Annotated in this window: 207 protein-coding genes, 2 tRNA genes, 1 other RNA gene and 6 pseudogenes (1 of these 216 cut by a window edge); 119 read left to right on the top strand and 97 right to left on the bottom strand. The window is 62.6% G+C overall.

The features are described 5' to 3' along the window. Both motA and motB read left to right on the top strand, forming a co-directional pair. A protein-coding gene (motA, locus tag PFU01S_RS09075) for a flagellar motor stator protein MotA (protein WP_023532967.1) crosses the window boundary here: on the top strand, positions 1 to 296 show its 3' end. 556 nt of this gene lie to the left of the window's left edge; the window shows 296 of its 852 coding nt (coding positions 557–852); the start codon falls outside the window, past its left edge; its stop codon occupies positions 294 to 296. Positions 297 to 299: 3 nt separating this feature from the next. Then, complete coding sequence (motB, locus tag PFU01S_RS09070) at positions 300 to 1,322, top strand: flagellar motor protein MotB (protein WP_028687878.1); 1,023 nt, start codon at positions 300 to 302, stop codon at positions 1,320 to 1,322. A gap of 81 nt (positions 1,323 to 1,403) precedes the next feature. Here motB and rsgA read toward each other — a convergent pair whose 3' ends face one another. Continuing rightward, a complete protein-coding gene (rsgA, locus tag PFU01S_RS09065) occupies positions 1,404 to 2,435 on the bottom strand; it encodes a small ribosomal subunit biogenesis GTPase RsgA (protein ID WP_023532943.1) in 1,032 nt (343 codons plus the stop codon). Between the two features lie 139 nt (positions 2,436 to 2,574). Between rsgA and orn the strand changes: the two genes are divergently transcribed. Both orn and PFU01S_RS09055 read left to right on the top strand, forming a co-directional pair. Continuing rightward, positions 2,575 to 3,117, top strand: coding sequence for an oligoribonuclease (gene orn, locus PFU01S_RS09060; RefSeq protein ID WP_027913960.1), 543 nt, complete (start codon positions 2,575 to 2,577; stop codon positions 3,115 to 3,117). 111 nt (positions 3,118 to 3,228) lie between these two features. Further along, on the top strand, positions 3,229 to 3,840 hold the full coding sequence (locus PFU01S_RS09055; RefSeq protein WP_027913959.1) for a trimeric intracellular cation channel family protein: 612 nt from the start codon (positions 3,229 to 3,231) through the stop codon (positions 3,838 to 3,840). Between the two features lie 84 nt (positions 3,841 to 3,924). On the opposite strand, the gene queG is transcribed toward PFU01S_RS09055, so the two are convergent. Beyond that, complete coding sequence (gene queG / locus PFU01S_RS09050) at positions 3,925 to 4,989, bottom strand: tRNA epoxyqueuosine(34) reductase QueG (protein WP_028687879.1); 1,065 nt, start codon at positions 4,987 to 4,989, stop codon at positions 3,925 to 3,927. A 64-nt stretch (positions 4,990 to 5,053) separates the two neighbouring features. Between queG and PFU01S_RS09045 the strand changes: the two genes are divergently transcribed. From PFU01S_RS09045 to PFU01S_RS08990, 12 genes are all read left to right on the top strand, one after another. Then, the gene (locus PFU01S_RS09045) at positions 5,054 to 5,914 is read left to right on the top strand and encodes an NAD(P)H-hydrate dehydratase (RefSeq protein WP_028687880.1); all 861 of its coding nucleotides are present in this window, start codon (positions 5,054 to 5,056) and stop codon (positions 5,912 to 5,914) included. Beyond that, a complete protein-coding gene (gene tsaE, locus PFU01S_RS09040) occupies positions 5,902 to 6,384 on the top strand; it encodes a tRNA (adenosine(37)-N6)-threonylcarbamoyltransferase complex ATPase subunit type 1 TsaE (RefSeq protein ID WP_027913956.1) in 483 nt (160 codons plus the stop codon). The genes PFU01S_RS09045 and tsaE overlap by 13 nt, the downstream gene beginning before the upstream one ends. A gap of 2 nt (positions 6,385 to 6,386) precedes the next feature. Next, positions 6,387 to 7,817, top strand: coding sequence for an N-acetylmuramoyl-L-alanine amidase (locus tag PFU01S_RS09035; protein WP_027913955.1), 1,431 nt, complete (start codon positions 6,387 to 6,389; stop codon positions 7,815 to 7,817). Then, positions 7,814 to 9,703 (top strand): DNA mismatch repair endonuclease MutL, encoded by a 1,890-nt coding sequence (gene mutL, locus PFU01S_RS09030; RefSeq protein WP_027913954.1) that lies wholly within the window; start codon positions 7,814 to 7,816, stop codon positions 9,701 to 9,703. The genes PFU01S_RS09035 and mutL overlap by 4 nt, the downstream gene beginning before the upstream one ends. Before the next feature lies 1 nt (position 9,704). Further along, positions 9,705 to 10,676, top strand: coding sequence for a tRNA (adenosine(37)-N6)-dimethylallyltransferase MiaA (miaA, locus tag PFU01S_RS09025; RefSeq protein WP_028687881.1), 972 nt, complete (start codon positions 9,705 to 9,707; stop codon positions 10,674 to 10,676). Between the two features lie 94 nt (positions 10,677 to 10,770). Beyond that, positions 10,771 to 11,031, top strand: coding sequence for an RNA chaperone Hfq (hfq, locus tag PFU01S_RS09020; RefSeq protein ID WP_015272006.1), 261 nt, complete (start codon positions 10,771 to 10,773; stop codon positions 11,029 to 11,031). 12 nt (positions 11,032 to 11,043) lie between these two features. After that, entirely contained in the window at positions 11,044 to 12,345 is a 1,302-nt protein-coding gene (hflX, locus tag PFU01S_RS09015) for a ribosome rescue GTPase HflX (protein ID WP_027913952.1), read from the top strand. Between the two features lie 96 nt (positions 12,346 to 12,441). After that, positions 12,442 to 13,620 carry an FtsH protease activity modulator HflK gene (gene hflK, locus PFU01S_RS09010; protein WP_027913951.1) on the top strand — a complete coding sequence of 393 codons (1,179 nt, stop codon included), beginning with the start codon at positions 12,442 to 12,444 and terminating at the stop codon, positions 13,618 to 13,620. Then, positions 13,620 to 14,489 carry a protease modulator HflC gene (gene hflC, locus PFU01S_RS09005; protein ID WP_027913950.1) on the top strand — a complete coding sequence of 290 codons (870 nt, stop codon included), beginning with the start codon at positions 13,620 to 13,622 and terminating at the stop codon, positions 14,487 to 14,489. Before hflK ends, hflC begins: the two co-directional genes overlap by 1 nt. A 287-nt stretch (positions 14,490 to 14,776) precedes the next feature. Continuing rightward, positions 14,777 to 15,964, top strand: coding sequence for an ATP phosphoribosyltransferase regulatory subunit (locus PFU01S_RS09000; RefSeq protein WP_027913949.1), 1,188 nt, complete (start codon positions 14,777 to 14,779; stop codon positions 15,962 to 15,964). A gap of 56 nt (positions 15,965 to 16,020) precedes the next feature. Beyond that, positions 16,021 to 17,313, top strand: coding sequence for an adenylosuccinate synthase (locus PFU01S_RS08995; RefSeq protein ID WP_023533002.1), 1,293 nt, complete (start codon positions 16,021 to 16,023; stop codon positions 17,311 to 17,313). Between the two features lie 187 nt (positions 17,314 to 17,500). Beyond that, positions 17,501 to 19,435, top strand: a complete 1,935-nt coding sequence (locus PFU01S_RS08990; RefSeq protein WP_027913948.1) for a methyl-accepting chemotaxis protein — start codon at positions 17,501 to 17,503, stop codon at positions 19,433 to 19,435. A gap of 14 nt (positions 19,436 to 19,449) precedes the next feature. Here PFU01S_RS08990 and PFU01S_RS08985 read toward each other — a convergent pair whose 3' ends face one another. The 4 genes from PFU01S_RS08985 to PFU01S_RS08970 form a co-directional block, all read right to left on the bottom strand. Then, on the bottom strand, positions 19,450 to 21,015 hold the full coding sequence (locus tag PFU01S_RS08985) for an ABC transporter permease (RefSeq protein ID WP_027913947.1): 1,566 nt from the start codon (positions 21,013 to 21,015) through the stop codon (positions 19,450 to 19,452). Then, positions 21,015 to 22,028 (bottom strand): extracellular solute-binding protein, encoded by a 1,014-nt coding sequence (locus tag PFU01S_RS08980; protein WP_027913946.1) that lies wholly within the window; start codon positions 22,026 to 22,028, stop codon positions 21,015 to 21,017. Before PFU01S_RS08980 ends, PFU01S_RS08985 begins: the two co-directional genes overlap by 1 nt. A 242-nt stretch (positions 22,029 to 22,270) precedes the next feature. Further along, positions 22,271 to 22,357: transfer RNA gene (locus PFU01S_RS08975), tRNA-Leu, on the bottom strand. A gap of 86 nt (positions 22,358 to 22,443) precedes the next feature. Then, a tRNA-Leu gene (locus PFU01S_RS08970) sits at positions 22,444 to 22,530 on the bottom strand. A 271-nt stretch (positions 22,531 to 22,801) separates the two neighbouring features. On the opposite strand from PFU01S_RS08970, the pseudogene rnr reads away from it, so the two are divergent. The 9 genes and pseudogenes from rnr (at position 22,802) to azu (ending at position 33,264) form a co-directional block, all read left to right on the top strand. Further along, positions 22,802 to 25,383: pseudogene (gene rnr / locus PFU01S_RS08965) on the top strand (ribonuclease R). Continuing rightward, positions 25,380 to 26,126 (top strand): 23S rRNA (guanosine(2251)-2'-O)-methyltransferase RlmB, encoded by a 747-nt coding sequence (gene rlmB, locus PFU01S_RS08960; protein ID WP_027913944.1) that lies wholly within the window; start codon positions 25,380 to 25,382, stop codon positions 26,124 to 26,126. The pseudogene rnr and the gene rlmB overlap by 4 nt, the downstream one beginning before the upstream one ends. A gap of 281 nt (positions 26,127 to 26,407) precedes the next feature. Next, complete coding sequence (rpsF, locus tag PFU01S_RS08955; protein WP_021783885.1) at positions 26,408 to 26,833, top strand: 30S ribosomal protein S6; 426 nt, start codon at positions 26,408 to 26,410, stop codon at positions 26,831 to 26,833. 28 nt (positions 26,834 to 26,861) lie between these two features. Next, positions 26,862 to 27,092: a 30S ribosomal protein S18 gene (gene rpsR / locus PFU01S_RS08950; RefSeq protein WP_003249563.1), complete on the top strand. Its 231-nt coding sequence runs from the start codon at positions 26,862 to 26,864 to the stop codon at positions 27,090 to 27,092. Between the two features lie 33 nt (positions 27,093 to 27,125). Beyond that, a complete protein-coding gene (locus PFU01S_RS08945; RefSeq protein ID WP_023533001.1) occupies positions 27,126 to 27,989 on the top strand; it encodes a hypothetical protein in 864 nt (287 codons plus the stop codon). A 20-nt stretch (positions 27,990 to 28,009) separates the two neighbouring features. After that, the gene (gene rplI, locus PFU01S_RS08940) at positions 28,010 to 28,456 is read left to right on the top strand and encodes a 50S ribosomal protein L9 (RefSeq protein ID WP_012316464.1); all 447 of its coding nucleotides are present in this window, start codon (positions 28,010 to 28,012) and stop codon (positions 28,454 to 28,456) included. A gap of 113 nt (positions 28,457 to 28,569) precedes the next feature. Beyond that, a complete protein-coding gene (dnaB, locus tag PFU01S_RS08935) occupies positions 28,570 to 29,967 on the top strand; it encodes a replicative DNA helicase (RefSeq protein ID WP_023532900.1) in 1,398 nt (465 codons plus the stop codon). A 183-nt stretch (positions 29,968 to 30,150) separates the two neighbouring features. After that, positions 30,151 to 32,451, top strand: a complete 2,301-nt coding sequence (locus PFU01S_RS08930) for a YgiQ family radical SAM protein (RefSeq protein WP_027913943.1) — start codon at positions 30,151 to 30,153, stop codon at positions 32,449 to 32,451. Positions 32,452 to 32,814: 363 nt separating this feature from the next. Continuing rightward, on the top strand, positions 32,815 to 33,264 hold the full coding sequence (gene azu / locus PFU01S_RS08925) for an azurin (RefSeq protein ID WP_028687882.1): 450 nt from the start codon (positions 32,815 to 32,817) through the stop codon (positions 33,262 to 33,264). A 55-nt stretch (positions 33,265 to 33,319) separates the two neighbouring features. On the opposite strand, the gene nadE is transcribed toward azu, so the two are convergent. Together nadE and pncB are read right to left on the bottom strand one after the other, a co-directional pair. After that, positions 33,320 to 34,147, bottom strand: a complete 828-nt coding sequence (gene nadE, locus PFU01S_RS08920) for an NAD(+) synthase (RefSeq protein WP_028687883.1) — start codon at positions 34,145 to 34,147, stop codon at positions 33,320 to 33,322. A 4-nt stretch (positions 34,148 to 34,151) separates the two neighbouring features. Beyond that, complete coding sequence (gene pncB / locus PFU01S_RS08915) at positions 34,152 to 35,357, bottom strand: nicotinate phosphoribosyltransferase (protein ID WP_027913940.1); 1,206 nt, start codon at positions 35,355 to 35,357, stop codon at positions 34,152 to 34,154. A 485-nt stretch (positions 35,358 to 35,842) separates the two neighbouring features. Between pncB and PFU01S_RS08910 the strand changes: the two genes are divergently transcribed. The 6 genes from PFU01S_RS08910 to PFU01S_RS08885 all read left to right on the top strand — a co-directional run bounded on the left by PFU01S_RS08910 (position 35,843) and on the right by PFU01S_RS08885 (position 42,351). After that, on the top strand, positions 35,843 to 36,979 hold the full coding sequence (locus PFU01S_RS08910; protein ID WP_023532927.1) for a branched-chain amino acid ABC transporter substrate-binding protein: 1,137 nt from the start codon (positions 35,843 to 35,845) through the stop codon (positions 36,977 to 36,979). A 155-nt stretch (positions 36,980 to 37,134) separates the two neighbouring features. After that, positions 37,135 to 38,049 carry an ABC transporter permease subunit gene (locus tag PFU01S_RS08905; protein ID WP_023533025.1) on the top strand — a complete coding sequence of 305 codons (915 nt, stop codon included), beginning with the start codon at positions 37,135 to 37,137 and terminating at the stop codon, positions 38,047 to 38,049. Positions 38,050 to 38,051: 2 nt separating this feature from the next. After that, complete coding sequence (livM, locus tag PFU01S_RS08900) at positions 38,052 to 39,353, top strand: high-affinity branched-chain amino acid ABC transporter permease LivM (RefSeq protein ID WP_023532919.1); 1,302 nt, start codon at positions 38,052 to 38,054, stop codon at positions 39,351 to 39,353. Continuing rightward, positions 39,350 to 40,225: an ABC transporter ATP-binding protein gene (locus PFU01S_RS08895; protein ID WP_023532980.1), complete on the top strand. Its 876-nt coding sequence runs from the start codon at positions 39,350 to 39,352 to the stop codon at positions 40,223 to 40,225. Before livM ends, PFU01S_RS08895 begins: the two co-directional genes overlap by 4 nt. Next, positions 40,222 to 40,938: an ABC transporter ATP-binding protein gene (locus PFU01S_RS08890; RefSeq protein WP_023532899.1), complete on the top strand. Its 717-nt coding sequence runs from the start codon at positions 40,222 to 40,224 to the stop codon at positions 40,936 to 40,938. Before PFU01S_RS08895 ends, PFU01S_RS08890 begins: the two co-directional genes overlap by 4 nt. A gap of 645 nt (positions 40,939 to 41,583) precedes the next feature. Next, the gene (locus PFU01S_RS08885; protein ID WP_027913938.1) at positions 41,584 to 42,351 is read left to right on the top strand and encodes an SDR family oxidoreductase; all 768 of its coding nucleotides are present in this window, start codon (positions 41,584 to 41,586) and stop codon (positions 42,349 to 42,351) included. Positions 42,352 to 43,633: 1,282 nt separating this feature from the next. Here the strand turns inward: PFU01S_RS08885 and PFU01S_RS08880 are convergent. The 3 genes from PFU01S_RS08880 to PFU01S_RS08870 all read right to left on the bottom strand — a co-directional run bounded on the left by PFU01S_RS08880 (position 43,634) and on the right by PFU01S_RS08870 (position 45,866). Next, positions 43,634 to 44,734, bottom strand: a complete 1,101-nt coding sequence (locus PFU01S_RS08880) for an AGE family epimerase/isomerase (protein WP_028687185.1) — start codon at positions 44,732 to 44,734, stop codon at positions 43,634 to 43,636. Between the two features lie 62 nt (positions 44,735 to 44,796). Then, positions 44,797 to 45,429: a TetR family transcriptional regulator gene (locus tag PFU01S_RS08875; protein ID WP_027915307.1), complete on the bottom strand. Its 633-nt coding sequence runs from the start codon at positions 45,427 to 45,429 to the stop codon at positions 44,797 to 44,799. A gap of 119 nt (positions 45,430 to 45,548) precedes the next feature. Next, entirely contained in the window at positions 45,549 to 45,866 is a 318-nt protein-coding gene (locus tag PFU01S_RS08870) for a hypothetical protein (protein ID WP_028687184.1), read from the bottom strand. Between the two features lie 339 nt (positions 45,867 to 46,205). Between PFU01S_RS08870 and PFU01S_RS08865 the strand changes: the two genes are divergently transcribed. After that, the gene (locus PFU01S_RS08865; RefSeq protein WP_027915305.1) at positions 46,206 to 48,272 is read left to right on the top strand and encodes an AsmA family protein; all 2,067 of its coding nucleotides are present in this window, start codon (positions 46,206 to 46,208) and stop codon (positions 48,270 to 48,272) included. A 339-nt stretch (positions 48,273 to 48,611) separates the two neighbouring features. Here PFU01S_RS08865 and PFU01S_RS08855 read toward each other — a convergent pair whose 3' ends face one another. Continuing rightward, positions 48,612 to 49,142, bottom strand: coding sequence for a ferritin-like domain-containing protein (locus PFU01S_RS08855; protein WP_023534650.1), 531 nt, complete (start codon positions 49,140 to 49,142; stop codon positions 48,612 to 48,614). A gap of 49 nt (positions 49,143 to 49,191) precedes the next feature. After that, on the bottom strand, positions 49,192 to 49,533 hold the full coding sequence (osmE, locus tag PFU01S_RS08850; RefSeq protein ID WP_027915304.1) for an osmotically-inducible lipoprotein OsmE: 342 nt from the start codon (positions 49,531 to 49,533) through the stop codon (positions 49,192 to 49,194). A 190-nt stretch (positions 49,534 to 49,723) separates the two neighbouring features. On the opposite strand from osmE, the gene PFU01S_RS08845 reads away from it, so the two are divergent. Then, complete coding sequence (locus tag PFU01S_RS08845) at positions 49,724 to 50,011, top strand: PsiF family protein (protein WP_028687182.1); 288 nt, start codon at positions 49,724 to 49,726, stop codon at positions 50,009 to 50,011. Positions 50,012 to 50,082: 71 nt separating this feature from the next. Further along, the gene (locus PFU01S_RS08840) at positions 50,083 to 51,090 is read left to right on the top strand and encodes an AI-2E family transporter (RefSeq protein ID WP_028687181.1); all 1,008 of its coding nucleotides are present in this window, start codon (positions 50,083 to 50,085) and stop codon (positions 51,088 to 51,090) included. A gap of 122 nt (positions 51,091 to 51,212) precedes the next feature. Here PFU01S_RS08840 and PFU01S_RS08835 read toward each other — a convergent pair whose 3' ends face one another. Beyond that, positions 51,213 to 52,481 (bottom strand): Hsp70 family protein, encoded by a 1,269-nt coding sequence (locus tag PFU01S_RS08835; protein ID WP_028687180.1) that lies wholly within the window; start codon positions 52,479 to 52,481, stop codon positions 51,213 to 51,215. A 164-nt stretch (positions 52,482 to 52,645) separates the two neighbouring features. On the opposite strand from PFU01S_RS08835, the gene cbpA reads away from it, so the two are divergent. Next, positions 52,646 to 53,602, top strand: coding sequence for a curved DNA-binding protein (gene cbpA, locus PFU01S_RS08830; RefSeq protein ID WP_023534572.1), 957 nt, complete (start codon positions 52,646 to 52,648; stop codon positions 53,600 to 53,602). A gap of 2 nt (positions 53,603 to 53,604) precedes the next feature. Next, complete coding sequence (locus PFU01S_RS08825) at positions 53,605 to 53,910, top strand: chaperone modulator CbpM (protein WP_023534557.1); 306 nt, start codon at positions 53,605 to 53,607, stop codon at positions 53,908 to 53,910. Positions 53,911 to 53,999: 89 nt separating this feature from the next. On the opposite strand, the gene PFU01S_RS08820 is transcribed toward PFU01S_RS08825, so the two are convergent. The 6 genes from PFU01S_RS08820 to urtA form a co-directional block, all read right to left on the bottom strand. Continuing rightward, positions 54,000 to 54,521, bottom strand: coding sequence for a GNAT family N-acetyltransferase (locus tag PFU01S_RS08820; RefSeq protein WP_028687179.1), 522 nt, complete (start codon positions 54,519 to 54,521; stop codon positions 54,000 to 54,002). 31 nt (positions 54,522 to 54,552) lie between these two features. Next, the gene (gene urtE / locus PFU01S_RS08815; RefSeq protein ID WP_028687178.1) at positions 54,553 to 55,251 is read right to left on the bottom strand and encodes an urea ABC transporter ATP-binding subunit UrtE; all 699 of its coding nucleotides are present in this window, start codon (positions 55,249 to 55,251) and stop codon (positions 54,553 to 54,555) included. Positions 55,252 to 55,325: 74 nt separating this feature from the next. After that, positions 55,326 to 56,183, bottom strand: a complete 858-nt coding sequence (urtD, locus tag PFU01S_RS08810; protein WP_028687177.1) for an urea ABC transporter ATP-binding protein UrtD — start codon at positions 56,181 to 56,183, stop codon at positions 55,326 to 55,328. After that, positions 56,180 to 57,259 (bottom strand): urea ABC transporter permease subunit UrtC, encoded by a 1,080-nt coding sequence (urtC, locus tag PFU01S_RS08805; RefSeq protein ID WP_027915296.1) that lies wholly within the window; start codon positions 57,257 to 57,259, stop codon positions 56,180 to 56,182. Before urtC ends, urtD begins: the two co-directional genes overlap by 4 nt. Further along, positions 57,259 to 58,746, bottom strand: a complete 1,488-nt coding sequence (gene urtB / locus PFU01S_RS08800) for an urea ABC transporter permease subunit UrtB (protein ID WP_028687176.1) — start codon at positions 58,744 to 58,746, stop codon at positions 57,259 to 57,261. Before urtB ends, urtC begins: the two co-directional genes overlap by 1 nt. A gap of 86 nt (positions 58,747 to 58,832) precedes the next feature. Beyond that, a complete protein-coding gene (gene urtA / locus PFU01S_RS08795; protein ID WP_028687175.1) occupies positions 58,833 to 60,098 on the bottom strand; it encodes an urea ABC transporter substrate-binding protein in 1,266 nt (421 codons plus the stop codon). A 445-nt stretch (positions 60,099 to 60,543) separates the two neighbouring features. Between urtA and PFU01S_RS08790 the strand changes: the two genes are divergently transcribed. Continuing rightward, positions 60,544 to 60,840 (top strand): hypothetical protein, encoded by a 297-nt coding sequence (locus PFU01S_RS08790; RefSeq protein ID WP_028687174.1) that lies wholly within the window; start codon positions 60,544 to 60,546, stop codon positions 60,838 to 60,840. Between the two features lie 65 nt (positions 60,841 to 60,905). Here PFU01S_RS08790 and cycA read toward each other — a convergent pair whose 3' ends face one another. The 11 genes and pseudogenes from cycA to PFU01S_RS08735 form a co-directional block, all read right to left on the bottom strand. Further along, complete coding sequence (gene cycA / locus PFU01S_RS08785; protein WP_027915292.1) at positions 60,906 to 62,321, bottom strand: D-serine/D-alanine/glycine transporter; 1,416 nt, start codon at positions 62,319 to 62,321, stop codon at positions 60,906 to 60,908. 241 nt (positions 62,322 to 62,562) lie between these two features. Further along, a complete protein-coding gene (locus PFU01S_RS08780) occupies positions 62,563 to 63,930 on the bottom strand; it encodes a PepSY-associated TM helix domain-containing protein (protein WP_028687173.1) in 1,368 nt (455 codons plus the stop codon). A 55-nt stretch (positions 63,931 to 63,985) separates the two neighbouring features. Next, entirely contained in the window at positions 63,986 to 66,046 is a 2,061-nt protein-coding gene (locus PFU01S_RS08775) for a TonB-dependent copper receptor (RefSeq protein ID WP_028687172.1), read from the bottom strand. A 62-nt stretch (positions 66,047 to 66,108) separates the two neighbouring features. Beyond that, entirely contained in the window at positions 66,109 to 66,540 is a 432-nt protein-coding gene (locus tag PFU01S_RS08770; RefSeq protein ID WP_033736851.1) for a DUF2946 domain-containing protein, read from the bottom strand. Positions 66,541 to 66,559: 19 nt separating this feature from the next. Beyond that, a complete protein-coding gene (locus PFU01S_RS08765; RefSeq protein ID WP_027915288.1) occupies positions 66,560 to 67,039 on the bottom strand; it encodes a copper chaperone PCu(A)C in 480 nt (159 codons plus the stop codon). A 47-nt stretch (positions 67,040 to 67,086) separates the two neighbouring features. Next, the gene (locus PFU01S_RS08760; RefSeq protein WP_028687170.1) at positions 67,087 to 67,476 is read right to left on the bottom strand and encodes a DUF2946 domain-containing protein; all 390 of its coding nucleotides are present in this window, start codon (positions 67,474 to 67,476) and stop codon (positions 67,087 to 67,089) included. 138 nt (positions 67,477 to 67,614) lie between these two features. Continuing rightward, positions 67,615 to 68,468 (bottom strand): annotated as a pseudogene (locus PFU01S_RS08755) (SPFH domain-containing protein). A 25-nt stretch (positions 68,469 to 68,493) separates the two neighbouring features. Then, on the bottom strand, positions 68,494 to 68,931 hold the full coding sequence (locus PFU01S_RS08750) for an NfeD family protein (RefSeq protein ID WP_027915285.1): 438 nt from the start codon (positions 68,929 to 68,931) through the stop codon (positions 68,494 to 68,496). A 137-nt stretch (positions 68,932 to 69,068) separates the two neighbouring features. After that, entirely contained in the window at positions 69,069 to 69,788 is a 720-nt protein-coding gene (locus PFU01S_RS08745; protein WP_028687169.1) for a cobalt-precorrin-6A reductase, read from the bottom strand. After that, positions 69,785 to 70,879, bottom strand: a complete 1,095-nt coding sequence (locus PFU01S_RS08740) for a cobalt-precorrin-5B (C(1))-methyltransferase (RefSeq protein ID WP_028687168.1) — start codon at positions 70,877 to 70,879, stop codon at positions 69,785 to 69,787. The genes PFU01S_RS08745 and PFU01S_RS08740 overlap by 4 nt, the downstream gene beginning before the upstream one ends. Further along, the gene (locus PFU01S_RS08735; protein ID WP_027915282.1) at positions 70,872 to 72,083 is read right to left on the bottom strand and encodes a bifunctional cobalt-precorrin-7 (C(5))-methyltransferase/cobalt-precorrin-6B (C(15))-methyltransferase; all 1,212 of its coding nucleotides are present in this window, start codon (positions 72,081 to 72,083) and stop codon (positions 70,872 to 70,874) included. The genes PFU01S_RS08740 and PFU01S_RS08735 overlap by 8 nt, the downstream gene beginning before the upstream one ends. A 157-nt stretch (positions 72,084 to 72,240) precedes the next feature. Here PFU01S_RS08735 and cobG point away from each other — a divergent pair, with 157 nt between their 5' ends. The 7 genes from cobG to PFU01S_RS08700 all read left to right on the top strand — a co-directional run bounded on the left by cobG (position 72,241) and on the right by PFU01S_RS08700 (position 78,780). Then, complete coding sequence (cobG, locus tag PFU01S_RS08730; protein WP_028687167.1) at positions 72,241 to 73,554, top strand: precorrin-3B synthase; 1,314 nt, start codon at positions 72,241 to 72,243, stop codon at positions 73,552 to 73,554. Further along, positions 73,547 to 74,173, top strand: a complete 627-nt coding sequence (locus PFU01S_RS08725) for a precorrin-8X methylmutase (RefSeq protein ID WP_027915280.1) — start codon at positions 73,547 to 73,549, stop codon at positions 74,171 to 74,173. Before cobG ends, PFU01S_RS08725 begins: the two co-directional genes overlap by 8 nt. Continuing rightward, positions 74,173 to 74,904, top strand: coding sequence for a precorrin-2 C(20)-methyltransferase (locus PFU01S_RS08720; protein WP_027915279.1), 732 nt, complete (start codon positions 74,173 to 74,175; stop codon positions 74,902 to 74,904). Before PFU01S_RS08725 ends, PFU01S_RS08720 begins: the two co-directional genes overlap by 1 nt. Further along, complete coding sequence (cobJ, locus tag PFU01S_RS08715) at positions 74,892 to 76,589, top strand: precorrin-3B C(17)-methyltransferase (RefSeq protein WP_028687166.1); 1,698 nt, start codon at positions 74,892 to 74,894, stop codon at positions 76,587 to 76,589. The genes PFU01S_RS08720 and cobJ overlap by 13 nt, the downstream gene beginning before the upstream one ends. 116 nt (positions 76,590 to 76,705) lie before the next feature. Next, positions 76,706 to 77,389, top strand: coding sequence for a hypothetical protein (locus PFU01S_RS08710; RefSeq protein WP_027915277.1), 684 nt, complete (start codon positions 76,706 to 76,708; stop codon positions 77,387 to 77,389). Positions 77,390 to 77,423: 34 nt separating this feature from the next. Further along, positions 77,424 to 78,131 (top strand): hypothetical protein, encoded by a 708-nt coding sequence (locus tag PFU01S_RS08705; protein ID WP_146224453.1) that lies wholly within the window; start codon positions 77,424 to 77,426, stop codon positions 78,129 to 78,131. Next, the gene (locus PFU01S_RS08700) at positions 78,124 to 78,780 is read left to right on the top strand and encodes a hypothetical protein (protein WP_042139370.1); all 657 of its coding nucleotides are present in this window, start codon (positions 78,124 to 78,126) and stop codon (positions 78,778 to 78,780) included. Before PFU01S_RS08705 ends, PFU01S_RS08700 begins: the two co-directional genes overlap by 8 nt. Here PFU01S_RS08700 and PFU01S_RS08695 read toward each other — a convergent pair. From PFU01S_RS08695 to PFU01S_RS08660, 8 genes are all read right to left on the bottom strand, one after another. Further along, positions 78,777 to 81,569 carry a hybrid sensor histidine kinase/response regulator family protein gene (locus tag PFU01S_RS08695; RefSeq protein WP_042139369.1) on the bottom strand — a complete coding sequence of 931 codons (2,793 nt, stop codon included), beginning with the start codon at positions 81,567 to 81,569 and terminating at the stop codon, positions 78,777 to 78,779. The genes PFU01S_RS08700 and PFU01S_RS08695 overlap by 4 nt on opposite strands. 149 nt (positions 81,570 to 81,718) lie before the next feature. Further along, a complete protein-coding gene (gene purD / locus PFU01S_RS08690) occupies positions 81,719 to 83,008 on the bottom strand; it encodes a phosphoribosylamine--glycine ligase (RefSeq protein ID WP_028687165.1) in 1,290 nt (429 codons plus the stop codon). Positions 83,009 to 83,107: 99 nt separating this feature from the next. Next, positions 83,108 to 84,715, bottom strand: coding sequence for a bifunctional phosphoribosylaminoimidazolecarboxamide formyltransferase/IMP cyclohydrolase (gene purH / locus PFU01S_RS08685; RefSeq protein WP_027915274.1), 1,608 nt, complete (start codon positions 84,713 to 84,715; stop codon positions 83,108 to 83,110). An 81-nt stretch (positions 84,716 to 84,796) separates the two neighbouring features. Further along, positions 84,797 to 85,117, bottom strand: a complete 321-nt coding sequence (gene fis, locus PFU01S_RS08680; protein WP_023534526.1) for a DNA-binding transcriptional regulator Fis — start codon at positions 85,115 to 85,117, stop codon at positions 84,797 to 84,799. Then, positions 85,114 to 86,127: a tRNA dihydrouridine synthase DusB gene (gene dusB, locus PFU01S_RS08675; RefSeq protein ID WP_027915273.1), complete on the bottom strand. Its 1,014-nt coding sequence runs from the start codon at positions 86,125 to 86,127 to the stop codon at positions 85,114 to 85,116. Before dusB ends, fis begins: the two co-directional genes overlap by 4 nt. Positions 86,128 to 86,335: 208 nt before the next feature. Next, positions 86,336 to 87,664: a DUF3426 domain-containing protein gene (locus PFU01S_RS08670; RefSeq protein ID WP_028687164.1), complete on the bottom strand. Its 1,329-nt coding sequence runs from the start codon at positions 87,662 to 87,664 to the stop codon at positions 86,336 to 86,338. Positions 87,665 to 87,706: 42 nt separating this feature from the next. After that, positions 87,707 to 88,585 carry a 50S ribosomal protein L11 methyltransferase gene (gene prmA / locus PFU01S_RS08665; protein ID WP_028687163.1) on the bottom strand — a complete coding sequence of 293 codons (879 nt, stop codon included), beginning with the start codon at positions 88,583 to 88,585 and terminating at the stop codon, positions 87,707 to 87,709. 112 nt (positions 88,586 to 88,697) lie between these two features. Then, positions 88,698 to 89,153: a MaoC family dehydratase gene (locus tag PFU01S_RS08660; protein ID WP_028687162.1), complete on the bottom strand. Its 456-nt coding sequence runs from the start codon at positions 89,151 to 89,153 to the stop codon at positions 88,698 to 88,700. A 130-nt stretch (positions 89,154 to 89,283) separates the two neighbouring features. Between PFU01S_RS08660 and PFU01S_RS08655 the strand changes: the two genes are divergently transcribed. The 3 genes from PFU01S_RS08655 to PFU01S_RS08645 are packed head-to-tail and all read left to right on the top strand — an operon-like array spanning position 89,284 to position 90,959. Continuing rightward, positions 89,284 to 89,646, top strand: a complete 363-nt coding sequence (locus PFU01S_RS08655) for a CidA/LrgA family protein (protein WP_023534554.1) — start codon at positions 89,284 to 89,286, stop codon at positions 89,644 to 89,646. Further along, positions 89,643 to 90,359, top strand: coding sequence for an LrgB family protein (locus PFU01S_RS08650; RefSeq protein WP_027915269.1), 717 nt, complete (start codon positions 89,643 to 89,645; stop codon positions 90,357 to 90,359). Before PFU01S_RS08655 ends, PFU01S_RS08650 begins: the two co-directional genes overlap by 4 nt. Before the next feature lie 9 nt (positions 90,360 to 90,368). Next, the gene (locus tag PFU01S_RS08645; RefSeq protein ID WP_028687161.1) at positions 90,369 to 90,959 is read left to right on the top strand and encodes an LON peptidase substrate-binding domain-containing protein; all 591 of its coding nucleotides are present in this window, start codon (positions 90,369 to 90,371) and stop codon (positions 90,957 to 90,959) included. A gap of 13 nt (positions 90,960 to 90,972) precedes the next feature. Here the strand turns inward: PFU01S_RS08645 and PFU01S_RS08640 are convergent, their stop codons facing one another. Then, positions 90,973 to 92,289 carry a bifunctional DedA family/phosphatase PAP2 family protein gene (locus PFU01S_RS08640; protein ID WP_027915267.1) on the bottom strand — a complete coding sequence of 439 codons (1,317 nt, stop codon included), beginning with the start codon at positions 92,287 to 92,289 and terminating at the stop codon, positions 90,973 to 90,975. 3 nt (positions 92,290 to 92,292) lie between these two features. Beyond that, complete coding sequence (locus PFU01S_RS08635) at positions 92,293 to 92,961, bottom strand: DNA-3-methyladenine glycosylase (RefSeq protein ID WP_028687160.1); 669 nt, start codon at positions 92,959 to 92,961, stop codon at positions 92,293 to 92,295. 246 nt (positions 92,962 to 93,207) lie between these two features. Here PFU01S_RS08635 and PFU01S_RS08630 point away from each other — a divergent pair, with 246 nt between their 5' ends. From PFU01S_RS08630 to PFU01S_RS08570, 13 genes are all read left to right on the top strand, one after another. Continuing rightward, positions 93,208 to 94,479, top strand: coding sequence for a glutamate-5-semialdehyde dehydrogenase (locus PFU01S_RS08630; protein ID WP_027915265.1), 1,272 nt, complete (start codon positions 93,208 to 93,210; stop codon positions 94,477 to 94,479). 1 nt (position 94,480) lies between these two features. Further along, positions 94,481 to 95,140, top strand: a complete 660-nt coding sequence (nadD, locus tag PFU01S_RS08625) for a nicotinate-nucleotide adenylyltransferase (RefSeq protein ID WP_027915264.1) — start codon at positions 94,481 to 94,483, stop codon at positions 95,138 to 95,140. 43 nt (positions 95,141 to 95,183) lie between these two features. Continuing rightward, positions 95,184 to 95,603 carry a ribosome silencing factor gene (rsfS, locus tag PFU01S_RS08620; protein WP_027915263.1) on the top strand — a complete coding sequence of 140 codons (420 nt, stop codon included), beginning with the start codon at positions 95,184 to 95,186 and terminating at the stop codon, positions 95,601 to 95,603. Positions 95,604 to 95,613: 10 nt separating this feature from the next. After that, positions 95,614 to 96,081 carry a 23S rRNA (pseudouridine(1915)-N(3))-methyltransferase RlmH gene (rlmH, locus tag PFU01S_RS08615; RefSeq protein WP_027915262.1) on the top strand — a complete coding sequence of 156 codons (468 nt, stop codon included), beginning with the start codon at positions 95,614 to 95,616 and terminating at the stop codon, positions 96,079 to 96,081. Between the two features lie 16 nt (positions 96,082 to 96,097). After that, positions 96,098 to 97,987 (top strand): penicillin-binding protein 2, encoded by a 1,890-nt coding sequence (mrdA, locus tag PFU01S_RS08610; RefSeq protein ID WP_027915261.1) that lies wholly within the window; start codon positions 96,098 to 96,100, stop codon positions 97,985 to 97,987. 38 nt (positions 97,988 to 98,025) lie between these two features. Continuing rightward, positions 98,026 to 99,129 carry a rod shape-determining protein RodA gene (gene rodA, locus PFU01S_RS08605; RefSeq protein ID WP_042139378.1) on the top strand — a complete coding sequence of 368 codons (1,104 nt, stop codon included), beginning with the start codon at positions 98,026 to 98,028 and terminating at the stop codon, positions 99,127 to 99,129. 17 nt (positions 99,130 to 99,146) lie between these two features. Continuing rightward, on the top strand, positions 99,147 to 100,157 hold the full coding sequence (gene mltB, locus PFU01S_RS08600; protein ID WP_028687159.1) for a lytic murein transglycosylase B: 1,011 nt from the start codon (positions 99,147 to 99,149) through the stop codon (positions 100,155 to 100,157). Next, positions 100,157 to 101,164: a septal ring lytic transglycosylase RlpA family protein gene (locus PFU01S_RS08595; RefSeq protein WP_027915258.1), complete on the top strand. Its 1,008-nt coding sequence runs from the start codon at positions 100,157 to 100,159 to the stop codon at positions 101,162 to 101,164. The genes mltB and PFU01S_RS08595 overlap by 1 nt, the downstream gene beginning before the upstream one ends. Before the next feature lie 266 nt (positions 101,165 to 101,430). Further along, entirely contained in the window at positions 101,431 to 102,591 is a 1,161-nt protein-coding gene (locus PFU01S_RS08590; RefSeq protein ID WP_023534573.1) for a D-alanyl-D-alanine carboxypeptidase family protein, read from the top strand. A gap of 72 nt (positions 102,592 to 102,663) precedes the next feature. After that, the gene (locus tag PFU01S_RS08585) at positions 102,664 to 102,939 is read left to right on the top strand and encodes a DUF493 domain-containing protein (RefSeq protein ID WP_028687158.1); all 276 of its coding nucleotides are present in this window, start codon (positions 102,664 to 102,666) and stop codon (positions 102,937 to 102,939) included. Beyond that, a complete protein-coding gene (lipB, locus tag PFU01S_RS08580) occupies positions 102,939 to 103,586 on the top strand; it encodes a lipoyl(octanoyl) transferase LipB (RefSeq protein ID WP_027915256.1) in 648 nt (215 codons plus the stop codon). Before PFU01S_RS08585 ends, lipB begins: the two co-directional genes overlap by 1 nt. A gap of 2 nt (positions 103,587 to 103,588) precedes the next feature. After that, positions 103,589 to 104,605: a lipoyl synthase gene (gene lipA / locus PFU01S_RS08575; RefSeq protein ID WP_027915255.1), complete on the top strand. Its 1,017-nt coding sequence runs from the start codon at positions 103,589 to 103,591 to the stop codon at positions 104,603 to 104,605. A 108-nt stretch (positions 104,606 to 104,713) separates the two neighbouring features. Then, on the top strand, positions 104,714 to 105,652 hold the full coding sequence (locus PFU01S_RS08570) for a S66 peptidase family protein (RefSeq protein ID WP_028687157.1): 939 nt from the start codon (positions 104,714 to 104,716) through the stop codon (positions 105,650 to 105,652). An 86-nt stretch (positions 105,653 to 105,738) separates the two neighbouring features. On the opposite strand, the gene PFU01S_RS08565 is transcribed toward PFU01S_RS08570, so the two are convergent. The 5 genes from PFU01S_RS08565 to leuS all read right to left on the bottom strand — a co-directional run bounded on the left by PFU01S_RS08565 (position 105,739) and on the right by leuS (position 111,786). Then, entirely contained in the window at positions 105,739 to 107,049 is a 1,311-nt protein-coding gene (locus PFU01S_RS08565) for a lytic murein transglycosylase (protein ID WP_042139363.1), read from the bottom strand. 60 nt (positions 107,050 to 107,109) lie between these two features. Continuing rightward, a complete protein-coding gene (gene arfA, locus PFU01S_RS08560) occupies positions 107,110 to 107,274 on the bottom strand; it encodes an alternative ribosome rescue factor ArfA (protein WP_028687155.1) in 165 nt (54 codons plus the stop codon). Between the two features lie 159 nt (positions 107,275 to 107,433). Beyond that, on the bottom strand, positions 107,434 to 108,471 hold the full coding sequence (gene holA, locus PFU01S_RS08555) for a DNA polymerase III subunit delta (protein WP_023534580.1): 1,038 nt from the start codon (positions 108,469 to 108,471) through the stop codon (positions 107,434 to 107,436). 41 nt (positions 108,472 to 108,512) lie between these two features. Beyond that, positions 108,513 to 109,118 carry an LPS-assembly lipoprotein LptE gene (locus PFU01S_RS08550; RefSeq protein ID WP_027915251.1) on the bottom strand — a complete coding sequence of 202 codons (606 nt, stop codon included), beginning with the start codon at positions 109,116 to 109,118 and terminating at the stop codon, positions 108,513 to 108,515. Positions 109,119 to 109,179: 61 nt separating this feature from the next. Next, complete coding sequence (gene leuS, locus PFU01S_RS08545) at positions 109,180 to 111,786, bottom strand: leucine--tRNA ligase (RefSeq protein WP_028687154.1); 2,607 nt, start codon at positions 111,784 to 111,786, stop codon at positions 109,180 to 109,182. A gap of 224 nt (positions 111,787 to 112,010) precedes the next feature. Between leuS and PFU01S_RS08540 the strand changes: the two genes are divergently transcribed. Beyond that, positions 112,011 to 112,325, top strand: a complete 315-nt coding sequence (locus PFU01S_RS08540; RefSeq protein ID WP_028687153.1) for a hypothetical protein — start codon at positions 112,011 to 112,013, stop codon at positions 112,323 to 112,325. A gap of 114 nt (positions 112,326 to 112,439) precedes the next feature. Continuing rightward, entirely contained in the window at positions 112,440 to 113,201 is a 762-nt protein-coding gene (locus PFU01S_RS08535; RefSeq protein WP_028687152.1) for a YdcF family protein, read from the top strand. Positions 113,202 to 113,248: 47 nt separating this feature from the next. On the opposite strand, the gene lnt is transcribed toward PFU01S_RS08535, so the two are convergent. The 8 genes from lnt to PFU01S_RS08495 form a co-directional block, all read right to left on the bottom strand. After that, positions 113,249 to 114,766, bottom strand: a complete 1,518-nt coding sequence (gene lnt, locus PFU01S_RS08530) for an apolipoprotein N-acyltransferase (RefSeq protein ID WP_027915247.1) — start codon at positions 114,764 to 114,766, stop codon at positions 113,249 to 113,251. An 8-nt stretch (positions 114,767 to 114,774) separates the two neighbouring features. Next, positions 114,775 to 115,614: a CorC family transporter gene (locus PFU01S_RS08525; protein ID WP_023534628.1), complete on the bottom strand. Its 840-nt coding sequence runs from the start codon at positions 115,612 to 115,614 to the stop codon at positions 114,775 to 114,777. A gap of 25 nt (positions 115,615 to 115,639) precedes the next feature. Beyond that, positions 115,640 to 116,113 carry an rRNA maturation RNase YbeY gene (ybeY, locus tag PFU01S_RS08520; protein ID WP_027915246.1) on the bottom strand — a complete coding sequence of 158 codons (474 nt, stop codon included), beginning with the start codon at positions 116,111 to 116,113 and terminating at the stop codon, positions 115,640 to 115,642. Continuing rightward, a complete protein-coding gene (locus tag PFU01S_RS08515; RefSeq protein ID WP_028687151.1) occupies positions 116,106 to 117,104 on the bottom strand; it encodes a PhoH family protein in 999 nt (332 codons plus the stop codon). Before PFU01S_RS08515 ends, ybeY begins: the two co-directional genes overlap by 8 nt. A gap of 258 nt (positions 117,105 to 117,362) precedes the next feature. Beyond that, entirely contained in the window at positions 117,363 to 117,908 is a 546-nt protein-coding gene (locus tag PFU01S_RS08510; RefSeq protein WP_027915244.1) for a tetratricopeptide repeat protein, read from the bottom strand. A gap of 254 nt (positions 117,909 to 118,162) precedes the next feature. Next, a complete protein-coding gene (hemL, locus tag PFU01S_RS08505) occupies positions 118,163 to 119,446 on the bottom strand; it encodes a glutamate-1-semialdehyde 2,1-aminomutase (RefSeq protein ID WP_027915243.1) in 1,284 nt (427 codons plus the stop codon). Between the two features lie 15 nt (positions 119,447 to 119,461). Next, positions 119,462 to 120,085, bottom strand: coding sequence for a thiamine phosphate synthase (gene thiE / locus PFU01S_RS08500; protein WP_028687150.1), 624 nt, complete (start codon positions 120,083 to 120,085; stop codon positions 119,462 to 119,464). Positions 120,086 to 120,097: 12 nt separating this feature from the next. Beyond that, positions 120,098 to 120,895 carry a hydroxymethylpyrimidine/phosphomethylpyrimidine kinase gene (locus PFU01S_RS08495; RefSeq protein WP_027915241.1) on the bottom strand — a complete coding sequence of 266 codons (798 nt, stop codon included), beginning with the start codon at positions 120,893 to 120,895 and terminating at the stop codon, positions 120,098 to 120,100. A 262-nt stretch (positions 120,896 to 121,157) separates the two neighbouring features. On the opposite strand from PFU01S_RS08495, the gene PFU01S_RS08490 reads away from it, so the two are divergent. Further along, a complete protein-coding gene (locus PFU01S_RS08490) occupies positions 121,158 to 123,143 on the top strand; it encodes a sensor histidine kinase (protein ID WP_028687149.1) in 1,986 nt (661 codons plus the stop codon). Between the two features lie 73 nt (positions 123,144 to 123,216). On the opposite strand, the gene PFU01S_RS08485 is transcribed toward PFU01S_RS08490, so the two are convergent. From PFU01S_RS08485 to PFU01S_RS08475, 3 genes are all read right to left on the bottom strand, one after another. Next, positions 123,217 to 123,594, bottom strand: coding sequence for a hypothetical protein (locus tag PFU01S_RS08485; protein WP_027915239.1), 378 nt, complete (start codon positions 123,592 to 123,594; stop codon positions 123,217 to 123,219). Between the two features lie 327 nt (positions 123,595 to 123,921). Continuing rightward, complete coding sequence (locus PFU01S_RS08480) at positions 123,922 to 124,308, bottom strand: hypothetical protein (RefSeq protein ID WP_028687148.1); 387 nt, start codon at positions 124,306 to 124,308, stop codon at positions 123,922 to 123,924. Further along, on the bottom strand, positions 124,301 to 125,707 hold the full coding sequence (locus PFU01S_RS08475) for a PAAR domain-containing protein (RefSeq protein ID WP_050437988.1): 1,407 nt from the start codon (positions 125,705 to 125,707) through the stop codon (positions 124,301 to 124,303). The genes PFU01S_RS08480 and PFU01S_RS08475 overlap by 8 nt, the downstream gene beginning before the upstream one ends. Before the next feature lie 297 nt (positions 125,708 to 126,004). Between PFU01S_RS08475 and PFU01S_RS08470 the strand changes: the two genes are divergently transcribed. The 3 genes from PFU01S_RS08470 to PFU01S_RS08460 all read left to right on the top strand — a co-directional run bounded on the left by PFU01S_RS08470 (position 126,005) and on the right by PFU01S_RS08460 (position 129,859). Next, the gene (locus PFU01S_RS08470; RefSeq protein ID WP_027915236.1) at positions 126,005 to 127,648 is read left to right on the top strand and encodes an acyl-CoA dehydrogenase family protein; all 1,644 of its coding nucleotides are present in this window, start codon (positions 126,005 to 126,007) and stop codon (positions 127,646 to 127,648) included. Between the two features lie 102 nt (positions 127,649 to 127,750). Beyond that, complete coding sequence (gene amn / locus PFU01S_RS08465; protein WP_028687146.1) at positions 127,751 to 129,214, top strand: AMP nucleosidase; 1,464 nt, start codon at positions 127,751 to 127,753, stop codon at positions 129,212 to 129,214. 6 nt (positions 129,215 to 129,220) lie between these two features. Next, positions 129,221 to 129,859, top strand: a complete 639-nt coding sequence (locus PFU01S_RS08460) for a pseudouridine synthase (protein WP_028687145.1) — start codon at positions 129,221 to 129,223, stop codon at positions 129,857 to 129,859. 36 nt (positions 129,860 to 129,895) lie between these two features. Here PFU01S_RS08460 and PFU01S_RS08455 read toward each other — a convergent pair whose 3' ends face one another. Then, positions 129,896 to 130,099, bottom strand: coding sequence for a DUF2788 domain-containing protein (locus tag PFU01S_RS08455; RefSeq protein WP_023534618.1), 204 nt, complete (start codon positions 130,097 to 130,099; stop codon positions 129,896 to 129,898). A 54-nt stretch (positions 130,100 to 130,153) separates the two neighbouring features. Next, positions 130,154 to 130,630, bottom strand: a complete 477-nt coding sequence (locus tag PFU01S_RS08450) for an Lrp/AsnC family transcriptional regulator (protein ID WP_023534579.1) — start codon at positions 130,628 to 130,630, stop codon at positions 130,154 to 130,156. A gap of 396 nt (positions 130,631 to 131,026) precedes the next feature. On the opposite strand from PFU01S_RS08450, the gene PFU01S_RS08445 reads away from it, so the two are divergent. Then, on the top strand, positions 131,027 to 131,860 hold the full coding sequence (locus tag PFU01S_RS08445) for a DUF6515 family protein (protein ID WP_028687144.1): 834 nt from the start codon (positions 131,027 to 131,029) through the stop codon (positions 131,858 to 131,860). Positions 131,861 to 131,864: 4 nt separating this feature from the next. Here the strand turns inward: PFU01S_RS08445 and PFU01S_RS08440 are convergent, their stop codons facing one another. Together PFU01S_RS08440 and pmcY are read right to left on the bottom strand one after the other, a co-directional pair. After that, positions 131,865 to 132,734: a cation diffusion facilitator family transporter gene (locus PFU01S_RS08440; protein ID WP_028687143.1), complete on the bottom strand. Its 870-nt coding sequence runs from the start codon at positions 132,732 to 132,734 to the stop codon at positions 131,865 to 131,867. 21 nt (positions 132,735 to 132,755) lie between these two features. Next, positions 132,756 to 133,175, bottom strand: coding sequence for a periplasmic Zn2+ metallochaperone PmcY (pmcY, locus tag PFU01S_RS08435; protein ID WP_028687142.1), 420 nt, complete (start codon positions 133,173 to 133,175; stop codon positions 132,756 to 132,758). Positions 133,176 to 133,294: 119 nt separating this feature from the next. On the opposite strand from pmcY, the gene hrpB reads away from it, so the two are divergent. Beyond that, positions 133,295 to 135,814 (top strand): ATP-dependent helicase HrpB, encoded by a 2,520-nt coding sequence (hrpB, locus tag PFU01S_RS08430; RefSeq protein WP_028687141.1) that lies wholly within the window; start codon positions 133,295 to 133,297, stop codon positions 135,812 to 135,814. A 49-nt stretch (positions 135,815 to 135,863) separates the two neighbouring features. Next, positions 135,864 to 136,076 (top strand): hypothetical protein, encoded by a 213-nt coding sequence (locus PFU01S_RS22125; RefSeq protein WP_128610956.1) that lies wholly within the window; start codon positions 135,864 to 135,866, stop codon positions 136,074 to 136,076. Positions 136,077 to 136,261: 185 nt separating this feature from the next. Here PFU01S_RS22125 and PFU01S_RS21710 read toward each other — a convergent pair whose 3' ends face one another. From PFU01S_RS21710 to PFU01S_RS22120, 4 genes are all read right to left on the bottom strand, one after another. Continuing rightward, a complete protein-coding gene (locus tag PFU01S_RS21710; RefSeq protein WP_081728210.1) occupies positions 136,262 to 136,990 on the bottom strand; it encodes an RHS repeat-associated core domain-containing protein in 729 nt (242 codons plus the stop codon). Between the two features lie 364 nt (positions 136,991 to 137,354). Further along, entirely contained in the window at positions 137,355 to 138,677 is a 1,323-nt protein-coding gene (locus PFU01S_RS08415; RefSeq protein WP_027915227.1) for an APC family permease, read from the bottom strand. Between the two features lie 83 nt (positions 138,678 to 138,760). Next, positions 138,761 to 139,585, bottom strand: coding sequence for a carbon-nitrogen hydrolase family protein (locus PFU01S_RS08410; RefSeq protein ID WP_027915226.1), 825 nt, complete (start codon positions 139,583 to 139,585; stop codon positions 138,761 to 138,763). Next, positions 139,582 to 139,737, bottom strand: a complete 156-nt coding sequence (locus PFU01S_RS22120) for a hypothetical protein (protein WP_154665194.1) — start codon at positions 139,735 to 139,737, stop codon at positions 139,582 to 139,584. The genes PFU01S_RS08410 and PFU01S_RS22120 overlap by 4 nt, the downstream gene beginning before the upstream one ends. 130 nt (positions 139,738 to 139,867) lie before the next feature. Here PFU01S_RS22120 and PFU01S_RS08405 point away from each other — a divergent pair, with 130 nt between their 5' ends. Further along, entirely contained in the window at positions 139,868 to 140,647 is a 780-nt protein-coding gene (locus PFU01S_RS08405; protein WP_028687140.1) for a helix-turn-helix transcriptional regulator, read from the top strand. Between the two features lie 16 nt (positions 140,648 to 140,663). On the opposite strand, the gene PFU01S_RS08400 is transcribed toward PFU01S_RS08405, so the two are convergent. Further along, on the bottom strand, positions 140,664 to 141,320 hold the full coding sequence (locus tag PFU01S_RS08400) for a membrane protein (RefSeq protein WP_027915224.1): 657 nt from the start codon (positions 141,318 to 141,320) through the stop codon (positions 140,664 to 140,666). A gap of 167 nt (positions 141,321 to 141,487) precedes the next feature. On the opposite strand from PFU01S_RS08400, the gene PFU01S_RS08395 reads away from it, so the two are divergent. The 11 genes and pseudogenes from PFU01S_RS08395 (at position 141,488) to PFU01S_RS08350 (ending at position 151,341) form a co-directional block, all read left to right on the top strand. Next, complete coding sequence (locus PFU01S_RS08395; protein ID WP_027915223.1) at positions 141,488 to 142,249, top strand: DUF2076 domain-containing protein; 762 nt, start codon at positions 141,488 to 141,490, stop codon at positions 142,247 to 142,249. Between the two features lie 70 nt (positions 142,250 to 142,319). Next, on the top strand, positions 142,320 to 142,799 hold the full coding sequence (locus PFU01S_RS08390; RefSeq protein ID WP_023534583.1) for a LabA-like NYN domain-containing protein: 480 nt from the start codon (positions 142,320 to 142,322) through the stop codon (positions 142,797 to 142,799). A gap of 7 nt (positions 142,800 to 142,806) precedes the next feature. Beyond that, the gene (locus PFU01S_RS08385) at positions 142,807 to 143,412 is read left to right on the top strand and encodes a 3'-5' exonuclease (protein ID WP_027915222.1); all 606 of its coding nucleotides are present in this window, start codon (positions 142,807 to 142,809) and stop codon (positions 143,410 to 143,412) included. Positions 143,413 to 143,542: 130 nt separating this feature from the next. Next, positions 143,543 to 144,436, top strand: a complete 894-nt coding sequence (yedA, locus tag PFU01S_RS08380; protein ID WP_027915221.1) for a drug/metabolite exporter YedA — start codon at positions 143,543 to 143,545, stop codon at positions 144,434 to 144,436. Between the two features lie 81 nt (positions 144,437 to 144,517). After that, on the top strand, positions 144,518 to 145,849 hold the full coding sequence (gene rhlE1, locus PFU01S_RS08375) for an RNA helicase RhlE1 (protein ID WP_028687139.1): 1,332 nt from the start codon (positions 144,518 to 144,520) through the stop codon (positions 145,847 to 145,849). A 299-nt stretch (positions 145,850 to 146,148) separates the two neighbouring features. Beyond that, entirely contained in the window at positions 146,149 to 146,475 is a 327-nt protein-coding gene (gene tnpA / locus PFU01S_RS08370) for an IS66-like element accessory protein TnpA (protein WP_028687138.1), read from the top strand. Continuing rightward, entirely contained in the window at positions 146,472 to 146,807 is a 336-nt protein-coding gene (gene tnpB, locus PFU01S_RS22615; RefSeq protein ID WP_028687137.1) for an IS66 family insertion sequence element accessory protein TnpB, read from the top strand. Before tnpA ends, tnpB begins: the two co-directional genes overlap by 4 nt. Positions 146,808 to 146,885: 78 nt before the next feature. Next, entirely contained in the window at positions 146,886 to 148,379 is a 1,494-nt protein-coding gene (gene tnpC, locus PFU01S_RS08360) for an IS66 family transposase (RefSeq protein WP_248694596.1), read from the top strand. A 314-nt stretch (positions 148,380 to 148,693) separates the two neighbouring features. Continuing rightward, positions 148,694 to 150,181, top strand: a complete 1,488-nt coding sequence (locus tag PFU01S_RS08355) for a SulP family inorganic anion transporter (RefSeq protein ID WP_028687136.1) — start codon at positions 148,694 to 148,696, stop codon at positions 150,179 to 150,181. Positions 150,182 to 150,276: 95 nt separating this feature from the next. Beyond that, a pseudogene (locus PFU01S_RS21705) lies at positions 150,277 to 150,438 on the top strand (transposase domain-containing protein); the annotation flags it as partial. A gap of 153 nt (positions 150,439 to 150,591) precedes the next feature. Beyond that, a complete protein-coding gene (locus PFU01S_RS08350; protein ID WP_081783942.1) occupies positions 150,592 to 151,341 on the top strand; it encodes an RHS repeat-associated core domain-containing protein in 750 nt (249 codons plus the stop codon). A 91-nt stretch (positions 151,342 to 151,432) separates the two neighbouring features. Here PFU01S_RS08350 and PFU01S_RS08345 read toward each other — a convergent pair whose 3' ends face one another. The 3 genes from PFU01S_RS08345 to pmrG form a co-directional block, all read right to left on the bottom strand. Next, entirely contained in the window at positions 151,433 to 152,686 is a 1,254-nt protein-coding gene (locus PFU01S_RS08345) for a TIGR03862 family flavoprotein (RefSeq protein ID WP_028687134.1), read from the bottom strand. 148 nt (positions 152,687 to 152,834) lie between these two features. Continuing rightward, complete coding sequence (locus PFU01S_RS08340) at positions 152,835 to 153,749, bottom strand: histone deacetylase family protein (protein ID WP_027915218.1); 915 nt, start codon at positions 153,747 to 153,749, stop codon at positions 152,835 to 152,837. Between the two features lie 110 nt (positions 153,750 to 153,859). Continuing rightward, positions 153,860 to 154,546 carry a lipopolysaccharide core heptose(II)-phosphate phosphatase PmrG gene (gene pmrG / locus PFU01S_RS08335; RefSeq protein ID WP_028687133.1) on the bottom strand — a complete coding sequence of 229 codons (687 nt, stop codon included), beginning with the start codon at positions 154,544 to 154,546 and terminating at the stop codon, positions 153,860 to 153,862. A 181-nt stretch (positions 154,547 to 154,727) separates the two neighbouring features. Here pmrG and PFU01S_RS08330 point away from each other — a divergent pair, with 181 nt between their 5' ends. The 9 genes from PFU01S_RS08330 (at position 154,728) to PFU01S_RS08290 (ending at position 163,832) form a co-directional block, all read left to right on the top strand. Next, positions 154,728 to 155,300 (top strand): GNAT family N-acetyltransferase, encoded by a 573-nt coding sequence (locus PFU01S_RS08330; RefSeq protein ID WP_027915216.1) that lies wholly within the window; start codon positions 154,728 to 154,730, stop codon positions 155,298 to 155,300. Between the two features lie 141 nt (positions 155,301 to 155,441). After that, positions 155,442 to 156,311 carry an acyl-CoA thioesterase II gene (gene tesB / locus PFU01S_RS08325; RefSeq protein ID WP_028687132.1) on the top strand — a complete coding sequence of 290 codons (870 nt, stop codon included), beginning with the start codon at positions 155,442 to 155,444 and terminating at the stop codon, positions 156,309 to 156,311. Next, positions 156,308 to 156,898: an HAD family hydrolase gene (locus PFU01S_RS08320; RefSeq protein ID WP_028687131.1), complete on the top strand. Its 591-nt coding sequence runs from the start codon at positions 156,308 to 156,310 to the stop codon at positions 156,896 to 156,898. The genes tesB and PFU01S_RS08320 overlap by 4 nt, the downstream gene beginning before the upstream one ends. Before the next feature lie 48 nt (positions 156,899 to 156,946). Beyond that, positions 156,947 to 157,957, top strand: a complete 1,011-nt coding sequence (locus tag PFU01S_RS08315) for a zinc-dependent alcohol dehydrogenase family protein (RefSeq protein WP_028687130.1) — start codon at positions 156,947 to 156,949, stop codon at positions 157,955 to 157,957. Positions 157,958 to 158,085: 128 nt separating this feature from the next. After that, a complete protein-coding gene (locus PFU01S_RS08310; RefSeq protein WP_027915213.1) occupies positions 158,086 to 159,201 on the top strand; it encodes an ABC transporter substrate-binding protein in 1,116 nt (371 codons plus the stop codon). A 20-nt stretch (positions 159,202 to 159,221) separates the two neighbouring features. Continuing rightward, on the top strand, positions 159,222 to 160,259 hold the full coding sequence (locus tag PFU01S_RS08305) for a FecCD family ABC transporter permease (protein WP_255212320.1): 1,038 nt from the start codon (positions 159,222 to 159,224) through the stop codon (positions 160,257 to 160,259). Then, positions 160,256 to 161,017, top strand: a complete 762-nt coding sequence (locus PFU01S_RS08300; protein ID WP_028687128.1) for an ABC transporter ATP-binding protein — start codon at positions 160,256 to 160,258, stop codon at positions 161,015 to 161,017. Before PFU01S_RS08305 ends, PFU01S_RS08300 begins: the two co-directional genes overlap by 4 nt. Positions 161,018 to 161,365: 348 nt before the next feature. Beyond that, positions 161,366 to 162,757: a GABA permease gene (gene gabP / locus PFU01S_RS08295; protein WP_028687127.1), complete on the top strand. Its 1,392-nt coding sequence runs from the start codon at positions 161,366 to 161,368 to the stop codon at positions 162,755 to 162,757. Between the two features lie 256 nt (positions 162,758 to 163,013). Further along, on the top strand, positions 163,014 to 163,832 hold the full coding sequence (locus PFU01S_RS08290) for a hypothetical protein (RefSeq protein ID WP_028687126.1): 819 nt from the start codon (positions 163,014 to 163,016) through the stop codon (positions 163,830 to 163,832). A 66-nt stretch (positions 163,833 to 163,898) separates the two neighbouring features. Here the strand turns inward: PFU01S_RS08290 and PFU01S_RS08285 are convergent, their stop codons facing one another. Then, complete coding sequence (locus PFU01S_RS08285) at positions 163,899 to 164,378, bottom strand: hypothetical protein (RefSeq protein WP_042139356.1); 480 nt, start codon at positions 164,376 to 164,378, stop codon at positions 163,899 to 163,901. 305 nt (positions 164,379 to 164,683) lie between these two features. Here PFU01S_RS08285 and PFU01S_RS08280 point away from each other — a divergent pair, with 305 nt between their 5' ends. From PFU01S_RS08280 to PFU01S_RS08250, 7 genes are all read left to right on the top strand, one after another. Continuing rightward, a complete protein-coding gene (locus tag PFU01S_RS08280) occupies positions 164,684 to 165,535 on the top strand; it encodes an STAS domain-containing protein (protein WP_027915209.1) in 852 nt (283 codons plus the stop codon). Between the two features lie 3 nt (positions 165,536 to 165,538). Further along, positions 165,539 to 165,901 (top strand): STAS domain-containing protein, encoded by a 363-nt coding sequence (locus tag PFU01S_RS08275; protein WP_027915208.1) that lies wholly within the window; start codon positions 165,539 to 165,541, stop codon positions 165,899 to 165,901. After that, entirely contained in the window at positions 165,898 to 166,302 is a 405-nt protein-coding gene (locus tag PFU01S_RS08270; protein ID WP_023534560.1) for an anti-sigma regulatory factor, read from the top strand. Before PFU01S_RS08275 ends, PFU01S_RS08270 begins: the two co-directional genes overlap by 4 nt. Then, entirely contained in the window at positions 166,299 to 167,312 is a 1,014-nt protein-coding gene (locus PFU01S_RS08265; RefSeq protein WP_028687125.1) for an ATP-binding protein, read from the top strand. Before PFU01S_RS08270 ends, PFU01S_RS08265 begins: the two co-directional genes overlap by 4 nt. Beyond that, entirely contained in the window at positions 167,305 to 168,147 is an 843-nt protein-coding gene (locus PFU01S_RS08260; protein ID WP_028687124.1) for a sensor histidine kinase, read from the top strand. Before PFU01S_RS08265 ends, PFU01S_RS08260 begins: the two co-directional genes overlap by 8 nt. Then, the gene (locus PFU01S_RS08255; RefSeq protein WP_028687123.1) at positions 168,144 to 170,087 is read left to right on the top strand and encodes a response regulator; all 1,944 of its coding nucleotides are present in this window, start codon (positions 168,144 to 168,146) and stop codon (positions 170,085 to 170,087) included. Before PFU01S_RS08260 ends, PFU01S_RS08255 begins: the two co-directional genes overlap by 4 nt. A gap of 121 nt (positions 170,088 to 170,208) precedes the next feature. After that, positions 170,209 to 172,602, top strand: coding sequence for a TonB-dependent siderophore receptor (locus PFU01S_RS08250; RefSeq protein WP_028687122.1), 2,394 nt, complete (start codon positions 170,209 to 170,211; stop codon positions 172,600 to 172,602). Between the two features lie 210 nt (positions 172,603 to 172,812). Here the strand turns inward: PFU01S_RS08250 and PFU01S_RS08245 are convergent, their stop codons facing one another. Further along, on the bottom strand, positions 172,813 to 174,666 hold the full coding sequence (locus PFU01S_RS08245; RefSeq protein ID WP_028687121.1) for a DEAD/DEAH box helicase: 1,854 nt from the start codon (positions 174,664 to 174,666) through the stop codon (positions 172,813 to 172,815). A gap of 121 nt (positions 174,667 to 174,787) precedes the next feature. Continuing rightward, positions 174,788 to 175,675: a LysR substrate-binding domain-containing protein gene (locus tag PFU01S_RS08240; protein ID WP_027915202.1), complete on the bottom strand. Its 888-nt coding sequence runs from the start codon at positions 175,673 to 175,675 to the stop codon at positions 174,788 to 174,790. A 168-nt stretch (positions 175,676 to 175,843) separates the two neighbouring features. Here PFU01S_RS08240 and PFU01S_RS08235 point away from each other — a divergent pair, with 168 nt between their 5' ends. The 11 genes from PFU01S_RS08235 to PFU01S_RS08185 all read left to right on the top strand — a co-directional run bounded on the left by PFU01S_RS08235 (position 175,844) and on the right by PFU01S_RS08185 (position 188,047). Then, positions 175,844 to 176,677, top strand: a complete 834-nt coding sequence (locus PFU01S_RS08235; RefSeq protein WP_028687120.1) for an HTD2 family dehydratase — start codon at positions 175,844 to 175,846, stop codon at positions 176,675 to 176,677. A gap of 30 nt (positions 176,678 to 176,707) precedes the next feature. Continuing rightward, complete coding sequence (locus PFU01S_RS08230; RefSeq protein WP_023534647.1) at positions 176,708 to 177,871, top strand: acyl-CoA dehydrogenase family protein; 1,164 nt, start codon at positions 176,708 to 176,710, stop codon at positions 177,869 to 177,871. 14 nt (positions 177,872 to 177,885) lie between these two features. Continuing rightward, positions 177,886 to 179,235: an MmgE/PrpD family protein gene (locus PFU01S_RS08225; RefSeq protein ID WP_028687119.1), complete on the top strand. Its 1,350-nt coding sequence runs from the start codon at positions 177,886 to 177,888 to the stop codon at positions 179,233 to 179,235. 20 nt (positions 179,236 to 179,255) lie between these two features. Beyond that, a complete protein-coding gene (locus PFU01S_RS08220; protein WP_028687118.1) occupies positions 179,256 to 180,455 on the top strand; it encodes a CaiB/BaiF CoA transferase family protein in 1,200 nt (399 codons plus the stop codon). Between the two features lie 15 nt (positions 180,456 to 180,470). Beyond that, on the top strand, positions 180,471 to 181,298 hold the full coding sequence (locus PFU01S_RS08215; protein ID WP_028687117.1) for an HpcH/HpaI aldolase/citrate lyase family protein: 828 nt from the start codon (positions 180,471 to 180,473) through the stop codon (positions 181,296 to 181,298). A 157-nt stretch (positions 181,299 to 181,455) separates the two neighbouring features. Beyond that, positions 181,456 to 182,454, top strand: coding sequence for a TRAP transporter substrate-binding protein (locus PFU01S_RS08210; protein WP_023534545.1), 999 nt, complete (start codon positions 181,456 to 181,458; stop codon positions 182,452 to 182,454). A 63-nt stretch (positions 182,455 to 182,517) separates the two neighbouring features. Continuing rightward, positions 182,518 to 183,153, top strand: a complete 636-nt coding sequence (locus PFU01S_RS08205) for a TRAP transporter small permease (RefSeq protein WP_028687116.1) — start codon at positions 182,518 to 182,520, stop codon at positions 183,151 to 183,153. Then, positions 183,150 to 184,433 carry a C4-dicarboxylate TRAP transporter large permease protein DctM gene (gene dctM, locus PFU01S_RS08200; protein ID WP_027915195.1) on the top strand — a complete coding sequence of 428 codons (1,284 nt, stop codon included), beginning with the start codon at positions 183,150 to 183,152 and terminating at the stop codon, positions 184,431 to 184,433. Before PFU01S_RS08205 ends, dctM begins: the two co-directional genes overlap by 4 nt. 149 nt (positions 184,434 to 184,582) lie before the next feature. Then, complete coding sequence (locus PFU01S_RS08195; RefSeq protein WP_028687115.1) at positions 184,583 to 186,175, top strand: argininosuccinate lyase; 1,593 nt, start codon at positions 184,583 to 184,585, stop codon at positions 186,173 to 186,175. A gap of 340 nt (positions 186,176 to 186,515) precedes the next feature. Continuing rightward, a complete protein-coding gene (locus PFU01S_RS08190; protein WP_028687114.1) occupies positions 186,516 to 187,208 on the top strand; it encodes a bacteriorhodopsin in 693 nt (230 codons plus the stop codon). 2 nt (positions 187,209 to 187,210) lie between these two features. After that, positions 187,211 to 188,047: a beta-carotene 15,15'-dioxygenase, Brp/Blh family gene (locus PFU01S_RS08185; protein WP_033736847.1), complete on the top strand. Its 837-nt coding sequence runs from the start codon at positions 187,211 to 187,213 to the stop codon at positions 188,045 to 188,047. 192 nt (positions 188,048 to 188,239) lie between these two features. On the opposite strand, the gene PFU01S_RS08180 is transcribed toward PFU01S_RS08185, so the two are convergent. The 4 genes from PFU01S_RS08180 to PFU01S_RS08165 all read right to left on the bottom strand — a co-directional run bounded on the left by PFU01S_RS08180 (position 188,240) and on the right by PFU01S_RS08165 (position 191,718). Continuing rightward, a complete protein-coding gene (locus tag PFU01S_RS08180; protein ID WP_154665193.1) occupies positions 188,240 to 189,430 on the bottom strand; it encodes a hypothetical protein in 1,191 nt (396 codons plus the stop codon). Positions 189,431 to 189,885: 455 nt separating this feature from the next. Beyond that, on the bottom strand, positions 189,886 to 190,149 hold the full coding sequence (locus tag PFU01S_RS08175; RefSeq protein ID WP_028687112.1) for a DUF3077 domain-containing protein: 264 nt from the start codon (positions 190,147 to 190,149) through the stop codon (positions 189,886 to 189,888). Positions 190,150 to 190,237: 88 nt separating this feature from the next. Beyond that, positions 190,238 to 190,480, bottom strand: a complete 243-nt coding sequence (locus PFU01S_RS22610) for a hypothetical protein (RefSeq protein WP_028687111.1) — start codon at positions 190,478 to 190,480, stop codon at positions 190,238 to 190,240. Between the two features lie 467 nt (positions 190,481 to 190,947). Further along, the gene (locus tag PFU01S_RS08165; protein ID WP_028687110.1) at positions 190,948 to 191,718 is read right to left on the bottom strand and encodes a nuclease-related domain-containing protein; all 771 of its coding nucleotides are present in this window, start codon (positions 191,716 to 191,718) and stop codon (positions 190,948 to 190,950) included. Positions 191,719 to 191,951: 233 nt separating this feature from the next. Between PFU01S_RS08165 and PFU01S_RS08160 the strand changes: the two genes are divergently transcribed. Beyond that, positions 191,952 to 192,953, top strand: a complete 1,002-nt coding sequence (locus PFU01S_RS08160; protein ID WP_028687109.1) for a restriction endonuclease — start codon at positions 191,952 to 191,954, stop codon at positions 192,951 to 192,953. 147 nt (positions 192,954 to 193,100) lie between these two features. On the opposite strand, the gene PFU01S_RS08155 is transcribed toward PFU01S_RS08160, so the two are convergent. From PFU01S_RS08155 to hsdR, 7 genes are all read right to left on the bottom strand, one after another. Continuing rightward, positions 193,101 to 193,364: a DUF3077 domain-containing protein gene (locus tag PFU01S_RS08155; RefSeq protein ID WP_028687108.1), complete on the bottom strand. Its 264-nt coding sequence runs from the start codon at positions 193,362 to 193,364 to the stop codon at positions 193,101 to 193,103. Between the two features lie 88 nt (positions 193,365 to 193,452). Further along, a complete protein-coding gene (locus PFU01S_RS22605; RefSeq protein ID WP_028687107.1) occupies positions 193,453 to 193,695 on the bottom strand; it encodes a hypothetical protein in 243 nt (80 codons plus the stop codon). Between the two features lie 1,022 nt (positions 193,696 to 194,717). Continuing rightward, positions 194,718 to 195,653, bottom strand: a complete 936-nt coding sequence (locus PFU01S_RS08145) for a restriction endonuclease (protein ID WP_028687106.1) — start codon at positions 195,651 to 195,653, stop codon at positions 194,718 to 194,720. A gap of 20 nt (positions 195,654 to 195,673) precedes the next feature. Then, positions 195,674 to 196,990, bottom strand: a complete 1,317-nt coding sequence (locus tag PFU01S_RS08140) for a restriction endonuclease subunit S (RefSeq protein WP_028687105.1) — start codon at positions 196,988 to 196,990, stop codon at positions 195,674 to 195,676. Then, complete coding sequence (locus PFU01S_RS08135) at positions 196,987 to 198,528, bottom strand: class I SAM-dependent DNA methyltransferase (protein WP_028687104.1); 1,542 nt, start codon at positions 198,526 to 198,528, stop codon at positions 196,987 to 196,989. The genes PFU01S_RS08140 and PFU01S_RS08135 overlap by 4 nt, the downstream gene beginning before the upstream one ends. Before the next feature lie 66 nt (positions 198,529 to 198,594). Beyond that, positions 198,595 to 200,079: an RNA-binding domain-containing protein gene (locus PFU01S_RS08130; RefSeq protein ID WP_028687103.1), complete on the bottom strand. Its 1,485-nt coding sequence runs from the start codon at positions 200,077 to 200,079 to the stop codon at positions 198,595 to 198,597. Positions 200,080 to 200,164: 85 nt separating this feature from the next. Next, positions 200,165 to 203,629, bottom strand: a complete 3,465-nt coding sequence (gene hsdR / locus PFU01S_RS08125) for a type I restriction-modification system endonuclease (protein WP_028687102.1) — start codon at positions 203,627 to 203,629, stop codon at positions 200,165 to 200,167. Between the two features lie 303 nt (positions 203,630 to 203,932). Between hsdR and PFU01S_RS08120 the strand changes: the two genes are divergently transcribed. Both PFU01S_RS08120 and PFU01S_RS08115 read left to right on the top strand, forming a co-directional pair. After that, a complete protein-coding gene (locus tag PFU01S_RS08120; RefSeq protein ID WP_248694595.1) occupies positions 203,933 to 204,571 on the top strand; it encodes a DNA adenine methylase in 639 nt (212 codons plus the stop codon). Next, a complete protein-coding gene (locus PFU01S_RS08115; RefSeq protein WP_028687100.1) occupies positions 204,571 to 205,341 on the top strand; it encodes an 8-oxoguanine DNA glycosylase in 771 nt (256 codons plus the stop codon). Before PFU01S_RS08120 ends, PFU01S_RS08115 begins: the two co-directional genes overlap by 1 nt. Here the strand turns inward: PFU01S_RS08115 and PFU01S_RS22115 are convergent. Genes PFU01S_RS22115 through PFU01S_RS08100 form a run of 4 tightly spaced genes read right to left on the bottom strand, consistent with a single transcriptional unit; the run spans position 205,338 to position 208,156 of the window. Beyond that, positions 205,338 to 206,021, bottom strand: a complete 684-nt coding sequence (locus PFU01S_RS22115) for a nitroreductase family protein (protein ID WP_154665192.1) — start codon at positions 206,019 to 206,021, stop codon at positions 205,338 to 205,340. The two genes, PFU01S_RS08115 and PFU01S_RS22115, sit on opposite strands and share 4 nt — an antisense overlap. Then, the gene (locus PFU01S_RS08110; RefSeq protein WP_028687099.1) at positions 206,002 to 206,604 is read right to left on the bottom strand and encodes a 7-cyano-7-deazaguanine synthase; all 603 of its coding nucleotides are present in this window, start codon (positions 206,602 to 206,604) and stop codon (positions 206,002 to 206,004) included. Before PFU01S_RS08110 ends, PFU01S_RS22115 begins: the two co-directional genes overlap by 20 nt. Further along, entirely contained in the window at positions 206,601 to 207,818 is a 1,218-nt protein-coding gene (locus PFU01S_RS08105; RefSeq protein ID WP_248694594.1) for a PfkB family carbohydrate kinase, read from the bottom strand. The genes PFU01S_RS08110 and PFU01S_RS08105 overlap by 4 nt, the downstream gene beginning before the upstream one ends. Then, positions 207,815 to 208,156, bottom strand: coding sequence for a hypothetical protein (locus PFU01S_RS08100; protein ID WP_033736843.1), 342 nt, complete (start codon positions 208,154 to 208,156; stop codon positions 207,815 to 207,817). The genes PFU01S_RS08105 and PFU01S_RS08100 overlap by 4 nt, the downstream gene beginning before the upstream one ends. Before the next feature lie 229 nt (positions 208,157 to 208,385). Between PFU01S_RS08100 and PFU01S_RS08095 the strand changes: the two genes are divergently transcribed. Beyond that, positions 208,386 to 210,302, top strand: a complete 1,917-nt coding sequence (locus PFU01S_RS08095; RefSeq protein ID WP_050437987.1) for an AAA family ATPase — start codon at positions 208,386 to 208,388, stop codon at positions 210,300 to 210,302. 48 nt (positions 210,303 to 210,350) lie between these two features. On the opposite strand, the pseudogene PFU01S_RS08090 reads toward PFU01S_RS08095, so the two are convergent. Together PFU01S_RS08090 and PFU01S_RS08085 are read right to left on the bottom strand one after the other, a co-directional pair. Continuing rightward, a pseudogene (locus tag PFU01S_RS08090) lies at positions 210,351 to 210,548 on the bottom strand (integrase domain-containing protein); the annotation flags it as partial. A 4-nt stretch (positions 210,549 to 210,552) separates the two neighbouring features. Beyond that, a pseudogene (locus PFU01S_RS08085) lies at positions 210,553 to 210,723 on the bottom strand (Arm DNA-binding domain-containing protein); the annotation flags it as partial. A 286-nt stretch (positions 210,724 to 211,009) separates the two neighbouring features. Here PFU01S_RS08085 and PFU01S_RS22600 point away from each other — a divergent pair. Continuing rightward, positions 211,010 to 211,087, top strand: a pseudogene (locus PFU01S_RS22600) (DUF2514 domain-containing protein); the annotation flags it as partial. A gap of 184 nt (positions 211,088 to 211,271) precedes the next feature. On the opposite strand, the gene ssrA reads toward PFU01S_RS22600, so the two are convergent. The 7 genes from ssrA to PFU01S_RS08055 all read right to left on the bottom strand — a co-directional run bounded on the left by ssrA (position 211,272) and on the right by PFU01S_RS08055 (position 216,797). Then, positions 211,272 to 211,663: a transfer-messenger RNA gene (gene ssrA / locus PFU01S_RS21700) on the bottom strand. Between the two features lie 98 nt (positions 211,664 to 211,761). After that, positions 211,762 to 212,055, bottom strand: a complete 294-nt coding sequence (locus tag PFU01S_RS08080) for a PA2433 domain-containing protein (protein WP_027915439.1) — start codon at positions 212,053 to 212,055, stop codon at positions 211,762 to 211,764. 225 nt (positions 212,056 to 212,280) lie between these two features. Beyond that, entirely contained in the window at positions 212,281 to 212,649 is a 369-nt protein-coding gene (locus tag PFU01S_RS08075) for an antibiotic biosynthesis monooxygenase family protein (RefSeq protein ID WP_027915438.1), read from the bottom strand. A gap of 57 nt (positions 212,650 to 212,706) precedes the next feature. Continuing rightward, positions 212,707 to 213,402 (bottom strand): glutamine amidotransferase, encoded by a 696-nt coding sequence (locus PFU01S_RS08070; protein ID WP_028687094.1) that lies wholly within the window; start codon positions 213,400 to 213,402, stop codon positions 212,707 to 212,709. Positions 213,403 to 213,438: 36 nt separating this feature from the next. Then, on the bottom strand, positions 213,439 to 214,500 hold the full coding sequence (locus tag PFU01S_RS08065; protein ID WP_028687093.1) for an iron-sulfur cluster-binding domain-containing protein: 1,062 nt from the start codon (positions 214,498 to 214,500) through the stop codon (positions 213,439 to 213,441). After that, positions 214,497 to 215,459 carry a diiron oxygenase gene (locus PFU01S_RS08060; protein WP_028687092.1) on the bottom strand — a complete coding sequence of 321 codons (963 nt, stop codon included), beginning with the start codon at positions 215,457 to 215,459 and terminating at the stop codon, positions 214,497 to 214,499. Before PFU01S_RS08060 ends, PFU01S_RS08065 begins: the two co-directional genes overlap by 4 nt. A 123-nt stretch (positions 215,460 to 215,582) precedes the next feature. Beyond that, positions 215,583 to 216,797, bottom strand: a complete 1,215-nt coding sequence (locus PFU01S_RS08055) for an MFS transporter (protein WP_028687091.1) — start codon at positions 216,795 to 216,797, stop codon at positions 215,583 to 215,585. 257 nt (positions 216,798 to 217,054) lie between these two features. Between PFU01S_RS08055 and PFU01S_RS08050 the strand changes: the two genes are divergently transcribed. Beyond that, positions 217,055 to 218,353 (top strand): serine hydroxymethyltransferase, encoded by a 1,299-nt coding sequence (locus PFU01S_RS08050; RefSeq protein ID WP_028687090.1) that lies wholly within the window; start codon positions 217,055 to 217,057, stop codon positions 218,351 to 218,353. Positions 218,354 to 218,362: 9 nt separating this feature from the next. On the opposite strand, the gene pdxR is transcribed toward PFU01S_RS08050, so the two are convergent. Beyond that, the gene (gene pdxR / locus PFU01S_RS08045) at positions 218,363 to 219,859 is read right to left on the bottom strand and encodes a MocR-like pyridoxine biosynthesis transcription factor PdxR (protein ID WP_023533154.1); all 1,497 of its coding nucleotides are present in this window, start codon (positions 219,857 to 219,859) and stop codon (positions 218,363 to 218,365) included. Between the two features lie 131 nt (positions 219,860 to 219,990). On the opposite strand from pdxR, the gene serC reads away from it, so the two are divergent. The 5 genes from serC to glyA all read left to right on the top strand — a co-directional run bounded on the left by serC (position 219,991) and on the right by glyA (position 225,776). Further along, positions 219,991 to 221,073, top strand: a complete 1,083-nt coding sequence (gene serC, locus PFU01S_RS08040; RefSeq protein WP_028687089.1) for a 3-phosphoserine/phosphohydroxythreonine transaminase — start codon at positions 219,991 to 219,993, stop codon at positions 221,071 to 221,073. 119 nt (positions 221,074 to 221,192) lie between these two features. Further along, complete coding sequence (locus PFU01S_RS08035) at positions 221,193 to 222,440, top strand: benzoate/H(+) symporter BenE family transporter (protein ID WP_028687088.1); 1,248 nt, start codon at positions 221,193 to 221,195, stop codon at positions 222,438 to 222,440. Next, complete coding sequence (locus tag PFU01S_RS08030) at positions 222,440 to 223,282, top strand: YggS family pyridoxal phosphate-dependent enzyme (protein ID WP_028687087.1); 843 nt, start codon at positions 222,440 to 222,442, stop codon at positions 223,280 to 223,282. Before PFU01S_RS08035 ends, PFU01S_RS08030 begins: the two co-directional genes overlap by 1 nt. Before the next feature lie 23 nt (positions 223,283 to 223,305). Beyond that, positions 223,306 to 224,487, top strand: coding sequence for an aspartate aminotransferase family protein (locus PFU01S_RS08025; protein ID WP_028687086.1), 1,182 nt, complete (start codon positions 223,306 to 223,308; stop codon positions 224,485 to 224,487). A 23-nt stretch (positions 224,488 to 224,510) separates the two neighbouring features. Then, positions 224,511 to 225,776: a serine hydroxymethyltransferase gene (gene glyA / locus PFU01S_RS08020; RefSeq protein ID WP_028687085.1), complete on the top strand. Its 1,266-nt coding sequence runs from the start codon at positions 224,511 to 224,513 to the stop codon at positions 225,774 to 225,776. Positions 225,777 to 225,991: the final 215 nt, after the last annotated feature.

The raw sequence follows: 225,991 nt of genomic DNA, 5'->3' as shown, positions 1-225,991 counted from the left end.
CCATGGCGTCGCTGGGCGATGGTGACCAGGCAGCCATCGGTATGCACGTGGGCGCCGCCCTGGTGGGTACCTTCTTCGGTATTCTCGCCGCCTATGGCTTCTTCGGCCCGCTGGCCAAGTGCCTTGAGCACGATGCCAAGGAAGAACTCAACCTGTACGAGTCGATCAAGGCCTCGCTGGTCGCTTCGGCCTCGGGCATGCCGCCGTCGCTGGCCGTGGAGTTCGGGCGCAAGGTGCTGTACCCCAAGCATCGCCCCAGCTTCTCCGAGCTCGAGCAAGCGGTACGCGGTCGCTGAGTCATGGAGAACAATCAGCCCATCATCGTCAAGCGCGTAAAGCGCTTTGGCGGCGGCCACCACGGTGGCGCCTGGAAGATCGCCTTTGCCGACTTCGCCACGGCCATGATGGCGTTCTTTCTGGTGCTGTGGTTGCTGTCGACGGCAACACCTGAGCAGAAGATCGCCATCGCCGGGTACTTCAAGGACCCGATCGGCTTCTCCGAAAGCGGTACACCTTACGTCATCGACCTGGGCGGCTCGCCCGAGCTGGCGCCGGAAAAGACCATCAACCCCGAGGTGAAATCGGAGCCGACCCCCGACACCAGCATCGAACTGAACAAGGACCAGGTGGAAACCATGGCCGAGCAGGTCGAGCGCGAGCGCCTCGAGCTGCTGCTGCAGGAGTTGCAGAACAAGGTGGAAGAGAACCCGCAGCTGCAGAAGTTCAAGGACCAGATCCTGTTCGAGATCACTCAGGACGGCCTGCGCATCCAGATCATGGACGCCGAGAACCGGCCCATGTTCGACATCGGCAGCGCACGCTTGCAGCCGTATTTCGAGGACATCCTGCTGGCCATGGCCGATACCATCAAGACCGTGCCCAACAAGATCAGCGTCAGTGGCCATACCGATGCCAAGCCGTACGCAGGTGCTGGCGAGTTCGGCAACTGGGAACTGTCAGCCAACCGCGCCAATGCTGCACGGCGGGCACTGGTAGCAGGGGGCTATCCAGAGGGTCAGGTGGCACGGGTGGTGGGGTATGCGTCTTCGTCGCTGTTCGATCGCAAGAACCCGCTCAACCCGGTAAACCGCCGGATCGACATCATCGTGCTGACCAAGAAGGCCCAGCGTGATATCGAAGGCGAGCAGGGCGCCGCGCCCCCGCCGGCTGAAGCGCCTGCCGGGGCGCAGGCACCGTCACCATCCGCACCGGCACCTTCGGCGGTCGATGACCAGACGCCCATGCAGCCACGTGAGTTGCGCCAGAAGCTCAACATCTTCGAGAACGGCACGTTGAAGATGGATGAGACCAAGGAGCAGTGAGGGCTTGGCAGCCCCGCGGGGCTGCCGGTCACTGCCGGATCGGACGAGGCGCCATGCCTGCATCGTGCTCGCAGGGGTTGATCAGTAGGTTTCTTCCGGCAGGCTGGCGATGATCGAGCGGTAGCTGTTCATTCGCTGAGGCTTGATTCGCCCGTCTTCCAGAGCCTTGAGCAGAGCGCACCCGGGCTCGCGATCATGCTTGCAGTCGCGGAAACGACAGGTGCCGAACAGGTCGCGGAACTCGATGAAGCCTTCTTCTACATCGGTGCGGCTGACGTGCCCCAGGCCGAACTCACGGATGCCCGGCGAGTCGATCAGGTCGCCCCCGTTGGGGAAGTGATAGAGGCGGGCGGTGGTGGTGGTATGGGTGCCCTGGCCCGACCATTCCGACAGGTCACCGACCCGGGTGCCGGCCTGTGGCAGCAGGCTGTTGACCAGTGACGACTTGCCCACCCCCGACTGACCGACGAAGACGCTGATGTGTCCATCCAGCGCCTGCTGCAGGCGCTGCATGCCATCCCCTTGGTGCGCCGACACTTCCAGCAGCGGGTAGCCCAGTTCACGGTAGACGTCCAGGAGCGCCTGCAGGCCTGGCCCGTTCTCGTCATTGACCAGGTCGGCCTTGTTCAGCAGCAACAGGGGCCGCAGGCCGGCATGTTCGGCGGCCACCAGGTAGCGGTCGATGAGGTTGGGGTGCGGTTCCGGCGCCGGTGCGAAAACGATGACGATGAGGTCGACGTTGGCGGCCACTGGCTTGAGCTGGCCATGGTTGTTGGGGCGGCACAGTTCGGTTGCGCGGGGCATCTGCGCAACGATGACGCCGATCCCCTGGTTGCCGGCACGCCAGACCACGCGGTCGCCGGTGACCAATGCCGGGAGGTTGGCGCGCAGGTGGCAGCGAAATACCTGGCCTGCGGTGTCGCCATCTTGGGCTTCGACTTCGACTTGCACGCCGAAGTGTGCGATCACCAGCCCCAGCTGTTCGGGCCCAAGGTCGCCGCCTTCCAGTTCCTGCAAGGCATGCTGCTCGCGCTTTGCTGCACGTGCAGCGCGCTCGTTCTGGATTTTTTCGATACGCCAGTTCTGGCGACGGTTGAGCTGGCGTTTGGCCATGAACGCTCCGTAGAAGGCCCCGAGCGGGGCGTAGAAAACGACTGGCAGTCTAGCATGTCGGGCCTGAACGCTGTCCGCTTCACTTTGGTTCATGGGGGTGCACTGCGCTAATATAAGCCTCCATCGGAGGAGTGCCTGCATGCAAAACCCACAGAACCTGATCTGGATCGACCTGGAGATGACCGGGCTGGATCCGGACAGCGATGTCATCATCGAGATGGCCACCATCGTCACCGACAGCGACCTCAATACGCTGGCCGAGGGACCGGTCATCGCCATCCACCACAGTGATGAAGTGCTGGCGCGCATGGACGACTGGAACACCCGCACCCACGGCGCCTCCGGCCTGACCCAGCGGGTGCGTGAGAGCCAGGTGAGCATGGCCCAGGCCGAGGCCCAGACCATCGCCTTCCTCGAGCAGTGGGTACCCAAGGGCAAGTCGCCTATCTGCGGGAACAGCATCTGCCAGGACCGTCGGTTCCTGTACCGGCACATGCGTCAGCTGGAAAATTACTTCCATTACCGCAACCTCGACGTCTCCACCCTCAAGGAGCTGGCAGCGCGCTGGGCCCCCGAGGTGCGAGACAGCTTCAGCAAGGGCAACACGCACCTGGCGCTGGACGACATCCGCGAATCCATCGCCGAGCTGCGCCACTACCGCGAACACTTCATCAAATTCTAAAAAAACGTAGCTCACACGCTGCATGCGGCCGGCCAATGACGGGCCGGGCACTGATGCCCGGTTCCATGCGCTGACGGCCGCTCGCGTGTGTGATCGGTGTGGGTCTTGCTCATGTTGCTGATGCTTTATCTGATCGCCATCACCGCCGAAGCGATGACCGGTGCGCTGTCTGCCGGCCGTCGCGGCATGGACTGGTTCGGCGTGGTGCTGATCGCGTGCGTGACCGCATTGGGCGGTGGTTCGGTGCGTGACATGCTATTGGGGCACTACCCGCTGACGTGGGTCAAGCACCCGGAATACTTGGTGCTGACCAGCTGCGCGGCGCTGTTGACCATTTTCATCGCGCCGATGATGCGCCGCCTGCGCTCCCTGTTTCTGGTGCTCGACGCCTTGGGGCTGGTGGCCTTTACCCTCATTGGCTGCATGACCGCGCTGGAGATGGGGCAGGGGATGCTGGTGGCGTCCATCAGCGGTGTGATCACGGGGGTCTTCGGCGGAATTCTGCGGGATATCTTCTGCAATGACATTCCGCTTGTGTTCCGCCGGGAGTTATACGCAAGCGTGTCGTTCGCCGCGGCCTGGTTCTACCTGGGCTGCGACTACTTCAAGGTGCCCGCGGAGCAAGCCATGCTGCTGACGTTGTTCGGTGGGTTTCTGGTGCGGTTGCTGGCTATTCGCTTTCACTGGGAGATGCCCAAGTTTCATTACAATGACCAACAGTGAAGGTGGGCGCCCGCACCCGGCTAGCAGGCTCAGGCTTTGTGCTTCACCGCAAGGCTGCAGAGGCGGCGTAGCCTCCCAGCAGGTTCATGCCACCCCGTGCCGGGCAAGCGCCCACTCCACGTGCTCCCTCACCAGCGGCGAGGCATCGTCGCGCCTCGCCTTGAGGGCTTCGATGACCGGGATCGTGGAAGGGGCGTTGCCCAGGCCGACGGCCAGGTTGCGCAGCCAGCGCTCGTAACCGGCACGTCGCAGAGGCCCGCCTTCGGTCTTGCGCAGGAAAGTAGGCTCATCCCACAGAAACATCTGCGCCAGCTCCGCGTTCTCCAGGCCGTGGCGGGGCTGGAAGTCCTGCTCGCGGCTGGGCTTGGCGAAGCGGTTCCAGGGGCAGACGATCTGACAGTCGTCGCAGCCGAATACCCGGTTGCCCATCATCGAGCGCAACTCCACGGGAATCGGCCCTTTGAGTTCGATGGTCAGGTAGGAGATGCAGCGGCGTGCATCCAGCACGTACGGGCCGACGAAGGCCTGGGTGGGGCAGATGTCCAGGCAAGCCGTGCAGCGGCCGCAGTGTTCGCTGGTGGTGGCCTGGTCCACTGGCAGAGGCAGGTCGACGAACAGTTCGGCCAGAAAGAAATAGCTGCCGGCCTTGCGGTTGAGCAACAGAGTGTTCTTGCCGATCCAGCCAAGCCCGGCTTGTTCGGCCAGGGCCTTTTCCAGAACTGGCGCGCTGTCGACGAAGGCTCGGTAGCCAAAGGGGCCAATGGCCTGCTGGATGCGGTCGGCCAGCGACTGCACACGCTTGCGCACCAGCTTGTGGTAGTCCCTGCCCAAGGCATAGCGGGACACGTAGGCCTTCTCCGGCTGGGCCAGGCGCTGCGCCATCTGCGTGTCGCCGGGCAGATAGTCCATGCGCAGCGAGACGACGCGCACGGTGCCTGGGATCAGTTGCTCGGGGTGGGCGCGCTTGCTGCCGTGCGCCCCCAGGTATTCCATCTCCCCCTGATAACCGGCGTCCAGCCAGCGCTGCAGGTGGTGCTCGTGTTCGCCCAGGTCGATACCGGCGATGCCGACGTGGGCAAAGCCCAGTTCCTGGCCCCACAGCTTGATGTTGTGGGCCAATGCGTCGAGGTCAGGTGTGGAGGCGGACATGGATGGGCAAGCAATACGGGCAGAGGTGCGTATAATTCTGCCAGACATTGGAGCTTTTGACCCCATGCAACAGACCAGTAACCCCCTACACACACCCACAGTGCTGAGCAGCCTGACCGTTGCCCACCTGCCGCCACGCCCTGCTCAGGCCCATAAAGGTGACTTCGGCCATGTGCTGGTGGTCGGCGGCGACCTTGGCACCGGCGGCTCCGTCCTGCTCAGTGCCGAGGCCGCCTTGCGCTGCGGCGCTGGGTTGGTGAGCGTGGCCACGCGGCCGGAGCACGTGGGCGCCGGGCTGACCCGCATGCCCGAAACCATGTGCCTGGGCGTGCAGTCGGCCAACCAGTTGATGACCGTGCTGGGCCGCGCTTCGGTGGCGGTCGTGGGGCCTGGCCTGGGGCAGGCGGCATGGGGTCGCAGCCTGCTGTCCGCCGTGGCCAACGCCGATGGCGCGCAGGTCTGGGATGCCGATGCCCTGAACCTGCTGGCAGCCACGCCCCTTGCGCTGCCCAGTGGCAGTATCCTGACCCCGCATCCAGGCGAAGCTGCGCGGCTGCTGGGTATTTCCACCGAAGCGGTGCAGGCGGATCGCCCGGGTGCAGCGCGCAAGCTGGCACGCCGCCACAACAGCGTGTGTGTGCTCAAGGGCGCAGGTACCCTGGTCGCCGACCCCGAAGGGCGGCTGGCGCGCTGCGACCGTGGCCATCCGGCCATGGCGGGCGCAGGCCTTGGGGATGTGCTCAGTGGCGTGTGCGGCGCGCTGCTGGCCCAGGGGCTTGGCGCCTGGGACGCCGCAGGCCTGGGCGTCTGGCTGCATGCCTGTGCTGGCGAGCGCCTGGGTAGCGGCGGCCGTGGGTTGGCCGCCAGTGACCTGATACCTGTGATTCGTGAGTTGTTGGAGGAGCATTCAGCGTGTCTGGCTTAAACCTGTTTCTGGCCGACGAAGCGGCCATGGTCGCCTTCGGCGGCCAACTCGCCCGGGTGACCGGTGGGCGCGGGATCATCTTCCTGGAAGGCGACCTTGGCGCTGGCAAGACAACCCTGTCTCGCGGCCTTATTCGTGGGTTGGGCCATACGGGTGCGGTGAAAAGCCCTACATTTACCGTGGTAGAACCCTACGAGATTGGTGATGTCCGAGCTTTTCACTTCGACCTCTATCGGCTGGTCGATCCGGAGGAGCTTGAGTTCATGGGCATTCGTGACTATTTCGAGGATGATCCACTGTGCCTGTTCGAGTGGCCACAAAAGGGTGCGGGCGTTTTGCCAAAGCCTGACCTGACCATTACCATAAGCCCCCAGGCGAGCGGACGCTCGCTTGTACTTTCGCCGCAGGGGGCTCGCGGCGACGCCTGGTGCGTGGCACTGGCCGAATACTATAAACAGCAAGCGGGGTAGGTATGCGCATACGCGCACTGGTCGCCATCGTTGGGCTTTTGCTGACAACGGTGACCGTTGAGGCTCTGGCCGTCACTCAAGTCAAGAGCGTGCGCCTGTGGCGTGCGCCGGACAACACCCGGTTGGTCTTCGACCTGTCCGGGCCTGTGCAGCACAGTGTCTTCACATTGAGCGCACCCGATCGGCTGGTCATCGACATCAACGGCGCAACCCTGGGCGCACCCTTGAAGGTGGCAACGTCCAATACGCCGATCAGCAGCGTGCGCTCGGCCCAGCGCACACCGACCGACCTGCGGGTGGTCGTGGACCTGAAGAAGTCGGTCACGCCCAAGAGCTTTACCTTGGCGCCCAACGCGCAATACGGCAATCGTCTGGTGGTCGACCTGTACGACCAGGAGGCGGACGCCATTGCCGCCAGTGCCCCAACGCCTGCGCCGCCACCGGTGCAGGCACCGGCCACCACGCCAGCGGTGCCCGTCACGCCGACCCAGCCAGCCATCAAGCTGCCACCGGTGCCCAGTGGCAAGCGCGACATCGTGGTGGCCATCGATGCTGGCCACGGTGGCGAGGATCCTGGCGCTTCGGGCTCCAGCGGGCAGCATGAAAAAGACATCGTCCTGCAGATCGCCCGCGAACTGCAGCGCCAGATCAACAGCGAGAAGGGCTTTCGCGCCGAGCTGACGCGCACGGGCGACTACTTCATCCCATTGCGCAAGCGCACCGAGATCGCTCGCAAGAAAGGCGCCGACCTCTTCATCTCCATCCACGCCGATGCTGCCCCGTCGCGCGCTGCCTTCGGCGCCTCGGTGTTCGCCTTGTCCGACCGCGGTGCGACCTCCGAGACCGCACGCTGGCTGGCCGATACGGAAAACCGCTCCGACCTGATCGGCGGTGCCGGCAATGTCAGCCTCGACGACAAGGACCGCATGCTGGCCGGGGTGCTGCTCGACCTGTCGATGACGGCCACGCTCAGTTCCAGCCTCAACGTCGGTCAGAAGGTGCTGGGCAACATGGGGCGTATCACCTCGCTGCACAAGCAGCGCGTGGAGCAGGCCGGCTTCATGGTGCTCAAGTCCCCGGACATTCCGTCGATCCTGGTCGAGACCGGTTTCATCTCGAACAATGCAGAAGCCGCCAAGCTGGCTACGCGCAGCCACCAGCAGGCATTGGCCCGCTCCATTCACACCGGGGTTCGCCAGTACTTCCAGCAGAACCCACCGCCAGGCACCTACGTGGCGTGGCTACGCGACAGCGGCAAGATCGCCCAGGGCCCGCGTGAACATACGGTGCGGCCTGGTGAGACCCTGGCCATGCTCGCGGTTCGCTATCAAGTCAGCGTCACCAGCCTGCGCAGTACCAACAGCCTCAAGACCGATGAACTGAAGGTCGGCCAGCGCCTGGACATTCCTGCCACCACGTTGGCCTCGCAATGAGCGGCGGCTCACGCATCCAGCTGCTCAGCCCGCGGCTGGCCAACCAGATTGCGGCTGGCGAGGTGGTGGAACGGCCCGCATCGGTTGCCAAGGAGCTGTTGGAAAACAGTCTCGACTCCGGTGCTCGCCGGATCGACGTGGACGTCGAGCAAGGTGGTATCAAGCTGCTGAAGGTGCGCGACGATGGCAGCGGCATCTCTGCCGACGACCTGCCGCTGGCGCTGGAGCGCCATGCCACCAGCAAGATCCGGGAGCTGGAAGACCTCGAAGGCGTCCTGAGCCTGGGGTTTCGCGGTGAAGCCCTGGCGTCGATCAGCTCGGTCGCACGGCTGACCCTGACCTCGCGCACGGCCAACGCCAGCGAAGCCTGGCAGGTGGAAACCGAAGGGCGCGAGATGACCGCGCGGGTGCAGCCTGCTGCGCACCCTGTCGGCACGTCCGTGGAAGTGCGGGACCTGTTTTTCAACACGCCGGCGCGGCGCAAGTTTCTCAAGGCCGAGAAAACCGAATTCGACCACCTGCAGGAAGTGATCAGGCGCCTGGCACTGGCCCGGTTCGACGTGGCCTTCCATCTGCGGCACAACGGCAAGAGCATTCTGAGCTTGCACGAGGCCCGCGAGGAAGCCGACCGGGCCCGGCGGGTGGGCGCCATCTGTGGTCCCGGTTTCATGGAGCAGGCCCTGCCCATCGACGTGGAGCGCAACGGTCTGCGCCTGTGGGGGTGGGTCGGGTTGCCGACGTACTCGCGCAGCCAGGCAGACTTGCAGTACTTCTTCGTGAACGGGCGCGCGGTGCGTGACAAGCTGGTGGCCCATGCCGTACGCCAGGCTTACCGGGACGTGCTGTTCAACGGTCGTCACCCGACCTTCGTACTGTTCCTTGAGCTTGAGCCCAACGGCGTGGACGTTAACGTTCACCCAACCAAGCACGAAGTGCGCTTCCGTGAAGGCCGAAGCGTCCACGATTTCCTGTACGGCACCTTGCACCGTGCCCTGGCCGATGTGCGTCCCGAAGACCAGTTGGCTGCCCCGGCTGCCCTGCCTGAGGCGACCCGGCCGACGGGGCAGCAAGCAGGCGAGTTCGGGCCTCAGGGCGAAATGCGCCTGGCTGCGGCCGTGCTCGAGCAACCACGTGCTGCGCCGTCTCCCATTGCCGGCAGTGGCAGTGGCGCGGGTTACCAGTACTCATACACGCCCAGGCCGTCGCAGCCATTGCCGGCTGCCGAGGCCCAGGCGGTCTATCGCGAGTTCTACAAGCCCTTGAGCGAAGGCGCTGCCGCGCTGCCGGAAAGCCAGGGCGACATCCCCCCGCTTGGCTTCGCATTGGCCCAGCTCAAGGGCATCTACATTTTGGCCGAGAACGCCGCGGGCCTGGTGCTCGTCGACATGCATGCCGCCCATGAACGGATCATGTACGAGCGGCTGAAGGTGGCCATGGCCAGCGAGGGTCTTAGCGGTCAGCCGCTGCTGGTGCCCGAAACGCTCGCCCTGAGCCAGCGCGAGGCCGATTGCGCCGAAGAACACGCGGCCTGGTTCCAGCGCCTGGGCTTCGAACTGCAGCGCCTGGGCCCGGAAACGCTGGCGATTCGCCAGATTCCAGCATTGCTCAAGCAGGCCGAAGCCAACCGCCTGGTGCAGGATGTGCTGGCGGACCTCATGGAGTACGGCACCAGCGACCGTATTCAGGCACACCTGAACGAACTGCTCGGCACCATGGCCTGCCACGGTGCCGTGCGTGCCAATCGGCGCCTGGCGATTCCTGAAATGAACGCCTTGCTGCGCGACATGGAAAATACCGAGCGCAGCGGCCAGTGCAACCATGGCCGTCCCACATGGACCCAGATGGGCCTGGATGATCTGGACAAACTATTCCTGCGCGGTCGATGACATGAGTGGCAAGCCCCCTGCAATATTCCTGATGGGCCCGACCGCGTCGGGCAAGACCGACCTGGCCATCGAGCTGAGCAAGGTCTTGCCCTGCGAACTGGTGAGCGTTGATTCTGCCCTGGTCTATCGGGGCATGGACATTGGTTCGGCAAAGCCCTCGAAGGTCGTCCTGGCTGCCCACCCGCACCACCTGATCGACATCCGCGACCCGGCCGAAGCCTACTCGGCAGCGCAGTTTCGTGCCGACGCCTTGCGCGTGATGGCCGAGATCACCGCACGTGGCAACATCCCCTTGCTGGTGGGCGGGACCATGCTCTATTACAAGGCGTTGACCGAGGGGCTGGCCGACATGCCGGCGGCCGATGCCCAGGTCAGGGCCGAGCTCGAGGCTCTGGCCGAGGCCGAGGGCCTGGCAGCGCTGCATCGGCAGTTGGCTGAGGTCGATCCGGAGTCGGCCGCGCGCATTCATCCCAACGATCCGCAGCGGTTGATCCGGGCGCTGGAGGTGTACCGGGTCAGCGGGCAAAGCATGACGGCCCATCGCCAGCGTCAATTGGCTGAAAGTAGCGGTGTAGACGCAAGCGCCTGCGGTCATTTGCCCTATACTGTCGCCAGTCTTGCGATTGCGCCTACAGATCGTCACATTCTGCATCAGCGAATTGCGTTACGATTTTCACAGATGTTGGAACAGGGCTTTGTCGACGAGGTCCGATTGCTGCGAGCCAGAAGTGACTTGCACGCCGGGCTGCCGTCTATACGGGCAGTGGGCTATCGGCAGGTCTGGGATTACCTGGACGGCCAGCTGACTGAGAATGAGATGCGTGAACGCGGTATCATCGCGACCAGGCAGCTGGCCAAGCGGCAATTCACCTGGCTGCGTGGCTGGCCAGGCGTGCATTGGCTCGACAGCCTGGCCTGCGACAATCTGTCCCGCACCTTGAAATACCTTGGGGCCGTCTCCATATTGAGCTGAGTCCCTGCTGATTGCCGTCTATCCTTGTGAAAGCCGGCCTTACTTATCGTTTTTTCAGATTTTCCAATTATTTATCCTTACAGGAGTGCGGCATATGTCAAAAGGGCATTCGCTACAAGACCCTTACCTGAATACCTTGAGAAAAGAAAAGGTTCCGGTTTCGATCTACCTGGTCAACGGCATCAAGCTGCAAGGCTCGATCGAGTCGTTCGACCAGTTCGTGGTACTGCTGAAGAACACCGTCAGCCAGATGGTCTACAAGCACGCCATTTCCACTGTTGTACCTGCCCGCCCGGTTCGTCTGCCAAGCCCGTCCGATTCCGATCACGGCGACAGCGAGCCAGGCAACGCCTGATAGGAGCCTGCATTGTTCTTTGAGCGCCACGGTGGTGGTGAACGCGCGCTGCTCGTTCACTTGGAAGGTCAGAACCCTGAGGCGCGCGAAGACCCGCAGGAGTTTCAGGAACTCGCGTTGTCGGCCGGTGCCGACATCGTCTCGCTGGTAACGGTCACGAGGCATCAGCCCTCGGCCAAGTACCTGATTGGCAGTGGCAAGGTCGAGGAGTTGCACGACCGTGTCCATGCCGAGCAGGTAGACCTGGTGATTTTCAATCACACCCTCACGCCCAGCCAGGAGCGCAACCTCGAACGCGTGTTCGAGTGCCGTGTGCTCGACAGGACCGGGCTGATTCTGGATATCTTCGCTCAGCGCGCACGTACCCACGAAGGCAAGCTGCAGGTCGAACTGGCCCAGCTTGAGCACATGAGTACGCGGCTGGTACGCGGCTGGACCCACCTTGAGCGACAAAAAGGGGGTATTGGCCTGCGGGGGCCGGGTGAAACTCAGCTCGAAACCGACCGTCGCCTGCTGCGCGTGCGCATCCGGCAGATCAAGTCCCGCCTCGAGAAAGTGCGCAGCCAGCGTGAACAGGCGCGTCGCGGGCGTAAGCGTGCGGACATCCCGTCGGTCTCGCTGGTGGGCTACACCAACGCCGGCAAGTCCACGTTGTTCAACGCCCTGACCCAGTCGCAGGTGTACGCGGCCGACCAGTTGTTCGCTACCCTCGACCCGACGCTGCGTCGGCTTGAGCTCAACGACCTGGGGCCTATCGTGCTGGCCGATACCGTGGGCTTCATCCGGCACCTGCCGCACAAGCTGGTCGAGGCGTTTCGAGCTACGCTCGAGGAGTCGAGCAACTCCGACCTGCTGCTGCACGTGATCGATGCCCATGAGCCCGAGCGCATGGAGCAGATCGAGCAGGTGCTGGCAGTATTGGGCGAGATTGGCGCTGAAGGCTTGCCGATCCTCGAGGTGTATAACAAACTCGACCTGCTCGAAGAGGTCGAGCCGCAGATCCAGCGCAACGCCGACGGCAAGCCGGAGCGGGTCTGGGTTTCGGCACGTGACGGGCGTGGCCTGGAGCTGGTTGGCCAGGCGATTGCCGAGTTGCTGGGTGATGATCTGTTTGTCGGCACCTTGTGCCTGGAACAACGTTTTGCTCGCCTGCGCGCGCAATTCTTTGACTTGGGCGCGGTGCAGAGTGAAGCGCATGATGAAGAAGGGCGCAGCCTGCTGAGCGTGCGTCTGCCCAGGGTCGAACTCAATCGCCTGGTCAGCCGTGAAGGCATGGAGCCGCAAGTGTTTGTCGAGCAACACACTTTGCAATAAATGCCCCACGAGGTCGTCGGGCAGCAGTGACAGGCATTCTGTAGCATTGGACGGCGCGCCGTGGGCGCGTCTTTGCTTTATCAGATGGAGAGCGCTATGGCTTGGAACGAGCCGGGTGGCAACTCGAACAATCAGGATCCCTGGGGCGGCCGCCGCGGTGGCGGTGGTGGCGGCGACAAAAAAGGTCCGCCGGATCTGGACGAGGCCTTCCGCAAACTGCAGGACAGCCTCAACGGCATGTTCGGTGGTGGCAAGAAACGGGGTGGCGGTGACCGCAATGTCGGCAAGGGCGGCGGCCTGGGGCTGCTGGCCATCGGCCTGGCAGTGCTGGCGGCCATCTGGCTGTACAGCGCCGTGTATGTCGTCGACGAGCAGGAGCAAGCCGTCGTGCTGCGCTTCGGCAAGTATTATGAGACGGTCGGTCCCGGCCTGAACATCTACTTCCCGCCGATCGATCGCAAGTACATGGAAAACGTCACGCGCGAGCGGGCCTACACCAAGCAGGGCCAGATGCTGACCGAAGACGAGAACATCGTCGAGGTGCCGCTGACCGTCCAGTACAAGATCAGCAACCTGCAGGACTTCGTGCTCAACGTCGACCAGCCCGAGGTCAGCCTGCAGCATGCGACCGACAGCGCCCTGCGTCACGTGGTGGGCTCTACGTCCATGGACCAGGTGTTGACCGAAGGTCGTGAACAGATGGCCGTGGACATCCGCGAACGTCTGCAGCGTTTCCTCGACAACTACCGCACCGGTATCACCGTTACCCAGGTCAACGTGCAGAGCGCGGCAGCCCCGCGTGAAGTGCAGGAAGCCTTCGATGACGTGATCCGGGCCCGCGAAGACGAGCAGCGTGCCCGCAACCAGGCCGAGTCCTACGCCAATGGCGTGGTGCCTGAAGCCCGTGGTCAGGCTCAGCGCATCATCGAAGACGCCAACGGCTACCGCGATGAAGTCATTGCCCGAGCCAAAGGTGAGGCCGACCGCTTCACCAAGCTGGTCACCGAGTACCGCAAGGCACCTGACGTGACCCGTCAGCGCCTGTACCTGGAAACCATGCAGGCGGTGTATAGCAATTCGAGCAAGGTCATGGTGGCGACCAAGGACGGGCAGAACAACCTGCTCTACCTGCCGCTGGACAAGATGGTCGAAGGCAGCCGCAACCCGTCCGCGCCTGCAAGCGGCGTATCGTCGGCCAACGACGCTGCGGCCGCGCGCTCGGCGCAGGACACGCAACAGCAACAGCAGCCGCTGCGCACTAGGGAGAGCCGCTGATGAGCAACCGATCGCTGATCGCCCTGATCGCCGCCGTGGTTCTGGCCATCGTGGCCTGGAACAGCTTCTACATCGTGTCCCAGACCGAACGTGCAGTTCTGCTGCGCTTCGGTAAGGTCGTCCAGGCCGATGTCCAGCCAGGGCTGCACGTGAAAGTGCCGTACGTGAACCAGGTACGCAAGTTCGACGCCCGCCTGATGACCCTCGACGCGCCTACCCAGCGGTTCCTGACCCTGGAGAAGAAAGCGGTGATGGTCGACGCCTATGCCAAATGGCGCGTCAAGGATGCCGAGCGCTTCTACACGGCCACCTCCGGCATGAAGCAGATTGCTGACGAGCGTCTGTCCCGTCGTCTGGAAAGCGGCCTGCGTGACCAGTTCGGCAAGCGCACCTTGCACGAGGTGGTGTCGGGTGAGCGTGACGCGTTGATGGCCGACATCACCGCTTCGCTGAACCGCATGGCCAACAAGGAGCTGGGTATCGAGGTCGTCGACGTCCGCGTCAAGGCCATCGACCTGCCCAAGGAAGTCAACCGCAGCGTGTTCGACCGCATGAGCACCGAGCGTGAGCGCGAGGCGCGCGAGCACCGGGCCAAGGGTAACGAGCTGGCTGAAGGTATTCGTGCAGACGCCGATCGTCAGCGCCGTGTGCTGCTGGCCGAGGCCTATCGCGAAGCTGAAGAGACCCGCGGTGACGGTGATGCCCAGGCGGCTTCCATCTACGCCAAGGCCTACACGCAGGACGCTGATTTCTATGCGTTCTACCGTAGCCTGCAAGCCTACCGCGAGAGCTTCTCCAGCAAGAGCGACGTGCTGGTCCTGGATCCGAAGAACGAGTTCTTCCGCTTCATGGACAAGAGCAGGCCCTGAGTCGAATTCGGGCAGGCGCCCCGCCTGGCAGCTAAAACGCCAGGCAGGGTGCATCCCGAATCAAAAGGGGTGTATGATGAGTCAGCCGGGAAATTTCCCGGCTTTTTTGCGTCTGCAAGGTTGATCGGCCCGGTGTCGGTCCGCTTTTGACACGTTCGCAAGGCAATTCGAGGGTATCGGGTACGGTGGCTGCGCTGGGATCAGTGCTGCCCGTTGCTGTGCGCGATACCTGCTTTACTGACGGCCGGCCTGCTGGCGGCCGCCCGGACCAGAGGGGAAAAGGCGTAATGGCAACGGTAGACCGCTGGCTGCTGCCAGATGGCATCGAGGAAGTACTGCCACCTGAGGCTGCGCGTATCGAGATCGCGCGTCGCCAGGTGTTGGACCTGTTCCAGAGTTGGGGTTACGAACTGGTCGTCACCCCGCATATCGAGTACCTGGAGTCGCTGCTCACCGGCGCCGGCCAGGACCTGGATCAGCGTACCTTCAAGGTAGTAGACCCGCAGTCCGGCCGCCTGATGGGCTTTCGTGCCGACTTCACGCCGCAGGTTGCGCGCATCGACGCCCATACCCTGCGCCGTGAAGGCCCAAGCCGGTTGTGCTACGCCGGCAGTGTGCTGCATGCCCAGCCGCGTGCCTTGTCCACCTCGCGCAGCCCTATCCAGCTGGGTGCCGAACTGTATGGCGATGCCAGCCCCACCAGCGATGTGGAAGTCATCAGCCTGATGCTCGCCACGTTGCAGTTGGCCGATGTGCCTGATGTCCACATGGACCTGGGCCATGTGGGTATCTACCGTGGGTTGGCTCGGGCCGCCGGTCTGTCGGGCGCGGTCGAGCAGCAGTTGTTCGACGCCCTGCAACGTAAGGCGGTCGACGAAGTGCAGGCGCTGACGGCCGACGTGCCAAACGATGTGGGCAACATGTTGCGAGCCCTGGTCGAGCTATGCGGCGGCAGGGAAGTCCTGGCCGAGGCCCGCGTACGCCTGGGTCGTGCACCTGCCAGCGTGCTGGCGGCCCTGGACGATTTGCTGGCCATCGCCGATCGGCTGGCCGCCCGTTACCCGCAGTTGCCGTTGTACTTCGACCTGGGTGAGCTGCGCGGTTACAACTACCACACGGGCGTGGTGTTTGCGGTGTTCGTACCAGGTGAAGGGCAGTCGATTGCCCAAGGCGGCCGTTATGACGACATCGGCGCCGACTTTGGCCGGGCGCGCCCGGCTACCGGTTTCTCCACGGATTTGAAGACCCTGGTCACACTGGGGCGAGCGGAGGTCGTACTGCCCACGGGCGGCATCTGGATGCCGGACAGTGGCGATGCGGCCCTATGGCAGCATGTCTGCCAGTTGCGCAACGAGGGCCAGCGTGTGGTCCAGGCCCTGCCTGGTCAGCCGCTGAGTGCTGCCCTTGAAGCGGATTGTGATCGTCAATTGATTCAGCAAGACGGGCGCTGGCAGGTTCTGCCGCTGGCCCAGTGAGTTTCTGCGTCGGCAACAGGCCGGCAACCAAGTTTGCGTGAATGAGGACCAATGTAATGGGTAAGAATGTCGTCGTCCTGGGCACCCAGTGGGGTGATGAGGGCAAAGGCAAGATCGTCGATCTGCTGACCGAACATGCTGCCGCCGTCGTGCGCTACCAGGGTGGCCACAATGCGGGCCACACCCTGGTGATCAACGGTGAAAAGACCGTTCTGCACCTGATTCCATCCGGCATCCTGCGTGAAGGCGTGCAATGCCTGATCGGCAACGGTGTGGTCGTTGCACCCGATGCACTGATGCGCGAGATCACCAAGTTGGAAGAGAAGGGCGTACCGGTGCGTGAGCGCCTGCGCATTTCCCCGGCTGCGCCGCTGATCCTGTCGTACCACGTCGCGCTGGACCAGGCCCGTGAAAAAGCCCGTGGCGAAGCCAAGATCGGCACCACCGGCCGTGGTATTGGCCCAGCGTACGAAGACAAGGTTGCCCGCCGTGGCCTGCGCGTGGGCGATCTGTTCCACCGCGAGCGTTTTGCCGCCAAGCTGGGCGAGCTGCTGGACTACCACAACTTCCAGCTGGTGAATTACTACAAAGAGCCTGCCATCGACTTCCAGCAGACGCTGGACGAGTGCATGGCCTACGCCGAACAGCTCAAGCCGATGATGCTCGACGTCACTGCCGAGCTGCACAACCTGCGTCGTGCCGGCAAGGACATCATGTTCGAAGGCGCACAGGGCTCGCTGCTGGACATCGACCACGGTACCTACCCGTACGTCACCAGCTCCAACACCACCGCTGGCGGTATCTCGACCGGTTCCGGCGTGGGCCCGATGTACCTGGACTACATCCTGGGCATCACCAAGGCCTACACCACCCGCGTAGGCTCGGGTCCGTTCCCAACCGAACTGTTCGATGACACGGGCGCCACCTTGGCCAAGCGTGGCCATGAGTTCGGTTCCACGACCGGGCGTGCCCGTCGTTGCGGCTGGTTCGATGCCGTCATCCTGCGCCGCGCCATCGACGTCAACAGCATCTCGGGTATCTGCCTGACCAAGCTCGACGTGCTCGACGGCCTGGAGACCATCAACATCTGCGTAGGTTACAAGGATGCCAATGGTGAAGTGATCGAAGCCCCGACCGATGCCGACAGCTACATCGGCCTGCAACCGGTGTACGAAACACTGCCGGGCTGGAGCGAGTCGACCCTGGGTGCCAAGACCCTGGAAGCGCTGCCTGCCAATGCGCGTGCCTACATCACCCGCATCGAGGAACTGATCGGCGCACCGATCGACATCATCTCCACCGGCCCGGACCGCAACGAAACCATCGTGCTGCGTCATCCGTTCGCCTGATCTGCCCTCCAGGCTGATCTGACGCCGTGGCCCTGAACAGGGGTCGCGGCGTTTTTCATTGTGGGTACGAAGCTCGTATTGCTTGAGCTTGGCGTGTATCCCCGCTGCTACCGGCATAACCCTTGCTGTAAGAATTGTCTGTCGATGCCATCAAAGTAATGGCGCCAGAAAACACGAGGGTTTTACCGTGTCTGCCATCCTTTCGCTGTTACGAAGCCGCCTATTGCGGCCTGTTTTTGTGGCCTTGGGTATCGCCCTTTTGGTGCAGGTGCTGGTGGCCGTTGCCCTGACACGAAGCACGGTTTCGGCCCTTGAGCGCGAACTGGCCCAACGCCTTGGGCATGACAGCCAACAACTCACGACTGATCTGGAACAAGCCGGCCAGGAGGTGCGCGCAGGCCTCGATGGCTTGTCTGCCAGCACTCGCCAACGCTTGAGTGCAGGGCTCTCGACACGCCTGCAGGCCGAGCAGCAGCAACTGCGCGAGACCCTCGAAGGCACCTTGAAAGAGTCCGCCAACGACATGGCAGAGTTGCTGGCCTCGGTGGCGCCGCGCGCCATCTGGGACAAGGATGTGCCGGTGTTATCGGATTTCGCCCGACGGGCGCAGCGCAATCCCAACGTTCTGTTCGTGATTTATGACGATGCAGAAGGCCAGCACCTGACCCGCTACCTGAACCGACAGAACCCAATCAACCAGGCATTGCTCGAGAAGGGGCAAGGGGAGCGGGCGCTGGACAAAGTAATCGAGGCCGCACGCCGCGACCCTGCTGTGTACATGGTCGAAGCGTCGATTAACCCGAATGGGGCAGAAATCGGCAAGGTGCTGATGGGTGTTTCAACCGCCGGCATCGATCAGCAGCTGGCCGCTCTGGACCAACGTTTCGCGGCCTTGATCACCAGCAGCGAACAGTTGGTTGGCGACAGCCTGGTGGGGGCGGCTGCCGACAGTGGCAAGACACTGCGTGAACGCCTGGAGGCTGCGCAAGGCAGCGCCGCGGCCATGCAGAACAATACAGCTCAAACCGTGCGCGATGCGGCGGCAGAATTGCGTTGGCGCATCGGCCTGGGCCTGGTGCTGGTGGGGCTGGGCGTGCTGTTGGTGGTGGCCATAGTGCTGGGCCGGCGTGTGGTGAGCAAGTTGCGTCTGTTGATCGCGGCGCTCGATGACCTGGCAGCGGGCGAAGGCGACCTGACCAAGCGGGTACCCCTGGACAGCCGCGACGAGATTGGCGACATGGCCTCAGCGGTCAATCGCTTCGTCGACAAGCTGCAACCTATCGTGCGCGAAGCCGGTGACGTGGCCGAGCGCACCGGTGTGGAGATCGGCGCCATGACCCAGCGCAACGCAGGCGCCGATGCCGCCGCCGCGTTGCAGCGTGATGAGGTGGCGGCCAGCCTGAGCGACCTGTCGAGCATGGCTGAAGAAGCCCAGGCCGAGAGCCATGCCATGCAGGCCGCCTTGCAGCAGGTGGTGGACATTCGCCAGGCCACTGACGAAAACAGTCGCACCTCGACGCAACTGGCCGGGCTCATCGAAAACCTGGCCGGGCAGGTGGATGCAGGCTCGCAGGTCATCGAGCGCCTGGCCAAGCAAAGCGAGCAGATCGAGGTGGTGCTGACGGTCATCCACGGCATTGCCGAGCAAACCAACCTGCTGGCCCTCAACGCCGCCATCGAAGCCGCCCGTGCCGGCGAGACGGGGCGAGGCTTTGCCGTAGTGGCGGATGAAGTCAGGGCGTTGGCGAGCAAGACGCAACGCTCCACCGGTGACATCCAGGCGCATATTGCCGCACTGCAGGCAGGGGCGAAGGAGGCGGTGGCCACGATCAGTCAGGCGGGTACAAAGGCCAGCGAAGGGCTGCTGGTGCTGCGTGACAACGAGCGTCGCCAGCAGTCGGTACAGGCTGCGGTGGAGCAGGTGCATGCGGCCATAGGCTTGGCCACTCGCGCAGCTGAGCAGCAGGCGAGCGGGGCGCAGGCCGTGCGGGGGCGGGTGCAGAACATTCATACCCAGGCCGAACGTTCAGCCGAAGTGGTGATGCAGACCACGGCAAGCAGCAAGGTGCTGGACGATCTGGCGGCCCAGCTTCGGGCAAGTCTGGGCCAGTTCCGGGCGTGATGCGCTTTGGGCCATCACGCGCGGTTCAGGTACATCCGCGTTGTCAGCAAATACACCGGCAACCCTGAAACCACGATCAGCAGCGCCGCATAGGGTGCCGCCGCTGCGAACTCGACATTGGCCGTGTGTGCCCAGACTTCGGTGGCAAGGGTCGTCATGCCGGTAGGACTGAGCAGCAACGTTGCCGTCAATTCCTTCATGGCGTCCAGAAACACCAGGGCGAAGGCCGCTGCCATCGCCGGGAAGATGATCGGCAGGGTCACTTTGCAGAACGCGGCAAAGCTGCTTGCACCCAGGGTGCGTGCCGCCTCTTCCAGCGTAGGGGATGCCTTGTTCAAGGCCGTGCGCACGGGCGACTGGGCCAAAGGCAGGAACAGCAGTGCATAGGCCAGAAGCAGTAACGCCGTGGTCTGGTACAGCGCCGGCACGTAGTGCAGGGCAAAGAACACCAGCGTCAGGGCAATGACAAGCCCGGGCAGGGCATGCAACAGGTAGGGCAGGCGTTCTGCCCAGATGGCCAAGCGCCCCTTGTAGCGCACCACCAGGAAGCTGATCGGCAGAGCCAGCACGACGCAGAAACCGGCGCCGCCTAGCGACACGGACAGCGATGTGAACAGTGCCCTGGAAATATCCGCAATGGGGAACGCTGCGGATGAACCCACACTGAGCCAGTAACCGAGCATGGCCAATGGAATACCGCTGCCCAATACGGCCAGGCCCAGGCAGAACACTTGAGCAGGTATCGCCCAGCCACGCAGCTTTACAGGTTGAGCGCGGCGTGCCACGCCCTGGCCAATGCGTACATGCCGTGCCTTGCCACGTACCCGCAGTTCCAGCCACAGCATGATCAAGCACATGGCCAACAGCACGGCGGACAACATGGCCGCGTTGGCGTTGCTGAATTCCAGCTCGAACTGCTGGTAGATGGCGGTGGTGAATGTCTGCAAGCCCAGAATCGACAGTGCGCCGAACTCCACGAGCATGTGCAGGGCGATCAGCAGGGCGCCACCCAGCATCGACGGCCACAGCAAGGGCAGGGTGACTTTCCGGTACACGCTCCAGCGGCTGCAACCCAATGTGCGCGCCGACTCCTCAAGGGAGGTGTCCAGGTTGCGTAAAGTGGCCGCCACCGGGAGGAAGATCAGCGGGTACTTGGACAGGGCCATTACCAGAATGGCGCCGCCCAAGCCTTCGAAGTCCGAGCTTAGCGAAACCCAGGTAAAGCTGCTGACGAACGACGGCACGGCAAAGGGCAGGCACAGCACCACCCCCCACAACCTGCGCCCGGGCAGGTCGCTGCGTTCCAGCAGCCATGCCAGCGCCAGGCCTACGACCATACAGGTCAGCGTAACCCCGACCATCAGCAGCAGGGTGTTGCGCATCAGCCCCCATACGTAGGGGCGCCACAACAGGTACAGCGCCTCTCGCCAGCCGGCTTCCCAGGCTTTGATGGCCACGTAGAGCAATGGCAGTACGCTCATCGCCACCAGGAAAAGCACGGGCAGCACCACCCAGATCGAGGGGCGCTTGCGGCGCGGTACGAAACGTACCGGCACCGGCTGGGTCAGGGCGGCAGTCATCAGAGCAGACCGACCTCACGCTCAAGCTCAAGGGCTTCTTCGGCATTGCCGAGGTCGGCCGGCGTGATCTTGGGCGGGCGCAACTCGTCGAACGGCTTCAGGCCGCGATCGGAAACCATGCCCTTGTGCAGTGGGTATTCGGCCGTGGTCTGGGTGATCACGCGCTGGCCTTCTTCGCTGGCCATCCAGTTGAGCAATGCCTGGGCTTCCTTGGGGTGCTTGCTGGCCTTCACGGCCGCGGCACCCGAAATGGTCACCAGGTTGCCGGCGTCGCCATCGGCCAGGTAGTACAGCTTGGAGTCAAGCTTGCCGCGCTCGCGCTCCAGGGCGTACCAGTAGTAGTTGTTGACCAGCACCGCGCCCACTTCACCTTTCTCCACGGCCTTGAGGGCGACCATGTTGTTGGTGTAGGTCTTGCCGAATGCCTTCAGGCCGGTCAGCCATTCTTCCGTTGCTTCGCGGCCATGCATCTTCAGGATGGCTACCGCCTGCTCCTGGAAGGCCCCGCTGGTGGGTACGAAGCCAACGCGCCCGTCCCATTCAGGGTTGGCGAAGTCCATGACCGTGGTCGGCAGGTCCTTCTCGTCGATTTTCTTGGGGTTGTACACCACCACCCGGGTCCGCGCGGTCACGCCCATCCAGGTACCGTTGGCGGCGACATATTCCTTGGGCAGCATGTTGAGCGTGGCATCATCGATCTTTGCCAGCAGGCCCAGCTCACCCAGGTTATTCAGGGGTGGCGACTCTTCGGTATAGATGATGTCGGCCGGCGAGCGCTCGCCTTCTTCGATGATCTGGCTGGCCAGCTGGTTGCTGCTGCCCTTGCGGATATTGATATGGATGCCGGTCTTGGCTTCATAAGCCTTGGCGATGGCCTCGCCGATTTCCTTGTGCTGACCGTTGTACATGGTCAAGGTGACCGGCGCATCTGCCATGGCGGCCGGAGCGCCGATGACCAGGCTCAACACGGCGGCGGCCAGGGTGCGCATCAGCGGTTGCGGGCGGATCGTCATGCGGGTACTTCCTCGCTTACGGCTACATATTTGGAAACAATGGTAAACGAAATCGTTTCTCATGTGGCGAGGTGACGATAAATTCATTGAGCGGGGTGCTTGGGGCTATGCACGCGTCGGAAAGGGCGAGGCGTTGGGTTTTGTGCGCCATCTTGCACAACGCCGAAAACACGGAAGGGCGGGGCCATGATGCTAAATTTCAGGCAAGAAAAAACCCACTAGCAAGCTAGTGGGTTTTTGTATGGTGCCCAGGAGAAGACTCGAACTTCCACGACCGTTAAGTCACTGATACCTGAAACCAGCGCGTCTACCAATTCCGCCACCTGGGCAAAGCTTTACATCATCTGATGAAGGCGACTATTGTTCGCTTCACACAGTAGTAACAGATCCTTGGTCATCTATTACTTGAAAATTTTGGTGCCCAGGAGAAGACTCGAACTTCCACGGCCGTTAAGCCACTGATACCTGAAACCAGCGCGTCTACCAATTCCGCCACCTGGGCACACATTCGAGATAAAAGATGCTTTACAGCGCCGCTCATCTCTACTACAACTTCGGGGTTGTCCGTCGTCGTGGTGCGCACTATACGGATGCCCTCGGGGGCTGTAAAGCCCTCGATCAAAAAAAATCTCAAAAAATTCAACTTGTTGATTTCATGGGCCTATTGCCGCTCGCCGGGCGCTCCTCAGGGGGCTGTCCAAGGCTGACATTTCCGGTTTCAATACGCCTATGCCAGAATTCCTATCTATATACCCCAAGGTGAACCCCTTCTGATGGCCGATTGGCAATCCCTCGATCCCGAGGCCGCTCGCGAAGCGGAAAAATACGACAACCCCATTCCCAGCCGTGAGCTGATCCTGCAGCGCCTTGCCGACCGTGGCGAACCGGCCGCGCGCGAGGAGCTGGCGGCAGAGTTCGGTCTGCACGAAGAAGACCAGATCGAAGCACTGCGCCGCCGCCTCAGGGCCATGGAGCGCGACGGCCAGCTTATCTATACCCGGCGCGGCACCTATGCCCCGGTGGACAAGCTGGACCTCATCTGCGGCCGCGTCTCCGGCCACCGCGACGGCTTCGGCTTCCTCATTCCCGACGACGGTAGCGAAGACCTGTTCCTGAGCCCGTCGCAGATGCGCCTGGTGTTCGATGGCGACCGCGCCCTGGCGCGTGTGTCCGGCGTCGACCGCCGTGGTCGCCGCGAAGGCGCCTTGGTCGAGGTCGTCTCCCGCGCCCATGAAAGCGTGGTAGGCCGCTACTTCGAGGAAGGCGGCATCGGTTACGTGACCCCTGACAACCCGAAGATCCAGCAGGAAGTGCTGGTCACGGCCGGGCGTAACGGTGGCGCGAAGATCGGCCAGTTCGTCGAGATCAAGATCACCCATTGGCCAACGGCGCGTTTCCAGCCGCAAGGCGATGTGGTGGAAGTGGTCGGCAACTACATGGCGCCGGGCATGGAAATCGACGTTGCCCTGCGCAGCTACGATATCCCGCACGTCTGGCCCAAGGATGTGATCAAGGAGGCCCGCAAGTTCCGCTCTGAAGTCGAAGACAAGGACAAGGAAAAGCGCGTCGACCTGCGCCACCTGCCCTTCGTGACCATCGACGGCGAGGACGCGCGCGACTTCGACGACGCCGTTTACTGCGAACCCCTGGGCAAGCTGCGGATGTTCTCCGGCGGCTGGCGCCTTTATGTGGCGATCGCCGACGTGTCGAGCTACGTCCGCCTGGGCTCGGCGCTGGATGTGGAAGCCCAGCAGCGCGGAAACTCGGTGTACTTCCCCGAGCGTGTGGTGCCCATGCTGCCCGAGGAATTGTCCAACGGCCTGTGCTCGTTGAACCCGCACGTCGATCGCCTGGCCATGGTCTGTGAAATGACCATGAACAAGGCCGGGCAGATGGTCGACTACCAGTTCTATGAAGGGGTCATCCACTCTCACGCCCGCCTGACCTACAACAAGGTCAGCAGCATGCTCGAGCATTCACGCACCCGTGAAGGCAAGGCGCTGCGCGAGGAATACAAGGAAGTCGTCCCGGACCTGAAGAACCTCTACAACCTGTACAAGGTCCTGCTCGATGCCCGGCACACCCGCGGTGCCATTGACTTCGAGACCCAGGAAACTCGCATCGTCTTCGGCGAAGACCGCAAGATCGCGGAAATTCGCCCGACCGTGCGCAACGATGCGCACAAGCTGATCGAGGAATGCATGCTGGCCGCCAACGTGGCCACGGCAGAGTTTCTGCAAAAGCACGGTGTGCCGGCCCTGTACCGGGTGCACGATGGCCCGCCACCGGAGCGCCTGGAAAAGCTGCGTGCTTTCCTGGGTGAGCTGGGGCTGTCACTGCACAAGGGCAAGGACCCGTCGCCCAAGGACTACCAGGCACTGCTGGCGAGCATCGCCGCCCGCCCGGACTTCCACCTGATCCAGACCGTGATGCTGCGTTCGCTCAGCCAGGCGGTGTACAGCACCGACAACAACGGCCACTTCGGCCTGAACTACGAGGCGTACACTCACTTCACCTCGCCGATCCGTCGTTACCCTGACTTGCTGGTCCACCGCGCCATCCGCAGCGTCATCCGCTCCAAGGTCGATACCCCACACGTCAAGCGTGCCGGTGCCATGAGCATTCCCAAGGCGCGTATCTACCCGTACGACGAGAACACCCTCGAGCAACTGGGCGAGCAATGCTCGATGACCGAACGCCGGGCCGACGAAGCCACACGTGACGTGGTCAACTGGCTCAAGTGCGAGTACATGAAGGACCGCGTGGGCGAGACGTTCCCGGGTGTGATCACGGCGGTGACAGGTTTCGGCCTGTTCGTCGAGCTGACCGACATCTACGTCGAGGGTCTGGTGCACGTCAGTGCGCTGCCGGGCGACTATTACCACTTCGACCCGGTGCATCATCGTCTGTCGGGCGAACGCACTGGCCGCAGCTTCCGCCTGGGTGACACGATCGAGGTCAAGGTCATGCGCGTGGACCTGGACGAGCGCAAGATCGACTTCGAAGTGGCCGACGCCACCCTGGCCGCTCCGATCGGTCGCAAGCAACGCGGTACACCTGCTGCCGCTGCCCCGACCGAGCAAGCACCGGAGCAAGAGAAGGCCAGGGCACGCCCAAGCCGCGCAGCCGCAAGAGCGAAGCCTCCGAGGCGTACTTCCCCAAGGACGCCATGCAGCGCAACGCCGAGGTGCGCAAGAGCCGCGAAATGAAAAAGGCGCTGATGACCGAGGCCCGCAGTACCAGCCACGGCAGCAGCAAGTCGGACAAGGGCAGCAAGACGTCTGGCAAGCCTACCAAGCACCGTAAAGGGCCGTCGAAATCCGGCGCATCACGCAAGAGCAAGAGCAATTCATGAGTCAGTTGGAAAAGATCTACGGCGTTCACGCGGTACAGGCGCTGTTGCAGCACCATCCGAAGCGGGTCAAGCAGATCTGGCTGTCGGAGGGCCGCAGCGAGCCGCGCCTGCAAGCGCTGCTGGCCTTGGCCGCCGAGAACCGCGTAGCTGTGGGTCAAGCCGAGCGCCGCGAGTTGGACGCCTGGGTCGAAGGCGTGCACCAGGGCGTGGTCGCCGAGGTGAGCCCCAGCCAGGTCTGGGGTGAGCTCATGCTCGAGGAGTTGCTCGAGCGCACTGAAACCCCGCCTCTGATCCTGGTGCTGGACGGGGTGACCGACCCGCACAACCTTGGTGCCTGCCTGCGTACCGCTGATGCAGCGGGCGCAACGGCCGTGATCGTGCCCAAGGACAAATCGGCGACCCTGACGCCTGTGGTGCGCAAGGTCGCGTGCGGAGCAGCCGAGGTGATCCCGCTGGTGGCCGTGACCAACCTTGCGCGTACGCTTGAGAAGCTGCAGCAGCGTGGCCTGTGGGTGGTGGGAACCGCCGGCGAAGCCGAGCAGGAAATCTACCAGCAGGACCTGACCGGCCCGCTGGTGATGATCATGGGCGCCGAAGGCAAGGGCATGCGCCGGCTGACCCGCGAGCACTGCGACTTTCTGGTGAAGCTGCCGATGAGCGGCAGCGTCAGCAGCCTGAACGTGTCCGTGGCCACTGGCGTGTGCCTGTTCGAGGCCGTGCGCCAGCGCCAGGCCAAGGGTTGATCCCATGACCGTGCCGGTCTTTTGGCCGGCACGTGCCCGCTTGAACGGATCCTGCACGGGCCGCTGTACCCGCGACGCGACAGATGCCGCGTCGAAGTGTTTCCGGTTGTTCAAATAATCGCCAATTGCCTTGCTTGTCTGTCTGGCCTTCTCTACAATTGCGCCCCTTGCCGAGCTGGCAGGTGCGCATGTGCCTCTACTCCCTGGCAAGACACACCAGTGTCATTCACTCCTTGTCTGACCAGATTCGCTGGCAGACTACTAACCCGTAAGGAGCATTCATGCGTCATTACGAAATCATCTTCCTGGTTCACCCGGACCAGAGCGAGCAAGTCGGCGGCATGGTTGAGCGTTACACCAAGCTGATCGAAGAAGATGGTGGCAAGATCCACCGCCTGGAAGATTGGGGCCGTCGTCAACTGGCCTATGCAATCAACAATGTTCACAAGGCTCACTACGTGATGCTGAACGTTGAGTGCACCGGCAAGGCCCTGGCCGAGCTGGAAGACAACTTCCGCTACAACGATGCCGTTATCCGTAACCTTGTCATCCGTCGCGACGAAGCCGTTACCGGTCAGTCCGAGATGCTGAAGGCTGAAGAAAACCGCAGCGAGCGCCGTGAGCGTCGCGAGCGTCCTGAGCATGCCGAGTCCGCCGAAGGCGACGACAGCAATGACAGCGACTCCAGCGATAACGCTGACGAGTAATCCACGGACCTTTAGAGGAGCCTATTAAATGGCACGTTTCTTCCGTCGTCGTAAATTCTGCCGCTTCACTGCTGAAGACGTGAAAGAGATCGACTTCAAAGATCTCAACACCCTGAAAGCTTACGTATCCGAAACCGGCAAGATCGTTCCAAGCCGTATCACCGGTACCAAAGCTCGTTATCAGCGTCAGCTGGCTACCGCTATCAAGCGCGCCCGCTTCCTGGCCCTGCTGCCCTACACCGACAGCCACGGCCGCTGAGACCGGGTCGTCGACAAGCAGTAAGGGATTAGCATGCGAGCGTTAGCAAGTTTCATCATGCGCGGTCGTGTGCAGGCCACCCTCGTGGTGGTCATCAGCGCGGTATTGCCGCTGCTGTTCTGGTTGAGTGCCGCTGCCGGCAGCCTTGTGCTGCTGCGACGCGGGTTCAAGGATGCTTCAACGGTCATCGCTGGCGGCTTGCTGGCAGGGTTGGCCGTTTGGGTCATGGGCGATCCGATCACCTTCATGGTGATCGCGGGTGCCCTGGCACTTGCCGGCCTGTTGCGGGCCGAGCATCCCTGGAGTCGGGTGTTGGTGGTCAGTGCCGTGTTCGCCGTGGCGTTCAGCCTCGTGCTTGATCTGGCGCTGGCCCCTACCTTCGATGCGCTGGCCAAGGCGTTTGCCGAAGCCATGCCGCAAGTCGAAGGGCAGCCGGTACTCTCCGGTGAAGTGATCCGCCCATTGCTGGTCACTTCCACAGCCGTGACAGTGCAGTTGTTCTGCGTGCTGGCCCTGGTGCTGGCGCGTTATTGGCAGGCAGCGTTGTACAACCCTGGAGGCTTCGGTCACGAGTTTCGTGCCCTGAAGCTGCCGAAACAGACCATGGTGGCCCTGGTGGCAGTGATGGTGGTGGCCCCGTTCATCGGGCCGCAGTTCATCATCCTGGCATCGGCTTCGAGCCTGGTACTGGTGCTGGCCGGCATCGCTTTGATGCATGGGCTTGTGGCGCAGGGCCGACTGGCCGGTTTCTGGCTAGTAGGGATGTACGTGACGCTGCCGCTGATCATGCAGCTGATTTACCCGTTGCTGGTGGTCCTGGCCATTGTCGACAGCCTGATTGATTTTCGCGGTCGCAAGTCCCCCAAAGGGAATGACTCCGCGAACGGTGAAGGTTAAAAGTTAAGAGGTTTTACCAAATGGAACTGATCCTGCTGGAAAAAGTCGCCAACCTGGGCAACCTGGGCGATAAAGTAAAAGTTAAGGCTGGTTACGGCCGTAACTTCCTGCTGCCATTCGGCAAGGCTACCGTTGCCAACGCCGCCAACCTGGCTGCGTTCGAAGAGCGTCGCGCCGAGCTGGAAAAAGCAGCTGCAGACCGTAAATCGTCGGCTGAAAGCCGCGCTGCCCAACTGGCCGAGCTGGAAGTGACCATCACTGCCACCGCTGGCGACGAAGGTAAGCTGTTCGGTTCGATCGGCACCCACGACATCGCTGACGCCCTGACCGCCTCCGGCGTTGAAGTGGCCAAGGCTGAAGTTCGTCTGCCGAACGGCACCATCCGTCAGGTTGGCGAATACGACGTAGCCGTGCACCTGCACAGCGACGTTGAAGCCACCGTACGTGTGGTCGTCGTAGCTGCCTAAGCTGCGCTGACTGGCTGGCCCGTCAGGTGTCAGCCGGTTAACATCGGGCACGGTCCTGTCTTCGACAGGCCGTGCCCTTTGTCTTTTTCATCCTCCAGAATTCTTTCGTGGCCATGAACGAGATCACTACCTCCGAACAGCTCGACCTGCAAACCGCAGCCCTGAAAGTGCCGCCGCATTCCATCGAGGCCGAACAGGCCGTGCTCGGTGGTCTGATGCTGGACAACAACGCCTGGGAGCGGGTGCTGGATCAGGTGTCGGACGGTGACTTCTACCGGCATGACCACCGGTTGATCTTCCGTGCCGTGCACAAGTTGGCTGACGCCAACCAGCCGTTCGATGTGGTGACGCTGCACGAGCAGCTCGACAAGGAAGGCTTGTCGACGCAGGTCGGTGGCCTGGCATACCTGGCCGAATTGGCCAAGAACACGCCTTCGGTGGCCAACATCAAGGCTTATGCCGCGATCATTCGCGAGCGGGCCACGCTGCGGCAGCTGATCAGCATCAGTACCGACATCGCAGACAATGCGTTCAACCCGCAAGGCCGTGATGCGGCGGAAATCCTCGACGACGCCGAGCGGCAGATCTTCCAGATCGCCGAGGCGCGGCCCAAGACAGGCGGCCCGGTAGGGGTCAACGACCTGTTGACCATGGCCATCGACCGCATCGACACCTTGTTCAACTCCGACAGCGACATCACCGGTATCTCCACCGGTTATACCGACCTGGACGAGAAAACCAGCGGCCTTCAGCCGGCCGACCTGATCATCGTGGCGGGCCGGCCTTCGATGGGCAAAACCACGTTCGCCATGAACCTGGTGGAAAACGCCGTGTTGCGTACCGACAAGGCCGTGCTGGTGTTTTCGCTGGAAATGCCAGGCGAATCGCTGGTCATGCGTATGCTGTCCTCACTGGGTCGTATCGACCAGACCAAGGTGCGCTCCGGTCAATTGAGCGACGACGACTGGCCACGCCTCACGTCGGCGGTGAACCTGCTAAACGACCGCAAGTTGTTCATCGATGACACCGCCGGCATCAGCCCATCGGAGATGCGCGCGCGCACCCGACGCCTGGCACGCGAGCACGGTGAGATCGCCATGATCATGGTCGATTACCTGCAGCTGATGCAGATTCCTGGTTCTTCGGGTGACAACCGCACGAACGAGATTTCCGAAATCTCCCGGTCGCTCAAAGCCCTGGCCAAGGAATTCAATTGCCCGGTCATTGCCCTCTCGCAGCTCAACCGCTCTCTGGAGCAGCGCCCGAACAAACGCCCGGTGAACTCCGACTTGCGTGAATCCGGTGCAATCGAGCAGGACGCCGACGTCATCATGTTCGTGTACCGCGACGAGGTGTATCACCCCGAAACCGAGCACAAAGGCGTGGCGGAAATCATCATCGGCAAACAGCGTAACGGGCCAATTGGCTTTGTGCGCCTGGCGTTCATCGGCAAGTACACCCGTTTCGAGAACTTGGCGCCGGGGATGTATAACTTCGACGACGATGAATAACGCCTGATCCTGCTTCACCAGACGCACCTTCTTACCTGAATCGTGGGGCGAACGTGCCCCACAAGGCGTCACGCCCCAACCGTCGCACGCTTGCCAATTCCCACGAAGACAGTCGGATTTGGTTAAAATTTGTGCTATTCTCCGCGCCCGCGATTTCCCTGCACACCAGAGCCGGTCACTGATATGCAAGCAGCCAAACCACTTTACGATTATCCCAAGTACTGGGCCGAATGCTTCGGGCCAGCACCTTTCCTGCCAATGAGCAGGGAGGAGATGGATCTGCTCGGTTGGGATTCCTGCGACATCATCATCGTGACCGGCGACGCCTACGTCGACCATCCGTCGTTTGGCATGGCCATCATTGGCCGGTTGCTGGAAGCCCAGGGTTTTCGCGTGGGCATCATCGCCCAGCCGAACTGGCAGTCCAAAGACGACTTCATGAAGCTTGGCGAGCCCAACCTGTTCTTCGGTGTGGCTGCCGGCAACATGGACTCGATGATCAACCGCTACACCGCCGACAAGAAGATCCGTTCCGACGACGCCTACACCCCGGGCGGCCTGGCGGGCAGCCGGCCTGACCGTGCCAGCCTGGTGTACAGCCAGCGTTGCAAGGAAGCCTACAAGCACGTGCCCATCGTGCTGGGCGGCATCGAGGCCTCGTTGCGCCGCATCGCGCACTACGACTATTGGCAGGACAAGGTGCGCCACTCGATCCTGATCGACGCCAGCGCCGATATCCTCCTGTTCGGCAACGCCGAGCGTGCCGTGGTCGAGGTGGCGCAACGGCTGTCCAACGGCGAGAAGATCGAATCGATCACCGACGTGCGTGGCACGGCCTTCGTGCGGCGGGACACCCCTGACGGCTGGTTCGAAATCGACTCTACCCGTATCGATCGTCCGGGGCGTGTCGACAAGATCATCAACCCGTACGTCAACACCCAGGACACCCAGGCCTGCGCCATCGAACAAGCCAAGGGCGACCAGGAAGACCCGAACGAAGCCAAGGTGGTGCAGATCCTCGACAGCCCGCGCGTGACGCGTGAGAAGTCGGTGATTCGCCTGCCGTCGTTCGAAAAGGTGCGTAACGACCCGGTCCTGTATGCGCACGCTAACCGTGTGCTGCACCTGGAGACCAACCCAGGCAACGCCCGCGCCTTGGTGCAGAAACATGGCGAGGTGGACGTGTGGTTCAACCCACCGCCCATTCCCATGAGCACCGAGGAAATGGACTACGTGTTCGGCATGCCCTATGCGCGCGTACCGCACCCGGCCTATGGCAAGGAGCGCATCCCGGCCTATGAGATGATCCGCTTCTCGGTCAACATCATGCGCGGCTGCTTCGGCGGCTGTACGTTCTGCTCGATCACCGAGCACGAAGGGCGCATCATTCAGAACCGCTCGCACGAATCGATCCTCAACGAGATCGAGGAGATGCGCGACAAAGTGCCCGGCTTCACTGGCGTGGTATCGGACCTCGGCGGCCCCACCGCCAACATGTACCGTATCGCCTGCAAGAGCCCGGAAATCGAGAAGCATTGCCGCAAGCCTTCGTGCGTGTTCCCGGGCATCTGCGAGAACCTGAACACCGACCACAGCTCGTTGATCGAGCTGTATCGCAAGGCCCGTGCGCTGCCAGGCGTGAAGAAAATCCTCATCGCCTCGGGCCTGCGCTACGACTTGGCGGTGGAATCGCCGGAGTACGTCAAGGAGCTGGTAACCCACCACGTGGGCGGCTACCTCAAGATCGCCCCCGAGCACACCGAGCGTGGCCCGCTGGACAAGATGATGAAGCCGGGCATTGGCAGCTATGACCGCTTCAAGCGCATGTTCGAGAAGTTCTCCAAGGAGGCAGGCAAGGAGCAGTACCTGATCCCGTACTTCATCGCGGCGCACCCCGGCACCACCGACGAAGACATGATGAACCTGGCCTTGTGGCTCAAGGGCAACGGTTTCCGTGCCGACCAGGTGCAGGCGTTCTACCCCTCGCCGATGGCGTCGGCCACCGCCATGTACCACTCGGGCAAGAACCCGTTGCGCAAGGTGACCTACAAGAGCGAGGGCGTGGACATCGTCAAGAGCGACGAGCAGCGTCGCTTGCACAAGGCGTTCTTGCGTTACCACGACCCCAAGGGCTGGCCAATGCTGCGCGAGGCGCTGCAGCGCATGGGGCGTGCCGACCTGATCGGGCCAGGCAAGCATCAGCTGATCCCGTTGCACCAGCCGCAATCCGATACCTACCAGAGCGCCCGGCGCAAGAACTCGACGCCAGCCGGTAGCCACAAGGTGGGCAAGGATCAGAAGATCCTGACCCAGCATTCCGGCCTGCCGCCGCGCGCCAGCGATGGCAGCAAGCCATGGGACAAGCGCGAGAAGGCCAAGGCGGAGGCGTTCGCCCGCAACCAGCAAGCGGCCAAGGAGCGCAAGGAGTCGGCCAAGGGTGGCAAAGGCGGGAAAAAGCCGCGTCAGCCAGTCATTCCACGCTGAAACCCCGGGCCGCCTGGCGGCCCCTCCTTCAGCGACTACCGGTTACTCGATCACTGCACATCGACATCATTCCGGGCATCACTCGGGGCGCGAGAACTCGCAGATCGCGCCTGTGGCAGCGTGGGCATAGGCAGCGAGCAGGCTGTTCAAGAAACTGGACATGGGCATTTGGTACTGCTCCTAAATGAGAGGTTGTCCCATCGTCTATTAAAAGGGCATGATGTGCCCTTAGATTGGTTGTATACAATCCATTGAACAATTCAACTGGCTGGCCCATTGACATCCCCTTGACGCACGTCACCCAGGGGCTGGACGGTTTCAGGCAGTCTCGCTGTTGATAAAACCCTGCCAAGGAGATTCACGATGTTTGCGAAAGCTGTAGCGGTATCCCTGCTGACCCTCGCCAGCGCCTCTGTCTTCGCAGCCGAGTGCTCGGTAACTGTCGATTCGACTGACCAGATGTCCTTCAGCACCAAGGAAATCACGGTCGACAAGAGCTGTAAGGAATTCACCGTCAAACTCACTCACTCCGGCAGCATGCCGAAGAACGTCATGGGCCATAACCTGGTTATCAGCAAGACGGCCGACATGCCGGGCATTGCCACCGAAGGCATGAGCCAGGGTCTGGAAAAGGACTACATCAAGGCTGACAACGCCGCCATCATCGCCCATACCAAGATGATCGGCGCGCCAGAGAAGGAAACCGAAGTGACGTTCGACGCCACCAAGCTTGCAGCAGACGGCGACTACAGCTTCTTCTGCACCTTCCCAGGCCATATCTCGATGATGAAGGGCAAAGTCGTGGTCAAGTGATTTGACCGCGCGCTAGAACACGAACTGGGGCCGCAACGCGGCCCCAGTTGCGTATTCAAGGGGCGAACGGCAGTTCGCGCTTGTGCTGGGTCTTGCGGTAATTGGCAACGATGACATCGAAAGCGGCTTGATCGATTTCCTGGCCATGCAGGAATGCATCGATTTGCTGGTAGGTGACCCCATGCGCTGCTTCGTCTGGCTTGCCCGGGTCGAGGTCTTCGAGGTCAGCGGTAGGCACTTTCTCCACCAGTGACTCCGGCGCTCCAAAATGCCGCGCGATGGCGCGTACCTGATGCTTGACCAGGCCACTGAGCGGCGCCAGGTCGCAGGCGCCGTCGCCGAACTTGGTATAAAAGCCCATGACCGCTTCGGCCGCATGGTCGGTGCCGATCACCAGACCTGCGCGCGCGCCTGCGATGGTGTACTGGGCAACCATGCGCATCCTGGCTTTGATGTTACCCACCACGAAATCCACAAGCGTGGGCGAGCCGTTTTTCAACGCCTGCGTTTCGCCTGCCAGTGCCTTGACGGCCGGGGCGATGTCGATGGTATGCGTCTCGTCCGGCTTGATGACCTCCAGGCACGCCTGTGCATCATGCTCATCGTGCTGGACATGATAGGGCAGGCGCACGGCGATGAAGGTGTAGCCCTTGTCACCGGTTTCTTCACGCAACTCGTTGATCGCGCGCTGGGCGAGCAGGGCTGCGGTAAGCGAATCGACGCCGCCGCTGATGCCCAGTACCAGGGTCTTGAGCCTTGCATTGGCCAGGCAGTCCTTGATGAACGCTACCCGCCGGGTCACTTCGGCCTCGAGGGCGGCAGCGTCGGCGAACGGCGGTTGTACCTTGAGTGCCTGGGCAATCTCTTGCTGAACCGCTTGCATGGGGTTACTCCTTGCTGGGAACTTTGAAAACGTGACGTAGGTAAGTGACGAAGTTTTCGTCACGACACTGGGTCTTGGCCGCTTCGTCTGAAATCTTGGCCACCGGTGCGCCGTTGCAATCGGTCATCTTCAGCACGATGCTCATTGGCGTTACGCCCGGAATGTCGCAGGTCAGGTTGGTGCCGATACCGAAGCTTACGTTGATGCGACCACGCAGGGCACGGAAGATTTCCAGCGCCCGTGGCAGGTTCAGCCCATCGGAAAACACGAGCGTCTTGGTCATCGGATCGATGCCCAGGTGCTGATAGTGAGCAATGGCTTTTTCGGCCCAGAGCACAGGGTCGCCGGAGTCGTGGCGCAGCCCATCGAAGAGCTTGGCGAAGTACAGGTCGAAATCGCCCAGGAAAGCATCCATGGTCACGCAGTCGGTCAAGGCGATGCCCAGCAACCCTCGGTATTCACGCACCCAGCAATCGAGCGCGGCGATCTGGCTGTCGATCAACCGCGGGCCCAGCTGTTGGTGGGCCATGATCCATTCATGAGCCATGGTGCCCAGCGGCTTGATGTCGAGCTTCCAGGCCAGGTCCACGTTGCTGGTCCCGACGAAGCGGGCCGGGAAGTCATCGCGCAACACGCGCACCACGTCCTCCTGCACGCGGCTGGAGAAACGCCGGCGGGTACCAAAGTCAGCGACCTGCATTTCGGCCAGTTCATCGGTGCTGGCGTTGGCGCGCAGCCAATCGAATTTACGGTAAAGCTGATCCCGGGCAGCGGCCAGGCGCATGTGCGGGTGCAGCGAACGGTTGCGCACCTCGCTGATGATGGCGAGCAGAGGCACTTCGAACAGGATCACATGCAGCCACGGCCCCTTGAGGCGCAGCACCAGCTGACCGTCGTCGATACCCAGGTGCACGTAGCGCAGGTTGAAGCGGAACAACCTTAGAAAGCGCAGGAAATCGGGCTTGAGAAAGCTGATGCGCTCCAGGAAGGCGAGTTGGCCGTTATCCAGCGTCAGTTCGGCAAGCTGTTCGAGTTGCTGGCGAATGTCGTGCAGGTAGGGACGCAGGTCCTCGCCATTGCGGCAGCGAAACTCCCATTCGACATCGGCGTCAGGGTAGTTGTGGAGCACGCCCTGCATCATGGTGAGCTTGTAGAAATCGGTGTCGAGCAGGTTATGCACGATGCGCTCGGCGAATGCGCTCTCGCTCATCAGGGTGGCTCCAGAAACGGCAATAGGCGGTCATTGTGCCAGTCTTTGACATGCCGATGTGATTGCGACGCCGACCCTGCGGCGAAGCAGCGCGAAACCTTTCAGAAGAATCTGAATACGGTGTCGTACCGGCCAAACCGGACGGCGTTACGTTGCGTGTCGAGTGTAGTTACGGTGCGGGCTGTAGCAGTCACGCACCAGCGGTGTGCAGTTCGGTGACGTTAATTGTTACAGGTCGGTTGCCCATTGGCCTGTGCGCCAGTTGCAACACCCTGACGGTGCGGTAGCCCTGCGCCGCGATAATCGGTGCTACCAGAGGTGGGATAGACGGTTGCACGCTCAATAAAGAAACGGGCAGTGCCCGCCCGCCACGATATGCACGGTGGGGTTTGAAGATGATGCGAATCTAATGGCACGGCCCTTGCTCAGAGCACAGGGCTGAGTCGTTGTAGTGCCAATCAAAAAAACTCTAGGAGCACCACCTCATGTCGCAGACGTTTTACAAGAAAGGTTTCCTGGCCCTGGCCGTTGCCACGGCCCTGGGTGTTTCTTCGTATGTACAGGCCGACGTCAAGATCGGTGTCGCAGGCCCGATGACCGGTGCCAACGCAGCGTTTGGCGAGCAATACATGAAAGGTGCGCAGGCAGCGGCTGACAAGATCAACGCAGCCGGTGGGGTCAATGGCGAGAAGATCGTGCTGGTCAAAGGCGACGACGCCTGCGAACCCAAGCAGGCCGTGTCTGTGGCGAACCGGCTGGTTGACCAGGACAAGGTCATTGGCGTGGTAGGGCATTTCTGCTCCTCCAATACCATTCCGGCATCCGAGGTGTACGACGAAGCAGGCGTCATCGCCATCACGCCAGGCTCGACCAACCCGCAGGTCACCGAGCGCGGGCTGTCGGCCATGTTCCGCATGTGCGGGCGTGACGACCAGCAGGGCGTCGTCGCCGGCAACTATATCGTCGATGTACTCAAGGGCCAGAAAGTGGCCGTATTGCACGACAAGGACACCTACGGCCAGGGGTTGGCCGATGCGACCAAGGCACAACTGGAAAAACGCGGCGTCAAGCCCGTGCTGTACGAGGGCCTGACTCGAGGCGAGAAAGACTTCAGCGCCATCGTCACCAAGATCCGCTCCACCGGCGCCGACGTGGTCTATTTCGGTGGCCTGCACCCGGAGGCCGGCCCCCTGGTACGTCAGCTGCGTGAGCAAGGGCTCAAGGACGTGAGGTTCATGTCCGACGACGGCATCGTCACCGACGAACTGGTGTCCACGGCAGGCGGGGCGCAGTACGTCGATGGCGTCTACATGACCTTTGGCGCCGACCCGCGTCAATTGCCGGACAGCAAGGCGGTGGTCGAGGAATTCCGTAAAGGCGGCACCGAGCCCGAAGGCTACACCCTCTACGCCTATGCCTCGTTGCAGGCACTGGCGGCCGCGTTCAACGGCGCCAAGTCCAACAAGGGCGAAGACGCGGCCAAGTGGTTGAAGGCCAACCCTGTGCAGACGGTAATGGGTGAGAAGAAGTGGGACAGCAAGGGTGACCTGACGGTGTCGGACTATGTGGTCTACCAGTGGGACAAGGACGGCAAGTACCACCAGCTGGAAAAACAACAATAACAACGGCTCCAGGCCCCGGGCGCAAGCTCCGGGGCCGGGCCCCGCGGTACCCGTCTTTATCCGAAGATCAGCACAGTGCTGCAGCGCCATGGCTGCCTGGTACCGGGCCCTGCGTGGGCAGCACCGGTGCGATCTCGATCAGGTGAGATTGCGTTATGGATGGTATTTTCCTGCAGCAACTGGTCAACGGCCTGACCCTCGGGTCGGTCTACGGCCTGATCGCCATCGGCTACACAATGGTCTATGGCATCATCGGCATGATCAACTTCGCGCACGGCGAGGTGTATATGATTTCCGCCTACCTGGCGGCGATCAGCCTGGCATTGCTGGCCTATTTCGGCGTCGAATCCTTCCCCCTGCTGATGTTGGGCACCTTGTTGTTCACCATTGTGGTGACCGGGGTATACGGCTTCACCATCGAGCGCATCGCTTACAAACCCTTGCGCAACTCCACCCGCCTGGCGCCGCTCATCAGCGCCATCGGCATTTCCCTGATCCTGCAGAACTACGCGCAGATCAGCCAAGGTGCGCGGCAACAGGGGGTACCTACCCTGCTTGAAGGCGCCTGGCGCGTCGAGGTGGGCAGCGGTTTCGTGCAACTGACCTACACCAAGATCTTTATCCTGGTGGCGGCCTTCGTTGGCATGGGCCTGCTGACCTACGTGATCAAGTACACCAAGCTCGGGCGCATGTGCCGCGCGACCCAGCAGGACCGCAAGATGGCGTCGATCCTGGGCATCAACACCGACCGGGTAATTTCCTACGTGTTCGTCATCGGTGCCGTGATGGCGGCGCTGGCCGGCGTACTGATCACCATGAACTACGGCACCTTCGACTTCTATGCCGGCTTCATCATCGGCATCAAGGCCTTCACCGCTGCAGTGCTCGGTGGCATCGGCTCACTGCCTGGCGCCATGCTCGGCGGCATCATCCTCGGCATCTCCGAATCGCTGTTCTCCGGGCTGATCAACTCGGACTACAAGGACGTATTCAGCTTCTCGCTGCTGGTACTGATCCTTATCTTCCGCCCCCAAGGCCTGCTGGGTCGCCCACTCGTGGCTAAGGTGTGACCATGTCCGTTGCCAAATCCGTATCCGTTCCCCAAAAGACAGGTTTCGATCTCAAGCGCAGCGTAGTGGAAACCCTGGTTGCAGGGCTGCTGGCGCTCATCGTGTTCGGCCCGGTCGTCGGTGTGGTGCTCGACGGCTACAGCTTCAACGCCGAACCGCGGCGTGTGGCGTGGCTGGTCGGCGGCGTGATGCTCGGGCGCTTCCTGCTCAGCCTTTACCTGCAAACCGCTGCCGGTCGGCGCATGCTGCAAGGCTTCGACAATGGCGGTTCAGGCGTGCATGTGAACCCGCCGGACTACAAGTCGCGGCTGCGCTACATCATTCCTGCGCTCATCGTGATCGCCATCGTCTTCCCGATCTTTGCCAACAAGTACCTGCTGACGGTGGTGATCCTCGGGCTGATCTATGTGCTGCTTGGTCTCGGCCTGAATATCGTGGTTGGCCTGGCCGGGCTGCTGGACCTGGGTTATGTCGCGTTCTATGCCATCGGTGCCTATGGCCTGGCGCTGGGCTACCAGTACCTGGGGCTTGGCTTCTGGAGCGTGCTGCCCCTGGCGGCCATTGCCGCAGCGCTGGCCGGGTGCATCCTGGGCTTTCCAGTGTTGCGCATGCACGGTGATTACCTGGCCATCGTCACCCTGGGTTTTGGCGAAATCATTCGCCTGGTGCTCAACAACTGGCTGTCGTTCACCGGTGGGCCGAATGGCATGCCGGCCCCGGCGCCGACGTTCCTCGGCCTGGAGTTCGGTCGGCGGGCCAAGGACGGGGGCGTGCCCATCCACGAGTTCATGGGTATCGATTACAACCCCAATCTCAAGTTCGTGTTCATCTACGCGGTGCTGTTTTTGGTGGTGCTGGCCGTGCTGTACATCAAGCACAGGCTGACACGCATGCCGGTAGGTCGAGCATGGGAGGCCCTGCGCGAAGACGAGATCGCCTGCCGCTCCATGGGGCTCAATCATGTGCTGGTCAAGCTCTCGGCGTTTACCCTGGGCGCCTCGACTGCGGGGCTGGCGGGGGTGTTCTTCGCCACCTACCAAGGCTTCGTCAACCCGTCCTCGTTCACCTTCTTCGAGTCAGCGCTGATCCTGGCCATCGTCGTACTGGGCGGCATGGGCTCGACGGTCGGCGTGGTGATTGCCGCGTTCGTGCTCACCGTTGCGCCAGAACTGCTGCGCAGCTTCTCCGAGTATCGGGTACTGCTGTTTGGGGTGCTGATGGTGCTGATGATGATCTGGCGACCGCGCGGGCTGATCCGCATCAGCCGGTCCGGTGTGACCCCGCGTAAAGGAGTGGCGCCATGAGCGACGACATCATTCTTTCGGTAGACCACCTGATGATGCAGTTCGGTGGCATCAAGGCGCTCAGCGATGTGAGCCTGAAAGTCAGGCGCAATCAGATCTTCGCCCTGATCGGCCCCAATGGCGCAGGCAAGACCACGGTGTTCAACTGCCTGACCGGCTTCTACAAGCCCAGCGGCGGACGAATCGAGCTCAATGCACGGGGTAGCCATACCAACGTCATTCAGTTGCTGGGCGAGCGCTTCCAGGCGGCGGACTTCGTCTCGCCATCACGGTTCGCCAGCCGGCTGTACTACAAGATGTTCGGCGGCACCCACCTGGTCAACCGGGCCGGTCTGGCCCGGACGTTCCAGAACATCCGGCTATTCAAGGAGATGTCTGTCGTCGAGAACCTGCTGGTGGCCCAACACATGTGGGTCAACCGCAACCTGTTGGCTGGCGTGCTCAACACCAAGGGGTATCGCAAGGCCGAGAGCGACGCGCTGGACCATGCCTTCTACTGGCTGGAGGTGGTGGACCTGGTCGACTGCGCCAATCGCCTGGCCGGCGAACTGTCCTACGGCCAGCAGCGACGCCTGGAAATCGCCCGTGCCATGTGCACCCGCCCCAAGGTGATCTGCCTGGACGAACCTGCCGCGGGCTTGAACCCTCAGGAGACCGAAGCGTTGAGCCGCATGGTGCGGGTCCTGCGCGACGAGCATGACATCACCGTGGTGCTGATCGAGCATGACATGGGCATGGTCATGAGCATTTCCGACCACATCGTCGTGCTGGACCACGGCAACGTGATCGCCGAGGGCGCGCCTCAGGATATCCGCAACAACCCGACAGTGATCGCTGCCTATCTGGGTGCCGACGAAGAGGAGCTGATATGACTGCACCCATTCTGGAATTGAAGGACCTGGATGTGTTCTACGGCCCCATCCAGGCCCTGAAGCAGGTGTCCATGCACATCGACGAAGGTGAGACGGTGAGCCTGATCGGTGCCAACGGGGCGGGCAAGTCCACCTTGTTGATGTCCATTTTCGGGCAGCCCCGCGCCGCTTCCGGCCAGATCATCTACCGGGGCACCGACATCACCCGCAAGTCCTCGCACTACATTGCCGCCAACGGCATCGCCCAGTCGCCGGAAGGGCGGCGGGTGTTCCCGGACATGAGTGTCGAAGAAAACCTGATGATGGGCACCATCCCCATCGGCGACAAGCATGCCGACGAGGACATGCAGCGGATGTATACGTTGTTTCCACGTTTGAAGGAGCGACGCAATCAGCGCGCCATGACCATGTCGGGGGGCGAGCAGCAGATGCTGGCCATCGCCCGCGCCTTGATGAGCCGGCCTCGGCTGCTGCTTCTGGATGAGCCTTCGCTCGGGCTGGCGCCCATCGTCGTCAAACAAATCTTCGCCACCCTGCGCGAGCTGGCCAAGACGGGCATGACCATCTTTCTGGTCGAGCAGAACGCCAACCACGCGTTGAAGCTGTCGGACCGGGCTTACGTGATGGTCAACGGGCAGATACGCATGACGGGTACGGGCCAGGAGTTGCTGGTCAATGAAGAGGTGCGCAGCGCTTACTTGGGCGGGCACTGAGCCCTGATGGTGTTCCAGCCCTGAGTCAATCGGGGCTGGTCAACGCTTCAAGGGACTGGCCTGCACGTTTCACCAGGCGGTGCCTGGTGTGGACAACTGCCACGGCCTCGGGCTTATGCACAGGCTCGAAGCGACTGGCCAACCTTTGTTACCCACAGCCTGATTTAGTCCACCGTTCGTGTGGAGGTGCCTGTGGAAAACATGGTGGCATCTTTCTCCAAGACAAGGAATTCAGGGGCTCCATAGACTTGATCGTTTTTTGATCAGGATCTAGCTGCATGACGATATCGCTACCTGACTAGTACTTTTCAAGGGTGATGTCATAAACCCGTACGCCTGTGGATAAGGTTGTGGAAAAGCGTTGGACAGACGTCTGGATGCGGCATGGGATAAAGGAATTGGCGCGGTTGAAAAAGGCAGGCGAGACCGTGTAAGGCTGAAAGGGTTCCGCCTGGTGCCGCAGTTGCCCCCAATTGGCGGGGAAAGGCTTGTGGATAAGGTGCTCATAGGTGGCTGTAGCCCAGTGTATATGCGGCCTTCAGTGTGTTGATCAAAAAACGATCAGTGCGCGTGACGACTTGCCCGGCGCATCGGGCACGGGCATGCTGCGGTTTCACCCAGGATCTCTTACGTGAGGAACACTGCATGACTTCGACCGTCTTCATCACAGGCGCCACGTCCGGCTTTGGCGAGGCCACTGCCCGCCGGTTTGCCGAGGCGGGCTGGAAGCTGGTGCTCACGGGGCGCCGCAAGGACCGCCTGGATGCCTTGTGTGCCGAATTGTCTGCGCAAACCGAAGTTCATGGCCTGGTGCTGGATGTGCGTGATCGCCAGGCGATGGAACAGGCCATCGCCACGTTGCCAGCGGGCTTCGACACGCTCCGCGCACTGGTCAACAACGCCGGGTTGGCGCTGGGGGTGGACGCTGCACAGCACTGCAGCCTCGACGACTGGGAAACCATGGTCGACACCAACATCAAGGGGCTGATCTACACCACGCGCTTGCTGCTGCCCCGCTTGATCGCCCACGGGCGGGGGGCATCCATTCTGAACGTGGGGTCGGTGGCGGGTAATTACCCCTATCCGGGCAGTAACGTTTATGGCGGTACCAAGGCGTTCGTGGGTCAGTTCTCGTTGAGCCTGCGCTGCGATTTGCGCGGTACTGGCGTGCGGGTGAGCAACATCGAGCCTGGCTTGTGCGAGAGCGAGTTCTCGCTGGTTCGGTTTGGCGGTGATCAGGCCAAGTACGATGCTACCTACGCGGGGGCCGAGCCGATCCAGCCGCAGGACATTGCCGAGACCATTTTCTGGATACTCAACCAGCCGGCGCATATCAACATCAATAGCCTGGAGTTGATGCCGGTTAGCCAGGACTGGGCTGGGTTCTCTATTGATCGCTCGGCGAAGGGGTAATTTGGGGTTTTGACCGGGGTGTATGACTGAGTTCTTCTCCACGGGCGAACCCCCGGCGAAATCCTGCCGCATTCGGAAGGGCTATTCGCGAACCTGAATGACCGTTGCCGTTGCCGTTGCCGTTGCCGTTGCCGTTGCCGTTGCTTTGGCTTTTGCTTCTAAGTGCGCGGTAGTCCAAGCGCAGCAGATCGCGACTTCAGGAGGCCGAGCGCAGGGCTTGCGGAGGGAGGTGACGGGCATGGATGCCCGTCAAGCGCTGGGCCCCAGGATGGGGCCTGCAGCGCGGTCCTCCCGGGAGCAAGCCCGGAGCGAGGGGACCCCGGAGCGGAGCGTAGGGGCCGGATGATAGGAGCAGGCGGTTTTTGCTTACTTTTTGCCAAGACAAAAAGTGAGCCGCCGTAAGGGCGGAAGGGTGACTGTGCGCCACCCGCGCCAATGAATACCAACTCGATATATGCGCCCACGCTTTGAAGTTTGAAGTTCGATGGGTTGGTGTGGGTATTGATAGAGACGCATAGTCCATTTGCGATGGCGACGCTTAATCACCTTTTCGCCCTTACGGCGAGTTACTTTTTGTCAAACGCCACAAAAAGTAACCAAAAAAGGCTGCGCTCCGTTCATACGGCCCCTACGCTGCGCTTCGGGGTTCCCTCACTCCGGTCTTGCTCCCGGGAGGACCGCGCTGTAGGCCCCATCCTGGGGCCCAGCGCTTGACAGGCATCCATGCCTGTCACCTCCCTCCGCAAGACCTGCGTTCGGCCTTCTGAAGTCGCGAAGATCAAAAGCAAGATCAAGATCAAGATCAACAGCGTCTGTAGTGGGGCTAATAATGTCTAAACTTGTCGCTATACATATCCCGTGTAGGAGCGGCCTTGTGCCGCGATGGGGCGCGCAGCGGCCCCAGTAGCAGCGATAATGCTTAAATCTAGGGGCCGCTGCGCGGCCCATCGCGGCCGGGCCGGCGCCCCGGCGAGGCCGCTCCTACATGAGGATTGAGGAGTGTTAAAGGAATGTGCAAGCGTTAACTAACGGGATGAAGTTATAGTTGCTGTTGCAAAAGCAGAGAGTTTTGAGCTTTGGTTATGTCATATTCCAAGTATTGGGCAGCACAATTAGCAGTACGGACATACGACGCCATTAAGTCAAAGACTTGATACCGTGGCAGCTCTTGAAACACTCGCCGTTGTACGTATTCCAATGACGAAAACGTGCCAGCGCCCTGGACGGCTCCAGGATCTGAGCCTCACTGCCCATTACGGTAACAACATTGCAGGCCCCGACCTCACCCCTCCAATCGCTTCAACCCTTCCAGGCAGGTGGCCAGATGATAAGGCGTAGTCGACGGCATATCATGCCGGCTGACATCGCCTTGCCCGTCCCGGCATTCATACCATCCCGCTTGCCGCAAGAACCGCCCCTGCAGGGCCTGCAACAGCTTGGGCAGCTTTACATCTGCATCAGGGCGCAATGCCAGGGCCCTGGCGTATTCGGCCTGTGCCCAGATCCGCTGAGTCGCATCCAGCACATGCCCTTGCACATCCAGCATCGCCAGCACCGCCTCGTCCTTCACGCCATGGTGCTCGGCAAAAACAAAGCCCCGCTCAATGGACGCATGCAACGCCGTCCCACGCAGCAGCGGCGAAGTGTGCAGCAAATAGAACCACTCGAACTGATGACCCGGCTCGAACCAGTTATCCACAGTGCCCCGGGGCTTTTCCAGCATCACCCCGTGGGCAGGGTCGATGAAGTGGGCCTGCATCGCTGTGCATAACTGTAGAAGCAATTGCTGCACAGCCTGATCATCACGCACGGCCAACACCTGCAAGAAGGCCTCTGCCAGGTGCATCTGCGGGTTTTGCAGCGCGCCACTGCCCAGGTTGCCCCAGTCTTCACCCAGACTGGCCTCGTACAAGCCATCATCCCGGGCAAAGCGATGCTCGATGACGTCCAGCGCACCAGCCAGGGTGGAGGCCACCAGGCTGTCGCGGACCTGGCCCCAATAGTGCGCGCAGGCGAAGACGATGAACGCGTGGGTATAGAGGTCCTTGCGTCGGTCCAGCGGTTTGCCCTGGGCGTCGATGCTGTAGAACCAGCCACCGTGCTCGGGGTCATGAAAGTGCTTTTGCAAGGAGCGGAACAATGCCGCGGCGCGTTCGGCCGCGCCCGGTTGACCGATGCGGCTGCTGAACAGGTACAACTGGCGTGCGCAAGCCATGGCCCGATAGCGCTGCACCGGCAGCGGCTGATGCTCGGCGTCCAGGGCCTCGTAAGGCAACGCCATCTCGGTGTTCCAACCTGGCCCCTGCCATAGGGGCACGATGCACGCGGCAAAGTGCTGATTGAAGCGGGTCAGTTCGGGCAGGGTAGGGCGGGGGTTGGACATCTTGGCGCTCGTCGCTGTCGGGCAGGGCGCCATGGTAGCAGAAGTCGGGTCTGCCGAGCCCGTCAGCCGGGGTTGCCGAGCCCTTGCCAGTGCCGCGCACCGACGAAAATGAAGCGCAGCTGCTGGGTGATCTTCTCCTGAGGGGTCAACGCCTGCGGCTCACCCCTTTCCGGCCTGTCGATCAATTCGGGCAAGGTGGCGAACACGGTCTTGACCACCAGGTCCGCCATGACGGTAAGCGCCGCATTGTCCAGGTGCTGCCAACGCTGCATCCGGGCCAGGTCGGTGGCCAGGTCAGCGGTAATGTTTTCCCGCAATTGGGCGATGGCCTGGCGCACGGGCTGCGACCCTCCGTACTGCTCCCGTGCCAGGAATAGAAACTGGGCGCGGTGGGCAGCGACTACATCGAGAAATATACGAACTGACGCATCCGTGATACCGCCCAGCTCGAACTCGTTGTGCCGCACCAGCCGGATGGTCTGGCGGAAGGTATCGTCCACCTCATTGACCAGTGCCAGGCCCAGTGCATCCATGTCCGGGAAATGCCGGTAGAAACCGGTGGGCACGATGCCGGCCGCCTTGGCCACTTCGCGCAAGCTGATGCTGCCAAAGCCACGACCACTCTCCATGAGCAGGCAGGCGGCATCGAGCAGGGCCTGGCGGGTCTGTAGCTTCTGTTCGGCACGCGGCAACATGATGCAGGTTTCTATAAAGGGTGGCTGGGCACTCTAGTTAAAAAAACGAAGCCCGGTCAATGGACCGGGCTCGAAGGGGGAGGTCAGGTAGACGACAGCGCGGTGCGTCTTCCATAAGGTCAGCTCACCCGTGCCGTTTGCGACAAGCGATCTGCACCGCCCTCGGCGACACGGGCGCTGCGCTCGATCAGGCGATCGGAACCCCCTTCGGCAACACGGGCGCTGCGCTCGATCAGGCGGTCGGAACCCCCTTCGGCAACACGGGCGCTGCGCTCGATCAACCGGTCGGAGCCGCCTTCGGCGAGTGTTTCAAGTGGTTGGATGGTTTGAGCAGCGCTCGAACGCGATTCGGCCGTCAGGTGCTGCTCGGCACCTGGCAGGGCGAACGCATTGGCTGCAAGCAAGGAAAAGGTGAGGGTCAACAGGTGGCGTTTCATGATTCGGTGCTCCTCTGCGGGGCTGGAAAGTGGGTGTGTAGCCAATGCTACGCCTCGCACCTGCACAGAGAAGTTCATCCGGGTAATGGTAAAAATCGACCCCATTGATATCAGGCGTCAAAGGCTCTATTCAGAGCCTTGCAGGGCCGCCGATGGGCTTGATGGTAGGGGTGCGTAAGGGATGCACCGAGTGAGCATGACGAGCCAAACGCACCCAGACGCGGGAAATTCTTGGCTATCCTCCCCCTGAGATAAAACCCTCACGCCTTTCATCAGTCCCAGATACATGACCCCTCACCGCTACGCTTGTTTTCGCCTTGCCGCATGGAGACTCACGCAATGACGCGCCCCGCCAGAATCATCCTCTGGACCCTGACCACACTGCTGACCGTGCTGGCAATCCTGGTCGTGGTGATTGCCACCTTCGACTGGAACCGCGTCAAGCCGCTGCTCAACGAGAAGGTGTCCGAGGCCTTGCATCGGCCCTTCGCCATCAACGGCAACCTTGCAGTGCACTGGCGCACCGAGCCTGAAGAAGGGGGCTGGCGGGCATGGATACCTTGGCCGCATTTCACGGCTGAAGACCTCACCCTGGGCAACCCGGACTGGCTCAAAGAGCCGCAGATGGTAGCACTGGAGCGCGTGGAGTTTCGCCTGTCGCCGCTGCCCCTGTTGTTTCACCAAGTCAGCATCCCGCGCATCAACTTGACCAAGCCGACTGCCAGCCTGACACGCCTGGCGGACGGCAGGGCCAACTGGAACTTCGACTTCGGCCCGAAAGACGAAAACGAAGCACCGTCCAAATGGGAAATGGACATCGGCGCGATTGGTTTCGACCAAGGTAACGTCAGCTTCGACGACCAGACGCTCAAGGCTCGCATGAAGGTCCAGATCGATCCGCTGGGTAAGCCCATTCCGTTCAGCGACATCGTGGGCAAGGCCACGGCCGAGAAGTCGGCGCCTGCACAGGACTATGCATTCGGCCTCAAGGCGCAGGGGCGCTACAAGGATCAGCCCGTGTCCGGCACTGGCAAGATCGGTGGCCTGCTGGCACTCAAAGCATCCGATCAACCCTTCCCACTGCAAGCGGATGTGCGCATCGCCGACACCCATGTGGTACTGGCCGGTACCCTGACCGATCCGCTCAACCTGGGTGCACTCGACCTGCGACTGCGCCTGTCGGGCGCGAGCCTTGGCAATCTGTTCCCGTTGACCGGCGTGACATTGCCTGACACCCCGGCATATTCCACCGATGGCCACCTTAGCGCCAACCTGCACGCTGAGCAGGGCGCCACCTTCAAGTACCAAGGGTTCAATGGCAAGATCGGTGACAGCGACATTCATGGTGACCTGGCGTACGTCGCCAGCAAGCCTCGGCCCAAGCTCACGGGCAAGCTCGTTTCCAACCAGCTCCTGTTCAAGGACCTGGCGCCACTGATCGGCGCTGACTCCAATGCCGAGCAGAAAGCCCGTGGCGGTGCCAGCAAGCAGCCGTCCGACAAGGTCCTGCCGGTCGAGGAATTTCGTACCGACCGCTGGCGCGCCATGGATGCCGATGTCACCTTCACCGGCAAGCGCATCGTGCACAGCGAGCAGCTTCCCTTCAACGACCTGTCGGCCCACGTGATCCTGGAAGACGGCCTGCTGCGCCTGGAGCCTTTGAGGTTTGGCGTAGCGGGCGGCAACCTGGCATCGCGCATCCGCCTGGACGGCCGCAACGTTCCGTTGCAGGGGCGTGCACGGCTGACCGCCAGGGGATTCAAGCTCAAGCAGCTGTTCCCTTCTTTCGCGCCGATGCAAAGCAGCTTTGGCGAGCTCAATGGGGATGCCGACATTACCGGTAGCGGCAACTCCGTGGCAGCACTGCTCGGTAGCGCCAATGGCGACCTGCGCATGCTGGTCAACGATGGCGCCATCAGCCGCAGCCTCATGGAAATCGCAGGTTTGAACGTGGGCAACTACATCGTCGACAAACTGTTCGGTGATGAAGACGTGAAGATCAACTGCGCCGCTGCCGATGTCGGTATCAAGGATGGCCTTGCCAGCACGCGTCTGTTCATTTTCGATACCGAGAACGCGATCATCTACATCAACGGCACCGCCAACTTCGCCAATGAGCGGCTGGACCTGAAGATCACACCGGAATCCAAGGGGCTGAGGCTGTTCTCCCTGCGCTCGCCGCTGTATGTGCGGGGGGCTTTCGCCAAACCGAGCGCCGGGGTGCAGGCCGTACCGCTGGCGCTGCGCGGTGCCGGCATGGTTGCCCTTGGGGTGGTCGCGGGGCCTGCGGCCGGTCTCCTGGCGCTGGTCGCGCCCAGCAGTGGTGATGATCCCAACCAGTGCACACCGTTGTTGCAGCAGATGAAGGAAGGCAAGGCGCCGGCGGCCGTCAAAGGCCGCAAGTGATGGAAGACGATGGGCGCGGCGGTTCAGAGGTCCTGCCGCGCCCTGCGGCCCTGTTAGCTGCCGAGCTGGAATGCTGGGGGCTGCGCAGCAGCCCCGACCCTCTGAGCTGCCGAGCTGGAATCCCTTGGCGCTGCGTGGCCTGGCAGCCAGCCCAGCACCTCGGCGGGACCGATCACAGGGTTCAGTAACTCAAAGGTCTGGGACAAGACAGTCGGCGCTTCACAATCACCGAGGCTGGGAACGGTCCGATCAGGGCGCCGGACCGACCGCAATGGGCTGCGAAGCAGCCCTGCGTGACGAGCATTACCGCATCAGCGGCCTTGCGTGTTGCGATTGGCCTTACAGACCGTCGAGCAGGTCGGACATGTCATCGGCGTGCTCTTCTTCTTGCGCCAGAATGTCTTCGAAGATACGGCGAGTGGTCGGGTCCTTGTCGCCGATGTACTGGATGATCTCGCGGTAGCTGTCGATGGCGATACGCTCGGCCACCAAGTCTTCCAGGACCATTTCCTTGAGGGTCGCACCTGCCACGTACTGGGCGTGAGAGTTCTTGCTCAGGTTGTCCGGGTTGAAGTCAGGCTCACCGCCCAGTTGCACGATACGCTCGGCCAGCTTGTCGGCATGTTCGGATTCCTGGTTGGCATGCTCCAGGAATTCTTCGGCAGCCACACTGGCCTTGACGCCAGAAGCCATGAAGTAGTGGCGCTTGTAGCGCAGGGTGCAGACCAGCTCGGTGGCCAGCGAATCGTTGAGCAGCTTGATGATGCGCTCGCGATCAGCATTGTAGCCTTCGGTCACTGCACCATTTTCTACATGCTCGCGTGCACGCTGGCGCAGGGTCTGGATATCGGTCATTTCAGTCGTGTTCATGTTTCATCTCCGAAAAGCATCAGGTAGTCGTAGTCAGGTAGCGGAAGCCTTACGCGCCTTTGACGGCCTCGCGGTCTTCTTCACGTTGTTTGCAGGTCTTGAAACCCTTGGCATCCACATGGCCGGTGGCATCGAAGCGCACGTAGTACGGCTGCTGCTTGCCGTCGCGGTTGAGGATGTAATCGTTGCAGGTACCGCCATTGGGCAGGTCGATGACATTGGACGGGCTGCCGCCGATGGCGATCACGCGCTGCATGGTCATGCCATTTTCGACCTGCTTGACCAGGGGCTCGTTGCGGTAGGTCACATAGTCCACCGGGTTTTCCGGGCGGCTGCCGCATGCCGCCAGGGTGGCGCTGGCCAGAAGGATTGCCAGAGTCTGCTTGAACATCGTCCCGCTCCTTGCACAAAAGGGTATGTGCAGGTTTTGAACCTCACGCAGCGCCAGGAGTTCGATCGAGCTAGCCAATTGCCTGCGTGCAAATGGTTGTCGTGCCTTGATGGCAAACCGGGCCTCGCGCCAGGCTTGTCTACACTGCTGGTGTCACCGTGCGTTGGGCGCGGGCTCAGGAGAACACGACATGAAACGGCTGCACATTCCGTTGCTGATGGTTGCGCTGGTGTTCAGCGCCCAGGGCTTTGCGGCAACTACCACCCAGCAGGAAAAGATGAAAACGTGCAATGCAGATGCCACGGCGCAATCGCTCAAGGGCGACGCCCGCAAGGCCTTCATGAGTACGTGCCTGAAGAAACAGGTGCCGCCCACCCAGCAGGAAAAAATGAAGACGTGCAATGCCGACGCCACTGCCAAGGTGCTCAAGGGTGATGAGCGCAAGGCGTTCATGAGTGACTGCCTGAAGAAGAAATGATCGGTGCCTATGCCTGCAGGCCTAACGCTGGCAGACTGCGGATCTTCTTCGCTGGCTGCCGCTGAGGCTGTATGACCTTCACCCCCCGCCAAGTCACCCTGGCAAGTTTGATCATCGTATTCGCAGGCTTGCTGATGGCATTGCCGTTGAAGCTGCTGCCCAGCCTGCTGGCAGGCCTGCTGGTGTTCGAACTGGTCAACATGCTCACGCCGCGCCTGCAGCCGTTGATTGCTGGGCAGCGTGCGCGCTGGCTGGCAGTGGCGCTGCTGGGGACGCTGGTGGTGATCAGCCTTGCGCTGTTGATCGCCGGGGCATTCAGCTTCCTGTTGCATGAAGCGGAAAATCCAGGCGCTTCGCTGGACAAGTTCATGGCGCTGGTGGAGCGGGCACGCGGCCAGTTGCCGCCGTTCATCGAGGGCTACCTGCCGGCCAGCGCGGCAGAGTTCAAAGTGGCGATCGGCGACTGGATCAAGAGCCACCTCAGTGATTTGCAACTGGTGGGCAAGGGCATGGCGCACATGTTCGTGACCCTGCTGATCGGCATGATCCTGGGGGCTATCGTCGCCCTGCAGCGCATACCCGACATCTCTCGGCGCAAGCCACTGGCTGCCGCCCTGTTCGAGCGCATGAGCCTGCTGGTCCAGGCGTTTCGCAACATCGTTTTCGCCCAGATCAAGATTTCCCTGCTCAATACCGCATTCACCGGTATCTTCCTGGCCGTGGTGCTGCCGCTGTTCGGGGTGCATCTGCCGCTGACCAAGACCTTGATCGTGCTGACGTTCCTGTTGGGTCTGCTACCGGTCATTGGCAACCTCATGTCCAACACCCTGATCACCATCGTGGGGTTGTCGTTGTCGGTGTGGGTGGCTGCGGCGGCGTTGGTCTACCTGATCGTCATCCACAAGGTGGAGTACTTCCTCAACGCCAAGATCGTCGGGGGGCAGATCAGGGCCAAGGCTTGGGAGCTGCTGTTGGCGATGCTGGTGTTCGAAGCGGCGTTCGGCCTGCCGGGGGTGGTGGCAGGGCCGGTCTATTACGCCTATCTCAAGAGCGAGCTGCGCAGGATGGAGCTGGTTTGAATGCGGCCACGGCGGGCCTGCTCAGGGCATAGCAGGGCCGGCGTCAGGCTTGGTCAGGCGGTGTTGACCAGCGCCACCGCCAACGAGGGGCGACCCAAGCGCCCTGTACCCCGGTCATTTCGTCACGCGCCGTAGCGCTTGCGTGCCTCAATGGCCAGCCCACTGCCGATGCTGCCAAAGATGTTGCCTTCCACATGACGGGCATTGGGCAACATCGCCGCCACGCTGTTGCGCAGGGCTGGAATGCCGCTGGAGCCGCCCGTGAAAAATACCGTGTCGACCTGGCCCTGGCTGACCCCGGCCTTGGCCAGCAAGTCCGTGACACTGGCCCGCACCCGTTCCAGCAGGCTTTCGATGGCCATCTCGAACAAGCTGCGAGACAGGTCCACGCCAAGGCCGGGTTCGATGCGGCCGAGGTCGACATGACGACTGGGCTGTTCGGTCAGCTCGATCTTGCTGGCTTCCACTTCCATGGCCAGCCAATGCCCGGCGCGCTCCTCAATGAGCTTGAACAGCCGATCCACGCCGAGGGTGTCCTCGATGTCGTAGCGCATGTTGCCCAAGGCCAACTGCGACTTCTGTGAGTACAAGGCGTTGATCGTGTGCCAAGTGGCCAGGTTCAGGTGATAGCTGGTTGGCATCAAGGCACCGCTTTTCATGCGGCTGCCATAACCGAACAGCGGCATCACCCCTTGCAGGCTCAGCTGCTTGTCGAAGTCCGTGCCGCCGATGTGTACGCCACCGGTCGCAAGGATGTCGCTCTGGCGCTCGGCTACCGCGTGCCGCTCAGGCGACAGCCTGATGAGGGTGAAGTCGGAAGTACCGCCGCCGATATCGACGATCAGCACCAGTTCCTCCCGGCTGATGCCCGACTCGTAGTCGAACGCCGCAGCGATGGGCTCGTACTGGAACGACACGTCCTTGAAGCCGATCTTGCGTGCTACCTCGGCCAGCGTGTCCTCGGCTTCCTGGTCGGCTGCCGGGTCCTCGTCGACGAAGAATACCGGGCGGCCGAGTACCACCTGATCGAACTCACGGCCGGCCTCGGCCTGCGCGCGGTTTTTCAGCTCACCGATGAACATGCCCAGCAGGTCCTTGAACGGCAGTGCGCTGCCCAGCACGCTGGTGTCGTGCTTGATCAACTTGGACCCGAGCAGGCTCTTGAGCGAGCGCATCAGGCGCCCCTCGTAGCCTTCGAGGTATTCGTGCAGGGCCAGCCGACCGTAGACAGGGCGGCGCTCCTCGATGTTGAAGAACACCACCGAGGGCAACGTGATCTTGCCGTCTTCCAGGGCAATCAGCGATTCCGTGCCCGGTCGGTGCCAGCCAACCGTCGAGTTGGAGGTGCCAAAGTCGATGCCAAGGGCGCGGGCCGGGGATACGTCGGACATGGGGAAAAGGCTTCCGGAGGCAAAACGGCCGCGCAGTGTATGCCAGCTGGCGACAGAATCAAGACCGGTCGTCTGCCATGGAGCAACCCCAAGCGGGCCTTGAAAGGCTATGCTTGATCCCTATCTTCTCCAGCAACACGCACATTCTCACTGGTGATCCCTAGATGGACTTCAAAGACTACTACAAGATACTTGGCGTAGAGCCCACAGCGGACGACAAGGCGATCAAGGCCGCTTACCGCAAGCTGGCCCGCAAGTATCACCCTGATGTCAGCAAAGAGCGCGACGCCGAAGACAAATTCAAGGAAGCCAACGAGGCCTACGAAGTGCTGGGCGATGCGCAGAAACGCGCCGAATTCGATGAAATTCGCAAGTACGGCGGCCAGCATGGTCGGCCATTCCAGGCGCCGCCAGGCTGGGAAAGCCGAGGCGGGGCCGGAGGCGGTTTCGAGAGTGGCGATTTTTCGGACTTTTTCAGCTCGATGTTCGGCGGTCGTGGAGGCAACCCGTTCGGGGGCGCCCGTCAACAACAGCGCAGTGCCGGCAGGCGAGGGCAGGACGTGGAGCTTGAACTGGCGGTATTTCTGGAAGAAACCCTGAGCAAGGAGTCCAAGCAGATCAGCTTCCAGGTTCCGCAAACCAATGCCATGGGCCAGCGTACGGGGTTCACCACCAAGACCCTGAACGTCAAGATCCCGGCCGGCGTGACCGATGGCGAGCGCATTCGCCTCAAGGGCCAGGGTGCCCCGGGTGTCGGTGGCGGTGCCAATGGCGATTTGTTCCTGACCATCCGCATGGCCCCGCACCCGCTGTTCGACGTCGAGGGGCATGACCTGATCATCACCGTGCCGCTGGCGCCTTGGGAAGCGGCCTTGGGCACCAAGGTGGCGGTGCCCACGCTCGAAGGCAGGATCAACCTGACCATCCGCCCCGACAGCCAGAGCGGGCAGCGCCTGCGGGTGCCAGGCAAGGGCCTGGCCGACAAGCATGGCCAGCGCGGCAACCTCTATGCACAGCTCAAGGTCGTCATGCCGACCACCTCTGACGAATCTACCCGGGAACTGTGGGCCAAGCTTTCCGAGAAGGCCGCGTTCGACCCGAGGGCACAATGGAGTAAGTGATCATGAGCAGCACCCTGATCGTTCAACTGGACATGCATACCTTGTGTCAGGAAGCCGACCTTACGGCGGACTGTGTGATCGAGATCGTCGAGCACGGCATTGTGGAGCCAACCGGGCGCAGGCCTGAAGACTGGCTGTTCGACGATCAGGCACCGCTGCTGGCAAGGCGCGCGGCCAAGCTGCACCAGGAGTTGGAGCTGGAATGGGAAGGCGTGGCGCTGGCCCTGGAATTGCTCCAGGAGGTGCAGCAGCTGCGCAACGAGAACAGCATGCTGCGCCAGCGCCTGGGCAGGTTCACGCAGATGTGAGGGGAATCAGGCGCGGGCAGGGCTGGAGCGCTGGCCTGCGCAGCCTTGTGTCACCGGGCAAGGCTGCGTGAGGGCGGCCTTGCCCAGTGTCATGGCAGGTCTGGCTCGGCCCCTGGGTTCAGCACCCGCTGCATGAAGGTCAGGTCCAGCCAGCGCCCGAACTTCACCCCCACCTGCGGCATCTGCCCGGTGACCACGAACCCCAGCTGCTCGTGCAGGTGCACAGACGCTGCGTTGCCGCTTTCGATGGCCGCGACCATGACGTGCTTGCCGCCACCTTGTGCGCGCTCGATCAATGCACGCATCAGCGCCGGCCCAAGCCCTTTGCCGCGCTGATCGCTGCGCACGTACACCGAATGCTCGACCGTGTGGCGGAAGCCCTCGAACGGGCGCCAGTCCCCGAACGAGGCGTAGCCCAGCACGTCGGCGCCGTCCACGGCCACCAGTATCGGGTAACCCTGTTGCGCACGGGCGTCGAACCAGGCCTGGCGGTTAGCCAGGTCCACCGGCGTCTCGTTCCAGATAGCCGTGGTGTTGCGCACGGCATCGTTGTAGATGTCGAGGATGGCCGGTAGGTCGGCAGGCAGGGCGTCGCGGATTTCGTGACTCATGGCAGCGTCTCGCTAGGTCGAAGCGTGCAGGTTAAATGGTTACCAGCCCGCGTACACCTTCGGCCTGCATGTTTTCGCCCCGGCCACGCTGTACGATCTGGCCGCGGGCCATGACCAGGTAGTGATCCGCCAATGCTTCGGCAAAATCGTAAAACTGCTCGACCAGCAGGATGGCCATGTCGCCGCGCTGCGCCAGCCGCTGGATCACCGTGCCTATTTCCTTGATCACCGAAGGCTGGATGCCTTCGGTGGGCTCATCGAGAATCAGCAGGCGCGGACGACTGGCCAGTGCCCGGCCAATAGCCAGCTGCTGTTGCTGCCCCCCGGACAAATCCCCGCCACGGCGTTGCTTCATTTGTTCGAGCACAGGGAACAACTCGTAGATGAAGGCAGGCACTTCACGTGCCTCGCGCCCCGGAAAGCGTGACAAGCCCATCAGCAGGTTTTCCTCGACGCTCAGGCGCGGGAAAATTTCGCGGCCCTGCGGTACGTACGCGATGCCGGCCTGCACCCGTTGGTGCGGCTTGAGTGCGGTAATGGGCTTTCCTTCCCATTCCACGCTGCCTTCGCGCACAGGCACCAGGCCCATCAGGCAACGCAGCAACGTGGTCTTGCCCACGCCATTGCGACCCAGCAGGCAGGTGACCTCGCCCAGCCTGGCTTCGAAGGACAGGCCGCGCAGGATGTGGCTGCCGCCGTAGTACTGGTGCAGCGTATCGATCTTGAGCATGCGAGGCTCCTGAAGTAACCGGTTGTGCGACCCCGGTAGCTCACCGGTGTACGCATGATTAAACGTGCGCTTGCTCAACGACCGAGGTACACCTCGACCACACGATCATCGGCCTGCACCTGCTCAAGCGACCCCTCAGCCAGCACCGAACCCTGGTGCAGCACCGTCACATGGTCGGCGATGCTGCCCACGAACCCCATGTCATGCTCGACCACCATCAGCGAGTGCTTGCCTGCAAGCCCCTTGAACAGCTCGGCAGTGAAGGCGGTTTCGGCGTCGGTCATGCCGGCCACGGGTTCATCGAGCAACAGCAATTGGGGTTCCTGGACCAGCAGCATGGCAATTTCCAGAAATTGCTTCTGGCCGTGGGACAGCAGCCCGGCCTGGCGCGAGGCCAGCCCGTTCAGGCGCACGGTGGTCAGGACTTCGTCGATCCTGTCGCGTTGCTCGCCGCTCAAGCGCGACCTCAGGCTCGCCCACACCGACTTGTCGGTCTTGAGCGCCAGCTCGAGGTTTTCGTACAGGCTCAACGCCTCGAACACCGTGGGTTTCTGGAACTTGCGGCCGATACCCGCCTGGGCAATCTGGTATTCGCTCATGCGCGTCAGGTCGAGCGTGTCGCCAAAGTAGGCACTGCCTGCGCTGGGCCGTGTCTTGCCGGTGATCACGTCCATCATCGTGGTCTTGCCGGCGCCGTTCGGGCCGATGATGCAGCGCAGCTCGCCCACGCCGATATACAGCGTCAGCGCATTGAGCGCCTTGAACCCATCGAAACTGACGCTTACCTCTTCAAGGCTCAGCACGGTGCCGTGCCGCGCGTCCAGGCCAGGTACCCGGGCATGGCCCAGGCCTATGGCGTCGCGGCCGATACCCTGCGGGTCGAAGGCAGGTTCGAGCATGAACTCCGGGTGTACCGGGGGCAGGCCTCTCATGGCTGGCTCCTTTTGTTCCACAGGCCGACCAGGCCCTTGGGCAAGTACAGGGTCACGAGGATGAACAGCGCGCCGAGGAAAAACAGCCAGAATTCCGGGAAAGCCACGGTGAACCAGCTCTTCATGCCGTTGATCAGCCCTGCGCCCAGCAGGGGACCGATCAGGGTGCCGCGCCCGCCCAGCGCCACCCAGACAGCGGCCTCGATGGAGTTGGTGGGCGACATCTCGCTAGGGTTGATGATGCCGACCTGTGGCACGTACAACGCGCCTGCCAGGCCACACAGCATGGCACTGAGCACCCATACCAGCAGCTTGAAACCACGCGGGTCGTAGCCACAGAACATCAATCGGTTCTCGGCATCGCGAACGGCTGTCAACAAGCGCCCGAACTTGCTGCGCGTCAGCCGCCAGCACAGGTACAGGCTTGCGACCAGCAGTGCGACGGTGAGCAGGAACAGCACCGCGCGGGTCCCGGGTGCGGCGATGTCGAAGCCCAGCAGGGTGCGAAAGCTGGTGAAACCGTTGTTGCCGCCAAAACCGGTCTCATTGCGAAAGAACAGCAACATCCCGGCAAAGGTCAGGGCCTGGGTCATGATCGAGAAGTACACACCCTTGATCCGCGAGCGGAAGGCAAACCAGCCGAACACCAGGGCCAGCATGCCAGGCGCCAGCACCGCCAGGCACAAGGCCCAGGCAAAGTGCTGGGTCCCTGCCCAGTACCAGGGCAGCTCGCTCCAGGACAGGAACGTCATGAAACCCGGCAGCCCGTCCCCGGCGGCCTGGCGCATCAAGTACATCCCCATGGCATAGCCGCCCAGGGCAAAGAACAGGCCATGGCCAAGCGACAACAGCCCCGCATAGCCCCAGACCAGGTCAAGGGCCAGGGCCACGATGGCGTAACAGAGGATCTTGCCCACCAGTGTGAGCACATAGGCCGACACATGCAGGGCATGATCGGCGGGCAGCAGTGACAACAGCGGCAAGGCGAGCAGCAGGGTCAGGGCGGCGATACCCAGCGCCAGCGACAGGCGAGGGCCGGCTTTGTGCGCGGCGGTGACAAGCAGTGGCTGGTTCATCAGTCGATCACCCGTCCCTTGAGGGCAAACAGGCCTTGCGGGCGCTTCTGGATGAACAGAATGACCAGCGCAAGGATGAGGATCTTGCCGAGCACCGCACCGATCTGCGGCTCCAGCAGTTTGTTGGCGATGCCCAGCCCGAACGCCGCCCAGAGGCTTCCGGCCAGTTGGCCGACCCCCCCTAGCACCACCACCAGGAATGAATCGATGATGTAGCTTTGCCCCAGGTCCGGCCCTACGTTGCCGACCTGGCTCAAGGCCACGCCGCCCAGGCCTGCGATGCCCGAGCCCAGGCCGAAGGCGAGCATGTCCACACGCCCGGTGGACACGCCGCAGCAGGCCGCCATGTTGCGGTTCTGGGTGACGGCGCGCACGTTCAGGCCCAGACGCGTGCGGTTGAGCAGCAGCCAGGTCAGCAGCACCACGGCCAGGGCGAAGGCGATGATCACCAGGCGGTTGTAGGGCAGGATCAGGTTGGGCAGGACCTGGATGCCACCCGACAACCAGGCCGGGTTGCTGACCTCGACGTTCTGTGCGCCGAACAGCAACCGCACAGCCTGGATCAGGATCAGGCTGATGCCCCAAGTGGCCAGCAGGGTTTCCAGGGGCCGGCCGTACAGGTGGCGGATCACCGTGCGCTCCAGCGCCATGCCGACACCGGCACTGACGGCGAACGCCACGGGCAGGGCGATCAGCGGGTAAAACTCCAGGGCGCCCGGGGCGTAGCGCTGCACCACGACCTGCACCATGTAGGTGCTGTAGGCGCCGAGCATCAGCATCTCGCCGTGCGCCATGTTGATCACCCCCAAAAGGCCGAACGTGATCGCCAGCCCCAGCGCCGCCAACAGCAGGATCGACCCCAGCGACAGGCCACTGAAGGCCTGGCCGAGCACTTCACCGACCAGCAGCTTGCGCTTGACCTGGGCCAGGCTGGTTTCGGCGGCGGTACGCACCGTGGGGTCCGTTTCCATCTCTGGTTGCAACAGTGTCTCCAGGCGGGTGCGGGCCGTTGGGTCACCGGTTTCTCCCAACAGGCGCACGGCCGCCAGGCGCACCGACGGGTCGCTGGCACCGAGCTGCAGGTTGGCCAGCGCCAGGCCCAAGGCTGCCCGCACGGCCGCATCCGGCTCGCTGGCGTAGCGCCGGTCGAGCAAGGCGACCTGGGCCGGTTGTGCGCTCTTTTGCAACTGCCTGGCGGCAGCCAGCCGGGTGGCGCTGTCGTCACTGAGTAACCGGTGGCTGGCCAGGGCATTGTCGATCAGCCCGCGCAGGCGGTTGTTCAGGCGCACCTTGCGGTTGTCGTCCTTGGCAATGCGGCCGGCCTGCAGGTTTTCCAACAGCGCCAGCCGGCCCGGCTCGGGTTGGGCGGCCCAGGTATCGAGCAGGCGCGCCTGCTCGGCGGGCTTGGCGGCGAGGAAAAACTCGCCCTCGCTGGCTTGGGCTGCCATGGGCAGCAGCAGTAGCAGGGTAAGCAGGAATCTGAGCATGAGGCTCTCCTGTAAATCAGCGCTTACGCGCAGGCGTACCCGAACGCCGGGCCGCCTACGGGCGGGCTGCAAAGCAGCCTTGGGCCTCAGTTGCCTTTCACGGCGTAATCAGGGCGCTTGTCGTTGCCTGGGATGAAGGGGCTCCAGGGTTGTGCCCGCAGCGGTTGCTCGGTCTCCCACACCACGCTGAACTGCCCATCGTCCTGGATCTCGCCGATCATCACGGGCTTGTGCAGGTGGTGATTGGTCTTGTCCATGGTCAGGGTGTAGCCCGAAGGGGCCTTGAAGGTCTGCCCGGCCAGCGCTTCGCGCACCTTGTCCACATCGGTGGATTTGGCTTTTTCCGCCGCCTGCGCCCACATGTGAATGCCCACATAGGTGGCTTCCATCGGATCGTTAGTTACCGCCTTGTCGGCGCCAGGCAGGCCTTTGGCCTTGGCATACGCCTTCCAATCAGCGACGAACTTCTGGTTGACCGGGTTATCCACCGACTCGAAGTAGTTCCAGGCGGCCAAATGACCCACCAACGGCTTGGTGTCGATGCCCCGCAGCTCTTCTTCCCCCACCGAGAACGCCACGACCGGCACATCGGTCGCTTTCAGGCCCTGGTTGGCCAGCTCTTTGTAGAAAGGCACGTTGGAGTCGCCGTTGACGGTAGAGATGACCGCGGTCTTGCCGCCAGCGGAGAACTTCTTGATGTTGGCGACGATGGTCTGGTAGTCGGCGTGGCCGAACGGCGTGTAGACCTCCTCGATGTCCTTGTCGGCCACGCCCTTGCTGTGCAGGAACGCACGCAGAATCTTGTTGGTGGTGCGCGGGTAGACGTAGTCGGTGCCCAGCAGGAAGAAGCGCTTGGCGCCGCCGCCATCCTCGCTCATCAGGTATTCCACCGCCGGAATCGCTTGCTGGTTGGGCGCAGCGCCGGTGTAGAAGACGTTCGGCGACATCTCCTCGCCTTCGTATTGCACCGGGTAGAACAGCAGGCCATTGAGCTCCTCGAATACCGGCAATACCGATTTGCGCGACACCGACGTCCAGCAACCGAACACCACCGCGACCTTGTCCTGGGTCAGCAACTGGCGGCTTTTTTCGGCGAACAGCGGCCAGTTGGACGCCGGGTCCACCACCACCGGCTCCAGCATCTTGCCGTTCACCCCACCTTTGGCGTTGATCTCATCGATGGTCATCAAGGCCATGTCCTTGAGCGACGTCTCGGAGATGGCCATGGTCCCGGACAGCGAATGCAGGATGCCGACCTTGATGGTCTCGGCGGCCTGGAGGCTCCAGCTAAGGCCCATCGCCGCCATCGAGGCGCTGAGGGTGAAGGCCTTGATCAGACTGCGTCGCTTCATGTGCTCTCTCCGCTGAGTTGTTGTGGTGTGGGCAGAAGGGCGATTGCAAAGGCTGTGCCGTGGTGCGCAAGGCTGCGGTCTAGAAGGGTTGTGCTTCTATGCAGGGCTTGGATAGGGGCCAGGTTGGTGCTTGCGCGACTGGCCTGCACAGGATTGGGTCCAGGGCGGTGAACAGTTTTGACACATAAGCGGTACTTGAGTACCGTTCGGCACCGCAGTAGATTCTGCGACCGGGATTGGCGTCCCGTTTTACAGAGAGATCGAGCATTGACGCTCCTTGCGACTTTGCTCTGCATGGCTGCACCCGTCATGGGCGGAGCCGTGTGTGGGAGCCTTCGGGCTCACCGGTTCTCTCTGCCGGCACGCCAACCCGCACGGCTCCGTCCACCCATATTGGCGTATGGGCTCGGAGCGTCATAAAGAGAGAGCTGCAAGGAGATGCACCATGCTCAAGAAGATCGTTCCTGATCCACCCCACACATCGCGTTCCGTGACCGCCAGTGCCGATTTCGGCACCTGCAATCAGGCTCATGATCCAATACTGTCGGTTCAGGCTGGAATCGATAGCGAGGATGCACTTGTGTGCGCCGTTGCCGCGCTGAAAGCGGCTTATGAAACCAATGCCGCAGCACTGGAAAGGGTGGGAGAGCCGCTTCGTAGTTTACTGACCGCGACGGAAAACTCGCTAGAGAAAGGCTTGGCCCTGGCCGAGGCAGTGCTCAAGGGGTTGGAGCAAGGCTGAAGCGGCCTGGCTGTTGTGCGCCCATTCGCCAGTTCTGCCTGAGAATGGGCTGCACAGTTTCCTCATCAGTTGCTCGACGACCCACGTACGGCAGTACGCGGCTGGCGCCGGCTACGCACGAACTGGTAGGTCACCGCCAGGATCACAAACCAGATCGGCGTCACCAGCAGCGCCGAGCGGGTGTCGGCTTCCAGGCTCAGCAGCACCAGGATGCCGGCGAAGAACGCCAGGCACACGTAGCACATCAAGCGCCCGCCAGGCATCTTGTAAATCGACTGCTCGTGCAGCGCTGCGCGGTGCTTGCGGTAGCTCAGGTACGACAGCAGGATCAACGTCCAGACGAACATGAACAGCACCGCCGACACCGTGGTGACCAGGGTGAAGGCTTCGATCACGTTCGGGACCAGGTAGATCAGCACCGCGCCGAGCAACAGGCACAGGCAGGAGAAGTACAAGCCGTTGGCCGGCACGGCGCGACGGGACAGTTTCTCGAACGCTTTGGGCGCATCGCCTTCCTGGGCCAGGCCGAACAGCATGCGGCTGGTGGAGAACACCCCGCTGTTGGCCGACGAGGCCGCCGAGGTCAGCACCACGAAATTGATGATGCTCGCCGCCGCTGGCAGGCCTGCCAGCACGAACAGTTCCACGAACGGGCTCTTGCCCGGAACCACGTCGCGCCATGGGGTCACGGCCATGATCGCGATCAGTGCCAGTACATAGAACACGATGATGCGGATCGGGATCGAGTTGATCGCCCTGGGCAGCGTGCGCTCCGGGTTCTTGGCTTCGGCCGCCGTGGTGCCGACCAGCTCGATGCCCACGAAGGCGAACACCGCGATCTGGAACCCGGCGAAGAAGCCCATCACGCCATGGGGGAACATGCCGCCGTCATTCCACAGGTTGGCCAGTTGAGCCGTGCGCCCGCTGGGGGAGGTGAAGCCGGTGATGACCATGTACAGGCCGGTGGCGACCAGGCCCAGAATGGCGATGATCTTGATCAGGGCAAACCAGAACTCCATTTCGCCGAACAGCTTGACCGTGACCAGGTTCAGCGACAGCAGCACGGCCACGCAGGTGAGCGCCGGTATCCACTGAGGCAGGTCGGGGAACCAGAACTGGGTATAGGCCGCAATGGCCACCACGTCGGCGATGCCAGTGACCACCCAGCAGAACCAGTAGGTCCAGCCGGTGAAGTAGCCTGCCCAGGGACCGAGCAGGTCGGCGGAGAAGTCGATGAACGACTTGTAGTTCAAGTTCGACAGCAGCAGTTCGCCCATTGCGCGCATGACGAAGAACAGCATGAAACCGATGATCATGTAGACGAAGATGATCGACGGCCCAGCCAGGCTGATGGTCTTGCCCGAGCCCATGAACAGGCCGGTGCCGATGGCACCGCCAATGGCGATGAGCTGGATGTGTCGGTTGGTGAGGTTGCGTTGCAGGTGTTGATCGTCGGATGGAGTCGGCGCAGTTTGCGTCATAGGCTGCATTCCCTTGTAGAGGTCAGTCGCGTTGGCTGACGTAGCCGGCTAGGCTATCACGCACTGCAAAGGTGCGGGCGTGACAGATCGACACGATATCGTGAGTGCAGGGCGCTTTAGAAATGATCAGGGTCAAGCGTCGGCGCTTTGGACAATAAAGCTGCACCGACCGGCAGGGCCGTGAAACGCTCGGCGGGCCTTTCGGCTCGCCTGAGGTTCCACGACAGCCGCCTACCGTGCCCTATGCCTGCGCCGCCAACCTGGCGCGCCGTACCATCAGGTTGTCGAGTACCCACATCAGCACCATCGACACCCCCACCAAGGGGAAGACGAGCCCCAATGCCAGCATCACTACCACGGCCGTCTTCCAGCGCGGCAGGTCGTGGCGCAACGGGGGGACGCCCAGGCCGCCTTCGGGCCTGCGCTTCCACCACATCACCAAGCCACTGACCGACCCCAGCAGAATCATCAGGCACACCAGCGCAATGACGATCTGGTTCAGCGGGCCGAACATCTTGCCCTCGTGCAGCATGACCCCCAGTTCCGTGGCGCGGGCCACAGGGCTGTAGTCCTGCCAGCGCACATCGGCCAGCACCTTGCCGGTGTACTGGTCCACATGCAGGGTGGCATCGTTGCGTGGATCGTCGGCGAACACCGCAACGGTGAATACGCCGTCGGCCGTGGTAGGCAAGGTAATGCTGTAGCCCGGCTCCACCTGCCGCGCCGTGGCGATGTCCTCGACTTGTTGAACGCCCACGTTCGGTGCGGCCGGTTGGCTGGACAGGGTGTGATGCCCGGCGTGCTCGGCATGGGCGCCGGACTGGGGCATCGGCGTGTTCTCCACGGCCCAGGGCACGGTCTGGCGGTGAGCATGGTTGAGCTCGCGTGCCTGCTGGTCCGACTTCGGCACATCGTTCCACATCGCTACCGGAAAGCGGTTCCACAGGTCGGCATATTGCTTGCCCCAGAACCCGGTCCAGGTCATGCCGCTGAGCAGCATCAACAGCAGCAGCGCCGAGCCCCAGAACCCACTGACCGCATGCAGGTCGCGCCAGAACAGCCGGCCTCGGGCGGCCAGGCGCGGCCACAGTACGCCTGCGCCCAGGCGCCCGCGTGGCCACCACAGGTACAGGCCCGAAACCACCAGCACGACGCCCCAGCCTGCGGCCAGTTCCACCAGGCGATCACCCAGGGTGCCCACCATCAATTCGCCGTGCAGGGCGCGGGCGATGGCTTGCAGGTTGCGCTTGCCGTCCTGCTCGCCGAGGATCTTGCCGCTGTACGGGTCGACGAACACATTCAGCTCGCGCCCGCCGTCGTGCACCACGAACTGCGCACTGCGCTGCGCGTTCAGCGGCGGCAGGTACTGGCCCACATGGCCTTCGGGGTACGCCGTGCGCACCTCGGCCAGCATCACATCGGCCCCTTGGCGATGATGGCCGGCCTCGACCACCATCAGGTCGCGGTACAGCCACGGATCGAGCTGCGGCTTGAACAGGTACACGAGCCCGGTAAGTGCCAGCAGGATCATGAAGGGGGCCACGAACAGCCCTGCATAGAAATGCCAACGCCAGGCCAGGTTGTAGAATGAAACGCGTGTTCCTCTCATGGGAACCTCCAGGTAAACGCACAGGGCGCGGTCACTGCCGCGCCCGCGGTGGATGTCAGAAGCTGAAATCGACTTTGGTCCAGACGGTCCGGCCGGGCTCGTTGACCGGTTGAGGGTCGCTGGCCGGGTAGCCGAAACCGGCGTTGCCTGCCAGGTTCAGGTGTTCGGCGTAGGTCTTGTCGAACAGATTGTCGACCCCGGCGCTGAGTTTCAGATTTTTACTGACCTTGTACGCGCCGTTGAGCGAGAACACCCCAAACCCTGCACTGGCGTCATAGTCCTTGCCGACCACATTGCCCTGGTTGAAGGCGATGCGGTTCTGCGCCGCGACCAGCCGCCAGAGCGCACCTGCACTCCATGCATCGCGGCTGTACGTCAGGCCCAGGCGGCTTTCCAGGGGCGGCATCTGGGGCAGCGCCTTGCCGTCGCTGCTGTTCTTGCCCCAGGCGTAGGCCAGCGTGGCATCGGCCTTCCAGGTATCGCTCAGCGAGTAGGCCGCACCCACCTCGCCACCCATTATGCGGGCGTCGATGTTCTGCGCCTTTGAAGCCCCCATGCCCATCATGCCGGTGCGGTAGTCGAACAAAATGTAGTCGCGGATCTGACCGACATAGCCCGAAGCCCAGGCTTCAAGCCGTTCGCTACGGTACTGGACACCAAAGTCGAGCTGGGTCGTTTTCTCGGGCTTGATGCCGTCGAAGGCATTGACCGACCCGGTGGGCGCCGTCTTCGGCGAAAACAGCTCCCAGTAGTCCGGGAAGCGCTGGGCGTGCCCAAGGCCAATGTAGGCCGTTGCCGGCAGGGCTGCCATGTCGTGTTCATAGCGCACGAAGCCGCTGGGCAGCGTGTCGGCGCGGGTGTCGTTGCGGGTCGGACTGGCCTGACGCAGATCCCGCGCAGACGCGCGGTCCAGGCGGGCACCGGTGATGACCCGGTCGTCGCCGCTGAGCGACCAGGTCAGCTCGCCGAACACGCCGTAATTGTGGAAATCGGCATCCTTGGTCCAGGCCTGGCCTTTGTGCGCGTCTACACCCATGCCGCCGCGCTGGCGATGCGCGTTGGTCTGCGCGTCGATACCGCTGATCAACTGCACATCGGCCCAGCGCCAGGTCGCCTTGATGCGTGCGCCCATCGTGCGGCGGTCGACGTTGCTGACCATTGGCATGCCCATCATGCCGCTGCCAGAGGGTGTGCGCAGGCTGTAGTTGTCCATTACATGGTCGGCATAGTTGTAATAAGCCTGGGCTTCGAGCTTGTCGAGGACCTCGCCCAGGTTGGACTTTTCAAAGCGCAGGCCCAGGCTTTCACGCTTGAACTGCGAACCGTCCATGCCCCGACCGGCATAGCGCGCCTCCCCATCGCCCTTGCCCGCGGTGAGTTCGAGCAATGTATCGGCATCGGGCGTCCAGCCCAAGGCGACATCGCCGTTCCACTTTTCCCAGCGCGACGGTACCGAATCGCCAGCCCCGTCGTGGTAGTCATCAGCGCGCGACTGATTGCCGACGAAACGGGCATAGGCCTGGCTGTTGCCGGCAGCAGCGTCCAGCACCTTGTCGAAGCGGCCATTGGAGCCGGTGAGCAGGCTGGCATTGACGCGGCTGCCAAGGGTACCGAATGCCTCGGGATCACGCTCGAACAGGACGGTGCCTGCCGAGCCGCCCGGCCCCCAGATCACGCTCTGTGGGCCCTTGATCACGGTCAGTCGGTCGTAGGTTTCCGGGGCGATGTACGAGGTTGGGGCATCCATGCGGTTAGGGCAGGCGCCCAGCATCAGCCCGCCATTGGTGAGGATGTTCAGCCGCGAGCCGAACATGCCGCGCAGTACTGGGTCGCCGTTGGTGCCTCCGGCACGAATGGCCGAAAAACCGGGGATGGTTTTCAGGTAATCGGCACCGTCACTGGCCGGCACGGGCTGGCGAGGGTCCTTGGGGTTGGTGACCACGGTCAGTGGCGAACTGGGGGCGATGGCGGTGATCACCGTAGGGCCGAGTTCAGGTACATCGGATGAATGGGCAAGGTGACCAGGGTCTGCCGCCAGTGCGACAGGCGTCAACAACGAGCCACACAGGGCGGCGATGGTCCCGCGCAGGGACAAAAGAGGGGTGCAGCCGGACATAAGGATTCCAGTCGATCAGTCGTGAGAAGACGCGAAGCGATCAGGCTTCGCGCGCAAACGGGTCAAACACTGATCGATGCAGGCGGCGCGCGGCTGCGGGCGCCGGGGAAGACGGCCTGCCTGGCATGCCCGTGGCGCGTGGCAGGCTGAAGGTGGACTTGAGGCAGGGCGGCTGCCAGGTTGAGCGGGCTGAGCGCCTGGGGCAATGCAGGGCAGTTGAACAACAGGCTGCAATAGCCGCACTTCTCCCACATCACATGAAGCTGGCCGTCCTGGCTCGGGCCGTGATGAGCGTCGCCATGCTGATGAGCAGCCGGCATCGGCATGTCCATCGGCATGGCCATGCCGCCGCCGTGGTGGTCCATGGGCATCGACTGGGAAACCAGCGGCCCGATGAAAATCATCCACATGGCGAACAGGCTCAGCCATCCGCCACCGGCGCGCCTGCGATCAGGGCGGGTGGTACGGGGCTGGCGGTGTGGCAGCGAGCGCATCACGCCCTGTCAGCGCCAATCAGTGCTGATGGGCCTGCGGCTGGCCGGTCGGCGGCGCTTTCTGCACCGCCACTTGCACGGTGACGGGGCCAGCTTTCTCGAAGCGAAGGGTCAGCGGGAAACGCTGGCCATCGGTCAGCAGGCTGCGATCCTTGGGCTGCATGAGCATCACATGGTAAGCGCTGGGCGCGAACACCAGATCCTTGCCTGCAGGCACTACTACGTTTGGCACTTGCTGCATGCGCATGGCACCGGCCGCGCTCATGGCGTGCGCATGCAACTGGGTGTCATCGCTGATAGGGGACTCGGCGCTCAGCAGGCGGTCATCGGTGTTGCCATTGTTGTGCACCACGAAATACGCGGCGACGTTGGGGGCATTGGGCGGCAGCTGCAAAGACCAGGGATGAGCGATATGCAGGTCGCCCACGGTGTATTCGTGAGCATGGGCGAAGACGGCGGGCAGCAGGAGGGCGGCCACGGCAAGGGCGTGCTTGAGCATGATGGATGTCCCGATGAAATGAGGTTCAGGCAGACAGCGAGAAACACTCAGGCAAGCGGGGAGGCACGGGGATTGAGCGCGGGCCGGAGCTGGCGCGGCGTAGGCGTGGGTGGCGCATCCAACGACAGTGGGCCGGCAAGACGCACAGGCGGGGCATGCAGTTGTAACGCTTGGCCGCCTGATGCGAGCGGCGGCGCAGCACCCAGGCAGCACCAGCAGTGCATCGTGCTGGCGCTGTCATCGCTTTGCGGACCCAGGTCGATCTTGGCCAGGGCCTGCACATCGACCTTGGCGTTGTTGGCCATGCTGGAACAGAACGCCCCCCACAGCAGTTGCTCTGCCGGGCCTTTGGGCGCAGCAGAGGACAACGGCATGGCCAGCAGGTTGAACAGCACCGCTAGGCAGGCTATCCAGGCGATGTGCCGACGTGGGGGCATGGAGAGATCCGGTCAGGAATCGTGGCGACTATTGTACGGCCGAGTATAAGCAAATTTGGCGGGGTGCGGTGACGTGACGCAGGTGGCGTGCATGGCGGCTGGCTTCGCGATGCTCTGGCACCGCGAAGCCGTTCAGGTTCAGGCCTTGTGGCGGCCCATCAGGCCGCGTACGGTTTCCTGCAGGTCGGCCGGCAGTACCACCACCTTGGCGTTAGTGCTGCTCGCCAGGTTTTCCATGGCGCCAACGTAGCGCTCACCGAGCAGGTACATGGCCGGGACGGTTTCGTTGCCGACCGCTTCGGTGACCAGCGAGATGGCCCGCGCCGAAGCTTCGGCCAGGCTGATCTGCGCCTCGGCATCCAGCCGGGCGGCTTGCAGGCGCGCTTCGGCTTCGAGTACTGCCGCCTGCTTGGCGCCTTCGGCACGGGTGACGTCGGCCTTGCGCTCCCGCTCGGCGGCCGCCTGGCGCTCCATGGCCAGTTGCATGTTCTGGACGGCTTGATGTCCTGGATTTCTACCGAGCGTACGGTTACGCCCCAGTCCTCGGTCTGCTCGGACATGGCCTCGCGCAGGCGCGCTTTGATCTGTTCGCGGCTGGAGAGGGCTTCGTCCAGGTCCATGGCGCCGACGATTGCGCGCAGGGATGTCATGGTCAGGCTGGTGACGGCAAAGGCATAGTTCTGCACGCCATAGGACGCCTTCTGCGGGTCGATGACCTTGGCGAAGCACAGGGCGTTGGCGACGATGACGGCGTTGTCGCGGGTGATGATTTCCTGTTCCTGCACGTCGAGGATGATGTCCTTGGTCGGCAGGCGATAGGCGACTACGTCCATGTAGGGGATGACGACGTTGAGGCCAGGCTTGAGGGTGGTGTGGTAGCGGCCCAGGCGCTCGACGATCCATTCCTCGCCCTGGGGGACAATGCGCACCCCCTTGAACACGGTGATCAGTACGAACAGGGCGATGGCGCCGACGACGATGAGGCTGGTCATGATGACAAATTCCTTTTTTACGGATTCAGGCCCGCATGACGCGGGCGGTATTTCCTTCGACGGCGATCAGGCGTACCCGCTCGCCTGCCGGGATGGTGGTATCGGCAATGCAGGTCCACTCCTCGTTGCCCAATACGGGCTTCTGGAAGCGCACCCGGCCTTTCTGGAACTCGGACACACCTGTGGTCAGCAAGCCGACCTCGCCGATCACGCTGGCGGCGGTCCAGCGCTCATCGGGCTGCTTGCGGCGAAACACCTTGAACCACAGCAGGGTAGTCAGCGATGACAGCACGACCCAGAGCAGCCCTTGCATGGCCAGTTCCAGGCCTGGAAACGCCAGGGAAACCAAGGCCACCAGCACGGCGCCGATACCGAACCAGAGGATGAAGAACGTAGGCAAGACCAGCTCGAGCAACGTCAGCGCGATGCCGAACACCAACCAGATCCACCATTGCAATTCCATATCAGGCACGTCTTCCGAGGGGGGCGCCCGAGTTTAAGGCAGGACTGCGACACATGGCCACTTGCGGGCGCTCGGAAAAAGCCTAAGGGTGTGTAGGAGTCCAACCCCACTAGGCGCGATGCAAGGGGCTTTCGCCACTAAGCAAACAAGGCCGCTACCAGTTCCGGCAGGGCATGGAACGTCCGATCGGTGATCGGCAATGTCGGGCGCTTGAGAATGAACACCGGCAGACCCAGCGCGCGGGCTACCTCCAGCTTGGGTTCGGTGGCGACGCTGCCGCTGTTCTTGCTGATCAGAACGTCGATGCGCCGGTCGATGAACAGCGCACGTTCCTGGTCCAGGTCGAAAGGCCCGCGTGCACCGATCACCTCGCAGCGCGCATTGCCAGGGCAGGCCTGCAAGGCGCGCAGGGTCCAGAACTGGCCATCCGGGATGGCGTCCAGGTGTTGCAGGGGTTCCCGACCCAGGGTGAACAGCGGTCGGGCATAAGGCCCAATGCCCTGCATCAGCGCCGGCCAGTCTTCCACTTCTCGCCAGTCATCCCCCGCTTGTGCCTGCCAGGCTGGACGGTGCAGGGCCCAGCAAGGAATCCCGACACGCTGCGCGGCGCTGGCCGCGTTGGCGCTGATACGGGCGGCATAGGGGTGGGTGGCATCGACCAGCAGTGTGATGCCGTTTTCACGCAGGTACTGGGCCAGCCCCTCGGTCCCTCCGAAGCCGCCCACGCGTATTTGGCACTGCAGGTCGTCGGGCACCCGGCCGATGCCGGCCAGGCTGTAGATGTGGTCTGGGCCCAGCAGGCGCGCGATGGCCAGCGCCTCGGTAATGCCGCCGAGCAACAGAATGCGCGCGTTCATGGCTGACCCGCCCGGCCGACGATGCCGCCCTGGCGGTCGATGGCGACCACCTCGACGCTGACCTGCGCCGGCACGACGCTGCGGGCGAAGGCGAGGGCATGCTGGCACACGGCATCACCCAACTGCACACCCGCGCTATGGGCCAGCGCCAGGGCTTGCTGGCTGGTGTTGGCGGCCACGATGGCTGCCTGAAGCGCCGGATCGGCCCCGCCTGCCGCCGCCCAGCCCGCCAACTGTGGCAGGTCGATGCTCGAATGACGGCTGTGCAGGTCCATGTGCCCGGCGGCGAGCTTGCTGATCTTGCCAAAGCCTCCGCACAGGGTCAGGCGGGGCACCGGGACCTTGCGCAGGTGCTTGAGTACCGCGCCCACGAAGTCGCCCATCTCGATCAGGGCGATTTCCGGCAGCCCGTAGACACGACGCATGGTGTCCTCACTGGCGTTGCCGGTGCACGCGGCGATGTGGGTGTAGCCGTTGGTGTGTGCCACATCGATACCTTGATGGATGGAGGCAATGTAGGCTGCGCAGGAGAAGGGGCGGACGATACCGCTGGTGCCCAGGATCGACAGGCCGCCGAGGATGCCCAGGCGTGGGTTCATGGTCTTGAGCGCCAGGGCTTCACCGTCCCGCACGTTGAGGGTGACCTCGAACCCGCCGGTGTAGCCGCATTCGACGGCCAGGCCCTGCAGGTGGTCCGTGATCATGCGCCGTGGCACCGGGTTGATGGCCGGTTCGCCCACTGCCAGAACCAGCCCCGGCCGGGTCACGGTGCCCACGCCTGCGCCCGCGACGAAGTGCACACCGGGCTGGACACGCAGGCGTACCTGGCTGAACAGCAGTGCACCGTGGGTCACGTCCGGGTCGTCGCCGGCGTCCTTGAGGGTGCCTGCTTCGGCGTAATCGTCGACCAGCCGGCAGAACTCAAGGCGCATCTGCACCACCTTGCCCTTGGGCAGGGTGATGCTCACCGCGTCGCTGTCTGCACCGGTGAGCAGCAGACGCGCTGCCGCCAGGCTGGTCGCGGTGGCGCAGCTGCCAGTGGTCAGGCCACTGCGCAGCGGGGCGGCCTGTTCGCGGGTTTCTTCACGCATCGGCCGGCTTGACCACGTCGAGCAATGTGATGGGCAATGCTTGGCGCCAGGTATCGAAGGCACCCAGGGGCTGGGCATGGGCAACATGGATGCGGGTCAGTTCGCCGCCGTGCTGCTCCTTGAAGTGGGCCAGGGCCAGTTCGCTTTGTACCGTCACGGCGTTGGCCACCAGCCGTCCGCCTGGGCGCAAGCTGGACCAGCAGTGGGCTAGAACCCCTGGACGGGTGACTCCGCCACCAATGAACACCGCATGCGGGGGTTCCAGCCCGTCCAGTGCCATGGGGGCCTTGCCGCGCACCAGGTGCAGACCAGGCACGCCCAAGGCATCGCGGTTGTACTCGATCAACCCCTGACGGCCCTCGTCGGCCTCGATGGCCACGGCGCGGCATGCCGGGTGTGCACGCATCCATTCGATGCCGATCGAGCCGCAGCCCGCGCCCACGTCCCAGAGCAGCTGCCCAGGCTCCGGGGCCAGCCGGCCCAGGGTGATGGCGCGCACATCGCGCTTGGTCAGTTGGCCGTCATGCCGGTAGGCGTCATCGGGCAGGCCTGCCAGACGGTGCAGGCGCGGCGCTTCGGGCGCTGCCACGCACTCGATGGCCACCAGGTTGAGCGCGGCCGTTTGCCCGTGCTGCCACGTGGATGCATGCCCGTGCAACTGGCCCTGAGCCTCGCCACCCAGGTGTTCGAAGACCCACAGGCGGCTGGGGCCGAAACCCCGTTCGCGTAACAACGCTGCAATTGCCGCCGGGCTGTCTCCATCGTTGCTCAATACCAGCAGACGCAGCCCACCATGCAGGTGCGCGTTGAGTGCGGCCAGAGGCCTTGCCACCAGCGACACCACCTGCACGTCCTGCAGCGCCCAACCCAGGCGCGCAGCCGCCAGGGCGCACGAGGAGGGCATCGACAGCACCTGCATCTCGTCGGCAGGCACCTGGCGCGCCAGGCTGGCGCCCACCCCATAGAACATCGGGTCGCCACTGGCCAGCACGCACACAGGCGCGCCACGCAGCGCAAGCACGGGCGCGAGCGAAAAAGGGCTCGGCCAGTGCAGCCGTTCGCCGGTCACGCAACGCGGCAGCAGGGCCAGCTGGCGGGGGCTGCCGAAAATCCGCGCGCCACTGAGCAGCGCTCGGCGAGCTTGTTTGCCCAGACCGCTGAAACCGTCTTCGCCGATGCCTACTACCGTCAGCCAGGGTGCCATTGATACCTCTAGAGTTCGTGCGTGTGCAGCACGCCCAATTGTGCCTTTACCCGAAAGATGCTCGACCACCGGCTTTTCATGCGGGCGGCCAAAGCAGGCATAATACCGCGCCTTCTCCACTCAAGCGCAGTTTCACGGATTGCCGGACACCTCAGCGATGCCACCTCACGCTTCCTACAGTTCGCCTCGCCCCTCGGCTTGCCCGGGGTTGTGGCGCATCGTCAGCGCCCTGGATGGCGGCATCTGCCGGATCAAGCTGCCGGGCGGGGTGTTGCTGGCCCAGCAGGCCGAGGCCGTCGCCAGCGCCGCCGAGCGCTTCGCAGGCGGTGTGATCGAGGCCACCAACCGGGGCAACCTGCAGATCCGTGGCGTGGGGCCTGATCACCCGGGCCTGGTAGCGGCGCTGCTCGCCGCTGGGCTGGGCCCGCGTGAAGCGGCCGGCGACGATGTTCGCAACCTGATGCTCAGCCCCCTGGCCGGGCTTGACCCAGCGGGGGTGCTGGACGTCAGGCCGCTGGCAGGGCAGATCCTCGACCTGCTCGAGGGCACGCCACGCTTTCACGCGTTGTCGGCCAAGTTCGCCCTTCAGCTCGATGCTGGTGAACGCCTGGCCATGCTCGATCACCCGCACGACCTGTGGCTTTCGGTGCTTGAGCTTGAGCAGCGGCCCTGGCTCGCATTCGGCCTGGCCGGCAGCCTTGGTGAGGGTGACGTACTGGGTGCGGTGCCGTTCAGCCAAGGCCTGACCCTGGTGCGCGCCGTGCTCGAACGTTTTCTGGACCTGGCCACCCCAACCCAGTCGCGCATGCGGCATGTGCTGCAGGCCTGCACGGCAGCCGATTTCATCGGTGGGCTTGGCGTGGCGTTGCGCCAAGACCCCGCCGTGCTGGGCTGGTGCCGACCGGTTCGCCCGGTGACGTGGCTGGGGGCACTGCCTCAGCGGCGTGGGGTTGCGCTGGGCGTGGCCCCGCCACTGGGGCGGCTCACCCCGGCCATGCTGCGTGAGGCGGCGCGTGTCGCGCGTGAACAGGGCGACAGCAGCCTGCGCTTGACCCCCTGGCAGAGCCTGGTGCTGCCCAACCTGGCGCCCAGCGGCCTCGACCAGGCGCAGCGCAGCCTGATGACGGTCGGGCTGCTCTGCCACGCGGCCGAGCCCCTGGTGCGCATCAGCGCCTGCACCGGCGCCAGCGGCTGTGCCAAGGCCTTGAGCGAGACGAAGGCCGACGCCGTGGCATTGGCCGCATTATTGGGCCCCGGGGCGCCTGCCAGCGTGCATCTTACTGGCTGCCCCCGGTCCTGTGCCCTGGCCCACACCGCCCCGGCCACGCTGCTGGCCTGCGCGCCCGGGCGCTACGATCTTTACCAGCGTGATCCCCGCCTGCCGGGGTTCGGCGCCCTGCGCGCCACTGACATTACCTTGAATGAAGCAGGCGCCATGCTCGACCTGCCGACGGAGCACCTTGATGATTGACTACATCCGCGATGGTCAGGAGATCTATCGCAATTCCTTCCGGATCATTCGTGAGGAAGCCCGACTTGAGCGGATTCCCGCAGACCTCGAAAAGCTTGCGGTGCGCGTGATCCATGCCTGCGGCATGGTCGATGCGATCGATGGCCTGCAATTCTCCGAAGGCGCCGGCCAGGCGGGCCGCCAGGCCTTGCTACGTGGCGCACCGATCCTGTGCGATGCGCACATGGTCGCCGAGGGCATCACCCGGGCACGACTGCCGGCGAACAACCCGGTGATCTGCACCTTGCGCGACCCGAGCGTACCGGACCTTGCCAAGGCCGCTGGCAACACCCGCTCCGCCGTTGCCCTGGAGCTGTGGCGCCCACACCTTGAAGGCAGCGTGGTGGTGATCGGCAACGCGCCGACGGCGTTGTTCTACCTGTTGGAAATGCTCGATGCCGGCGCGCCGCGTCCAGCGCTCATTCTGGGGTTTCCCGTCGGCTTCGTTGGCGCTGCCGAATCCAAGGCCATGCTGGCGGCCGACAGCCGTGGCGTGCCCTTCGTGATCATGCAGGGGCGGCTGGGCGGTAGTGCCATGGCCGCCGCGGCCGTGAATGCCCTGGCCACGGAGGTGGAGTGATGGCCCCGCGTGGACGCCTGATCGGCCTTGGCGTAGGGCCGGGTGACCCTGAACTGATCACGCTCAAAGCCCTGCGCCTGCTGCGCGAGTCGCCCGTGGTCGGCTACTTCGTCGCCAAGGGCAAGCGCGGCAACGCATTCGGCATCATCGAAGCGCACCTGCAACCCGAGCAGACGTTGCTGCCGCTGGTCTATCCGGTGACCACCGAATCCTTGCCCGCCCCCCTGTCCTACGAGCAGGTGATCAGCGATTTCTATGACGAAGCCAGCGTACAGGTGGCCGAGCATCTGGACGCAGGGCGTGATGTGGCGGTGATCTGCGAGGGTGACCCCTTCTTCTATGGCTCCTACATGTACCTGCACGACCGCCTGGCACAGCGCTATGAAGCGCAGGTGATTCCTGGTGTGTGCTCCATGCTCGGTGGAGCCTCGGTGCTGGGTGCACCGCTGGTCTATCGCAACCAGAGCCTGTCGGTGCTCTCTGGCGTCTTGCCGGCCGAAGACCTCAAGCGCCGCCTGGCCGACGCCGATGCGGCCGTCATCATGAAACTGGGGCGCAATTTCCCCAAGGTGCGGCAGGTGCTCGGTGAGCTGGGCCTGCACGCGCGTGCGCTGTATGTGGAACGCGCCACCATGGCCAACCAGAAAATCGTACCGCTGGACCAGGTTGACCCACAGTCCTCGCCGTATTTTTCGCTGATCATCGTGCCGGGGGAAAAATGGCAGGGCTGAACACGCAGGTAGCACCGGCCATCGTCATCCTGGGACAGGGCAGCCTGGCCACTGCCCGTTGCCTTCAGCAGGTCTACGCCCAGGCCACGATTCACGGCCTGCAAGGGCGCGTTCAGGGAGCAGACCAGGATTACAACGCCTTTGGCGATCTGCTGCGCAGCCTTTACCAGCGCGGTACGCCAATCATCGCCTTGTGCGCTGCGGGTATCGTGATCCGCAGCCTGGCCAGCCTGTTGGGGGAGAAGGGCAGCGAGCCGCCGGTGCTGGCCGTGGCAGAAGACGGCAGCGCCGTGGTGCCCCTGCTCGGTGGCCTCAGTGGCGTCAACCAGATGGCACGGGACATGGCCTCGGCGCTGGGTGTGTCAGCGGCCATCACCACCAGCGGCGAGTTGCGCTTTGGTACGTGCCTGCTCAACCCGCCCCAGGGTTACGCCTTGGCGGACCTGGAACAAGGCAAGCGCTTCGTTTCCGACCTGCTGGCCGGGGAGCCGGTTCGCATCGAGGGTCAGGCGCCGTGGCTGGCGCAGGCACAGTTGCCTGCCAGTGATGCCGCGCAGCGCACCATCCATGTAGGCCACCTGGCGCGTCCCGCCAGCCGAGACGAGCTGTTGATTCATCCCCGCTCCGTCGTGGTCGGTGTCGCAAGCGGCGATTTGCAGATGATTCGTGACGCGCTGCAGCAGGCCGGTATTGCGCAGGCGTCACTGGCCTGCGTGCTGGCCGATGAGCGGGCCATGTCGGACACCCGGTTGCAGGCTGCCGCGCAGGCGCTGGGTGTCGAATTGCGCTTTGCCGCAAGGCCCGACGATGTGGCTGGCATGGTGGGCGCTGCACTGCCCGATGCGCGGTTGCAGTGCCAGGGTGAGGTGGTCATCGCCGTGGCACCTGCGCCGATCGAAGTGGCTCAGGTTGGCCGTCGCCGCGGGCGGCTGGCGGTCATCGGTCTGGGGCCAGGCGCAGCGGAGCTGATGGTGCCAGCGGTCAAGGCTGAGCTGGCCCGGGCCGAGGATGTGCTGGGCTACGAAACCTATGTACGAATGGCAGGGCCGTTCCGGGACGATCAGGTGCTGCACTGCACCGACAACCGTGAGGAGATGCAGCGCGCCCGGCACGCATTCGAACTGGCCGCGCGTGGCCGTTCGGTGGTGGTGGTGTCATCGGGGGACCCAGGCGTATTCGCCATGGCCGCTGCGGTGCTCGAGGCGTTGCACGCGTCCACGGACGCTGCCTGGCACGCTGTCGACCTGGAGATACTGCCTGGTGTATCGGCCTCCTTGGCAACGGCTGCACAGGCTGGCGCGCCGCTGGGGCATGACTTCTGCGTGATGTCGCTGTCGGACAATCTCAAGCCCTGGTCGATCATCGAGAAACGCCTGGACCTCGCTGCCCAGGCCGATCTGGTGCTGGCCTTCTACAACCCGATTTCCAAAGCACGGCCGCACCAACTTGGGACCGCGCTGGACGTCGTACGCCGGCACCGTGGTGCTGATACACCTGTAGTCCTTGGCCGTGACATTGGTAGGCCGGGGCAGACGTTGCGCGTCGTCTCTTTGGCCCAACTGGTGCCAGAAATGGTCGATATGCGCACCATGGTGCTGGTGGGCTCATCGACCACGTGCACGTTCGAACGCCCAAATGGTGGGCAGTGGGTCTACACGCCACGGTGGTATGGCGCCAAGCCCTGAAGCACGGTAGTTCGATCCGAGGGGGAAGCGTTTCGGCGCAGGATGAGCAGCGTCGAGCGGTTAGGTTCAAGGCCGAAGCCACCTGGTTTCGACCGGACCTAACTGGAGCCTTTGACATGACCACCAACAAAGAAAACCTTGAACTGCAAGTCTTGCCTGACATGAACCTGTTCGTGTTCCCCGACACCATGAGCGAGGCCAACCGTACTGCGGCCAAGGCCTGCCACGCCCTGGCTACCCAAGGCGCCAACAAGCAGCACCACCCGATCCAGGAAACCCAGGCCTGGTTCAACCAGTACGTGTTCCTGATGTCGAAGATGGGCTGGACACCCACGCGCGTTGATGTTCAGCGCATTACCCAGAGCGACAGGCACCTGGAAATCAGCAACCTGGTTGGCAAGGGGCTGCAAGCTGCCTATGGCGCCTTTACTGGTGACGTGGCCTCGGCGCTGGAAGGGTTGGGCAAGACCGTCGTTTCCGCACTGGCTGCCAGCACCAAGAATGTCGAACTGCTGGACCGCAAGTCCGTGGAGGATGACCGCAACAGCCTGAGCCTGAACAAGTGTGAGCAGACCGGTGCTGGCCAGGTCGCCATGATGGTGAGCGCAGTCCAGACCGATGCCAAGCCTGACAAGAAAGCCAACTACCTGTTGGCCAAATGGGAGAGCAGCGGCACCACCAACTATGCCTGCGGTGCCGTGCTGAACCTTGATCAGCGCCAGTACGAGAAAGTACGCGCCGTTGTTGAAACCAAGCTCGACGACAACGCCCTGGAAGTGTTGCTGGCCCTCGAAATCTAACCTGTCGGTATGGCTCACCGGAGCCTTGGCTTCGGTGAGCCTGGAGGGTGCATCAATGTCAAATAACTACAGCGTGTGGCGCAATGGCAACAGCCTGGTGCTCGTCGACAAGACCATCAGCGAGTCCTGCAGGCTCGACATGCTCAATATCCAGCTGGCGGCCTACCTCGCCGCGTGCAATGGCGGGGTCTCAGGGGTTGATGGGGACAGCTGGCTCAAGGAATACATACGTGTGCAGAGCGGTTTCGGCTGCACGCTAGCCACGCTACGGTCGCAAACGACACCCATGGTGCCGGTTGCCGCTTTCAGGCCTTGGACCATGCTTTGCGACAGCCTTCTCCAGGCTACGCCTCACCACCTTCGCGAAGCTGTCGCGCAGTGTCTGGAAGCCTGCGCAAGCAATGAAACATGTGATAACCGGATAGGGGGGCGCTGTGACCTTGGCGAACCCCTTGGCGACACCTGCCTGAACCACGCGCATGCCGAGGTTCGGCTGGTGCTGCCTGACTATTCCATCATCAGCACTCAATTGAACCTTGGAAGTCGAGCGCCGCTTGATACTGACTGGCTCTGGCAATCGTTCGACCCTCCGGCGGTGCCGGCCTGCTGGCAGTTCCAAGGGCAGTATTTGATCGATTCCAGGCGTATGAACCTCATCGGGCCGGGGCTTGCAAAAAAACTTCAGGCCAAGCTCGCCCTTCATCGCAGCGAAATCAGCGTGCAGGAGCCGAACCATGACTAACACCGACGCATCATCGATCGCCGGCCAGCTGGTACACAGCAGTGTGCTGGTCTTTTTGCCAGGCGTATGCCCGCAAGCACGTTCAGACATACTGCTGGCCAACGCCTTTGCTCAGCAGGTGGCATGGGGGGATTTGAAAGACGGTCTCGAACCTGACTGGTTCAGGAATTACTGGCGCAACCTCGCTGCCCTGGGCTTCGATGGCAAGCTGGCGCCAGCAGGGCGGCGGCCGGGGCCTGACCGGGGCAGCCTCGCTGCGCAGGCAATCGAGCATATCAGCCAAGCGGGCTCTGCCCGTCTGGGCGAAGCGGCCAACCAGGCGCTGGAGGCCTTACGTCGTGATGACAAGGCTCTGAGACTGTTCAGCAGCCATTCGATCGTGGGCACTCAAGCGCGTGTGCAGTTATTGCCCTGCGCCCAGCAGTCCAATGGCTTCATCGACATGGTGCTGCTGCACATGGATGTCTCGATGGAAAAAAGCGCCAGCGACTTCCTGTTCATGGGCGCGAGCAACGGAATCAGTGTGAGAGACCTGCGACTGGAAGTGATCCATTTCAATCTGCAAGGGTTTCGTGAGGATTATCGGCGCCGGGCAGAGGCCAGTGTTGCGCGAACGGCCGAGCGCGTCATCAGGAATTTGGTGCTCTAGTTGCGCGGCGAGCTGCCGTCCGGACCCAGGCCCTGATCGGCATTGGCCGGCTGCTGGCTGGCCCAGTATTGAATCAACTCTCGCAGTTGCGACAATTCGACGGGCTTGGCCATGTGGCCGTCCATGCCGGCTTGCTTGGCGCGGTCCTTGTGCTCGGCAAGGATATGCGCGGTCAGCGCAACGACGGGCGTGTGCGCGCGCTGGTTGGCGGCTTCCCATTCGCGCAGGCGCCTGGTTGCCGAGAAACCATCCAGAACTGGCATTTCGCAATCCATGAGCACCAAGTCATAGCGCTTGGCTTTCATCGCTTCAAGAGCTTCTTCGCCGTTGGACGCGGTATCGGGCTGCAGGCTCAGCTTGCCGAGCATACCGCGGATGACCTTGGTCGAAATGGTGTTGTCCTCTGCGACCAGCACGCTGAAATGCGGGGGCAGGTCGAGCGCCTGGGGCTGGCCGGGTGCAGCCGCCGGCAGCGCCTGCTCGCGGCCGCGTTGAGCCAGTTCTTCGGCCAGGGTGGTCTTGAGTGTGTAGCCAGCCACCGGTTTGGCCAAGATCCGCTTGATCCCGGCGTTGCGCGCGATGATCTTGCTGGGCGCGTTGCTGATACCGGTCAGCATGACCACCAGAATGTCGTGATTGAGGCTGGGGTCTTCCTTGATCTTGGCGGCCAGTTGCATGCCGGTCATGCCGGGCATGTTCTGGTCCAGGAGCACCGCGTCGAAGTAATCGCGAAGATGAGCCTTGGTACGCAATAGGGCCAGGGCCTCCTTGCCCGAAGGCACTGCGCTGACATTCATGCCCCAGGCGCTGCACTGTTGGACCAGCACCTTGCGGCACGTGTCGTTGTCGTCCACCACCAGTACCCGCGCGTCGCGCAGCGGTCCGTCCAGGTCGGTCGGAGGTTGCTCGAGGCAGGCTGGGTCCAGCGGCAAGGTCAGCCACAAGGTATTGCCGGTGCCGGTGCTGCTCTTGATGCCGAATTCCCCATGCATAAGGCCAATCAGCTGCTTGGCGATCACCAGCCCCAGGTGGCCGCCCAGTCGATTGCTGGACAGGAAATGCCTGCTGTGCAGTTCTGCCTGCAACAGCGCCTCGCGATCGGCTGCCGGCAAGGGGTCGCCGCTGTCCTGTACGGCGATGCGCAAGCGGGGCACCTCGCCGCGCTGGTCCAGTGCAACGACGAGCAGGATTTCCCCCTGGTCAGTGTTTTTCAGCGCGTTTTCCATCAGGCTCGACAGCGCCTGACGCAAGCGGGTGGGATCGCCACTGACCACGCGGGGCACCTGGGGCTGGGTGAAGCTGATCAGCTCGATGTTCTGCTGCTCGGCCTTGGCCCTGAAGATGTTCAAACAGTCTTCGATCAGCGCGTTGAGGTCGAACTGGACGTCGTCGAGTTCGATCTGGCGGGACTCGAGCTTGGAGATATCGAGTATCTCGTTGATCAATGTGAGCAACTCGTTGCCCGCGCTGTGAATGGTCTGGACGTAATCGCGCTGCTTGACCGATAACGGCGTGCCCAGCAGCAGTTCGGTCATGCCCAGCACGCCATTCATGGGGGTACGTATTTCGTGGCTGATCTTGGCCAGAAACTCGGCCTTGGCGTTGATTTCGGCGTCACTGGCCGCCAAGGCGCGGCTGACACTGAAGCGCTCTTCGTTGATACGCCGCAGCCGGTCGCTGACCGCCAGGTTCAACAGCAGCCCGCTCGCCACCGCCAGCCCCAACAGAATGCACAGCAACCAAGGCGTGGAGGTGCGGGTAAGCCCAAGCAAGGCAGGCAGCAGCACCAGCCCGCCAACGTTGAAGATGATCATCGCCAGACCGAACAAACGGGCCGGAGCGTAACCTCGGTACCAATGGTAGCTGCTGACCACCAGCATCGTGACGCTGCCCAGTGCCATCAAGGCATAGGTCATGAGATTGAGCGGCAAGGTATCGATGAACAGCAGCACGATCCCGCTCACCCCCACCAGCAGCATCTCGCCGCTCAACAGCCGGTTAAGGCGCGGCGTGTTGCGCGGTGCGAAGAAGTGCTGGGTGAAATACAGCCCAGCCAGCCCCGCCAGTACCAGCGTAAGGTACGCCGCTGGCGTCTGGGCGCTGTACCACACATGCCACCATGGGCCGCTGAGGTTCAGCAGGATCAGGCCACTGAGCAACATCAGGCCATGGTAGAACGCCAGGATCAGCGCAGTGCTCGAGCGGCTGTAGATGAAGCGAATCAGGTTATGCAGGATCAGCATCACCAGGCCACCGAACAGCATGCCGAACAGCAACGGCTGGGTCTGGTTGGCGGCGGCTCGCGCAGCAGGCTCCAGGCTGATGGCCGGGCGCAGTTGGTGTTCCGATACCAGGCGCAGGTAGATATCCAGGCCTTGCTTGCTGTTGGGCAACGGCAGCACGTGGTCGCTGCCGCGCAATGTGGGGTTGGCACTGCCGGCTTGGCGGCCGTGATGCAGGTGGCGTATCAGCTTGTCGCCTTGCAGCGCATACAGGTCCAGACCCGACAGATCAGGTGCGAAGACGCGCAGCAATTGTTCCTGCTCACCAGGCTCTAGCCGATAATGCAGCCACAGGGCCTGGTCGGGGGGCGCTGCATCGAGTTCAGCCAGCTCCAACGGGCTGAACTGGTTGCGATAACGGTCCGAGCGCACGTCGCTCAGTTGCAGGTTGCCTTGTTCGTCGAGCAGCAGGGCCCAGCCACTGTCATGTTCCGCCATCGCGGGGAGCATGCAGATCAGGGTCAGCAAGCTGACGATCAACGCTGAGGCAATCCGGAGCCGGCGCACTACGAAATCCCTTCTTGGCCCATGTGCGGGGTGCTAACTATGCGCGGCGTGCCGAGTTGAAGGCAAGGCCCGCGGGCACGCCGACAAGACGGTTGCCGTGCGCCCGGCTGCACGGGCCCGGGCGCCTCGACATTACAGCGGTGAAGCGGTTATTGCTCGGCACGTTCCCGGGCAATGGCCCGGTAGCCGATATCGGTACGGTAGAAGCTGCCGTCCCAGGTGATCTGCTCGGCCAGGCGATAGGCTTGCTGCTGGGCGGACTCGACGGTTTCACCCATGGCGGTGGCGCACAGCACGCGACCCCCAGCGGTCACCACGTCACCGTCCTTCAAGGCAGTGCCTGCATGGAACACCTTGCCTTCGAGCTTCGCAGCCGCCTCCAGGCCCGAAATGGCTGCGCCCTTGGCGTAGTCACCCGGGTAGCCGCCTGCGGCCAGCACCACGCCCAGGCTGGGGCGTGGGTCCCACTGCGCTTCGACCTTGTCCAGGGCCTTGGCAAAAGCCGCTTCGATGAGCAGCACCAGGCTCGATTCCAGGCGCAGCATGATCGGCTGGGTTTCCGGGTCGCCGAAGCGGCAGTTGAATTCGATGACCTTGGGGTTGCCCGCCTTGTCGATCATCAGGCCCGCATACAGGAACCCGGTGTAGACGTTGCCTTCCTCGGCCATGCCGCGCACGGTCGGCCAGATCACCTGGTCCATGACCCGCTGGTGCACGTCGTCAGTGACTACCGGGGCAGGGGAGTAGGCACCCATGCCGCCCGTGTTCGGGCCGCTGTCCTGATTGCCGACGCGCTTGTGGTCCTGGCTGGTGGCCATGGGCAGCACGTTGTGGCCGTCGACCATGACGATGAAGCTGGCTTCCTCGCCATCGAGAAATTCCTCGATGACCACGCGTGAACCTGCTTCCCCAAAGGCATTGCCCGCGAGCATGTCACGCACGGCGGCTTCGGCTTCTGCCAAGGTCATGGCGACGATCACGCCCTTGCCAGCGGCCAGGCCATCGGCCTTGATGACGATCGGCGCGCCTTTTTCCTGCAGGTACGCCAGGGCCGGTTCGATTTCGGTGAAGTTCTGGTAGTCGGCCGTCGGGATCTTGTGGCGGGCCAGGAAATCCTTGGTGAACGCCTTGGACCCTTCCAGCTGGGCAGCGCCCTGGGTCGGGCCGAAGCAGTCCAGGCCACGGCTGCGGAACAGGTCGACCACACCGATGACCAGGGGCGCTTCCGGGCCGACGATGGTCAGGTCGACGTTCTTCTCGGCAAAATCAGCCAGTTGCTCCAGGGCGCAGACGTCGATCGCGACGTTCTCGCACTTGGCCTCGATGGCGGTGCCAGCGTTGCCCGGGGCCACGAAGACTTTTTCGACGCGTGGGTCCTGGGCGACTTTCCAGGCCAGGGCGTGCTCACGGCCGCCGCTGCCGATGATCAAAACTTTCATGTCAAAACCTCTAGATCTGTCGAGCGAGAGGCCCTGCCTCTCGCTGTGCCAGGTCGCACCGCGGCAGTTGCCTGCCTGGGTGCGGCCGATTGCCGTGAATCAGTGGCGGAAGTGGCGCATGCCGGTGAACACCATGGCGATACCGGCTTCATCAGCGGCAGCGATCACCTCGGCGTCACGCATCGAGCCACCTGGCTGGATGACCGCGCTGATGCCGACCTTGGCCGCATTGTCGATGCCGTCACGGAACGGGAAGAAGGCGTCCGAAGCCATGACGGCACCCTGCACCTGCAAGCCGGCATGCTCGGCCTTGATGGCGGCGATACGGGCGGAGTTGACCCGGCTCATCTGGCCCGCGCCCACGCCGATGGTCTGGCGCTGCTTGGCATAGACGATGGCGTTGGATTTGACGAACTTGGCCACTTTCCAGGCGAACACCAGGTCGTGGATCTCTTGCTCGGTCGGTGCACGCTGGGTGACGATCTTCAGGTCATCGGCCGTGATCATGCCGATGTCACGGCTCTGGACCAGCAGCCCGCCGTTGACTCGCTTGAAGTCCCAGCCGGCAGCCCGCTCAGCTGGCCACTCGCCACATTCGAGCAGGCGCACGTTCTGCTTGGCTGCAACCACATCGCGGGCAGCCTGGGAGATCTTCGGTGCGATGATCACCTCGACGAACTGGCGCTCGACGATGGCCTTGGCGGTTTCGCCGTCCAACTCGCGGTTGAAGGCAATGATGCCGCCGAAGGCCGATTCGGTGTCGGTGGCGTAGGCCAGGTCGTAGGCTTTGCGGATGCCGCCTTCGTCTTCAGGCACCACGGCCACGCCACACGGGTTGGCATGCTTGACGATGACGCAGGCCGGCTTGACGAAGCTCTTGACGCACTCGAGCGCCGCGTCGGTGTCGGCCACGTTGTTGAAGGACAGCTCCTTGCCTTGCAGCTGCACGGCAGTGGAAATGCTGGCTTCGCCTTTCTTGGCTTCCACGTAGAACGCCGCACGCTGGTGCGGGTTCTCGCCGTAGCGCATTTCCTGGGCCTTGACGAACTGGGTGTTGAAGGTGCGCGGGAAGTCGCCGCGTGCTTCGGTGCTCAGGGTTTCCTTGGCCTGGTCCACGGTGCCCATGTAGTTGGCGATCATGCCGTCATAGGCTGCGGTGTGCTCGAAGGCCTTGAGCATCAGGTCGAAGCGCTGGGCGTAGGTCAGGCCGCCGGCCTTCAGGCCCTCGACGACGCTGGCGTAGTCACCGGCGTTGACCACGATGGCCACGTCCTTGTGGTTCTTGGCAGCCGAGCGGACCATGGTCGGGCCGCCGATGTCGATGTTCTCGATGGCGGTAGGCAGGTCGCAGCCAGGCTTGGAGATCGTGGCTTCGAAGGGGTACAGGTTGACCGCCACCAAGTCGATGGGCTTGATCCCGTGCTCGTTCATGATCGCGTCGTCGGTGCCGCGGCGACCGAGGATGCCGCCATGGATCATCGGGTGCAGGGTCTTGACCCGGCCATCCATCATTTCGGCGAAGCCGGTGTAGTCGGCCACTTCCACCGCGTTGACACCGTTGTCCTTGAGCAGCTTGTAGGTGCCGCCGGTGGACAGTATCTCGACGCCGAGCTGTTGCAGCTCACGGGCAAATTCGAGGATACCGGTCTTGTCGGAGACGCTGATCAGGGCGCGGCGGACTGGCAGGCGGGTAGTCTGGTCGGTCATTTCGGGTTCCAATAACGCGGTGGAGTCAGCAAAAAAGGCGTCTGTGTTGAGACAGGCGCCTTTTTCGATCGGGATTCTGGCTTACAGCAAGTCGTATTGCTTGAGCTTCTTGCGCAGCGTGCCTCGGTTCAACCCGAGCATCTCGCTGGCTTTGGTCTGGTTGCCCTTCACATAGCTCATCACGCTTTCAAGCAGCGGCGCCTCGACTTCGGAGAGCACCAGGTTGTACACGTCCGTGACGGTCGCGCCTTCGAGGTGGGCGAAGTAGTTGTGCAGCGCCTTCTCGACGCTGTCGCGAAGGGTCTGGCCCTCTTCGCTCGGCGTGTTCAGGTGCTGTTTCAGGTTGGCGTTGTCGCTCACGGGCGTTGTTCCACTCACAAATGTTTCGGTCATCATCGTCATGCGGCCACCCCTTGTCCGTCCTCTGTCTCAAGGCTCTGTCGACGTTCACTGAAAAACGCGCGAACGTTGGCGCACTGCGCTTGTGTGTCTTCCAAAGCGTTGAACCGGGAGCGAAACTCCTTGCCGCCGGGTCGTGTCGCCAGGTACCAGCCCACGTGCTTGCGGGCGATCCGCACACCCATGACATCGCCGTAGAAGGCGTGCAGGGCGGCCAGGTGCTCCAGCAGGATGCGTTCCACCTCGTCCAGCTGCGGCGCTGGCAACTGCTCGCCAGTGCGCAGGTAATGCTCGATCTCGCGAAAGATCCAGGGCCGGCCTTGAGCGGCCCGGCCGATCAGTAGGCCATCGACGCCCGTGGCGTCGAGCACTGCCTTGGCCTTTTGCGGCGAGGTAATGTCGCCGTTGGCGAAGACCGGAATGGACACCGCTTGCTTGATAGCGGCGATGGTGTCGTATTCGGCTTCACCGGTGTACAGGTCGGCGCGTGTGCGGCCATGCACCGCAAGCGCCTGGATGCCAGCCTGTTCGGCTATTTTCGCCACGTTCAGGCCATTCTTGTTGGCCCGGTCCCAGCCGGTGCGGATCTTCAGCGTCACCGGAACATCCACGGCGCCCACGACGGCCCGCAGAATGTCGCTGACCAAGGCTTCATCTCTCAATAAAGCAGAGCCTGCCGCCTTGTTGCAGACTTTTTTTGCCGGGCAGCCCATGTTGATATCGATGATCTGGGCGCCCGCTGCGACATTGGCCTGTGCAGCCGCCGCCATCATCTGTGCGTCGCCCCCGGCGATCTGGACCGAGCGCGGCTCGGGATCGCCTTCGTGGATGCGGCGCAGGCTCGACTTGCGGCTGTTCCACAGGGACAGGTCGCTGGAGACCATTTCCGACACCACCATGCCTGCGCCCATGCGCTGGCAAAGTGTTCGGAACGGCTGGTCCGTGACCCCAGCCATGGGTGCGAGGATCAGGTTATTGCGCAGTGTATAAGGGCCGATGCGTACCGCCGACATAGGTGTTCCCTGTTGTGGGGCCGAATCTTGAGGTTCGAAAAAGGGTTGGCATGATACCCGCTCTGGATGACCGGATAAAGATGGATTTGGATAAAATCTGAACAACTGAGGGTTGCCGCCCCTGCACCCTGGGCTCCGGGTCGTCAGGCCCCGGACAAGCGGCATCATGGCCGGCGCAGCGGCAGCGTACCGGGTTGGCCGTCAGGGTTTATTCCGGGGAGCGGAAGCTCAAGCTGTAGTTCACCGCTCGCTGACCTGGGTCGAGAATATCCAGCGCGATGTGGATCGGCGTCTGGCTGGGCATTTCGCCGCGTCCGGCCAGCTCCCCGGACAGGTATTCGGCCGGCTTGAAACGGCGACTGGCGATCAGCTGGCCATTGAGGTCCGAGAAGCGCAGTTCGAGCAGTGGAAAGGGTTGGGCGAAGGGGGCACGGTTATAGATGATGGCGTCCACGATCAGCGCACCTTTGAAGTCCGGATGGCTGCGCACCACCAGGTTGCTGCTCTTGATCCGGTTCACATCGACACGAGAGGGGACCTGGCAGCCCACGGCCGGACACACCTGCTCGAACAGCGGGCGGTACTGGTCCTGTCGGGACAGCTCGTCGAAATGGAACCAGACGTACTGCAAGGCGAGCATGGCAGCAGCGATCAGCGTCAACCCACCCCACAGCAGGCGCTTGCCCCAGGCCGGGGCCGGCTTCTCCCAGCCCAGTTGCAGCGGGTCGTCCACCACATCCACCAAGGGTTCCTTGCGCCTTGGGCGTTCGGCCTTGTCAGTGACCTCAGGCTCCATGCGCCCCATGGGCAACGGCGCTTCGTCGTGTTCATCGTCGGCGCGCAGGCTGGTTGCCAAGGGTTCGTCGTCGTGCGCGGTGAGGCCGGCAATCGACACCTCGTCATCGTCTTCGGGTCGCAGTGGCGCTCCCAGTTTTGGCTCATCCTCATCCGTCACGATGCTGCCCAGCGGCGGCTCATCTTCTGCGTCTGCGTCCAGGCCGGCGGTGAAGGTCGGCTCGGTACGCGCCTCGCGCCGCGAATCTGCATGGGGAGCAGGCTCGAGTACGGGGGCAGCAGCAGCCTGTTCCGGTTCAAACGGCTCGCCTGCTGCAGTGCCGAACACTTCGTCCAGGTGTTCGTCCGCGTCCTCCTCGTGACGCCGTGCCTGCAGCATGGACGCCTGATCGGCCTCACGCACCTGTACGGGCGCGTGGCGGCGCTCCAGGCGCTCCAGTTCCTTGTCCAGGTCGAGCTCGTCCAAGGCCTGGGCGGTCTGGGCCCAGGCCTCGTCGTCCGGCGCGATAGGGTGCACGTGCGCGGGGGTGGGCGCGGCAGGCGCCGGCGCTGCCTCGGTGGCCGGCAGCGGGCTCGGCGGGAGGGGGGCGCTGCGGTTCTGCTCCAGTAGCTGCTTGGCGGCATTGAACACTTGCAGGCACTGGCCGCAACGCACCACGCCACGGGCCACGCTCAACTGGTGGTGGGTGACACGAAAGCTGGTCTGGCAATGCGGGCACTGGGTGACGAAACTGTCGGTCATGCGGCAATCCGGAGGCTGTGCTGAGGGCTATTCTAGGTTCGACTAGCGGCGGCGACCACTGATTCGCACCCAGCCATCGCGAACGACGATAGGGTCCAGGTCGAAATCGGCAGCGTAGGCGGCGGCCACTTCTTCGCCTTGTTCAGCGAGAATGCCCGACAACGCCAGCAGACCGCCCGGGCGGACCAGGCCGCTGAGCTGCGGTGCCAGCGACACCAGTGGCCCGGCCAGGATGTTGGCCACCAGCACGTCGGCCTGCATGGCAGGCAAGTGCTCGGGCAGGTACAGCGCGAACAGCTCGTCGGCAATGCCGTTGCGTTGGGCATTGTCGCGAGAGGCTTCGATCGCCTGCACGTCGATGTCCGTGCCTACCGCTTCGCGCGCGCCCAGCAACAGTGCAGCGATCGCCAGAATGCCCGAGCCACAGCCAAAGTCCAGCACCTGGGTGCCCTGCAACTGCTGACCGTCGAGCCACTCAAGGCACAGCGCCGTGGTGGGGTGCGTGCCCGTGCCGAACGCCAGCCCAGGATCGAGCAACAGGTTCACGGCGTCCTTTTCCGGAGCATCGTGCCAGCTCGGCACGATCCACAGCCGGCGGCCGAAACGCATCGGCTGGAAATTGTCCATCCAGCTGCGTTCCCAGTCCTGGTCTTCGATCACTTCGGCCTGGTGCTGGGGCAGCTCGACGCCCGTCAGCAGGCGCAGGTGCGCGAACACCTGTTCAGGGTTGGTGTCAGCCTCGAACAGGGCCAGCAGGTGGGTGTGCGACCACAGCGGCGTGGTATTGAGGTCTGGCTCGAAGATGGGTTGATCTTCGGCGTCCATGAAGGTGACCGACACCGCGCCGACTTCCAGCAGCGCGTCTTCGTAGGTTTCGGCTTGTTCCGGGCTGATGGCCAGACGTACTTGCAGCCAGGGCATGGCGTGTACCTTTGATAGATCCAGAAGGGCAGCCCAAGGCTGCGCGGAGCCTGGCAGTTTACGCGAGTGCGTAGGGTTTGTAGAGACGCCTGCGCCTGTCAGGTGCCGGTGCCTAGACAAAGCACAGGGACAGGGATTCAGCCCGGTAGGCGGGCTTGTCCTCGTCTTTTATCTCCAGCGTGGCGATGGCCTTGAGCAACCATTGGCCGGGGCGCTTTTGCTGCACATCGGCCAGCTCGACATGCAGGCGCACCTGGCTGTCGACCTTCACCGGCTGAATGAAGCGCACGCTGTCCAGGCCGTAGTTGACGACCATCTTCAGCCCCTGCGGCAAGACCAGGATGTCCTCGATCAGCGTAGGAATCAGGGACAGGGTCAGAAAGCCATGGGCGATGGTGCCGCCGAACGCGGTTTGCGCAGCTCGCTGCGGGTCAACGTGGATGAACTGATGATCGCCAGTCGCCTCGGCGAAACGATCGATACGCTGCTGGTCGATGGTCAGCCAGGCCGAGTGGCCGAGGGACTTGCCGACGTATTGGGTAAGCGCGGTGACCGGCACTAGCGGCATGGTAATCCTCCTGGGTATGAAATGGCACGCGCGTGCAAGATCAGCATGCTTGGCCAGGCCGGTCAAGTTGCGCTCGGCGCGGGCAGCGTGCCCATGCTTATAATGAGCCGCACGCCTGAAGGAGAACGTTATGCTGTTGCGGGGTTTGACCTGGCTGGTGCTGTTCCAGCTGTTGGGGACGGCAGTCAATCATCTGTTGGTTCCCGTCCTACCGGGGCCGATCATCGGCCTGTTGCTATTGCTGGGTTTTCTGATGGTGCGCGGCGAGGTGGGTGCGCCCCTCAACGAAGCTGCCGGCAGCCTGCTGCGTTACTTGCCGCTGTTGCTGGTGCCTCCGGCCGTGGGGGTGATGGTGTATGCCCGTGACATCGCCGCCGACTTCTGGGCCATCGTCGGTGCGCTGTTGATTTCCTGCCTGCTGACGCTGGTGGTGGTGGGCGTGCTGATGCAGAAACTCATTCATCGTCAGGCCCGGCGCGAGGACCAGCCATGATGCTCGACTGGCAAGGCGCATTGGATGCAGTGGTCCACCACCCATTGTTCGGCATTGGCGTGACCCTGGGGGCCTACCAGCTGGTGCTGGCCGGGTATGAGAAGACCCGCTGGATCTTCCTGCAGCCGGTGCTGGTGTCGATGGCCCTGGTGATCGGCGTGCTGCTGCTGTGCGGCATCGACTACGCCGAATACCGCAAGAGCACCGAAATCATGAACATCCTGCTGGGCCCTGCCACCGTGGCCTTGGCGGTGCCGCTGTTCCTGAACCTGCGGCGCATTCGCCAGTTGTTCTGGCCGACCTTGACTACGCTGGTACTCGGAGGCCTGTTCGCCACGGTGTGCTGCCTGTTGCTAGGGTGGTGGTTTGGCGCCGAGCACATGATCCTGATGACCATGGCGCCCAAGTCCGTCACCTCGCCCATCGCGATGCTGGTAGCCGAGCAGATCGGTGGCGTGGCGGCGCTGGCTGCGGTCTTCGTGCTGATTACCGGGGTGATCGGGGCCATTTTCGGGCCTGCCTTGTTGAGCCGCTGCGGTGTGCTCAGCCCTGAAGCGCGGGGCATGTCCCTGGGCATCACGGCCCACGCGGTCGGCACCTCGGTGGCCTTGCAGGAAAGTGACGAATGCGGCGCCTTCGCCGCGCTGGCGATGAGCCTGATGGGCGTGGCAACGGCAGTGTTCCTGCCGCTGGCCGTCAGCCTGGTGGCTTGAGGAGTGATGATGATGCTACCGCTGTTTCCCCTCGACACCGTGCTGTTCCCAGGGTGTTTTCTCGACCTGCAGATTTTCGAAGCCCGCTACCTGGACATGATCGGGCGTTGCATGAAACAAGGCGAAGGCTTTGGCGTGGTCTGCATCGTGGAGGGCGAGCAGGTCGGCAAGGCGCCGCCCGTGGTGGCGTCCATTGGCTGCGAAGCGGTGATCCGCGATTTCGTCCAGCAGGACAATGGCCTGTTGGGTATTCGCGTCGAAGGGGTGCGGCGTTTCGATCTGCAGGCCACCGAGGTGCAAAAGGATCAACTGCTGATGGGGCAGGTGCAGTGGCTGCCTGAGCTTGACGACAGCCCCTTGCAGGAAGCGGACGACGACTTGCTGGCCCTGCTGCTGGCCTTGGGCGAGCACCCGATGGTCGAGGCGCTCGACATGCCCCGGCCTGTGGACGGGCGTCAGGCGCTGGCCAACCAACTGGCCTACCTGCTGCCCTTCACCGAGCAAGACAAGCTGGACTTGCTGGCCCAGGACTCGCCCGAGCAGCGGCTGGGCGAGATCCACAGGTTGCTCGAGCGCATCCAGGGTGAGCTGTTTGCCTGAATAGCGCCTGGCGTCAGTACTGGTACCTGAGCAGGGCGTGTGGCAGGGCGTGGGTGGCAAAGAAAGCCAGCAAGGCGATGCAGGCCGGCAATACCAGCCACCAGACCTTCAGGGGCAGGGCCGGCAGGGTCTGACGGTACTGGGACAACGTCAGGCTGATCGCGCAGACGCAGCAGGCCAGCAGGGCGCCGGCCAGGATGTCGGTGGGCCAGTGTGCACCCAGGTATACCCGCGACAGGGCAATGGCCAATGCCGGAATGCAACCCAGCATGATCCAGGTCAGGCGCATGCGCGGTGGCTGGCCGCGGCCGGCGAGCACCGCCAGCACCAGAAAGAACGCAAACGACGCCGAACTGTGGCCGCTGGGCATACTGTAGCTGGTCAGCGGGTCGGTCAGCACTTCCGGCCGGGCCCGGGCGAACAGCCACTTGAGCGTGCCATTGGCGATGGCGGTGCCCATCAGCGCCCCAGCTGCGAAGAAAGCGTGCCGCCACTGGCGTACCACCAGCAGCAAGCCTGTCAGCAGCCCGCCGAGGAAGAACTGGGTGCGAAAATCCCCGAGCCGCGTCACCACCACCACAGCGCCGTCGATGGCCTGGCTGCGATGCTCCTGGACCAGCGTCATCACCCCGTCGTCGAAGGCGTGCAGGTAGGGCCAGCCAAGAAATACCCCGGCCAAGGCCAGCAGGCACAGGGCACCAATCAGCCGTGTGCCGTGGCGACGGTCGCGGATGCTGGTGCTCAGGCTAAGGCCGATGATCACCGCCAGCGTGCCGAAAATGATCCCGGCCTGGGGCCAGAAGCCTTCGGGCAGGGGCAGGCGCATGGCCGCACCGGTGGCCCAACCGGGCAGCAGGTAGGCGATCGACCACCCTGCGGCTGCAACCAGGCTCACGGCGATGAACCGCAGTAGCGGCATGTCGAACATGCCGGCGACCATTGGCAGCATGGGCCGCAACGGGCCGATGAAACGGCCTACGAGCAGGCTGGCGATGCCATAGCGCTTGAAGTAGGTTTCGGCGCTGCCGATCCATTCCGGGTGGTGCCGCAACACCGGCAGGCGGCGAATGTTCTGGTGGAAATGCTTACCGATCATGTAGGACAGCGCGTCACCCAGTAACCCGCCCAAAAAGCCCAGCAGCAAGGTTTCGCCAAGGCCCAGCACACCGCTACCTGCCAGCACGGCTACCGCAAACAGCAGCACCGTGCCTGGAACGATGATGCCGGCGATGGCCAGGCATTCGATGCACGCGACCAGGAAGATTGCGACGCCAAGCCACTGTGGGTTGGCACCCAGCCAACCGGTCAGGCCGTCGAGCCATTGTTCCATGGTTCAGCTCTCTTGTTCGATGATGGAGAAGTCACGGCCTTCGACCTGGCCGCGCCGCAATGGGTTGCGTGTGCAGAACCGGGCGTATGCGGCGTCGACGAAGCGGTACGGCAGGTGCTCGTCACGCCCGTGGGGAATGCCCAGACGGGCTGCCTGGATCACCCGCGGCACCGGGTTGGCGCAGTCGTCCACATACAGCCGCTGCGGGTCGAAGCGCTGCGCATCCCAATGTGGCACCTTGAGGCCCAGCGCCCGGCATAACAGCGTCTGCCCCGCGCACAGGCGCTCGACGGAGCGCAGGTTGCCGCTGGCGTCGGGGTTGTTCAGGTGCATCTGCGCCAGGCTGTCGGGCCCTGAGAGGGCGTCCTGCCACGGGTAGGCGGACTTGATGAGCACCGCATTGCCGGGGCCCTGGGCGCTGAAGTTCAGGGAGTCGCCGCCGCGGGCGTAGTACATATAGATGTGTCCGCCATCGAGAAACAGCGCCTTGCGCTTCTCGGTGTAGCCCAGCGACGCATGGCTACCCTTGTCGGTGAGGTAATAGGCCTCGGTCTCGATGATGCGGGCGGCAAGCCACAAGTTGCCCTGGCGGTGGCGAATGACCTTGCCCAGCAGGGCTTTGGCCAAGGTTTGGGCGTCGCGGTCGAAAAAGCTGTCTGGCAGTGCTGGCATGCAAGGGCTTCGCAGGCTAAAGGCATGAGGGTAACAGGCGCTACCTTAACCGAATCTGAAACCTTCGAACATGTGACGGCGCAGGGCAGAGATTTCCACAGAGTTCTGCTTCCTTATGGATAAGACCGGTTACATCTTTCCTACAGATTTGCCACAGCTTTTTCTACCATCCGCCACCCACCGCTGGGCGTACACCTGCGCGACAGTTATAATCAGCCGTTTCCCCACCGCCAAGACACCGAGCCCATGACTGAGTCCGTTCTTGACTACATGACCCGCCTGGGTCGCGCAGCCCGTGAAGCCTCCCGGGTAATCGGCCGTGCCAGCACCGCGCAGAAGAACCGTGCCCTGCACGCTGCCGCCGACGCGCTGGATGCAGGCCGTGACGCGCTGATCGCAGCCAACGAGCAGGACTTGGCCCATGGCCGTGCCTCTGGGCTGGAAGCCGCGTTGCTCGACCGCCTGGCCCTGACCCCGGCGCGCATCGACGGCATGATCACCGGCCTGCGGCAGGTCGCCAGCCTGCCGGACCCGGTCGGCGCCATTCGCGACATGAGCTACCGCCCATCGGGTATCCAGGTCGGCAAGATGCGCACGCCGCTGGGCGTCATCGGCATCATTTACGAATCACGCCCGAACGTCACCATCGACGCAGCCAGCCTGTGCCTGAAGTCAGGCAATGCCACGATTCTGCGCGGCGGCTCCGAAGCCATCCACTCCAACCGCGCGATTGCCGCCTGTATCCAGCGCGGCCTGGCGGCGGCGGGCTTGCCCGCCGCCGTGGTTCAGGTGGTGGAAACCACCGACCGCGAGGCGGTGGGCGCGCTGATCAGCATGCCCGAGTTCGTCGATGTCATCGTACCGCGCGGTGGCCGGGGCCTGATCGAGCGCATCAGCCGCGACGCACGGGTACCGGTCATCAAGCACCTCGACGGTATCTGCCATGTCCATGTCAGCCAGCATGCCGACCTGGACAAGGCCTGGCGCGTGGCGTTCAACGCCAAGACCTACCGCTACGGTATCTGCGGGGCGATGGAAACGCTGCTGGTGGACCAGCTGGTCGCCGAGCGCTTCCTGCCCGAAATGGCGCGCCGTTTCCAGGAGAAAGGCGTTGAGCTGCGCGGTTGCGAGCGTACCTGTGCGCTGATCGACGCGCACGCGGCCAGCGAGGACGACTGGCACACCGAGTACCTCGATGCCGTACTGTCCATCCGTGTGGTGGACAGCCTGGATCAGGCCATCGAGCACATCAACCACTACGGTTCGCACCACACCGACTCGATCATCACCGAGCATCAGGGGGAGGCGCGCCAGTTCATGGCTGAAGTGGACTCGGCCTCCGTCATGCTCAACACCCCGACGTGCTTCGCCGACGGGTTCGAATATGGCCTGGGTGCCGAGATCGGCATTTCCACCGACAAGCTTCACGCCCGTGGCCCGGTCGGCCTCGAAGGCCTGACGTGCGAGAAATACGTGGTGATCGGCGACGGTCAACTGCGCGGCCAGGAGTCCTGCTGAGTTGAGTCAGGCCCAGGCAGTTCGCCGCGTCGGCATTCTTGGCGGCACCTTCGACCCGGTCCACATCGGCCACCTGCGCAGTGCGCTGGAAGTCGCCGAGTTCATGGCCCTGGACGAGCTGCGCCTGTTGCCCAATGCTCGCCCGCCGCACCGAGACACGCCGCAAGTGGCCGCGCACGATCGCCTGGCCATGGTGCAGGGCGCCGTCGCGGGCGTTGCAGGCCTGAGCGTGGACGCGCGTGAACTGGCACGGGACAAGCCGTCGTACACCATCGATACGTTGGAGTCGATCCGTGCCGAGCTTGCCGCTGACGACCAGTTGTTTCTGGTGCTGGGCTGGGACGCCTTCTGCGGACTGCCCGGCTGGCACCGCTGGGAAGAACTGCTGCAACACTGCCACATCCTGGTGCTGCAACGCCCGGATGCGGATGTAGACCCCCCCGACGAACTGCGCAACCTGCTGGCTGCCCGTTCGCAGAGCGATCCCACCGCCATGTCCGGCCCGGCGGGAAACATTTCGTTCGTCTGGCAGACACCGCTTGCGGTGTCGGCTACACAGATCCGACAGCTGCTGGCCAGCGGCAGGTCGGTGAGGTTCCTGGTGCCGGACGCCGTACTGGCCTACATCGAGGCGCACGAACTGTATCGTGCGCCCAACTGACGGTGCCCCTGGCACCTCATCCTACGAGTTGAACGAGTTTTATATGACCAAGCAGAAAATTTACGGCGACGAACTGGTCGCAGTGACCACGGCAGCGCTGGAAGACGTCAAGGCCCAGGATATCCAGGTCATCGACGTGCGTGACAAGCACAGCCTGACCGATTACATGATCATCGCCACCGGTACCTCCAACCGTCAGATCAACGCCATGGCCGAGAAGGTCCGCGAGGCAGTCAAGGCCAAGGGCGCCCAGCCTCTGGGTGAGGAAGGCAAGGGCGACAGCGACTGGGTGCTGCTGGACCTCAACGATGTCATCGTGCACATGATGACTGCGGCTGCACGCCAGTTCTACGACCTCGAACGCCTGTGGCAGGGCGCCGAGCAGAGCCGCGCCGCCGATGGCAAGCACCACAGCCCGGACCATGTCCACGAGTACTCCGACAAGCTCAAAGATCGCGAATAAGGAAAGCGCCGTGCGTCTGCGCCTGATCGCGGTTGGCTCGCGCATGCCGAAGTGGGTCGAGGAGGGCTGGCATGAGTATGTCAAGCGCCTGCCGGCCGAACTATCGCTCGAGCTGGTGGAAATACCGCTGAACACCCGCGGCAAGAATGCCGACGTCGCCCGCCTGATTCGCCAGGAGGGCGAAGCCATGCTCAGCAAGGTGCAACCCGGGGAGCGCGTCGTAACCCTGGAGGTCCATGGCAAGCCGTGGAGCACCGAACAGCTGGCAGGTGAACTGGACCGCTGGCGCCTGGATGCGCGCACGGTGAATCTGATGGTGGGTGGGCCCGAAGGGCTTGCGCCGCAAGTGTGCGCCCGCGCCGATCAGCGCTGGTCCCTGTCGCCGCTGACCTTGCCGCACCCGCTGGTCAGGATACTCATCGGCGAGCAGGTCTATCGGGCCTGGACGGTGTTGTCCGGGCATCCCTACCACAAATGAGCCTGTAAGCAGCCCGATGTCGCAGCCGATCCGCCTCAAGGACCACGAAAAAGACGCCCGTCTGGTGCGCAACCGCGTCGTGGTCGGCGCCGTGGCGGTCATGCTGCTCATCTGCGTGCTGATTGCGCGGCTGTATTACCTGCAGATCATCCAGTACGACTACCACTCCACGCTGTCTGAGAACAACCGGGTGCACGTGCAGCCGATTCCGCCGACACGCGGGCTGATCTTCGACCGCAACGGGGTAGTGATCGCCGACAACCGGCCCAGCTTCAGCCTGTCCATGACCCGTGAGCGTGCGGGAGACTGGCAGCAAGTGCTGGACAGCATCGTCGAGATACTGGAACTCACTCCAGACGACCGCGCACTGTTCGAAAAGCGCATGCGCCAGGGACGCAGGCCGTTCGAGCCGGTACCCATCCTGTTCGAACTCAACGAGGAACAGATCGCCCGTGTGGCGGTGAACCAGTTCCGCTTGCCAGGGGTGGAGGTGGTCGCCCAACTGGTGCGTCACTATCCACAAGGGGCGCATTTCGCGCATTCGGTGGGCTACGTCGGGCGTATCAACGAGAAAGAGCTCAAAACCCTGGACCCTGTGAACTACAGCGGCACGCACCACATCGGCAAGACTGGTATCGAGCGGTTCTACGAGGCCACGCTGCACGGCCAGGTCGGCTACGAAGAAGTCGAGACCAACGCCCGCGGCCGTGTGCTCAGGGTGCTCAAGCGTACCGACCCCAAGCCTGGCAAGGACATCGTGCTGAGCCTGGACATCAGGTTGCAGGAAGCGGCCGAAGCCGCCCTGGCCGGGCGCCGTGGTGCGGTGGTGGCGCTCGACCCACGTACCGGCGAAGTGCTCGCCATGGTGAGCCAGCCCAGCTTCGACCCCAACCTGTTCGTCACCGGCATCAGCTTCAAGGCCTATGCCGAACTGCGTGATTCGATCGACAGGCCGCTGTTCAACCGCATCTTGCGCGGCCTTTATCCGCCCGGTTCGACGATCAAGCCAGCCGTGGCCATCGCCGGCCTGGACAGCGGCGCGGTGACCCCGAGCAGCCGTGTGTTCGACCCTGGGTACTACCAGCTGCCCAACTACGATCACAAATACCGTAACTGGAACCGCTCGGGTGACGGCTGGGTGGACCTGGACACCGCCATCATGCGCTCCAACGACACCTACTTCTACGACCTGGCCCACAAGATGGGCATCGACCGGTTGTCCAGCTACATGAACAAGTTCGGCATCGGTCAGCGGGTGTCGCTGGACATGTTCGAAGAGTCCGCAGGGTTGATGCCGTCGCGGGAGTGGAAGCGGGCTACGCGCCGGCAGGCCTGGTTCCCGGGCGAAACCCTGATCCTGGGTATCGGCCAGGGCTACATGCAGGCCACGCCTCTGCAATTGGCCCAGGCGACGGCGCTGATTGCCAACAAGGGTGTATGGAACCGGCCACACCTGGCCAAGACCATCGAAGGGGAACCGCCGGTGGATGAAAACCCGATGCCGGACATCGTGCTGCGCGACAAGGCCGATTGGGCGCGTGTGACCCACGGCATGGAGCAGGTGATGCACGGCGCGCGCGGTACCGCCCGCAAGGCTGCCATCGGTGCCCAGTACCGCATCGCCGGCAAAAGTGGTACCGCACAGGTGGTGGCCATCAAGCAGGGCGAGAAGTACGACCGCAACAAACTTCAGGAACGTCACCGCGACCACGCCTTGTTCGTGGCCTTCGCACCGGCAGAAGACCCCAAGATCGTGGTGTCGGTCATGGTCGAGAACGGCGAGTCGGGCTCTGGGGTGGCCGCGCCTGTGGTGCGCCAGATCATGGATGCCTGGCTGCTGGACGAAAACGGCCGGCTCAAGCCTGAGCTTGCGCCGGTTACCGCTACTCAGGAGTCGCCGCTGTGATGAACAATTTCGATCGCATGCTCTCCAGCGAGGATGTGATGCGTCGGCGCGCCAGCTTCCTGCAGCGCATCCACGTCGATGGTCCCCTGCTGATCATCCTCCTGACCCTGGCCGCGGGCAGCCTGTTCGTGCTGTATTCGGCCAGCGGCAAGAACTGGGACCTGTTGCTCAAGCAGGCCACCTCGTTTGGCATCGGCCTGGTATCGATGTTCGTCATCGCCCAGCTCGAGCCAAGGTTCATGGCGCGCTGGGTGCCACTGGCGTACCTGACCGGGGTATTGCTGCTGGTGGTGGTGGACGTCATGGGCCACAACGCCATGGGTGCAACGCGCTGGATCAACATACCCGGGGTGATTCGCTTCCAGCCCTCCGAGTTCATGAAGATCATCATGCCGGCAACCATCGCCTGGTACTTGTCCAAGCGCACCCTGCCGCCGCACCTCAAGCATGTGGCCATCAGCCTGGTACTGATTGGCGTGCCTTTCATTCTGATCGTGCGCCAGCCGGACCTGGGGACGGCGTTGCTGATTCTGGCCTCCGGTGCCTTCGTCCTGTTCATGGGCGGCCTGCGCTGGCGCTGGATTCTCAGCGTGTTGGCGGCAACGGTGCCGGTGGCGGTGGCCATGTGGTTTTTCGTGATGCACGACTACCAGAAGCAGCGGGTGCTGACCTTCCTCGACCCGGAGAGCGACCCGCTGGGCACGGGCTGGAACATCATCCAGTCCAAGGCGGCGATTGGGTCTGGCGGCGTATTTGGCAAGGGGTGGCTGCTGGGCACGCAGTCGCACCTGGACTTTCTGCCTGAAAGCCACACCGACTTCATCATCGCCGTGCTGGGCGAGGAGTTCGGCCTGGTGGGCATTTGCCTGTTGCTGATCGTGTACCTGCTGCTGATCGGGCGTGGCCTGATGATCACGGCGCAGGCACAGACATTGTTCGGCAAGCTGCTCGCTGGCAGCTTGACCATGACGTTCTTCGTATACGTATTCGTCAATATCGGGATGGTAAGTGGCCTTCTGCCCGTCGTCGGCGTGCCCTTGCCCTTCATTAGCTATGGCGGAACTTCATTGGTGACGCTGCTGTCAGCGTTTGGCGTTCTGATGTCGATCCACACGCATCGAAAGTGGATCGCACAGGTTTGAATAAGGTGAACAATTACATGCAAGCAGTGCGTAACTGGGCTACCCGTTGTGCGCCGTGGTTTGGTGCGGTGAGCCTGTTTGGCGCTGTACAGCTGGCCGAGGCCGGCGACTACGACAACTCGCCCCAGGTGGCCGAATTCGTTGGCCAGATGAGCCGCGACCATGGTTTTGCCCCAGAACAACTGATTGGCGTGTTCCGTGAAGTGCAGCGCAAGCAGTCGATCCTCGATGCGATTTCGCGGCCAGCCGAACGGGTCAAACCCTGGAAGGAATACCGCCCGATGTTCCTCACTGACGCGCGCATTGCGCGGGGCGTGGACTTCTGGCGCCAGCACGAAGCCGTGCTGGCAAGGGCCGAGCAGGAATATGGGGTGCCGGCACAATACATCGTGTCGATCATTGGCGTTGAAACCTTCTTCGGGCGCAACACGGGCAACTTCCGAGTGCTCGACGCGTTGTCCACCCTGGGCTTCGATTATCCCCCACGCGCCGAATTCTTCCGCAAGGAACTGCGTGAGTTCCTGCTGCTGGCCCGTGAAGAACAACTCGATCCCCTGACCCTCAAGGGCTCCTATGCCGGGGCCATGGGGCTGCCGCAGTTCATGCCCAGCAGCTTTCGCAACTACGCCGTGGACTTCGACGGTGATGGGCACATCAACATCTGGACCAACCCCGATGATGCCATCGGCAGCGTGGCGAACTACTTCAAGCGCCATGGCTGGATGGCCGGGCAGAGCGTGGTCAGCCGCGCCACCGTGCAGGGCGAGCGCGCCGATCAAGGCCTGACCACCGGTATCGAGCCGGCCAGCACGGTCGGGGAGTTGCGTGCCCTTGGCTGGTCGGTTCATGATTCGCTGCGCGATGATCTGCCCGTCACGGCCTTCCGCCTGGAGGGTGAGAACGGCCCCGAGTACTGGGTGGGCTTGAAGAATTTCTACGCGATCACTCGCTACAACCGCAGCGTGATGTATGCCATGGCGGTGCATCAGCTTGCGCAACAGCTGGTCCAAGCACGGGGCGTCAACTAATGCGCGCAATTTTCTCTACCACTTCCTTCAAGCTGGTCACCTGCGCCGCCATCGGCCTGGCGTTGGTCAGTTGCTCCTCCAGCCGCCCGGCGCCCAAGAGTTCCAGCGGCGCGAGCGTGGTGCGCAGCCAGCCCGGCCTGGACATCAACCGTGCCCACAAGGACGGTGCGCCGTGGTGGGATGTGGACGTCAACAAGATCCCCGATGCCACGCCCACCCTGCACACCGGCAACTACAAGGCCAACCCCTATACCGTCCTGGGCAAGACCTACTACCCGATGCAGGATGCGCGCAACTACCGCGCCGAGGGCACGGCGTCGTGGTATGGCACCAAGTTCCATGGTCAGAACACCGCCAACGGCGAGCTGTACGACCTGTACGGCATGAGTGCCGCGCACAAGACGCTGCCATTGCCCGCCTATGTAAAGGTGACCAACCTGGCCAACGGTCGCAGCGTCATCCTGCGGGTGAACGATCGCGGCCCGTTCTATTCCGATCGCATCATCGACCTGTCGTATGCGGCGGCGAAGAAGCTGGGCTACGCCGAAATCGGCACTGCCCATGTGCGCGTCGAAGGCATCGACCCCCAGCAGTGGTGGGCTCAACGTGGCCAGACGCCGCCCATGGTGCTCAAGGAGCCCCAGGTGGCCCAGACCCAGGCGATCCCGGCCAGCTCCGGTCGGGTAGAGCAGTGGACGCCACCGCCGCAGCAGCATGCGGCGCCGGTGGTGCCGGTGCAGGTCGGTGGCAACAACGTGCCCGCCGGCACTGGCGGCAGCTTCCTGCAGGTCGGCGCATTCGCCAACCCCGATGCGGCCGAGCTGCTGCGCGCCAAGCTCAGCAGCATGGTCAGCGCACCGGTGTTCATCAGCTCGATCGTACGCAACCAGCAGACGCTGCATCGCGTACGCCTGGGGCCGATCAACAGCGAGGGTGAAGTCCAGCAGGCGCAGAACAGCATCCGCCTGGCGAACCTGGGGCAGGCCAAGTTGGTCACAGCTGACTGACCAGGCGTCCCGACAGGGTGACTGACCCCTCGCGCACGCTATGAACAGCCTGCGGGTGGGGTCCACCTATGGACAAGAGCGGTGCAAAGTGGCGGTTTTGTCATGAATTGACAGGCCCAGCCATGTACAATGCCGGTTTTGCCCGCAGCGGCACCCTGTCGCACGTTGCCGGGCCAGGCCCCAGGCCAATAACTAGACTGACCGGTGCTGGGCCGTGTGCTTGCCCAGAAAACATCTCCAGACCATTAGCGATTTTCGAGAGACGGATGAACATCACCAACCTTGCCAAACGACTTTGCTTGCCCGTATTGCTCCTGCTCACCCCGGTGGCCTTCGCGGCCGAGCAGATGACGCCCGCGCCGCCTCAACTGGCAGCCAAGTCCTACGTACTCATGGACGCGTCCAGCGGCAACGTGCTGGTCGAGAACAACGGTGACGAGCGTCTTCCGCCAGCCAGCCTGACCAAGCTGATGACCGCCTACATCGCCACGCTGGACATCCGCCGTGGCCAGATCGGCGAAAACGACCCGGTGACCGTCAGCGAAAACGCCTGGCGCACCGGCGGTTCGCGCATGTTCATCAAGGTGGGCAGCCAGGTGACCGTCAGCGACCTGCTGCACGGCATCATCATCCAGTCCGGCAACGATGCTTCCGTCGCCCTGTCCGAGCACATCGCCGGCAGCGAAGACGCTTTCGCCGACATGATGAACAAGACCGCTGCCGACCTGGGCATGACCAACAGTCACTTCATGAACCCCACTGGCCTGCCGAACCCGGAGCATTATTCCTCTGCTCACGACATGGCGATCCTGGCCCGTGCGATCATCAACGTCGACCCGGCCCACTACGCCATCTATTCGCAGAAAGAGTTCTTCTGGAACAACATCAAGCAGCCTAACCGCAACCTGCTGCTGTGGCGTGACAAGACCGTGGACGGTCTGAAGACCGGCCACACCGAAGAGGCTGGCTACTGCATGGTGGCATCGGCCGTACGTGACGGCCAGCGCCTGATCGCCGTGGTGTTCGGTACCAACAGCGAGCAGTCCCGCGCTGCCGAAACCCAGAAGCTGCTGACCTACGGCTTCCGCTTCTTCGAAACCCAGACCTTCTATCAGAAGGGCACCGAGCTGACCAAGGCTCCGGTCTGGAAAGGCGCCACCAGCGAAGTCAAGGCCGGCCTTGCCGAAGACCTGACCATGACCATGCCCAAGGGCCAGCTCAAGCGCCTGCAGGCTTCGATGACCATGAACCCGCAACTGACCGCCCCCATCGCCAAGGGTGACGTGATCGGCAAGGTTGAAGTCAAACTGGACGACAAAGTGGTTCACAGCGCCGACCTGATCGCCCTCGATGGCGTCGAGGAAGGTGGTTTCTTCCGCCGTATGTGGGATAGCATCCGCCTATTCTTCTACGGGTTGTTCAACTGACACGTGACCTGCACGCCCCCGCGTGATCGCGGGGGTGTTGTTGTTGCCACGGCTTGCGAGGCCGTTTCCGCCATGAGCGAACCAGACGTCAAGTCTCACAAAATCGAATTTCCCTGTGCCGATTACCCGATCAAGGTCATCGGTGACACCGTTGTCGGCTTCAAGGACACCGTGATCGAAGTGCTCAGCAAATACGCCGAGGTCGATCTTTCCACGCTGGCCGAACGCCAGAGCAAGGAAGGCAAGTACACCACTGTGCAATTGCACATCGTGGCCGTAAGCGAAAATCAGCTCCACGACATCAACAGCGCCCTGCGTGCCACCGGCATCGTGAAAATGGTGCTCTGATGCCCGGTTGCCTCGGTGTCCGCGAGCTTGGCCTGCAGCCCTATGAACCGGTGCTCGAGGCCATGCGGCGTTTCACTGAGCAACGCACTGCCGATACCCAGGATGAAGTCTGGCTGGTCGAGCACCCGCCGGTCTTCACGCAAGGGCAGGCTGGCAAGGCCGAGCACCTGCTGGTGCCGGGCGATATTCCCGTGGTGCAGACCGACCGGGGTGGCCAGGTGACCTATCATGGGCCAGGCCAGCTGGTGGCCTATCTGCTGCTGGATGTACGCCGCCTGGGCTTCGGCGTACGCGACCTGGTCAGCCGCATCGAGCGCAGCCTGATCGCCCTGCTCGATGGCTACGCGGTGCAGGCCGCTGCCAAGCCCGATGCACCGGGTGTGTATGTAGACGGCGCGAAGATCGCTTCGCTCGGCCTGCGTATCCGCAACGGCCGCTCCTTTCATGGCCTAGCCTTGAACGTGGACATGGACCTGGCGCCCTTTTGCCGAATCAACCCCTGCGGTTATGCGGGGCTGGCGATGACCCAGCTGCGTGACCTGGCAGGCCCGATCGAACTCGACGAGGTCAGGACAAGGCTGCGCGAACAGCTGGTCAAGCACCTCGACTACGCAGAGCAGACGACCCTCACGGGCGGAATCGACTGAATATGACTACTGTGCAAGAAGCCGTGCCGAACCTGATCCCAACCCAGGACGCTACTGCGCGTTCCGCCCCCAAAAAGGTCGAAGCCGGGGTCAAGCTGCGAGGCGCCGACAAGGTCGCGCGCATCCCGGTCAAGATCATCCCCACCGACGAGCTGCCCAAGAAGCCTGACTGGATCCGCGTGCGTATCCCGGTCTCGCCCGAGGTAGACCGCATCAAGCAACTGCTGCGCAAGCACAAGCTGCACAGCGTCTGCGAAGAAGCCTCCTGCCCGAACCTGGGCGAGTGCTTCTCGGGCGGCACCGCCACCTTCATGATCATGGGCGACATCTGCACCCGCCGCTGCCCGTTCTGCGACGTGGGGCATGGCCGTCCCAAGCCGTTGGACCTGGACGAGCCGAAGAACCTTGCGGTGGCCATTGCCGACCTGCGCCTGAAGTACGTGGTCATTACCTCGGTTGACCGTGATGATTTGCGCGATGGCGGCGCCCAGCACTTTGCCGACTGCATCCGCGAAATCCGCGCCTTGTCCCCAGGCGTGCAGCTCGAAACCCTGGTTCCGGACTACCGGGGCCGTATGGACGTGGCGCTGGCGATCACGGCCCAGGAGCCGCCGGATGTGTTCAACCACAACCTTGAAACCGTGCCGCGCCTGTACAAGGCCGCTCGCCCGGGTTCGGACTACGACTGGTCGCTGGACCTGCTGCAGAAGTTCAAGCAGCTGGTACCGCATGTGCCCACCAAGTCCGGCCTGATGCTCGGGTTGGGCGAAACCGACGAAGAAGTGATCGAGGTCATGCACCGCATGCGCGAACACGACATCGACATGCTCACCCTGGGTCAATACTTGCAGCCATCGCGCAGCCACTTGCCAGTGCAGCGCTTCGTGCACCCCGACACCTTTGCCTGGTTCGCCGAGGAAGGCTATCGCATGGGCTTCAAGAACGTCGCTTCCGGCCCGCTGGTGCGCTCGTCCTACCACGCCGACCAGCAAGCGCACGAAGCCAAGATCAAGCTCTGATCTGACCGTGAATAGAGAAATGCCGATGCGCCGCAAGGCCGCATCGGCATTTTTTTTTCTGCCAGCCAACCCGTAAGCTGTCCGGGACAAGCCGTATGGAGTTGCCCGATGAAGTGCGTTGAACCTTCTGCCTTGCCACTGCGCAAGGCCATTGCGCCCGATGCCTGTTTTGCCGTGGTTGCCCCGGCAGGCCCCGCGCGTCTGGATGTGCACAAGGCGACCCGGTGGTTCGCCGAGCGCGGCTACCGCTGCCGGGTCTATCCGGGTGCGACCCAGGCCGAAGGCTACCTGGCAGGCGCCGATGCGCAGCGACTACAGGACCTGCACGACGCCTTCCGGGACCCGTCCATCGACGCGGTCCTGTGCATGCGTGGCGGCTACGGCAGTATGCGCCTGCTGGACAGGCTCGATTTCGAGCTGTTGCAAAACCACCCCAAGCCCTTGATCGGCTACAGCGATATCACCGCCTTGCATGCGGCGCTCTACCGCCATACAGGGATGATCAGCTTCCACGGAGCCATGCTCAACGCCGACCTGTTGGGGGGCAAGCAGGCACCGACCGAATCGTCGCTGGTGGCGCAGCTGAGCGGGCACCTGGCAGCCGGTGACCCGATCACACACCCGGCGCAGTTCCCCTTGAACACCGTCATCCCCGGCCTTGCCAGTGGCCCGCTGCTGGGGGGGAACCTGTCGATGCTGGGTGCGACCCTGGGGACCTTGGCAGAGCTGGATACCCAGGGCTGCATCCTGTTCATCGAAGATGTGAACGAGCCGTTGTACCGGGTCGATCGTCTGCTGACGCAGTTACGGCTGGCCGGCAAGCTGGAAGGCATCAAGGGTGTGCTGGTAGGGGACTTCGCTGGCATTACCGCGGCGGCACTGGCACCGCTGCTGCGCGACACGTTCGGCCCCTTGGGCGTACCAGTACTGGCCGGGTGGCGCAGTGGACACTGTGACCCCAATATCTGCCTGCCGCTGGGTGCCCGAGTGACGCTGGACAGCGAACGGCAGCGCCTGGTGCTTGAGCAGGCGCTGTTCCAGGCGTGAGCCTGGCGCCAAGGCCACCCCAGGCAGACGATTACCGTTGCTGGGGTAGCTGACCCGTACCATCGCCAGTAAGCGTAAGCCTACGGCTACCGTAGGCTCTCCAGGAGCTTGTGCGTCGGATAACCATCGGCTGGCCAGCCCAGGCCCTGTTGGGCGTTACGGATGGCCTTGCGGGTGTTGGCGCCAATGATCCCGTCGGCGTTACCCGCATCAAAACCCTTGGCATTGAGCAAGTTCTGCAACTCCATGCGCTCGCTGCGGCTCAGGGGCGTGTCGTCCTTGGGCCAGCTGCCAGCGATGAAGCCCCAGCCGGTGAAGCGATCGCTCAGGAGGCTGACGGCCAGCGCGTAGGCCGATGAGTTGTTGTACTTGAGAATGGCGCGGAAGTTGTCGAGAACCAGAAATGCTGGGCCTCGCGCACCAGCGGGCAGCAACAGGGCGGCTGGCAGCTCATTGCTACCGGCTGGCAACTGCGTACCGGCAGGCAGTGTCAGGCCCATGGCCAACCATTCGGCGATAGGCTTGCGCGAGGTCCCGTCAGCTTGCCAATAATCGAAGCCTGCCGGTACCTGCACCTCGAACCCCCAGGGTTGGCCACGCTTCCAGCCTGAGCTTTGCAGGTAATGTGCGGTGGAGGCCAAGGCATCGGGCGTGCTGTTCCAGATATCGCGGCGGCCATCGCCGTCGAAATCCACGGCATGGGTGTTGTAGGTGGTCGGGATGAATTGGGTCTGGCCCATGGCGCCGGCCCAGGAGCCGCGCATCGCGTCGGCTTGGATATCGCCGTGCTGGATGATCTGCAGGGCGGCAATCAGCTGGTCCTGCGCAAACTGTGGACGTCGCCCTTCATAGGCCAGGGTGGCCAGGGAGCGGATCACTGACTTGCTGCCCTGGAACTGGCCGAAGTTGCTTTCCATGCCCCATACCGCGACCAGGATCTGGCGATCGACGCCATAGCGCTGTTCCAGACGGGTCAGCAGCTCGGCGTTATGCTCCAGCAGCCTTTTGCCGTTGCGTACGCGCAGGGGCGACAAGGCACCTTCCAGGTATTCCCAGACTGGCCGGGTGAATTCTGGCTGACTTCGGTCAGCCTTGATCACGTCCATGTCGGGGGTAACGTCGAGAAACGCCTTGTCGAAGACGTCGGGGGCAATGCCCGCTTGCAGGGCCTGCTGGCGGAAACCTGCTTGCCACTGGGCGAAGGTTTGGGACGGCTGGATATCTGGGTTGCTGTCTGGCGCCTTGCCAGGTGCATTTACGACGGGGGCCGGCTGCGCCTGGGCGAGGGGCAATGCATCGGCTGCCGTGGGTTTTTCCGCACAGGCAACGAGCAGGATGAAGCTGGAGGCCGCAACGAGCTGGCGGGTTTCCCAGCGAGGAAAAAGACGGTAGAGCATGCACAGGTCCAGGTCTGCAGGTCAGGTGATGACCATATCATGCCTGCGCTACGGATGCCTTCATGCCGCCAAAAAGTAAGAAGCCTCCCAATCTCTCGATTGGAAGGCTTCGCGGCGGTAGCTGCCCTTGCCTTTCTCCGGTCGTTCCTGACGGCAACGGAACAGGGGCTGGGCGATGATGGACTTGGCCTTGTTGTGGCCTTGCTTGTTCGGCTTTTTGCTCATGAAGGCGGTTCCTGTGTTCGGACATTGCAGGCTGCATTGTGCAGGGTTGGCCGGGGTCAGGCCAATTGATTGTTTATAGGGTGAGCGTGATCTGGCCGTTTCATGAGGTGGCGTGCCGGCGGTGGCCAACAAGCGCGTGCGCTACAGGCAGGGCACCGGCTATTGGGCAGGCAGTGCCAGGCGCTGGCCGGCCATCAGCAGCGCCAGGCGCGCCAGGCCCGTCCAGGGTGAACCCTGTGCCTGGCCCTTGATCTGGGCGTCGATACGCTGAGCGTCCTGCAGCAGCTGTGGCCAGCGTTGCGCAGGTAACCGCTGCAGGGCCTTGCTGACCAGGGGGCGGCGTTTGTCCCAGATCGGCGGGCGTGCCTGGCTGAAGGCCTTGTCCAGGGGAACGCCTTGACTGAACAGTTGGGCCAGGCCCGCCAGTTGCCGCAGTTCACGGGCCAGGGCCCACAGAATCACCGGCGGCTCCACCCCTTCGCCGCGCAGGCCTTCGAGCATGCGCAAGGCATGGGCGGCTTCACCCTTGAGAATGGCGTCTACCAGCCCGAAGACGTCAAAGCGCGCGCTGTCCGCCACCGCAGCCTGGACGGTTTCCAGGGTGATGACGTTGCCCTCGGCCAGCAGCTTGAGCTTTTCGATTTCCTGCGCGGCAGCGAGCAAGTTGCCCTCCACGCGCGCAGCAATCAGGTCCACGGCATCACGCTGGGCGCTCAGGCCTGCCTGTTGCAGCCGCTGATTGATCCACTGAGGCAGCTGATGCGCGTCCACGGGCCATATCTGGATGAACTGGCAGTGATCACCCTCGACCAGTGCCTTGCCCCATTTGGTCTTCTGCGCGCTGGCGTCGAGCTTTGGCAAGCTGATCAGCAGCAGCGTGTCTTCGGCAGGGCGGGCGCAGTATTCCAGCAATGCAGCAGCACCCTTGTCGCCCGGCTTGCCCGAGGGCAGGCGCAGTTCCAGCAGGCGTCGCTGGGCGAAGAGCGACAGGCTCGCACCCGCTTGCAGCAGGGTGCCCCAATCGAAGTTGGCATCGGCACTGAACACCTGGCGCTCGTCGAAGCCTTGCTGGCGGGCGGCGCTGCGGATCGCGTCGGCCGCTTCCTGGCACAGCAACGGATCATCGCCGCTGACCACGTAAACGGGCGCGAGCGAGCCTTGCAGGTGTTTGGTGAGTTGAGCGGGGGCGAGTTTCATGGCATCGGGGGGCAGGGCGCCTGGCGGCGCCCTGCACGGGCTCAGTTGCCCGGCACTTCCAGTGGCGACTGCTGAGGTGTCTCGGCCTGCTGGCGACGCGCAGCTTCAAGCGCATCCGCTTCGGCCTTGGCACGCTCATCGGCCTTGCGCTGCAGCTCATCGAGCTGGGCAGGGGTGAGGTTCTGCAGGCGCACGATCATGGCATTGACCAGGTCGCGGCGCATCTCGTCACGGGCGCGCTTGGCATCCTGCTCGGAACCGGTGATGTTCGAGGCGTCGCGCACATAGATCTTGCGCACTTCGACCTTGTCGCTGGTCAGCTCCAGGTTGTTCAGGCCCTGAATGCTATAGTCCAGCTCGGTGGTCAGCTCGAATTCTGCCGTGCGGTTGCCGCTGTTGTAGGTAACGGCGCGCTGGCGCTCCTGTTCGTTGGTCAGCACCAGGCGGTACGGTGCGCCTGCGTGAACGTTCACGCCGCTGCGCTCGAGCACTTCGCGCAGTTGAACCACGGTCGGGCCGTAGGCATTGCGTGCGCTGACGTCCATCTCCTTGACGCTCAGTTCGCTGGTGCCCGTGCCGCGCAGCTGGAACCCGCAGGCGCTGAGCATGACCGCCAGGCCGACTACCAGCAGATTGCGTTTGATCATGTTGTTGCTCCCTCGTGAGCCTATTCCGCCCGTGCGCAGAGCCTGCGAACGGGCGTTGCCATCAGTTGGCGACGATATTGACCAGTTTGCCCGGCACCACGATGACCTTGCGGATGGCCAGGCCATCGATGAAGCGCAGGACATTCTCGTTGCTGCGCGCGGCGGCTTCGACTTCTTCACGGCTGGCTGCGGCCGGCATCTCGATCTGGCCACGCAGCTTGCCATTGACTTGCACCACCAGGGTCACGGTGTCCTGTACCAGCGCAGTTTCATCCACTGCAGGCCAGGCGGCATCGATGACGGCCTGGTCATGGCCCAGTTGCTTCCACAGCTCGTGGGAGATGTGCGGCGTGATCGGAGCCAGCAGCAGGGTGACGGCTTCGAGGCCTTCGTGCAGCAGGGCACGGTCTTGCGCGGTGGCCTGCGGCGCTTTTTCCAGCACGTTCATCACGGTCATCACCTGGGCGATGGCGGTGTTGAACTTGTGGTACTGGCCTACATCGGTGCTGGCTTGCTTGATGGCGGCGTGGATGGCGCGGCGGATCACTTTCTGCGCGTCATTCAGGGTCGCAACCTCCAGCTTGCCAGGCAGGCCTTGGGCGACATGAGCCTGGGCCAGGCGCCAGACGCGGCGCAGGAAGCGGCTGGCGCCCTCTACGCCGGAGTCGGACCACTCCAGGCTCATGTCGGGCGGCGAGGCGAACATCATGAACAGGCGGCAGGTATCGGCGCCGTACTGCTCGATCATCGACTGGGGATCGACGCCGTTGTTCTTGGACTTGGACATCTTCTCGGTGCCGCCGATTTCAACCGGCAGGCCATCGGTCTTCAGGCGTGCGCCGACGATCTTGGCCTTGGCGTCGCGCTCGACTTCGACATCGGCGGGGTTGAACCAGTCCTTGCCGCCGTTGCTGGCGACCCGGTAGTAGGTTTCGGCCACGACCATGCCCTGGGTCAGCAGGTTCTTGAACGGTTCGTTCGAAGTGACCAGGCCTTCGTCACGCATCAGCTTGTGGAAGAAACGCGCATACAGCAGGTGCAGGATGGCGTGTTCGATGCCGCCGATGTACTGGTCGACCGGCAGCCAGTGGTTGGCCGCTTTGGGGTCTACCATGCCGCCTTCGTAGTTGGGCGAGGCATAGCGCGCGAAGTACCACGAGGACTCGACGAAGGTGTCCATCGTGTCGGTTTCGCGTTTGGCCGCAGTGCCGCACTTGGGGCAGCTGCATTCGTAGAATTCGGGCATGCGTGCCAGCGGCGAGCCTGCACCGTCCGGCACCACGTTTTCAGGCAGGGTAACCGGCAATTGGTCTTCCGGCACCGGCACATCGCCGCAGGACGGGCAGTGGATGATGGGAATCGGGCAGCCCCAGTAACGCTGACGGCTGATGCCCCAGTCGCGCAGGCGGAACTGGGTGCGGGACTTGCCCAGGTCTTTGCGCACCAGCGCCGCTTCGATGGCGTCGAAGGCGCCGGCGAAATCCAGGCCGTCGAACTCGCCGGAGTTGATCAGCTGGCCATGCTCGCCATAGGCGGCCTGCCACTCTGCGCCCACTTCGTCACCTGCACTGGTACGCACCACGGCCTTGATCGGCAGGTCGTACTTGCGGGCGAACTCGAAATCGCGTTCGTCGTGGGCTGGCACGGCCATGACGGCACCGTCGCCGTAGTGCATCAGCACGTAGTTGGCGACCCAGACCGGCAGTTTCTCACCGGTGAGCGGGTGCTCGACCAGCAAGGACGTGGCCATGCCTTTCTTTTCCTGGGTGGCCATGTCCGCTTCGGCCACGCTGCCGCCCTTGCACTCGTCGATGAAGGCCTGCAGCGCCGGGTTGCCCTGGGCCGCCTGGGTGGCCAGCGGGTGCTCGGCGGCGACCGCCACGTAGGTGGCGCCCATCAACGTGTCCGGGCGAGTGGTGAAGACCTTCAGCGTGCCGGTGTGGCCAATGCTGGCCTGATCGTACGGGAACTGCACTTCCATGCCGCGGGACTTGCCGATCCAGTTGCGCTGCATGGTCTTGACCTGTTCAGGCCAGCCCGGCAGCTCGTCGAGGCTTTCCAGCAGCTCATCGGCATAGTCGGTGATGCGGAAGTAGTACATCGGGATTTCGCGCTTTTCAATCAGCGCGCCGGAGCGCCAGCCGCGCCCGTCGATGACCTGTTCGTTGGCCAGCACGGTCTGGTCAGCCGGGTCCCAGTTAACGGTGCCGTTCTTGCGATAGATGATGCCCTTCTCGAACAGGCGGGTGAACAGCCACTGCTCCCAACGGTAGTAGTCGGGCTTGCAGGTGGTGACCTCGCGGGCCCAGTCGATGGCAAGGCCCAGGCTCTTGAGCTGGGTCTTCATGTAGTCGATGTTTTCGTAGGTCCACTTGGCCGGGGCGACGTTGTTCTTCATCGCCGCGTTTTCGGCGGGCATGCCGAAGGCGTCCCAGCCCATCGGCTGCAGGACGTTCTTGCCCAGCATGCGCTGGTAGCGGGCAATCACGTCGCCGATGGTGTAGTTGCGCACGTGGCCCATGTGTAGCTTGCCGCTCGGGTACGGGAACATCGACAGGCAGTAGTACGTGTCCTTGCCTGGCTGTTCGGTAACAGCGAACGATTGTTGCTCGTCCCAGAACGTCTGGGCGGCGGCTTCGATATCACGGGGCGTGTATTGTTCGTGCATGGCTACTTTTGGCTGAGAGAGAGGAGACCTTTCCAGGCAGCGAACCTCGCTGCGTCCGGCACTCCGGTGTCATCGGGAGTGAACGCCGTAGCATACAGCAGCGCCGCGCATCGTGGGAAACGTTCGTTGCGAATGGCCGCTGGTCGCAGCGCCGGGCTGCTTTTCGCAACGACGCTAAGCTCTGGGGTGGGGGAGATAATCGTTATCTTCAATGAGGTGAACGAATGGGAGAGTCGCAGCTACCTGCAGTAAAACCAGAACTCTATGAGCGCCTGATCGATAGGCTGGGCCTTGCCCTGGATACGGCCAGAACGTCCATGCGGCTTCGGGACGAGGCGCTGACCGAGTTGGAATTGCGTGGCTTGAGCCGCGCTGAGTTCGATGTGATCAAGGCGTATCTGGATACTTTCCAGAAGCGCGCTAACGAGGCGGCATGCCCTAGGCCGCAGGCTGAGCCTGCGTCGGCCAGGATCATCTGGCTCAAGGACATCAAGCGCACCGTGCGCACGCCACGCACACGCAAGGCCTCCCGCCGCTAGGGGTTGCGCGGCGCATGTCCAGGGTTTGCACATTTATCCGACCTTGATCGACGCCGGCCATGTTGTTGGCCGGCGCCGATGCTTTTAGTCTGCACACCTTCGAAGGAGGTGTGCATGCCCATCCGCTATTTCATCAAGCAATGGTTGTTACCCCCCGGTGTGCTGTTTCTGCTGCTGCTTGCAGCCTGGTGGCTGCGCAGGCGTCGCCCCCGGCTGGCCGCTGTGTGCTTTGTGGCAGTACTGGGCGGGCTGTGGATGACCAGCTTGCCCGTGGCCGTGCAGTACCTGGCAGAAGCGCTGGAAACCGAGCCTGCGTTAGCCGGGCAGGACTGGCCTGGCCTCAAGCGTCGGGCCGATGCCATCGTCGTGCTGGGCGCAGGGCGTGAACGGGGCGACCCTGCCTGGGCGGGTGTCGACCAGCCGACGCCCACGGCCCTGGAACGGCTGCGCCTTGCCGCTCGCCTGGCCAAGGCGTCCGGGCTACCGGTGCTGACCAGCGGCGGGCTGCACTACGGCACACCGCCCAGCGAGGCGCAGCTGATGGCTGACAGCCTGCATGAGGACTTCGACGTTGAGGTGACGTGGTTGGAGCAGGCCAGCCGCACCACTTGGGAAAATGCCCAGTACTCGGCGAGCGTGCTTCAGCCGTTGGGGATACGCCGCGTCGTGGTAGTGACCCAGGCCTGGCACATGCAGCGCTCGCGCTGGAGCTTCGAGCAGGCAGGTTTCGAGGTGGTACCCGCGCCGGTCGGTTTCCTCGGCCGTGATCCCGCGCGGCCATTCGGAGGTTGGCTGCCGGAAAGCCGGGCGATGTGGCAGAGCGGGCAGTTGCTCAACGAGGTAGCAGGGCTGGTGGGGTATCGATTGTTCTACTGAAGGGGGGCTGCGAAGCAGCCCCTTGCAACGTCAACTGCAAGGCCGCATCACACGGCCCTGGCCACACGCCCGGCCATCAACGCCCAGGCCAGCAGCAACCCACACAGGATCGCAAGCGGCCACGAACGCCATTGCAGATAAGGCGTCAGCTGCTGCATCGGCACGACCTCGCCGTACATCACCGCCTGCTGGAACTGAGGCACCTGGGTCGTGATGCGCCCGAACGGGTCGATCAAGGCCGTCACGCCATTGTTGGTGGCGCGGATCATCCAGCGGCCGGCTTCAAGCGCACGCATCTGAGCCATCTGCAAGTGCTGCAGCGGGCCTATGGAAGTGCCGAACCAGGTATCGTTGCTGATGGTCAGCAGCAAGTCGCTGCGTGCTGCCAGGCCGGCGGCAAACTCGGGGTAGACCACCTCGTAGCAGATGTAAGGCGCGATCTGATAACCCTTGGCCTGGAGCAGCGGTTGGTCCTCAGGGCCCCGGGCGAAATCCGACATGGGCAGGTTGAAGAACTCGATCAGCCCTCGCAGCATGTCTTGCAGCGGGACATATTCGCCAAAGGGCACCAGCTTCTGCTTGAGGTAGGTGCCGTCCCCTTCGCCCGTGACGGTGATGCCGTTGAAGTAACGACGCTGACGGTGCACCACCTCGCGAACCGGCACGCCGGTGATCAGGGCTGAATGCCGCTCTGCGGCGAAGCGGCCCATGACGTCGATGTAGCCTTGGGCCTGGTCCTTGAGCACAGGTACCGCGGTTTCCGGCCAGATCAGCAAGTCGGCAGGCTTTGAACTGAAACTCAGGTCGCGGTACAGGGCCAGCTGGGCGTCGATATGCGCCGGGTCCCACTTCACGTCCTGCTCGACGTTGCCCTGAATGGCAGCGACCTTGAGCGGCTCGCCTGCGGGGGTGGTCCAGGCATGCCCTTTGAGCGCCAACCCCACTGCCCAGGGGGTGAGCAGCAGCACGCAGGCGATGGCAAGAAAGCCCGGGCGGGCACGCAAACGGTTGAGGTTGCACAGCAGCGCAGCCGTCAGGGCCAACGCAAACGACACCAGCCACACCCCACCCAGAGGCGCCAGGCCGGCCAGCGGGCCGTCCAGTTGGCTGTAGCCTGCGTACAACCACGGGAAGCCGGTGAGGAACCAGCCGCGGAACGCCTCTTGCGCCACCCATAGGGCAGCAAAGCCCAGCGCATCGGCCAGGGGCGCCTCGCTGCGCCGCAGCCAGCGCGCCCACAACCAGGTGGGCAGCGCGAAGAACCAGGCCAGGGCCGCAAAGAACGCGACCAGCAGCGCAATGGCCAACAGCGGCGAGGCGCCGCCGTAGTTGGTCATGCTGACGTAGATCCACCAGGTGCCGGCGCCGTAAAGGCCAAAGCCGAACCACCAGCCACGCCACAGTGCCTGGCGCGGGCCAAGCTCGCGCAGGCCCAGGTAGAGCATGGCGATGGACAGCAGCGCCAGTGGCCACAGATCGAATGGCGCCAGGGCCAGGAGGGTAGAAGCGCCGGCCGCCAAGGCCAGCAGGTTACCGGGCCAGCCGGGGCGGGTGATCCAGCGCATGTCGTTCCTTAACGGTTGATCGGGGTCAGGCGCAGCAGGTGTATCCGGCGGCTGTCGGCGTTGAGCACGCGGAACTTGTACGCACCGATTTCGGTGGTTTCGTTGCGCTTGGGCAAATGGCCGAACGCACTCATCACCAAACCGCCGACGGTGTCGAACTCATCGTCGGAGAACGCGCTGTCGAAGGATTCGTTGAAGTGCTCGATCGGCGTCAGTGCCTTGACCAGGAAGTCGCCGTTAGGCAGCGGCTTGATATAGCTGTCCTCTTCGACGTCATGTTCGTCTTCGATATCGCCGACGATCTGTTCGAGCACATCCTCGATGGTCACCAGGCCAGCCACGCCGCCGTATTCATCGATGACGATGGCCATGTGGTTGTGGTTGGCGCGAAACTCGCGCAGCAGCACGTTCAGGCGCTTGGACTCGGGCACGAACGTGGCCGGGCGCAGCAGCGTCTTGATGTCGAAGTTGTCGCCGTTCTCCTTGAGAATCAGCGGCAGCAGGTCCTTGGCGAGCAGGACACCGAGCACATCGTCATGGCTTTCGCCGATTACCGGGTAGCGCGAGTGCGCTGCGTCGATCACCGCCGGCAGGAACTCGCGTGGTGACTGGCCGGCCTTGATGCTGTTCATCTGCGAGCGTGGCACCATGATGTCACGCACCTGAAGGTCCGCCACCTGGATGGCCCCTTCGACGATGGTCAGCGCCTCGCTGTCGAGCAGCTTGTTCTGATGTGCTTCGCGCAGCAGCTCCAGGAGCTCCTGGCGGTTTTTCGGCTCATGGGCAAAAGCCTGGGTCAGTTTACCCAGCCAGGACTTCTGCCCGTTGCTCGATCGATCTTCGCTCATGGCGGTTCTCGTGATCCTTGGTCTATCAGTGTGGGGTTGATTCGGTTTCGTCATCGGCGTATGGGTCCGGGTGACCCAGTTGCGCCAGCAATTCTCGTTCCAGGCTTTCCATTTCCTCGGCTTCCTCATCCTCGATGTGGTCGTAGCCAAGCAGATGCAGGCAGCCATGAATGACCAGATGTGCCCAGTGCGCCTCCAGCGACTTGCCTTGCTCGGCCGCCTCGCGTTCAACCACCGCGACGCAGATCACCAGGTCGCCCAGCAAGGGAATATCGAGCAGCTCATCTGGCACGTCGGCCGGGAAGGACAACACGTTGGTCGCGTAGTCCTTGTGCCGATACGTGTGATTGAGCTCGCGTGCTTCCGCTTCGTCGACAAGACGAATGGTCATCTCCGAGTCGGCCTTGCGTTGCTGCAAGGCCAGCTCGCACCAGCGGCGAAAGTCGGCATCAATCGGGGCGAGCGCCTGGGTCGCCCGTTGTATGTCCAGTTCAAGCATTTTTGCCGGGTGCCTCGGGGGTGGCTTGGCGGGCTTCGAAGCGGTCATAGGCCTCGACGATACGCTGCACCAAGGGGTGACGTACCACGTCCTTGGGCTGGAAGTGGGTGAAACTGATACCCGGCACGTCCCGTAGCACCTCGATCACATGCGCCAGACCCGACTTGGTGCCCCGGGGCAGGTCGACCTGGGTGATGTCGCCGGTGATCACCGCCGTGGAGCCAAAGCCGATGCGGGTGAGGAACATCTTCATCTGCTCGAGCGTGGTGTTCTGGCTTTCGTCGAGAATGATGAAGCTGTTGTTCAGGGTGCGACCGCGCATGTAGGCAAGCGGCGCAATTTCGATGACCTGGCGTTCGATCAGCTTGGCCACGTGCTCGAAACCCAGCATTTCATAAAGGGCGTCGTAAAGCGGGCGCAGATAAGGGTCGATCTTCTGAGCAAGGTCGCCCGGCAGGAACCCGAGCTTCTCGCCAGCTTCAACGGCCGGGCGCACCAGCAGGATACGGCGAACCTGTTCACGTTCCAGCGCGTCGACGGCACAGGCCACGGCCAGGTATGTCTTGCCGGTACCGGCCGGGCCGATGCCGAAGTTGATGTCGTTGGCCAGGATCTCCTTGACGTAGCGCTGCTGGTTGGCGCCCCGTGGTCGGATATTGCCCTTGCGCGTGCGCAGCGAGACGCTGACCTCGTTTACCGCCGGGTTGTCGATGTGCTCGACGGCCGATTCCTGAAGGTACAGGTGCACGGTTTCCGGCGACAGCTCGGTGGCCTGGGTCTCACGGTAGAGACGGCGCAGCAGTTGCTCGGCAGCATGGGTGGTCTTGGATTCGCCGATCAGTTCGAACTGATTGCCGCGGTTGCGGATCTCGATGGCCAGGCGCTGTTCGATCAAGCGCAGGTGCTCGTCGAATTGGCCACACAAGTTGGCGAAACGGTGGGCCTCGAAAGGTTCGAGGATGAAACGATGGGGTTCGATGGGTGCGTTCAAGGTCGTTTATAGCCGCCCGACGGCAATGAGTGTGAACTCAAGAATAACCCTTGAATGGCAGTGGCGAAAGTCCTGATGGGTTCAACGGCGTTATGCCCAGCAAAGCCCAGGCTCTGCGTGAAAAGCCTTGATACTCGGTGATTGAAAACAGCCTGGAGCGCCAGCCCGGTCGGAATGCTCATTTACAACCCGTAAACTCCGCTTCCTCGGCCGTTTTCGCCTTGCCTGACCTTCGTCTCAAGACTTTTCCCACAGAGCCTAGGGCAGCGGGGAGAACGGCGAGCGTCCCTCGGCGTTCTGCAGCTCCAGCAGGTACTTGCGGAAGATCTGGCCGAGCACCTGCGTCGCATGCTCCAGGTCGTCCCTGGGCATCTGCTCTGTCACTTCATCTGCCATGTCCAGGGCATCTTCAGCGCCATTGACTGCCGCCATCTTCAAGAGAATGTAGGCCTGCACGTTGTTGGCCTTGACCCCTTCGCCGCGGAAAAACATCGACCCTAGGCGGTACTGGGCCTCGGCGTGGCCTTGCAGGGACGCTTTCTGGTACCAGTCCAGTGCCTTGTTGAGGTTCTTTGGCGCTTGCGCATAGAAGTACTCGCCCAGCTCGAACTGTGCCTGGGCATCGCCGGCATCGGCCACCTGTTCACAGCTCTTGAGTGCGCTTGCCAGGTCCTGCGGCTGCACGTTCAAGGTGCAGCGACCCGTCGTCGGGATGAGCAACGAGTTACCGCCCTCCGCCAGGGCCAGCAGGGGCTGGAGAAGCAACAGGCAGCCCAGGGTGAGGGCGCGGCCGGTGCGGTTCATGGGGATCGACTTACCTCTGCAAAGCTGCGGCCAATGTCTCTGGTGGCACATTATGGGATAAGCAGCGCCAACCTTACAAAGTTTTACTCGAATTTATGTCGGCGTGGCGAAACAGGCTGATGGCAAGAGTCCTTCGTTACCCGTATGGCCTCATCGAACGCGCGCCCGTTCACACGGCGTACGCCCCTGGCGATGGCCGGTACAACCACCGTGATAGCGGGTTCTACCGGCGATCACGGTGGGGAAGCGCCGGGTTACTTCAGGGCTGCGAAGGCCTTTTCAGCAGCATCCAGGGTGATCTGCAGCTCGTTGTCGCCATGAGCGATCGAGGTGAAGCCAGCTTCGAACGCGCTCGGCGCCAGGTACACGCCACCGTCGAGCATCAGGTGGAAGAACTGCTTGAAGCGACTGGCGTCACTGGCCATTACGTCATCGAAGGTGACGATGTCGTCGGCCCCGCTGAAGTACAGGCCGAACATACCGCCAGCCTGCGTGGTCACGAACGGCACGCCGGCAGCGTCGGCGCGCTGTTGCAGGCCGTCGAGCATGCGGCTGGTGTAGTCGGTCAGCTCGGCGTGGAAGCCTGGACGACTGATCAGCTTGAGCGTGGTCAGGCCGGCGGCCATGGCCAGCGGGTTGCCCGACAGCGTACCCGCCTGGTAGACCGGACCCAGCGGGGCGATGCAGCCCATGATTTCGCGCTTGCCGCCAAAGCAGCCGACCGGCATGCCGCCGCCGACGATCTTGCCGAAGGTGGACAAGTCGGGGGTGATGCCGTAGTGCGCCTGCGCGCCGCCTAGCGAAACCCGGAAACCGGTCATCACCTCATCGAAGATCAACACCACGCCGTGCTTGTCGCACTGCTCGCGCAGGCCTTCAAGGAAGCCCGGCGCCGGCGGTACGCAGTTCATGTTGCCGGCAACCGGCTCGACGATGATGCAGGCCACGGTCTGGCCCACTTCGGCCAGCGTCTTCTCGACGGCGGCGATGTCGTTGAAGGGCAGGGTCAGGGTGTGCTTGGCGAAGTCGGCCGGCACGCCGGCCGAGCTGGGCACGCCTTGGGTCAGCAGGCCGGAGCCGGCCTTGACCAACAGGCTGTCGGAGTGGCCGTGATAGCAGCCCTCGAACTTGATGATCGCGTCACGGCCGGTGTAGCCACGGGCCAGGCGGATGGCGCTCATGGTCGCCTCGGTACCCGAGCTGACCATGCGCACCATTTCCATGGAAGGCACCAGCGAGCACACCAGGTCTGCCATTTCGGTTTCCATGGCGGTCGGGGCACCATAGGACAGCCCGTGTTCCAGCTGGCGACGTACCGAGTCCAGCACGTCAGGGTGGCCATGGCCCAGGATCATCGGGCCCCAGGAACCCACGTAGTCGACGTAGCGCTTGTCATCTTCGTCGACGACGTAGGCACCCTCGGCATGCTTGAAGAACAAAGGCGTGCCGCCCACGCTCTTGAACGCGCGCACGGGCGAGTTGACACCACCGGGGATGTGCTTCTGGGCTTGGGCGAAAAGTGCTTCGGAACGGGACATGGAAATTCTCTCGAATCAGGATGCGAACAAGGCGTTGAAGGCGTGGGCGCGGCGGGTGACTTCCTGCGCGCTGTCGGCACCGAACAAGCCGTGGATCACCGCCAGCAGGTCGGCACCGTGGTGCACCAGTGCTGCGGCATTGTCGAGGGTGACCCCGCCGATGGCGGCGATCGGCAGGTTCACCTGGGCGCGCGCCTGCGCCAGAAGACGGACGTCGGCAGCCGGGGCGCCGGGTTTGGTGCTGGAGGTGAAAAAGCGGCCGAAGGCGACGTAGCTGGCGCCTTCGCGGGCTGCCTGGGCGGCCAGGTCCAGGCTGGCATGGCAGGTCGAGCCAATGATCGCCGCGCTGCCCAGCAGGGCGCGTGCAGGGGTCAGCGGCCCGTCGGTTTGCCCCAGGTGGACGCCCACGCCCAGGTGCCTGGCCAGTTCGGCATCGTCGTTGATGATCAGCTGGGTGCCGTAGCGCTCGCACAATTGCTGGAGCGCCTGGGCTTCTCGCAAGCGCCGCGCGGCGTCGTCGCTTTTGTCACGGTACTGCAGAAGGCATACGCCCCCTTCGAGAGCTGCCTCCACATGAGACAGGAATCGGCCGGCCAGCAATTGGCTGTCGGTGATGGCATACAGGCCGCGTAGCGTCATGAGCACCTCGAGTCAGGAGCAGAAATCCAGGGGCAGGCGCCGAGGCACGAACTGGCCTCGTCCCAACTGCTCCGCATCGCGCAGGGTGCGCCAGGTGTAGTCCAGGGCCGTGCGCACGGCGCTTTCCAGGTGCTCGCCCAGGGCCAGTCGACCCGCCAGGGCGCTGGCCAGGGTGCAGCCCGATCCGTGGTAGCTGCCCGGCAGGCGTTGGCAGGTCGAGGTGCTGCGGTGACCGTCGCGGCTGTACAGACGGTTGTGGATTTCCACCTCGTCGCCGTGTCCGCCCGTGATCAGCACGTGCTCGCAGAACTCCAGCAGCCTGGCAGCGCACTCGTCGGCGCTGCCGTCGGGCAGCTCGGCGAGAATGCGGGCTTCGGGCAGGTTCGGCGTGGTGATGGTCGCCAGCGGCAACAGGCGTTCACGCAGGGCATAGCCTACTTCGTCCTTGCCCAGGCGGCCGCCGCCGCCTGCACGCAGCACCGGGTCGCACACCAACGGCAGGTGCGGGTGCGCAGCCAGCAGCTCGGCCACGGTATCGACCATGTCGATCGAGCCGAGCATGCCCAGCTTGACCGCGGCCACCGTGGAGTCGGTGAGCACGGCATTGGCCTGGGCCAGCACCCACTCACGGTCGAGCACGCGGAAGTCGGAGACATTGACGGTATCCTGCACGGTCAGGGCGGTCACCGCGGGCGCGGCATGACAGCCTTGTGCAAGCAGGGCTTCGATATCTGCCTGCAAGCCGGCGCCGCCACTGGGGTCGTGGCCGGAGAGACAGAGGACAACGGGGCGGGAGGCGTAGGTATTCATGGTCGGCGAGCTTACCACCAAACCTGTTTGTGCGGACCTTGCGCGTGCAGGTCGGTGCGTTTTCCGAAGAACGGTATGCGCCCCTGAATGCCGCTAAGGCCCGTTCCAGAGCGGTCCTGTGGGTTTTGTGCGGCCGCTCGACGCAGCTTGAGGCTGTGCTAGAGTGCGCAGATAAATCGATAAACAGGTTCTGCAGGATTTCGTCGTCTCAAACGGAAAGGGGGCAACCGCGACGCGACCGGACAGGCCTTGCTGGGGCTGTATGCGCTATTTGCTGATTGTGCTCATGGGTTTGCTGCCCACATTCGCCGAAGCGGTGGACATCACCGCGGCCACCCGTCACCTGCCTCTGGGCAAGGTCATGCAGGTTTATGAAGACCCGGACGGCAGCGCCAGCATCACGGATGTCAGTGCGCCCGACTTCGCGCAGCGTTTTCGCCCCCACCCTGAAGACGTCCTCAATGCCGGGTTTTCCACGTCGGTGTTCTGGCTCAAGCTCGAACTTCACCCTGACCCGGCGCCGGGCATGCCCCTGCACTGGTTGCTGGAGCTGGCCTACCCACCCCTCGATCACCTCGACCTTTACCTGACGGGCCCGGACGGGCGCTTTCGCTTGGCCCAGCGCACGGGTGATGCGTTGCCTTATTCAAGCCGGGAGATCCGTCAGGACAACTACCTGTTCAACCTGCAATTGCCACCTGGCCAGGTCACCACCGTCTTTATGCGGCTGCACAGCCAGGGCTCGGTGCAGGCGCCGCTGGCCCTCTGGTCGCCCCAGGCTTACCTCGAAGCCCAGGCCACGCGCCTGTACGTGCTGGGGATGATCTACGGGGTACTGTTGGTGATGCTGGTGTACAACCTGTTCCTGTACCTGAGCGTGCGGGACGTCAGCTACCTGTACTACATCCTCTATATTGCCTCCTTCGGCCTTTACCAGGTCTCGGTCAACGGCGCCGGCATCGCTTACCTGTGGCCTGACAGCCCCTGGTGGGCCAATGCCTGCACACCGTTGTTCGTCGGCGCAGCTGCGCTGTTCGGCTCTCAGTTCGCCCGGCATTTTCTGCAGCTTCGCCATAAAAGCCGTGGCTTTGACCGGTTGCTGCAGGCGCTGATGCTGGGCGGTGCCGTGGTGATGGTGCTGTCTGTGAGCGTGCCCTATGGCCTCGCCATGCGCCTTGCCACCGCCTTGGCGCTCGTGTTCAGCCTGGGCGTTTTCTGCGCAGGGCTCGACGCCTGGCGGCGCGGCCTGCGCGTGGCGCGCTGGTTCATCATCGCCTGGACCGCGTTTCTGGTCGGGGGGCTGGTCAATACGCTGATGGTGCTGGGCTACCTGCCGAACATGTTCCTGACCATGTATGCCAGCCAATTGGGCGCTGCGCTGGAGGTGGCGTTGCTATCGCTGGCCTTGGCAGACCGCATCAAGACGCTGCGCGACGAGCAGGCCCGCACCCTGCGTGAGACGGGGCAGCAACTGGAGGTGCTCAACCAGCAACTGGCCAACAGCAACCGGCTCAAGGATGAGTTTCTGGCCTGCGTCACCCATGAACTGCGCACCCCGATGAATGGCGTGATCGGGTCCCTGGAGCTGATGCATACCCTGCCGATGGACGCGGAAATGGCCCGCTTCCACCAGACGGCGGTGGGCTCGGCTCAGGGCATGATGAACATGGTCGACGACATCCTGACCTTGTCCGAATTGCAAGCAGGGCGGCTGCGAGCGCAGCCAGCGCCCTTCGACCTTCGGACATTGCTGCAAGGCTTGCGCGCTACGTATGCCGGCCAGGCGCTGGGCAAGGGCCTGTACTTGAGTGTGGACATGCCGGCGGACCTGCCCGACCGGCTGGTGGGGGATGGGCCGAAGCTGGCCCGCTGCCTGGGGTGCCTGGTGGACAACGGCCTGAAATTCACCCACCAGGGCGGTGTGATGATCCAGGTCCGGGGGCAGCACAGGGGCCCTAATCAACTGGCCTTGACGTTTACCGTGAGCGACACGGGTATCGGTTTCGAAGACCTCGACCAGTCGATTCTTTATCAGCGGTTCTTTCAGGTGGATGGCTCCATGACCCGGCGCTATGGCGGGTTGGGCATTGGCCTTGCCATCTGCAGGCAGATGAGCGAATTGCTGGGGGCACGGCTATCGCATCAATCGGCGCCTGGTGTGGGCAGTCGGTTCGAGATGAGTCTGGAATTGGCGATTTCGCAGGGGCAGGTGGCTGTGCAGGGGCATGAGGGGCGGCGTTGGCGGTAAGCATCGGTAGGTTAGGACGATGTGCTGTTAGCTATGTGCGCAGCGAGATACCGTGGACGTGGGATTCACGGCATCAAAGAAAGTAAGAGCCTATGATCAACCAGCTGAACGCGACAGTGTTTAGCCATGAGGAAATTACTATCCGCTTTTTCATGGATGATGGAAATTGCTCATAATCCTGTGCATCAAGCATGCCTCGTCGAATACTTGATTTTGGATACTTTATGATCCCGGCGACCATGAATGTCACCAACATTCTCGCACGCAGAGTCTTTTCACCCCAAAGGGTGACAATAAAGGGTAAGCACGCACTGCGCTGCAGGGCCCCGATCATGACTTTGTATTCTTTGGAGCCTGCGATACGCAGATCCATGGCGAGACCGGTCAGTCCAAGGGCAAAGGGAGTGGCAAGAAAAAGTAATTGAAACGTAATGTCAAAATTCTTGATCACTCTCAAGGCCTCGAAAGTTTTCGCTTAATTGCATGCACGAAGACTTCCCGTCAGAGGCGCTGTTGCAGGGGTCGAGATGCCATATGCAGCGCCGTCAAGGCAGTTCTTCGGGAAGGAATAAGTATCACTTCATTAGCTATTTTGGCCCCCGACCATTTTGGGCAAGCCAAAATCGTCAGGCTCAGTAAATAGTGTTCTTCAACATGGCTTTGTATTCCCGTCCGCCGTGCGAGCTTCGAGTACCTGGCCTACTTGCCAGCTCGCCCAGATGCGTCGAATACCCAATCATCAGCGTGGATCCATGGTGCTTGTAATGAGTAAACAGTTTCACCTTGGTAGTAGGAAAAAGTAACCGACTGTTAGCCAAGTGAACGCTACTGTGTTCAGCCAGGATGCGGTGTTGATCTTCTTTTTAAGGGAGGCTGGAAAATTCTGATAATCGAGTGGATCAAGCGCACCTTTGCGAATGTGGTAGGTTGGAAATGCTATGAGCCCACCCACCATTGAGATCACCAATAATCGTGCGCGTATGCTTTGTTCTCCCCAGAGTGTTGTAATAAACTCTAGGCACGCACTGCGCTGGAGCGCTGCGATCATGACGTCGTATTCTTTTGAACATGCAATGCGCAGGTCCATGGCCAGTGAGATAAAGCCTATGATGAAAGGGGAAGTGAGCAGAAACAACTTCAGTTTTATGTCAAGGTGTTCAATCATTCTGCAAAGCCTCGAAGATTACCTCTCCTACGTATTCGCCGAATTCCATTCCTTCTAGGCTTCCAGCCAATGCTCCAGCCCCTGTAACCACTATCCCACAGGCCCATGCCTTTGGGCCGGTCCACCAGCAAATCCCGGGCGTTAATCTGCTAGCTAGCTTCGCTCCCCCCCATCCACCTACTAAACCACCCGAAAAATTACCAGCCTCAGTAAAACGCATTTTTCTACATGCTTTCGTATTCCCCACCCGGCACGCGTCGGCAATGTTCATCGCTGATCCAATACCCCCGAGCGTAATACCCACTGCCCCTCCAGCCTTCAAGTACTTGGCCATCTTCGCCAGTCTATCCAAGTGAGTCGAATACCCCGGTATGCTGGTGGGCCCGCCTGCTTTGCTCCAATGGTGCACCAGGCTTTTCGAGGAGATACCCAAGTCTCGGCGCAGTCGTGAGTAATCCCCAAGATTGAGCCTCTTGTTGAGAAAGGTGGCCTTTAAACCGGCACTCAACTGATTGAACAGGTGCTGGCGCTGGGCGAAGAAGTCTGGGTGGCGAAGGTGCCCGTGCTTGGCGAATTGCGCTTTGTGCAGGTCTTCGATTTTGCGCAAGAGGCGGGTGATTTCATCCAGTGACTTACCCGCCACCGTCTCGGCTACGCCCATGGCCAGACTGGTATCACCAAACAGCGCGGCGATCTCGGCCTGGTACTGCATCATGAAGCCGGCTTCCTCCTCGGTGAGGTCCGCCAATGCAGCACGCGCCTGCTCCGCTGCACCCATGACCGACATTTCTTGCCGGGTACACATGGGGTACCCCGATTCTTCACCCACGACGAACAGTTCGCCCGGTTTGAATCCGTTTCGCGAAGTGGGGTTAAGCCGTTCCAGTGCTGATCGGGACAAGTGAGCGTATGGGGCACCGAGTTCTATCAGCACCTCGTCATACGACATGCTGCGCGGCACGATGTAGAAACCCGGTTCATTAACGGGCTGAGCCACTGAAGGCGCAGCGTCCCGGAACCGCTCCGGATCGATCGTCCTAGCGCGGGCGTCGGGGTTTCGCACGGCGTCATTGACCGGTTCAGGTGCAGATGCCCTGGACGTTGCAAGGGCCGCAGATCCGCCCGCAATCACGCGGTTGCTGCCTATAGGACACCCACACGCCACCAATGCGCCGTCCAGGACCGTGGGTATGCCGTCCTGACTCCAATAGGGCTCGCCCTCCACCAGCGTGCCGGGTTGCCCGCAGCCGGGGCAGGGCGTGGTCTTGTCGCCTTGCAGCAGCCAGTTACGGCCATGGACGCGCCCCCTGGCTTGCCCGGCAATGCAAATGGCGCCGGTGGTGGTTTCATCGCTGTCCAGGCCTTGGTACCGACCCAGGATGCCGATTCGCATGCTCATGGCTTGCCTGCTGATCAAGAAAGAACTCGCAACCTAGCAGGCGGCATCCGCTTTATAGGCGCTTGATTCAGCTTCTAGGAAGACTCCCACGGGCGATTGGGAACTGGATTACAAGTCCCTGAAGGCCTCACCGGTTCGGGCGTCGAACGAACACGCCGCTGACGATCCCGATGAAGCCGGCCGCCTAAGCGCCGCTCATCACGCACCCCTGCGTTTAGTCAGGAATGCCCCTTTGTCCATCGACCAGACAGTGCTTCACTGGGAACCTCACGCCTGCCCGGATTCAGGAGTACCTCCATGAACCTGCACCAGTTCGCTGAAACCCACGAGGTCACCAACCAGCCGCCACCGCTGGACGGGGCCAACCTGTACCGCCTGGACCTGCCGCTACAGGAGTGGTCCAGGCGCTTTGGTGCCGACTGGGCGCAGTCGCGGATCGATGCGTACGGCGCGCTGGCCGGTGGGCCGTTGATGCAGGCAGGCTTTCTGGCCAATGCGCACAAGCCTGTGTTCAGCAGCCATGATCGCTATGGCCATCGCATTGACCTGGTCGAGTTTCACCCCGCCTATCACCAGTTGATGCGCACCGCCGTCGAGCATGGGCTGCCGTCGCTGCCCTGGGCCGAGCCGCGCCCGGGCGCCCACGTGGCCCGCGCGGCGATGACCTACCTGCACAGCCAGGCCGAGGCCGGCACGGGCTGCCCGCTGACCATGACCTTCGCTGCGGTGCCGGCCCTGCGCCTGCAACCCGAGATCGCCCACTACTGGCTGCCCAAGGCGCTGTCGCGTGAGTATGACCCGCGCAACGTCGGCGACCGGCACAAGGCCGGCGTCACGTTGGGCATGGCCATGACGGAGAAGCAGGGCGGCACGGACGTGCGCGCCAATACCACCCGTGCCTACCCCGTCGGCGCGCCGGGGCCCGGCCAGGCCTACGAGCTGGTGGGTCACAAGTGGTTCTGTTCGGCGCCCATGTGCGATGCCTTCCTGGTCCTTGCCCAGACCGAGCACGGCCTGAGCTGCTTCCTGCTGCCCCGCCACCGCCCGGACGACACCCGTAACCAGTTCTATATCCAGCGCCTGAAGGACAAGTTGGGCAATGTCTCCAACGCCTCCAGCGAAGTGGAGTTTCGCGGTGCGCTGGCCTGGATGATCGGTGAGGAGGGCCGGGGCGTACCGACCATCATCGAGATGGTGGCCATGACCCGTTTCGACTGCATGGTCGGCTCCAGTGCCCTGATGCGCCAGGCGCTGACCCAGGCCCTGCACCACTGCGCGCATCGGCAGGTGGCGGGCCGCCTGTTGACCGAGCAGCCGCTGATGCAGAACGTGCTCGCCGACCTGTCGTTGGAAAGCGAAGCGGCATTGGCCCTGAGCCTGCGCATGGGCCACGCCCTCGAGCAGCTCGACGACCCCCAGCAGGCGCACTTCGCGCGCCTGGTCACGGCGGTAGGCAAGTACTGGATCTGCAAGCGTGCCCCGGCCATGATCAACGAAGCGGCCGAGTGCCTGGGCGGGGCGGGGTATGTGGAGGACAGCATCCTGCCGCGGCTTTACCGCGAGGCGCCCGTCAACTCGACCTGGGAAGGTTCGGGTAATGTGCAGTGCCTGGATGTGCTGCGCGCCTTGTCCAAGGAGCCGGGTGTGCTGGAGGCGTTGTTCGCCGAACTGGGGGACGGACACGGCGACAAGCGCCTGGCCACCTGCATCGTCAACCTGAAGGATGCGTTCCTCGACACGGGCGACATCCAGTACCGGGCGCGGCAACTGACCGAGACCATCGCCCTGGCATTGCAGGCCAAGTTGCTGCTGGAGGCCGGCCATTGTGCGGTCAGCGATGCGTTCATCGCCAGCCGCCTCACAGGGACAGGGCGCGCTTATGGCACGCTGCCGCGCGGTGTGGACGTACAGGCCCTGATGGCGCGGGCCATGGCCAGCTGACCGGCTCGGCCCAGCTGCGCCGCCTTGCATCATCAAGGGGATGAATTTACCCGAGAAGGCAGGCAAGATGGTTCGCATGCATGTCCAGACAGGAAGCACAGTGTGAGCCACGCGTTTGAAGTCGTTGATACTCCCGAACAGGCCGTCGATCGTCTGGCGGCCTTGCATGAGCAGGCCACCGGTGCCCTGAGCCAGGCCCTCAAGCGTTACCTCAAGGACCGCACCGAGCCCGATGCCCAGCAGCGAGACCTGTTTCGCTACCCGGCGCTGCGCCTGACCTACCACAGCAATGGCGAAGTCGCTGCCACCACGCGGGCCTACGCCAAGGTCCAGGTGGCGGGCACCTACAGCGTCACCATCACCCAGCCGGCTGCTTTTCGCAGCTACCTGCTGGAGCAATTGCGCCCGTTGATGCACGACTACACCGTCACGGTCGAAGTGGGGGTGAGCGAGCAGCCCATTCCGTATCCGTACGTGGTCGACCAGGGCGACGAGCTGGCCGGCAGCGGCATCACCGCCGCGCAGCTGGCGCGGGTATTCCCCAGCACCGACCTGTCCTCGGCCACCGACAACATCGCCGATGGGCTCTACGACTGGGACAGCACCGATACCTTGCCCCTGGCGCTGTTCGATGCCGCGCGCGTGGACTTCTCGCTGCGGCGCCTGGTGCACTACACCGGCAGTGACTGGCGCCACGTGCAGCCCTGGATCCTGCTGACCAACTACCACCGTTACGTGGACCAGTTCATCAGCCATGGCCTTGAGCAGTTGCGCGATGATCCGCGCTTCGTGCGCATGGTGTTGCCGGGCAACGTCGTGATCGAGAAGAGCATGGACCATGGTGAGGCCCAGGCGCTGGTCGCCGGTGTGGTCTGGCACCGCTACCAGATGCCGGCCTACCACCTGATTGCAGGGGACGGCGACGGCATCACGCTGGTCAACATCGGCGTCGGCCCGTCCAACGCCAAGAACATCACTGACCACCTGGCAGTGCTGCGCCCGCATTGCTGGCTGATGATCGGGCACTGCGGCGGGCTGCGCCAGTCGCAGACCATTGGCGACTACGTGCTGGCCCACGCCTACATGCGCCGTGACGGCATCCTTGACCGCGTGGTGCCGCCGAACATTCCGATCCCGGCATTGGCAGAGGTGCAACTGGCCCTGCAGGAAGCCGCTGCGCAGGTGACCGGCGAGCGGGGCGAGCAGCTCAAGAAGCGCCTGCGCACCGGTACCGTGCTGACGTACGACGACCGCAACTGGGAGCTGCGCTGGGCCCAGGAACGGCCGCTGATCAACTTGTCCCGCGCCGTTGCCGTGGACATGGAAAGCGGCACCATCGCAGCCCAGGGCTATCGCCTGCGGGTGCCGTACGGCACCTTGCTGTGCGTGTCCGACAAACCGCTGCACAGCGAAATCAAGCTGCCAGGCTCGGCCAACGCGTTCTACAACCGCGCGGTCAGCCAGCACCTGAAGATCGGGATCGCGGCGCTGGACCTGTTGCGCACCGAGCTCAATTCGCTGCACTCGCGTAAACTGCGCAGCTTCGACGAGCCGCCGTTCCGCTGAGGACCCATGTCACTGCCACCCCGTTCCAAGCCGCGCCGCCCTCAGGGGCGGCCTGTGCCTGGCGCTCACCGCCAGCCCAAGGCGCCACCCGCCGAGCCGCGGTTGATCCTGTTCAACAAACCCTTCGACGTGCTGACGCAGTTCAGCGACGGCGAGGGGCGGGCCACGCTCAAGGATTTCATTGATATTCCGGGCGTCTACCCCGCCGGCCGGCTGGACCGGGACAGTGAAGGCCTGTTGCTGTTGACCAATGACGGCGCGCTGCAGGCGCGTATTGCCGATCCCAAGCACAAGCTGCCCAAGACCTACTGGGTGCAGGTCGAGGGCGAGCCCACCGAGGAGCAGCTGCGCCAACTGCGCGAAGGCGTGCAGCTCAATGACGGACCAACGCTGCCCGCCGAGGCCCGCAGCCTCGACGCCCCTGCACTGTGGCCGCGCAATCCACCAGTACGCTTTCGCAAAAGCGTACCGACCTGTTGGCTGGAGCTGGTGATTCGCGAGGGTCGCAATCGCCAGGTACGGCGAATGACCGCCGCCGTGGGCCTGCCCACCTTGCGCCTGGTGCGCGTGCGTATCGGCGATTGGACACTCGATGGGCTTGAGCAAGGCTGCTGGCGCGAGGTAGCGCCGACCCTGCGGCGCTAGGCGGCATGGCCAGCGGGCACGTGGCGACCGCGCTGGCTACACCCCCTCGATGAACCCCACCACCACGCTCTTGATGATGAACGCCAGCACACCCAGGCCGAGCACGAAGAACAGGATCAGGGTGCCGAACCGCCCCGCCTGGGATTTTTTCGCCAGGTCCCAGACGATGAAGCCCATGAAGCCGATCAAGGCAGTCACCAGGATGATCATCATCCACTCTTCGAATACGGCAGGATCCATTGCAGTGCTCCAGGCGGGTTGAGGGGGCAAGTATACCCGTGAGGTGGCAACTGATCAGCGAAGGTGGGTCAATGGAAGCTCGGTGCTGGCCAACACCTGGTTGAGCACGAAGCTTGAACGCACGCTGGTGACGCCCTCGATGCGCGTGAGGCTACCGAGCAGCAGCTTCTGGTAATGGTCCATGTCGGGCACGACGACCTTGAGCTGGTAGTCGGCGTCCATCCCGGTCACCAGGCTGCACTCCAGCACCTGCGGCAGGTTGCGGATGGTGGCCTCGAAGGTTTCGAAACGCTCGGGGGTGTGCCGGTCCATGCCGATGAGTACGTAGGCGGTCAGGCTCAAACCCAGCTTCTTGCGATCGAGCAAGGCCACCTGACGGGAAATGTAGCCGTCGTCTTCAAGTTGCTTGACGCGGCGCGAGCAGGGCGAGGGTGAAAGGCCGATGCGTTCGGCCAGCTCCTGGTTGGAGATGCGCGCGTCACGCTGCAATTCAGCCAGAATGCTCAGGTCGTATCGGTCCAGCTTGCTCATGAATCATGCCTTTTCTGTTCGGATTGCGGCGAATTATCAATCCAGGGTTAAAAATTGCGCAAGTGCTATTTATCTGAGCAATCTTAGCAATCCTGTGCCGGGGCGCGCCCGGTATCGTTATCACCAGAATCACTGCCCGGACATCAGTCCACGGCGATGCGCCCCAGACGGGCGCTCGCGGCCAAGCCATCCAACAGGATGGGCCAGGCCCCCGGGCTACGCACCTTCCAGAAGACGGTGTGAGGTGAGCCGGCGCCACAAGCGCCGAGCAAGGACGACAATTGCTGAAGGGAGGCCCAGGTGGCCTCCCTTTTTTCATGGCTGAAATTTAATGGGCGGCGTGATGGGGCGCGGTAGACTGGCGCAGTCAGCCGTTTTACCGTCGAGAGGACTACCATGAAGTCGCACATCTGGCAGTGGGCAGGTGTTGGTTTGCTGGGCATGGGCATCAGCGTTGCAGCCCTGGCGGCCGGGCCCAACGACGGCCCAGGTGCTTTGCCCCCCGCCGCTACAGGGCCAGGTGTGGAGGCAGGGCCCGCGCCTGGGCGTGCGCTCAATTCGCGTGACGAAGTCGGTCAGACGCAGCCCCCACGGCCGGGGTTCTACCAGGACATTCCCCGCCGCCCCGATGACGGCCCGCGTTGGCATGGCCCAGACCCTGGCTACGCGCCTCACGAGGGCTGGCAGGGCCGCCCTGGGGGCCACGGTGAAGGCTGGGGCCCCGGGCCGTACTACCGGCCTGGCCAGACCGTGGAGCGGTTTGCTGACCGTTTCTGGAAGGTGCCCTACCAGGGGCAGGACTATTTCTACTCCGGCGGGTACTGGTACCGCCCCTGGGAAAGGGGTTACCAGGTCGTGGTGCCGCCCCCGGGTGCGCGAGTCAGCTACCTGCCGCCCTATGCGCACAAGTTTCGCGTGGACGGCGCGATGATCTACCTGGTCGCCGACACCTACTATCGCTACCTGGAAAACAGCCGCGAGTACGTGGTGGTCAATCCCCCAGCACCTGCGCCTACAGCGGCGTCGGGGTATGACGTGGTGGCTTATCCGCGCTATGGACAGGGGCAGGAGCAGCAGGATCAGGACCGTTACCAGTGCCAGCGCTGGGCGGTCAGCCAGTCGGGGTTCGATCCTGCCATGGCGGCCTACGCGCCGGCGCCTGCGGTTGCAAGTACCTACCAACGGGCGCTTGGCGCGTGCTTGTCCGGGCGAGGCTACAGCGTCAACTAGAGGGCTACACCGGGTCGGCGTGGACCATCACGTCGGCCTTGGGGTACTGCTGGCGGATCACTTCCGACGCCTGCACGCACAGCCCATGTGCGTGATGCAGCGGCAGTTGCCCAGGCAGCTCGATGTGCAATTGCACGAACCACTGGTTGCCCGATACCCGGGTGCGCAGGTCGTGCACGCCCAGCACGCCCTCGATGGCCAGCACGCGGCTGGCCATGTCTTCGCTCACATCCACGGGCAGCTCCTTGTCCATGAGAATCGCCGTGCTTTCGCGCGCGATCTGCAGGGCGCTCCACAGGATGTACAGTGCGATGCCCAACCCGAACAGCGCATCGAGTTGCGGCCAGCCGAAGCGCGCCAGCAGCAACGCCAGCAAGATGCTGCCGTTGAGCAGCAGGTCGGAGCGGTAGTGCAGGGAATCGGCGCGTACCGCCGTTGAACCTGTGGCGCGGATGACCTTGCGTTGCACGGCCAGCAGCGCGACGGTCAGCACCAACGACAACAGCATCACCCCGATGCCGATGGCGGTATCGCCTAACGGCTGCGGGCTGCGCAGGCGCTCCAACGCCTGCAAGGCAATCAGCACGGCACTGCCGCCGATGAACAGCGCCTGGGCGATGCCAGCCAGGGCTTCTGCCTTGCCGTGCCCGAAGCGGTGGTCGTCATCGGCCGGGCGCAGGGCGTAGTGCACAGCCAGCAGGTTGAGGAAGGACGCCACGGCGTCGAGGGCCGAATCGGTCAACCCGGCCAGCAGGCTAACCGAGCCGCTCAACCACCAGGCCAGCGCCTTGCTGACCACCAGGATGCTGGCCACCGCCAGGGAGGCGCGCGTGGCCAGGCGGAGCAACCGTTTGTGTTCGGCCGAAGTGGTCATCTCAGGCGGTCGTCCTTGACGTCAGGCGGCAGGTACCAGCCCAAGGCTGGCCAATTGTTCAGCACTGCCGCGGTGCTGGATCAAGCGTGGGTCGTCCAGCGGCAGGCGCTGCCCCAGTTCGCTTTCCAGAATGGCCTGCAGTTTGAGATTGTCCACGCTGCCATCGGCATTGACGGCGTCCTTCAGTTTGGCCGGGTCCACCTGCGCGGTTTGCCCTTGTGGGTAGTAGATGGCGCCGGTGGCGAAGTCGATGCCAAAGGCGATCAGCCCTGGGATGACGTAGAACAGCAGGCCAACGGCATCCAGCACGGCGATCGCAGGGTCGACCTTGCCGTCGATCTGGCCACGACGGTCTGGGTAGAAGATGGAGCCGCAAGCCGTCAGTTGCGTCAGCAAGGTGCCCACGAGGGCAGCACCGATCAGGCGGGAAGCAATGCGCATGTAAATCTCCGGGCGTGGCGTTCGGCAGGCCAGGCAAGGCGCCTGAACCCGCGCAGTTAAGACCATGATAGGACAACGTCGGTTCGCCGTTATACTCGCCTGCTTGTTCGAGGGCCACCATGATTTCATTACCTATAGACCGTGTATTGCCAGAGCTACGACAGGCCCTGGCCAGTCGCAATGAAGTGATACTCGAAGCGCCCCCGGGTGCTGGCAAGACCACTCGGGTGCCCCTGGCGTTGTTGCATGAGCCCTGGCTAGCCGGGCAAAAGATCCTGATGCTCGAACCTCGCCGACTGGCTGCGCGGGCAGCGGCGGAGCGTTTGGCCAGTGAGCTGGATGAGCAGGTGGGTGAGACGGTCGGCTACCGCATTCGCCTTGAAAGCAAGGTAGGGCCGCGAACGCAGATCGAAGTGGTCACCGAAGGCATTCTGGCTCGCAGGCTTCAGGAGGACCCGGCGCTGGAGGGTGTGGGCGTGGTCATCTTCGATGAGTACCACCTGCGCAACCTCGATTCCGACCTGGCACTGGCGCTGTGCCTGAGCGCCCGTGAACTGCTGCGCGATGAGCCCCCGCTCAAGCTGCTGTTGATGTCTGCCACGCTGGAGGGTGCCCGCCTCTCGAAGGTGCTCGACGATGCGCCCGTGGTCACCAGTGAAGGGCGGATGTATCCCGTCTCGACGGTATGGGGAAGCCCCTATCAGCCGGGCGAGCGAATCGATGCGCGCATCACGGACACGTGCCTGGCCGCCATCGATGAACAACCTGGCAGCATCCTGGTGTTCCTGCCTGGGCAGGCGGAAATTCGGCGGGTGGCAGAGGACCTCAAGGCACATCTCGGCAGCCGTCCAGAGGTGATGGTGTGCCCGCTGTACGGTGACCTCGACCTGCAGGCGCAGCGTGCGGCGATAGACCCGGCACCCAAGGGCTCACGCAAGGTCGTATTGGCCACGAACATCGCCGAGACCAGCTTGACCATCGAAGGGGTCAGGGTGGTGGTGGACAGTGGCCTTGAACGAGTACCCAGGTTCGACCCCCGCAGCGGCATGACCCGACTCGACACACAGCGCATTTCCAAGGCCAGCGCTACCCAGCGGGCGGGACGGGCGGGGCGCCTGGAGCCTGGTGTCTGCTATCGGCTGTGGTCGCAGTCCCAGCACGAGCAGATGGCCAGCTACAGCACCCCTGAAATCCTCCAGGCAGATCTGGCAGCCTTGGCGCTCCAGCTGGCTCGATGGGGCATGAAGCCGGAAGAGATGACCTGGCTCGATCAACCACCAGCGGCGCCCTTCGCTCAAGCCACAGACCTGCTCAAGCGTCTGGGCGCGCTCGACGATGCTGGACAGCTCACGCCACACGGTGCGGCCATGAGCGCGTTGCCAGCCCACCCCCGGATCGCCCACATGCTCATCAAGGGCAATGCGATGGGCCTGGATGACCTGGCATGCAACATCGCGGCTCTGCTGGGCGAGAAAGATATCCTGCGTGGGGCCGGTGCCGACCTGCACTCCCGGCTCAGCGCACTGTCGGGCGAGCAGCATGCCCGTCGCAGTGGCGGTTCCCTGCAACGCGTGAAACAGTCTGCTCGGCAGTACCGGTCGCTGCTGCGTGGCAAGGCCTCGAGCCCTGTAGACGCGCTCGATCACCCACGGTGGGTAGGATGCCTGCTGGCGTTCGCATACCCTGATCGAATCGGCCTGCAGAGGCGGGCGACTGCATCTGAATACCGTCTTTCCAACGGTCGTGCTGCGGTGTTCTCAGAGCCCGATGCTCTCACCAAACATGAGTGGCTGGTGGTGGCCGATCTGGGTAGCCGGCAAGGACAGCGCGAGGAGCGGATCTACCTGGCGAGTGACCTCGATCCGGCCTTGTTCGATAACCAGCTGGCTGACCTGGTGAGGTCGGTCGATGAGGTCGATTGGGACGAGCGCGAAGGCGTGCTCAAGGCGCAGCGGCAGTGGCGGGTAGGCCAGCTCGTGCTGTCGACGAAAGCGCTGGCGAACCTTGACGAGCAAACCCGTTCGCTGGCCTTGGTCAGCCTGGTGAGGCGCAAGGGCATCGAGCTTCTGCCCTGGAACCCCGAGCTGCGGCAGTGGCAGGCCCGGGTGGGTCTGCTGCGCCAGCTGGATATCGAGCGTGGGCAGGCACAAAGCAAGTGGCCTGACCTGAGCGATGCCAATCTGCTGGACACGCTCGACCAATGGCTCACGCCCTACCTGGGTAAAGTCACGAGGCTCAGCCACTTCAGCCAGCTGGACCTGCCCTCGATCATCAGAAACCTTCTGCCCTGGCCGCTTCCACAGGAGCTGGACACCCAGGCACCCCAGGCGATCCAGGTGCCATCCGGCTCGAATATCCGTATCGACTATTCGCAGCATCCGCCAATTTTGGCCGTGCGGCTTCAGGAGCTGTTTGGCCTGGCAGAAACCCCACGCATCGCTCAGGGCAGGCAGCCGCTGGTTCTGCACCTCCTGTCGCCGGCTCGCAGGCCTGTGCAGGTCACCCAGGATCTGGCGAACTTCTGGCGCAGCACTTACGTGGAGGTGAAGAAGGATCTGAAGGGGCGATACCCGAAGCACTATTGGCCTGAAGACCCGCTGGTGGCCGAAGCGACTGCCAGGGCTAAGCCTAGGAAGTAGCGATGCGCATACGTAACTGAACGTCGCCCGCCGTGTGCAGAACGGCTTGGTGAGCGAGCACAACGCACTGGAAATCCTCGCCGGCAAGCTGGGCGACGACCAGACCGGCGTGCCGGTGGTCGGCATCGACATCATCCTCAGCAAACAGCCCTCTACGCCAGCGCCGCCACCTGATGGACAGTGCCCTGGCCAGCCAGGATGTCATCAATCTGAGCCTGTGCGTGGCCCTGACCGGCGCGCAGGTCGGAGCACTGACCCATGACATCGTGTGGATGAAAAACAGTGTCATAGGCGGGCAGACCATACGGGTGCCGACTTCGTACTTGATCCAAGCGGACGCCCACAAAGTTCGTAGCCGCCGTAGTATTCCTTTCCGTCGATAGCGGAAGGTTCAAGAACCTTAGCGCTTGAGGGCAGCGGTTGGGTATCTCGAAGTTTTGTACAGCCTTAGTGACGCATTTTGACAGTTCTAAAATCATGGACACTGGGGATGATAACGGGCATGCCGTTCCGCATCAATGTCGCCAGTTCTGCATTAGACTCCACCGGCATGCTTGGTTTGTAGAGTCCTTCCTCCAACAACGACTCAATAACGTGTACGAGGCGTCCTGTAATCTTTGAATTTAATGCTTCAGTCAATACATGGTGGCGGTTCTCAGTTTTAACATATTTCTCGATGGCCTCTGAAGCATCATTTGGGCTGCGCAGTATATTGCGTTTCGCTTCTTTTAACTCCCCTTTGGAAATCTTGAACCAGTGTTGAATCTCTTTATAGGACATTTCCTTCAGTTTCATATTGCTGAAATCCCTTTTCGCTAACTCCGAGGGATGTGTCGGCCACTTGCCTGCTTCGCCGCGACTCGGCAGCGTAATAGCTGGTCTTCGCACATTTTTGTTGGGGTATAGGAAAGAGTGCCCAGTGGGATCGCTGCGGTTCACGGGGTCGTTTGAACAGTAGGCGTAGGTATTCATGCCACCCGCGTCGAACGGGCTTAGGCTATCAGGTGAAAGAAAACGCATTAAGCGCGTGTTGTAGACTCTGTATCCGGAGCCAAGCAGGTAGAGCGGTGTCAGCGCTTGCGCATGCTCACCATTGAAGCCAAGTAACGTGTGTGCAGATCGAATCTCTGCGGCAAAGCCGTAAGGCGAGTACGCCGATCTCTCGAGTCTGTTCATGCGATTGTGCTCGCGGTTGGAGAACTGTCGTTTCGCCCGTTAGCAGGGCGGGCGTCTTGAGTATCCGGGTGATGTACGCACCCGGCCACTGGCAAAACTGACAGGTGTTAGAGAACGGCCTTGGGCCCCGCACGAAATCGCGAGCAACCCAATCGCCGAACCACGAATGCCAACGGTTATAAAGATCCATGCCATTACGCATTTGTTATCCGTCGACGGCCGGAAGCCTCATAGAATTCCAGCTGCGAAGAACGCCACCGAGTTTTCCAGATTTCGCACTGGCCGCAATCATCCGATCCCCACCCTGACCCAAGCCCTGCGGGGCATATCTCCAAGCCCCGCAAATCATACTGCCCACTCGACCTCAAGCCTCCTCGAAATGCATCTCTGGCGGCTGTTGGCGCAACCCACGGGTGATGACCAGCAGGTACAGGCACCCCATGCCCAGCCAAGCCACGCCAAGGTAGATGGCCATGGGGTCCAGGCTTGCCATCAGCCACAGATCCGCCATCAGCCCGACCAAGGGGAAGGCCAGGTACACCGCTGCCGCCTTGAGCCCGCGCTCGCCCTGGGCGATCCAGTAGTGAAAGATCACCGACAGGTTGACCAGGCTGAACGCCAGGAAAGCGCCGAAGTTGATGAACGAGGTGGAGGTCGTCACGTCCATGCGCAAGGCCAGCAGCGCGACTACGCCACACAGGACGATGCTGATGACCGGTGTGCCGAACCGCGTACTCAGTCGCCCGAACCAACGCTTGGGCAGCACACCGTCGCGGCCCATGGCGAACAGCAGGCGCGAGGCACTGGCTTGGGCGGAAAGCCCCGAGGTGAACTGGCCCACGATCAGGCCGATCAGGAAGAAACTCACGAAAATGTCCCCGCCAATGGCCTTCGCGATTTCGTAGGCGGCCGAGTCCGGGTTGCTGAAGGTCGCGCTTGGGTGCGCGAGTTGGACGAAGTAGCTGGCCACGATGAAGATGAAACCGCCCAGCAGGGTGATGAGCAGGATGGCGCGAGGGATGGTCTTGCGCGGTTCATGGGTCTCCTCGGTCAAGGTGCTGACCGCATCGAAGCCCAGGAACGAATAACAGGCGATGGCGGCGCCACTCATGATCAGGGGCAGCTGGAAACCGTCCTGATGAAAGGGTGCCAGCGACCACAACGGCTGGTTCAGCTCGCCGGTGGCGTAATGCACGGCCAGGCCCACGAAGGCTGCCAGTACGAGGAACTGAAGCAGCATAAGCACGCCATTGACGGTCTTGGCCAGCTGCAGGCCGATGATGTTGATGGCCGTGGTGACGGCAATGAAGGCCAGCACCCACACCGGGTGCGGCACCGCCGGAAAGGCCGAATGCAGGTAGGCCGCGCCGATCAGCCAGATCGCCATGGGCAGGAACAGGTAGTCCAGCAGCACCGCCCAACCGGCCAGAAAACCCAGCTTGGGGCTGATGGACTTGCGCACGTAGGTGTAGGCCGAGCCGGCGACGGGGAAGGCCTTGGCCATCTTGCCGTAGCTCAGGGCGGTGAACAGCATGGCGATGGAGGCGGCCAGATAAGCCGAGGGCACGGCGCCCTGGGTGGTGTCGGCGAGGATGCCGAAGGTGCCCAGCACAATGATGGGGGTCATGTAGGCGATGCCGAACAGCGTCACCGCACCCAGCGACAGGGTGCGTTTCAAGTGGGCCATGGTGTTACTCCGGATTGTGTTTTTTATGGAGTTCAATGTCAGGGCCCGGCCTGGGCCCTGGGCGCCAGCCGTGGCGCAAAGGTTCAGACGGTGGTCAGGATCAGTTCTCGCAAGCCGTCAGGGTGCTCGACCTGCTGGCCTGGCAGTTCGAAGCGGCGCTCGGCCAGGTAGCTGTAGTCCTGGCGCGCTTGCCCGATCAGCGCCAGGTCGAGGTCCAGTTGCAGCCGGCAGGCGGTGCGCCCTGCCTCGCATAACAGTTGGCCGTAAGGGTCGACCACCGCGCTGCCGCCTGCAAAGACCAGGTTGCCATCGCCCTGGCCGACGCGATTGACCATGACCGCATAGGCCTGGTTTTCCATGGCGCGGGCGCTGATGGCGGTGCGGTGCGTGGGGCCATAGGGGTCCATGTTGCCGTTGGTCACCAAGATCAGCTCGGCGCCCAGCTGGCCCAGGGCGCGGGCGCTTTCGGGGAATTCGATGTCGAAGCAGATCAACAGCCCTACGCGCACCCCTTTGTACAACGCCGTGGCGTAGCGATCGCCCGCCGTGAAGATGCCCTTGTCGGAGGCCCACAGGTGGGTTTTGCGGTACTTCAACGCGACACCGTCCGGGGTGATCAACACAGTGGTGTTGTAGAAGTGCCCGTCTTCGCCCGCTTCGGCAAGGCCAACCACGGCTGCCACGCCCTTGTCGGTCACCGCTTGGGCGACGGCGGCAAGCGTCGGGCCGGTCAGGGGCTCGGCGATAGCCGCGATGTTGTCATGGGTTGGAAAGCCCATAAGTTGGGTTTCCGGGAACACGATCAGGTCCACATCCGCTGCTGCGCGGTGGATCGCCTCGAGGGTGCGTTCCAGGTTGTAGGCGGTGTCGCCGTCGCGACCGTCCAGCTGGACGAGTTCTACTTTCATTGCAACTCCTGAATGCGCAGCCCAACGGCTGCCAGGTGATCGACGCGGCGTGAAACCAGCTGCTGTGGCGCACGGTGAGTGCCCGAGTATGCCGCTGCCATCGGCGGCGGGGTAATTACGCCCTTGAGGTAACCCATAGGGGTTAGCCCCATGCAAACCCGTCGGTACTGGTCGACGCTGCGCTGAAAACAGCGCCGCAATGCCGATGCACTCCAGTACACTTTGCCTGCTCGGTTGTATTCACCCTGACCTGCGTCTCACCTTTTGGTACAGAGCCCGGACATGAACCTTACACTTCAGGACATTGCCTGGCATCGCTCGGTCGGCCAGGTGATCGATGCGTTGGACCACCCCGGCTTCTGGCTGCGCCTGGTGCGTTTGCTGGAGCAATACGTGGCGTTCGACAGCTGGGTCGCGTTTCTTTTCAGTGAGCACCGCCCATTGGTGTATGCCGAATCCCCGGGCAGCGACGGCGGGCTGGACCCGTTATTCCAGGATTACCTCAAGGGCCTCTACCTGCTGGACCCGTTCTACATCGCCAGCCGGGAAGCACCGGCAAGCGGCCTGGTCCAACTGGCCGACGTGGCCCCTGAATGCTTCGAGCGCACCGACTACTACCAGCGTTATTTCCGCCTCAACGTGGTGGCCGACGAGGTGCAGTACAACGTGGCCCTGGATGCAGGGCGCACGCTTTGCCTGTCGCTCGGTAGCCGCTCACGCTTTGCAGGTGAGCAGATTGCGTTGCTGCACCTTTTGCAACCCTGGGTGCTGGCCACCATGCGCCAGCGCTTTCGGTTCGAGCACGATGTCGACGAAGTCACCCCGGCGCCTGCGTGGCAGAACCACTTGGCCGAGGGCTTTGGCCACCTTGAAACGCCGCTCACCGCCCGCGAACTGGAAGTGGGCCGCATGCTGCTAAGCGGCTGTTCCAGCAAGGAGATCGGCCGCAAACTCGCCATTTCATCGGAAACCGTGCGGGTCCATCGCAAGCACATCTACCGCAAGCTGGGCATCAAGTCCCAGTCGGAGCTGTTCGCGCTGTTCCTCAAGGCCCAGCGCTAGCAGCCAACGGCTGCGTTCAGGTGCGCTGCTCGACTTCGAGCAGCATGAACAGCCGGTACATGACCACCGTGCCGAACAATTGCAGGAAGCCTGCCAGGCTATCCACGAGCAGTTGCACGCCAGGGGAAGGATCGGGGATGGCCATCAGGATCAGGCCTTCGATCAGCCAGATCGACGCCAGCACCCCCAGCAGGCACACCAGAATGCGCATGAAATGGCCAGTAGTCATGCGGGCGCTTTCGCGCATCGCCTGCACCACGGGCAAGCCGCGCAGCACCAGCAGGTATTCGCCGAACACCAGGTTGACCATGATCCACACCCCTGGGAACACGAACAAGGCCATGCCGGCCATGATCAGCAACGAGCTGATCAGCACCAGCAGCGTCAGCGCCGGCCAGAGCTGCACCGCACGGGCAAACAGGTCGCGCTTGGCGATGGCCTGGCCATTGCTGCGGGTATCGAGGTAGAGGATCAGTGCAGCGCTGTACAACGGGTAGCACAGCACGTAGATCAGCATGCCGTAGGCCGGCGAGGCCTGCTCGCCCAGCTGGCGATACAGCACCTGGGTCAGCACGGCTTCGAGCACCACCAGCGGCAGGCACAGTTGGGCAATACCGGCCAGGTGGCGGGTGAAGAAGTGGAGGGAGTCGCGCAAAACGCTCAGCGGATTCATGGGTCAACATCGCATGGCAGTTGAAACAAGGGGTCTAACTCTAGCCCAAAGCGACCCCTGATCCGTCACTTGCTGAAAAAAGTTTCACCCCGCCAGTGATTGAATCAGCCGCGTTAACGCCCCATCTTTGAGCCTGTCCGTTGTCCCGCTACCCACGAGGTCGCCCCATGAATACCGAAGAACAATCCCTGATCGATGGCCTGTTCAGCCGCATCAAGCAGGCCGAAGACCCAAGCCAGCCCCGTGATGCGCAGGCACAGGCCTGTATCGAGGCGCACGTGCGCCAGCAGCCGGCGGCCCCTTACTACATGGCCCAGGCGATCCTGGTGCAGGAAGCGGCCATCAAGCGCCTGGACGAACAGAACAAACAGCTCGAAGCCGAACTCAAGCAGGCACGTGCCCAGGCCGAGGCTGCGCAGGCCGGCGCCTCGCAGAACACAGGCGGCGGCGGTTTTCTGTCCAGCATCTTCGGCGCTGGTGGGCGCAGCTCGGCGCCGGCACCTGCCCCTCAACCCCAGCGCTCGGTCGCGCCGTCCGCACCCGCCGGTGGCGGCTGGCGCGAGCCGGCGGCACCTGGCTTCTCGCAGCCGCCGGCCCAGCAGCCGGGCTTTGGCGCAGCGCCCGCGCGTGGCGGTGCCAGCAGCTTCCTGGGCGGCGCCATGCAGACTGCGGCCGGTGTAGCCGGGGGTGTCTTGCTGGCCCAGGGCATCAGCAGCCTGTTCAACCACAACGCCCAGCCCGAAGAGGTGGTCGAGGTGATCAAGGAGGAGCCTGCGCAGGCCAGTGACAGTGGCGGCTGGACCGACCAGAACGAGCAGCAGCACGTGGCCGACAACAGCGGCTGGGGCAGCGACCAGGGCGGTTACAGTGACGCCGATTACGGCGGTGATGACGGTGGATTATTCTCCGACGACGATTCCTACGTCTGACGGCTCTGGCATACTGCTGGCCTTCGCGGGGCGCTGAACCCGCCCCGATTCGGCCAGACGAGGTGCCAAGGTGAAAAAGATCGCGTTGTTCGCCGACGTGCAGAACCTCTATTACACCGTGCGCCAGGCCCACGGTTGCCATTTCAACTACACCGCCTTGTGGAACCAGGTCAGCCGAGAAGGCCAGATCGTCGAGGCGGTGGCCTATGCCATCGATCGGGGCGACAGCAAGCAGCAGCAGTTTCAGCAGATACTGCGCAACCTGGGTTTCGATGTGCGCCTCAAGCCCTTCATCCAGCGCAGCGATGGCTCGGCCAAGGGCGACTGGGATGTCGGCATCACCCTGGATGTGATCGATGCGGCCAGCCGCGTGGACCAGGTGGTACTGGCCTCGGGTGACGGGGATTTCGACCTGCTGCTCGACCGCGTGATCCAGCGCCACGGTACCGAAGCGGTGGTCTATGGCGTGCCGGGGCTGACGGCGATGTCGCTGATCCGCGCCGCCACCCGCTATGTGCCCATCGAGGGCCCGTTGTTGCTCAAACACTAAGGTTTTTATGGAACGTATCGCTGTCATCGACTTTGAAACCACCGGCATTTCCCCAGGCACCGGTTGCCGCGCCACTGAGGTGGCCGTGGTGATGCTCGAGCGCGGGCAAATCGTCGAGCGCTATCAGAGCCTGATGAACGCGGGGGTGTCGGTGCCTGCTTTCGTGTCGGGCTTGACCGGCATCACCACCGCCATGGTGCGCAAGGCACCCCCGGTGGAGCAGGTGATGAACGAGGTGGCCGAGTTCGTGGGGGCCACGCCGCTGCTGGCCCACAACGCCGCCTTCGACCAGAAATTCTGGGATTTCGAACTGAGCCGCATCGGCCGCAGCCGCAGCCAGCCCTTCGCCTGCTCGCTGTTGCTGTCCCGGCGCCTGCTGCCGGCCGCCCCTAACCACAAGCTGGGCACACTGAACCACTGGGCCGGGCTGCCCAACACCGGCACGGCCCACCGGGCCATGGCCGACGCGGAAATGGCGGCTAACCTGGTCCAGCACCTGGCCGGCGTGCTGCGCCAGGACCACGGGGTGCAGCAGCCTTCCCACGACTTGTTCTGCCGTTTGCAGAAAACCCCCGCCGCCAAGGTGCGCGACGCGCTGGCAGCCTACCGCTGAAACGGGCAGCGCCTGGCGTCGCACGCCCGCGGCTGCAAGTGTGCTGCTTATCCAACGCCTCACTGTAGGGTTGCCGCTGCGCTTCACACCGTTAGACTGCGTCACCCGCAAATGGATTTTCGAGTCGACCATGTCCAGCACCCGCCGCTTCCCGCTGTTGCTCATCGGGGCCTTCGTGGCCCTGTATTTCGTATGGGGTTCAACCTACCTGTTCATTCGCATCGGTGTGGAAAGCTGGCCGCCCATGCTCATGGCTGGGGTGCGCTTTCTGATTGCCGGGGGGCTGTTGTACGGCTTCATGCGCTGGCGAGGGGCGCCATCACCGTCCTGGCCGCAGTGGCGGGCAGCGGGGCTGGTGGGCTTTTTGCTGCTCAGCTGTGGCAACGGGGGCGTGACGATCGCTGAGCATGCCGGCGTGGCGTCCGGCGTGGCAGCGCTGGCGGTGGCGACCGTGCCCTTGTTTACCCTGGTGTTTGGGCTGATGTTCGGTTATCGCAACTCAGGGCTCGAATGGGCGGGCATCGTGCTTGGCCTGACCGGCATCGGTTTGCTCAACCTCGGCTCCAATCTGCAGGCGAGCCCGCTTGGCGCGGCGCTGTTGATCTTCGCCGCCGCCTCGTGGGCATTCGGGTCGGTCTGGAGCAAGCGCCTGCCCATGCCTCCGGGCCCCATGGCCAGCGCTGCACAGATGCTGGTCGGTGGTACGGCGTTGCTATTGGGCAGCCTGCTGTCGGGTGAACGCATGACGCAGATGCCCACCGCTGCCGGCTGGGGCGCGCTGGCCTACCTGGTGTTCTTCGGCTCGATCCTGGCGTTCAGCGCCTACATGTACCTGCTCAAGCACGTTCGCCCGGCGGCGGCCACCAGCTATGCCTACGTCAACCCGGCCGTGGCGGTGCTCTTGGGCATCGTGTTTGCCGGCGAGCAGATCGGTGCCGAAGAGTGCGTTGCCATGGCCGTGATCATTGGCGCGGTGGTCCTGATCGGCCTGCCGCAGTGGCGCAAGGCGAGACCCATCGCCTAGCCGCTCGACCGGGAAACCTGCAAGTGCACAGGGGGGATGCGGTAGACTTGCCGGCTTCGCTGAACCCCTGATGGTATTGCCATGAATTTCGCCAAACTCGGCCTGATCGAACCCTTGCTGCGCACCCTTGAGCAGCGCGATTACACCACCCCGACCCCGGTACAGGCCCAGGCCATCCCCGCCGTGCTGGCCGGCCGCGACCTGATGGCCGCCGCCCAGACCGGCACCGGCAAGACCGCAGGTTTTGCCCTACCCGTGTTGCAACGCCTGGCGCTTGAAGGCGAGAAGGTGGCGGCCAACTCGATTCGTGCCTTGGTCCTGGTGCCCACCCGTGAACTGGCCGAGCAGGTGCATACCAACGTGCGCGAGTACGCCGAGCACCTGCCGCTGAGCACCTATGCGGTGTATGGCGGGGTCAGCATCAACCCGCAGATGATGCGCCTGCGCCGTGGTGTGGACCTGCTGGTGGCGACCCCGGGCCGGCTGCTGGACCTGTATCGCCAGAACGCGATCAAGTTCAACCAGGTGCAGATTCTGGTGCTCGACGAAGCCGATCGCATGCTCGACCTGGGGTTCGCCGAGGAGCTGCAATCGGTCTATGCCGCGCTGCCCCGCAAGCGCCAGACGCTGCTGTTCTCGGCGACCTTTTCGGACCAGATCCGCCTGCTTGCAGGGCTCGCGCTCAACGACCCGCTCAGCATCGAAGTCAGCCCGCGCAATGCCACGGCGGCGAGCGTCAAGCAATGGCTGGTGACGGTGGACAAGAAGCGCAAGGTCGACCTGTTCTGCCACCTGTTGCGCAAGCAGCGCTGGAAGCAGGTGCTGGTCTTCGCCAAGACCCGCAACGGCGTCGATCAGCTGGTCGAGCGCCTGCTGGCCGAAGGGGTCAAGGCCGACGGTATCCATGGCGACCGCCCCCAGGCGACACGGCAACGGGCGCTGGACAGCTTCAAGGCACGCGAGGTGCAGGTGCTGGTGGCCACCGACGTGGCTGCGCGCGGGCTGGACATCGACGACCTGCCGCTGGTAGTCAACCTGGACCTGCCGATCGTGGCCGAAGACTATGTGCACCGTATCGGCCGCACTGGCCGTGCGGGCAACACGGGTGAGGCGATTTCGCTGGTGTGCGCGGATGAAGTGCAGTTGCTGGCGGCCATCGAAGTGCTGACCCGGCAGACTTTGACGCGTCATGAAGAGCCTGACTTCATTCCCGATCACCGGGTACCCCTGACCGATGCCAGTGGTCAGGTGATGAAAAAGCCCAAGAAACCGAAGAAGCCCAAGGAGAACAGTGCCAAGCGTGGGCTGGGTCGCTGGATGGACAGTGATGAGGCAGGCACCGCGCCACCTGCGGTGAAGGCCGTGCGCAAGGTGCCTAGCTTCAATGGGGGGCCGCGCAAGCGCAAGCCCTGACGGTTAGAGCGTTGGCGTGAGGCAGTGGCTTTTGATCTCAACGGGGCAGGTACGAGCCTTGGCACCGCGTAGGGCGCTGCCTCTCCTTAAAACGAGAATCACCGGGCGCCATTCAATGAATCCAGTCCAACCGCCAGTAGGCACTCGTAGGGGTGCGCACACCGTAGCCCCGACGATCACATCGGCAGGACGGTACTTCGTAAGCGTCTGCCGAACACACCTTCAGAAACCCCAGATTAAGGGCGATGGTGTCCACGTATTTTTAGGTGGACACCATCGCCCTTAATTCAAGGAACACCATGCGTCAGCGCACCTCTTACCCCAAACCCTTCAAGACCCAAGTTGTCCAGGAATGCCTCAATCCTGATGTGTCCATTGCCAGCGTCGCCCTGCGGCACGGCATCAATGCCAATCTGGTTCGCAAGTGGATACCGCTCTATCGTGACCGGCAGGCTTCTGCTTTGCCTGCATTTGTACCGTTGAAGCTTGAGACCCCTGTTGCGACGCCTGCTCGGCAGGATGTAGCCCGCATCGATATCTCTTCCGGGCAGCGAACAGTCACTGTGAACTGGCCGATCTCCGATCCGGACGGCTGCGCCCGCTTCATCAGTAACCTCTCCCAATGATCCGCATCGACGCCATCTGGCTCGCCACTGAGCCGATGGACATGCGCGCCGGCACCGAGACTGCGCTGGCTCGTGTGGTGGCGGTGTTCGGTGCGGCGAAGCCGCACTGCGCTTATCTGTTCGCCAACCGCCGAGCCAACCGGATGAAGGTGCTGGTGCACGATGGCGTGGGTATCTGGCTTGCCGCAAGACGTTTGAACCAAGGCAAGTTTCACTGGCCTGGCACTCATCACGGCTTGGAAGTTGAACTCGCCGCCGAACAACTTCAAGCGCTCGTGTTGGGCCTGCCTTGGCAGCGGGTTGGCGCTAACGGTGTAATTACGTTGCTCTGAATCGGGTCTTTTAGCTGTGTCTAGTGGGCGGCTTCGGTAAAATCCACCCCCATGACTTCCTTGCCCGATCTCGACTAAATTCCCCCCGAACAACTGCGCACGCTAGCGGCGCAGTTGCTGTCGAGGGTCGACACCATGGGCCGGAAGATCCATCATGGCGAAACGATCATCGAGCGGCTCTCTCACGAGATCGCCATCCTCAAGCGCCATAAGTTTGCCAAGCGCAGTGAGCAGATCAGCCCGGCGCAAGGCAATTTGCTGGATGACTTGCTCAACATCGACCTCGAAGCCATCGATGCCGCGTTGAAAGCACTTCGTCCTGCCCCGGCGCCGGACGAACCACGCCAACAACCCAAGCGCGCGCCGTTGCCACCGCAGTTCCCACGTACTGTCATTCATCACGAGCCAGAGAACACCGAGTGTGCCTGCGGCTGCCAGTTGCAACGCATTGGCCAAGACGTCAGCGAGAAACTGGATTACACGCCAGGCGTGTTCACCGTTGAACAGCACGTACGTGGCAAGTGGGCCTGCCGTCAATGTGAAACACTGTCTCAAGCGCCAGGGCCGGCCCAGGTGATCGACAAGGGTATCCCCACTGTCGGCTTGTTGGCCCATGTGATGGTCGCCAAGTTCGCCGACCATCTTCCGCTGTACCGGCAGGAAAAAATCTTTGGCCGTGCCGGCCTGGCGATCCCGCGTTCGACGCTGGCTCAGTGGGTCGGCCAAACCGGCGTGCAACTCCAGCCGTTGGTGGATGCACTGCGCGAAGCAGTGCTGGGGCAACGCGTGATGCACGCTGATGAGACTCCCGTACAGATGCTAGCGCCGGGGGAGAAGAAAACGCACCGCGCCTATGTCTGGGCTTACTGCACAACGCCGTTCTCAGCACTGAAAGCTGTGGTCTACGACTTCAGTCCCAGCCGGGCTGGTGAGCATGCGCGTAACTTCCTTGGCACGTGGAACGGCAAACTGGTCTGCGATGACTTCGCGGGTTACAAGGCCAGCTTCGAGCTGGGCATCACCGAAATCGGCTGCATGGCCCACGCCCGCCGCAAGTTCTTCGACCTGCATGTGGCGAACAAAAGCCAACTGGAAGAGCAGGCACTGAACTCGATTGGCGGTTTGTACGAGGTTGAGCGGCAAGCCAAGGAAATGGGCGATGAAGATCGCAAGCGATTACGCCAGGGAATGGCAGCGCCCATCGCAAAGAAATTGCATGAATGGATGCTGGCTCAACGCGAGCTTGTGCCTGAAGGATCGGCTACAGCTAAGGCTTTGGATTACAGCTTGAAACGCTGGGTAGCGCTGATGCGCTACCTCGATGATGGTGCTGTGCCCAGCGACAACAACCAGGTCGAGAACACGATCAGGCCATGGGCACTGGATCGTTCTAACTGGCTGTTCGCCGGATCTATGCGCAGCGGCAAACGGGCTGCGGCAATCATGAGCTTGATCCAGTCGGCACGCATGAACGGTCATGATCCGTATGCTTATCTCAAAGATGTGCTGACGCGGTTACCCACCCATAAGGCTAGTGAGGTCTCGAGTTTGCTGCCTCACCATTGGCGTTAACGGGCTTTTCACCCTGCGGGACTGCCTCGCTGTACGGGGTGCGGTTGTAAGATTGCGCCTTTCACCGGTATTATTCGTGGGTCATTTCTACGACATCTCGAAGGGAATTACCTTTGCCCCGTTCCAACTGGCTGCCTACGCCGCCTTAGCGCTACGCCCCCCTCGCAATACTCTGACCGCCTCATAGCTGCGGTCGCGTTCTGCTGCGCCTGATTTTTGGTCGCCGCTATCTCACAACCTAAATGAAGACAGAAGCACCTGCATTGCTCAGCGCTGGCCGCTGTGCGTCATGCCGTGCCTGCTATAGGTAAACCATGCTTGAAAAAATCAAAGCTGCCTGGCTATCAAATGTCCGGGCTGACGTTCTTGCTGGACTCGTTGTTGCGCTCGCCCTCATTCCCGAGGCTATCGCCTTCTCGATCATTGCCGGAGTCGACCCCAAGGTTGGCCTTTACGCCTCATTCTGCATTTGTACCGTGATCGCATTTGTCGGTGGTCGGCCCGCAATGATCTCTGCGGCCACGGGGGCTATGGCTTTGCTGATGGTGAATCTGGTCAAGGATCATGGCCTTCAGTACCTGCTTGCTGCCTCATTGCTTTGCGGCGTGCTGCAAATAGCAGCGGGATATTTAAGGCTGGGAGAGCTGATGCGCTTTGTATCGCGCTCGGTTGTAACTGGTTTCGTAAACGCTTTGGCGATCCTGATTTTCATGGCGCAGTTGCCCGAGCTGACTGGTGTTACATGGCCGGTTTACGCCATGACCGCTGGAGGCCTCGCGATTATCTATCTCTTCCCTCGACTGCCTGTTGTAGGGAAGCTGCTGCCATCGCCGCTAGTGTGCATCATTGTGCTCACCGCAATCTCGGTACACATGGGCCTGAAAATTCATACGGTGGGAGATATGGGCTCATTGCCTGACAGCTTGCCGGTATTCATGTGGCCAAGCGTACCGCTGAATTTGGAGACCCTGCTGATTGTGCTTCCTTACTCAGCCGCGCTGGCAGTGGTAGGACTTTTGGAGTCCATGATGACCGCGACCATCGTGGATGACCTGACGGACACCACCAGTGACAAGAACCGTGAGTGTAAAGGTCAGGGAGTTGCCAATATCGCAACCAGCCTCATAGGAGGCATGGCCGGCTGCGCCATGATTGGCCAGTCTATGATCAACGTTAAGTCAGGCGGTCGCACGCGTCTTTCTACCTTGTTTGCCGGAGTTTCTCTGCTGATCATGATGATCTTCCTTGGCGATTGGCTGGCCCGGATACCAATGGCCGCGCTGGTTGCAGTAATGATCATGGTGTCTATCAGTACCTTCAGTTGGGGATCGATCCGAAATCTCAAGGAGCATCCGCTCTCAACCAACATCGTTATGGTTGTCACCGTTGTGGTTGTAGTTGCGACTCATAACCTGGCGTTCGGAGTAGTCGCAGGCACCCTGCTAGCCGCGATGTTTTTCGCAAACAAAATCGGCCACTACCTGGACGTGTCCTCTAAGCGTGATCCGGATAATGCTCACCGGACGTACTACGTGGCGGGGCAAGTATTCTTTGGTTCAGCAGACAGATTCTCCAATGCTTTTGACCTCAAGGAGCGGCTAGACACCCTGACGATTGACCTGCGTGAAGCTCATTTTTGGGACATCACAGCAGTGGCTGCGCTGGACAAGGTTGTGCTCAAGCTTCGTCGCGAAGGTATCCAGGTAGATGTGATCGGGATGAACCAAGCGACTTCAACGCTGGTGGATCGCTTCGGAATACATGACAAACCCGATGGTATTGACACGCTGATAGGACATTAACGGTGATCCCCGGGGCAATGTCTACCGACTTGCTTAGGCACGTACACGGCCAATGGGAGGCCATTGGTCTGTGGCTAGCAGTCAATATGCATTAACGGGACGCTTACCGCACAGCGGCCATCATGAGCTTGATTCGGTCGGCCCGCATGAATGGGCATGATCCGTATGCCTATCTCAAGGACGTGTTGACGCGATTGCCAACACAGTGGGCTAGCGAGATTGAGGCTTTGCTGCCGCATCAGTGGACGCCAGCTTAACGAGCGCAAGGTGTGTTCGCTGGCCGCTTACGGTACTTCCAGAGACCGTGCAGCCTTACTTGCAGTACAGAGCCTGGCCTGACAAATCTGCCAGTTTTTTTCACCAGGCACATTGCACATCATTAGATACCCCGATAGGGCTAGGTGTGTCTCATGTGTCATACAGCAAGCTTGGTATCACGGACTGGCCAAGCATTCTCCTATTTGCCCTATGGCGACCAACGCTGCGCCCCACGCCTCTATGGACTGGCTTACAGCGGCCAGCTACTGGACCGTAGTACCGGGGGGTATCTGCTCAAGAGAAGGATGTACCAACCCCAGCTGAGGCGTTTCTACACCCCAGATCCGCTTAGTCCTTTCCTAAAGGGAGGCTTGAACGCGTATGCCTACTGCGAAAACGATCCGGTTAATTTCAACGATCCTGAAGGGAGTAACCGATTCAAGTTGTATAAAAGTAATCTAGAGCCTGTTTGGAACAAGATCGAAAATAGAAAACTTCGGCTGAAGGGCTTCTCTTACGACTCCTCAAAGCCCGAGGGTGAACGTATTAACAGGTTTCGTGTGAAAGTGGCAAATGGCCAACCGCTAGAGCGTGCTGACCCAGATGCTCCCACGAGTGGTTCTTTCTATGTTAACGAGGACCAATCTCTGTTCATAAGTGAGTATCTCGTTGCCAATGACAAGGTGGGTTTGTATCGGTTGAAAGATTTCGGTTTCATCGAAGCAGGCTTTACGTTGAAGGATGTGAACCCTACCCATATCAAAGTGGTAAATGGAAAACCTGTACCGGATAGCAACATGATCATGGTCAACGATTCAGGCAAGACCGATTATTCGAAACAGGATCTGCGACTGCCTGGGTTGAACGACGCAATCCGCAAAGGGCAGCCTGGAATGCGTTGATCACTCATTGCAAGGTAAGCAGCTGGTGGCACAGCCGGGGCTTGAGTAGCCCCGATTGCACAAAGCGAGGACAGGCCTGTGAAACCTGCGATCAGCCCGTCGTATTCCCCTGCCGCCCCACCCACGCCGCCGCTGCCCGACCGGCCCGCAGCCCGCTGGCGAAGCAGGCAGTCAGCAGATACCCGCCTGTTGGCGCTTCCCAGTCCAGCATCTCGCCCGCACAGAACACCCCTGGCATGTGCTTTATCATCAGCCCCTCATCCAGGCTTTCGAAACGCACCCCGCCGGCACTACTGATCGCTTCGTCCAAGGGACGAGTGCGCACCAGCGTGATCGGCAGGGCCTTGATCGCCTGGGCAAGGGCTGGCGGGTCGGCGAATGTGGCCGGGTCGGTCAGCTCGCGCAGCAGCGCCGCCTTGACCCCGTCCAGGCCCAATTGCCCTTGCAAGTGCTTGGCCATGGACCGCGAGCCCCTCGGGCGTGCCAGGGCCTGGGCAATCTTGTCCACAGGCTTGTCCGGCAGCAGGTCCAATATCAGCACACCGCTGCCACATTGCTCGATGGCCGCACGCACCTGCGCCGACCAGGCGTAGACCAGGCTGCCTTCCACACCCTGGGCGGTCAGGATGAACTCGCCTTTGCGCGGCGTACGGCCTGGCACGCTCAGGGCAATGTTCTTGACCGGCGCCCCTGCGAACTTGTCGGTGAGCACCGCACTCCAGCCCGCGACCTCGAACCCGCAATTGCTCGGTCGCAGGGGTGAGATATCCACAGCGCGGTCAGCCAGGGTTGCCTGCCAGCGCCCATCCGATCCCAGCCGCGCCCAACTGCCGCCACCCAGTGCCAGTACGACCACGGCGGGCCGGACCAGCCGCTCGCCCTGTGGATAAGCAATGCGCAGCGCGCCGTCCTCGCTCCAACCCAGCCAGCGATGACGGTTGTGGATAACCACGCCGCTTTCACGCAGGCGCTTGAGCCACGCGCGTAAGAGCGGGGCGGCCTTCATGTCGGTTGGGAACACGCGGCCCGAGCTGCCCACGAACGTGGCGATACCCAGCCCGTGAATCCACTGGCGCAAGGCGTCTGCGTCAAAGTCGCGCAACAGCCCGTCAACCTCGCTTCGGCGCTCGGCATACCGCGCCGCAAAAGCAGGGTAGGGTTCGGAATGGGTGATGTTCATGCCGCCCACGCCTGCCAGCAGAAACTTGCGACCCACCGAAGGCATGGCGTCGAACACTTCCACCGAAAGCCCGGCCTGTGCCAGGGCTTCAGCCGCCATCAGGCCGGCGGGGCCGCCCCCAATGACAGCGGCGACAGGAGGGGCGGGGTGACTTACTTCGGACATGATGGGCTGCAGGCTGTGGAAAAGATGCGCATTCTAGCGCAGCACAGCCCTCACAAGCACTGATCAAAAAATGATCAATGTCGCGCAAGCAGCGCTATTAAAGGGCTACAGCCTGTTTCGCTCAGGTTATCCACAAGCGGTTCCACAGTCATTGTGCACAACGCAAGACGTTGGCCGCCGTGTGATGAAGCACGCCGTGGCGCTTGGCCAGCGCTCTGCGATCCTTGCTGTAACCGCCCCCGATCACGCCCATGACCGGAATGTCGCGGCCCAGGCACTGGCCGAGCACGCGCGCGTCACGTGCGGCCAGCCCTGCATCGGTGATTTGCAGGTAACCCAGGGCATCGTCCTTGTGAACATCGACCCCGGCGTCGTACAGCACCAGGTCAGGCTGATAGAGCGGCAGCAGGTAATTGAGCGCCTCATCCACCACGTGCAGGTAAGCGTCGTCCCCCATGCCACGTGGCAGGGGGATGTCCCAGTCGCTTTGCGCCTTGCGGGCCGGGAAGTTCTGCTCGCAATGCAGGGAGACGGTAATGGCGTCGGGCGTGTCTTCAAGAATGCGCGCGGTACCGTCCCCTTGATGAACATCGCAATCGAAGATCAGCACCCGGTGCACGCGGCCGGCTTCGAGCAGGTAACGGCTGATCACGGCCAGGTCATTGAAGATGCAAAAGCCGGCTGGGTGGTCGTAGTGGGCATGGTGGGTACCGCCCGCCAGGTGACAGGCCACCCCGTGTTGCAGGGCCATCTCGGCCGTCAACAGCGAACCCCCGACCGCACGCACGGTGCGCCGCGCCAGCGCTTCGCTCCACGGCAGGCCCAGGCGCCGCTGGTCCTCGCGGGACAGCTCGCCGTGCATGTAGCGCTCGATGTAACGGCGGTCGTGGGCCAGCGCAAGAATGTCATTGGGGCAGATCTCGGGCCGCAGCAACGCCTGGTCGGTGGTCAACCCACTGTCGATCAGGTGATCGTGCAGCAGACGAAACTTGTCCATCGGAAAACGATGGTCCGGCGGAAACTCCGGGCTGTAGTCTTCGTGGTAGATCAGCGGCAGCGACATGGGTTATCCACAACAAGAAACAGACTTGATCTTGCCATGACAGCCAGCGGCTGTGGAAAACTTTGCTAGCCCAGCGTGCAAGCCGGTGCCCACCTATGCAACGGGCACTTTCAACGTGCAGCGCTGGCCAGCACGCGCTGCCATTCGGGCGCGTTCAACCGCCCCAGGATGCGTGCCTTGCCATTGTCGTCCACGGAAACGAACAAGGCACTGGCATAACCGCTGTCCCGTTCGCCGCCGGTAACGTTCTGCTGGCGAGCGAACTGATCGACGCAGCCGTTGTGGGTTACCAGCACCAGGTTGTGTTCGGGGCGTTTGGCTGCCAGCGCCTGAGCCGGGAAGCCGCCGTCGCACTGGCCGATCCATTCCCGCGTGGCCACCGGCTGCCCCAGAATGAAATGCGCCGTCTGCTGGGTGCGCACCTTCGGGCTGCTCAACAGGTCGGCATCGGCCAGCCCCAGGTGCTTGAGGCCTTCGCCCACGCGCCCGGCAGCCTGGCTGCCGGCGACCGTGATGCCAGCCGGGTCGCCCAGGCAGGGGCCCGGTGCGCTGTCACAGCGCTCGGCATGGCGGATCATGACGATCACCGCACCGTTGGCCCAGGCCTGGAGCAAGCCGCTTTTGCTGAGTTGTTGTTCGCTACCAAGGTCCACGATGGAGGTTCTCGTCATAAACCAGGAGGTGGATGCCGCCACGGCCAGGCACAGGCTCAAGGCGACGGTCACGGTGCTGCGGGGCAGCCATCGCTTGCGCGGTGAATGCATTGCGTAGGGCGGCAGAGTGTTGCTCGACAGCATGGGTGGCTCCGACAGGGAAACCGCGCGCTGGGCGCGGCAGGGATGGCGGCATTTTGCTAACCCGCGTGTTGCCAGCCGGTGAAGCGCATGTGAAAAATGCATTCGGCTACTCATTACCCGGTGCGCGGTCGTGCCTGCGCCTACGCTGTACAGTGCAGCACGCCAAAACGGAGCGAACCCCATGACCCCCATTCTGGAACTGGAAAGCGCGCGGCTGATTCTGCGCCAATGGCAGGACGAGGATCTGCGCGAGTTCGCTGCCCTGTGCGCCGACCCCCAGGTCATGCGCTACTTCCCCGCGCCGCTCACACGCCTTGAAGCGGCTGCCTTGATCGGCCGCATCCGCGGGCATTTTCATGAGTACGGGTTTGGCCTGTGGGCGCTTGAGCGCAAGGACAGTGGGGCTTTCATCGGCATGACGGGCCTGCTCAATGTCAACTTCGACGCGCCCTTCGCCCCGGCAGTCGAGATCGGCTGGCGCCTGGCACGTCGGCACTGGGGCCTGGGGTTTGCCAGTGAGGCGGCCTGGACGTGCTTGCGCTGTGCGTTTGCCCAGTTGCAGGTCGAGCAGGTGGTGTCCTTTACCAGCACCCTCAACCTGCCCTCGCAGAAGGTGATGCAAGCCATCGGCATGGAGCAGGACCTGGCAGGCAGTTTCGACCACCCGCGTGTCGCCCTCGGCCATCCACTGCGCCCGCATGTGCTGTATCGGATCGATCGCGCGCGGTGGGAGCAGACCTTGCGGGCCGAGTGAACCGCCAGGGGGGCTGGCGATGTCAAACCCTGTATCATTTGCGCTATTGGACGGTGCGGCTCATGCGTGGGCCGCGCCGGTTGAATCGAGCGCCGGCCCACGGCGCCTTGTGAGCACGTCTTGCGTCTACGGAGAACCCTGATGAGTCATGTGTTGGACGACCTGGTCGACCTGTTGAGCCTCGAAGCCATTGAAGAAAACCTGTTCCGCGGCCGCAGCCAGGACCTGGGTTTTCGCCAGCTGTATGGCGGCCAGGTGCTGGGCCAGTCCTTGTCGGCCGCCAGCCAGACGGTAGAGGATGCCCGCCACGTGCACTCGCTGCACGGCTACTTCCTGCGCCCGGGCGATGCCAGCCTGCCGGTGGTGTACTCGGTGGACCGCGTGCGTGATGGCGGCAGTTTCAGTACCCGACGCGTCACGGCGATTCAGAAGGGCAAGACGATCTTCACCTGCAGCGCCTCGTTCCAGTACGACGAGGACGGGTTCACCCACCAGGCACAGATGCCCGATGTGGCCGGCCCTGAAAACCTGCCCACCGAAGTGGAACTGGCCAGCGCCATGGCCGATCAGCTTCCTGAGCGCATCCGCGACAAGGTGCTGTGCGCCAAGCCCATCGAGATTCGCCCAGTAACCGAGCGTGACCCGTTCAACCCCAAGCCCGGCGACCCGGTGAAATACGCCTGGTTCCGCGCCGACGGCAATCTGCCGGCTATCCCTGCGCTGCACAAGTACATCCTGGCCTACGCCTCTGATTTCGGACTGCTGACCACATCGATGCTGCCCCATGGCAAGTCGGTCTGGCAGCGGGACATGCAGATCGCCAGCCTGGACCACTCTTTGTGGTTCCACGGCAACCTGCGGGCTGATGAATGGCTGCTGTACGCCACCGACAGCCCCTGGGCTGGCAATGCCCGTGGCTTCTGCCGCGGCAGCATCTTCAACCAGGCCGGCCAACTGGTCGCCTCGTCCAGCCAGGAAGGCCTGATCCGTCATCGCAAGGACTGGGCATGAACCTGGGCCAGGTGCGCCATTGGGTATTCGACATGGACGGCACCCTGACCGTGGCCGCGCATGATTTTGCCGCTATCCGCGTGAAGTTGGGCATTCCTCCCAAGGACGACATTCTGGCGCACCTGGCGGCTCTGCCCGCAGACGAAGCCGCCGCCAAGCATGCCTGGCTGCTGGAGCACGAGCGTCATCTGGCGCTGGCCTCCAAAGCTGCCCAGGGGGCGGTGGAGCTGGTCCGTGAGCTGACCAGCCGTGGTTGCCAACTGGGCATCCTCACCCGCAATGCCCGCGAACTGGCACACATCACGCTCCAAGCCATTGGCCTTGCCGACTGTTTTCCGGTGGCGCACATTCTTGGGCGTGACGAAGCGCAGCCCAAGCCCAGCCCCGATGGGCTGCTCAAGATTGCCGGCGCCTGGGGCGTCGCGCCGCAGGCGATGGTGATGGTGGGCGACCACCGCTTCGACCTCGACTGCGGGCGAGCCGCCGGCGCGGGCACGGTGCTTGTGAACCAGCCGCACGACGCCTGGCCGGGCCTTGCCGACCGACATGCGCCCGACTGTCATGCCTTGAAGCGTATGCTGGGCTGACCCCACGCTCGCCGGGCACTTTCCTTTTTACAGATGGAGCACTCGACCATGAGCAGCAAGGCGATCTACGTTCAACCCGGTGGCGGCTACGACAAGGTCGAGGTCGGCACCTGCGAGGCCACTGCCCCAGGCGTGGGTGAAATCACCGTACGCTTGCATGCCAGTTCCCTCAATTACCACGACTTCGCCGTGGTCAGCGGCATGTGGGGCCCAACCGAACGGCGCATCCCGATGGCCGACGGTGCCGGCGAGGTGATCGCCGTGGGCAGCGGCGTCAGCGACTTTCAGGTCGGTGACAGCGTGGTCAGCACCTTCTTCCCTGACTGGCTGGATGGTGAGGCCAATGTCGAGGGCTTTGCCCGGGTGCCGGGCGATGGCCTGGACGGTTATGCCCGTGGCCATGTGACCGCGTTGGCCACGGCCTTCACCCGCGCGCCCAAGGGCTTCAGCCACGCCGAGGCGGCGACCTTGACCACCGCCGGGCTTACCGCCTGGCGCGCGCTGATGAGCGACGATCACCTCAAGCCCGGTGACACGGTGCTGGTACAGGGCACCGGCGGGGTGTCGATCTTTGCCCTGCAGTTCGCCAAGCTGGCCGGTGCGTCGGTGATCGCCACCTCTTCCAGCGATGCCAAGCTCGAGCGGCTCAAGGCCTTGGGCGCCGACCACGTGATCAACTACACGCGCACGCCGGCCTGGGGCGAAAAGGTGCGTGAGCTGACCGACAACCGTGGGGTGGACCATGTGATCGAAGTCGGCGGGCCCGCCACCCTGGAGCAATCGATGATCGCCGCACGCATCGGGGGCCATGTCTCGCTGATCGGCATTTTGACCGGTGTGGCGGGGCAGCTGCCGCTGGTGCAGGCCCTGGTGCGGCAGATCCGCCTGCAGGGTGTGCTGGTAGGCAGCCGTGCCCAGCAGCAGGCCATGGTCCGGGCCATCGAGGCCAACGGCCTGCGCCCGGTGGTGGACAAGCACTTCGAGCTCGAACACATCGTCGATGCGTTTCGCTATCAGGAAAGCAACCGCCATTTCGGCAAGATCTGCCTGACCTGGTAACGCCTTGGGGTAACGGGATGTAATGGCTGGCGACCAGACCAATACATTCGCGCACATCGGGAGCACAGGCGGCTGGCTAGAATGCCCGGCTCCGTTGCGACTGATTCTCTCTTCAAGAGGACGCCCCGATGTGCCTGTTCCCCCGTTTGCGGCAGCGCCTGCTGCCTGCCTTGCTGCTGCTGGCGTCCTGCCTCGGCTTCGCCCACACCGCCCAAGCCCTGCAAGTTACCGATGTGCTGGGGCGTACCGTCGAGCTTGACCACGCCCCGCAACGTATCGTGCTGGGCGAGGGGCGTTTGTTCTTCGCCCTGGCGCTGCTCGACCGTGATAACCCCTTCCAGCGCGTGGTGGGCTGGCAGAACGACATGCGCTTGCTGGACCCGCATACCTATGAGGTCTACGCCCGGCAGTACCCGCAGATCGCCAAGCTGCCCTTGATCGGGCAGGCCTCCGAGCAGAGCGTGAGCGCCGAGCAGATCCTGTCGCTCAAGCCTGACCTGGCCATTTTCAGCATCGCCGGCGAAGGCCCGACCCAGCACAGCCCGGTGGCCGATCTGCTGGCCAAGGCCGGCGTGCCGGTGTTGTTCATCGATTTTCGTGTGCACCCCATGCGCAATACCCACGTCAGCATGCAGGCGCTGGGTACGCTGCTAGGCCGTGAACAGCAGGCGCAGCAGTACCTCGACCTGTACGACCGTCACCTGGAGCAGGTGAAAGCGGGCGTGGCTGGCATCAAGGAAAGCGAGCGGCCCAAGGTGTTTCTGGAATTGCTGGCCGGGGTGTGGCAAGCGCCTGGCCATACCACTGGCAAAAGCGGCTTGGGCAGTGTGGTCCAGGCGGTGGGTGGCCATAACATCGGTGCCGACGTGGTGCCCGGTGCGCTGGGCGATGTGAGCGTCGAGTACGTGCTGCAAGCCGACCCCGACGTCTATATCGCCACCGGCAACCGCGCCCCCGGCGTACTGCTGGGGGCCGGGGTTTCCGAAAAAACGGCCCGGGACAGCCTGGCGAAGATCACCGCCCGCCCGGAATTCGCCCCCTTGCGTCCCATCCAGGCCGGCCAGGCCCATGGCTTGTGGCATGACTTCTACAACTCGCCGTTCAACATCCTTGCGATTGAAGCGATGGCGCGTTGGGTGCACCCGGAGCGGTTCAAGGACATCGACCCGCAAGCGACCATGGCCGAGATCAACCGCATGCTCAAGGTAGGGCTGGACGGTCAGTACTGGGTCGACGCCCAGTGAACGCACAGGCGCTGCCAGGCGTGCAACAGGCCGCCTGGCACTACCGCCGGCTGCTGTGGCGGCGTACCGGGCTGGTTGCCGGGCTGGCCGTGCTGTTGCTGGTTTCGGTCTTGAGCGACCTGGCCAGCGGTGCGTCGGGGATGAGCCTGGGGCGACTGGTGCAAGGCCTGTTCGACCCGGCCACGCTCAGCGCCACGGAGCGGGTGATCATCTGGAACGTGCGCTTGCCCTACGCGCTGATGGCGGTGCTGGTGGGCACGGCACTGTCGCTCGCAGGGGCCGAGATGCAGGCAATCCTCGACAACCCGCTGGCCAGCCCCTTCACCCTGGGGGTGTCCTCGTCAGCGGCACTGGGGGCTTCGCTTGCCATCGCCTACCCGCTCACCATCGCCTGGATGACGGCGGGGGTGCAGGTGACGGTGATGGCCTTCGTCTTCGCCTGCCTGTCGGTGGTGTTGTTGCAGGCCATGTCGCGGCTTCGCGGGGCGGGCGTGGAGAGCCTGGTGCTGTTCGGCATCGCCCTGGTGTTCAGCTGCAATGCCCTGGTGTCGCTGTTGCAACTGCTGGCCACCGAAGACGTATTGCAGCAACTGGTGTTTTGGACCATGGGCAGCCTGGCTCGGGCCGATTGGAACAAACTCGGCATTCTGGCGCTGGTGGTGGCGCTGGTGTTGCCGTTTTCGCTGCGGGCGGCACCTGCGATGACGCTGCTGCGCATGGGCGAGGACCGGGCGCGCAGCTTCGGCGTGGACACCCGGCGGCTGCGTTTTGCCTCGCTGCTGCGCATCAGCCTGTTGTCGGCAACCGCCGTGGCATTCGTTGGCACCATCGGCTTCGTCGGCCTGGTCGGGCCGCACATTGCGCGCTTGCTGGTGGGGGAAGACCAGCGGTTCCTGCTGCCGGCCAGCGCGCTGGTGGGCGCGCTGATGCTTTCGTTGTCCTCCATTGCCAGCAAGCTGATCATGCCAGGCGTCATCGTGCCGGTCGGCATCGTCACCGCCCTGGTGGGGGTGCCGATTTTCGTGACGCTGGTGTTCCGGCGAGGGAGAAAGCTGTGAGCCTGGTGATCGACAAGGTTTCGGTCGCCTACGGTGCGCGGCAGATTTTGCACGAGGTCAGCCTGCCTGCCCTGCCCGAAGGCAGCCTGGTGGCGCTGGTGGGGCCCAACGGGGCGGGCAAGTCCACGCTGCTCAGGGCCCTGGCAGGGCTCGAACGCATGCGTGGCGGCCTGCGCCTGGATGGCCAGGACGTGAACCGCCTGGCCTTTGCCGAGCGCGCTCGACGGCTAGCCTACATGCCCCAGCAGTTGCCCCCCGGCATTGCCCTCGGCGTGCTGGAAAGCATCATGGCCGCACTTCGCGTAGGCAGCGCGGACGACCTGCTGGGCCAGGCCTTTGCGGCCCTGCGCCAGCTGGGTATCGAGCACCTGGCCCAGCGCTCGCTGGACAGCTTGTCCGGTGGGCAGCGGCAATTGGTGGCGCTGGCCCAGTTGCTGGCGCGCAACCCGCAGGTGCTGCTGCTCGACGAGCCCACCAGCGCGCTTGACCTGCATTATCAATTGCGGGTCATGGACGCCGTGCGTGAGCGCGTGCAGGTGCATCGCCTGTTGGCGGTGGCGGTGCTGCACGATATCAACCTGGCTGCCAGCCATGCCGACTGGCTGGTGGTGCTGCGCGAGGGCAGGGTGGTCGCCAGTGGTACGCCGCAGGATGTGTTGGTGCCCGACCTGCTGGCGCAGGTGTATGGCGTCCAGGCGCGGGTCGAGCGCTGTTCCCAGGGGCGGCTGCAAGTGCTGGTCGACCACGCCTTGGCCTGATGCCCGCGCCACCCGCTGCCTGCTGGACAGGTAGCGGGTGCAACACACTCGAATGAAAAACAGAAGGGTCATTGGCGTTGATGGCGCGTTCGGACATGCCAATCGCGACATTTGTCGCTTGCACAAAAGCGCTGTCGTGATCGAACAGTTCCGGGGCGTTCTCGTGTAATTTCCCTCATCCCTGCGGGGCTTAAATGAAGCCCGACCCCCACCGGCACGTTGCCTTGTGATGCGCTGCAAAGATCAACAACAGAGCGCAAGCAACCTGTCGACCTGAACCCTTCAAGGAGCTATTTTCGCCTACGCCTGCCCGTCCATCCTTGTGTCAGCAAAAAGAGAACAACATCAATGAACACCGTGGGATCTGATGGCAACCTTGCACAAGGTTTCAAGCCACGTCATGTAACGATGCTGTCCATCGCCGGCATCATCGGCGCCGGACTTTTCGTCGGCTCGGGCCACGCCATTGCGGCAGCCGGCCCGGCTACCATAATCTCCTATTTCGTGGCCGGGACCTTGGTCGTCCTGGTCATGCGCATGCTCGGCGAAATGGCCGTCGCGCACCCCGATACCGGTTCATTTTCCACCTACGCCGACCAGGCCATCGGCCGCTGGGCCGGCTACACCATCGGCTGGTTGTACTGGTGGTTCTGGGTGCTGGTCATTCCCATCGAAGCCCTGGCGGCAGGGCACGTGCTCAACGCCTGGTTCCCGCAGATAGACAGCTGGATATTCGCCTTGGCGTCGGTGCTGTTGCTGGCAGGTACCAACCTGTTCAGTGTGGCCAAGTACGGTGAGTTCGAGTTCTGGTTCGCCATTTTGAAAGTGACTGCGATCCTTGCCTTCATCAGCCTCGGCTTCGCGGCGCTGATGGGTTGGCTGCCCAACCGTGAAGTCAGCGGTTTGAGTGGGCTGATTGCCGAGCATGGCGGTTTTGCGCCCAATGGCTGGGCGGCGGTGGTGGGCGCGTTCATCACTGTGATGTTCAGCTTCATCGGCACGGAGGCAGTGACCATCGCCGCTTCGGAGTCGAGCGATCCTTCGCGCAACATCGCCAAGGCCACCCGTTCGGTCATCTGGCGCATCAGTACCTTCTACATCCTCTCCATCTTCGTGATCATTTCCGTCGTGCCGTGGAACGACCCACAGTTGGCTGTGGTGGGCTCGTATCAGCGTGCACTGGAAATCATGAACATCCCCAATGCGGCCTTGCTGGTCGACCTGGTGGTGCTGGTAGCGGTCACCAGCTGCATGAACTCCTCGATCTACATCGCCTCGCGCATGATGTATTCGCTGGCCAAGCGTGGCGATGCGCCGGCAATGCTCAAACACACGTCCAAGGTCGGCGTACCCCGTGCTGCGGTGTTCGGCAGCACCCTGATCGGTGCATCCATCGCCGTGCTCAACTACTTCGCACCCAAGGGCGTGTTCGAGTTCCTGCTGGCAAGCTCAGGTGCCATCGCGCTGCTGGTCTACATGGTCATCGCCATCTCCCAACTGCGCATGCGTCGCCGTCTTGAGCGGGAGAATACTGAGCTCAAGTTCCGCATGTGGCTGTTCCCCTGGTTGACCTGGGCGGTGATCATCTTCATTGCCCTGGCCTTGGCGGTGATGATGTACACGCCCGAGCACCGGGCGGAAGTGAGCGCCACGCTGGGGCTTGCGATCCTGATTTCCTTCCTGGGTATCGTGACGACACGCGGTCATGCGCAGCCTGTGGGGGCGCGGTCGTTGGGTTGAGATGAGCTTTGCTGGAGCCTCGAGGCTGCGATGCGGCCTCAGGGTTATCAGCTTCGCAACTCAGGGTGCTGGGGCCGCTTTGCGGCCGACGCATCCAATGGCCCGGCCAAACCGGCCGAGCATACACACTGGCACCCCCCTACCGAATGATGGAAAATCGCGCCTCGCCCGTCTGGGCGTCGCTGTCAACGACACGGATGTGAGGCGCTTTTCTCGCTGCGCCTGCTTCGATTTTCCAGAGTAAGGATACGTCCCCATGACCCTGTGTAGATTCCTCCTGCCCATGCTGGCCGCCATGGCCCTGACCGGCTGCGTCACGACCGAGCAAATGCCCGACGGTCGTACCAAGGTTCGTTTTTCCGACGACACGGTCAGCTCACTGACATCGATGATGCCTTCGGCCATGGCCAACGGAATTGCTGGCAGTGCTGGCAGTGAGCTGGACTTGATTGCCACCTTGCCCTCGAGCAGTGGCGAGTACCTCTACCTGGGCGGCAGGTTCGACGCCGAGTGCACTGCAGCCTTGTTCTACAGCGCCAAGTCCGGCAAACCACTCGCGACCAAGATCGACGACAGCTGCAGGATTCGCTACCTGGCCAGGCAGCAGGACCTCAAGGCGATTGGTAAACCCTACGACCGCGCAGCCCCTGTCGGCGAACTGGATGGCCCGCATCACCCCTATTGGGATTCGCTCACGCGCCGGGTCATTGGGCAGCTCGCCGCGCAGAAGCAGTTTAAAACGCGAGTAGGTGTCATCCCCCGCTATGACAAGGCAGGCACACCGTTTGTCACCCTCGGGTTCCTGGGCCAGGGCAAAAGTGAGGACTACGCCCTCAGGGCAACGCCAGCTCCGGCACCGGTGGTGTTCAGCGATCCGGCCGATGGCGTCCAGATGCGGGCCACCGCCGTCAGGCGACAGACTGACCTTGGTGAGTCCATCAAGTGTGAAGCGTTGCTGGAGCCGCAAGCTGCCGTCGACCTGGGGCGCAAGCCGCCTTCGGTCAACACCAGTGACTTTACGCGTTACGTAGTGCCCATGAAGATCACGTCCATGAGCTGCACACGTCTGTACTAGGGCAGGCGGGAATGCCAGCCTTGCAGGGCTGGCAGCTCATAGGCGCTGGGCGGCGAGGCGATCAGCCTACTGCGCCGGGCGCTTGTCTTGCGTGCAGGCAACGTAGGTACTGCCCGACTCGCCCCGCAACGACACATCGTGGTTGCCAACTTCCTGGGTGTAATGCCCCAGGTCATCCTTGCCGATGCCGCTCAGCTTGGCGATGTCCTCGACGCGCTGGCCCTTGAACATCCCCGAAAACTCGTTGAAGTCACCTTCGCCGTCACTGGCAGCATGTACCGTCAGCTGCGTGATCGGTTGGCCGTAGACCTTCACTGGCTGCGCCAGCGAGTACTCAGCGTCCGACAGCTCCGACGCCTGGACGGTGGCCTGGCCCTTGGCCGCCGTGACCAGTGCATCGAACTGCTCGGGTGAGACCACGCGCTTGCACGTCAGAACTTGGCCGATACGCGTGAGAGCCTCGGTTTGATCGAGGTTTTCAGCGTGAGCGGTGGCCACGCCAGCAAGGCTGGCAAGCAGGGGCAGGATCAGGCGAGTCGTGTTCATGCATCAGTTCCTTCTGGTGGGTAGCCCCTATTGAGTGCCGGGGTCACCAATGGTTTCAAGGCGCCAGGGACGCTACCGGCCATGGCGTGAAGAGGCAGGCCACCCATGCTTTGGTCCGGTGCTCACGGCGCACTCGCCTGCCCTTGATCCAACCTGCCAAATTTCTTTGAGCAATGGACTACCATCCGATGGCCTAATGCAATTAAATGCGCCACCCGGACAACTATTCCGGCCAGTAACTGTCACTCACAAAACACCCGGTCATAGCGTGAAGGTGCCCGCTTTCACCACAGGAGCTCAGATACATGGCAGCACTGCAAAGCAGTACGTTGGACGCGGTCGAAAATAACCAGGACCAGTTGCTGACCCAGTGGTTGGCAGGCCTGGAAGCCAACGGTGCCACGCGCAACGTCAAGGAACAGGTGCTGGCCCAAGAGACCCGCGAGTTCCTGCAACTGTTGGTGCAGGGCTTGAAGGGCCAAGGTGGCGCTAACCTGGCAGCCGCCGATTGGGAGGCCGTACGCCGGTTCCTCGAAAAGCTGTCGTCATCGCGCGCGCAGATGGGCCATGACTCCCACCAGACCGTGCACTTCATCTACGCCCTGAAGCGTCCGCTGTTCGCCTTGCTGCAATCGCACTACAGCGCCGACCCGGCCACGCTGGCCGAGGAACTCTGGCGCGTGTCCGAGCTGCTCGACAGTATGGGCATGCACACCATGCGCACTTACCAGGCGAGCCGTGAAAACGTCATTCGCCGCCAGCAGGAAGAACTGCTGGAGCTGTCTACGCCGGTGGTCAAACTGTGGGACGGTGTGCTGGCCTTGCCATTGATCGGCACCCTCGACTCCCAGCGCAGCCAGACCGTCATGGAGTCGCTGTTGCAGCGCATCGTCGACACCGGTTCGGAAATCGCCATTATCGACATCACGGGCGTGCCCACCGTGGACACCCTGGTGGCGCAGCACCTGCTCAAGACCGTGACGGCCATTCGCCTGATGGGCGCCGATTGCATCATCAGCGGCATCCGCCCGCAGATCGCCCAGACCATCGTGCACCTGGGCCTGGACCTTGGCACCCTGACCACCAAGGCCAACCTGGCCGATGCCCTGAAGCTGGCCCTGACCCGCGTGGGCAGCGACCTCGGCCAGCGAGCCTGAGCCATGGAGCGTATCCCGATCCTGCAGATGGGGGAATTCCTGCTGGTGACCATCCAGGTGGACATGCATGACCAACTGGCCCTCACCCTGCAGGAAGACCTGACCGACCGCATCAGCAGCACCTCCGCCCGCGGCGTACTCATCGACATCTCGGCACTGGACATGGTCGACTCGTTCATCGGGCGCATGATCGCCAGCATCTCGGGCCTGTCACGCATCATGGACGCCGAGACCATGGTGGTCGGCATGCAGCCTGCCGTAGCCATCACCCTGGTGGAACTGGGCCTGACGTTGCCCGGGGTAAGTACCGCCTTGAATGTGGAACGCGGCATGCAAGTGCTGCGTCAGCGTGTGACCCGCAAATGAATGTGCGCGACAGCGGTAGCCTGCCGGTGCGCATCGAGCAGGATGTAGTCCTTGCGCGCCAGTTGGCCCGCAAGCTGGCGGGCGAGTGCGGCATGCGCCTGGTCGACCTGACCAAGTTGGTCACCGCCGTCAGCGAGCTGGCCCGCAACACCGTGGTCTACGGCCGTGGCGGCGACATGGACTGGCAGGTGCTGGAGGACTTCGGTCGCGTGGGCCTGCGCCTGCATTTTCGTGACGAAGGCCCCGGCATTCCCGATATCGGCCTGGCGTTGACCGACGGCTGGACCTCGGGCGGTGGCATGGGCCTGGGCCTGACCGGCGCGCGGCGCCTGGTGGATGAGTTCGAGTTGGATACCGCGCCTGGCGAGGGTACCCGTGTGACGATCACACGATGGGCGTGAGCATCGCTGCCAGCCAGACCTGCGTCGTACCGTTGGCTGACCCCAGTGACGTTGGCCACGCTCGACGGATCGCGCAAAAACTTGCACAGGCCCACGGTCTTGACGAAACGGACGCCGGACGTGTCGCGCTGGTGGTGACCGAGCTGTGCACCAACGTGCTCAAGCATGCCGGGCACGGCGAGCTTCATCTGCGGGCGCTGCCGCGCGGTGACGGCAGGTTTGGCATCGAAGTGCTCACCCTCGATCGCGCGCAAGGGTTCGATGCCCAAGCCTGCCTGGCCGACGGCTATTCGTCGGCGGGTACCCAAGGCATCGGCCTGGGCGCCATCGCCCGCCAGGCTCAAGTCTTCGACGTCTATGCCGATACCCGGGGAGCCGTAGTTCTGGCGCGGTTGTATGCCCAGAATGACCCAGGTACTGACCTGCGCTTCGGCGTCAGCCAGCATGCCCTCAATGGCGACCCGGCCTGCGGCGACACCTGGCACCTGACCTTCGATGGGCAGCGCGTGAGCGCCCTGGTGATCGACGGGCTGGGGCATGGCAGCGAAGCCGAAGCGGCAGCCCAGGCGGGCGCGGCAGTGTTCGCACAGGCACCGTTCGCCCACCCGCAGCAGCAGCTTCTGGCCATGCACCAGGCGATGGCAGGCACACGCGGTGGCGCCGTGGCCCTGGCGCACTACGAGGGCTGCAATGCACGGCTGAGCTACACCGGCATCGGCAACATCGGCGCGAGCCTGGTCAATGGCAGCCAATCACGAGGCCTGGCGTCAATGCCCGGCATCGTCGGCGGGCAATTCAGAAAAACCCAAGTGTTCGACTACGCTGATCTGAACGGAAATGTGTTGATCATGTACAGCGATGGCCTGCAGTCCCGGTGGAACCTCAAGGATTACCCTGGCCTGGTGCACCGTCATCCGGCCGTGATCGCTGCGGTGCTGCACCGCGACTTCTGCCGAGGCCGGGACGATGTCACCGTACTTGTCATCGACCTGGAGCTGCCCAATGGCTGATGCCGCACTTATTGCCCGCCTGCAAGCCGAGAACGACGCCTTGCGCGCCGAGCTGGATGAAACCAACCAGGGTGTGCTGGCGCTGTATGCCGAGCTGGATACCCAGGCTGAGCACCTGCGCCAGGCCTCGGACCTAAAAAGCCGCTTCCTGTCCTACATGAGCCATGAGTTCCGCACCCCGCTGGGCTCGATCTTGAGCATCACCGGCCTGCTGACCGACGAGCTCGACGGGCCGTTGTCGGCGGAACAGCACCGTCAGGTCACCTTCATCAGTACTGCTACCCGCGAGCTGTCCGACATGGTCGACGACTTGCTCGACTTGGCCAAGATCGAAGCCGGTCGCATCACCATTTCGCCGGCCTGGTTCGACATGTTCGACCTGTTCGCCGCCCTGCGAGGCATGTTCAGGCCCATCGTCGATGCCACGGCCGTGGACCTCATTTTCGAAGAACATGCCGGCCTGCCGCGGCTGTACACCGATGACAAGAAGCTGGCGCAGATTCTGCGCAACTTCATTTCCAATGCCCTGAAGTTCACCTCACAGGGCGAAGTGCGTATTTCCGCCTGCCTGGAAGGCGATGACAGTATCCGTTTCGCCGTGAGCGACACGGGTATCGGCATTGCACCGGAGCTGCTGGGTACCCTCTTCGAAGACTTCGCCCAGGTGGACTCGCCGTTGCAGAAACGCTTGCGCGGTACGGGCCTGGGCCTGTCGCTGTGCAAGCGCTTTGCCGAGCTGCTGGGAGGTCATGTGGGCGTCGAGAGCGAGCCGGGTGTCGGCTCCTGTTTCTTCGTGGTGATCCCGCTTGCCCTCGCCCCGGAGAGCACTGAATGAATGCCGATGTGCGCTTGCTGATCGTCGATGACAACGTTGCCACCCGCTACGCCATGCGCAGGCGGTTGGCGGTGCACGGGTACCAGGTACTGGAGGCCGGCACGGGCGGCGAGGGCCTGGCGCTGATCCGCGACAGCCAGATCGACGCCTTGATCCTGGACGTGAACCTGCCGGACATGAGCGGCTTCGACATCGTCCGGCTGCTGCGTCAGGACCCACGCACGGCGCTGCTGCCAGTGATTCATGTGTCGGCCGCGTCGATCCAGAGCGGCGACATCATCACCGGGCTGAACGCTGGCGCCGATGCCTACCTGATTCACCCCGTCGACCCGGACGTGCTGCTGGCCACCCTGCGCACCTTGCTGCGCGTGCGCGACACCGAGCGCGCATTGCGTCAGAGCGAGGCACGCTTTCGCGAGATTTTCACCAGTGTGTCGGCGCCGATTGCCGTGATGGACGCCCAGCTGAAGGTGCATGAATGCAACCAGGCGTTCAGCTACCTGATCCAGGACAACCGCCACCCTGAGCAGCTGCACGACTGCTTCGCCGATGGGCAGGAGGCGGCGCTGGCCAGCCTGCGCGAGCACCTCATGGCCGGCGAGCGCTGGCAGGGCACCTTGAGCATGCAGGTGCATGGTCATGTACGCGAGACCGAGTGGCAGCTTTCGCCGTATCAGGCGCCGGGTTTGTGCCTAGTGTTCGTCGAGGATATCACCGAGCACCGTCACCGCGAACGCTCGCACCTGGCCCGGCTGGACGACGCCACCAGCCAGTTGGCCCATGAAGTGGCCGTGCGCGAACGCACCGAGGCGCAGCTGGTGCAACTGCAAAAAATGGAGGCGCTGGGCAGCTTGACCGGCGGCATCGCCCACGACTTCAATAACCTGCTGACCGGCATCATCACCAGCCTCGAACTGATCTGCAAGCGGGTGGCCGAGAACCGTGTCGACAGAGTGCCGCGCTATGCCGAAGCTGCGCTCAGCTCGGCCAACAGCGCGGCTTCGCTGACCCATCGGCTGCTGGCCTTCGCTCGCCAGCAACCGCTGGACACTCGGCCGGTGGACGTCAACCGCCACGTGCGCTCGCTCGAAGAACTGCTGACCCGCACCATTGGCGAGCGCATCACGTTGACCCTGAACCTCTCCACCCAACCGGCCATCGCCCTGGTCGACCCGGTGCAGCTGGAAAGCGCGGTGCTCAACCTGGTGATCAACGCCCGCGACGCGCTGCCCAAGGGCGGGCGGATCTGGCTCGACACGGCCGCCATCTGGTCCCAGGAAAACCCCAATCTTGCCGACGGCCCCTATGTGATGGTCAGCGTGCGCGACAACGGCACCGGCATCGAACCTGAGTTGCTGGACAAGGTGTTCGACCCGTTCTTCACCACCAAGCCCGTCGGGCAGGGCACCGGCCTTGGGTTGTCGACCATCTATGGTTTCGCCCGGCAGTCCAGCGGCCACGTGATGCTCAACAGCGTGGTGGGGCAGGGCACCGAAGTGGCGCTGATGCTGCCGGCCAGTGCGCAGGCAGCCGTGCCCGTGGTACGCGAGCGTGGGCTCGATCTACAGGGTAATGGCGAGCATGTGCTGATCGTCGAGGACATGGCCTCGGTACGGCTGTCGGTGGCCGAAGCGCTGGCCGATGCCGGCTACCACTGCACACTGGCCTCGACCACCGACCAGGCGCTGCAATACCTGCGCGACGAGCCGAGCCTGGACCTGATGCTGACCGACGTTGGCCTGCCAACGCTCAGCGGCCGGGAGCTGGCCGACCTTGCCCGTGGCTACCGGCCCGAACTGCCTGTGCTGTTCATGACCGGCTATGCCGATGCCGCGTTGGACCGGCAGGCGTTTCTCGGCGATGGCATGGACATGCTGATCAAGCCGTTCCGTATGGGTGAGCTGCTGGGCAAAGTGAGGCAGGCCATCGGTAAGGTGTAGGACCCAGCCTACAACCGAAGTTAATTAATCTGAAAATAAATGAGGTGTTTTCTCATTCTCGTTCGGCAGGTAGGGAAGGCCGGAATACAGGCCGCCCGCCGATACGCTACGGAGCGAGAGAATGAGTTCTACCCCGGTTTCACCGCGCCACCCCCTGAACCGAGCCCTGCGTGGCGCCTTGCTCGGGCTCGTGGTAGGCAGCCATGTCCTGCCAGCCCTGGCCCAGCCTGCGGCCACTGACAGCAGCAGCCCGCTCAAGCAGTGGAACATTCCGGCAGGCCCGCTGGCGCCAGCGCTCGATCGTTTTGCCAGGGAAGCCGGCGTCAGCCTCTCGTATGACGCGCAAAGCGTGGCCCACCAGACGACGCCGGGCGTCCAGGGCTCGCTGGGTACCGCAGCGGCCTTGTCTTCGCTGTTGCAGGGCAGTGACCTGCAATCTGAACAGCAAGGCCCCAACGCCTACCTGCTGCTGCCCCAGCCCAAGCCCACCGGCCCGCTGGAGCTGGGCGCCACCGAGGACTACCGCCTGGCCCCGGTAATCGTCAATGCCAAGGTCAAGGCCAGCGCCGACGACGACATCAACTCGGTCGTGGCCAAGGAGCTTTGGGTGGGGGGCAAGGTCGCCACCAGCATCCTCAATACCCCGGCGTCGGTATCGGTGGTGACCCGCAAGGAGATGGAGCAGCGCAGCGTCAGCACCACCGAAGAAGCGCTGCAGTACACCCCAGGGGTGATCAGCGACTTCTATGGGTCGGACGACCGTAACGACTACTTCCAGATTCGCGGCTTCCAGGCCACCACCTACCGTGACGGCCTGACGCTCAGCTCCATGCGTGGCGTGCGCGAAGACCCTTACGCCTACGAGCGTATCGAGATCATTCGCGGCGCCAACTCCACTCTGTTCGGCCCCGCCGACCCAGGCGGCTCGGTCAACTTCGTGACCAAACAGCCACGGTTCGAGCGCTTCGGCCAGGGCTACGTGACCTACGGTTCGTACGACCATGCCGAGACCGGCATTGATGTGGGCGATGTGCTCAACGAAGGCGGCACCGTGGCGGGGCGCTTCACGGCCAAGCTGCAGGACAGCGACCGTGAGTACGACCATTCCCGGGACGACAGCCGCCTGGTGATGGGCGGGCTGACCTGGGCACCGAGCGACTTCACCTCGGCCACCGTGGTGCTGGACTACCTGAAGACCAACAGCTCGCCCAACAGCGGTGGCTACCCGCTGGACAAGGAGTACGACCGCAGCAAGTTCTTCGGCGAGCCCGGCTACAACTTCCACGATGTGGAGCGCACCAGCCTGTCCGGCAACATCACCCACGACTTCGACAACGGCTTTGTATTGCGTGGCAACCTGCGCTACAGCGAACTGACCGACGATTTTGGCTACGCCTACTTGAGCGACAGCCCATCGCGGGTGGGCACGACCATCCCGCGCTATGTGTTCGGCACCGACAGCGACGCCGACCAGCTCAACGGCAACCTGATGCTGCAATACGATGCGCAGTTCGAGCACGTCGACAGCAGCACCCTGGTGGGGGTGGAGTACCTGGACTCCTCGACCAAGCAGCGCTCGGTCTATAGCCTCGCCACCCCGATCGACATCGCCAACCCGGTGTTCACCGGCGTGCCGCGTGGCATCGAGCCCTACAGCCGCAAGAAGCAGGACGTGACCACCAAGGCTGTGTTCATGCAGCAGAACCTTTCGTTCTACGACCGCGTCATCGCCACCGCTGGCGTGCGCAATGACTCCATGGATCTGTCCAGCACCGAGTACGTGGGCGGGGCCGCCAAGCAGAGCGACGATTTGTCGGAAACCTCGTATCGCGCGGCGCTCACCTACATCGTCAACGACGAAGTGTCGACGTACGTGAGCATGGTGGAGTCGGTGTCCCCACCCCAGGTGGGCGTCACCCCGCAAACCGGCAAGCAGTACGAAGTGGGCGTGAAGTACTCGCCCATCGGCATGGACGCGATGTTCTCCGCTGCGGTGTATGACCTGACCCAGGAAAACGTCACCATCGCTGTGGTACTGCCCAGCGGCATCATCGAACAGCAAACCGTCGGTGAGTCCCACGCACGCGGCCTGGACCTGGAAGCCAAGGCCCAGGTGACGGCTGATATCAGCGTGATTGGCGCCTATTCGTACATGGACACCGATGTGAAACGCGGGTCGCTGTATGACGGCTCTTCGCTCAAGGGCAACGCTTTTGCCACCGCACCCAAGCACTCGGCTTCGTTGTGGACGTACTACGACATTCCGGCGACCGACGTGAGTGTCGGGCTGGGCGCACGGTACGTGGGGGCTTACTACATGGATGCGGCCAACACCAAGAAGACCGACGGCACCACGTTGTTCGACGCGGCATTCAAGTACCAGATCGCCAAGGGCACCGACCTGGCGGTGAACGTGAGCAACCTGTTCGATGAACAGCACGTGGTGGGCTCGGGGACGGCTGATTATTACAACCCTGGGCGTGAGGTGACGGCGCGGGTGAGTTATAGCTGGTAAGCCATTATTTGGGGGGCTGAGCAGTGTCTGTAGAGGCTGCAATCGATGGCCTGTGCAGTCTGGCCGTTGTGAGCCGCACGGTAGGCCTTGAGCTCTAATGTGGAGCTGAAATGTTGGGGCCGCTTCGCGGCCCATCGCGGCCGGTCCGGCCTCCCGGCGAGGCCGCGCCCACTAATACCGCGCAACCCTTAGTCCCGCACTATCAAGCAGCTAAAGGCTCGCTTGAACCTGAGCCACTGCCTCCTGCAGGCGTTCGGTGAATCCGGAGTGGGTCTGATGGGTCATCACCAGCCTGTCCACGGCGCGGGTCATGGCTACATACAGCAAGCGCATCTCATCGGCTTCGTCTTCGCCCTGCACCGGCATCTCGTGCAAGCGCGGAATCACCACGAACCCGAATTCTAACCCCTTGCTCGAATGCATGCTCACGATCTTCACCGTGTTCTCGCCATACAGCGCGCTGCGTTTGGAAACGGTCTTGGCGCTGGTGTACGGGATGCCCGCGGCCTTGAGTGTGTCCTCGACCCAGGTGGCCTGGAAACCTTCTCGGTAAATCACGGCCATGTCTTGCCAGGCCCGGCCGTTTGCCTGCTCATGCTCAAGCCGGGCGACAAGGCATTGGGCTTCCTGCACAAGCCCAGGGTGGCTGAGCAGTTGCGGCAAGTCGCCGCGCCGGCCTGCGCTTTGCGGGGCCAGTACCGGGATATGGTCGTCTTCGGCATCCCGGGCGCTGAGCAAATCCTTGGAAAACGCATGCGCGACCGACAGCACTTCCAGCGTATTGCGGTAGTTGATGCGCAAGATGGTGGTCCGCCCTGACGCCTTGATCCCTACACTGGCGAAGCTGAATGTCATCTTCGAGGCAAGGGTGGCCTTGCCGCGGTAGATGGCCTGGGCGTCGTCGTAGAGCACCAGCAGGTTTTCCTGCTCCTGGTCGAGTTGATGAACGACCAGGCGGAACCACTCCGGTTTGAAGTCGTGGCCCTCATCGATCAGGATCGCGGCATACCGATCAGCGTCCAGCTTGCCGTCCGCCATGTGCTTGAGCACATCGTCTTCGAGCGCCTGGAAGAACTTCTGCCCCTTGAGTTGAGGGATGGGCAGCTGCGCATCGGTCAGCAGCTTGCGACACCAGGCATGAAAGCTCATGGCAACTACCTGAACGTCTTGCTGGTGCGCCTTGAGCACCTGGTTCAAGCGCGCTGCGAGGGTCTTGTTGTAGCACAACACCAGTACCGGCTTGCTGTAGGTGCGCGCCAGGTAGAGGCTGCGGTACACCAGGACCATGGTCTTGCCGCTGCCGGCCACGCCGTGAATCACCCGGTGCCCACTGCCCATGGAACGCGCCAGTTGCTCCTGCTGCAGGTCCATGACCTTGATCAGGCTGGGCATGGGCGCCTCCTGCTCACCGAACAGCCCGAACTGGGCACGTGCCGGGTTCAGGCGGATTTCCGGGAACAGGTGGTAACGCACGCGGTCCACGTGCTCGTCCGACAGCGCCACGGGAAAGTGCTGCACGAACATGGCCTTGAAGCGTTGTTCGAACAGGCCTGCATCCACGGTTTCGAACATTTCGTCCTTGCAGATGACACGCAGGCTTTGCAAGGCCGAACCGGCTTGCAGCGAGGTGAATTCCTTGCGCGTCATCTCTGGCAGCACGACGCCCCAGGTATAGGGCATCAACAGTTTGCCCGCTCGGATAGAGCCTGGCTTCTGGGTCAGCGCGGGGTCCTTTTCCAGCGCTTCCTTCGTTTCGAACGCGTTCTTGCGGGCCTGCGCCATGGGGTTGATGACGGTGACTTCGCGACCGTGCTCGAGCTTGATGACCTCGTTGATCGTCACCTCTTTCAGCGAGCTCAGCTTCCAGTCCTTGACCTCGAGAATGAGCAAGCCCACTTCAGGGTGCAGGAGGACGAAGTCCGGCTGCAGCCCCTTTGGGCCAACCGGCACGTTGAACCAGCATAACCAGTCATCGGGGAGTTTCTTTTCGAGGCGCTCAGCCAGGCGTTTTTCCCCGGGCGTGTCGAAACGGCACGCGCCGAGTGTTGGGATGATTTGGGCCATATCCTTATTGTCCATATCCAAAACGACGCGCCACAGTAGGATTTATCCTTCTGCAGTGCAAATCTGAACCACTGTCCTGCACCCGATCTGACGGTCAGATAACCCGAGCGTAATGGCTCGCCTAGTTCGCAGGCATCAACGTCTTGATCAATGCGCGCACCGTCCCCGGCAGGGCCTCCAGCTCCCGGACGAGTATGCTGCGTTCGCGCTCGGCCCAGGGTTCGTCCAGGGCGATGGTCACCAGGTTCATGGTGTGGCTGTGGCGCGATGCGGACGACTCGGGAATGATGCCGATGCCCACGCCTGCCTCGACCATGCGGCAGATGGCCTCGAAGCCCGACAGCTGGATACGCAGGGCCAGGGTTTCACCCATGCGCTCGACCTGGTCGCGCAGAAAGGTCAGCAGGGTGCTGCCGTCGTGCAGCCCGATGTGCTGGTAGGCCAGAGTCTGTTTCAACGTCACCTGGCGGCGGTTGGCCAGCTCGTGGCCGGCGGGCACGATCAGCACCAGCCGATCGGTGCTGAAGTGCATCACCTGCAGGCCGCTGGCCTCCACGGGGCCGGCGATGATGCCCATGTCGGTGCTGCCATCGAGCACGCCTCGCACGATGTCACGGGACAGGCGTTCCTGCAGGTCGACCGTGACCCCCGGCCGTTGCGCCAGGAAGCCTGCCAGCACCTCGGGCAGAAACTCGGTCACCGCCGTGGTGTTGGCAAAGATGCGGATATGCCCCGCCGAATCGCCGCCGAACTGGGTGAACTCCGCCTTCAGGTAATCCACCTGGCGCATCACCAGGCGTGCGTGGGTCAACAGCGTGTGCCCGGCCGGGGTCAGTTCGACGCCGCGGCTGTCGCGGTACAGCAAGCGCGTGTCGAGCTGCGCTTCCAGCGCCTTGATACGCGCACTGGCGGCGGCGGGAGAGAGGTGGGCTCGGCGGGCGCCCTGGGTCAGGCTGGGAGATTCGCCGATGTGGATGAACAGGCGCAAGTCAGCCAGATCGAAGTGCATGGGCAAGTCCTGGGTAGGGAAGGCGTTCGGCATTTATGAACGCCGGGTTATGGAAATGCAAATTCACAGAATGCGCGACAGGGTCGCATGATCGTCCCTGTCGCCTGCGCAGCGTCGATGACGCGCCTGCAAGCGGCCTGCCATAACAACAATTCCAGAGGCCCACCCATGCCCACTACGCCCTTTGATTACAGCCCTTGGCTCGGCCGCACCGAGCACGCCTGGGATGTGCTCAGCCGCAACCTGGTGCAGCGCATCGCGGCGACGTTCGGCGAGACCGCCCCGGCCCATGGCGAGGCGTTGCCGCCGCTGTGGACCTGGTGCTTCTTTCAAGACCCTGTACCCGAAGCGCAACTGGGCACCGACGGGCACCCGGCACGCGGGGGCTTTCTGCCGCCGGCTGACGGGCGCAACCGCATGTGGGCCGGTGGCCGGGTCGAGTTCATCGCCCCGCTGGTGGTCGGCGGCGAGGCGCAGCGTACCTCGACCATCCTGCACATCGAGGAGAAACACGGCCGCAGCGGCCCCTTGCTGTTCGTGACGGTGCGCCATGACTACACTCAGCACGACCAGCTGTGCATCCGCGAAGAGCAGGACATCGTCTACCGCGAGCCGACCCCGCCCAAGGCGAGCACAGGCGAGCCTTGTGAAACCGGCACCTGGGGTGAAACCGTCACGCCCACCGCGACCCTGCTGTTCCGCTATTCGGCGGTCACCTTCAACGGCCACCGCATCCATTACGACTACCCCTATGTCACCGCCACCGAGGGATACCCGGACCTGGTGGTGCACGGCCCCCTGATCGCGACGCTCAACCTGCGGGCCTTTCTGCGCGCCAACCCCGGTGCCCGCCTGCGCCGCTACAGCTACCGCAGCCTGCGCCCGCTGACCCTGCCCACGCCCTTCCAGCTCAGCGGCTGCCTCGACGGCCCAGGCCAGGCGCGCCTGTGGGCCGGCAACGCTGCCGGCGTGGCGCAAAGCGCCGACGTCACCTTCGACTGACCCCCTTTCAGCACCGTAGAGAAGCCTGCCATGCACAGCTACGACAGCGATGACCTCAACGCCATCCGCGAAGGCGTGCGCGCCTTGTGCGCCGAATTTCCGGCCGAATACTGGCGCACCCTGGACGAGCAGAAGGCCTTCCCCGAAGCCTTCGTCAAGGCCATGACCGACGCCGGCTGGCTGTCGGCGATGATCCCCGAGGCCTACGGCGGTTCAGGGCTGGGCCTGGCCGAGGCGTCGGTGATACTCGAGGAAGTGAACCACTGCGGTGGCAACTCCGGCACCATCCACGGGCAGATGTACAACATGTTCACCTTGCTGCGCCACGGCAGCGAGGAACAGAAACGTCATTACCTGCCCAAGCTGGCCAGCGGCGAGCTGCGCCTGCAGTCGATGGGCGTGACCGAACCGACCACCGGCACCGACACCACGCAGCTCAAGACCACGGCCGTGCGCGAGGGCGACGACTACGTGATCAATGGGCAGAAAGTGTGGATCTCGCGCATTCAGCATTCGGACCTGATGATTCTGCTGGCGCGTACCACGCCGCTGGCGCAGGTCACGCGCAAGTCCGAAGGCATGTCCATCTTCCTGGTGGACCTGCGCACGGCCATTGGCAACGGCCTGACCGTGCAGCCGATTGCCAACATGGTCAACCACGAAACCAACGAGCTGTTCTTCGACAACCTGCGCATCCCGGCCAGCAGCCTGATCGGCGAGGAGGGCAAGGGTTTTCGCTACATCCTCGACGGCCTGAACGCCGAGCGTACGCTGATCGCTGCCGAGTGCATCGGCGACGGGCGCTGGTTCGTCGAAAAGGCCAGCCAGTACGCCCGCGACCGCGTGGTGTTCGGCCGCCCGATCGGCCAGAACCAGGGCGTGCAATTCCCCATCGCCGAAGCCCACATCGAACTGGAGGCGGCCGACCTGATGCGCTGGCGGGCGTGCGCCGAGTACGACAGCGGCGCCAACGCCGGTGCTGCCGCGAACATGGCCAAGTACCTGGCAGCCAAAGCCTCGTGGGAGGCGGCCAACGCCTGCCTGCAAACCCACGGCGGCTTCGGCTTTGCCAACGAGTACGACGTGGAGCGCAAATTCCGCGAGACCCGCCTGTACCAGGTGGCGCCGATTTCCACCAACCTGATCCTGTCGTACGTGGCCGAGCACCTGCTCGAGCTGCCGCGCAGCTTCTGAAGGAGGGTATGCCCATGCGTGATACCCAAGCACTGGCCACCTTCCTGGCCGACCTGCGCTACCAGGACATCCCGCCCTCCGTGCTGGCGCGTACCGAAGACCTGTTCCTCGACTGGCTCGGCTCGGCCCTGGCCAGCCAGGGCGCGCACCCGGTGCCGCTGTTCGAGCGCTACGCCGAGCGCATGGGGCCACCTGCCGGTAAAGCCCGGTTGATGAGCACCGGCCGTGGCACCTCGCCGTATTTCGCTGCGTTGGTCAATGGCGCAGCGTCGCACCTGGTGGAGCAGGACGACCTGCACAACAGCTCGGTGCTGCACCCGGCCACGGTGGTGTTTTCCGCAGCCCTGGCTGCCGCGCAGGACCTGGACAAGTCGGGGCCGGACCTGCTGCTGGCGGCTGTGGCCGGCTACGAGGCTGGCATTCGCATCGGCGAATTCATGGGCCGCTCGCACTACCGCATTTTCCACACCACCGCCACCGTCGGCACCCTGGCGGCGGCTGTCGCGGTGGGCAAGCTGATGAACTTCGACCAGGCCCAGTTCATCAACGTGCTGGGCAGTGCCGGCACTCAGGCGGCCGGGCTGTGGGAGTTCTTGCGCGATGCGGCCGATTCGAAACAGCTGCACACCGCCAAGGCCGCTGCCGACGGGCTGCTGGCGGCCTACCTGACCGCCGATGGCCTGGGCGGGGCGCGCAACATTCTGGAAGGCGACCAGGGCCTGGCGGCCGGCATGTCCAGCGACGCCGACCCGGCCCGCCTGTCGGACCGCCTGGGCAGCCGCTGGGCGCTGGCCGAAACCTCGTTCAAGTTCCACGCCTCGTGCCGCCACACCCACCCGGCGGCCGATGCCTTGCTCGAACTGATGCAGCGCGAAGGGCTGCGCCACGGCGACATCGCCGAGGTGATCGCCCACGTGCACCAGGGCGCCATCGACGTGCTCGGCCGGGTGAAGGTGCCCACCAGCGTGCACCAGGCCAAGTTCTCCATGGGCACGGTGCTCGGCCTGATTGCCGTGCACGGCAGTGCGCATTTGCTGACATTCCGCGACCTGGCCCTGAGCGACCCGGACGTGGCGGGGTTCCGCGACAAGGTGCGCATGCAGCTGGACCCCGAGGTGGACGCCGCCTATCCGGCCCGGTGGCTGGGCCGGGTAGAAGTGGGCTGCAAGGACGGGCGCCGCTTCACTGCTGCCATTGACGAACCCAAGGGCGACCCCGGCAACACCTTGTCCCGCGCGGAACTGGAGGACAAGTTCCAGCGCTTGCTGGCCTACGCCGGCCAGCGCAGTGCGGCCGACGGCCGTGCCTTGATCCAACGTGTCTGGCAGCTGCGCGATACCCGCTCGCTGGCCGACCTGCCATGACTCCCGCACAGGACCTTGCCATGAGTGCATCTGCCCCCCGCCCCCTGGACGGCATCACCGTCGTCAGCCTGGAGCACGCCATCGCCGCGCCGTTCTGCACCCGCCAACTGGCCGACCTGGGCGCCCGGGTTATCAAGGTCGAACGCCCCGGCAGCGGTGATTTTGCCCGAGGCTATGACCAGCGCGTCGACGGCCTGGCGTCCCACTTCGTGTGGACCAACCGCTCCAAGGAAAGCCTGACCCTGGACCTGAAGCAGCCTCAGGCCGATGCCATCCTCGAAGGGCTGCTGGCCAAGGCCGACGTGCTGGTGCAAAACCTCGCACCTGGCGCTGCGGCGCGCATGGGCCTGGGGTTCGAGGCCCTGCATGCGCGCTTCCCGCGGCTGATCGTGTGCGACATCTCTGGCTACGGTGAAGGCGGCCCCTATGAGAAGAAAAAGGCCTACGACCTGCTGATTCAAAGCGAGGGCGGTTTCTTGTCGGTCACCGGCAGCCCAGGCGAGGAGGGGATGGCCAAGGCTGGATGCTCGGTCGCCGATATCGCCGCTGGCATGTACGCCTATACCGGCGTGCTTTCGGCCCTGCTGTTGCGTGATCGCACCGGGGTGGGTAGCCGCATCGACGTGTCCATGCTCGAAAGCCTGGTGGAGTGGATGGGTTACCCCATGTACTACGCCTACAACGGCGCACCGCCACCGCCTCGCGCGGGTGCTTCGCACTCGACCATCTACCCGTACGGCCCTTTCCCCACAGGCGATGGCGGCACGGTGATGCTGGGGTTGCAGAACGAGCGTGAATGGCAGCTGTTCTGCGAGAAGGTGCTGCTCGACCCGGCGTTGGCCACTGACGAGCGCTTCTGCGCCAATTACCTGCGCTCGGAGAACCGCGACCTGCTGCGCCAGATCATCGTCGACGGTTTCGCCGCGCTGAGCCTGGAAGACGTCGTGGCGCGCCTTGAGACCGCCCAGATCGCCAACGCCCGAGTCAACGACATGCAAGGGGTGTGGCAGCACCCCCAGTTGCAGGCCCGTGACCGCTGGCGCGAGGTGGACAGCCCGGCGGGCAAGCTGCCGTCCCTGCTGCCGCCGGGGCGCAACGCGGCCTTCAGCCCGCGCATGGACCCGGTGCCTGCACTGGGCCAGCACACCGCCGCGATCCTGGCCGAGCTGGGGTATGGCGATGATCAGCAGGCGCAATTGAACAGCGCAGGCGTGGTTTAGTAGAGGAGCAAAAGCATGCCATACCCCATCGTTCGCTCCGCCCTGTTCGTGCCCGGTAGCCGCCCGGAGCGCTTCGCCAAGGCCCTGGCTGCCGGTGCCGATGCCGTGATCGTGGACTTCGAAGACGCGGTCGAAGAACCGCTCAAGGCCCAGGCCCGCGAGCACCTGGCGCGCTTTCTGGGCGAACACCCCGACGCCCGGGTGTGGGTAAGGGTCAACGCACCCAGCCATGCAAACCACGCCGAGGACTTGCAGTTGTGCGCGCAGCACCTGGGCGTGACCACGGTGCTGCTGCCCAAGGTCGAGAGCGCCGCACAGGTGGCGGTTACCGCCCGCACGGGCAAGGCCGTGGTGCCTATCATCGAGACCGCCAAGGGGCTGTTGGCCCTTGAACGTATCGCCGGCGCCGAGGGCGTCGAGCGCTTGTCGTTCGGCAGCCTGGACCTGGCGCTGGACCTTTGCCTGAACACCGACAGCCCGGCAGGCCAACGCTTCATCGACCAGGCCCGCATGGCCGTGCAACTGCATTCCCGGGGCGCCGACCTGGCGCCGCCGCTGGACGGTGTGTTTCCTGCGATCCGCGACCCGCAAGGGCAGCGCGAGGCCATGCGCCATGCCTACGACATGGGCTATGGCGGGGCGCTGTGCATTCATCCAAGCCAGGTGCCGGTGATTCATGAGGCCTTGCAGCCCAGTGAGCACGAACTGGCCTGGGCGCAGCGCGTGCTCGAGGGCAGCGCAGCGGCGGGTGGGGCAGGGGCCTTCCAGCTGGACGGGCAGATGGTCGATGCGCCAGTGGTGTTGCGCGCGCAGCGCCTGCTGGCGTTGGCCCATGCTGGCTAGTGGCTATGGTCCAGGCCAGGCCATGAGGAGCGGCGTTCGTTTTTGCCGAACGCAGCCTTACACAAAAGCAGATTCCCCAAACACCTATACTTGCGCCACCGTAATCTTGGCTACGCTTCCCTGCTGACCTTACCAACAACAATAACAGGTGAAACCCATGTTGAAGCTGACCCAGGCGCTGTTCTGCGCCGCCGCCGTCTCCCTGACCTCGTTCGCTTACGCCGCGGACCCGGTCATCATCAAGTTCGCCCACGTAGTGGCCGACAGCACGCCCAAAGGCCAGGGCGCGCTCATGTTCCAGAAGCTCGTGGAGGCCGATGACAAGCTCAAGGGCAAGGTCAAGGTCGAGGTTTACCCCAACTCGTCGCTGTTCGGCGACGGCAAGGAAATGGAAGCGCTGCTGCTGGGCGACGTGCAGATGCTGGCGCCCTCGCTGGCCAAATTCGAGCACTACAACAAGCAGGTGCAAATCTTCGACCTGCCGTTTCTGTTCGACAACCTGGCGGCGGTCGACCGCTTCCAGCAGGGGCCCCAAGGCAAGGCGCTGCTCACCTCCATGGAAGACAAGGGCATCCGCGGCCTGGCCTACTGGCATAACGGCTTGAAGCAGCTGTCGGCTAACAAGAAGATCCTGCTGCCCAAGGATGCCCGTGGCCTGAAGTTCCGCGTACAAGCCTCCAGCGTGCTGGAAGAGCAGTTCAAGGCCGTGCGCGCCAACCCGCGCAAGATGAGTTTTGCCGAGGTGTACCAAGGCTTGCAGACCGGCACCGTCAACGGCACCGAGAACACCTGGTCGAACTACGAAAGCCAGAAGGTCAACGAAGTGCAGCCGTTCTTCACCGAGACCGACCACGGCCTGATCGACTACATGGTGATCACCAACGCCAAGTTCTGGAACGGCCTGCCTGAAGATGTGCGCACCGAACTGCAGGGCATCATGGACAAGGTCACCGTCGAGGTGAACAAGCAGGCCGAGGCGCTGAACCAGGCCTCGCGGCAGAAGATCATCGACGCCAAGACCAGCGAGGTCGATGCGCTCACCCCCGAGCAGCGTGACGAATGGCGCAAAGCCATGCGTCCGGTCTGGGACAAGTTCGAAGGCCAGATTGGCGCCGACCTGATCAAAGCCGCCCAGGACGCCAACACAGCCTCTTGATTGGCCCCGCCTGCAGCCGCCCCTGCGTGGGCGGCTCAGCCTCATTCTGCGCGGAGAATGCCCATGCAAACGTTACGGCGCGTCTGGGAGCGCTTCGAGGAAGGCATGATCGCCTTTCTTCTGGCGGCCATGACCCTCATCACCTTCATCTACGTAGCGCTGAACAACCTCTACACGATGTTCTACAACTTGGGCGACCGCTGGACCTTTGCCAGCGAGCCGCTGTTGAACATCGGCGATCACCTGATGGGCTACGCCCAGGAAATGACCTGGAGCATCGCCCTGACCAAGGCCCTGTTTGGCTGGCTGATCTTCTTCGGCATCGCCTATGGCGTACGTACCGCCGGCCACCTTGGGGTCGATGTGCTGGTCAGGCGCACCCGCAAGCCGGTGCAGCGTGTGCTGGCCATGGTTGCCTGCGCCTGTTGCCTGGCGTATGCCGGGCTGTTTCTGATTGCCAGCATCAAGTGGGTCAGCGCTGTGCTGGCGGCTGGCATCGGGGCCGAAGACCTGGACCGCTACGGCATCAAGATCGGCCACATCGCGATGATTGTGCCCTTCGGGTTCGCTTTGATCATCGTGCGCTACCTGAAAATCCTCTACCGCATCTACACCCACCGCCAGATCAACCTGGGCCTGGCCGACGAAGCGGCCGAGGCGAGCAAGCTGGCCAACCCCGGTGAGGAGTCGCAGCAATGACCGTTATCTGCCTGTTCCTGCTGCTGTTCATCTTCATGTTCCTGGGCGTGCCCATTGCCATTTCCCTGGGCCTGTCGGGGGCGGTGTCGATTCTGCTGTTCAGCCAGGACTCGCTCAGTTCGTTGGCGATCAAGCTGTTCGAAACCTCTGATAGCTACACCTTCCTGGCCATCCCCTTCTTCCTGCTGTCTGGCGCCTTCATGACCACCGGCGGCGTGGCGCAGCGACTGATCGATTTTGCCAACGCCTGCGTGGGGCACATTCGGGGCGGCCTGGCCATTGCCGCCGTGCTGGCCTGCATGTTGTTCGCTGCGTTGTCCGGCTCGTCGCCGGCCACGGTGGCGGCAGTGGGTTCGATCGCCGTGGCCGGCATGGTGCGCTCGGGGTATCCGAAGGAATTCGGCGCCGGCATCATCTGTAACGCCGGTACGCTGGGCATCCTGATCCCCCCGTCGATCGTGATGGTGGTCTATTCAGCCGCGACCGAAACGTCGGTGGGCAAGTTGTTCATGGCTGGCGTGATCCCTGGGATCTTGCTGGGCGTGTCGCTGATGGTAGCCATCTACATCGTGGCGCGGGTCAAGAAGCTGCCTGCCCAGCCACGTGCCAGCTTCCGCGAATGGCTTACGGCCGCGCGGCGGGCGTTCTGGGGGCTGTTGTTGCTGGTGATCATTCTGGGCGGCATCTACAGCGGCATGTTCACCCCCACTGAAGCGGCGGCCGTGGCGGCGGTGTACTCGGCGTTCATCGCCCTGTTCGTGTACAAGGACATGACCTGGCGCGAGTGCCCCAAGGTGTTGCTGGAGTCCGGGCGGCTGACCATCATGCTGCTGTTCATCATCGCCAACGCCATGCTGTTCGCCCATGTGCTGACCACCGAGCAGATCCCGCAGCAGATCACCCAGTGGGTGCTCTCCGAAGGCCTGACGCCCATCGGCTTCCTGATCATGGTCAACGTGGTGCTGCTGATTGCCGGCAGCTTCATGGAGCCGTCGGCGATCATCCTGATTCTGGCGCCGATCTTCTTCCCCATCGCCATGGAACTGGGCATCGACCCGATCCACCTGGGCATCGTGATGGTGGTGAACATGGAGATCGGACTGGTTCACCCGCCAGTGGGGTTGAACCTGTTCGTGACCAGTGCCGTGACGGGCCTGACATTGGGCCAGACCATTCGCGCAGCGCTGCCGTGGCTGTCGATCTTGTTGCTGTTCCTGATCCTGGTCACCTACGTGCCGTACATCTCCCTGGCGCTGCCAGAGTTTCTCGGCATGCCCTGACCAGCGGCTCGATCAACTCCGCCCCTGCACCGACGCCACCGCCTACCCGGCGGTGGTTTCACTTTCGGCCAAGGGGGCAGGGGTGTAGGTTGACCTTCCAAGGGTGCCACCAACCCGCCTGCCTTCCACAAGCCCCGAGCGGACCCACCATGACAACAACAAGATCACTGCTGTGCCTTGCCATCGCCTGCGCCTGGCTCACCAGCCCCGCGGCCCAGGCCGCCAACACCGCCGACAACCCGTGCAAGACCACCGCCGAATGCGCCGAGCAGGCTCGCAAGATCGGCGCCTTCGTGGAAAAGACCCCCGACGGCCAGCGCCACGGCGAGACCCAGTTCGACTACCTCAACCGCATCAACAAAGCCTCGCTGGTGATGCTCAAGGAAGCCGGCATCGTCACCGCCGAACAGGCCGCGACCATTGCAGGCGGGGTACGCCACGCCATCGACCAGGCCACCCAGCCAGACGGCAAGCGCCCCAGCGATGTGCTGCAACTGGAGCAGATCATCACCAACAAGGTCGGCCCCGAGGCCTCGCTGATTCACTCGGGGCGCAGCCGCCAGGACATGTACGCCACCTACCGCCTGGCCTCGCTGCGCCGCCACGTGCTGGCCTACGGCGACGCCCTGGACGCCACCCGCCAGCGCTTGCTCACCCTGGCCGCCCAGCACGTCGATACCCTGGTGCCGGCCTACACCAACGGCGTGCAAGCCATGCCCATCAGCTACGCCCATTACCTGCTGGCCTACGAGGCCTCGTTCGAGCGCGACGCCCAGCGCCTGCACGAGCTATACGCCCGCCTGAACCTCAGCCCCATGGGCACCGCCGTGCTGGCCAACTCCGGCTACCCCATCAACCGCGAGCGCCTGGCCCAACTGCTGGGCTTTGACGGCGTGCGCGAGAACTCGCTGGACGCCAGCCAAGTCTCGACCTACGACATTCCGCTGGAAGCCGCCGGCCTGGTCTCGTCCTCGGCCATTCGCATCGGCGCCTTCATCGGCGACATTCACACCCAGTACCACCAGACCCGCCCCTGGCTGCTGCTCGACGAAGGGGCCACCTACACCAGCAGCGCCATGCCGCAAAAGCGCAACCCTGGCCTCTTGATGCGCACCCGCGAAGCCGCCTCCGACGTGGTCGGCCTGGCCAACGCCACCACCCTGCGCGCCCACAACGTCACCACCGGCATGACCGACTACAAGGCCGCCTTCGACGACCTGGGCCTGTTCCGCTCTACGGGCGACATGTTCAAGCGCCTGGACCAGGTGCTCGACGCCCTGAAAATCAACGCCGCACGCGCCGAAGAAGAACTGGACGCCGACTGGACCACCTCCATGGAGCTGGCCGACACCCTGGAGCGCAAGCACCACGTCCCCTTCCGCATCGGCCACAGCTTCGCCTCGCTGATCGTCGAAAAAGCCCGCGCCGACGGCACCTTGCCCAAGGACTTTGCCTACGCCGATGCGCAGGCGTTGTTCACCCAGGCGGCGGACAAATACAAATGGAAGGACAACACCCTGCCCCTGAGCGAAGCGGATTTCCGCGCCAGCCTGTCCCCCCGCGCCATGGTGCAAAGTCGCAAGGGTACTGGTGGGCCGCAGCCTGAAGAAGTGCGGCGCATGTTGGCTGAGGCCCAGGCGCGGTTGAAGGAGGATCAGGCCTGGATGGAGCAGCGGCGGCAGAAGCTGGTGGATGCGGATGCGGGGTTGGATAAGGCGTTTGATGGGCTGACGAGGCGGTGATCTGGCAGGGGCGCTTGCTCCGATGACTCGGTGATCTGACAGAAACACGCCCTCCGTGTGGGAGCGGCCTTGCGCCGCGATGGGCCGCATAGCGGCCCCGGCGATTTGAGCTGCGGGCTGAAATCCTGGGGCCGCTTCGCAGCCCATCGCGGCGCGAGGCCGCTCCCACAGTAGTAGATCGCGTGACCTGGAAAAGATCTCAACCGACCCCCGAAACATTTTGAACCAAAAATCTCACCCCCCTCTCCATCCGTAAACGAAGCGGCTAAATAAACCGCGGCGAACCCCGGCATCCCCTTGCATGCACCCGGGCCTTTTACTGCTGGTAGCGGAGCCTCAAATGATCCAAACCCCCTTGCTGATCGGTTTCATCGTCATGGCCCTGGCATCACTGGTCATCTACATCAAAGGCGCACACTACGGCCCGCTTCTGGGCCACACCCTCATCCACGCCGCCGTCCCCTTCATCGCCGGCACCGCCTACCTGTGCATGTACCTGGGCGTCGGCAACCTGATCAAAGTCGACGGCAGCGTCACCTACCTGGCCCGCTACGTGGACTGGGCCTTCACCACCCCACTGCTGTTGGCCGGCGTCGTCAGCTCCGCCTACTACGGCACCCGCGACCTGTACGGCAAAAGCGGCTACATCACCGCCATCGTCACCCTCGATGTGATCATGATCGTCACCGGCCTGATCGCCTCCCTGGCCCCTTACGGCGTGATCAAATGGGTGTTCTTCGCCTGGTCCTGCGCCGCCTTTGCCGGCGTGCTGTACCTGCTGTGGAAACCTGTCGCCAGCATCGCCAGCCAACAACCCGGCGTCAGCCCCGCCTACCGCCGCAACGTAGGCTTTCTCACCGTGCTGTGGCTGATCTATCCCGTGGTCTTCGCCGTCGGCCCAGAAGGCTTCTGGGCCGTGAGCGACGCCACCACCGTATGGGTATTCCTGGTGCTCGACGTGCTGGCCAAGGTCGTCTACGCCTTCACCTCGGAACGTAACCTGCGCGCCGTGCCGGTCGGCCGAGGCTACTGAGCATGACCTGCACAGGGCGCAGCTGGCGCGCCCTTGCGGGGCTGGCGATAGCGGCCAGCCTTGCAGGCGGGCTGGCACCGCTGGCTTACGTGCTGCTGGTCGGGCTCGGGCTTGGCCTGCTGCATGGGGCCAGCGACCTGTACCTGATCGAGCACGGGCAGCGCAGGCGCTTTGTGCTCAGTTACCTAGGCGTGGCCATCGTGTGCGCCCTGGTCTGGCAAGTGGCGGGGGCGCTGGCGCTTACCGCTTTTTTGTTGCTGTCGGTTTGGCACTTCGCCCATGAGGACGAGGTGTTCCAGCGGCGGCATGAGCAGATTGCGCTGGGGCTGTTCATCCTGGGCGGGCCTGCGGTGCTGCACAGCGACGCGGTAGCCCGGTTGCTCAACCTGGCGATGGCGGCCGGTGCATCCTCTGCCTTGGGTGGATGGCTGGCGGTGACGCTGGCGTGTGCCGGGCTGATTGCGTTCGGTGTATTGCTGATGAGTGCCTGGCAACAGCGTGACCTACGGCTGGCGCTGACCTTGCTGCTGGTGGTGGTAACCCCGCCGCTGATCGGGTTTGCGCTCGGGTTCTACCTGCTGCACGCCGAACCCCAAACCCGTGTGCGTGAGCGCATGGTAGGTGCCTTGTCGATGGGCGACTACCTGCATCGCACCTGGCCAGTGCTCGTCGGGGCAGGGGTGTTTGCCCTGGTGGGTGGGGCTGTGTTCTGGCAGCAGGAGCAGACCGGCATTCGGGCGCTGTTCGTGGTGCTGGCGGCGTTTGCACTGCCGCATATGGTGGTGTTGCCGCGTTTTCTTTCGGGGCGCGCAGTGCCCCAGGTGTCGGGTCCGGTTTGACCTGATCGACAGCCCCGGCGCGCAGGTGCGCCGGGGGGGCCGGGGTCAGCGCATCATGCTGCGGCTGAACAGAAGCGGTGGCAGCTGTACGCGGATTAATCAACCGGGGCATAAGGTACGCACAGCCGTCCTAAGACGCTCCGATGTTCAATCAACAATGAAACGAAGAGACGCGTAGCTGCAGGTGCAGGATCAATTCGGCTTGGGCTGCGTTGCGGCATCGTCGCTTGATACAGGGGCGGCGACATGTACCTTGGCGTCGGATAACGCAATACAGCGATGGGCATAGCTGTCGATCTTTTTCAAACCGACATCTCGGTAGCTGGCGGGACAGATCAATAACGTATCGCCGAAGCGGAACAGACGGAACCCTCTGACGCTGTACAAACCATTGGACCCCTCATAGCTTTCCATTTGCCACGTGGCGCTACCGAATACCGCTTTCGGATAATCCTTTTCGCTCAATACATAGCGAAGCTCGGTATTGTCTCTGATCTTGATCAGATTGGCTGCGGAGTAAACCCACAAGTCCAAAAGGGCCGGCAACAGCATCGCATTGACGAAAACGCATCCAAGTAATGTCAATGCGGCTTGACGGATGCGGCGCATCGCATCGCCGTTTGTCAGGTAAAAGGCGAGAACTGGCGCTAGGTACAGCGTCATGATCAGCAAGCAGAGCACGATGGCCCAAATTGCTTCCTCATCGCTCTCTCCGCCTCGCCAGGTCATGATGGCTAGCTGGGCGGGCATGACGCCACTCACCGAAGTGAATGCCAGCAGCACACCGAGCCAGCCAAGGACGGCTGCGTAATAGAGTGTGCGATGAGCAGGTTTGCGCGGGCCAGGCGGCAGTTCCAGCACTTTCTCGTGCAGGGGCCGATTGCGGCGAAGCACAATCAACAGCGCACAAATGGTAGCGGCTACGACGATAGGGAAGAAGTAGGCTGGGGCCATGGTGTAACCAAAGATTGCCCCCAGCAGGTTGAGTGCTAGCAAAAAATAGCCCCCAACCACGATCAGGCCAAAGCGTGAGGCAAGCTTCTTTTCCAGCTCTCTGTCAACGGTGCATACAGACATGCTCATCGTGAAGACCCAAGAGGGTACCGATACGACGATTAGCAGTGAGGCGAGTACCAGCAAGCTGAAGAATAGCCAGGCAACCAAGTTTGAAGGGTTACCTAACGAGCTCAAAATCAACTCGGGGTGATGGATTACCCAGAGGTACTTGGTGAGGAGCAAGATTGAGATAAGCGTTGAAACTACTGGCAACCACCATTTGATATCGGCAAGCAGTTTGAATACTGCTTGCCGGGTGGAGTTGGGGGTAGAGGGGTCGGACGATTGGTTTTGCTGGACGGTTGTGGGCGTAGATTCGGCTGTCATGGGTATGTGTTTCTTCCTTGAGTACGGTTTTGTGATTAGGGAGTGCAAAGACACGTTTAGGTGCCCTGCACGTCGCCGCCTTTGATATTCCGCATGTTGGGTTGTCAAGGGAGTTTCAAAGCAAGCATGGCGATAGGCAACGACACGCGAGGCTAAGGGTAGGGGAAAGGCACCGCAATAGGAACGGCGGATTTCATATGACTTTGAGAAGCGGACTACAGGGAAAGAAAATAATCTGAAAGTTGCAGCTTGCTTTTGAGGTGGAGGCTGTAGGAACGCTAAACTTTCAGTGCTGAGATTACTGGCATGTTGATGCAGCGAATATCTGCGACGTAGCAAAAGCGCGTCCCCGGTGTCTGGATAGTTGTCGCCTCGCCAGATGAGCTCCCGCAGGCTTCAACCACGAGCCACGTCCCGGCGCCATGAGCAGCCTCATTCCGCCGGGGATCTGAGGCTTAGCGCATCATGCCCAGTTCAGCGTCGTCCAGCAGGGCTTTGCCGAGTGCGCAGAGGTAGTGGGCGGCCCAGATCAGTTTGGGTTTGTCTTCCATCAAGCCTTCGAGGGTGAGGTCGCGGGCGTAACCCATCAATTCCGAAGCTTGTTCGCGGGCGTGTTGGCAGGGGATGCCGGGTTCGATGCGGAACAGGGCGTGGGTGTGGTTTTCGCCTTGGTAGAAGACGGTTTGGCCTAGGGTGCAGGGGGTGTGTGCGGTGGACATGGGTGTGGCTCCCTGAAGTTTTTTGGGCTGGCTGTTTTTGTGCTGCAGCTGGGTTACTGCCGTTTTGATTGAGCCAGGGGCTTGAGGGTTAGTGCGTGGGGTGTCGCGAGGGAGGGTGATGGATTTGCAGGAGGGCGGATTCCAGCAGGCGGCGCAGGGATTCGAGCTCGTGCATGGACGCCATGATCAGTGGGGCTGCCGGGGAGCGGGGCTGCATGAGGAGGGCTTGTTGGGCCACGGCTTCGGCGCATAGGGCGTAGTCGGCGGCTAGGGTTAGGGTGTCTTCCAGGGTGGCGGGAGTGGGTGGTGGGTCGGGGACGATTTTTAACATGACGGCTCCTGACGTAGTGGAGCGACCACCTGCTGCGGCTAAACAGGAGGGTGGCAGCTGTACGCGGGTTAGCCGACCGGGACGTCAGGCACCCGGCGCACTCGAAAGTGCCCCACGCACAGCCGCCATAAGGCGACAACACCGATTTCCCGGTATTGCACAGCTGTGGTGTCCGACGTTTTTTCAGGCGGCTAACCTGGTCGCTGGATGTCAGCGACACGGCGAGACTACGGTCGGCTTTTGGGGTGTGCAATGAGAAATGGGCTTGGGGAGTATCTTTGGGAAATGGACTACAGGGAAGGAAAAAAGTCTGAAAGTTCTGGGGGCTTTGAGCGTGTCGCCTGTAGGATTATCAGGTGATTGATGGAGCGATGTTGGGTGGCTTTCTCGGAGACCGTCCTAATTGATGGGAGACGTTTCAGCTCAGAGCACCCGCAGCATGCGAGCACTCTGAGAAGCTTTCTAGGCTAGAAACTCTGCCGCGTTCTGCACTTCGGGAATGTCGAGCATCCCCAGAATTGTTGGCCGGCATTAGCACCTGTTTTGATAGTCCGCACCAGTAGCGCACTGCCGCATTTCGGACATTGCCTGTCGGCTGTGGGATCACTGCGTCGCTTCAGGTTCTCCACGTGCTCGCGGTGCGTTGCAAGTGAAGGTGCCCGCCTTCCATCCAACAGATTTTGAACCAGCGTATCAACTTCAGAGGCCGTGAATACGGGCTGTGTGAAGGACTTGATATACCGGATAAACCTGCTGCCGTGGGTGACATTTGGCGGCATTTCGGTTTTGAACCTGCTATCACCGACGAAGGTGATGATCGAGTGAAGGTGCTCAGGCGCTACCTCCAGGGTGGCTTCAAGGGCTTTCAGGTGTTTATAGTTTTGACGCAGCGGGTTCTGGAACTTGAACGTGCGCTTGAAGAGCTTTTGCGTCCATTGGGGTTGGCGCTCCGAACCAAAAATCCATCCCCTCATGTTTTTAGTTTCGAGCACGAAAATGCCGTACATAGACACGATGACGTGATCGATCTGCGTCGTGCCGTCTGGCGTGTCTAGGGTCACGTTATGTACCCGGTGATACGTTTTGTCATCCAGCTCTAGCCATATGAAAAAGCGCACGAGTAGCTCGCCGAGGTAGCCTTTGGCAGCTGGCGTTTTCAGTATTGAGATGCAGATGACGAGCGGAATGAACCAGCTCAGTGTGCCCCAGTGCTGGCTGAGGAGGGTGGTGACGTCCATTTCTTAACCTTGTGAAGATCGGGATTGTGGTGCCTGGGTGTGACCCGTTTCTTGATTGGGTTGGAAACCAGGCTCCGCCGGTTTGATCGAGCGCAGATGACGCAGCGCAACCCGCCCGGCGGGGCCGCATTATAGAGTGATGGCCAATTAGTTGTACCTGTTGGAATGAGTGCGTTCACTTCCCACACACAGATTGCTAGGTCCCCTCAAAACCAAGGTTAGGAAAACTGCAGATGCCGACCATGTGGATGATCCGAGGCGACGGTGGACGCCTCTATGACGATTTCAGAGACCGCAACTTAGCTGCGATTGGCTGGGGACAGTTTGCGATAGAGGCTAAGCCAGGGGTCTCGCGCAAAGCACTGATTCAGGCTTACAAAAACCTCCAACCTGGCATCAAAGACGCCAGTGCTGTGTCAGGTGCCTCTCAGGTATTCCGATTCGTTAACGAAGTGAAAGCAGGTGATGCGGTGGTCACCTATTCACCTGCAAACAGGACTTATCTCGTTGGGCTGTTCGTGGGCGAATGCGTCTATCGAGCGGACCTAGCGGAAGACGGCATGTCACTAACGCGTGCCGTGGAGTGGTCCCCCCACGAAGTTGATAGGGACAAATTAACCAGCGCTAGCCGCAACAGCCTCGGCTCGACGTTGACGGTGTTCAACGTGGCGGAGGAGGCGCAGAAAGAGCTGCTGGCGCTTGCCAACGGGAAAGTGTTTTCTCCCACGCCAAAGGAAGCGATTGAAGACCCTGAGGCCCTGGAAGACCCCTTGAAAGGCGTTCAAGAGATTGCATTCGAACGCATTAAAGATCAGATCAACGGTTTGGACTGGTCAGAGATGCAAGAGCTGGTAGCAGGCATTTTGCGTGCGATGGGTTACAAAACGCTCGTATCTCCAGCAGGGGCTGACCGGGGCAAAGACATCATTGCCTCCCCTGACGGCTTCGGCTTCGAGCCCCCGCGCATCGTCGTCGAGGTTAAGCACCGTAGCGCGCGTATGGGTAGTAATGAGATTCGTAGCTTCCTAGGTGGACGTCACAAAGATGATCGCGGGCTCTATGTGAGTACAGGCGGATTCACTAAGGAAGCTTTGTACGAAGGGGAGCGAGCCAATGTACACCTGACCATGTGGACCTTGGACGAGTTGGCTCGCACATTGATGGCGCATTACCCAGCTACTGATCCGGAGACCAAGCGTTTGGTGCCGCTGACGTATTTCTATGTGCCGGCGTGAGGCGCCAGATTTGAAGGCGATAAGAAACGATTAAGGCTTAGGCTTGGATCGTCGAATTTCTCACGACTCCTTCAGAGCTCCTACAAGCTTTAGCCACGAGCCGGACCCGGCGCTACGAGCAGACTCGTTTCGCCGGGATCCGGAGGCTCAGCGCATCATGCCCAGTTCAGCGTCGTCCAGCAGGGCTTTGCCGAGTGCGCAGAGGTAGTGGGCGGCCCAGATCAGTTTGGGTTTGTCTTCCATCAAGCCTTCGAGGGTGAGGTCGCGGGCGTAACCCATCAATTCCGAAGCCTGTTCGCGGGCGTGTTGGCAGGGTATGCCGGGCTCGATGCGGAACAGCGCGTGGGTGTGGTTTTCGCCTTGGTAGAAGACGGTTTGGCCTGGGGTGCAGGGGGTGTCTGGGGTGGACATGGGTGTGGCTCCCTGAAGTTTTTTGGGCTGGCTGTTTTTGTGCTGCGGCTGGGTTACTGCCGTTTTGATTGAGCCAGGGGCTTGAGGGTTAGTGCGTGGGGTGTCGCGAGGGAGGGTGATGGATTTGAAGGAGGGCGGATTCCAGCAGGCGGCGTAGGGATTCGAGCTCGTGCATGGAGGCCATGATCAGTGGGGCTGCCGGGGAGCGGGGCTGCATGAGGAGGGCTTGTTGGGCCACGGCTTCGGCGCAGAGGGCGTAGTCGGCGGCTAGGGTTAGGGTGTCTTCCAGGGTGGCGGGTGGAGGTGGTGGATCCGGGACGATCTTTAGCATGTTCTGGTCCTCAGTGGAGCGACCAACGCTTGCTGTCAAACAAGTGGTGGCAGCTGTGCATGGGTTGACAGACCGGTGAAGACCAAACCGGCGCACACGAGGTGCCCCACACACAGCCGCCATAGGCATCCGCGTGTTTGGTCGTCATCAGCCTGTCAAAGCTAGTCGTTGATGTGCAACGACGTGCTGAGACTAAGGGGGCGGAAAAACGACCGCAATGGGAAAGGCGGGTTGGGAGTATCTTTGGGAAATGGACTACAGGGAAGGAAACAAATCCGAAAGTTTAGGGGTTGTTTTAGACGTACTGGTTATTGGTGTGCCGGAGCTTTAGCGCTGCGATTTATGCAGGGTGATGCGGCGGCAAACTGCGTCCTGCCAGGAGGGTGGCAGCTGTACGTGGGTTGACAGACCGGCGGAAACAACAAGATCCGGCGCACGCAAGCGTGCCCGCACGTAACAGCCGCCATAAGGGCGACCGCTTAGTTGTTTACCGCTGCGGCCTGTAAAAGTCGTGTCATTGGGTTGGGTTGGCAACGACAGGGTGAGACTAGGACGCAGAGAAGGCTTATGCAACGGGAAACAGGGGAGGAGAGTATCTTTGGGGAATGGACCACAGGGAAGGGGGGAAGTCTGAGGATTTGGATGGGATGGGCTATTCCTGAGCGTGGTTCCAGGGACGTCTGGGCTGTCGGATTGACGCTGTGTATCCGAAATCTCAAGTGCCGACTCGCGGTCATAGATACATTGATATCGTAGATTGCTGAGCCGGGGTAATTTGAAACAAGTCTATATCTAGTTGTTTTTTATGATTAATAATTGATTGGTCGACTTGCTCAGGATACCAGCTGGAACGCTGCGTGGTCTGGATTCCGATGGATGGTGCTTTTTGAGCTCAGCTTCCATCAGGATTCTAGATCGAAGTTTGGTGGGCGGCTTTTGATGGCTACTCTCATCTTTTAGATTTCAAGTCACGCAGGAGCGCCCCCCTGTTTCGCTCTGGTAGTGGGGGCTGAAGCGTCGGGTCAGCCGAGCGATTCTTCAAAGTAATCGCTGTCGAGCCTGGGCACCTTGTAAAGCTGCGAGCTGATGCTCACCTCGTGGTCGAGCATCAGATTGACCAGGCGTTTGCCATCGACCAGCACCAGCCCCTCAACCGAGCGCGCGAAGTCAACGGCCTGGGCGGTGAAGCCGGAAGTGGTGATGAATACACCGCGTTTGGCTTTCTGTCCGGCCAGGGCGCCATAAAACGCTTGCAGGTCGGGGCGCCCGACGGTGCTCTGCCAGCGTTTGGCCTGCACGTAGACTTTTTCCAGCCCCAGCGCGTCCAGCGAGATCACGCCGTCAATGCCGCCGTCGCCACTACCGCCGACTTGTTGCAGCGCCTGACGATTCGCGCCGTAGCCCAGGCTGTGCAGCACGTCGAGTACGATGTGCTCGAAGCGCGTCGGGCTCGCTTGCAGCAGGCTGTCCAGCAGGTCGCCCGCGACGCTGGTACGCAGCTCGAGGATGGCTTGGTTCAATCGCTCCTGCGGGCTGCTAGTGGCGAGGTCGGTCTGGGCAATCGGCGTTGACGTGTCGTTGCTTTCATCCAGCGAGGCGGCGTCCGGCGCTGTCTTCAGCTTCACGCTCATGAAGTTCACAGCTAGATACTCGACCTGTTCTGCGCTCAACGGGGCAGGGTTGGCCTGAGCGAATGCGCGGCCGGTATCGGTCAGCTGCCAGTAGCCACGCTTTGCGCTGCTGGAATAGCCGGCGCGCTTCAGCCGATCATGCGCCCAGCCTGAGCGGTTTTTATAGGTGGCCTGGCCGCTGGCGATGGTCTCCTGCCGTTGCGCTTCGCTCAGGCCAAGCGCCAGGGCGGCTGCTTCGTGAGCCTCGCCCGCATTGGCACCCTCCGGATGGGCGGCGAGAAAACGCAGGACGGGCTCGATGAACTGATCGTAGGTCGGAACGGACATGGTTTGTTTTCTTCCTGATGTCAGGCTTTGCCTTCCGTGGTAGATCGGCGACCGCGCTTGTCTTTAGGGGCGGCGGCGCGTTGGGCCTTGATGCGATTCAACAGCATGTCGGCTGGTTCGTCGTTCGGATCTTGCGGCACGAGATCGCCTCTGAATGCTTTGGCGAGAATGCTTTGGGTCAGGCGGTCAATACGTATTCTGGCGTCGCTGATTCTGGCTTCCAACCGTTCAGCGAAAGAGAACAGTTGGTCGACGTAACGGACTATTTCAGATTGCTCCTCAGTGGAGGGCAAACCAAACCGGAAATCAGCCAGTTTTTTTGCGTTGATATTTGACTGGCTGACCCCATCGGTTTTGACTTGCCAGCAGTAATCTTTTCCTTGAGGGCTGTTCAGGCAGTAGTTTAGGAAGTCAGAGGTAAGGCGCTCGGAGCACCTGACTCGAATCAGATACCCTGCATAAATGGCAGGTTGTTCTCCCTTGTACATCGCAGTTTTGCCGACCAGCTCAGGGCTGTTTGTTCTGTTGAATAGCACGTCTCCCACCTGCAGAGAGTACTTCTTGATTTCCTCCGGGTTGGAAGAAAAGACCAGGTCATCCCAAACCAAGCGGCCACCTTGGATATTCCCCATTCGAAGGACAGGGATATCTCCGGCAGGTTGAGATTTGGCAGAGCTGCCATATGAAAAATCTAAAGCTACATCCCCGAGGCGAACCATAGGCCATGCAAACTCTTCTGAAGTCTCCGCCGTTGAGCCTTCTACGTCTATTTTGGCGCCGTTCTTCGCGCGCCATTCCTCCGTTAACCGCCCGGAAACCGCGGCGGCGAGCACGGATTGACGAAAGCGTTTGAGCAGCGCTGGGATGCCGTCGATACGGGCTTTCAGGGTATCGACCTGGGCCAGTAGTTCGTCGAGCTTGGTAGCGATGCGGGTTTGTTCAGCTAATGGAGGCAGCCCTATCTCTAAATTATATGCATCCTGCCTATTAAGTCCGGGGATGGCAGTCGATTTGTTAAGGTCGCCAAGCCTAAGAGTCTTCAAAAGATAAAAGCAAAATTTAGGCTCGAGGCATTTGAATGAATCGACATAGTAGGTTGTATCAATAGGCGAGCAATTTTTATCCGAAAAGCAAACCTCTCCGACGCTGCCCTTTCTCCCAATGATAATTGTGGGGGCAACGGAAAGCCACCTCGAGTGCTGGCCGACAATTCCATTCGACCCGTAGACAGGAAACTCTCCACCGTCTCGTACAGTCGCGGGTAATGCTTTTCCGTATTTAAACTCGGAAATGTCACCAAGCTTTACTAGACTCCAGCTAGCAGGAGAAGCACTCATTCTTCAATCCTCACTTCCAACCCCATGACCTCAGCCATCAACTGCTTCTGCGCCGCAACTTCATCCCCCGCCCCTAGCGCCTTCATCAGCTCTTCCAGCTCACGCAGTGCCTCGGTCAATTCAGCCATCGCCTCACCCGCCAGTACTTCCGGAGTGGGCAGGTCGGCAGCATCCAGGCTGCTGTCGTCCTTTAGCCAACTGATATCCAGGGAGTCACCACGCTCGTTGCGGATGTAATCGCGGGTAAAGCATCGGAAGCGGCTGTTTTCACCGATACCTTCGACGTTCTCGGCGCGTGGGCTTTCGCCGTCGGGGGTATAGCCATAGGCGTCCTCGAACGGCTTGAGGTGAGTGGGACCGAATGGGGTACGCTTGCCGAAACTGGGCATATTACTGCGCAGGTCAAAGATCCAAACGCGCTTAGTGCAACCTTCCTCCTGTCGCGGGTTTTCCACGGTGCCCTTCTGAAAAAACAGCACGTTGGTCTTCACGCCCTGTGCGTAGAAGATGCCAGTGGGCAGACGCAGGATGGTATGCAGGTTGCACTTGTCCATCAGGTCGCGGCGGACCTCGGTGCCGACGCCCGCCTCGAACAGCACGTTGTCCGGCAGCACTATGGCGGCGCGGCCACCGGGCTTGAGGCCGCGATAGATATGCTGGAGGAAGGCTAGCTGCTTGTTGCTGGTGCGGTAGGTGAGGTCGTCACGGGTCGGGCCGCCGCCGCCCTTGGCGGTGCCGAACGGTGGGTTGGAAAGAATTACGTCGACTTTTGGCAGGTTGGCGCCGGTTTGCCCAAGGGCGTTGCCCAGGTGCACTACGCCTTCTTCGTCGCCTTCCATGCCATGCAGCAGTGTGTTCATTAGCGCCAGACGGCGAGTGCCGGGCACCAGTTCTACGCCAACAAAGGCGCGATTGCGCTGGAATGCCTGGGCTTTGGCGTCTAGGTCGTAGTAATCGTCGGTTTGGCTTTTGATGTAAGCATCAGCAGCAATCAAAAAGCCCGCTGTACCGGCGGCCGGGTCTTGTATGGTCTCGCCCGGTTGCGGCTTGATGCAGCGGATGATGCTGTCAATCAGCGGGCGAGGGGTGAAGTACTGGCCGGCGCCAGATTTGGTCTCGCTGGCGTTCTTTTCCAACAGGCCTTCATAAAGATCACCGAGGCCGTCTTGGCGGGCGCTGAACCAGTCGATGCCGTCGAGGCTCTTGATCAGTTGCTCAAGGTGGCGCGGTTCCTTGAGGCGAGTTTGAGCATCGGCGTAGATGGCAGCAATCAGCGGGTCCGAGTTTTTGCCAAGGTCCAGCAGCATCTGGCGGTAGTGATTGAGCAGGTTAACGCCGGACTTGCCAGCCAGGTCTGGCCAGCGCGCGCCTTCGGGCAGTTTGTGGCCGAAGCTATCGTTGTTCTGCACCTGCTCATATTCCATCTTGATGAACAGCAGCAGCACGAGTTCGGTGACGTAGTCGCTGTAGTTGATGCCGTCGTCGCGCAGGACGTCGCAGAGGTTCCAGAGCTTCTGGACGATATCGGAGTTGGTCATGGGGTACCTGTGGCGAAATTTGTAAAGCGCCTGATTGCACTGGCGCAAAGAAGTGGTTGGCTTGGCTCAGCCGTCTAAAGAGCGTTTTAGCTCTCGACCGGCCGCAGTCAGGCGATAGCGTTGTTTACTGCTGTTGGGCTTGTCTGGAATGGTCATCTCGACCACGCCAAGCGCCAGTAGTGGGGCCAATACCTGATCGCGGAACTTGGTGCGGCTGTTCCGCCCAACGAAAGCCATCAGCTCTGGTACGGTGTGCTCATCTGTAACGCTGCGTATCAGCGTTACCTGCTCTGGCTGCATGGATATACCGTCTAGCGCCGGCTTAGTCCCCACTTGGTCCCTACTTGGTCCCGACTTAGTCCCTACTTGGCCCCTGCTTAGCCCCTCAAGAGGCCCGCTTTCGACAGCGCGCTGAATCACCACCTTGAATTGATTACTCTGCCGGTCGTCCTCCAGTCGGATCATTGGCCAAGCGTCGATAGCACGCGGGATGCCGGTACCCAAACCGCGATAGGGGAGAATGTGCACCGCATGGGAAGTGAGCGTCGGATTACGACGGTTGGACAGGCCGAAGCGAATTTTCTCGGTATCGAGCAGGTCAGGCAGGTGCCCGGGGCTGACCAATTCGATGCGATCGGCGAAGATCATGATCCGGATGGAGGCGCTGACGAAGTAGTCGCGGTGGATCAGAGCATTGACCAGCAACTCCTCGAACACCTCCTCCGGCACTTCCAACTGCCCAAGGGTATTAAAGCCCTGTTCGCGCTGCACATGGCGTAGGTTGCGCTTAATGAAGGCCAGGCTACGCCGGTATTGCTCCGGCAGGTTGCCGCCGATGTCTTCGCTATCAAGGTAGTGGCGGTCGTGGAGCACTGTCCCGGGAAACGCCACCGCCTTGATGTCGAATGCCGGGCACAGCCGTTGTGGCGCTTGGCCGAACAGCAGCAGGCCAGCCAAATTGGGTGTGCTGCTATTGGCGAGGCCAAGATCTTCCAGGATGCGGGTGGTTTCCAAACCTGTCTGTTCGGGGCTTTGCCGAAAGCGCCTTTGGAAGTATTCGCCAAGCGCTTTGGTATCGATATCGGCCTCGCTGCTACCCGTGACCGGTACCGCATCGGCGCACACCAGCCCCGCCTGTTGAAATAAGCGCTGCAGCTCTTCACGAGCTGTGACCCGGCGCTTATCAGCGCCGCTTTTTACCCAAACGCTCCCTTGGCTGTCGACATAGGGCTTGTTCAGCCCTTGTTCGACAGTCACCACCATGATCAGCCCTTGCTCGGTATGGAGATTGCTGGTTAGCGGGTTGATCGCCGGGCGAACATTCTGCGACGCCGCATTCGAGAGCACCTGATTGAGCCGTGCAATGTCGTCGCTACTCAGCCCGCTAACCGCGCCAGAGTCGTCTACACCGATCAATAGATAACCACCGAACGTATTGGCAAACGCTACCAACTCGGCTGCCAAAGCGTCGATATTAGTGAAGTCGCGCTTGAACTGATGGCGACTGTCTTCACCTCGGGCAAGGATTTGATGAAGCTCGACAACGGTCATGAAGCGTCTCTAGGTATTGCGGGCAAGAAGGGAGATTATCCCTTATAGACGAGCCCCGTGGCTAATCCGGCGCGCGTGGTTGGCCTCACCCCGTTTGAGCCCACAGGTTGTCATTCAGGGCCTCTAATACCACCGTGAGGTTGCCGCCGAGCATCTTGTCTAGCCGTGTGCTACCGCCATCGCTTCTGAACGCTTCGCCAATCTGTTTTTCGTCAATAACGACTTCGTGCACCAGTTGTTTGGCCAGGCGGTCCAGCCACTTACGCTGGACAGGCGTCCAAGGGTGCAGGCTGTAGATCGCCACCATCGCCTGTGCAACGCGCTGCTCGAATGGCAGCAAGGCTTCGCCAAGGGCTGCGCGCCGGATAAAACCGACAATGCTGGCCGCAATTTCTTGGTTGGTTTGGTTACGCCAGGCGCTCTGCAAGTTCACCTCGCTGTATCCGTTGCCGTCGAGCAGCAGGCGCACCTCGCGCAGTTGCTCTCGGGTGAGGTCTTGTGGGCGGTTGACTACTACGCCAAGCGCCACCGATTGGTTCAACTGGTTCTTAATGAAGTCGTTGAAGCTTTCCAAATAGTCGGCGGGCTTCTGGTAATCGCCGTAACTTTGCTCACGAACCATCAATGCGTCGGTATGCTGGGAGATCACCGGGTAGTTCAGTGACCCCAACAGGGTATTGACCATAGCGAGCTGATTGAGCAATTGAGAATGTTGCTGGATGAACTGGGCAGCTTGCTGCGGGCCGAGTTGGTGCAGATGCTGATGCAGTTTATCGGGGGCCACGCCCCAGGTGGTTTCTAGCTCAGCAAGCTTGTCTTTGAGAAGCGGCTTTTGCTCGGCTTTATGGGTGGCCTTGCGAAGGATGCGCATAACCCGCTGGCTGAGCTGGTCGAGCACATCGTGGGCATGGGTGGTATCGGGCTGGTTGCCCGGGGCATCAAAGCTTGCGGGGTTATGCAGGTCATCAACCAGTTGTTCCAAGCTGATGCTCGCATCCTTCACCAGCGGCTTCATCGTATCGACCGGCTCAAGGGCTGCGTACAGGTCAACTGGGTCGTAGATCTTGAATACCGTTTTGCCGATGTCATCACAGCGACGAGTTGCGCGCCCTTTCATTTGCTCGTAGAGGATGCGTGATCGGACCCTGCGCATGAATACCAAATGGCAGATTCGGGGTACGTCGATACCGGTGGTCAGTAGGTCGACCGTAATGGCGATGCTCGGGTAGCGCTCGTTCTTGTACTGGCGAATCAGCTGTTTAACCTTGTCACTTTGCCCGGTGATGATCTGTACAGCTGCTTGGTTGTAATCCTCGTCATGAACGTCTTTGAAGGCTTCGTCGAGGAGGTTTTTGACTCGCTCAGCGTGGGCCTGGTTGACGCAAAAGATCATCGTTTTTTCGTCGCCCGACGGGTCGAGCTCTTGCGCCAGTTGCTCGCAAATAACCTTGTCGAAACCGGGTGTAATCACACGGCGGTTGAAGGATTCGATTTCGAAGTCAAGCTCGTCTTCGAGCTCCGCAACATCCACTTCGCCGGTGCTCGTATCAACGACGTTGACCTTCTCGCCTTTGGCAAAGTGGATGCCTTTCTGGCTGAGCAGGGTCTGGTAACGAACCGGCGGCTCGTGATCAATCAGCCAGTCGTCAGCCACGGCTTCCCGGTAGCTGTACGTGAATATCGGTGCACCGAATACTTCACTGGTGTGCTTTGCCGGTGTGGCGGTGAGCCCGATGCAGCAGGCGTCGAAATAGTCGAGCACTCGGCGGTACTGTGACAAGTACTGGTTAAAGTCGCGTATCGCCAGCTCGCCCTCGGTCATGTCCTGGTCGAGGGTGTAACCGCGGTGAGCCTCGTCGACGATGATGCAGTCGAAGGTATCAATGGGCGGCGGAGTCTCTGATTGAAAGATACGCTTGACCATCGCCTGCACGGTAGCAACCTGTACTCGTGTTTCAGCTTCGGCAGCCATGTCTCCCAGCTCTTTGACGTCGTAGATCTGCGCCAGCGTATGATTTTGCTCCAGGGTTGCCTCATTGAAGGCTTCGATGGCTTGTTCGCCCAATGCACTGCGATCGACCAGAAAAAGAATACGACGGAAGCGTTCGGCCTTTAGCAAGCGGTACATCAAACCAATAATTGTGCGGGTTTTGCCCGTGCCGGTGGCCATGGCCAGTAGGCAGTTGCGACGATTGCCGCCCAGCGCCAGCTCGACGGCGCGTATGGCGTTTTCCTGATAATTACGTAGTTTGAGATAGGCGAAGCCTTCCTGTTGTAACTTCGCCTCGGCTTCTTCGCGGCTGCGCTTGAGCAGGTCGAGTAGGCCACTCGGTGTGTGAAAGTCCTGCAGCGCCCGGCGCAGGTTGGCTGGGCTGCGCAGGTCGCGAAACCAGATGCCAGACAGCTCTGCGAGTTGCTTGATGAAGGGGCGGCCATTGCAGGCAAAGGCAAAGGGAACCTTGAAATAACCGCCTTGGCCATCCGCCCAGCCTGCGCCAGGGCCGGCCAGTTGAAAGTCGCTGGTAATGACCAACTGCCGTGAATAGCGCTCAGCCTGAGGAATGCGGTTCGCTATGTTGACGCGCTTGCGCTTGGCTTCGACGATGGCAACAGGCACAAGGCCGGCGAACAGCACATAATCAGCATCCTCTTTAGGCTTACTGGTTGGCCACTCGGAGATGGCCTTGTTCTTGCCCTTCTCTGGCCGCGCGCCCTTACCGTAGGTAAGCTCGAGCGAATGAGCCTCCCAGCCGGCATCGTTCAATTGTTGATCGATGAGAATACGGGTGAGGTCTTCGTTAAGGTCAAACTGGTTGCTTGCTTGCTGAGTTTTTCTGGTGACCTGCTTGGCGGCTTGGGGCTGATTTTCAAGCTGTTGCTGCAGCACTTTCAGTCGCGCTTCGAAATCGGCTCGCGCTTTGGACAGTTCTGCTTCACGTTCCAGAGCAATCAGCTCGTAGACATGTGCCTCCTCGTTCATTTGCTCCGCAAGGCTAGCATGTGCTTGCTTTTCTTTCGCCAGCAGCTCGGCTAATTGCTGGTTGCTCTCCATTTGCTGGCGACTGTCGCCCAACTCCGCGCGAAGTTTTTCGATCTGCACCTGCAGCTCACGCAGAGGCTCGCTCGGATCGGCGGGAACCATGAATGGCCCAGGTTTGAAGGTGCTGGCTGCATTGCCGAATGACTGGTGGTACCAGATCGCCAAGGCGCGTGCGACTCTCAATCCGTCTAAGGCCTCGCGATGCTGGGTGCGGAATTCGTGGGTGGCCTTGTTGCCTTCGACGCGCAGCGTATGGAACAGGTTGCGGATATTGCCGTCGAGCTGGATTTCACGACTCAGGCGGAACAGCAAGTCAGCTTGGGATGTGGTTGCGTCGAACTCGATGCCAGCTCTCACCGCTAGATCTTGAGCGAGCGCTTCGCCTAACTGGCGCAGTTTGATAAGCGTCGTGTTGGGGTCAGTGGGAAAAACGCGCTCGGCTGCAGTGGCGAGTTGGAAAAAAACCGGATCGTGCTCTTTGAAAAAGGCGAAGTTGCTGCTCTCAGCCATGTCCCATTCCTTGAGTTCGTCGCCGGCCATCCCGAGAGTGGTGGCGCTTTAAAGACATAATGCCAGATGAGGCCCCTTGACGTATAACCGAACGGTAAGCGGCCTGCGAACACCCTGTGTATAGATCAGCCAAAGTGTATTCCCCGTACGCTTACCAATGGTTTGTCGGGCGGCTTATAGCACTTCAAGCGTTCACGCCACTCTAAGGTTTTTTGGTCGGTAGGCTTCATTGACATCATCGTCACTTTTGACGATGATGTATGCATGAGATATCCCGGCGGGAAAGGCAAGTGCTACCAGCGCTTGATCAACCTGATGCCTCCGCATCAGACCTACATCGAGACGCACTTGGGGGCGGGCGCTGTCCTGCGCCATAAGAAACCTGCTGCCCGAAACATCGGTGTGGACGTAGATCCCGCCGTTCATGATGCCTGGGCGGATCACCAGGTAGTGGGCCTTGAGCTTATCCAGGGCGATGCTTCGAACTACCTGAGCAGTTTTTCATACGACGGTAGCGAGCTGATCTATGCTGATCCTCCGTATGTCACACAGACGCGTCGTCGCGCCAAGATCTATCGCTACGAATATGACCAGTCCCACCATGAGCAGCTGCTACATACGCTGTGCGGCGTCCCGTGCAAGGTTATGATCTCCGGTTACGACAGTTCCTTGTACAACGAAACGCTCCAAGGATGGAGGAAGGTAACGTTTATGGCGAAGACGCACACGGATGTCAGGGAGGAATGCGTCTGGATGAACTACGCTGCCCCAGTAGAACTTCACGACAGTCGTTACTTGGGCGACACGTTCCGCGAGCGGCAGACCATTGCCCGGCGCCAGTCCCGGCTCCGCGATCGTGTTGCTGCGATGGATCCGTTAGAACGCAGCGATTTCCTGCACTGGATCACGCAGACCTATGGCTCCGCTCAGGAGGCACTGTAATGCAGAGCGGTGTTGTGTTCGTAGACTCCAAGATCTACAGCCGCGATTTCCCTGACGCCATGAGCGAGGTGCTCCCGGGTGTTTCATGGGGTTTGATCGAAGCGTTCCCGACACCGGCGTATTGGGCCTACCAGGTCTGGGCAAACGAGCAAGAGCCTGAGCCTCTCAACTACAAGCTTGGCGCCACCCTGGTTGAAGAGGTCGGAGCGTGCCTACTGGGTGGCCACGGAATCCCGGCGCACGTCGGGTTGGCTGCCTTCGCCCATCTGAGAAACCTAGGAGCTTTTGACACTAAGGTACCTAGTGAGGAGCAGCTGCAAGATTGGCTAACCCTCCCACTGAAAATTGGTAGCCGCTCAGTGCGCTACCGCTTTGCCAAACAGAAGGCGCGTTACCTTCATTCGGCACTCACAGCCTTGGCCGTAGGGGGTGTTCCTCTTCAATCTGGCCGAGCTCTTCGGGACTGGCTGCTGGAGCTTCCAGGCATCGGTTACAAGACTGCCTCTTGGATTGCTCGCAACTGGCTTGATGCCGATGACGTCGCCATCCTGGATATCCACATCCTGCGTGCAGGGGCGTTGGCTGGCTTTTTCTCCCCCGGTCTGACCGTGGAGCGCCACTACTTGAAGCTCGAAGCTGAGTTCCTTGCTCTCAGCAAAGCGATTGACGTTCGACCGTCCAGGCTCGACGCGCTGATGTGGTACCAGATGATGTCTGCGCCTACAGTCGTCCAAGGTCTGCTTTACCAAGCTGGTTTGAAAGCCGCCTAGCACTGCGGTGCAGGCCCACCAACGAGCGCGACACCGACACCAGTGAGCATACCTGCAGGTGCGAGTCGACTAGCCCAAGGTTCACCCGTAATCCCCAACGGGCAACATGAGTAGTCCAAAGCTTCAGCAATCACGGCCATGACCGCCAAAAGTGCTCCAGCGTCTCGCCAGATCAGGCTTTCTCCATGCTGATATTTGGCGCACGTTTTCCCGGGTTCGGCCACCAGGAGCAACCGCGTTGCATGCGCGGCGGGCAGTGCTTCATGGCACTGCTCTTCCAATCCAGCGAAGGCTTCAGCTGATCCTGGTAGCTCGACAAGACCGTGCCGGCGACTATCGTACCGGCTCCAGTTCGACGCACCCGGAAGGTGAACCAGGATATGGATGGGGTGTATGGCGCCGGCAGATGGCGTTGGTCGCAATTCCAGGTCGAAGCCATAGTCCGACTCGGCGATGGATTGCGTACGCGCGCAGCGCCACAGCAGCTGGCCCAGCTGGCCTTCACTCAAGACATTGAACGTTCGCCTGGTGCGTCTGTGATCGAGAAGATTGAGGATGCCTTCGTCACCGGCATCCTCTGTTTCGGGCAGCGCATGGAATGTGCCATCGGGCCAGGTGAAGGGCTGATAGTGGCCAGGCTCAGCTCGTACCGTCGGGCTACTAAGCGTGATCCAATCCATGTTCAATCTCGTGCCAGACCTCGAAGTACTTTTTGCAGCCTCGGCAATTGCCGCACGGCACGCTCGATTTGTGACAGCTGTGAGCCCAGGCCAGCATAGAGGACGGCACGCCGGCAGTTCTTACAAGCTCGGTGGTGCTCAACTTGATCGCAGGCGCCTCAACGGTCATCTCACCCTCCTGGATGACCATCAGCTGATTGATGGCAGCGATGAACTCCGGAGTACCGTCGCGGTGCGAACCATCGGATTTCACGGTGCCCAGGTAGAGCTTTTTCACACCCAGGCTGATGGCTTTCATGGCCGCCAGGGTGACGAGCATCTGGTTCCGGTACGGCCACCAGTCACTGGCAGGCGCATGGGCATCCGCCTGGCCTCCTGCCATGTCACCGGAGCCGACCGATCGGCAGTCGATGGAAATGACATGATGCTCAATCTGGAGCTGTTCGCAGATGGCCTTCGAGGCACAGATTTCTGCCTCAGCGGCGAGCTGGCCATAGTTCAGCGTGATGCCGATTTCAGGGCGCAGCCACCAGGCCACCGCGAGTGAATCCATACCGCCTGATAAGAGGAGGCCGCGCTTCATAACTCAGCTGCCTTCCATGCGGTTTGGTAAATGGCGGTGACGAAGTCCTTTGTCAGCGTGCAGTCCGAGCCGGCCATCATCTTCTTATCCTCTTCCGACTCATTCTCCACGTACATGATGACGGGCTTCTTGAGTGCACGCGCGTAGCCGATCTCATAGATCGTCCCAGCGTCGAGGCCGTCCCCGATTGCGAGCATCATGTCGCATTCGTGGATCGCATCGAGATCTTTCTGCACGACTTCATCCGCAGGCCCGTGGCCAACGTCATGGACGGGGGAAAACACGTTCAACCCCATTTCCAAAAGCCGGGCGCGGGCCTCCTCGATGAGCCAAAGCTGTCCCAGCGAAAAGAATGGGCCGGCGAGGTATACCAGGGGAGGCCTGCCCATTTTTGATTTCTTCGGCAGGCTGGCGGCGACGGGGTGATAGGTCTCTAGCTCTGTTTTAGAGGCAAAGCCCTTCGTCTCGCAGTAGTACGCCGTAGCACGTGAGGCCTGCATGGCGGCCTTGAGTGGGGCAAGCCCTTCTTCGAGCCAGAAGTGGGCGAAGCTCGCGACGAACACATCACCCGAACCAATCTTCCACACCTGCGACGTCACGAAGGAGGGGATGTGGTGCGCTTGACCTTCATGGAACAGCAGGGCGCCGGCAGGGCCCATCTTGATGATGACGATCTCGGCGTTCTGCGACTTCGAAAGTGCCCGCGCCAAATCGGCTGCGCTCAACTCGTCACTGCCATGGAGCGCTTCGGCTTCACTCCTGTTTAGGACAAGCGCAAGCCGCTCAGCCTTGGAACCATTCTTATGGAAGGGGACGGGGTGCCGGGAGCTCTGTGGGTCGTAAACGACATTACGGGCATCGACGACGCAGTCACCTTCGAGCAGTCCAAACCGAACCACATTTTCGGCAGTGATTTGAAGGGTCGTCGAAGAGGTCTCTGGTACCGGATGGATCGACGGTTTGGCAAGGCCATGGGTGTACCGGAAGTGCAGGCTTTGGTTGATGGCATGGGTTGCAACAGAAAAGCCTTCCAGCACCGCTCTCTGGCGAAGAATGGCCTCCGCGGTGCGATCCGCGTAGGTGTTTAGGGCGACGTGTCCGCCAAGGCGCGCTATCGCTGTGGCAGCTCGACCTCCTGAGCCAAACAGCTCTTGCCATATGGGGCACATGCACTGTTCGTAATACACACCGCCAGTCAGTCTGATCAAAATCACTCCTCCTTGATCGGCGAGATTTTGATGGAGATCTGAGCACCCATTTTTGCCGTAACTATTGCTGAATAGTTCGTACCACTTTGGAGGCAGGCGATCAGTCGAATAACCTTGGGAGATGCAATACCGCCGGCAATATACCTGTTCCAATATGCGCAGGCGACGACGTTGCCTTCGATTTCACCAAGGCCAATTCCAAGCGTATCGCCGACATCGATCTCGCTCACGACCTCGGGCTTCGGAGAAGCAAGCTGGGTCTGCAGGTACAGCGTATCGCAGGCGGTCTCGGTTGGAGCGCCGGCTGTGTAATCTCTAAAAAGCCTTCCGTCAGAACCTGACATTACGTTCCCCATCTTCCCTATGTGAACCAACGCAACAGTGGCCGGCGTCAAATCAAGGCCAGTTGACAGCGGTCGACTTGATGCTAGAGTGCCAGCACTCTACCCCTGTCGGATCCAATTTGCCAAGAGGCCGCGTCCGATTGGCGGGGCACTATCTACAGGGTTCAAACCGGCCAGACATAGCCCTGGCTGTGCTCCGATTCGTGCCAACACAAGGTCGTGTGCGCTGATGTCGAAAATCCTCGATTTTGAGATAAAGAACTACAAAGGGATTGTTAGCACACGAATTGAGCTGGCAGGACGATTGGACAACCCAGTCGTGACACTGATTGGACTGAATGAAAGTGGCAAAACCACGATATTGGAAGCCATCTCGCAGTTTGTGAGCAGCGACCGGTCGGTTTCAAGGCTCTACTTCTTCAGTCCAGAAAACAAAGATCAGTTCACCTTCATCCCCGCCAGCAAGAAAGGCGCATTTACTGGCACCGTGTCGATTGCTGCGACCGTTGAGCTTGAGGCGCATGATCTGGAGTCGATCAAGACCCTGGTGAGTCGTGCTGGGTTGGACGTAGACACCGAGGCGCTAGCGAAACCCTTCAAGATCGCAAGAGAGTTCAGCTTCGAAAACAGTAAGCCGAAGTCGAGGATTGCTAGCCTTGGGTTCGACTTCAGGGTCAGGTCACACGGGGAAGGGGAGTTTGAGGTTTATGCTCAGCCGGATGATGAAGACGAAAATCTTTGGAAGCGTACGGCTGAACTGATCGAGGCGTCGATACCGAAGGTCGCGTATTTTCCGACGTTTTTGATCAATGTGCCTGAGCAAATTTCGCTCGCATCCGACGGTTATGAGGGTTACGAGAAGAGGCATTATCGGGAGATTGTCGAGCGCATCATAAAATTCGCTGGCTTCGATATTGACCGGGATGTGAATAGACCTATCGAGACGTATCGGGCTAATTACGGTGCCGATTGGTATGAGAAATTCCAGCGAAGCCCAGAAAAATACCAGATTGATAATGTCTTCCAACAGGTCTCCAACGCGCTTTCTGTTGAAGTGATTGGCGGTTGGCGGCGCGTTCTGTCGCGCAATGCCACGGCGAAACGGGTCGACCTCAAGTGGATAGTCGGCGGCGCTAATGATCCCACAGTGATCGTATCGTTTGTCGTGAGTAACCGCGACACGACCTATCAAATCGCCGAGCGATCGATCGGCTTCAGATGGTTTTTCACATTCTTGCTGCTCACGGGCTTTAAGCTCGAACGTGAAAATCAACACAAAATCTACGTCTTTGACGAACCTGCTGCTAACCTGCACTCCCGCGCTCAGGCTGAGCTGCTGGGCTACTTCGAGAAGATGGCGGCCAGCGGCGACAAGATCATCTACTCAACCCATAGCCACCACATGGTGAACCCGAAGTGGTTGTCTGGGGCTTACATCATCGAGAACCGTCCGGCAGGGCAAGGCGATGATGAGGACTATGATCTCGACTTCACACCTGCTGAAGTGAACGCGATCAAGTACAAGCAATACCTGAATTCCTTCCCTACCCGTACACATTATTTCCAGCCAGTGATTGACCGCCTGCAGTATGTCGTTCCTGAAATTGTAGGGACTTCACCGTGCGTGATCCTGGAAGGAATCTCGGATTACTACGCGCTCAAGGCCGCAGCATTGCGGACAGGAGGCAAGCTGTGCTTCAACCTGATTCCAGGCGTCGGCTCAAGCGCGTCAGGTAACCTGATCAGCTTGCTCATGGGGCGCGGCGAGAAGTTCATCGTTCTGCTCGATGACGATAAGGAAGGTCGAAAAGCCCGAGATCGCTATCGAGAAGAATGGATCTTGCCCGAGCAGATGGTGATCACCCTGGCAGATATCGATGCCTCGTTCGAAGGAATGGCGCTTGAAGCGCTCTTGGGGAAAGACAGCATGGAGGCTGCTCAGGAGAGCCTGAGATTGAGCTCCGTACCTACCAAGGCTCAGTACGGCCTGATCTTGGCAGAGTACTTGTACAGGGCGGATACGTCGGTTGAGGTATTCTCGGCCCAAGGTCTGCAGAATCTTTACAAAGTTTTAAAATTCCTAGGTGAACGCATCTCAGCAGTGTCGACAGACGGACTATTGTGCACTGCTGAGACTAGAGACTGAGTAACTGTGTATATAAATAAAATTTGCTGGTGTGCTTTACGCGGTAACGAGCGCCGCCTTCACCTCATCATTGAACATTATCTGTCGTGGCGCCGACGCCCCTGAACGGCCGCCTTTGGTGCCGTCCTGGATATTAATGCGGCCTAAGAGTTCGGCTTCACGGCGCAAGCGCGGCAGGTCCGCCAGGATAGCTTCGCGTAGGCGCATACCAGTTGTTCGGGTCAACAGAACAATGGCGGCCACCCCTCTAGCTCGTTTCCGGTGCAAACTTGGACGCCAGGGGATAGCCTGGGAACATAATGGCGTAGTCGAACGCCCCTTGAGCAATCGCGTGCTCAATCTCCGCCTTATGCTGCTGGGCCTTTTTCAGATTAGTGGTGGTAGGCTTGAGCACGACGCGCTCGCGGCACCAAACACCCCGGTCATGATCTCCCATTGATTAACATGGCTCGGCAACCCAAAGTGGAAGACATATCCCCTGGAGGATGCTCGAAAAGCCTGACTCAGAAGATTGGCATCTGGAGCAGTCAAATTGCAGATGCGAAGAGTAGTGATTCAGCTCGTGTGCTGGTAGCCGTTCGTGATCAATCAGTTGAGGAGAAAAAAGCACTGGCGGCGACACTTGATTGCCCCATCACATCTGATGAAACTTGTGAGCGATTACACGATTCGTTTCAGGCCGATTAGAAATAATCGTCGAATAGCAGCGCGCCGCCATGGTGCTATCCGACCTGCTCGCACGGGCGGATGCTCGAGCGGGAGAGCTGAGGCAAGCCTATAACTGAGCCTGAATAGCAGGACAGCTGTGCGACGCGTCCTGTAATGCCCTTACCAAATGAGGGTATCGCCGATGGACAAGGATGAATTTGCCGCTGCCGTTGAGGCAGGCGAACCTTTCTACCTTTAAAGCGTGCACACAAAAAAGCGCCCACAAAAAAAGACGCCCACAGGCGCCTTCCTTCGTCAATTTGGTGGAGCCGGGGGGATTTGAACCCCCGTCCGCCAGTACTCCGCTGTCGGTACTACATGCTTAGCCGTGTCTACTGAGTTAATCCGCAGCCGCCCGACGGGCAGGGTGCTTTGGACGAGTTGGGTAAGTTTTAGTCGCTTTGCCCCCAACGTGCTACACGACGATCCTGTTCTGTATGACAATCACTTCGGGTTTACAGGCATCCCCTGGTGATTGCTGGAGCCGAAGCTACCAGGAGAGCGGGCTCAGCTGCTTACGCAGCGAGAGCGTAGCCCTCGTAGTTTTCGTCATTGGCAACTATAGAAAGTTGCAACAGTGGATTTACGAGTTCTGTTACCAACTCGGCATGCACCTAGAGTTTCGCTACCGGCGTCGAATCCTAATCGGCCCCACACTAGCTCTAAGCTAACGCACCTTACGGCACGTGAACCGGAGTATACGGCATTGCGCGGGCGGCGTCGACAGCTGAGCGCTCACCCGCGCGATGCATCAGGCGCCGCCGCTGCTCGAGCCGCTGCCTTTGTTGGTGTTTTGCAGCGTGGTCAGGGCTTTTTGAGTGATTGCAATGCACTCCTTGTCATTGCCTTTTGCCTGGGCAGCTTTGGCCTTGGTCACTTCATCATCGATTTGCGTTTTGAGGCCTTCCGAGGTGGCTCCGGCGGTGGCCATGGTGTCGTTGATTTCCTGCAGGTTCAGGGCGCACAGGTCTTTTTCGGCAGCGAAGGCCGGCGAAGCGAGCAGGGTAGCGGCCGCGAACAGGGCCGAAAGCGCGGTACCTTTCATGGGAGTCTCCTCTGTGGCCTCTGGTAGGTGGGCCTGTAAAAGTGGACTGTGCCGCTTGGCTGACAGTTCCGTTTTGATGGTGGCGGGATGGCATGAGGGTTTGTGGCGGGATGTTGCTGGAGAGCAGAGTGGGAAGGGGCCGCTTTGCGGCCCATCGCGGCCGGTCCGGCGCCCCGGCGAGGCCGCTCCCACAGTGGAAAAAGGGGGGGGCGGCCTCGCCGGGGGTTAGGCTACTGGGCAGGCGGTGGGACGGGTGCCGTCTACGACTTCGTTGTAGGGCGCCTGGTCGCGGTCGCGCAGGCCATAGTCGCGGATGACCGAGGTGACGCGCACGCGGTAGTCGTCGAAGATCTTGTCGCGGCCGGCGCGTTGGGCGGAGAGGTGGGCGGTGACGTTGCGCCATTGCACCACGGCTTCTTCGTCGCGCCAGGTGGTCACCGACATCACTTTCTTGGGGTTGAGGGTGCTCTGGAAGCACTCTACCGAGATGAACCCTTCCATGGGCTTGAGCAGGGGGGTGAGCTTGTTGACCAGGTCAACGTAGGTTTCGCCCTGGCCGGGCAGTGCTTGCAACTCGAACAATACGACGATCATGGGGCGTGCCTCATCCTTGATGACTTTGTTGTTTTCATGCGGTGGTGGTGCAGCGGGTTACTTCAGGTTGGCGAGCCAGGCGCGCATCACGCGGGCGGCGGCTTGGGTCAGGCGCTCGCCAAGTTCGGCGGCGGCCGAGCGCAGGGCGATGGGGTCCAGGGCGGTCTGGCCGACTTCGTTGGCGTGGCCTACCAGCCATTGCTCAATGCGGGCGGGGTCGGCTTCCAGATGGCATTGCAGGCCCAGGATGCGGTTGTCCAAGGCAAAGGCCTGGTGCGCGCAAATATCGGTCTTGGCCAGCAGCACGGCGCCCTGGGGGATGTCGAACTGGTCGCCATGCCAGTGCAGCACGGGTACGTCGCCCAGTTCGGCAAGCGGCGATTGCTGGCCTTCGGCGGTGAGGGTAAGCGGCGAGAAGCCGATTTCCTTGACGCCCATGGGGTAGACCTTGGCGTTCATGGCGCGGGCGATCAGTTGTGCACCCAGGCAGATGCCCAGCAGGGGCTTGCCGGACTCAATGCGTTGGCGCACCAGCTCGAGCTCGGCCTTGAGGAAGGGGTAGGGCTTTTCGTCGTAGGCGCCAATGGGGCCGCCCAGCACGATCAGCAGGTCGGCCTGCATCACCTGTTCGACCTGGAGGGTTTCGACGGTGGGGTCGATGTAGGTGAGGCTGTAGCCGGCCTCACTCAGAACAGGGGCCAGGGTGCCGACGTCTTCGAAGTGGATGTGGCGCAGTGCGATGGCTGTTTTCATGTGCAAACCCGATGATGAAAGGAGTGAGGGCGCGGTTTACGCCGTTGGGTTGAGGTCGACCTTGATCGTACCGGCCTTGGGGAAGGTGCAGCAGGCCAGGGCATGGCCGTCGCGCTTGTCCTGGTCGGTCAGGCAGAAGTCGGGTTCGACGGTGTACTCGCCTTCCGACACTTTCAGCCGGCAGTGGCCGCAGAGGCCGGCGCGGCACAGGCTGCGCACGGCGATGCCGCTGGTTTCCAGCATCTCCAGCAGGCTCTTGCCCGCGGCGGGCTCCAGCACCTGGTCGTTGTGCTGAAGGTGCAGGCGCAAGGGGCTTTCGGCCTGGGCATCGTCTGGCGTGGCCGGGGCAGAGGCGGCTGGTGGGGTGAAGGACTCGATCAGCAAGGGGCAGGTGGGGAACAACGCCAGCAGGTGCTCGCGCATGCACTGGGCGAAGCCGTGGCTGCCACAGATCACCACGCTGTCCGGGTTGCCCAGTGCTTGCAGGTCCTGGGCTTGCGGGCGGCCGGCCTTGAAGTGGCCTTTGCCGTGCACCGCTTCGCGGGTGACGAACACCTGCAGGTCGAACCAGGGGCAGCTCAGTTCCAGTTGCAGCAATTCGTGCAGGAACGGGATGTCGGCAATGGACGGCACGCACAGCAGCAGGCTGACCTGGGGCACGTTCAAGCCGCGCAGGGCGCGCTCGTGCAGCCCGCGCAGCAGGGCGATCGGCAGGGTGATGCCGATGCCGCCTGCCAGCAGGCCGACGTGGCGGCAGGCCTGGACCGAAGCCAGGGTGATGTCACCTGCGGCGAACTGCACGTCGAAACGCGCGCCGGGCTGGCAGGTGGCGTGCAGCTGGTCCGAGACCCCGCCACGGCCTTCGCGCTTGATCGCCAGCTCGAACTGGTCGTTGCCAAGCCTGCGGGTGATGGAGTACAGCCGTTGCTGACGGGCGCCGGACAGGTCCGTTGCCTGCAACGCCACGTGCCGGCCGGGCACAAGGTCTGCCAGAAAGGCGCTGGAGGCGTTGAGTACGCGCAGGCCAAATACCTTGATCTGCGCGGTCTCGCTGCTGACATGCTCGCACACGGCTTCAAAGCCTGTCGGGGTACTCATGCGCTAGCCCTCTCGCGCAACTGTTCGACGGCCTGTTCGGCGCTCTCCAGGCCATTGCCGGCCAGGCCGATGCGGTTGACCAGGGCTTCGAGGGAGTCGGTATAGACGCTGATCTCGTTGTTGTCGCCCACGTCGTGCAGGATCTCGTTGCCGTTGGGGAAGCCCAGCATGTCGAACACCCGCGACCAGGCGCCCATCTCGTTGTTGGCGAACATCTGCACGGTGCGCAGGATGATCGAGCGCAGGTACAGGCGTTCCTTGCGGGTCAGTCCGTTGACGATGTCGGTGGCGACGAAGCTGAACACGCTGGAGTGGCTCCACTCGTCCATGGCGTGGGTGCGGGTGACCTCGTGGCAGACCGACTGGATGGTGGTGTCTTCGGCCATGGTCTTGAGGTAGTCGGTGATCAGCGTTTCGCTGGCGCAGGCGATGCCGAAGCGGGTCAGGCGGCGTTCCCATTCGGCGGTGCAGTTGGCCAGCAGCGCTTCGCGCCAGGTCACCAGGTTGAAGGCGCTGAAGTCCAAGGGGGTAAGTTGGCGCATGTCGTAGATATAGTTGCAGGCCATGATCGACATGCGTGTATGCAGGGCTTCATCGAGCAGGGCTTGAGACATTACATCTTGCAGCAGTGCGCGGTTATGGCTGTGGGGCGGGGTCTTGATAATGTCTTCGCAGGCCGGCACCACCACATTGCATTCAATATAAATGGTCTTGAGGTTATAAATGCCCCAGGCGTAGGACATGCACTTGGACTGCAAGTCCTTGGGGGCTTCAAGCCAGGCCTGGTGGTTGCGAAACGGCAGCAGTGAATGGCTGAAGTCGTTCTTGTTGGCATCGAACGCCAGGCCCCAGTAATCGGGTTGTGGCTGGTTCACGGCAGCGCGGGTTTTCCACAGGGTTGAAAGTTTGGCGAGCATGCCTTTAACTGCATCATCGGTACCGCTATGGTTAACATCCATGTTAAAACTCCAGGCTATCGGTTGTCGTTGTTCAGTTTGATTACGCCGGCTGGCTGGCACACACAGGTGCGGGCGGCGCCCTTCAAGTTTGCGGTACAAATGTGTCGTTATTATTGCGTCAGGTCATTTAAATGAAAGTTGCAGGGCAGTGACTTTGCGCTGCCGCGCCATTACCCATTCCTGCAACAATGTCAGGGCCACGGTCAGGCCCATGAAGGCGGCACTGGCCCAGAAAATCGCGTTGGGGTGGCCCTGGTCCAGCAACCAGCCGAACCCGACTGGCCCGATGGCGCCGCCGATGTTGAAACCCGTGGACACGATGCCGAAGGTCTTGCCTTCAGCCCCTTTGGTGGCGGCAGCCCGTACCAGCATGTCCCGTGACGGGGCGATCACGCCAGTCAAAAAGCCCGCCAGGCCCAGCACGGCGAGCAAGAGCGGCTCGCTCAGGCCCGCCGTGGCCACCAGCAACATCAGCATGCACGCCACCCCAAAAGCGCTGGCCGCCACCACCCCGTGACGCTGGGTGCGGTCGGCCAGTGCACCGCCTGCCAGCACGCCGAATGCGCTGGCGAACAGGAAGGCGGTCAAGGCCGAGTTGGCCCAGTACAAGGCCACGCCCTGGCCCTGCATCAGGGCCGCGACGGAAAACTTTTCGATGGCGCCAGTGCTCAGGTTCAGCAGCACGAACAGCAGCGTCAGGCTGATGATCATCGGCGAGAGCAGCGCCACGCGTTGCGCCTGCACGGGCTTGGGTGCCGGAGCGGGCGGCGCGTCACTGACCTGGGCCAGTGCCGAGCCGGGTATCAACAGCAGGGCCAGTGCTGCAAAGCCCACCAACGCTGCGGTCGCGAAGGCCATGGCCGGGCCGCTGGCCACCGCCACCCCCAGCAGCAACACCGGGGCCACCGCCGCGCCCAGAAAACCTGCAAAGGTGTGCACCGAGAACGCCTTGCCGATGTGCGCAGGGTTGATGTGTCGGGACAGCAGGGCGTAGTCGGCGGGGTGGTAGACGGCATTGGCCACCCCCGCCAGCGCCATGCCCACCAGCAGGCAGGTGTAGCCGGGCAGCAGGGCAATCAACAGGAAACTGCAACTGCCCAAGGCCAGGGCCATCAGCAGCAGGCGCCGGGCGCCATGGCGATCGACGGCAAACCCCATGGGGGCCTGCACCAGCGCGGTGACGATGTTGAACACGCTGAGGGCCAGGCCCAACGCCACATAATCCACGTTCAAAAAAGCAGGCAGCAGCGGAAAGAGCGCCGCCAGCACCATGATGTGCAGGTGGCTGACAAAGTGCGCTGCGGCGACTTGCGGCAACAGGCCGATACGTATCGTCATGGTGAAACCTGTAGGGGCATGAGCTGAGTCGGCGCAGAGCTTAATGAGGCTTTGGTCTTGTCGGGTAGTCCAATTAGTGGCAATAGGCCAGACCGCTTTGGCCCATCTTTCGCCCGTTCTGGCATGCCCAGGCCAGACGCCTGCTTGCCGGGCCAAGCCAGGTGGTCTGCAACAGCGCGGGCAACCGGTACGGTCGCAGGCGCCGCAGGCCGCTAGGGTAGTGCGGTTGTCGCCGGCGTTCAGACCAAGGAGTACACATGCCGCATTTCGCTTATAAAGAGGGCCACGCGCTGCCGGGCATCAGTGCCGCTGCGCTGCCGCAGGTGGACAGCGAGGTGTGGACCGCCATCGATGCCGAGCGGTTGCGCCAGGTGCAGTCCATCGAGCTGATCGCCGCCGAGAACGTGGTCAGCCGCGCCGTGCTCGAGGCCCAAGGGTCGGTGCTGACCAACAAGTACGCCGAGGGGTACCCGGGGCGACGCTATTACGCCAGCTGTGGCAATGTGGATGTGGTCGAGGACCTGGCCACCGAGCGGGCCCGGCTGCTGTTCGATTGCAGCTATGCCAACGTGCAGCCTCACTCCGGCAACCAGGCCAACCAGGCGGTGTTCCTGGCGCTGCTGGAGCCGGAGGACAAGATCCTCGGGCTGGACCTGAAGTCGGGCGGGCACCTGTCCCACGGCGCGGCGTTCAACGTGTCCGGGCGTTGGTTCCAGGCGGTCAGCTACGGTGTGCACCCGCTGACGCACCGGGTCGACATGGACCAGGTGGCGCAGATTGCCCGTCGTGAGCGGCCACGGCTGATCATCGCCGGGGCGTCGGCGTATTCACGCGCGCTGGATTTCGCCCGTTTCCGCGCCATTGCCGACGAGGTGGGGGCGTATCTGATGGCCGACATCGCCCACGTCGCCGGGCTGGTCGCAGGCGGCGCCTATCCCTCGCCAGTGCCCCATGCCCACGTCACCACGCTGAGCACCCACGCGACCCTGCGCGGCCCGCGCGGAGGGATGATCCTGTGCAACGATCAAACCCTGGCGCGCAGGATCAACGCGGCGGTGTTCCCCGGCCTGCAGGGCGCTGCACTGATGCACACGGTCGCGGCCAAGGCGGTGGCGCTGGGCGAGGCGCTGCAACCGGGTTTTGGCCCCTACGCCCATGCGGTGGTGGCCAATGCCCGGGCCTTGTGCGGGCGGCTGGCCGAAGGTGGCTTGCTGGTGGTGTCGGGCGGCACGGACTGCCACCTGGGGGTGATCGACCTGCGCCCCTGGGGCCTTGCCGGCAACGCCGCCGAGGGTGCGCTGGAGGCGGTCGGCATCACCGTGAACCGTAACGTCGTGCCCGGTGACGAGGTCAAGTCCAGCGTCACCTCGGGCATTCGCCTGGGCAGTGCGGCCTGTACCTCCCGGGGCATGGGCGAGGATGAGTTCCGCGAGATCGGGGACATGATCCTGGCCATGCTCGGGGGCGTGCGCAGCGGTGCCATGGACAGCCGCACCGAGCGCTCGATCCGCGAGGGCATCTTCGACCTGACCCGGCGTTTCAAGCTGCCTTACTGAACCCGGCGCTCAAAGCTTGAGGGCGTTGGCCAGGCGCAGCATGGCCGCTTCGATCTCATAGGCTGTGAGCGAGGAATACCCCAGCAGCCAGCCGTGGGTCTGCGGCTCGCCCAGGTACAGGCTGCTCAGGCCCGACAGCTGCACGCCGGCCGTGGCCGCCTGGCGAATGGTCTTTTCTTCGGACCAGCCTGGCTTGAGCAGGCAGGGGATCTGCAAGCCACCTGGCGGCAGGTGGGCGGTGACCACCGGGCTCAGGTACTTGGCGATGGCATCGTGCATCACCGCCCGGCGCCCGGCGTACAACTTGCGCATGGCACGCACGTGGGCGTTGTAGTGCCCGTCCTCCATGAAGCGCGCCAGGGTCAGCTGCAAGGTCTGCGGGGTGTGGCCATCCATCATGCTGCGGGCATAGGCGAAGGGCTTGACCAGTTCGGGCGGCAGCACGATGTAGCCCATGCGCAGGCCAGGGTAGAGGGTCTTGCTGAAGGTGCCGATGTACAGGGTGCGCTGGTAGCGGTCCAGGCCCTGCACGCAGGCGGTGGGCTGGCCGTCGTAGTGAAACTCGCTGTCGTAGTCGTCTTCGATGATCCACTTGGCTTTCTGCGCGGCCCAGTTGATCAGCTCCAGCCGGCGCTCCAGGGGCAGGGTCGCGCCTGTGGGGTACTGGTGCGAGGGGGTGACGTACACGCAGTTGGCGCCGCTGCGGTCGGCGAACAGCAGGTCGGTGCGGATGCCCCGTTCGTCCACGTCGATGGGCAACACCTTGGTTTCGGCGATGGCGAACGCCTTGCGGGCGCCGTAGTAGCCGGGGTTTTCCAGCAGGATGGGTTTGCCGGCATCTACCAGCAATTGCGCGCACAGGTACAACGCCTGACGCGTACTGCTGAGCACCAGCACCTGGTCGGGGGTGCACGTGGCCCCGCGTTCGAGGTTCAGGTAGGTGGCGATGGCCTTGCGCAGGGGTTCGGCGCCTTGCGGGTCACCGTGCAGCAGGACGCTGGCGCGATAATCCTTGACCACCTGGCGCTGCAGCCGCTCCCAGACGTCGGTGGGGAAGCTGCGGGTTTCCGGCAGGCCGGTGGCGAAGGCCTTGATCACTTGCTGGTCACGCACGCCGCCTGTCTCGAAGATCATGCGCCCGCGCTGGCTGAGTTCGGCGCCGGGCGCGACCACGCTGCGCCGCACCTCCTGGGTCCGTTGCCGGCGTGGGCCGGCTCCGCGCAATTCGGCGCCCACCGTGTCGCACACGTAGCTGCCCGCGCCGCCGCGGCGCACGATGAAACCGTCCCGGTGCAGCTGCACGTAGGCGTTTTCGACGGTATCGCGGGCGCAGCCCAGAGACTTGGACAGCGCACGGGTGGAGGGCAGTTTCAGGCTCGGGCCCAGCGCGCCATCCAGGATCAACGCACGCAAGGCGCGCTGGATGCGCTGGTGCAGGTCCAGCAGCTGAAACTCGGCGTCGTTGAGCCGAATCTTCAGGGTGTCCAGCGCGAAGGTCTTCGCCATGTGGTCTGCTCTCCATCCATGAACTGGCAGGTAAGGGCAGGCCAGTTTATCCGTAGACTCCGGCCTTCGCCACCCAGGCCTGGCCTGGTATTCACCGCGTCGGCGCGTTCACGCACAGGAGCCCACCCACCATGGCACGGTCACACAATTTCAGCGCAGGCCCCACCGCAGTCCCCCTGGAAGTGCTCAACCAGGCGTACGACGAGTTCCACGATTTTGCCGGCACGGGCATGTCCATCATGGAGATGAGCCACCGCTCGCCCATCTTCCGCGCCATTGCCGAGCAGACCGAGGCCGACCTGCGCGAGCTGCTGGAGGTGCCGGCGCATTACCGCGTGCTGTTCGTGCAGGGCGGCGCTTCGTTGCAGTTCGCCCAGGTGCCCATGAACCTGGCCGGGGACAACGGCAGCGTGGACTACCTGCACACCGGGTTGTGGTCGGGCAAGGCGATCGAGGCGGCGCGCCAGTATGGCGAAGTGCGCGTGGTCGCCAGTGCCCAGGGCACCGGCTTTGACCGGGTGCCGGCGGTCGCGCACTGGCAGCTGAACCCCAAGGCGGCCTACCTGCACTACACCGAGAACGAAACCGTGCACGGCGTGCAGTTCACCGAAGCGCCCGCCAGCGAGGCGCCGCTGGTGTGCGATGCCTGTTCGAGCCTGCTGTCCAAGCCCATCGACATCGCACGCCATGGCCTGGTGTATGCCGCCGCCCAGAAGAACATGGGCGTGGCTGGGCTGACGGTGGTCATCATGGACCCGGCGCTGCTGGATCGCTGCCATGGGTTCACCCCGGACATCCTCAACTACGCGCGCATCAGCGATGCCCAGTCGATGCTCAACACGCCCGCCACCTTCCCCTGGTACCTGACCGGCCTGACGTTGCAGTGGATCAAGCGCAGCGGGGGCTTGCAGGTGCTGCACCAGCGCAACCAGACCAAAGCCAGCCTGCTGTACGAAACCCTCGACGGCAGCGACGGCTTCTACCGCAACCCGGTGCAGCCGGCCTATCGCTCGATCAACAACGTGCCGTTCCGGCTGGCCGATGACGCACTTCAAGCGGTCTTCCTGCGCGAGGCCGAGGCGGCCGGGCTGCATGGCCTGAAGGGCCACGCCAGCGTCGGCGGCATTCGCGCCAGCCTGTACAACGCCATCTCCGTCGAAGCGGTGGCCGCCCTGTGCGAGTTCATGGGGGCGTTCGCCCGCAGGTACGGTTGAGCGCACTGAAAGTGGTCTGGTCTGCCCCGGTGAAGCGTCGGGGTAAAACCAGCCAATCTGCGGCTATAAATGACTGCCTACCGCAGCCGGATACAGCGTCTAGCAAGGAGCCAAGACCTATGTCATCTACTCGTACCCCCTCGCCCCTGCGCCTGCAGGACCTGCTGCACCCGGTGGTGGCCGGGCTCATTTCGGTGATCGTCAACTATGGCGGCACTTTCATCCTGGTGTTCCAGGCTGCCAAGGTTGCAGGGCTCAGCCCCGAGCTGACCGCCTCGTGGGTGTGGTCGGTGTCCATCGGCGTGGGCGTGACCGGGCTGCTGCTCAGCTGGGTCAGCCGCGAGCCGATCATCACCGCCTGGTCCACGCCGGCGGCGGCGTTCCTGATCGTGGCCCTGGCCACCACGCCCTACGCCGAGGCGGTGGGGGCGTACATGGTGTCGGCGGTGGCCTTCGTGCTGTTGGGCGTCTCGGGTTACTTCGAAAAGGCCGTGCGCCTGATTCCGCCCGGGGTGGCCGCGGGCCTGCTGGCCGGCATCCTGTTGCAGTTCGGTATCGGCGCTTTCGCCAGCATGAGCGTCGACCCGTTGCTGGTCGGGCTGCTGATCGGGGCGTACATCGTGTTCAAGCGCCTGAGCGCTCGCTACGCCGTGGTGGGCATCCTGGTGCTGGGGCTGGTGTACCTGGTGATGCAGGGCCGGGTCGATTTCGCTGGGCTGTCCCTGGCATTCGCCACGCCGGTATTCACCCGCCCCGAGTTCTCGCTCAACGCACTGCTGAGCGTGGCGCTGCCGCTGTTTCTGATCACCCTGACCGGCCAGTACATGCCCGGCATGCTGGTGTTGCGCAACGACGGGTTCCGCACCAGTGCCAACCCGATCCTCGGCATCACCGGGCTGGGCTCGCTGTTGATGGCGCCGTTCGGCTCCCACGCCTTCAACATCGCCGCCATCACCGCTGCCATCTGCACCGGCAAGGAAGCGTCCGAAGACCCGTCCAAGCGCTGGGTGGCCGGTGTGGCCGCCGGCATCTTCTACATCCTGGTGGGCATTTTCGGGGTGACGCTGGCGGCGGTGTTCATGGCCTTCCCGGCCACCTTCATCACCACCCTGGCGGGGCTGGCCCTGCTGGGCACCATCGGCGGCAGCCTGGCCAACGCCATGCTCGATGCAAAAGCGCGCGAGGCGTCGTTGATCACCTTCCTGGCCTGTGCGGCCAACATCACCCTGCTGGGCATCGGCGGTGCGTTCTGGGGGCTGGTGATCGGCCTTGTGGCCTACGCCGTGCTCAACGGTCGCCTGCCACGCCGGGCCAAGGCCGCCCAGGCAGAACCGGCAGCAGTGCCCACCAAAGGAGCGACGAATTGATGACCGAGTACGCCGAAGACCTCACCACCCTGCATGCGCGCCATGGCCGCTACCCGCAGGCCAACACCGTCGAGGATTTTCGTCGCAACCTGGCCGCCGTGCATGAGCGCATCGCCCGGGCCTGCGAGCGGGTCGGGCGAGACCCGGCCGAAGTGCGCCTGCTGCCGGTCAGCAAGACCTTCGACGAAGCCCACCTGCGCCTGGCCTATGCCGCCGGTTGCCGCCTGCTGGGCGAGAACAAGGTGCAGGAGGCCCAGCGCAAGTGGGAAGCCATGGCCGACCTGCAGGACTTGCAGTGGTCGGTGATCGGCCACTTGCAGACCAACAAGGCCAAGCAGGTGGCGCGTTTTGCCAGTGAGTTCCAGGCGCTGGATAGCCTGCGCGTGGCCGAGGTGCTGGACCGCCGGCTGCGCATCGAAGGGCGGCAGATGGATGTGTTCGTCCAGGTCAACACCTCGGGCGAGGCCAGCAAGTACGGGCTGGTACCCGATGACGTGGCGGCGTTTCTACAGGCGCTGCCAGCGTTCCCGGCGCTGCGTGTGCGCGGCCTGATGACCCTGGCGCTGTTTTCGGCCGACGCCGCGCGGGTACGCCCGTGCTTCGTGTTGCTGCGTGAGCTGCGCGACCAGCTGCGCGCCACTGCGCCTGAAGGGGTGTCGTTGCAGGAGCTGTCGATGGGCATGTCGGGTGATTTCGAAGTGGCCATCGAGGAGGGCGCCACGGTGGTGCGCGTCGGCCAGGCGATCTTCGGCGCCCGCGCCATGCCCGATGCCTACTACTGGCCCACCGCCGATGCCGCGCCGCACCCGGACGCTACTCCGTCGCTGGCCACCAGCCATTGACCACTCTGTACAGGAAACCTGCAATGTCTGCTGCTCCCGCTTACCTCATGCACACCTCAGCCCGCCAACCAGTTGCGTTCAGCCGGGGCCAGGGCGCCTTGTTGTGGGATTCGCACGGGGTCGAGTACCTCGATGCCATCGCCGGGGTGGCCGTGACCAGCCTGGGGCACGCCAACCCCGAGATCGCCTCGGCCCTGGCCGAACAGGCCGACGTGCTGCTGCACACCACCAACATGTTTCGTATCCCATGGCAGGAACAGCTAGGCGAGCGCCTGTGCCGGCCCTCGGGCATGGAGCGGGCGTTCTTCTGCAACTCCGGCGCCGAGGCCAACGAGGCCGCGCTCAAGCTGGCGCGCTTGCACGCCACGGCCCGGAGCGTTGCCCAACCCCAGGTGCTGGTGATGGAAAACAGCTTCCATGGGCGTACCCTGGCAACCCTGGCCGCCACCGGCAACCCGGCCGTTCACCGCGGTTTCGAGCCGCTGATGCCAGGCTTCATCCGCGTGCCCTACGATGACATCGAGGCGGTGCGCCAGGTGGCGGCCAATTCGCCCAACGTGGTGGCCGTGCTGGTCGAGCCCGTGCAGGGCGAGGGCGGTGTGCACCCGGCATCGGCGGGCTATCTGCAAGCGCTGCGCCAGCTGTGCGACGCGCACGACTGGCTGATGATGATCGACGAGGTGCAGACCGGCATGGGCCGTACCGGCACCTGGTTCGGTTTCCAGCACGCCGGCATCGAGCCCGACGTCATCACCCTGGCCAAGGCCCTGGGCAATGGCTTCCCCATCGGCGCGTGCCTGGCCCGAGGCAAGGCCGCCGAGCTGTTTTCCCCCGGCCACCATGCCTCCACCTTCGGCGGCAACCCGCTGGCTTGCCGCGTGGGCTGCACGGTGGTGGACATCATGCAGCGCGATCAGCTGCCGCAGCGTGCTGCGGTGCTGGGCCAGCGTTTGCTGGCGGCCTTGCAACTGGCGCTGGGCGGGCACCCTGAAGTGGTGTCGGTGCGCGGCCTGGGCCTGATGGTCGGCATCGAGCTCAGCCGCCCCTGCGCCGAGCTGGTGGACCGGGCCCGGGACGAGCAACACCTGCTGATCACCGTCACCCGCGGTACCACCGTGCGCCTGCTGCCACCCCTGATCTGCTCCGAGACGCAGATTGACGACATCGCTGCACGCCTCACCCGCTTGCTGTCACCCCAAGCCTGATTCAGAACAAGGACGCTTAACCCATGTACGACTCGACGCTGACCCTCAACGCCTTCGATCCAGAGCTGCGCGCCTCGATTCGCAACGAAGTGAATCGCCAGGAAGACCACATCGAGCTGATCGCCTCGGAAAACTATGCAAGCCCCTTGGTGATGCAGATCCAGAGCACGGTGCTCACCAACAAGTACGCCGAAGGCTATCCCGGCAAGCGCTACTACAGTGGCTGCGAATACGTGGACGTGGCCGAAAGCCTGGCCATCGAGCGGGTCAAGGCCCTGTTCAACTGCGACTACGCCAACGTGCAGCCCCACGCCGGCGCCCAGGCCAACGCGGCGGTGTTCCTGGCGCTGATCCAGCCAGGCGACACCGTGATGGGCATGAACCTGGCCCAGGGCGGGCACCTGACCCACGGCAACCCGGCCAACTTCTCGGGCCGCCACTACAAGATCGTGCCCTACGGCCTGGACCCTGAAACGGGCTTTCTCGACTATGACGAGATGGAGCGCATCGCGCTGGAAACCCGTCCGAAGATGCTCATCGGTGGTTTCTCGGCCTACTCGCGCTACAAGGACTGGGCACGCATGCGCAGCATCGCCGACAAGGTCGGGGCGATCTTCTGGGTGGACATGGCCCACGTGGCCGGGCTGGTTGCCGCAGGCGAATACCCAGACCCGCTGCCCCACGCCCATGTGGTCACCAGCACCACCCACAAGACCCTGCGCGGCCCGCGCGGCGGCCTGATCCTGTCCAAGGGGCAGGACGAAAGTTTCTACAAGAAGCTCGACTCGGCGGTATTCCCGGGTGTCCAGGGTGGCCCACTGATGCACCAGATCGCGGCCAAGGCCGTGGCCTTCAAGGAAGCGCTGTCGCCGGCATTTCGCAGTTACCAGACCCAGGTGGTGACCAATGCCCGGGCCATGGCCAAAGTGTTGCAGGCGCGCGGGTACAAGATCGTGTCGGACGGGACCGACAACCACATGATGCTGATCGACCTGTCGGCCAAGCCCTACACGGGTAAGGAAGCCGATGCGGCCTTGAGCAGCGCCTATATCACGGCCAACAAGAACTCGGTGCCCAACGACCCGCGTTCGCCGTTCGTGACCTCGGGGCTGCGCATCGGTACACCGGCGGTGACCACGCGTGGGTTTGATGTAGAGGCGTGCGAGCAGGTGGCGGGGTGGCTGTGTGATGTGCTCGATGCCCTGGAAACCGGGCGCAGTGACGAGGTGGGGCACCATGTGCGTGAGCAGGTGGTTGCGCTGTGCCGTCGGTATCCGGTTTATGGTTGAGAGGATGGGGGCCTGGCACCGGCGGTATCGGGGTGTTTGAGGCAGGTTTTTTGACCTGTGTGAAAGGGCTGCCTGGCAGCCCTTTTTTGTTGCTGGGTTTGCTGTGCCGTCGAGTCCGGGATGAAGACCGCCTGGGCCGCTGTGCGGCCCATCGCGGCACAAGGCCGCTCCTACAGGGATTTGCTTATTCGAAAGCTACCGGGATCTACTGTGGG

It is taken from the genome of Pseudomonas fulva NBRC 16637 = DSM 17717, from assembly GCF_000730565.1.
GTDB classification, from domain to species: domain Bacteria; phylum Pseudomonadota; class Gammaproteobacteria; order Pseudomonadales; family Pseudomonadaceae; genus Aquipseudomonas; species Aquipseudomonas fulva.
This window is presented reverse-complemented; position numbering and strand designations above follow the sequence as displayed.

Coding starts and splice junctions, on each gene's coding strand:
- prmA (WP_028687163.1), bottom strand. CDS start 88,585: ATGCCCTGGCTGCAAGTACGTCTGGCCATCAGCCCGGAACAAGCCGAA.
- tnpA (WP_028687138.1), top strand. CDS start 146,149: ATGCGTCAGCGCACCTCTTACCCCAAACCCTTCAAGACCCAAGTTGTC.
- PFU01S_RS08475 (WP_050437988.1), bottom strand. CDS start 125,707: ATGAGCATGCGAATCGGCATCCTGGGTCGGTACCAAGGCCTGGACAGC.
- dnaB (WP_023532900.1), top strand. CDS start 28,570: ATGAACGAGATCACTACCTCCGAACAGCTCGACCTGCAAACCGCAGCC.
- osmE (WP_027915304.1), bottom strand. CDS start 49,533: ATGTTCAAGCAGACTCTGGCAATCCTTCTGGCCAGCGCCACCCTGGCG.
- PFU01S_RS08230 (WP_023534647.1), top strand. CDS start 176,708: ATGCACAGCTACGACAGCGATGACCTCAACGCCATCCGCGAAGGCGTG.
- PFU01S_RS08525 (WP_023534628.1), bottom strand. CDS start 115,614: ATGAGCGAAGATCGATCGAGCAACGGGCAGAAGTCCTGGCTGGGTAAA.
- PFU01S_RS08250 (WP_028687122.1), top strand. CDS start 170,209: ATGAGTTCTACCCCGGTTTCACCGCGCCACCCCCTGAACCGAGCCCTG.
- PFU01S_RS08865 (WP_027915305.1), top strand. CDS start 46,206: ATGACGCGCCCCGCCAGAATCATCCTCTGGACCCTGACCACACTGCTG.
- arfA (WP_028687155.1), bottom strand. CDS start 107,274: ATGAGCAAAAAGCCGAACAAGCAAGGCCACAACAAGGCCAAGTCCATC.
- PFU01S_RS21710 (WP_081728210.1), bottom strand. CDS start 136,990: ATGAACAGACTCGAGAGATCGGCGTACTCGCCTTACGGCTTTGCCGCA.
- PFU01S_RS08405 (WP_028687140.1), top strand. CDS start 139,868: ATGAACCTTACACTTCAGGACATTGCCTGGCATCGCTCGGTCGGCCAG.
- hflC (WP_027913950.1), top strand. CDS start 13,620: ATGAGCAACCGATCGCTGATCGCCCTGATCGCCGCCGTGGTTCTGGCC.
- rsgA (WP_023532943.1), bottom strand. CDS start 2,435: ATGGCCAAACGCCAGCTCAACCGTCGCCAGAACTGGCGTATCGAAAAA.
- urtB (WP_028687176.1), bottom strand. CDS start 58,746: ATGCTCAGATTCCTGCTTACCCTGCTACTGCTGCTGCCCATGGCAGCC.
- rpsR (WP_003249563.1), top strand. CDS start 26,862: ATGGCACGTTTCTTCCGTCGTCGTAAATTCTGCCGCTTCACTGCTGAA.
- PFU01S_RS08490 (WP_028687149.1), top strand. CDS start 121,158: ATGCGCTATTTGCTGATTGTGCTCATGGGTTTGCTGCCCACATTCGCC.
- PFU01S_RS08140 (WP_028687105.1), bottom strand. CDS start 196,990: ATGAGTGCTTCTCCTGCTAGCTGGAGTCTAGTAAAGCTTGGTGACATT.
- PFU01S_RS08130 (WP_028687103.1), bottom strand. CDS start 200,079: ATGACCGTTGTCGAGCTTCATCAAATCCTTGCCCGAGGTGAAGACAGT.
- pncB (WP_027913940.1), bottom strand. CDS start 35,357: ATGAGCGAGAGCGCATTCGCCGAGCGCATCGTGCATAACCTGCTCGAC.
- PFU01S_RS08495 (WP_027915241.1), bottom strand. CDS start 120,895: ATGAATACCTACGCCTCCCGCCCCGTTGTCCTCTGTCTCTCCGGCCAC.
- PFU01S_RS08330 (WP_027915216.1), top strand. CDS start 154,728: ATGACCCCCATTCTGGAACTGGAAAGCGCGCGGCTGATTCTGCGCCAA.
- PFU01S_RS08740 (WP_028687168.1), bottom strand. CDS start 70,879: ATGCGTGAAGAAACCCGCGAACAGGCCGCCCCGCTGCGCAGTGGCCTG.
- tesB (WP_028687132.1), top strand. CDS start 155,442: ATGAGTCATGTGTTGGACGACCTGGTCGACCTGTTGAGCCTCGAAGCC.
- glyA (WP_028687085.1), top strand. CDS start 224,511: ATGTACGACTCGACGCTGACCCTCAACGCCTTCGATCCAGAGCTGCGC.
- miaA (WP_028687881.1), top strand. CDS start 9,705: ATGAGTGGCAAGCCCCCTGCAATATTCCTGATGGGCCCGACCGCGTCG.
- PFU01S_RS08590 (WP_023534573.1), top strand. CDS start 101,431: ATGAACATCACCAACCTTGCCAAACGACTTTGCTTGCCCGTATTGCTC.
- PFU01S_RS08650 (WP_027915269.1), top strand. CDS start 89,643: ATGATGCTCGACTGGCAAGGCGCATTGGATGCAGTGGTCCACCACCCA.
- PFU01S_RS08135 (WP_028687104.1), bottom strand. CDS start 198,528: ATGACCAACTCCGATATCGTCCAGAAGCTCTGGAACCTCTGCGACGTC.
- PFU01S_RS08180 (WP_154665193.1), bottom strand. CDS start 189,430: ATGACAGCCGAATCTACGCCCACAACCGTCCAGCAAAACCAATCGTCC.
- PFU01S_RS08880 (WP_028687185.1), bottom strand. CDS start 44,734: ATGTCCAACCCCCGCCCTACCCTGCCCGAACTGACCCGCTTCAATCAG.
- PFU01S_RS08050 (WP_028687090.1), top strand. CDS start 217,055: ATGCCGCATTTCGCTTATAAAGAGGGCCACGCGCTGCCGGGCATCAGT.
- PFU01S_RS08275 (WP_027915208.1), top strand. CDS start 165,539: ATGGAGCGTATCCCGATCCTGCAGATGGGGGAATTCCTGCTGGTGACC.
- PFU01S_RS08980 (WP_027913946.1), bottom strand. CDS start 22,028: ATGACGATCCGCCCGCAACCGCTGATGCGCACCCTGGCCGCCGCCGTG.
- PFU01S_RS08480 (WP_028687148.1), bottom strand. CDS start 124,308: ATGATTGAACACCTTGACATAAAACTGAAGTTGTTTCTGCTCACTTCC.
- rlmB (WP_027913944.1), top strand. CDS start 25,380: ATGAGTCAGTTGGAAAAGATCTACGGCGTTCACGCGGTACAGGCGCTG.
- hsdR (WP_028687102.1), bottom strand. CDS start 203,629: ATGGCTGAGAGCAGCAACTTCGCCTTTTTCAAAGAGCACGATCCGGTT.
- PFU01S_RS08985 (WP_027913947.1), bottom strand. CDS start 21,015: ATGACTGCCGCCCTGACCCAGCCGGTGCCGGTACGTTTCGTACCGCGC.
- PFU01S_RS08460 (WP_028687145.1), top strand. CDS start 129,221: ATGTCACTGCCACCCCGTTCCAAGCCGCGCCGCCCTCAGGGGCGGCCT.
- pdxR (WP_023533154.1), bottom strand. CDS start 219,859: ATGGCGAAGACCTTCGCGCTGGACACCCTGAAGATTCGGCTCAACGAC.
- urtE (WP_028687178.1), bottom strand. CDS start 55,251: ATGCTCAAGATCGATACGCTGCACCAGTACTACGGCGGCAGCCACATC.
- PFU01S_RS08035 (WP_028687088.1), top strand. CDS start 221,193: ATGTCATCTACTCGTACCCCCTCGCCCCTGCGCCTGCAGGACCTGCTG.
- PFU01S_RS08280 (WP_027915209.1), top strand. CDS start 164,684: ATGGCAGCACTGCAAAGCAGTACGTTGGACGCGGTCGAAAATAACCAG.
- PFU01S_RS08195 (WP_028687115.1), top strand. CDS start 184,583: ATGACAACAACAAGATCACTGCTGTGCCTTGCCATCGCCTGCGCCTGG.
- PFU01S_RS08710 (WP_027915277.1), top strand. CDS start 76,706: ATGACCACCAACAAAGAAAACCTTGAACTGCAAGTCTTGCCTGACATG.
- mutL (WP_027913954.1), top strand. CDS start 7,814: ATGAGCGGCGGCTCACGCATCCAGCTGCTCAGCCCGCGGCTGGCCAAC.
- hemL (WP_027915243.1), bottom strand. CDS start 119,446: ATGTCCCGTTCCGAAGCACTTTTCGCCCAAGCCCAGAAGCACATCCCC.
- gabP (WP_028687127.1), top strand. CDS start 161,366: ATGAACACCGTGGGATCTGATGGCAACCTTGCACAAGGTTTCAAGCCA.
- orn (WP_027913960.1), top strand. CDS start 2,575: ATGCAAAACCCACAGAACCTGATCTGGATCGACCTGGAGATGACCGGG.
- PFU01S_RS08645 (WP_028687161.1), top strand. CDS start 90,369: ATGATGCTACCGCTGTTTCCCCTCGACACCGTGCTGTTCCCAGGGTGT.
- hflK (WP_027913951.1), top strand. CDS start 12,442: ATGGCTTGGAACGAGCCGGGTGGCAACTCGAACAATCAGGATCCCTGG.
- PFU01S_RS08100 (WP_033736843.1), bottom strand. CDS start 208,156: ATGTCAGGTTCTGACGGAAGGCTTTTTAGAGATTACACAGCCGGCGCT.
- PFU01S_RS08185 (WP_033736847.1), top strand. CDS start 187,211: ATGACCTGCACAGGGCGCAGCTGGCGCGCCCTTGCGGGGCTGGCGATA.
- PFU01S_RS08670 (WP_028687164.1), bottom strand. CDS start 87,664: ATGACCGACAGTTTCGTCACCCAGTGCCCGCATTGCCAGACCAGCTTT.
- PFU01S_RS08395 (WP_027915223.1), top strand. CDS start 141,488: ATGAATACCGAAGAACAATCCCTGATCGATGGCCTGTTCAGCCGCATC.
- queG (WP_028687879.1), bottom strand. CDS start 4,989: ATGTCCGCCTCCACACCTGACCTCGACGCATTGGCCCACAACATCAAG.
- PFU01S_RS08245 (WP_028687121.1), bottom strand. CDS start 174,666: ATGGCCCAAATCATCCCAACACTCGGCGCGTGCCGTTTCGACACGCCC.
- hfq (WP_015272006.1), top strand. CDS start 10,771: ATGTCAAAAGGGCATTCGCTACAAGACCCTTACCTGAATACCTTGAGA.
- motB (WP_028687878.1), top strand. CDS start 300: ATGGAGAACAATCAGCCCATCATCGTCAAGCGCGTAAAGCGCTTTGGC.
- PFU01S_RS08175 (WP_028687112.1), bottom strand. CDS start 190,149: ATGTCCACCGCACACACCCCCTGCACCCTAGGCCAAACCGTCTTCTAC.
- pmrG (WP_028687133.1), bottom strand. CDS start 154,546: ATGCTGTCGAGCAACACTCTGCCGCCCTACGCAATGCATTCACCGCGC.
- PFU01S_RS08155 (WP_028687108.1), bottom strand. CDS start 193,364: ATGTCCACCCCAGACACCCCCTGCACCCCAGGCCAAACCGTCTTCTAC.
- PFU01S_RS08700 (WP_042139370.1), top strand. CDS start 78,124: ATGACTAACACCGACGCATCATCGATCGCCGGCCAGCTGGTACACAGC.
- cobJ (WP_028687166.1), top strand. CDS start 74,892: ATGGCAGGGCTGAACACGCAGGTAGCACCGGCCATCGTCATCCTGGGA.
- urtD (WP_028687177.1), bottom strand. CDS start 56,183: ATGAGAGGCCTGCCCCCGGTACACCCGGAGTTCATGCTCGAACCTGCC.
- dusB (WP_027915273.1), bottom strand. CDS start 86,127: ATGTCGGCGGTACGCATCGGCCCTTATACACTGCGCAATAACCTGATC.
- PFU01S_RS08165 (WP_028687110.1), bottom strand. CDS start 191,718: ATGGACGTCACCACCCTCCTCAGCCAGCACTGGGGCACACTGAGCTGG.
- PFU01S_RS08845 (WP_028687182.1), top strand. CDS start 49,724: ATGAAACGGCTGCACATTCCGTTGCTGATGGTTGCGCTGGTGTTCAGC.
- PFU01S_RS08790 (WP_028687174.1), top strand. CDS start 60,544: ATGCTCAAGAAGATCGTTCCTGATCCACCCCACACATCGCGTTCCGTG.
- PFU01S_RS08870 (WP_028687184.1), bottom strand. CDS start 45,866: ATGAAACGCCACCTGTTGACCCTCACCTTTTCCTTGCTTGCAGCCAAT.
- PFU01S_RS08400 (WP_027915224.1), bottom strand. CDS start 141,320: ATGAATCCGCTGAGCGTTTTGCGCGACTCCCTCCACTTCTTCACCCGC.
- PFU01S_RS08025 (WP_028687086.1), top strand. CDS start 223,306: ATGTCTGCTGCTCCCGCTTACCTCATGCACACCTCAGCCCGCCAACCA.
- mrdA (WP_027915261.1), top strand. CDS start 96,098: ATGTCGCAGCCGATCCGCCTCAAGGACCACGAAAAAGACGCCCGTCTG.
- mltB (WP_028687159.1), top strand. CDS start 99,147: ATGCAAGCAGTGCGTAACTGGGCTACCCGTTGTGCGCCGTGGTTTGGT.
- PFU01S_RS08765 (WP_027915288.1), bottom strand. CDS start 67,039: ATGCTCAAGCACGCCCTTGCCGTGGCCGCCCTCCTGCTGCCCGCCGTC.
- PFU01S_RS08540 (WP_028687153.1), top strand. CDS start 112,011: ATGGGAGAGTCGCAGCTACCTGCAGTAAAACCAGAACTCTATGAGCGC.
- azu (WP_028687882.1), top strand. CDS start 32,815: ATGTTTGCGAAAGCTGTAGCGGTATCCCTGCTGACCCTCGCCAGCGCC.
- lipB (WP_027915256.1), top strand. CDS start 102,939: ATGCCCGGTTGCCTCGGTGTCCGCGAGCTTGGCCTGCAGCCCTATGAA.
- PFU01S_RS08410 (WP_027915226.1), bottom strand. CDS start 139,585: ATGAAAGTAGAACTCGTCCAGCTGGACGGTCGCGACGGCGACACCGCC.
- PFU01S_RS08415 (WP_027915227.1), bottom strand. CDS start 138,677: ATGGCCCACTTGAAACGCACCCTGTCGCTGGGTGCGGTGACGCTGTTC.
- PFU01S_RS08835 (WP_028687180.1), bottom strand. CDS start 52,481: ATGTCCGACGTATCCCCGGCCCGCGCCCTTGGCATCGACTTTGGCACC.
- PFU01S_RS08930 (WP_027913943.1), top strand. CDS start 30,151: ATGCAAGCAGCCAAACCACTTTACGATTATCCCAAGTACTGGGCCGAA.
- rplI (WP_012316464.1), top strand. CDS start 28,010: ATGGAACTGATCCTGCTGGAAAAAGTCGCCAACCTGGGCAACCTGGGC.
- PFU01S_RS08205 (WP_028687116.1), top strand. CDS start 182,518: ATGCAAACGTTACGGCGCGTCTGGGAGCGCTTCGAGGAAGGCATGATC.
- urtC (WP_027915296.1), bottom strand. CDS start 57,259: ATGAACCAGCCACTGCTTGTCACCGCCGCGCACAAAGCCGGCCCTCGC.
- PFU01S_RS08825 (WP_023534557.1), top strand. CDS start 53,605: ATGAGCAGCACCCTGATCGTTCAACTGGACATGCATACCTTGTGTCAG.
- cycA (WP_027915292.1), bottom strand. CDS start 62,321: ATGACGCAAACTGCGCCGACTCCATCCGACGATCAACACCTGCAACGC.
- PFU01S_RS08285 (WP_042139356.1), bottom strand. CDS start 164,378: ATGAACACGACTCGCCTGATCCTGCCCCTGCTTGCCAGCCTTGCTGGC.
- livM (WP_023532919.1), top strand. CDS start 38,052: ATGTCCGTTGCCAAATCCGTATCCGTTCCCCAAAAGACAGGTTTCGAT.
- PFU01S_RS08995 (WP_023533002.1), top strand. CDS start 16,021: ATGGGTAAGAATGTCGTCGTCCTGGGCACCCAGTGGGGTGATGAGGGC.
- PFU01S_RS08780 (WP_028687173.1), bottom strand. CDS start 63,930: ATGAGAGGAACACGCGTTTCATTCTACAACCTGGCCTGGCGTTGGCAT.
- PFU01S_RS08445 (WP_028687144.1), top strand. CDS start 131,027: ATGAAGTCGCACATCTGGCAGTGGGCAGGTGTTGGTTTGCTGGGCATG.
- PFU01S_RS08075 (WP_027915438.1), bottom strand. CDS start 212,649: ATGATCGTCGTATTGTTCGAGTTGCAAGCACTGCCCGGCCAGGGCGAA.
- PFU01S_RS08565 (WP_042139363.1), bottom strand. CDS start 107,049: ATGCTCTACCGTCTTTTTCCTCGCTGGGAAACCCGCCAGCTCGTTGCG.
- PFU01S_RS08315 (WP_028687130.1), top strand. CDS start 156,947: ATGAGCAGCAAGGCGATCTACGTTCAACCCGGTGGCGGCTACGACAAG.
- PFU01S_RS08065 (WP_028687093.1), bottom strand. CDS start 214,500: ATGAGTACCCCGACAGGCTTTGAAGCCGTGTGCGAGCATGTCAGCAGC.
- PFU01S_RS08745 (WP_028687169.1), bottom strand. CDS start 69,788: ATGAACGCGCGCATTCTGTTGCTCGGCGGCATTACCGAGGCGCTGGCC.
- PFU01S_RS08115 (WP_028687100.1), top strand. CDS start 204,571: ATGCAGAGCGGTGTTGTGTTCGTAGACTCCAAGATCTACAGCCGCGAT.
- PFU01S_RS08840 (WP_028687181.1), top strand. CDS start 50,083: ATGACCTTCACCCCCCGCCAAGTCACCCTGGCAAGTTTGATCATCGTA.
- PFU01S_RS09055 (WP_027913959.1), top strand. CDS start 3,229: ATGTTGCTGATGCTTTATCTGATCGCCATCACCGCCGAAGCGATGACC.
- PFU01S_RS08270 (WP_023534560.1), top strand. CDS start 165,898: ATGAATGTGCGCGACAGCGGTAGCCTGCCGGTGCGCATCGAGCAGGAT.
- rhlE1 (WP_028687139.1), top strand. CDS start 144,518: ATGAATTTCGCCAAACTCGGCCTGATCGAACCCTTGCTGCGCACCCTT.
- PFU01S_RS08510 (WP_027915244.1), bottom strand. CDS start 117,908: ATGAACCGCACCGGCCGCGCCCTCACCCTGGGCTGCCTGTTGCTTCTC.
- tnpB (WP_028687137.1), top strand. CDS start 146,472: ATGATCCGCATCGACGCCATCTGGCTCGCCACTGAGCCGATGGACATG.
- PFU01S_RS08875 (WP_027915307.1), bottom strand. CDS start 45,429: ATGTTGCCGCGTGCCGAACAGAAGCTACAGACCCGCCAGGCCCTGCTC.
- thiE (WP_028687150.1), bottom strand. CDS start 120,085: ATGACGCTACGCGGCCTGTATGCCATCACCGACAGCCAATTGCTGGCC.
- PFU01S_RS08310 (WP_027915213.1), top strand. CDS start 158,086: ATGTGCCTGTTCCCCCGTTTGCGGCAGCGCCTGCTGCCTGCCTTGCTG.
- PFU01S_RS08385 (WP_027915222.1), top strand. CDS start 142,807: ATGGAACGTATCGCTGTCATCGACTTTGAAACCACCGGCATTTCCCCA.
- PFU01S_RS08635 (WP_028687160.1), bottom strand. CDS start 92,961: ATGCCAGCACTGCCAGACAGCTTTTTCGACCGCGACGCCCAAACCTTG.
- PFU01S_RS08255 (WP_028687123.1), top strand. CDS start 168,144: ATGAATGCCGATGTGCGCTTGCTGATCGTCGATGACAACGTTGCCACC.
- urtA (WP_028687175.1), bottom strand. CDS start 60,098: ATGAAGCGACGCAGTCTGATCAAGGCCTTCACCCTCAGCGCCTCGATG.
- PFU01S_RS08775 (WP_028687172.1), bottom strand. CDS start 66,046: ATGTCCGGCTGCACCCCTCTTTTGTCCCTGCGCGGGACCATCGCCGCC.
- PFU01S_RS22120 (WP_154665194.1), bottom strand. CDS start 139,737: ATGGGGCTAACCCCTATGGGTTACCTCAAGGGCGTAATTACCCCGCCG.
- PFU01S_RS08190 (WP_028687114.1), top strand. CDS start 186,516: ATGATCCAAACCCCCTTGCTGATCGGTTTCATCGTCATGGCCCTGGCA.
- lnt (WP_027915247.1), bottom strand. CDS start 114,766: ATGCGCTGGATCACCCGCCCCGGCTGGCCCGGTAACCTGCTGGCCTTG.
- PFU01S_RS08215 (WP_028687117.1), top strand. CDS start 180,471: ATGCCATACCCCATCGTTCGCTCCGCCCTGTTCGTGCCCGGTAGCCGC.
- PFU01S_RS08160 (WP_028687109.1), top strand. CDS start 191,952: ATGCCGACCATGTGGATGATCCGAGGCGACGGTGGACGCCTCTATGAC.
- PFU01S_RS08290 (WP_028687126.1), top strand. CDS start 163,014: ATGACCCTGTGTAGATTCCTCCTGCCCATGCTGGCCGCCATGGCCCTG.
- PFU01S_RS08470 (WP_027915236.1), top strand. CDS start 126,005: ATGAACCTGCACCAGTTCGCTGAAACCCACGAGGTCACCAACCAGCCG.
- PFU01S_RS08595 (WP_027915258.1), top strand. CDS start 100,157: ATGCGCGCAATTTTCTCTACCACTTCCTTCAAGCTGGTCACCTGCGCC.
- PFU01S_RS22610 (WP_028687111.1), bottom strand. CDS start 190,480: ATGTTAAAAATCGTCCCCGACCCACCACCCACTCCCGCCACCCTGGAA.
- PFU01S_RS08630 (WP_027915265.1), top strand. CDS start 93,208: ATGACTGAGTCCGTTCTTGACTACATGACCCGCCTGGGTCGCGCAGCC.
- PFU01S_RS08770 (WP_033736851.1), bottom strand. CDS start 66,540: ATGCGCTCGCTGCCACACCGCCAGCCCCGTACCACCCGCCCTGATCGC.
- purD (WP_028687165.1), bottom strand. CDS start 83,008: ATGAAAGTTTTGATCATCGGCAGCGGCGGCCGTGAGCACGCCCTGGCC.
- PFU01S_RS08220 (WP_028687118.1), top strand. CDS start 179,256: ATGAGTGCATCTGCCCCCCGCCCCCTGGACGGCATCACCGTCGTCAGC.
- PFU01S_RS08735 (WP_027915282.1), bottom strand. CDS start 72,083: ATGGCACCCTGGCTGACGGTAGTAGGCATCGGCGAAGACGGTTTCAGC.
- dctM (WP_027915195.1), top strand. CDS start 183,150: ATGACCGTTATCTGCCTGTTCCTGCTGCTGTTCATCTTCATGTTCCTG.
- PFU01S_RS08210 (WP_023534545.1), top strand. CDS start 181,456: ATGTTGAAGCTGACCCAGGCGCTGTTCTGCGCCGCCGCCGTCTCCCTG.
- PFU01S_RS08820 (WP_028687179.1), bottom strand. CDS start 54,521: ATGAGTCACGAAATCCGCGACGCCCTGCCTGCCGACCTACCGGCCATC.
- PFU01S_RS08225 (WP_028687119.1), top strand. CDS start 177,886: ATGCGTGATACCCAAGCACTGGCCACCTTCCTGGCCGACCTGCGCTAC.
- PFU01S_RS08110 (WP_028687099.1), bottom strand. CDS start 206,604: ATGAAGCGCGGCCTCCTCTTATCAGGCGGTATGGATTCACTCGCGGTG.
- PFU01S_RS08760 (WP_028687170.1), bottom strand. CDS start 67,476: ATGCCCCCACGTCGGCACATCGCCTGGATAGCCTGCCTAGCGGTGCTG.
- PFU01S_RS08145 (WP_028687106.1), bottom strand. CDS start 195,653: ATGTCCGTTCCGACCTACGATCAGTTCATCGAGCCCGTCCTGCGTTTT.
- PFU01S_RS08550 (WP_027915251.1), bottom strand. CDS start 109,118: ATGATCAAACGCAATCTGCTGGTAGTCGGCCTGGCGGTCATGCTCAGC.
- PFU01S_RS08890 (WP_023532899.1), top strand. CDS start 40,222: ATGACTGCACCCATTCTGGAATTGAAGGACCTGGATGTGTTCTACGGC.
- PFU01S_RS22605 (WP_028687107.1), bottom strand. CDS start 193,695: ATGCTAAAGATCGTCCCGGATCCACCACCTCCACCCGCCACCCTGGAA.
- yedA (WP_027915221.1), top strand. CDS start 143,543: ATGTCCAGCACCCGCCGCTTCCCGCTGTTGCTCATCGGGGCCTTCGTG.
- PFU01S_RS09035 (WP_027913955.1), top strand. CDS start 6,387: ATGCGCATACGCGCACTGGTCGCCATCGTTGGGCTTTTGCTGACAACG.
- PFU01S_RS08080 (WP_027915439.1), bottom strand. CDS start 212,055: ATGAAAGGTACCGCGCTTTCGGCCCTGTTCGCGGCCGCTACCCTGCTC.
- rpsF (WP_021783885.1), top strand. CDS start 26,408: ATGCGTCATTACGAAATCATCTTCCTGGTTCACCCGGACCAGAGCGAG.
- PFU01S_RS08750 (WP_027915285.1), bottom strand. CDS start 68,931: ATGGAATTGCAATGGTGGATCTGGTTGGTGTTCGGCATCGCGCTGACG.
- PFU01S_RS08910 (WP_023532927.1), top strand. CDS start 35,843: ATGTCGCAGACGTTTTACAAGAAAGGTTTCCTGGCCCTGGCCGTTGCC.
- PFU01S_RS08455 (WP_023534618.1), bottom strand. CDS start 130,099: ATGGATCCTGCCGTATTCGAAGAGTGGATGATGATCATCCTGGTGACT.
- PFU01S_RS09045 (WP_028687880.1), top strand. CDS start 5,054: ATGCAACAGACCAGTAACCCCCTACACACACCCACAGTGCTGAGCAGC.
- PFU01S_RS08945 (WP_023533001.1), top strand. CDS start 27,126: ATGCGAGCGTTAGCAAGTTTCATCATGCGCGGTCGTGTGCAGGCCACC.
- fis (WP_023534526.1), bottom strand. CDS start 85,117: ATGACGATGATGACCGAAACATTTGTGAGTGGAACAACGCCCGTGAGC.
- PFU01S_RS08720 (WP_027915279.1), top strand. CDS start 74,173: ATGGCCCCGCGTGGACGCCTGATCGGCCTTGGCGTAGGGCCGGGTGAC.
- cobG (WP_028687167.1), top strand. CDS start 72,241: ATGCCACCTCACGCTTCCTACAGTTCGCCTCGCCCCTCGGCTTGCCCG.
- PFU01S_RS08640 (WP_027915267.1), bottom strand. CDS start 92,289: ATGGAACAATGGCTCGACGGCCTGACCGGTTGGCTGGGTGCCAACCCA.
- PFU01S_RS08660 (WP_028687162.1), bottom strand. CDS start 89,153: ATGCCGCTAGTGCCGGTCACCGCGCTTACCCAATACGTCGGCAAGTCC.
- ybeY (WP_027915246.1), bottom strand. CDS start 116,113: ATGCTTGAACTGGACATACAACGGGCGACCCAGGCGCTCGCCCCGATT.
- PFU01S_RS08095 (WP_050437987.1), top strand. CDS start 208,386: ATGTCGAAAATCCTCGATTTTGAGATAAAGAACTACAAAGGGATTGTT.
- purH (WP_027915274.1), bottom strand. CDS start 84,715: ATGACCGACCAGACTACCCGCCTGCCAGTCCGCCGCGCCCTGATCAGC.
- PFU01S_RS08055 (WP_028687091.1), bottom strand. CDS start 216,797: ATGACGATACGTATCGGCCTGTTGCCGCAAGTCGCCGCAGCGCACTTT.
- rodA (WP_042139378.1), top strand. CDS start 98,026: ATGCGTCGGCGCGCCAGCTTCCTGCAGCGCATCCACGTCGATGGTCCC.
- PFU01S_RS08905 (WP_023533025.1), top strand. CDS start 37,135: ATGGATGGTATTTTCCTGCAGCAACTGGTCAACGGCCTGACCCTCGGG.
- cbpA (WP_023534572.1), top strand. CDS start 52,646: ATGGACTTCAAAGACTACTACAAGATACTTGGCGTAGAGCCCACAGCG.
- PFU01S_RS08725 (WP_027915280.1), top strand. CDS start 73,547: ATGATTGACTACATCCGCGATGGTCAGGAGATCTATCGCAATTCCTTC.
- nadE (WP_028687883.1), bottom strand. CDS start 34,147: ATGCAAGCGGTTCAGCAAGAGATTGCCCAGGCACTCAAGGTACAACCG.
- PFU01S_RS08655 (WP_023534554.1), top strand. CDS start 89,284: ATGCTGTTGCGGGGTTTGACCTGGCTGGTGCTGTTCCAGCTGTTGGGG.
- PFU01S_RS08895 (WP_023532980.1), top strand. CDS start 39,350: ATGAGCGACGACATCATTCTTTCGGTAGACCACCTGATGATGCAGTTC.
- PFU01S_RS08535 (WP_028687152.1), top strand. CDS start 112,440: ATGCCCATCCGCTATTTCATCAAGCAATGGTTGTTACCCCCCGGTGTG.
- lipA (WP_027915255.1), top strand. CDS start 103,589: ATGACTACTGTGCAAGAAGCCGTGCCGAACCTGATCCCAACCCAGGAC.
- PFU01S_RS08570 (WP_028687157.1), top strand. CDS start 104,714: ATGAAGTGCGTTGAACCTTCTGCCTTGCCACTGCGCAAGGCCATTGCG.
- serC (WP_028687089.1), top strand. CDS start 219,991: ATGGCACGGTCACACAATTTCAGCGCAGGCCCCACCGCAGTCCCCCTG.
- hrpB (WP_028687141.1), top strand. CDS start 133,295: ATGATTTCATTACCTATAGACCGTGTATTGCCAGAGCTACGACAGGCC.
- PFU01S_RS09000 (WP_027913949.1), top strand. CDS start 14,777: ATGGCAACGGTAGACCGCTGGCTGCTGCCAGATGGCATCGAGGAAGTA.
- PFU01S_RS08355 (WP_028687136.1), top strand. CDS start 148,694: ATGCTTGAAAAAATCAAAGCTGCCTGGCTATCAAATGTCCGGGCTGAC.
- PFU01S_RS08855 (WP_023534650.1), bottom strand. CDS start 49,142: ATGAACACGACTGAAATGACCGATATCCAGACCCTGCGCCAGCGTGCA.
- PFU01S_RS22115 (WP_154665192.1), bottom strand. CDS start 206,021: ATGGATTGGATCACGCTTAGTAGCCCGACGGTACGAGCTGAGCCTGGC.
- PFU01S_RS08450 (WP_023534579.1), bottom strand. CDS start 130,630: ATGAGCAAGCTGGACCGATACGACCTGAGCATTCTGGCTGAATTGCAG.
- PFU01S_RS08235 (WP_028687120.1), top strand. CDS start 175,844: ATGCCCACTACGCCCTTTGATTACAGCCCTTGGCTCGGCCGCACCGAG.
- PFU01S_RS08585 (WP_028687158.1), top strand. CDS start 102,664: ATGAGCGAACCAGACGTCAAGTCTCACAAAATCGAATTTCCCTGTGCC.
- PFU01S_RS08240 (WP_027915202.1), bottom strand. CDS start 175,675: ATGCACTTCGATCTGGCTGACTTGCGCCTGTTCATCCACATCGGCGAA.
- pmcY (WP_028687142.1), bottom strand. CDS start 133,175: ATGCGCATTGCTTCCCGCCTGATCGGTGCTGCCCTCGTGGGCACCTTG.
- rsfS (WP_027915263.1), top strand. CDS start 95,184: ATGACCAAGCAGAAAATTTACGGCGACGAACTGGTCGCAGTGACCACG.
- leuS (WP_028687154.1), bottom strand. CDS start 111,786: ATGCACGAACAATACACGCCCCGTGATATCGAAGCCGCCGCCCAGACG.
- PFU01S_RS08320 (WP_028687131.1), top strand. CDS start 156,308: ATGAACCTGGGCCAGGTGCGCCATTGGGTATTCGACATGGACGGCACC.
- PFU01S_RS08440 (WP_028687143.1), bottom strand. CDS start 132,734: ATGACCACTTCGGCCGAACACAAACGGTTGCTCCGCCTGGCCACGCGC.
- PFU01S_RS08070 (WP_028687094.1), bottom strand. CDS start 213,402: ATGAAAACAGCCATCGCACTGCGCCACATCCACTTCGAAGACGTCGGC.
- holA (WP_023534580.1), bottom strand. CDS start 108,471: ATGAAACTCGCCCCCGCTCAACTCACCAAACACCTGCAAGGCTCGCTC.
- PFU01S_RS08350 (WP_081783942.1), top strand. CDS start 150,592: ATGTGTCATACAGCAAGCTTGGTATCACGGACTGGCCAAGCATTCTCC.
- PFU01S_RS08030 (WP_028687087.1), top strand. CDS start 222,440: ATGACCGAGTACGCCGAAGACCTCACCACCCTGCATGCGCGCCATGGC.
- PFU01S_RS08885 (WP_027913938.1), top strand. CDS start 41,584: ATGACTTCGACCGTCTTCATCACAGGCGCCACGTCCGGCTTTGGCGAG.
- PFU01S_RS08340 (WP_027915218.1), bottom strand. CDS start 153,749: ATGTCGCTGCCGCTGATCTACCACGAAGACTACAGCCCGGAGTTTCCG.
- PFU01S_RS08345 (WP_028687134.1), bottom strand. CDS start 152,686: ATGTCCGAAGTAAGTCACCCCGCCCCTCCTGTCGCCGCTGTCATTGGG.
- PFU01S_RS08060 (WP_028687092.1), bottom strand. CDS start 215,459: ATGGATGTTAACCATAGCGGTACCGATGATGCAGTTAAAGGCATGCTC.
- PFU01S_RS08260 (WP_028687124.1), top strand. CDS start 167,305: ATGGCTGATGCCGCACTTATTGCCCGCCTGCAAGCCGAGAACGACGCC.